Source organism: Pseudalkalibacillus sp. A8, from assembly GCF_045920555.1.
Taxonomy (GTDB): domain Bacteria; phylum Bacillota; class Bacilli; order Bacillales; family Fictibacillaceae; genus Pseudalkalibacillus.
Map to the genome: position 1 here is coordinate 5,246,263 of NZ_CP174509.1, position 230,686 is coordinate 5,476,948.

Sequence of the window (230,686 nt, forward strand, 5' to 3'; positions counted from 1 at the left end):
GCGGAAATCAAAATCTGCGTACGCTGTCGTTTCAACATGGCAGAAATACTTATTTGTAGAGATGAACGTCGGTTGAGGGAAATTGGTATTGTAATAGTCCCCTCCGGCTTGATCTTTTACATCAGCCTGCCATGTCGTATAGGTTTTCTTATTCCTTCCGACACCCGGCTCAGACGTCCAGAGCGGGAAGTTTTTCCCTCGCATATTAAAATGAGACAATTGTTCTCCACACCCGTAAACTTTCTCCTCTTTATCCGCATGGACTCTTATCCAAAAACGATTAAGAGATTTGTCCTTCAAATCAAAGTTTACTTTCAGAGCATCACCATCCTTAGTCAGATGAATGGACAGGATCTGTTCGTCACCACGGAAACGACGGAACGAAATTTCATATCCAACTTCGTGTTTTGTTACTTTCGCATCTCGTAGCGGAACACGTTCAACCAGGTAATCTTGAATCTTGAAGTTACCTCGATACATATCTATCGTTTCTTCTCCACGACCAACAAAGATAAACGGTCGGTTTACAAGATGTTCGAAAATCAAGCAACCATCAAGTCGCACTTCAAATCCATCGTTTTCTTTTTCAATTACGTTAAAAGATGTCTCTGATGTATTCACTGCCATAACGTTTCCCTCTCCCTTCTTGATGGTTAAGCTGTTTTATTGTTCGTAATTCGAACAGCTTCTTCATGTTTCTTTTTAAGATATCCAGCATATTTCCTATTCCAGCTCTTCAAGGCGAACGAATAACAGATTACAGTGATCATTAACAGAACGGCAACTGAAGGAAAGAACCAATTCGATACGATGCCTTCTGTGTAAGCAACACCAATTGGTGAGAATAATAGATACATACCGACGACTAAACTGATCAGAACAACCGTAACTGGCATCGTGTACTTCCAAGGAACCATATCCACTTTTGAGTTTGCTTTAAACGTAAACGGCTGTGGAAGTGGACGAATTTTGCCAAAAACCATCATAATCGCTACCTCAATGATAAACAGAATCGCTGAGATATGGATGAAGTTCATCGTGATCTCAATTCCAAAGAACTGAGTCAATCCCCAAACAAGCATATAATACGTGATGACATGAAAAATGATCGCAACTTTAGCACCAATTGCAGGGATACGTTTGGAAACGATACCGACTAACACAATAGCAATGATCGGGATGTTGAAAAATCCAGTAAATTGACGGATCAGATCCCAGAGACCTTGAGGTGCATTCATGAGCATAGGAGCAATAAAGAAAGAGACTAATGCAAGTATACTTCCGAAGTATTTACTGATCGTGATGACTTGCTTATCTGTTGCGTTTTTATTGACTCCTGCTTTATAAATGTCTAAAGCGAACATTGTGGCGGCACTGTTTAAAAGAGAGTTGAAACTAGAGAATACCGCCCCCAGTAAAACAGCAAGGAACAATCCTGACATAAACGTCGGCAATAGATTCGATACGATTGCAGGATAAGCTAAATCGATCGGATTCAACTTATCTCCGTATAAATGGAACGCAATGACACCCGGAATCATCATTAAGAATGGGACAGCAAGTTTATAGAATCCAGAGTAAAGAACACCCTTCTGCCCTTCAGCAAGGCTTTTTGCTCCTAAAGTACGTTGAATCACATATTGATTGGTTCCCCAATAGAACATATTCATGAAAATCATACCAGTAAAGATTGCACTAAAAGGGACGGAATCTGTTGAGGATCCTACAGCATTCAGCTTTTCTGCGTGCTGCGTAGTAATTGTCTTCATTCCTTCCAGCATATCGCCATTACCAAGCGCGATAAATCCTAATATCGGAACAATGAGCCCGATTACCATCAAACCAATCCCATTTAATGTATCCGATATCGCAACCGCTTTCAATCCTCCGAAAATTGCATATATGGCGCCAATAATCCCAATCACCCAAATGGTGACCCAAACAGATTGTTCGAAAGAAATACCCAAAAGCTCCGGGACATCAAATAGTTTTAGTACAGCAAGAGCTCCTGAATACAAGACAGAAGGAATCGTTACAAATACATAACCTAACATAAACAAAATAACCGTGTAACGTCTTACCCCCTCATCATAACGAGTACTTAGAAATTGAGGAAGTGTCGAGAAAGCACCGCCAAGGTACCTTGGCAATAGAATCAACGCCATGATTACAATTGCAAAAGCAGCAGTGACTTCCCAGGCCATGTTGGACAAGTTGGACCGATATGCTTGTCCATTCAATCCTATCAGCTGTTCCGCCGAAAGATTAGTCAGTAAAAGTGAGCCTGCGATGAACCCACCCGTCAACCCACGTCCGGCAAGAAAGTATCCATCTGAATCATTGACCGATCCCTTCGATTTTTGGTACGATATCCAACCTACCAATACCATGAACAGCACACAAGACAATAACGTAAACCACATATTCGTTATTCCTCCTTTTTTTATTTTAACGTTTATAGTTATTCTGGATAAATTAACGAAACATTAGGACCTTTTATTCCTACATGTGCTCCACTCGATACAAAACGCTCTGTATCGGGATGGGTAATCAACCATTTGTTACGCATGAATAATAAAGGATCTTTTCCTTGTTCTTCCTCTGAAAGCGGTGTATTGGTACCGCGTGGTAAGACGACAGCACATTTGAATCCCTCAGCTGTCACCTTACATGGAGCAAGATGAAGGGTCGTTTGATACAACTCGACAGCCGTTCCTCTCGGAACAAAAAATCCTGTAACATCCTCTACGGGAAATGACCCGTCAACCAGATCGTTCAAATGCCCGACAAGAAGGACGAAATCCGTAATGGAAACATTAATTTCACTACCTTTGTGGTATTCAAGAGCATTCAGGCATGAGTTATTACCATTACAATAGCCGATTTGAATCTCCATTCCCCCGTAATGGGTCGTTTCAAGTAATGGCTTTAAGTCTCCCTCTTCCCAAGATGGTACTGAAGGAACATATACATTACCTGTTCTAGGAATTTCGGTTTCTTCCATTAGTTGTTCCATTTTCAATACTGGGAAATCTTCTATCACTCTTCCATACTGTAAAAAGGAATGATCCCTCACATCAGCGAGATTAAGGGAAGAGTTAAGCGTTTTCAAAACATTTAGCATACTGTCCTCCATTTGGTATTGCTAGATTTTAGATTTCATTATTACCTTTACAAATTCATAGTAACCTTTTGTGATATTATATTGTAAGTGCTTTCAGTAATCAAGGGGTTTTAGGAAAATTCTTAAAATTCCTATTTTTAGAGCGCTATTCGGGAGTATAGAAGTAGGTATTTGAAATCCCTTTGAATCCATCCATGGTTAATGCGGTGTTTAGAGTTTGCTAATCGAAGATATAAGATATAAATAGGGAAGGCCTATCAGCTCCATTGTTAGGCCTTCCCTTATTAGGCTTGCATCTTATTAATATTTAATCTTTCTTCAACCGGGCTGCCAAGCGGTTTCCGCCTGATTGAAGTCCTTGGACAAGAATGATAAGCAAAATAACGGTAATATACATGACGTCCACTTCATAACGAAGATGTCCATAGCGGTAGGCAAGGTCTCCAAGTCCGCCTCCACCAACTAATCCAGCCATAGCAGATGCTCCAATTAAACCAATGGTAGCAATGGTTAAGCCAAGAATAATGGATGAACGTGATTCTCTTACAAGCACGTGCCAAATAATATGTCTTGTTTTTATTCCCATCGCCTCATAGGCCTCTAAAACTCCACGGTCTACCTCTAATAGAGCAGTTTCCATTAATCTCGCAATATATGGAGCTGTAAATACAACCAATGGAACAATTACACCTTTAACCCCGATCGATGTCCCTACAATCATTTTTGTAAAAGGAAGTATGAAGAACAGTAAAATAATAAATGGCACAGAACGTATTATATTGATGACAACGTTTAAAACTTGGTAAACATACTTGTTTTCTAAGGCTTTACCTGGTCGAGTTAGAACAAGCAGGATTCCTAACGGTAAACCAATTGCGATTGAAAATGCTAATGAAATTCCAACCATCTGGAACGTTTGGATGGTAGCTTCCCAAAGATCACTGCCCCAAAGATCAAGAAATTCGTCTATTCTTACTTTCACTAACTCTCACTCCTTCCACATGCACATGTTGTTGTTCTAAGAAGCGTAAGGCTTTTTCAATTTCATTTGCATCACCCTTTAAGTGAGTTAAAAGCTGGCCAAATGATTCTTCCTTTAAGCGGGTAATACTGCCTGATAATATGTTTGGATAAACATCAAACTTCTTACTTACTAAAGCCAAAGCAGGCTCTCCTGATGATTCTCCAAAGAAAGAAAGGGTAGCTACTTGACCTGTTTTATTTAAGTTCGAAAGGATTTCATCCGGTATTTGATGTGAGAAAAGGCTGTTAATGAATCGCTTTGTTGTTTGATGCTTTGGTGATGTGAAAATTTCTCTTGTTGTTCCATCTTCAATAACCTCTCCATTTTCCATGACGGCTACCCGGTCACAAATTCGTTGAATGACATTCATTTCATGGGTAATGAGCAGGATGGTAATCCCAAACTCTTTGTTGATTTTTAACAATAGATCCAAAATGGCTTCTGTCGTATCAGGATCCAGGGCACTTGTAGCTTCATCACTAAGAAGGACTTCCGGTTCATGTGCTAATGCACGTGCAATTGCGACTCTCTGCTTCTGTCCCCCTGAAAGCTCAGAAGGATAAGCGTGATGCTTCTCTTCAAGGCCTACAATGCTTAAGTACTTTGTAACACGTTTCTCTACTTCATCTTTGCTTAAGCCGGTAAGCTTTAATGGAAGTGCTATGTTTTCGAATACAGTCGCTGTTTTTAGTAGATTAAAACTCTGGAAAATCATCCCGATTTTTCCTCGAGCTTCACGGAGTTTTCCAGTTGATAGCTTTGTCAAATCTACATTATTTACTTTTACAGACCCTGTATCAGGCTTTTCTAAAAGGTTCACACAGCGGATAAGAGTACTTTTTCCTGCGCCGCTGTATCCAATCACACCATAGATTTCACCTTTTTTTACAGAAATAGAAACATTTTTTAATGCATGAATTGAACCTTTTTTAGCTGTAAAAGTTTTTGAGATTCCAACTAGTTCAATCATTTGTAAAACTCCCTTCTAAGCTCGTGTAATCAAAATAAATGTGTTCGAATTTAATAAGTAAAACGTTTTTTGAAAGTTAAACTTACCGGTTGAATCCCCTCCAGGCATTCGCTTTCTGCGGGCAGCCCGGTCTTCCTCGGCGCATGACGCGCCTGTGAGATCTTCCTTGACCTGCTTTTCCCGTAGGAGTTTCGTCCTTTCCACTCCAATCAACATAGTAAGCAATATTAACCATGATTAAAAGAACATTAAATTAGGCTTAATCCAGTCCATACGTCGCTAAACGGGCGCTTCCGCTTTTCTAATTACCAAGAAGAAATTACTGAGCCTTCGAATTCTTCTTCAACGAATTTTCCGATTTCTTCACTTCGGTAAATGTCTGCTAATTTTGTTAAAATTTCATCGTTCTTGTTTTCCGTTCTTACAGCGGCATGGTTTACATATGGAGAATCTTTAGGTTCGATAAAAATGGCATCTTTTGATGGTGTAAATCCAGCTTCAATAGCAAAGTTCGTATTAATTGCTGCTGCATCAAGTTCATCCAGCTGACGCGCTATTTGTGCAGAATCAAGTTCAATAAACTCATAATTATTTTTGTTTTCAACAATATCCTTTACAGTTGAGTTAATACCAGTGTCTGGATTCAACTTAAGTAATCCGGCTTTTTCAAATAGAAGCAATGCGCGTCCGCTGTTTGTCGGATCACTAGGTAATCCAATTTTTGCGCCTTCTTTTAGATCAGCAATATCTTTTACTTTTAATGAATAAATGCCCATTGGGAATGTTACAGTATCAAATGATTTCACAAGGTCTAATTTTCGGTCTTCTTTAAATGCATCGAAGTATGGCTCTGTTTGGAAAATGTTAAGATCGATTTCTTTTTCGGCTAAAGCGACATTTGGCATTACATAGTCTGTAAATACTTTGATTTCAATGTTTAAATCTTCTTTTTTAGCAAGCTCTTTAACTTTTTCAAGTATTTGTTCATGAGGTCCTGCAGTTACACCTACAACCAGCTTTTCATCACTATATAAGCCTTCTGCTTTATCCTCTTTTGAACCGCTTGTTTCACTACCTCCACCACAAGCTACGAGAGCTGAAGTCACTAAAACAAATAAACTAGCTAACAACCACTTTTTCATGTTTATTCCCCTTTTCGTAGTAAATTCATATATTTAGTCGGATTTAAATTTATTCCGTTATTTGTAATATGCAAGATTTAGTTCACTTTAGAATACGTAAGATTTTCAACTCTTTTAATGGCGGCTAACAGACCTTCTTCTGTAATTTGTACATCCATAAAATGTACCGATTCTTGTGGAAGTGTTGCTTTTTTAATAATTTTCCCTAGAAGAGCTTGATCCTCTGGATTAATGGATAAATCTTTCAAACTAATCGGAAGACCCCACTTATGGTAATAGCTTAACAGTTTGGTTAGTTCCTGCTCTTTATTTTCTAAATCTAATTGAACTAGTATTCCATATGCAACAAGCTCCCCGTGTAAGAAGGACTTCACTTCCTTTGCTTCCGTAAGGCCATTATGAACAGAATGGGCACCAGCTACTCTTCCGGCTTTTCCGCCAAAGCCTCCAACCATGCCACCTGTCATGATAATGGCTTCAATCACCCTAACCAGTTCCTCAGAAACCTTTCCTTCAGAGGCAGACTGGATTGCCCCTTCTGCATCCTTTAGCAGAACATCTCTGCATATGGTTGCAGTGAATCGTGAAACCTGAAGCCAAACAGGAAGTACATCATTTTTGTAAAATGAAGAGATCAATGCCTCAGCTTCATAAAATTTTGCCAAAGTATCGCCTATTCCTGCTCTCAAGTACTGTATTGGAGCATTTGCAATTATAGCGGGCTCAACAAGTACAAGGGTATTGGCTAAAGGGAATTCAGTATAATGTGTGAAAACTCCATTTTCGTCATAGAACACACTTAGTGGAGTCCATGCGGCACATGTAGATGCAACCGTCGGAATTAAGATCGATTTGATACCTGCTTTAACAGCGGATGCTTTAGCAATGTCTAATGCAGTTCCTCCTCCAATTCCGATGACAGCATCAGCAGAATCTACTAATAGCTGTTCTGAAATATGTTCAGCCTTTTGTAAAGTACAATGTCCTTCTACAAAAGTAATGTTTGAATCGGCCAATTCTTTGATTTTTTCGGGCAAATAAGCCTGAACAGCATTCCATGCCTTTTTCCCGCTTATAATACGAATTTTTCGAATCTTGAGCTCAAATAATAGAAATTCTATTTCTTTAAGGACCCCCTCACCGATTCGATAATGACCCGGTGCCCCTTTTATAACGGATATTGACATCATAACCCCTCCTTTCCGTCTTTATAAAATCTTTAGAAAATAAAAATGCCTCTCAAAAAGAGAGGCATAAATATACATAAAAAGTAAGTACCTCTCTCATTTTTCAAAATACACCGGGTATTTTGCAGGATTTAGCACCTGTTCATGACATAGTTACCATGAATGGTTGCCGGGCTTCACAGGGCCAGTCCCTCAGCCACTCTCAATAAGAGAATTTTTATTAAATTTTAATATATTGATAATAAACCTGTTTAAAAGGGAAGTCAATCTATTTTATACAGATTCTATCAAAGAATTGGATATGGATTTCGTGATTGACTTTAGTGGAGCAATACTGTAAATTTTAACAAGAAAATGATTAAATATTTAGAATTTGATAATTTCATATTATTTTAAAAAAGAATAAGGGCAAGGGGAGGAATGATGAAAAATGAGTACAACTACAAGTAAGGATGCTTTATTACAGAATATTAGTTCGGTTGAATCCTTTCCAATTTCCTACAAGGATTTAGAACAAGAGGCAAGAAAAAAGATGTCGGTCGGTGGATTTGGTTATGTTCGCTCAGGTGCAGGCGATGAAGAAACATTAAGAAAAAATACATCTTCTTTCTCAAAGCTTTCTAATGTTCCAAGGGTTTTAAGAGATGTTTCCAATTTAGATACGTCCGTTCAATTGTTTGGTCAGAAATATTCTTATCCAATCTTTCTTGCTCCAGTCGGAATGCTAAAGCTTGCACATGAACAAGCAGACATTGCTGCAGCCAAGGCAGCAGCCAGACACCAAGTTCCTTTTGTACAAAGTACGGTTTCCAGCTATTCGATCGAGGACGTAGCAGCGGCAACCGGTGATAGTCCAAAGTGGTTTCAGCTTTATTGGTCAAACAATGAAGAGGTTTCTTTCAATATGGTAAAAAGAGCAGAGCAAGCTGGCTATGAAGCGATTGTACTAACCGTCGATACGGTTATGATGGGCTGGCGTGAAGAAGATTTACGTAATCGCTTTTCTCCACTAAAGCTTGGTCTAGGAAAAGCAAATTATGAAACAGATCCGGTATTCCTTAGCTTTCTTGAAAATCAGGACTCTGAATCGATTATTCAGGGGATTTTGGAAAATATCCATCATCCAACCCTTAGCTGGAAACATGTTTCTGCCTTAAAAGAAAAGACTTCTTTGCCTATTTTATTAAAAGGGCTTCTTCACCCTGAAGATGCACGGCTTGCTGTGGAAAACGGAATAGATGGAATTATTGTTTCTAATCACGGTGGAAGACAATTGGATGGGGTTATTTCAGCTATTGATGCTCTCCCGCTTATTGTCGAGGAAGTGAAGGGGAAGATCCCTGTCCTTTTAGATAGCGGAATTCGCCGTGGATCGCATGTTGTAAAGGCGCTGGCCTTAGGAGCGAATGCAGTGTTTATTGGAAGACCCTTTGTTTACGGATTGGCTGTAGATGGGCAATCGGGTGTGGAAAAGGTATTAGAGAACATCATTGAAGAAACAAAGGTTTCCATATCCTTGGCAGGTGTTTCAAATGTAAAAGAACTTTCATCGTTAAAAACTATTTCTGTGTAAAACACAAACAAAGGTGAGGAATGGAGAATTTCCTTAATATCTGGTCTTTCTTTATATACAGTCTAGTCTCATGATTGGTGTTTCCATTGAAGGACGTTTCCTCGTTTCATCAATGTTTTAACATAGAACTAGATCATCTTCACCTAGTTCTCCTATAGACGAACCACTTGCGGAAATAAATTGATTTTTGCACTGATGTTACTTGCTGTCCCCCATGCAAGCTGCTTCTCCATCATAATTCCCTGTTTTCTGCAATTGATTAATAGTTTATTTATAATTCTTCATCTGTATCACTCTCAAACTTATTTTTATTCTGTATTTTTTGGACGTAAAACATTTCTCTTGATCTTTTTTGTTGATTCTTTAAAAAGCTAGTAATACCTTCAAACATTGATTATCCTTGTTTTCAACAATCTGAAAAGCCCTTGAAGCTCCACCATAAGGATCAGCTGATTGTTTCTTTTAGTATATCGAAGCACATCATGAAAATCATTATGATTATAGGTCATGCAATCAATGATTTCTTTTTTTGGTAAGGTCCTCGTTTACGACCACCCAAATGACCGGTAGTCAATTCTCATCTTAGTTCTTCTACAGCAGGGGTTGTAAAGTATTCCCCTTAAGGTAAACTTTTCAAGTGAATATCAAAAAATGTCCCGAATTTTTCATGTCCATTAATCAAAATAAAGGATTTTCTTACCGTATTAGCGAATTACACTACAATAATTAATATTCTGAATTTACTGAATTTTCAAGCGCTAATATATATTGGGAGGGTCACTATGGTCATGAATAACTTAATTGCCTTAGATAAGTCTTCTTCCCTTAAATTAGAAAAACAAAAACTTGAACGTGAATGGGAAAAGTTTATTTCTGGTAATAATCCAGCACCCAAAATCCGTCCTTTAATGTATGATTCATGGCAAAGGTGTTTAGAAATAGGAATCAGTCCACTTCAAAGTAAAACTTCCATCAACCTCAGTGAAGAACAAGTTAAGGAATATGTGTCAACGGATCCCTTATTTCATACTTTAAAACCGGTACTTACGAAATTAAAGAATATGTATATGGATTCTGGCCATTTGATAACGTTCTCAAACCCTTCCAGCGATATCGTTTATTTAGACGGAGATTTGTCTTTAATGCTAAAGGCTGAAGATATGAATTTTGTCATCGGCTCATCTTGGGCAGAAAATAATGCAGGTACAAATGCCATTGGGACAGCAATTACCAGCGGTTCCCCGATTCAAGTATTTGCTGGAGAACACTTTTGCCAAGAGGTACAAAAGTGGACATGCTCAGCTGCTCCTATTCGTGATCCAGCTACCCAAAAGATTTTGGGAGTCATCGACTTGACTGGTCTATGGGCTGTTAACCATCCTCATTTTTTGTCAGTAGTAACTTCAGCGGCACAAGAAGTAACTTGGATGCTACGCAACCAATTAAAGTTAGAACGCTGTAAGCTATCCGAATATTACCAAAGCCAAAGTATTTCAGGGCAGTCTAAGTCATATTTAGCAGTTTTAGATCGCGGATGGAAGGTGATTAAAGCATCTCCTGTCTTATATGAACAGGGTTTGATTAATTCGAACCATTTCTTGGTCAACGCCCCTTCTCTATCATTATCCTTAGAATCAAGGACTTATTGGGAACTCGAACATCCAAAAGGAAATTGGCGTTTTACGCTAACCCCTTATATCTACGGAGGAATGCCTATCGGTGCAGTTGTTGACGTTATTCCTCCAATTATAACAAGTATTAAGGACACCTTTGCTGCAAAATATTCCTTCCCTGGTACAAAAGATAGAAAAATCCAAACTTTTAAAAGTATAAATAGCGGAGATTTAATCCCCAATTATGCTGAAAAGGAACATGTTACGGTGAGAAAATCGTTTAAATGTACAGACTTTTATAAATCCCTTTTTGATCATAATCCTGATGGTATCTATTCTTGTGATTTACAGGGAAATTTATTGGATGCCAATCCGGCTTTGGAGAGAATGATTGGATATACGGTAATAGAACTTCAAAAGATAGCACTTACCTCACTAATTATCCCGGAATATCTAGAAAATGGATTGAACTATTTGAAAAAAACAATAAAAGGAAAGCCGCAAGTATATGAGGTGGCGGTTAAGCACAAAAATGGATACCGAGTAAATTTAAATGTAAAAAGCTTTCCGATTTTTATAAACAATAAGATTGTTGGAGTTTATGGAATTGTAAAAGATATTACTAAAAATAAGCAAATGGAAGAAGATCTCCAATCAACCAAACAACAATTGGACTTATTTCTTAAGAATACAGTGGATTCCATTATAATTTTCGACTTAGAATATAAGGTCATAAAAGTGAATGAAGCTTTTGAAGAGGTATTTGGTTGGACTGAACAAGAAGTAATTGGAAGACAATTACCTATAATTCCTGATTTTTTGGTTGATAAGTGTACCTTAAACCTTCAAAAAATATTGAATAGCAAGCATGTTATGTCATTTGAAACGATTAGGCAGCGAAAAGATGGAAGTCTCATTGATGTTAGCAACTTCGTTTCCCCAATTGTCAATGCAAAGGGGAATGTAACAGCTTTCGTATCCATCTTAAGAGATATCTCAGAACATAAACGAATGGAAGAAGCATTGAAGGAAAGTGAGAAACGATTACGTACCTTAATTAATGCTATGCCTGATGTTATTGTTTTTAAAGATGGTGAAGGAGAATGGCTTGAAGCGAACGATACTGCCCTATCTTATTTTCAATTTGAGAATGTTTCTTATCGTGGTAAAAAAGATAGCGAACTGGCTACCTATAATAAACTCTTTAGAGATACTTTTTCTTGTTGTGAGAAATCAGATCAAGAAACGTGGGAAAATGGCCATGTTACCCGAAGTGAAGAAGTGATTCCCCAACCTGATGGCAAATCAATTATTTTCGAAGTTACGAAAGTTCCCATTTTTTATCCTGATGGCAGACGTAAAGGACTTGTGATAATAGGACGTGATATCACAGAACTGAAGGAAACGGAAGAATTATTAAGGAAATCGGAGAAACTTGCAGTGGTCGGCCAATTATCAGCAGGAATTGCCCACGAGATTCGAAATCCATTGACCTCTCTCAAAGGATTTCTAAGTTTGCTGCAATCTTCTATAGATAGTAGCAATGAATGGTATCTAGATGTGATGGTATCTGAAATCAATCGAATTGAATCGATTACCAATCAATTTATGACAGTAGCAAAGCCCGAGGCTAATACCATTCAACTCCAAGATTTGCAGTTGTTGATCGAACAGGTTTTAGTTGTTGTTTATCCTGAAGCAACCATGAACAATATACAAATTATCATTGAGGCAGAAGAGGATATTCCATTGATTCGATGCGAAGTGAATCAATTAAAACAAGTATTTATCAACATCTTAAAAAATGCGATTGAAGCGATGCAAAATGGAGGGAAAATAGTGGTTCAAGTAATGAAATCCGAACCCAACCTCGTTTTAATTCGTTGTATTGATCAAGGTTGTGGGATTCCAGAAGAGCGTATTCCATATCTTGGAGAACCTTTTTATAGTCTTAAAGAAAAAGGAACTGGCTTAGGACTCATGATTTGTTACAAAATCATCAAAGAGCATCAAGGAAGAATCCTAATTGAAAGTGAAATCGATAAAGGAACAACCGTGGATATCATTTTACCTATCTCATGAACATCTCGTCAATGAATTGACGAGCTTCTCGCTTCATTGAGCCGACTCGTGTCAATCTACCCACGAAGGCAAGTTCCTTGCCTGAAATAAAAGTCAAGATGCCTTTTGTATGGCACGCTTGAGAATATTTTTTGGTAGCATGTCTGTTCCTGTGTTCACTGTGACCTCAGGAACAGTCATGCTGCCTTTCACTTAGATTCTTTTTTACAATATGATCACATACTGAACACGCTTGGCTTATCCCCTTTACATCAACCAATCTGACACACTTACCAGCATATTCTGCTTTGTAAGTCGTGTACTGTATCAGTTGCTTCCATCCGATGTCAAGAATCCTTTTGTTTAGGTGAGAAGATGAATGGATCATCCCTTTCATGTTCAGGTGTTCAAAAGCAATCAAATCATACTTGTCCACCAATGCACGGGAAATTTTGTGTACCGTATCCTTCCGTTGATTCGCAATTCTCTCATTTTCTATGGGATTAGACAAATACATACGTTTTATAATCACTAAAGATTTCAAAAAATTAAGCAACCTGAGCCCCAATAAATATAGAGCTCAGGCTACTTAAAATTGCTTTTTTATTACTACCTACTTGACAGGGACAAGTCCAAAGTGAAATTTATCGTTTACTGACAGAAGACTCCCACCTCAAGGAATGTGAAGGGCGTACCCCAATGAGTAGGTGGGAGATGAATGTCGGTTGGGGTTAGGCAAAGTGGACCTCGTTGTGTTAGAATGAGAACATACATTCCCTTTAAACGAGATGATCAGCCATGTTAATCAAAAAAGCGTATAAGTTTCGGATCTATCCAAACAAAGAACAGGAAATCTTAATCGCTAAAACCATTGGTTGTTCTCGTTTTGTGTTTAATCATTTTTTAGCAAAATGGAATGATACATACAAAGAAACAGGCAAAGGATTAACTTATAACGCTTGTTCTTCTCAATTAACACAACTTAAGAAAAAATTGGTTTGGTTAAAAGAAGTTGACAGCATTGCTATACAATCCTCTCTTAAAAATCTTGCTGATTCGTATACTCGATTCTTCAAGAAACAAAACAAAGCACCACGATTTAAGTCTAAAAAGAATAATGTACAATCCTACACAACAAAGCACACGAACGGCAATATTGCGATTGTAGGCAACAAAATCAAGTTGCCTAAACTTGGCTTAGTCAGGTTTGCCAAAAGTCGTGAGGTTGAAGGTCGTATCCTGAATGTCACGGTTCGACGTCATCCAACCGGAAAATATTTTGTATCCATCCTTGTTGAAACAGAGGTTGAAGCGTTACCTAAAACCGGTTCAGCTTTAGGGATCGATGTTGGCCTCAAGGACTTTGCGATTTTGTCTGATGGAACAATACATAAGAATCACAACTATTTTCGCAAACTTGAAAAGAAATTAGCCAAAGCACAACGTACGCTTTCAAGGCGTAAAAAGGGCTCTTCCAACTGGCATAAGCAACGGATAAAGGTTGCACGACTACATGAGAAAATCACCAATGCAAGAATGGATGACTTGCATAAAATCTCGACCGGTATTGTCAAAAACCACGACATCATCGGTATAGAAGATTTACAAGTAAGGAATCTATTGAAAAACCACCATTTAGCCAAATCTATCAGTGAGGTTAGTTGGTCGAAATTCCGTATGATGCTTGAATACAAAGCGAAGTGGTATGGCAAACAAGTGGTCATTGTCGCAAAAAATTTTCCCTCTAGTCAACTATGTTCAAAGTGCGGATACAAAAACAAAGATGTTAAAAATCTCGGATTGCGTAAATGGGATTGCCCTTCTTGCGGCGAACATCACGATCGAGACATGAACGCAAGTATCAATATTCGTAATGAAGCATTACGATTAAACCGCAGGAACTGCGGGGATAGCCTAATTAAGAACCGGTGGTTGCACTGGTGCTCTTAGGAATCTCCCACTTCAAACAGACCGTAAGGTCGTTAAGTGGCGAGAGGTTCAATATAATAAGGTTCTCATCTCTCCAAAGTAATTTCTGAGGTGATTGGCAGATGATCAGATGCTTGTGTATCGATTACTCTGGCCTTACTTGTTTCCATATTTTTAGAAGTAAAGATATAGTCAATTCTTTTCGTTGGATTCGACGCAGAGTAGGTATAAGCTTCATTTTGTCCATCAAAAGCATCACTGTAATATTCGTACATCGGCTTCATTTCATCGCTTGTCGGAGTCGCGTTCAGATCTCCCATAATAACTTTTGGACCATCCGATTGACTGGATATATCGATTATCTTTTCAATCTGAAGATTTCGTTCCTCAGGAGTCAAGGCAAGGTGGGTATTATACAATTTAAGATGTATTCCTTTTACAATGATAGTGGCTTCCAATAGCCCTCGTTGTTCAGTATTTCCGATTTTTGGAAGGAAATGATTTTCAGAACCTAGAATTGGAAATCGACTTAAAATTGCTGTTCCGTATTGTCTGTTTGGTTTATCTTTTTCAGAAGATTCATAGTCAAGGTTGGCGGCGTATGTATAGAACATACCAAGACGTTCCGCTAAGAGTTTTGCTTGGTCTTGGAAATTACTTCGAGATGACCAATGTTTGTCAACTTCCTGTAAACCGATAATATCTGCATCAGATCCATCTATTACCTGTGCAATCCTCTCAAGATCTAAAACGCCATCCTCACCTTCAGCGTGATGAATATTATAGGACATCACCTGAATGTCAATTGATTCTCCCCGTGAAGATTCCTTAACTTCAGCAGAAGCACTACTTCCTAGAATAGTAAATGATACAAATAACAATACAGTAAGCAAAACAAGTGCTATTTTTTTCATATACTCTGCTCCCTTCTTTTATAGTTTCCATCCTAGTTTAATCAAAGATTATGCACCTTTCATTTAGGGAGTTTAAATATAATGTAAAAATAAAAAATATAATGCAAAAAAACATGCGAAAAACAAATGGAAAGAAACGTTTTATTTAGACCTGTGATCGCCATCAATGCTGCTTGTTTGGTATGCGATAAAAAAGTAAGTTTTAAAAAACCGGCTGCTCATCCATACCTATGGATGAAAATGACCGGCATTCCTTCCCCCGCATCCACAAAAATACAATTCCACATCGTCTTCCACATTGATATATGGCACCTCCCCTACTTTTCAATACTTTTTGTTTTAAAAGGATATGGTTCCTTCAATACATATAGTATCGCTACTTTCCATTCTCTACGGATTTTTAACCTAATCTATCAATACTTCCCGACCACTTCCTTACAAAAACTCCATCCAATATTTACACTAAGTTAACCATAGCAACTTGTTAATAAGTTAAGTTTTAATTGAAACAAGGCGAAAGGAGAGCTTCCTCATGATTAAAGTTCGAGAAGATGCACTTCAGCACCTTGAAATTGCGGAGTATTTGATCAATAGCATTCGCGATGGTGAATTTAAAGTAGATGAAAAAATTCCGTCAGAAAATACACTTTGTCGTAAGTTTCAAGCAAATCGACATATTGTCAGACAAGCGATCGCCCGAATCACAAATCTCGGCTGGGTTACACCTGTTCAGGGTAAGGGCTGTTATGTGAATCGGATCTCCCAGCCAATTCAATATGAGCTTTCATCAAAAACCCGTTTCACAGAAAACATGGATAGAAATGGGATCAAGCACAGCTGTAAATTGCTCCACTGGGAGAAAGGGCTGCCTAATGAGGATGAGCAGGAGAATTTAGAGATCTCCCATGAGGAAATGGTCTATCGACTTGAGATCCTGCGATTCATAGATGAGAAACCGATTTCGGTCACAACAACAAGCATTCCGGAAAAAGAGGTACCTGACTTGGAAAAGCACTTTAAAGCGTTTCAATCTCTTTATGCTATTTTAATAGATCATTATTATTTCAGGCCGGTACGGAACAAGTCGATTTTTCAAGCTGTTTTGCCAGGATTGAAAGACTCAGAGTTACTAGAAATACCTGAGAGTGTTCCGATCATCCAAATTGAAAGCCTGGCAAACCACCCGGGCGGATCACCGGTGGAATACAGTGTATCCCGTTTAAGAGGAGACATGAATAAATGTCTTGTGGAATTTTAAGGAGGTGTTGTATTCGGAAAGGGATTAGGAATTAGGGAGCAGCAATAAGGTTGATTGTTTTGCTTAATACTTAAAACTTATCAATTGGAGGTTTCTAACAATGAAAAAAGCATTATTGTTTATATTAGCTTTAACTCTGATTTCAGTTTTACCAGCTTGTTCTTCAGCCAGCTCATCAGGCGATTCTGAAGATGACACACTGACAATTGCATGGTATCCGAATGAATCGGGTGCTGACTTGAAAGAAGCACGTGATTCTATTGGAAAAATGATTGAAGAAGCGACTGGTAAGAAAGTAGAGCATAAAACAACAACAGACTATATCATTGCGATTGAATCACTTGCGAACGGAAATGCTGATCTAGCTTTCATGGGTGCTCAAGGATATATTGAAGCCAATACGAAAAATGATAAAGTACAACCTTTAGTCGTAGCGAGCGGTGAATCAGGAACACTTGATGACGCGATGTACCACAGCTGGCTTGCTGTCAAAAAAGGAAATGAAGATGCGTACATGGATGGTGATGAATTCACAATCGACAGCATCGTTGATAAAAAGTTCTCTTTCGTTTCAAATAGCTCCACTTCTGGTTTTAAAGTACCATCCGCTGGAATCGTTTCTTATTTCAGCAAGCAAGATGAATTCAAGGATCTTACACAAGAAGATTTACTGGAAGGCGGATCATTCTTCAGCGAAGTACTTTATGGCGGTTCCCACCAAGGATCTGCAGTCAACCTTCTGACTGACAAAGCAGACGTCGCTGCATTCTGTGACGTTTGTGTACAAAACTATGTAGAATTGTCAGATGGTACTGCAAATAAGCCTGGCGCTATGTATAAAGTAATGGAAGATGCTGCTGAACCATTCAATACTGTTCCTGGAGAAGAGTTCACCTTGATTTCCGTAACCCCTGTTTTAAATGCACCTTTTGCCGTCAACACCGAGACGGTAAGTGAAGACGACCGTAAGGTTATCTTGGACACACTTACTTCTGATGAAGTTGCCAATAATCCTGAGATTTTCGTACCTGAAGATTCTGAGAAAAGCGGTCTTTTCTTAAAATCTGCTGACGAACGTTTCGTAAAAGTAGAAGATTCTTGGTTTGACCCGATCAGAAAACTATCCAAATAATTTTATAAGAGTGTTCAAAAAGGGGCGTTCTTCTCAAAACTTTTCATAAGTTCAAATCATCCCCCTGATTTGTGGAATAAATCATATCAGCCCCTCCCTTTTGAACATTTCTTATATAAAGGAGTTAACAATGACAACGTTACTAGAATTGAAGAATGTATCAAAGCAATATGGTAGTGATACATTGGCGTTATCAAATGTTAGCTTCTCTGTAAATGAAGGAGAGTTTGTTTCCGTCATCGGTCCATCTGGGGCAGGAAAATCGACTCTCCTTCGTTGTATCAATCGAATGATCGATGCAACAAACGGAGAAATCATGTTTGATGACGTCAATGTAATGAAGTTACACAAAAAAGAATTGAGATCACTGAGAACGAAGCTTGGAATGATTTTTCAGCATTACAATCTCGTCAACCGCTTAAGTGTCATTGAAAACGTTCTTCATGGACGTTTAGGCTATAAATCGACGATTACTGGAATGCTCGGGATTTATAAAGAAGAAGAGAAAAAACAAGCCATGAAAATTTTAGAAATACTAGGATTGAAGGAACAGGCATATAAGCGTTGTGACCAGCTGAGCGGCGGTCAAAAACAACGTGTTGGCATTGCAAGAGCCCTGATCCAAAGTCCGAAAATGCTCTTATGTGATGAGCCGATCGCATCGTTGGACCCTAATGCTTCAAAGGTGATTATGGACCACCTGAAAAATATCTCTTCCTCTATGGGGATCACTGTTCTCGTCAATTTACATCAGGTGGATGTTGCATTGAAGTATTCAGATCGGGTCATTGGAGTCAGTCAAGGCCGGATCGTCTACAACGGTTCACCCAAAGATATTACCAAGGAAGAGATACGCACTATTTATGGCTCAGAAGCAAGTGATCTTAATATCAATTTAGGAGGAAAAAATGCAGGGTGATTTTTTCGTCAAGAAAAGAAGAAACTCATTCATCGTCCTAGCTTTGCTCCTCTGCATCACATATGGAGCAATGATTATCACACAATACGATGCAGCGAAAGGGTTTTTATCGATACCGAAGGCAATTAGTTGGGGCATCTCCAATTTTTATCCTGATGTACAATCATTGGACAAGCTTCCTAAAATTTGGGAAAAACTCCAGGAAACGCTTCTCATTTCTGTTGCATCGGCAACTATTGCAACTATATTCGCTTTCCTCTTTGCAATATTCGGCTCTGAGACGACCAAAGTCAATCCTTTTTTCAGCGTCGTTTGTAGATTTATGGCAACATTATTCCGTAACATTGACGTAGCTGCATGGGCGATGATCTTATTGTTTTCCTTTGGCCAGAGTGCCCTTACAGGCTATTTTGCCCTTTTCTTTGTTTCGTTCGGCTTTTTGACACGTGCCTTCGTTGAAACGATCGATGAAGTAGGAAGCAGTTCTGTCGAGGCATTAAAAGCTACTGGTGCAAGTTATTTTTCAATTGTAGCGCATGCTGTCATTCCATCCAGCATTCCGCAAATGATCAGCTGGGTGCTGTTCATGATTGAAACGAACATTCGAAGTGCAACGCTTGTAGGGATTTTGACAGGTACTGGTATCGGTTTTTCATTTAATTTGTATTATAAAAGCTTGGACTATAATGCCGCTAGTCTGGTCGTCGTTACAATCGTCGTTTCCATTTTGATCATTGAATACATTTCAAACTATATTAGAAGGGTGATTTTATAGTGGGAGTTGATGGATCAACAAAATCGGTATCTACGAAGGCTGGTTGGGGAATTCCATTATCCAACAGAAGAAAGATCAAAGTTAAGCCTCTAACGAAGGCTTCCCTCGTGATCAGGAGCACATTATTCGTGCTAATCCTGTTGACAGTTTATGGGTTCTCCACCTTTGAATATAAAGACGTTTCTTTCTTTGGTGGAGTCCTGTCCATGCTACAAAACTTCAAAATCGTTTTTCTCGAAGCACATTTAAAGCATTTCACACTTTCAGGAGCTTTTTATCAAGTAATGGTGACACTTGGTCTCGCAGTCCTGACCACTCTTTTTGGAGCGATCATCGCTTTGTTCTTAGCCTTGTTTGCTGCTCAGAACCTCTCTTCGAACAGAGTCTCAAATATTATCAAAGGATTTGTGGCGTTCATCCGTGCTGTTCCAACAGTCCTATGGGTCCTCATTTTTGCAGTTGCTACAGGTCTTGGTAGTGTCGCGGCGGTAATTGGCATGACGTTCCACACTGTTGGTTATTTGATCAAGGCGTACTCGGAATCATTCGAAGAATTGGATGATGGTGTCATCGAAGCGTTAAAAGGTAGCGGTGCGAATTGGTGGCAAATCATTTTTCAGGCGGTCCTCCCTTCTTCCATCACCTATTTGATTTCCTGGACGTTTTTCAGGTTTGAAATCAATTTCGGCGTAGCAGTCGCGATGGGAGCTGCTGCAGGTGCAGGCGGTATCGGCTACGACATGTTCATGGCGAGCACCTTTTATCTCGACCTGCGTGAGGTCGGGGTCATCACCTACTTCATTTTGCTCATTGCAATTATACTGGAAGTGATCGCGTCCCGTATAAAAAACAACTTGAAATTAAGTGTATAGTCTTGCAGGTATTCGAGTCAGTAAAAATAGCATCGGCTTCGCTGATGCTATTTTTTATTTTCGGAAATGAAGGATTGTGAACTGCTCAGCTTTACTGTTCTTCATAATTTTTTTACATTCCCTTAACCATTGGAACTTGTCGATAAGATAACGTTGAATTATCAGGAAAAATCAACGATCCGAAAGGAGAAATCATGAAAAAATCACGATTGACCCGCATCCTCGTTGAAGGGGATCCCGCATTCCTCAAAAAACTTTCTGCGCAAGTCGAAGAAAATGAAACAGTCAAGCTGGAAAACCAACCTAAAACCAGCCTGGTCATGCTTAAATCACGAGATTCAGTTTCGAAGCAACCCTTTTTTATGGGAGAGGTACTTGTAACGGAAAGTACCGTATCCATTCAAGGTAAGTTTGGGATTGGCGTCATTATGGGTGAGAATCCCACAAGGTCTTATCAAATTGCTGTAGTGGATGCAGCCTTTAATGCAGATCTTCCCATCGTTGATACCTGGATCCATGAATTAGAACAAGAAGAAATGAATATCAAGAGTAAGTATCTCAAGGAAAGCGCACTTGCTGCCAAATCTCAAGTGAATTTTGACACGATGGAGGATTACAATGACAAAAGTTGATCAACAATCATTTGATATGATCCACGGAACTCAGGAGATTTTTCGGAAGCTATTGGACAGTATGTCTCGACCGGGCAAAGTGAACAACATCCATGATGCAGTCCAATTTATCGAATCTGTCGAAGGGCTATCGCAGGCAATGACTGGCATCGCGTTCACTCTGATTGATCGTGAAGCAAGCTTTCATATAATTTCCAAACGAAGAAGTGAAGTGATCCAGTACCTGAGATGGACTACTTTTGCAAAGCATGAGGATATCACCAAGGTTTCCTATGTATTCATTCATGAACCACTTGATGAGAAGGAAATCTATGACGTTATGAGCCAAGTCAATCGCGGGACATTAGAAAATCCTCATGAAAGTGCGACGATCATTATAAATGTCGATCGCCTTTCAAATGGGAAAAAACTGTTGTTGAGCGGACCTGGAATAGATGGGACAAAAGAATGTTTCATAGAAGGTTTACCAGCTGCATGGATCACAGAACGGGAACGAGTGAACAAGGAATATCCGATTGGCGTGGATTTCATATTCGTTACACAATCGGGTGATCTAACAGCCATTCCTAGGACCACTACTATCGAAAGCGAGTGTTCATAATGGGTTATGTTGCAGTTACAGGTGGACAACAAGCAATTGAAAATGCTGACAAGCTTGTTCAGACCTATCGGTTGAAGGATGCTGAAAATGTATTGCACACCAAAGATATCCAGACTCAAATGCGCCTATTGATTGACCGTGTCATGGGAGAAGGAGGACTATATGCTCCAGAATATGCAGCACTTGCATTAAAGCAATCGGAAGGCGATCCATCTGAAGCGGCTTTTCTATTAAGAGCCTATCGCTCCACCCTACCGAGGAACCATTATTCCATTACTGCCGAGCCACGTGATATGCGGGTCATCCGCAGAATCTCATCATCCTTCAAAGATATTCCTGGTGGTCAGATGCTGGGACCTACGTATGACTATACTCACCGATTGTTGAATTTTGATCTGTGCAATGAAGATCCAAAGATTTATTCAAACTTTATTAGAGAATTCAACATTGATATGGATGCCGAACATACTCCCCTTACGTTCAAAAAGATATCCGACCTGTTAAGGGAACAAGGATTACTGGCAAACCGGCAATCATATGACAATGAACCATTTGATATTACCCGTGAAAAACTCACCTTTCCAGCTTCCCGTTCCGCACGCCTTCAAGTCCTTACAAGAGGCGAAACAGGTGCAATGACAACTTTAGCATACAGCAGTATGCGTGGTTATGGTGTCGTCCACCCTACCATCGGTGAATTGAGGGTGGGGTATACGGACGTAACGATTCCTTATCCTTTCGGTGATGACGAAGACGATTCAATTTACATCGGTGAAGTGATGATGACAGAAGTAGAAACGATCAACTCCTTTACACAAAACGAAAAAGGGGATGTTGAATTCATGCTCGGGTACGGATTGACATTTGGCCAAAACGAAGTAAAGGCGATCTCGATGGCGATCTTAGAAAGAAGCCTTGAAACAACCGGGACGAGCCCTACCCAGGATGAAGAGTTCGTTCTGCTTCATATCGATAGCGTTGAAGCTCACGGCTTTGTTTCCCATTTGAAGCTGCCGCATTATATTACATTCCAATCGATGCTTGACCGAATTCGTGGAACGAAAGCAACTGCAAATGATTCAAAGCAGGAGGATCAACAGGAAAGAGAAACCACTTTCAGTACATTTTGACCCGACTGCCTCCCCCATTATGTATGAAAGGATCGATGTTCATGATCACTCAAATAGAACAAACCTATAATTACGCTTTTTTGGATGAGGGCTCGAAACGTGAAATTCGCAGATCCACGTTGAAGGCAGTAGGCATTCCAGGCTATCAAGTGCCCTTTGCATCCAGAGAATTGCCGATTGGGAGAGGATGGGGCACCGGCGGTCTGCAGCTGACCCTTTCCTTGATCGGAGAAACAGATTGCCTGAAGGTGATTGACCAAGGTCATGATGACAGCGTCAATGCTGTCAGTATCAAGCGCTTGGTGACAAACTGTACGAATATCACGACAACAGATGACTCCCGAGAAGCATCCGTCATCCAGACAAGGCATCGGATACCAGAAGTCCCTCTACGCGAGGATCAAATCTTAGTGTTGCAGGTGCCGTTGCCAGAACCGCTGCGCAGAGTCGAATCAAAGGAAAAAGATACGAAACGATTGCATGCAGAAATGGATTACAGCAGCATGTGGCTTAGACTTTACGAGGATATTGTCAGATGGGGAAAAATCACGATTGGAGCGGATTATCCAAGCATGGTAAATGATCGATACATCTTCAATCCAAGCCCGATTCCCCGATATGACCTTTTGAAGCTCCATCAAGCAGAAGGGCTTTACCTGTTCGGTGCGGGCAGGGAGAAGAAAATTTATGCGGTCCCCCCTCATACGAATGTCGTTCCTTTGCAATTCGAGGATTATCCATTTGAAGTGGAGACCTTTGAAGGATCAACTTGTCAATTATGTGGCAGCACCGATACATTCCTTGATGAGATTTACGATCGGATAACTGGTGAAACGATTTATCAATGCTCAGATACTGGTTATTGCTCTGCGAAACAGAAAGAAAGGAAGGACTCTTTATGATAAGAACTGGGATTTTACACACGGAAGAACGTCCCCTTCTTAACGTACAGCACTTGAACAAACGTTATGGTAAAGGGTGCATCCATTGCGAAACCCCGCAAATGCTGGCTGGAGAAGACAATCGCTGTCCTCATTGTGGAAGCGTCTGGGCTTGCATCGATATCGGTTTTGAATTGCATAAAGGAGAAATTATCGGAATTGTCGGGGAAAGCGGATCAGGAAAAAGCTCTCTGGTCAAAAGTTTATATTTCGATGATGAAATCACATCTGGGATCGCTACCATTTCAACGTACCAAAACGGTGAAGAGAATATCTTTTCTGAATCAGCACAACAGAAACGATACATCCGCAACTATCTCCTCGGCATGGTTTATCAAAATCCTTGGATGGGTCTGAAAATGAATTTTTCGAGCGGAGGGAATGTCGCTGAAAAGCTGATTGCATCTGGAACCTACCATGTCGGGAAAATCAGGCACCGCGCTTCAGAGCTTCTGGAGCATGTGGAGATCCCTCTTTCACGGATGGATGAAATGCCGAAAAATTTCAGTGGCGGAATGCAGCAGCGTGTCCAAATTTCAAAAGCACTCGCGAATAACCCGCCGATCCTGCTGCTCGATGAAGTCACCACAGGGCTGGATCTATCGGTTCAAGCCAGAGTGCTCGATCTGATCCGTAGAATCCAAAGAGAGCTTGATGTGGCAATGATTGTCGTATCCCATGACCTAGGTGTGATACGGATGCTTGCAGATCGGACGATGGTGATGCGACATGGACAAGTGGTCGAACACGGTCTGACAGATCAAATCCTGGAAGACCCACAGCATCCATATACACAATTACTTGTCCATTCCTTATTGTAACTTTTATAAAACGTGAGGTGTTCATAATGGAACAGAAAAAAATTTACAATGCAAAGATCGTCACTCCTGACCGTGTCATCCAAAATGGCATGGTGATCATCGAGGAAGATAAAATCGTTGGAATTGAAGAGTATCACCCTACTTCGATTGGCCCAGCAGATATTGATGCAGAAGGCAATTGGGTACTACCAGGCATAGTGGATTCTCATAGCGATGCGATCGAGATCGAACTGGAACCTCGACCAAGCAGTATGTTTCCAATCGAAATCTCCTTCTTCGAGCTAGAAAAAAAGCTGGTTGGAGAAGGTATCACCACCATCTATCACTCTTTATCTCTACTAGAAGAAAACGCAAAAAAACAGATCAGGCAAAATCATACCGTATTAAAGATCCTTGAGGATATCAACCGCTTGTCTCAAAAGCATCCTTTAATTCGCCATAAAACACATTTACGATATGAGATTACAAATATCCATGCTGCGCCAGAAGTCGAGCAATGTATTGAACGTCAAATGATCGATCAGCTTTCCTTCATGGATCATACACCAGGACAAGGTCAGTTCCGTGATATCGAAATTCAAAAAAAGCTATTGATCGAGCATCGTCGTTATTCAGAAGAGCAAGCTCATCAAATCATCGAAAGCAACATGCAAAAACAAAAGCTGGAGGCTAGAATTTTACTGAAATTAGCAGATCTGGCCCATCAGAAAGGAATTCCAGTTGCTTCTCATGATGATGATACCATCGATAAGCTTTCCTTGGTCAAGGATTGGAACGCCTCGATCAGTGAGTTTCCGGTTGAGTTGGATGTTGCGAAGAAAGCCAATGAACTCGGAATTTATGTCGTCATGGGCGCTCCTAATCTATTACTCGGTAAGTCTCATAGTAATAATCTATCTGCAATGGAAGCGATCAAGCACGACGTTGTCGACGGATTATGCTCGGATTATTATCCCGCATCCATGTTGCATGCTGCCTTTAAACTCTATCATCACGGCTTCCCTATCAATGTGGCGATCAATATGGTCTCCCTCAATCCGGCTAGAGCATTGAAGCTGGATCAGGAGGTAGGTTCTATAGAAATCGGGAAAAAAGCAGACTTATTGATTGCTAGTGAAGATCAGAAGCGCCCAGTTCTGCATACCGTCTTAGTGGACGGTAATGTTATGTGTCAGATGAATTATCGGACACCTGTACCTGTTAGTATCGTTCATTAGAAAAGGAATGTGGAGATGAATATGAAGTATTTGAAGGAATCCCCTACTGTCCATGAAAGTTCGACTGTTCAAAACAGTGCTTTGGGAGTTTGGACTGAGCTTGGTCCGAATACATGGATTGAGGAATCCAGATTTGGAGATTACAGTTATACAGCGGGAGATGCTCAAATCATTTATGCAGAGATCGGAAAATTTTGTTCGATCGCATCTCATGTCCGGATCAACCCTGGTAACCACCCGATGTGGCGGGTCACCCAGCATCATATGACTTATCGATGCAAGCAGTACCGTTTCGACGATAGAGATGACGAGGATTTTTTCGATTGGCGAAGAGCGCATAAAGTCAGAATCGGCCACGATGTGTGGATTGGACACGGAGCAGTCATCATGCCTGGTGTCTCGATCGGAACAGGAGCAGTAATCGGAGCAGGTGCTGTCGTTACGAAGGACATCCCTCCTTATATGATTGCAGTCGGGATACCTGCAAAGCCTCTTCGCGAACGATTTCCAAAGGATATCGCAGAAAAGCTTTTACAGATCGAATGGTGGAATTGGAGCCGGGAAAAACTCGAGAAGCACTTCAGGGATCTGCAGGATTTAGAAAGATTCATAGAAATTCATAGTATCGACTAACTAGTAGAAAAGGTGAAATATCATGAATGAGCTTTTAAGAGTTGAAGATTTAGAGAAGGTGTTCTCCTTGCATTACGGAAATGGTAAGGATATTACAGGCTGCAATGGAATCACTTTTCATTTGGATGAAGGTGCATTCGTCGGAATCACTGGAAAAAGTGGTGCTGGAAAATCGACGATCCTCAAAAGTATTTATCGTACGTATTCACCCTCTTCAGGAAAGATTTGGTATCACTCTGATCAATTTGGAATGATCGATTTAGTGAAAGCGACAGAGCGTGAAATATTGGCGATCCGAAAGAAAGAAATCGGGTATGTTTCTCAATTTCTTGAGGTAATGCCTCGCGTGACTGCCCTGGAGGTTGTAATGGAAGCCATCATTGAAATGGGTTATGAAGAGGATGAAGCGAAGGAAAATGCGAAACAAATTTTGTCACACTTCAAGCTTCCGACCTCACTATGGGATTCTTATCCCCGGACATTCAGCGGTGGTGAAAAACTACGTTTGAATCTGGCCAAAGCAATGGTAAAACAACCAAAGCTGCTTTTGCTGGATGAACCGACCGCCTCCCTTGATAACGCATCAAAAGAATCGGTCAAAGAAATGATCATTCAATTGAAAGCGAATGGTACAAGCATGATCGGAATTTTTCATGATCTTGATTTTATGGAAACAGTCGTCGATCAGCATTACAATTTGTCTCAAGGTTCATTGATTGACCAAGTCGGAATTTAATTGGAGTAAGCTGATGAATGTAAGTGAACTGAAAGCTGAAGAACTTGATACCTATTTAGAACTTTTGAAGGAATTGGACCAAGAGAATGTTCTATCCCACGACGAAGGCCTTCAATTGCTGGAGAAGATCAAGCGATATCCTTTTTATAAAATTTATTATGTACGTAAGGAAGATGAGATCATAGGAACGTTTTCTCTTATCATCATTGACAACTTTGGTCACGGAGGGAAAAAGCTTGCCATCCTGGAAAATGTCGTCGTGAATCCAGACTACAAGCGGATGGGAATCGGGAAAAAACTGATGGAAAAAGCTATGGACATAGCTGCTAAGAACGATTGTTACAAATTAATGCTGTCAAGTAGCGAAAATCGAAAAGAAGCACATGCCTTCTATGATTCTTTGAACTTCAAAAGGCATGGAGTAAGCTTTATAACGGAGTTGATCAAATGAAAATCGATTTGCATTGCCATACGAAAATTTCAGATAATACTCTTTCGATTGAGGAAGTCCTTCTCCTGGCTCGAGATAATCATGTCACACATCTTGCCATCACAGACCACGATACGACTGCAGGTTTGAAGCAAGCGATAGATATCGGTGAGAAGATCGGGGTTGAAGTGATTCCCGGAATCGAAATTTCCGCTTACGATTACAAACGAGGTAGACGTGCCCACATTTTAGGTCTATATGTGGAGCCAGGACATCCAACGATTGAAAAATTGTGCAAACCACTTATTAAAAAGCGACATGAAGCGTCCTATCAGATGGTGCAAAAATTGATCGATGCCGGATATGATATAAGCTGGGAAGAAATACAGAGATTTGCCGAGGGTGGTACCGGAGTCTATAAACAACACATTATGCATGCCCTTCTCGAAAAGGGGTATACGGACCGGATCTATGGAGATCTATATAGAAAAATATTTTTCCGTGGCAACAGCAAACAACAGCCTGGGATTGCTTTCGTACCGATTGAATACATTGATGCGAAGGACGCCATCCGAGTCATTCGAGTAGCAGGCGGAATCCCGGTAATAGCACATCCTGGACAATTCGACAATTTCGATGCTGTTGAGGAATGGGTCGGGGGCGGCTTGGAAGGGATTGAGGTTAGGCATCCCTTGCACGATGGACAGGATGAAGCAAAGGCAATTGCTCTTTCAGAACAATACGGGCTGGTAAAGACTGGCGGGTCCGATTTCCATGGTTTCTACGGAGATTCGGATGTAACGATCGGATCGATCAGTATGGATCATGACTGTTTAGAAAAGCTCCAGCAACGAAAACAACAAATCCAGATAAAAGTGTAAATTTGATTCATATTCATAACGATTGGTGCATTGACAGGGATTCTGGGGTACCACTTTTTCCTGGCTTCAGGATTGACTGTCACTTTGATCGATAATTTGGGTATATTTTTTGCAGATCCAACTTTATAAACCCAGCTACCTTCACATGAGAAGATTAGCTGGGTTTCTTAATTATTTACAACCAATCATATTTAGAATTATTCGGATCTGCCTAGTAAAAAAGCGACTTCTCATTAGTTCAGCAATCGCGCCCGAATAAAAGCACCTAAATGTAGCCTAGGTGCATAGAAAAATATATCTATATGCGGGAATATAATGTATATTATTATGTTATATTCCTATTATTTTTTTCAATAAAAGAGAGGAGGTCACTAAAAAACAGTAGAACTCTCTCTTTTGTCTGGATGCATGCTCGTGAAATTTTAGTCCTCAGGAATGACTTCAAAGGCAATAAACTGTGTTACTTGGGTATCATTGAAATTATTATCAGAAACTAAGACTAGGCTATCATTTCCATTCGGAAGCTTTTTCCCGAACGTCATCCCTTCCACATTATCGACTTTGTCCAAACCTAGAGTGTTTAGATTAATGACAAGCTCTTTTTTCAAAGGTTTCACATCTTCTTTTTTGATTGATTCCATATCTTTAATATCAGTAGCTTCATTGATATCCACTTTATAAACACGAACATAATTGCTATAAGAACCATCGTCAGCTTGAACACTTGCACGTTCTAATACGAAAAGCTCGTGATCATTAATAGAGAGAATTTCTGTTACGCCATTATCAGCGTTCTTTTCTGTTCCAGGCTCTTCAGGGATGGCATCGATTGGATAGGCGTATTCGGCTAAAACATTTCCTTCCCGGTCATATTGAGTAATCCGAGACAGTGCTCCAGATTCAGGGGTTGGGATTGTATCATCTTGAAGGAGAGGCCCCTCCATTGATGTCCAAAAGGTTTGTCCATCATAGGAGAAGGTGCTTCCTTCTAATGCTAGATTGTTCCGAAATCCTTTCTCTGATTGATCATCCATTTTGATTGTATCATTTATCGAAAGCTCGGATAGATAGCTTCCATCCAGTGTTGCTTGACGGATAAATGGATTTAAACCAAGGGAACGGTCACCTTCACTCGTATACCAGATGCTGTTATTTAGTGGATCAAAACGAATGGATTCAGGATCTGCGACAATTCCTCCTGTTTCGCCATTGTACTGGCTTCTATTTAGATAATCGGTTCCGTCTTGCTGTTTAAGGGAATTAACGCCTACTAATTGTATGTTTTGAAAATCGTTTGCATTGTAGTTCACCTTAGCTTCATAAAACCTTGCAGGATTATAATCAGATCTATCATCACTAATAATCAGCCATTTGTTAATTTTTGGATTGTATGTAATGCCGGATAACCCGCCAACTGTTGTCCCTTTGTATGTCGTATTGTAAGGCAGCGTCTCGGATTCTATTAATCTGACGTGTTCAACGGAACGAGCCGTTTCTTTTTTTGCGGCAGAAACTGCAGCAGTATGTAATGTAAAACTAGATAGGCAAACAGCAGCCATACCTGTTATAACTGCTTTGTTAATTTTGTTCATTGTCTCTTTTTCTCCTCTCACAACTGATTTTCGATTCTATCATATCTGAAATATATGAATCTGATATAAACTTTTATTATTTTTTTTGTAAAAAAACGAAGATTGTCATGGATTGTTTGTGAGTATAGTTGATAGATTGCAATATTAATGAGTTATGGATCCGCAATTTTTTGGAGGTTTGGATGGGAATGAAGTTAATTTTACCTCCTTTATTAAAAGTAAAGCTATTAATAGTTGATCATCAATACTGTACTTTAGGCGATAATTTGCACGTATTTTTTTAAGTGTTATTTTGCACATCCAACTTTAAAACCCAGCTACCTTCATGTAAGATTAGCTGGGTTTCTTACTCATTTATAGAACTATTCTGCTTTGTTACTTCAATCAGAAAATTGCGTCTCCATTTATTGAAGAAACGCCCCCCGATCGTAACAATAACTTACCTTTTATTTAAGTGAAACTTATTGTATTTATATAGGAATAGACTACCTTTATTTTAGTAAAAAAAGGAAAATTTTTTATTTTTTCTTAGCATGTCCAGCAAAAGTGGAATCCTCTCAATTTACTAAATAACAATCATCCGAAACTTCGAACATTTACCCAGTAAGTTATTCAAGATAATGGCCCTTTTCTTTCTGTAGTGCTTAAGAATTTTAATAAGGGAAAATGCACGAAAATCATAGGTTTCTATGCATGAATAATACCAGAATTAAATTAGCATGAGGTATACTAAGCTAAGCACTACACTACATTGAATAAAATGACTTAGTACAGGATCTTTTTGTACAACGTACGGTAACCTCGAGAATGCAGCTCTTCTACTTTTCGGGTAATGGTTCTGCTGGTTCACCCTTATAGAAAAAATATTTATGACTAATTTAACACTCACCTTTATGTAAGTACCTGTAATAAAAGTGCATACTTACATATTTACAGTGTTCACTTTATTATCAAGATATAAATAATACTTAAGGAGGACAAATCTTTGAAAACTCTTGTTATCGTAACACATCCCAGCATAGAAACTTCCATCATTAATAAGCGATGGGTAGAAGAACTGAAAAAATATCCCGAAAAGTATACTGTTCACGAATTGTCTAAGGTTTACCCTGATGGAAACATAGACGTGGAGAAAGAACAAAAAATGGTTGAATCACATGGTAATCTTATTTTGCAGTTCCCTATCCATTGGTTTAATTGTCCGCCTCTCCTTAAAAAATGGCTTGACGATGTTTTAGCTTATGGATGGGCTTATGGTTCAAATGGAGGGGATAAATTAATGAATCGTAAAGTTGCTTTAGGTGTAACTGCAGGAATTAAAAAAGAAGATTATAGTGAAAAGGGAAGATACCGGTATACACTTGAACAAATATTAGTTCCATTTAAAACAACATTCCTATATTGCAATGCAGATTATCGTTCGTACTTTGCGTTTTATGGCAAAGAAAATAAGCCGGGTGGAAACGAAGAATTAGAAAATGAGCCGGGTACAAACGAATTGGAAAAAAGCGCTCAAGATTATTTGAATTTTGTTGACAACCTATAATAGGTAGCTTTATAAAAGCTATAAAAAAGAAGTATTTCCTTACTGAGGAGATACTTCTTTTGATTTAAACAAAATAGCTAGCCATCGTGTACATCCTCCAGAGCTGACAAACGATTTTTCTCTCCCCACTCACACATCATATTTAACAATGGAACAAGAGATAGACCACGGTCAGATAATGAATATTCAACTTTTGGAGGTATTTGGGGAAATTCCTTACGTATGATAAGGTCATCTGCCTCCAGCTCTTTTAACATGATGCTTAGCGTTTTAAAGGAAATGGCACCGATACTTCGCTTTAGCTCATTATGTCGCATAACCTTATTTTCAGACAGCCAATATATAATGATCATTTTATATTTACCGGCTATTAAGGACAACGTATATCCAAAGCCAGTGTCTTTTAGTTCAACGCCAGTCGGAACACAGGTTTTGTACACAATGTCATTTTCTAATTCACTCATGACAATTCTCCCTTCACACTCAGATTCTTCTTCTATTATATTCACCATTTTGAAAATATCTCTTGAGTTGTTAGTTCACTATCCTGTGCTTAAGCTCAATATGCCTTGTTCAACGATTTGGCCATATACATGAAGAAAGTTTTGTTTAACCATAATATCGTAGAGGTGCCAAACCCACCCATTTCTCCTCCCTCCATAGGAGTGGAAGATTTCGTTTTTGACGCACAGACTGTTGATCTTCAACAAACGGGTACGATTGCCAACTAACCTATTCGGTAACAAGAAAACAGCCATTTCATCGGTGTTAAGTGACGGATTAGAGCTGCAACCCTGTGATCAAGCCTATTCGGAAGTTGTATATAAGCACGTGTAATTTTGAAAAATTTAACACATATCTTTGTAATTCTTACAGTTAGATATGAAAAGAGAGCAACGTAAACACCGATTAGCACAAACATAAATTCCATTTTTATTCCTCCTTTAATTCCTGTTAAAGATGAATAAACTTATTGATTCAAGGAAGAATAAAAACTTTTTTCATTTATCGGAGTTATACAAATTCACTACATTGAATCAAATTTTAATGTATTAAGAGTACAGGGGGACAACTGCTTGCAGCAACACAACAAGCGCTATCCCCTGATATTAACTAAGTTGGAGTAAGAGGAACTTCCTACTTTATGTTACTTCCATGGTATAAGCTTTCGCTCTAACCACTGAAGTCCCCGATTGAAAATCAAGCCGAGCAGGGAGAGAAGCAGCACTCCGACCATCAGCTTTGTTGTAATCATTAAATTTCCGTAGTGCAAAACCATTGAACCGATGCCTTGTTGGGCAGCAATCATTTCTGCGGACACCAGCAAGAGCAGCGAAGTTCCCGCAGCGAGCTTTAAGCCGGCGAAAATCATTGGAAGCGAGCCCGGTAAAATCACCTTCCGTATGACATTAACATGGTTTGAGCCAAACGTTACTGCTGCTTTAATCAGCATCGGGTCGACATTTTTTACACCGGAAAACGTATTTATGACAACAGGAAAAAATACGCCTAATGCAATAATTGTTACCTTTGGCATTTCGCCGATTCCCAACCATAAAATAATTAAAGGTAAAAGTGCGATTTTCGGAATAGGATATATGGAATAAACGATCGGTGTTACGACCGCGTCTGCCCATCTTGAAAAACCGAGAATGAGTCCGATAAGGATACCAAATATTGCTCCAATAGCATAACCGATGACGATACGGTACAAGCTTGCAAAAAGGCTTTGGTACAGTTCCCCGCTTATAATCATCTCCCACGCCGCTGCTAAAATCGCTGTTGGCGCAGGCAAAAATAAGGGGGGAACAATGTTCAGTCTGCATACGATTTCCCATAGTATAAGCAGACTGGATATTCCGAGTACAGCTGCGTAACTTGGAATCTTTTGTTCGAGAAAGGCAACACGATTTGTAATGGTTTTTCTTTGTTCGGTCATTCACTATCCCTCCTTTAACGCTTCTTTTGCATCATTACGAATCAGCCGCCAAATTTGGTCTGCATACTGCTCAAATTGGCTTCTGTACTGTTCTTGATCTCTTCCTATTTTCGGTAGGTCGATTTCGATGATGCTTTTTATTTGTCCTGGATGTCTGGATAATACAATGACCCGGTCCGCTAAGTAAACTGCCTCCTGGATGTTATGCGTAACATAAAGAGTGCTTAGCCTTGTACGGTTCCAAATCGTCAAAAGTTCCTCCTGCATGAGGGTACGTGTCTGAGCATCCAAAGCGGAAAACGGTTCGTCCATTAACAGCAAATCAGGCTCAACCGCAAGCGCCCTGGCAATGCCAGCTCTCTGTTTCATACCGCCGGAAAGTTGTTTAGGATAGGCGCCTTCAAAACTGTTTAAACCAACCATATCGATATAGTGTTTGCCTTTCTCCTGCTGCTCTTGTTTACTAATCCCTTTTTCCTCCAAGCCGTAAATGACATTTTCATAAACAGTTCGCCACGGAAAGAGAGCAATTTCCTGAAATACGATGCCCAAATTCGGTTCGTTCCCTTGTGTGCCTTCGAAAAAAACCCTTCCCCCGGTTGGAGACATCAATCCTCCTACAATGTTGAGCAAAGTCGACTTCCCGCATCCACTTGGTCCTACGAGTACAACAAATTCCTCTTTATCAATAGAAAAGTTGATATTCTTTAATGCCGTAACTTCTCTTTTTTTTGAATCGATAAACGTTTTTTCCACATTCTCAATGACAATTCTCATGCTGTCACTTCCCTAACTGCTGTAACGCTTCTTCTAACAATTTCGTATTGACAATTTCTTCGGTATCAATTGCTTTGTCAATTAAATTTTCCTTCACGTACCAGTCGACCTGTGTCTTAATATCCTCTTCAAGGAGTTTGCCGTCACGATCGATATAAGGAAGGCCTTGTTTCACCACTTCCGGGTCTTGATCCGTATACTTCGCAATGATATTGATAACCTCCTCGTAATTCTCCCCTGGTACGATCTTGCCGTCTTCTTTCATGAGTACTGCATCGTAGTAGTATCGAGTGGCTTTTGCGTAAGCTTTGAGAAAACGTACAGCCGCGTCTTTATTATCTGCAAAAGTTTGTGAGAAAAAGACCCCGGACGTTTGGTAATCTATTTCGTCTCCCACTTGAGCAACGACCTTCCCATAGCCTTCATTTACAACTGTTGTAATATTAGGTTCATTTAATAAAACAGCATCAACTTGCTTGCTTTTTAATGCTTCCATAAGTCCTTTTATACTGTTCAGGGGAACAAGCTCAACATCCTGCAATGTTACACCGTGGTTTTCCAACATTCTTCCGGCCATATAATGGTAGGTTGAACCGGTCTGTGTAATGCCAATCTTTTTTCCCTTTAACTCTTTAATGCTTTTTATTGGTGAAGTGTTAGGGACTAATAAAGCAGAGGATGAATACCCTTCCTGTTCTCTCCCTTTATCGGCAACAATCAATAGTTTTTGACCTCCGGCAACCATATTGTACAAACTTGCCGTAATTCCTGTTGCTCCAACATCTACACTTCCTGAAGCCGTTGCGACTGCAATTGGCTGTGCTGCCTCAAACCATTTTGCCTTGGCATCAATACCTTCCTCTTTAAAGAAACCTTTCTCTATTCCAATAAATAACGGAGCGGAACTCGTTAATTTTAGCATTCCGATTTCAAGCGATACCGAGTCTGACTTTTTTCCAGATGCGGATCCAGCATTACTTCCCTCTTCCTGCTTCCCGCAACCTGCTAGACCGAGGGTCAGAATTAATAAAGCGATCAAAATGTTTACTGATGATTTTTTCACGTTACTTACCTCCAAGATGTTATGTGTGTGATAAAAATTAAATCTTTAAATATATTCATATTTGACAAAATTTAATAAAAACCTTTATTAATTGACAAAAAATTAGAGGAAATAATAGGAACAAATTTATTTTTCAGCAGTCTATTGCGATCAATGCCTCCATTTTAATAAATGCTCGTCCCCCTTCTGCATAAGTTTTGTCATATATACGATTTGCCCGGTATGATAAGAATAATGCGAAGTGGTATGATACACAATTTCTAATAGAGTAGAAGTGTATGAAGCTATTCTTGCTTCGGGAGGATAGGAAATTACAATCTCTTTTTCAAATTCGTTTGGAGTGATAGATTTCAGTTCAATTCTTGTCTGTTCTCGTACACTAGTTAATTCATCCAGCAATTCCGATGCGGTGAATCCCCCTTCTGATAAAAATTCAGCTGATCTTTCGCGAATGAACGGTTTTTGTCCAATGCCGCTTACAATGTTTTGATATTCATTTCCTGCAATATGCAAACATAAATTTCCAATACTATTAGTACTCTTACGCATTTTTTTCCATACCAATTCCTCAGGCAATCGTTCCAGCGCTGTTTTTATACGATCAAGTTCTGTATCCAAAAGATTTAACGTTTGACGAATGAACAAATTCATGGCTCTCCTCCTTTCTACTTTATAGTGGCTTTCCACAATTCTCATCATATCGCAATCTTAAGCCAACTGCACGGCTGTCGGTGGAATTTCGGTATTGAAAACTTCTTTGGTATTTTAAAATCGGAATTTCTTTATCTAAAAGAATTTAAAAATGTGGAGCACTTTAAATAAGAACTAGCAAAATATATAGAATTCTATAATCACATACGAATTAAGGCAAAGTTAAAAGGCTTGAGCCCAGTAAAATACCGAACTCAATCCCTAGAAACTGCCTAATAATAAATCAGTCTAGTTATTGGGGTCACTTCAAAGCGTTAAACAATTATCTAAGTTATCAAACTGCTTCTTCCTTCGGCTTGGCAGTTTTTTCACTTTCTACATTATTACTTTCGATTTTGGTGAATTTCACCAAAAGTGTTAAGACAATTGGAAGGAGAATGGCTGTTGTAACCGCCGAGGCTGCAACCTGTACAGTAGCAAGAGGAGCAATACTTACGAATGAAGCATTTGCTGACGCAACTACTCCAGGAACCATAACTGCATTCCCAGCTGTCGTGCCTTCAGCTGCGCCGATAAGTGGGTTCCAGCCAAGTGCTTTAAAAGCAAGATAAGCAATACCCCCGGTAAATACCACTGTTAAAACACCCAGCATAATACCACTGACTCTGCCTTGAACAACGTCGGTTAAATTAATACCCATACCAAGTGCGAATGAAAGGAATGGAATAATGATGTCACTGCCTTTTAAAAGCATATCACGCAAGTCTATGTCTGTATTACCGATGACAACACCTACTATAAGTGGAAGCAATACCGTGATGAACGCAGTTGCTGAAAACATTCCTTCTACGAAGCCCATCGCTCCGAAAATGGCTAATGTAACCATCGTAAGTAGTGGTCCATCATTCAAGACTAGTACAGAATAAGCTGCCTTATCCTCCTTGTTCCCATACTGGGAAGCAACCGCCATATATACAATTCCGTTATGGAAGTCCTTTTTTGAAATGGATCATTGTAAAGAAATAAAAAAAGAGCTATTAGAATGTCACCTCCAAGACAAATTTTTGAGGAGAATGGTTTTGATGTTGAAGTTATTGGCATAGTTAGAGTTAATAGGGCTGCTAATAGATGGCGTACTGCTTACAATGAATCAAGAGTATTAGGGCTCCGAGATATGCGGAAGGACAATTCGGGGAGACCAACTAAGAAAGAGCCTACATTAGAAGAAAAGAATGCTAGATTAGAAGCGCAAACTTGTGAGTGGCTCAAAAAAGAAGGAATCCTTGCCGTACCCCAATATGATTTGTAAAAGTTACATTTTCTAATATGTAACATAAAGTGGCAGACTAATAACGTATGAGTTTGCCACTTCGTCGTATTCTTAATACAGCTTCAGTTTTTCCATTAAATATCTTGCTATTTGTCTAGGACTATTTCGAAACGCATCAATCGTACTTCCGGCGATGTGTGGGGTGATTGTTAGGTTATCTAGTTCTACGATTTCCTGAGACTTCGTTAATGGCTCCACGTCAAACACATCTAAAGCAGCCCCTATAACCTGGTTGTTTTTCAAACAATCCACGAGTGCTTTTTCATCAATAAGCCCGGAGCGAGCGGTATTAACGAGAATGGCAGAAGGTTTCATTTTTCTCAAAGCATCAGCATCGATGAAATGGTAAGTTTTTTCGCTTAACCGCAGATGCAAAGAGACGACATCCGATTGTTCCAACAGCGTATTCTTATCAACTCTTCGATAGGGTTCAGGCACCACTGATGTATATTCATCGTAGACGAGTATGTTGCAACCGAGCGCTTTCAAATACCCTGCTAGTAGGTTCCCGACATTTCCGAATCCGACAATGCCTACCGTTTTTTCATTTAACTCGGGGATGGCTTCGCTATTTGGAAAAGACTTTCGCCACTCCCCGTTTTTGAGTGCGGCGTGAGAACGAGCGATATTCCGAATTTCTGATAGGATAAGACCAAGCGTGAACTCTGCTACTGCTCTTGCGTTACGGCCTGGTGTATTGATGACTTCTATACCTCTCGACTCCGCAGCAGCAGGATCAATATTTTCCCTTCCACCCCTTAAAACACCTATCAATTTTAAACGCTCAGCTTTTTCAATGATTGCTTGATTCACCGGGACAAACTGTACTATTAATAGATCACAAGTTTCAATGCCAGAGAACAATTCTTCCGGAACGGGTACAGCGTCTGGTCCTTGTAACTCTACCGCAAGATTATCCTTTTGCAACATTTCTAAGGAGTCATGCTTCCATTCCCTTACTTCGATATCTACACCAAGAGAGGTAAGGGAGGATAGTCCTTCTTGCATCATGTCCTTAGGGATAAACAGGTCGCTAATTGCCAATAGTTTCACTTTTGCTACCTCCTATGTGCGATTATTTGAACGAAATAGATGAATTTTTTCCTTTACGACGGCTGCTAAGGCTTGTGTAATTGGTCGGAACATTTCTTCTGGTAAGGGGTCGACCCTGTTTATTGCAGCAGCAGCTTCCTTCATTCCTTTCGCCATCGCTACTCTGCAATCTGCGTACAGGTTGATTTTGCTTATGCCGTTTGTAATCACTTCTTTCAACTGTACGTTGGGTGTTCCAGAGCCGCCGTGCAGCACGAGCGGAACCGGGCTAACATCGTTAATTTCTTTTGTCCTTATGATATTTAAATCCGGCTCCGAGTGGTAAATCCCATGAGAGGTTCCGATTGAAACCGCTAATGCATCGACACCCGTTTTCTGAACGAACGTCTCTACTTGACTCGGTTCTGTTAATTTAGAGTCACTGGCGTACGTACCACCTAATTCATGGCCGCCAACATGACCTAGTTCTGCTTCCACACTGATGCCGTGCTGTTGTACATATTTTACGACTTCTCTTGTGATTGCCATATTTTCTTCAAGAGGCAGGCTAGAACCGTCAATCATGACCGAAGTAAACCCAAACTGTACCGCTTTTTTGACAAGCTCTAGATCCATGGCATGGTCCAAATGAAGGACAATGGGGATTTGATAGAATGATACGACCGCTTTAATATATTCCGCTAAATAAACAAACCCTTTTGGTTCATTTAAGTTGTGCTCAAGACACATGAGAATGACGGGGGAGTTCTCTTGTTCTGCGGTATCTAAAATTGTCCTTACCATAATGTCGTTAACACAATCAAACGCGGGTACGGCGTATTTGTTTTTTCGTGCATCATTTAGTACTTCCTTTAAAGGTACAAGCATCCTCGGTTCTCCTTTGTCTATTTATCTCATGAGCATACCGCCGGTAGCATCCAGCGTGGCACCTGTCATGTAATCGGCTTTGTTCGATACTAGGAATGTAATGATATCTGCGATTTCCTCCGGCTGTGCGATCCTACCGATCGGAATTCGGTTCTCATAATAACTTCTGTTTTTATCTAATGCGGCTTGAATCATATCAGTTTCCACAATACCTAAAGCAAGAGCGTTCACATTAATGCCGTCTTTTGCAACCTCACGGGCGAGTGATACGGTAAAGTTTACGATACCCGCTTTGCTTGCCGCATAATGAGCATGGCCGGTGGTCGATCCATTGAACGCTGCTTGAGATGTAACATTTGCAATTTTCCCTCTTTGGTTTCGTTCCTTCAAATGAATGACAAAGCTTTGGCACGTTAGAAAAACAGAAGTAAGGTTTACTTTCATTGTGTGCTCCCATTCTTCAAGTGTAATGTCAGTCACCCAGTTCTTTGGCCATATACCAGCGTTATTGACTAAGATATCGACATGGTCAAAATATTCTATTGTTTCGTCCATTAAGCGTTTACAGTCTTCCGGATTTGATAGGTCCGCTTGGATGGTCACGCAGTGGCCATTTTTTTCTTTAATCAGTGCTGCTGTCTCGTTGGCATCCTTTATGCTTCGGTTATAATTTAAGACGACATTTACGCCTTCTTCCGCAAGCGATAGTGCGGTTGCCCTTCCGACCCCGCGGGATCCCCCAGTGACAATTGCTGTTTTTCCATTCAATCCCAGGTCCATTTTTATACTCCCTTCTTTACTTCCAGATTGGATCTAATGCGTCGAGCACACGATTGAAGTACGCGTATTTCTCTTCGTAAATGGCTTTGACACTTGGTCTCGGTATATAGGCTTTGCCGACGTTTACCATTTGATTTGTAGCCGTTTGAAACGAATCATATGCTCCTGTTGCGACTGCGGAGCAAATGGCAGCCCCTAATGTGCCTTGTTCGGTTCCGTTCACCACTTCAATCGGTGTTTGCAGGATATCTGCAAACATTTGCATCCATACATTTGAACGCGTTACACCTCCTGCTATCCGAATCGTTTGTGGATGATCACGGAATTTGAGCAGTTTATCGAAATGAATTTTATGGCCAAAAGTAACTCCTTCATACAAAGCCCGCAGCATATGCGCTTTTGTGTGCCAGCCGTTAATCCCGAAAAAGCATGCTTTGGCATTCGGGTGGACATTTGAACCGAATAAATAAGGGAAAAACAAAATGTTAGATTCGTCCGGCGCCGTACTTTCGACCATCTCATTACAAAGTTCATAGATCGAAATACCGCGGTCTTTCGTTTCCTCGTGTTCAAAATTAAAATATTCATTTACGAACCATTCCAAGTTACTTGCGGAAGTTGGGCTTCCTTCTAATGTAAGCCAGTATCCCGGAATGCAGAAAACTGAAGTCATAAATAAATCTTTATCAACAATCGGCACTTTTGAAACATATTGATTAATGCTCCAAGTACCTGCAACAATGCACAACTTATCCTCATCGGTGACTCCAGTAGCGACCGCAGCAGCGTCAATGTCAAACAGACCGCCAGCAACTGGTGTTCCTTCTTTTAAACCGGTTATCTGAGCGACTTCTTCCGTAACATAGCCGCAAATTTCGCCTGAGTACTTTACGGGTGGAAGTTTCCCTGTGATATCTTCCAATCCAAGGGAAGATAGAATTTCATCGTCATATTGCATGTCGCGGATATTAAATAAACTTGTTCCGGAGATGTCCGTTATTTCCGCTGCAGCCACACCGGTTATTCGAAACCTGATATAGTCTTTACACATCAATATCCAACGTGCTTCTTCTAGAACTTCCGGCCGGTGCCGTTTAAGCCATGCTAGTAGTGCTGCCGGCTGCCCGGACCAGATTGACTGCATCGTTTTCGGTAAAATTGTATCTACGACACCACAATCATACCAGGCTTGCACGATTTCTTTTGCTCGTGAATCGGTTGAAATAATCCCGTTTCCTACTGGACTACCGTCTTCTCGAGCCAGGTATAATCCATTGCCGTGCCCCGTAATCCCGATACCTCTTATCTCACTAGAGTTAATGCGAGATTGTTTTAACACCTTTTGAATAACGCGGATATTGGCTTGCCAGAGCTCTTCCATGTTTCTTTCAGTATGACTGGGTTCCGGCATGAGCATCTTTGTTTTTTCACTTGCAACCGTTATTTCTGTACCGTCTAGGGTAAACAACCCAGCTTTCGTGATTGTTCCACCATTATCAATACCCAATATATAATTTGACATGCTTTGCCTCCTTTATGAAAATAACTTCGATAACTCAATTAGTAACCAACCGAACGGGGACGTTGCTCCTCCAATTAAATTGGCAAGTTCAGTGGAAGCTTGAACGTTTTCCGGTAACGTCACATCAACCATTTGTGCGGCTTTCGTATAGAAAGGGGCAATGGACGTACCGGCATAAAGCACGAAAGTTACCATAACCAGACCTGATAAAAATAAACGTGCAAGATTCTTTTTAAGAAACGGAGCTGCCATAGGTAATAAGAAAACGAGTGCCGCGAGATCAACAAAAGGAAGCACCTTGTTACCGGGCAGGATGAGTGCTAAAAGAAGCGTGCCTGGAATCAGTAATAACCCTGTCGCTAATACAGCTGGATTTCCCACGAGAATCGCCGTATCTAATCCGATATAAAACTCCCTGTCTGGAAAACGTTTCTTTAGCATTTTTTCTGTCGCTTCACGGATAATTTCGAGTCCTTCTACCAAAATATTAATCATCGCAGGTAACAGCACCATGACCGCTGCGACATTGATCCCGAGCTTCAGAATATCCGGTACAGAGAAACCTGCCAAAATACCGAGCACTATCCCTAAGATCGTTCCGAGTGTCAACGGTTCTCCCATTACACCAAATTTTTTATTGATTTCTTCAGGTGATGCTTTTATGCTGCGAAGCCCAGGTATTCGTTCAATGATCCAGTTCATTGCAATACCTATCGGAACATAAATTGCTGACGTCCCGTGAGCGAATGCTACCCCTTTTAAGTTAAATTCCTGCTGAATCTTTTTGGCAGTTAAGTCTCCAATGATTAACGCGACAAGGAAATGTACTAACGATAACATGACCGAAATCATAATACTTCCGGTAACGGCGTAGACGACACCGCCTGTGAGCATGAAGTGCCAGTAATTGAAAATGTCGATATTCACCGTTTTCGTTAGCTTTAATAAAAGCAAGATGATATTTAACACAATCGCACCAAATACGACAAACGGTACAATTGGTGTTCCCCAACCAATCGTTGCTCCAACCGGCCACCCCGGATCGACAATAGTCAAGTTCAGGTTAAACCGGCTAACCATTGCTTCCGCTGCCGGACCGAGACTGTCTAACAACAGGCCAATCACTAAATTAATCCCGACAAAGCCAATCCCAATCAGCATTGCTGCTTTGAATCCCTGGCCTATCCTCACACGGAAGATCAATGCGAGAATAAGGAAAATAATCGGCATCATGACCGCAGGACCCAATTGAATAATCGATTCAATAAGTGACATAAATAATCCCCCCTTATAGTTGTCGAGCACCTACCAGAAAACAAGGCTCACCTCCTTTTAGTGTGGAAAAAAACAAAAAACCCTACAAAGCAATAGCAAATAAGCCATCACTCTGCAGGGTTTCGCATTTTCTCATAACCGCTGTTAAGCTATTTTGTTGTCCATAAAGCAGGATTACTGCACGTAAGCCCTTGTATACCGGCGTTGAATAATTCTATCACATCGTCTTTTGTTGATATAAAACCACCCGCTAAAATGGGTGCATCGGTTACTTGTTTAATTTGAGGGAGAAATGCTTTTGAAAAGGGGCCAGGTAAAACCTCTACCGCATTCAAATCGCTTTCCTTGATTGCCTTCAATCCCGATTCCAATGAACGGGAATCCAGCAAAAACAGCCGATGTACAGCTATAAGTCCTAGTTCCTTCGAGCGATTGATCAGCTTCGCGTTTGGTGAAATAATTCCATCCACCTTGAACAAGTCTTTTAACAATTTTAACCCCATGTTGTCCTTATTTAAGCCTCCAACCAAATCTAAATGGACCAGCACCTTTTTTCCTTCTTTGTGACATTCCTTCGTCAACATCTTCAAATTTCCAATATGTGTATCTGAAAGCAGCATATAAGGAGAAGGACTGTGTAGTGCCTTATTCAAAAATTTCAAATCACGGACAGAAGGAATAATGACGTTATTAAAAAGCGTTTGGTTCATTGAATGCTGCGACTCCTTCGTCTTAGAGTGTTTGTAAAACGCTTTCATTATTTAGTTTAAATAAAAGGGAAACGATTTGTCAATGTTTTTTGAAAATTATGAAGTAGTAATATGATAGGATCAGTGTTCATTTTCTTGACAGGAAAAGCGATCATCCGGTTTAGTCTAACTCCTTTGAAATGTAACTGAAATTTTGGTTAGCTATGACAAAATGAAAGTCTGATAAGTTGACTTCGTTTCATAAGTGTATACACTGGGGATGCCCCTTAAAGCCGAAATGTATAAAAGCGAAGGGGAACCGCCAAGTCTATTGGAATCCAATTTTCGAGGAAATGAAGGCAAAGGCGAAAACAGCCCTTGAAAGTGAAGGACTCTGTGAAATACGCTGGACGTAAAGTTGAGGTAGAAAGCGTTTTGGTCACATCAAGGGAAATCGATCGATCCGCAGATTTTCATTGCAGGGTCTCGACAAGGTTCACGTCGAGTTTGGAATTGTGGCATTAGCCCACAACCTACTGAAAGTAGCTGGTATACGACGAGATGCTTTCCTAGAAAAAACAAAACAAGACCAAGTAGAACGAAATGTTCTTCTTGGTCTTGTTTTATTTGAGGGACTTATCAGACAGCCCCTTCTTTTAAAATATTTTATTATTTTGTTTCTTCCTCTGTGCTCATAATTACTCCGCATGCTTGTCTGTCACCTGCATCCCCAGTTTTCATTGTTGCTTCATCTGGACCAGGTTTTCCCTCTGCTTGATAACGATCAGGTATATTGCCGAAGTTATCAGGATTTGAATGGACGATGACAGCCAGTTCTTCCTCTTTCAGTTGATCAATAGTTAGACGATCGAACGTTGCAGAATATGCAGCGCTTCTATCCTCGTTGACATATAGGGAAGGCATGTCCCCAGCATGTCCAGAGTGCATTTTCCCATCCGTATTAAAGTGTCCGCCTGCTGTCGTGAAAGGACCTTCCTCGGCATCAGGTTCACAGACACCATTTTCATGGACATGAAAACCATGGTGACCCGGCTCTAGCCCTTCTATACTGGCGACAATCTGAACATGACCGTCATGTACAAGAAAGCTTACAGTGCCAACAGTTTTATTCTCTACATCTTTAAGTTCTGCCTTAGCTTGAGGTTCCATCTGTTCCTCAGGGCTCTCGTTCGTCCCAGCTGTATTTTCCGTATTTGTCGTTTCCTTACCATTTGAATTTTCTCCACCGGAACATCCATTCAGTAATATCGCCACAGACATTATTAGCATTATCTTAGTCCAATTTTTACTCATTTGATAGCTCCTTAACTCATTTTTTGGAATTTTCTAACTATATGATTAAATACAGTTTTGGAACAAATAATAACTTCTATAAAATTAGAATTTTATTTATGAACTACAATAACAAATAGCAAGTTATATATTTTTATTCTCGTCCTGTTAATTGCCCGATAAACTCAACATTATTAATCTTCCAACCTTGCTTTTTCACATAAATTAAATTGGTTTTTACAATGACTGTTTCCGTGTTGGTGACATCATTAAATTCTGTACTGAGCTTAAATTCATTGAAAAATTCAGCTTCTGTTTGAGAATCTTGATATTCAAAAGATTTTAACCCAGCAATGGATGACTTTACGGATTGATCAGAACTGGGAAGTTCTGTTCCCGAAGGGTAGGTTGCCTTGTATCCCTGATCGGTCATTAAAGGTTGAATATTCTGATATCGTTCGGCTATTGTCTGGTAGGTGAAAAAATGTTCCAGGAACTCCTTATTGATCTTTAATGCATCAGTGTTTTGGATCGAAGATAGGGATTTGATCTCTTTTTCATAATGATCCTGGTTCGCCCTTACTTCTTGTAACTGTATACGTAGACTGGCGACATACAGGATGACGACAACCGCAGTAATAAAACCAATCATGAGGAAAAGATAACGTTTTGATCGGGATCCATAACTTTTTTCACCTCCGATTACGGAATACGCCTAAAACCTAAAAAGGGATATAGGCTTTTCCACTCTTCTACAGAAGAATAGGTGACCCCATTGCTGCTATTGGCATTAATAAATTTCCCTTCTCCGACATCATCCCGACATGGGAAACACCTGGCTTATTAGCACATTAGTCTATTCCACTTATACTTGTGTTAACAAAATATTTCTGTTTATCAAGTAGATACAGCCACTGCCCTTACCGGAGACCCATCTAGTCCTGTAAAACGGAGTGGTAGAGCTATTATCAGTGGGTCTGGAAAATCAATTTCCTCAAAGTTACAAAAGTTTTCTCCAATAATTCCGTTTACGCTAGTGATAGCTTCATGTGCTGAGAAAGTGGAACCATTAGGTGGGTCAACGTTTAATGCATCAATAAAAAATGTACGGACACCTCTGTCTATTAACAGCTCAATTACTGTTGCACCAACATACGGGTGTTGAAAGTATTTTTCCGAACCAAGATACTTTGACCAGCCTGTATGAAAAAGGGCTATTTTTCCTTTATCCAGTTCATCAAGATCTTTTTCCACATCGGTGAATCCTATTTCTTCACCACTATGCTTGCCTGTAACATCAATAACCACTCCATTACCGATAAATTTAAATAGATCAGATTGATCGATTTTTTCGCCATTCTTCTGAAAATGAAATGGAGCATCTACGTGGGTCCCTGTGTGAGACCCAAACAAAATCTCGCTTACTTGATAACCGTGCTTATCAATTTCCGCTGCCGTTTTTATCGTTGGTTTTGGATCTCCAGGGTAAATCGGTGTGTCAGAAGTAATGGGTATTGATAAATCGACAATTTTTTTTATCAACAATTGAACCACCTCTTAATAAAGATCAATACGTCTTTCCTTAAGCATGGTATAAAATGTGGTTTTTAACTCATTCCTCCAATCGTATTCAATATCAGCCACAATCAAATCTTCCTGGTCATTTCTGGATGATGCAATAATCTTTCCGTCTGGACCGTAAATAGAAGACTTTCCGAAAAAGGATAACTCTTCAGAGGTACCGACATGATTGCAAGCTGCTACAAATACAGTGTTATCGATGGCTCTAGCTGCTCCAAAAAGCTTGAATGGAGTATCATACGGAACCTCCCAGGCGCTTGGGGCAACCAGAAGATCAGTACCTTTTAATGCAAGCTTACGAGAAAGCTCAGGGAAAGCAAGATCCCAGCAAATCATCAGGCCAATTATTCCAAGTTCTGTTTTAACTGTTACAAGTTCTGATCCAGGTGTAAATAGTTCTTTTTCAAGTGGTGTTAGATGAATTTTTCTGTAATTAGCAGCTAAGTTCCCTTCTGGATCGACCATTTGTATGGCATTGTAAATGTTGCCTTTCAGATCCTTTTCTACATACCCGTATACAATCCAGATATCATATTGATGAGCTATTTCCCTCATCTTTTGAAAGATGACTCCTTCTTTTTCTTGTGCAAGCTCTTTTAACCTAGGTGAAAGAAAATAGCCGGTGGCACTGAGCTCTGGAAAGACGATTAATCGAGTATCAGGGTGATGTTGTTTTGATTCCTTAACCATACTCTCCATTTTAGTATGATTGGATGAGAAATCCTCATTACGAAAAACAGCTTGGGCCAATGCGATTTTATACATTGTCTTTTCTTAAGCCTCCAACTTAGTTGTTTGTTCTGGTTCTACATCCCGTTTCACATCTGTCTGTTTTGAAACGGTCATCAACCCCCAATAGAAAATCCCTGAAACAATAAATGTAAGAATCGTAGAACCAATACTTAACGGTTTAACATAAGTGAAATAGTAAGCAAATAAAGCACCTACAATATAAGTCATATATGCAGCAATGTTTACACCTTTTTGATAACGGTAATTCCCCCTTGAATCAAATGCAATATCTTCAGCATCATAATGTCCTTTCTTGATAATGAAGTAATCCACCAGAACAATCGCAAATACAGGAATAAATAATGTTGCGATTAACAAGATGAAGCTAAAAAAGTTTGTCATTAATACTTCTTTTAAAAGGGCTCCCAAGGTACATAATATACCCATTACCAGGGTCAGTTTCCAAAATCCATAATTAGGAAAAACATTCATAAATGACATCGAAGCACTGTAGAGTGCCATCACGTTAGTGGATAAAACAGAGAAGAATACAACAATTGAAGCGATGAATCCGAACCCGTAAGCTGATAGAAGAATGGTGGGATCATAGGTTTGTTCCATATTCGAAAGGATACTGAATCCGCTTACAACAGCTCCCAGGCCCATTGCGATAAGGGTTGCAAGGAGATATCCTAAGTAAGTACCCCATATACCGCTTTTTTCCGATTTACAGTTACGATTAAAGTCACAAACGGTTGACATCCAGGAAAAAGCGGTTGCAACTACTATATCAAAAGCGATGACGCCAGTAATAGCTGGGTTTTCATTCAGTTTCATGTTTATCAATGAAGCAGCGTTGTACGTGGTGAACAGTTTAAAAAATACAAGAGCGGAGAGGATAAGCATTGAAATGGAAACCCATTTTTCAATTCTCTCCACGCCACGGTGACCGTAGATCGTAATCAAAACAACGAGCACCTCAGTTAAAATGACGAATAGATTGATATTGCTATATCCAGTCGTAAATTTTACGGCGTAATTCAGACTTAGACCCGCCATATAGGCTTGTATCCAGCTCCAACCAATTAAAATGATAGTGTTCACAATCGATGGGAGAATGGCCCCTTTTTGTCCAAAAGCTGCCCTTGTTATCACCATTGTTGAAAGACCTGTACGTGTACCAATGTTTCCGGTTAAAGCAAGCGGAATACCGCCAATTACTGAACCAATAAGAATGGCAAGCATTGCATCCTTGAATGAAATGTCCGGAACAAACATCATTCCGGTCATAACCGTGGTGATAACTACATTTGCAGCAAGCCACAGGGCGAGTGTCGAAAAAAAGTTCATACTCCTTTCACTTTTCGGTGTTGGAGAGATGTTATCGGTACCTAAACTTTCTGTAAATTGACTCATTAAAACAACCCCTTTTTGGATAATAGAGAATAATCTGAAATCTATAGATACAGTGATGGCTTTCACCCTTAGTTCACTGCAAAACACTTCACTTATACCAACCAACTGGTTTAAGCTCATTGTTTAAATTGATATGCTTTACCTCTGTATATCCCGAAAGTCCTTGAGGACCAAGTTCCCGTCCAATTCCACTTTGTTTAAATCCTCCCCATGGAGCTTCCACATATGGTGTATGGTAGCTGTTAATCCAAATTGTTCCGGCTTTTAGGCAAGACGCAAGTCGTTCAGCACGTTCAAAATCATTACTTAGGACACCTGCTGCAAGCCCGTAGAGGGTACCATTGGCAAGCTCTATCGCTTCATTATCGTCACGGAAAGTTTGTATGGTTACCACAGGTCCAAATATTTCCTCTTGGACAATCCTCATTGATTGCTTAACTTCCGTAAAAACTGCAGGGGACAGGAAGTAGCCCTTCTCTCCAACACGTTGGCCACCATAAAGTAGTCTAGCCCCTTCACTTTTCCCGATTTCAATGTAGTTTTCAATTTTCTCACGATGTCCTGCACTGATTACAGGTCCTATTTCGGTTCCTTCATCCAAGGGATTACCAACGTTGATCCTTTGTAATTTTTCAAGAAAGTATTCAACAAAAGATTGATAGATGGATTTATGTATAAGAAGTCGTGAAGATGCTACACAAACTTCCCCCTGGTTAAAAAATGAACCAAATATTCCCCATTCAACAGCAGCCTTGATATCTGCATCTTCCAGAACAATGATTGGTGATTTGCCACCTAATTCAAGAGAAACACGTTTAAACGAACTCGCACATTGTTCGTTTATCTTTCTACCAGTATCTGAACCTCCCGTGAATGAAACTTTGTCTACATCCGGATGTTTAACTAAGGCTTGCCCCACCGGTGTGCCCCCACCAAGGACAAGGTTAAAGACACCTGGAGGGATATCGCATTGATCAACCAACTCCGCAAATTTAATAGCTGTTATTGCAGTTAGTTCGGATGGCTTAAAGACAACAGTGTTTCCTGCCGCAAGTGCTGGAGCTATTTTCCACATCCCTAATAAAAGCGGGAAGTTCCAAGGGACAATTAAAGCGCAAACCCCGATAGGTTCTTCGATCACTCTACTTTTTGTCCCATCTGGCATTTTCTTTATCCACGCTTTTCGGTTAGATACCAAATTTGCATAATAGCGTAGGCATGAAACCGAGTCACTAATATCAAGGCGTGATTCACGAATTGGTTTCCCGGTATTGGTCGTTTCTGCAATAGCAAATTGTTCAGTCTGTTCTTCAAGTAAATCGGCTAGTTTATTGAGTGAATTGACTCTTTTTTTTATATCTGTTCGCCATGTTGTTTCGTTATAGGCATACCGTGCAGCTCGTACAGCATCCCCCGTTTGATTTTTAGATGCTTCTCTCACTTCAGTGAATACGCATCCATTGGTAGGGTTGATCATTTGTCTTTCTGAACCTTCTCCTGAATACCATTTTCCGCCGATATAAAGGTGTTTTGGTGGATTCATACTTTCACTCCTTCGATCCCTGATTGTATCAATCCGAGAAACTTGATACTGTCTTTTCCATTGACTGTAGTCGTTTTTTCTTCAATGCTATCAAGGTAATCATTTCGTAGATTAAAGACGAAGCTAATACGGCAGTAATTTCACCGCTATCATAAGTTGGAAGCACTTCGACTAAATCAAACCCAACAACATCGAGTCCATCCAAACCTCTTACGTATTCCAATGCTTCAAAGCTTGTTGGTCCACCGACTTCGGGTGTACCCGTACCTGGAGCATAAGCTGGATCAACAAAGTCAACGTCATAGGAAACAAAAACAGGGCGATCTCCCACACGGCGGCGGATACGTCGCATGACTTCTGTAAAACCGATTTCCCGAACCTCTTTCATGGTAATTACTTCAAAACCTAATTTCCGAGCATCTTCAATGTCATCTGGGCTATAAAGAGGACCTCTTATACCGACCTGAATGGAATGTTCTACATCGAGAAGCCCTTCTTCAACTGCACGGCGAAACGGTGTACCGTGCATATATTTTTCACCATAGTAATTATCCCAGGTATCACCATGAGAATCGAAATGAACGAGTGCAACCGGACCATATTTTTTGTAAAAAGCACGAAGATTACCCAGTGATATGGAATGGTCTCCCCCCATAATGATAGGCGTGATTTCTTTATCAAGAATAGGGGAAAGTTCAGAAACCATATTATCGTAGGTACGATGGATGTTCCCAGGAACTACATCAACATCCCCGTAGTCCACACCGGAACAGTAATCAAAGATATTAATATCCATATCAGGGTTATAAGGGCGAAGTAGAACTGAAAAATTACGAATATGTTGTGGACCATAACGTTGACCAGTACGATTTGATGCGGCAGTATCAAAAGGAACGCCCAATACAACAAAGTCTATTTTGTCTGTCGTCTTGATTTGTTCTAATCTCATAAAAGTACGTACACCGCAAAAACGTGGTGATTTTGTTGAATCTTTCGGCTGATACATACTATCCCTCCTTGTATTTGATAAATCTCTTCTGTTTATATATTGATGCAAGTACTATGCCAACAAAAAATACTGAAATCACAAGAACTAATGACGGCTCTTTAATGCATAATCGCATCAATTCAATCATCAATAGATGCGATTATGCATTACGATGCGTTTTTGCATTAATACCATACTTTTTTAGTTTTCTAACCACATTCGATTGATTCAAGCCTAAATATTCTGCCATTTCGTATGTCGTCTTATACTGTCTCACAGCCCGTTTCAGCCAACGGATTTCAACTTCCTCTAGAGCTTCCTGTAATGACGTCCCCCTCTCCTCCAACTCCTCAACATACCAGTTGTCCATGTTTTGTTGATGTTCCCGTTGTATGTGAAAGGGTAGAGAGTCCGGATAAATGGTTCTTGTCTCGGTTGTAATCACAAGCCTCTCAATTATATTTTGTAGCTCACGTACATTTCCCGGCCATTCATAATCAACCAATTCTTCTATTGTTGTCGAATGAAAATACTTGCTAGTTTCATATTTTTCATTGAATTTTTTTAAATAGTAATGTACCAGCATAACTATATCTTCTTTCCGTTCTCTTAGTGGTGGAATCGTGATGGAAATCACGTTCAGCCTATAAAAAAGGTCCTGGCGAAATTTCCCTTGCTTCACCATTTCCTCTAAATCTTGGTTGGTCGAGGCTATTAGTCGAAAGTCAATGCTTTTTGAATGAACTCCCCCAACTCGAGTAACCTTTTTCTCCTGAATCGCTTTTAACAACTTAGCCTGAACAGAGAGTGGAAGTTCACCAACTTCATCAAGAAACAGAGTTCCTTTGTCTGCAATTTCAATAAGACCTGGTTTTCCCTTTTTATTAGCTCCCGTAAACGAACCTGCTTCGTATCCAAACATTTCGGATTCAAACAAAGATTCGGGAATAGCACCACAGTTTACCTCAATAAAGGTTTCAGTTTTTCTGTGACTTCCTTTATGGAGAGCACGGGCAAACACGTTTTTGCCGACACCAGATTCCCCAAGAAAGACAACGGAGGCGTCTGATTTTGCAACCCGTTGTAAAAGCTGCCATATTCGCTGAATAGACTTGCTTTGAATGACCATATCCTCTTTGCTTTGGCCCCTTTCCCGGAGTTCTTGGATTTCAGATTGATATCGCTCCATCCTTGTTCTTAATTCCTCGTAATCTTCCTTTAAGCATTGGATTTCTGTTAGATCATATGAAAAACTAATAACTCGAATAATCTCGCCAAAGTCATTACATACTGGGAACCCAGTTGCCATAACAGTACGTCCAGTTGGGGTGTGCTGCATTACCTGTACTTCCTTACGCTCCGTTAAAACTTTTTTGGTTACAGATGGTGAAAATATATTTTCAGCTTCGAGTTCATATACTGATTTACCAATTAAATAAGAAGAACCCTTTCCATAAATGCTGATGCAGTTAGGGCTAGCCCTTAACACATTCCCTTTTCCATCCGTAATCACAATGTTATCTTTTGATGCTTGTAGTATGGCATTCAGTTCAACCTCTAAATGAAGTTGTTTCTCCATAAAAATCACCGAACTTTCAAAAAGTTTTTTATTTAAAGATAACATATGAGTTAACATCCCGTTGAACTAAAAGTTAGCACGGAGATACCATGATTTTTGAGAGGATAAAACTCTCATAAAATAAGTTTTAGACTGGTCAGACCACTACAATGTAACTGCTGTTTTATTTATTAGATTTTTTATTTAATACGTGTCATCACAAAATTATATCCGCAGATCGCTTTGGTCGGAATAACTGGGAGTTATACAGTTTATAATGGCTCACTTTTAAAGTATCGCTCTGGCTAAAAGATTGGGATCAAATTTTTTCGGATATACGAGTAGAAATCAAAGCAGACTTAAAATGCATGCCACCCATAGTGGAATTCATCTTATTTCAGAATCTATTCCTTATAGCTTTTTTACTGTCAAATAATCTATTATAACTCTAAAATCCTTTCAAATAAGACAGCAATATGCTGCTTAGTGACATATTGAGCCCCTATTAATTTTAGTTTCAGAAAAGTTTATACATTGCAAATATTTAATTGTAAGCGCTCTATAATCTTATATTGACATCATGAAAGCCCTATCATAAAATAGATTATGTAGACCGATTAGTATAATTTAAGATATGGAGTGAACTAGTTAGACTATGAAAAGAAATACACGAGAAGATATGATCCAAGCAACAGCAAAACTACTTCAAACCAAAGGATATGTTGGAACAGGATTAAATGATATTATCCAACAGAGCGGTGCGCCGAAAGGCTCTATTTATTATCATTTCCCAAAAGGAAAAGAGCAATTAGCAATCGAGGCTGTAAATTGGACCAAAGAGAGAGTTACCAATTTTATTAAAGAAAAACTTGCACTTCATAAAGCTCCAGTAGAAGCAATACAATACTTTATTTTAGAGAGTGCAGGTCGTTTTGAAAAAGATAATTATTTTCTTGGCGTTCCTATTACAGCCCTTGTATTGGAAACATCTTCAACAAGTGAAAATTTAAGAAAAGCATGTAATGATGTATTTGAAGCCTGGTCAGACGAGTTCGCTGATGTATTAAAAGCATATGGCTATGAAAATGAAGTAGCAAAAGAACTTGGAGGGACAATCAACTCGATGATTCAAGGGGCTTTTGTTGTGTCCTTAGCACGAAAAGATGCTTCGGCATTAAAGTCTATGTCTCAGATGATTCCGAAAATTTTGAAGTAGTTTTCTTTTTAGCAATTATGTAGACCGGTCTACAAATTATAATATTTACAAATGGAGGTATAAAGAATGCACAAGACAAATGAAATTATAGAAGCAAAAAATTTTATTATTAGTAAAACAGGGATCATTCCTGAAATAGGGATCATACTCGGTTCAGGATTAGGGAGTTTAGCTGATGAATTGGAAGATGCAGTTGCCATCCCTTACGAAAATATTCCTTTCTTTTCAAAGTCCGACGCTGTTGGGCATGCTAATGAATTGGTTATTGGTAAATTGGAAGGAAAAAGCATTGTAGCAATGAAAGGGCGTTATCACTATTACGAAGGATATAATTTAGATGAAGTTACTTTCCCTGTCAGAGTGATAAAAGCATTAGGAGCAGAAAAACTTATCATTACTAATTCATGTGGGGCTGTAAATAAAGATTTTAATCCAGGTGAGCTAATGTTGATTACCGATCATATCAATTTGGTAGGTACAAACCCCTTAATCGGCAAAAACAATCCAGATTTAGGCACACGTTTTCCAGACGTATCCAAAGTTTATAGCCAAGAGCTACGAAACATAGCACTAAATATTGCTGAAGAAAATAATATTACGCTACAAGAAGGTGTATACGGATGGTGGAGTGGCCCTGTTTATGAAACACCAGCAGAAATTCGAATGATACGGACATTAGGCTGCGATGCAATTGGCATGTCTACAGTACCTGAAGCAACTGTTGCAATCCACGCGGGACTCGAAGTATTAGGGATTTCCTGTTTAACTAATATGGCTTGTGGAATTTTAGATCAGCCTTTAAGTCATGATGAAGTTATTGAGGTTGCTGGAAAATCACGAAATACATTTATTTTATTAGTTAAAAAAGTAATAAATAATATGTAACTAACTGTCGAGTAACAAGTATGATCACAGACTAAATAATATTTCCTTCTGTCATTTGCTTATAAAAACTTGCGAATATCAAACAGACGGCAAGAACGAACCGAGATCAAACTAAGAGGTGATGACAATAAATATCATCTGGGGACTTGCAGGATGTAGTTTTATTATTCTGATCTCTTTTCTCTTATCTGAAAAAAAGAGATATATCAATATTAGAACTGTTACAATTGGATTTATTTCACAAGTAGTTTTTGGATATCTCGTATTAAAATGGGAATTCGGAAAGGAAGCGCTCGCATATGTATCTGCTACGATCAATGACATTATAAATTATGGACATGAGGGCATTGCATTTGTTTTTGGTCCTTTAGCTGATCGTGAGGGGGATGTTGCCGTTTTTGCTGTTAACGTCCTTGGCATGATTATCTTCCTAACGGTTCTAATAGCTATCTTATATCATTATGGGATTATGCAGTACATTGTCCGCTTTATCGGTGGATTTATTTCTAAAATAATGAAGACCTCTTATGCTGAGTCAGCAGCTGCTGCGGCAAATATATTTGTAGGCAATACACAGTCTCCATTAGTTGTAAAACCTTATATTGCTAATATGACAAGATCACAGCTATTTTCTGTGATGGTAGGAGGACTAGCATCCGTTTCAGGTGCGGTAATGGTTGGACTAGCTGCAATGGGAATCCCTTTGGATTATCTGCTTTCGGCTGCATTAATGTCTGCACCTGCAGGGATTATGATAGCAAAATTTATCATACCAGAAACAGAAGAAATTAATGAAAATGAATGGAATGAGGCAGTAAATACTTCTGATAAAAAGTCGGAAAAGTCGAATATCATAGATGTTATTTTTGTAAGTTCCAAGGAAGGATTGCAATTTGCAATAAATGTTGGATTGATGTTGATGGCCTTTATTGGGTTAATGGCATTAATTAACGGAGTCTTAAGTTGGGGAGGATCACTTTTCGGTTTTGACAACTTATCGTTAGAATTGATTTTTGGTTATCTGTTTGCACCAATAGCATTTATTATTGGTATTCCTTGGAATGAAGCTCTAACAGCAGGAAATTTAATAGCCCAAAAATTACTATTAAATGAATTCGTTGCATTCGGACAGCTATCCGAAATTATCAATAATCTATCCGAAAGAAGCGTAGCGATCTTAACTTTTTCCTTAAGTGGATTTGCCAACTTTGGAGCAGCTGGTAGTATTGTTGGCATGCTAACAAATATGGTACCAGAGCGTAAGTACGAGATTCAAAAATTGATGATGAAGGCACTAGTTGCCGCTACTTTGGCAAACCTCTTAAACGGTGCGATTGTAGCTATGTTTATTTAATGCAACAGAGATTAAAAAATGACTTATAAATAATACCTTCATTTAGTTACTCTTGGGAATAAATTTTGTCCTCCTTTGCGTCAAAAAGTATTCTCAAGAGCTATTTTTTCAATTATAAAGAATTCGTAGTAAAAGGAAGATCATAATGTTTAAACTTCATAGTGAAAATAGGAAACAAATACAAATTTTTATATTAGTAATAGGGATAGTATTCGTATCATTTAATTTACGTCCAGCTATAACTTCGGTAGGTCCACTGATTCCTTTTATTCGAGATGATATCCCTATTTCAAATGGTACTGCAGGATTGTTAACTAGTTTACCTCTGATTGCCTTTGCGATTGTATCACCACTAGTTCCAAAAATCGCTAGATATTTCACGAATGAACGTGCATTAATTATTGGGTTACTCTTAATCATAGTAGGTATTTTTATACGCTCTATTACGGCTTTGTTTCTGTTATTGGTTGGTACTCTAATCATTGGTATTGGTATTGCAATATGTAATGTATTATTGCCAAGCGTTATAAAAGATAAATTCCCATTAAAAATTGCACTCATGACAAGTCTATACTCAACTGCGATGGGAATATTTGCAGCTTCTGCTTCTGGCCTAAGTATTCCATTTGCTTCAACAATGAATTTAGGCTGGCAGTTTTCACTAATTATTTGGACAATGCCTGCCATCATTGCGATATTAATTTGGTTATATATAGGTAAAGAAATTCCTAGTCAAGAAGTAGAACCTACCATTCCTAAAAGTGAACGCCTAATAAAGAATCGTATATGGTGTTCACCATTGGCATGGCAAGTTTCTATATTTTTAGGTTTACAGTCTACTTTATTCTATGTATCAATTTCTTGGTTGCCCGAAATACTTCATGATTATGGTGTCAGCTTAGTAACTGCTGGCTGGATGCTTTCATTTGCACAATTTATCGGGTTACCCGCAAGCCTATTGGTACCAATCATTGCTGGTAAGTTTAAGTCACAAAGTGTAGTCGCTGTCTTCATGGGTATCTTTGCAATATGTGGTTATAGTGGATTATTACTTGGAAGTTCTTTTACCGTCATGGTGATTAGTTTGATGTTAATTGGAACCACTCTAAGCGGAGGATTTGCACTAGCTCTAACATTTTTAGGATTACGGTCGAAAACTTCTAATCAAGCAACAGAGCTGTCAGGAATGGCTCAGTCCGTGGGCTATTTATTAGCTGCAATAGGTCCATTAGCTATAGGCATTCTATTCGATCTTTCAGGTAGTTGGACAATTCCATTACTATCTTTAATTATCATTTCTATTCTAGTCATCATTTTCGGTTTCCAAGCTGGGAAAGATAGATTTGTACTGAGTTAGTATTTAAGGGGTTGACTCAAAAGGACTAATTCGTCCTTCTGATGTCAGCCCCTCTACTTTTGATCTATTTTTTCTTGAAATCAAAAAGAATCGCCCTGTTTCTGTATAATTGAAGTTACCACACAATTGACAGGATCTTCCGCAATTTCGGTATGTCCACTAGCTGGAAGCCATCCTAGCTGCAAACTAATGACTAGAATAAATACAGTTCCCGTCACATAAACTGGAAAGGACATACCGGCTGCTGCAATGGAAGAAACGATCATATCTATGAAACTACCACGTTTAACAGCTGCAATAATTCCTAGAGTGATACCAATAATAGAACCGATAATGATCGCAGCAATCGCTAGTTCTAACGTTTTTGGAAGTGTTTGCGCTATATACGTCGTCACATCAATATTGTTAAACAAGGATTGACCAAAATCTAACCTTAGCATGTCAGAAAGCCATCCTACATATTGTGATAACAATGGTTGATCTAATTTTTCAAAAGCCACATGAATCATTAAATCCGAAAATCCTATTGGTTGTGGAAGGGTTTTCTAATGGAAATAGTATTAGCAGTTTATACATTTCTTAAAAGGTGAGATGGATGTACCTGTACCATCAATAGAACTACAGCAAAAAATGAACCGAGAAACAGAGAAACAATTGATTGTGAACATTTATCTTCTTTTTGGAAGACTTTGACTTGTAGGGGAATCGGGTTGTGGAAAAAGTACACTTGCGCGGTTAATCATGGGGCTAATTAATTGGAAATACAGAAGGATTAAAACTTGAAAGTGCAAACGGACCATTTATGGCTTTACAATTTAACACAGATTTTGAGCCATTTAGTAAGCCAAAGGTAAAGCTTATGTTGCCTTAGATGAAAATGGTGACCGGGTTTTTAAAAAAACAAATCGAGATGTTAGAGTTCAGTCTCAAGTAACCCTACAATTTACAGAAGAAGACTTAGTTTATATTTTTCTTGTCTTAGAGATTCTAGTACATGGGTTGCTTCAATATCCCAGCGAATACCATAAATGCGGATGATTTCTTGATCACTAAGCGTACAATCCGTATTTAAGATCGCAAGCCAATCACTTTTTTTATTCCGGTTACGGACAAAGACTACTTTTACTGGTATGCCATTCGCCTGGACGGTATGGATAAAAGATCTTTCTTACCTGAGGCTGGCGTGGCTAAACGGTAAAGTTCCTTTAAACTGAGGCGTTGTCCATTCACCACATAGCGCTGTTTTAGGTTCTTGACCATTCCAATGACATCGAGCCCTTGATCCGTTATGGATTTTATTAAAGGTTGTTGCGTAAACCAGGTATCCATTAACACATAAGAAGCCTCAATCCCTGTATCCAACGCACGTTGAATCATAGGCGGGACCACCTTTGGCGCGGGTTTCAATACTTCTTCCCGTCGGCGATATCCAGAGCTGCGCTTGTCTATATGTTCGGATATACCATTAAGGCGATTCTTGGAGCTTAATCGTGTGAAGTCAAGAGGAATAAACGTAGCTCCATCGGACCAACCCAGCGTAAGCATACGAAACCCTTTGTAGAAACGCATCTTTTGAGAAGCATGGTCAAAACAACGAGATAGAAGCTCAACGCTTTTACTACGATTCCTTTCAAAAGCTGAATTATCGAGAATCAATACCTTTGGACGATCGTGATTGGTAAGTTTGGTGACCTTTTGAATCGTATGAGTACTTAAAAGGGTTAGGAACCGTCGCCAATTAAAGTTGGAATGATTGAGAAAACGATAAACAGTGTCTTTTCCTGGTAAATCTAAAGATCTCTTGCTTTCTAAGGTTTGGCACCAGTTTTTGTGTTCCAAGATTAAGCAGAAAATAAGTTGAAACAAATAGGTGCAAGAAAACCCTAGGGACTTCGTGATCCCAGCTTTTCGTAGGTGTTTCAGCACGTATAGTTCTTTAAAAGTAGATTTTATTTCATTTGGCAGTTGCTTAGATTGATTCGAATTCGCTATCATAGAGAGAGCACCTCTTTTGGTTTTAGTGATTTCTGGACAATCTCACTATACCAAACAAAGGGTGCTTTTTTTATATATCTAATTTTAAAGTCAAGTCTATATCTATATAGATTACAACCCTAGAGCTGACTGATTACATTAGTTATTTTTAGGTGCGAAAGTTGAGTTTATTAAATTAAAATAATAAAGTTATGAAATTATTGATGACGATTATCTTATTTTAATATTTTCTAAGTAATTTTAATCCTATTTTTGCACATAATCGATACAAAAAATATAACCCACGTAACTGTTCTTGATTACGTTTATTTAAATGCTGTTGGCACTCCTCGGCAATGCTTTTTGCCCCTTCAATATTGAATTCCTCCAAATTTCTAATAGATTTTTTTAATTGAACAATTTCGTGTGAATACACAGCGTTTTGCGTAAGCTTCATTAACAAAATTTTAATAAACTGATATGAATTAAAGTAGCGATAATTATTTTCACCTCTCTTTGAAGTAACATACCCCTCCTTTTCCCAATATCGTATAGTAGAAGTAGAGATTTTTGCTTTGTTTGCTGCCTCTCCAATCGTCATTAGGTTATTTGCTATTGATTGGAAATAAACGATATTGTTTAGGTCTTTTATTATTCTAGTAGCTAACTCTTTTTCTTGATAGTTGGCTGTTTGTGTCTCGTTGATTATCCAGAGAGCAGAATTCAGATTTTTTTGTTGCAGTTTTTTTAGTACAGCTGTTGTTATCTCCATTCCAAACCCCGGTGACATGGCTACTATACATTCAAAATATGCTAAATGTTCCTCCGTATAGATTCGATATCCTGAACACAACCTTTTTGTGGCTGGGATAATCCCCCTTGTTTCGTAACTTCTTAAAGTGCTAGTACTTACATTTAACCTTTTCGCAATATCAAAAGGTCTTATATTATTCTCCATTCTTTTTCATTCCCATCAACGTTAAACTTATTATAAAGTTTATCATTTAATAACCTCTAAAATAAGTATATGCAATTGAAAACTTTATAATTGGCTTTAATGTTATAAGATTAAGGAGTAAGTAATAAAAAATGATGGAGGGATCTAAGTGTCAAAATTAAACATTCGACCCGAAATGTCAATCGAAGATTTAGGACAAAAAGTGTCTGGTTATTTAAAGGACCATTGGGAAGAAGTTCTTGCAGATAATATTGAGGAACTCCAAAAACTATTTCCTGAGTATGAAGATGCCACGTATGGTATGTACTTAGATAAACTACTGCCTCCAGCATGGAAAGAGCTTGAGAAAGCAGGTTTTCAGTCTGCTGAAAAAACAAAAGAAGATGACTTTATTATTGCTGGGTGCTTAAATTTTAGAAATTCTTTTGAAAAAGCAAAATGGGGAACGCCTCATCATGAAAAGCGTGTCTTTTGGATTGTCATTGAAAACCAAAATAAACAATTAATTGGTACTTTTCTTTTTGAATTATTTCATTCTCATGTAAATTTCAACCTCCCTTCAGCTCCAAAACTAATGACTTTTAAAAGTACTGAAAGAAATGAAATTACAAAAAAAATTCTATGCTTAAACGAAAATTCTTGAAATTCTTAAGGTTAGGAGGCATTTAGATGAAATTTGATTTAAGAGAGTATAATTTACAATCTCCAGACTCAGGTCCATATGGTATGGCTTCAGCACAAAATGGAAATATATGGGTTACACAACATAAAGCAAATAAAATTAGCTGTCTGGATAAGACTGGTGAGGTAAAAGAGTTTAAAGTTCCTACGCCTAATGCAAAAGTGATGTGTTTAACTTTAGCTGCTAGTGGTGACATATGGTTTACTCAGAATAGTGCTAATAAAATAGGACAGTTTACATCAAAAGGTGTTTTTAATGAATATCCTCTTCCCCAACCAGACTCTGCTCCTTATGGAATAGCAGAAGGATTAAACGGGGATATATGGTTTACTGAAATGAATGGGAATCGCATAGGTAGATTAACGCCTAAAGGTTCTATTCACGAATATGATTTGCTAAACAAGGGTTCTTTTCCTTCGTTTATTACTCTAGGTTCTGATAGTGCACTTTGGTTTACTGAAAATCAAAACAATGCGATAGGAAGAATTACTAATACGGGGGAGATAACGGAATACCCTTTGCCTACAAAAGCAGCAGGGCCAGTGGGTATTACCAGTGGCAATGATGGAGCAATCTGGTTTGTCGAAATTATGGGAAACAAGTTAGGTCGAATTACTACTACTGGAGAAATTACCGAATATGATATTCCAACTCCAGATGCACGTCCACATGCTATTACAACTGGTAAAGACGGAGAATTATGGTTTACTGAATGGGGAGCAAATAAAATAGGTAGATTTTCTACAATTGATCATTCGATTACAGAATTTGAGATTCCTACACAACAAGCAGAACCGCATGGCATTGCATGTGACCAAAACGGTGAAGTTTGGTTTGCTTTAGAGTGTAACAAGATAGGGCGTTTATTTAAGAGTTGTTAATAAAAAATAGTTACAAGAGGCTGTCTCAAACCAAAGGACCCGACCACTTAAACACATTATATTAGGACCTTAAATAGAGATGGTTCCATATATTGTTGGATGGGTCAGGGCCTTTTTAGGACAGCCTCTTGTTACACTAATCAAGGTAAAAAAACTCCTATTCTCATTTTTTAAAATTTGAACTATATGTGTACAGTACGAAGTCTGACATCTATTTTCTTTTTGTAGAATACCCCAATATTTTACTATAAAAATACAGTAACTTTATTTAACAATCTAACCCTTTTCATGCAAAATAGCCACCGATCCTTACTTGTCAGCAATATTCGAATGATGGATCGAGCTCTCGCGCCCGTTTGTGTACTTACCTACAAACAAAGCTAACACCTTACATTTTTGCGTTTAAAACCAAGCAGCCCTCTATCTATATCCTTTTGTATATTTTCGGATGCAAGCAGGATACTGCTTTTTTTCTTGCCTCGCCTGACTTCGACTGGCCCTACTGCCTTTGCAGTTTCAACCGCCTTATCATGTAGTGGCACATAGGAAATCCCGACTGTGTAGATAAAATTATTCATTGAGGATTTTGTTCGATCTGGAGAATCGTGAATCGTGTTTTCCACCTGATCAAGCATATTGGCAATTTTACTAGCGCTAAATTCGCTGTCCGGGCGATTTCCCAAAAGCCAGCAGTAACAGCTCCAGCCTGCCGACATTTTAAGTTCTTCACCGCTCGCGATCCATTTATCGGCAACAGCTTGCGCAAAATCGGTTTCTGCCAATGTTACGGCAACCACATAATCGGACAGCATATAAAAATACGCCGAATCTGTCCAACGATCAAAATCCGCCTCAGTCATTGACATTGGGTCCGCAATGATGCCGGCAAAATACATAGCATCATAGTTCCCGGTGGCGTAAAGCTGATCAGCCAGAGGCTGATTTTTCTTGATTTTCTTTGCGAGCGGCTTCATTTTTCCAGTAGCCACTCCAAAAAGCGGCTCATGTGCACCATTGCTTATGTAAGTCTTTTTCATTCGTTTATTACCTAGTTCTTCCAGTTCCTGCATAACTGTTTCGAAATCCATCGGATTGCACTTCCTTTCTTAATAATATTCCCCACTTCATTGTAACTTCTAGCTTTTATTCTTTATCAAGCAATGCTTTAACTTGATGTAAAAGATCAAAAGTAGCTTGCCTTTCCATCTTCATAATTTCTTGAACTTAATTCCGTTAACCTGCACTTTTCTGGCATAACTTATAATTTCCAGATTATCCAATTAATTTCCTGCCTTATTCCATAATATGGACCTAAAATGGAAAATGAGCGCTGATCCTTATTTCTGATTAGCGCCCGATTGCTTAATAAATTTTAAATCAGTATATAAATTTATAAATTATACTAGTAACGATTAAATAAGCCCCTGTAAATATCAAAATTACATATGTAATGATTCGAAACGTTTTTTGGCTAATCCATTTAAAGAGTAACTGCCCTAATAAGATTCCTGCAAAAAGGGGTGGGATAGCCAACAAGGATGATATCCATGCCTCTTTACTAGTTCCGCCAAACGATATTTGCATAACTAAGCTAGCAAAGTAAACAAAAAGATAATAAGCCAATGTCGTACTACGAAGGGTAATTTTATCTACTCTAGACCCAGAAAAATACAATAATAGTGGCGGACCTGGTACACCAATACTTGTTGTTAATAATCCTGAAACTCCACCTGTTATAATATCTTTATTTTTCGTTCGGTCTAGCGTTAATTTAAAAATAAGAAGTACCGTTAAACTAAGGATCAGAGCACCAACTGCTATTTTCAGTAGTTGAATATCTACAAAAAGATAAATAAAAATGCCGAAAATTAACCCCACAATACTACCCTTTATCAGTCTAATTAACAGAGTCTTATCTACTTCTCTCCTAATTTTAAATATCATAAAAGCAGAAAGACAAATTGAAAGTATAATATTAATTTGGATCGCTGTATGCACAGAATAAATTTGCAATAAAAAAGGAGTACCGATAATGGAAAAACCATAACCGGTACTTGCCTGTAATAGCGAAGCTACAAGCACAATCAAAACAAGAACAATCAAATCTTCCCCCATACAATGTCACCAACCTAAAACATCAATTTAACAATCTGGCCCTTTTCATGAAGAAAGACACGTTCCTTATTGCAGAAAAGCGCTCTTTCGTATTATAAGGTCAGCCAGAAAATATTTCTGGTTGACCATTTTTTATATGGTCTTATTATAACAGTAGCCAGGGTAGAACGTAAGCGCCCGTGGGACTTAGATCCCGTCTGTTAAACCGTTCACCCCCTACTGGTAGAAACATGTTTAAGGCTGGTTGGGACCTAGATCTCGTATAACAAGCGAAGCTATGATACTACTAGGAGGAAATAGGGGCTACTGGCAAGTTCAATTTGAGGAGGAGATTGAGAATGAATCCAGTCGTTGGTCTGGATGTTTCAAAAGGAGAAAGTGAAGTTCAGGCTTTTTTAGATAAGGGAAAACCTTACGGTAAAAGTTTTAGTATCAAACATGATCTTGATGGGCTAGCATTATTACTTGAGTTTCTGGAGGGCATAAAAGATAAAACTGGTATTCAACCTTCGGTTGTTTTAGAAGCTACTGGACATTATCATACACCAGTTGTTCAGTTTCTAGATGAACATCAATATTTATTAATAATCGTTAATCCATTAATCTCTCACAGAGCCAAAAGTTCTAGTTTACGAAAAGTTAAAACCGATGCCATTGATGCCTTTCGTCTTTGTGAGCTTTATTACAAAGAGGATTTAGAGCCATATAAGAAACGCGGAATTCAACTCTTAAACCTTCGTAATCTCACAAGGCAACATGAGAATATGACAGGAATATATGTTCAAAACAAGCTGCAATTTCAAGCAGTACTAGATCAAATATTTCCTGAATACAGAGGGGTTTTTGGTGACTTATATTCGGTTGTGTCTCTGCTTATTTTAAAAGAATTCCCAGCATCAGAAGATATTTTAGCTGTTAGTGAAGATACTTTGGCAAATAAAATCAAGGAATTCTGTAAAAGTCGCTCAAAGAAATGGGCAGAAGAAAAAGCTCAAGATCTTAAGAGAGCAGCAGCACGGAATCCATTTCAAAAGACACTATATCAGAGTCATTTACTGAGTCTTGGTATGTATATTCATATGCTTCTTCAATACAAAGAGCATCTATCAGAGTTGGAGGCTGAGATAGATACTCTCGCAAAGGAAATTGAAGAATATAAGATTATCCAATCTATCCCTGGTATCGGAGAAAAAATCGCTGCCACGATCATTTCTGAAATTGGTGAGATAGATCGGTTTAATCACCCAAAAAAGCTTGTCGCATTCGCTGGAGTTGATCCAGAAGTGTTTGAATCAGGAAAATTTAAAGCTACTCTCGTTCGGATTACAAAACGTGGATCAAGTAGGTTGCGGCACGCCTTATATATGGCAGTTCGATCTGGTATTCGTGACTGTCGTAAACAGAAAACAACGGATGAAATCATCCCTAGAAACAAAAGATTAAGAGCGTTTTACGATAAGAAGCGTGAGGAAGGCAAACTTTATAAAGTAGCCGTTATTGCTTGTGTAAATAAGCTCTTACATTGGATTTATGCCATATTAAAAAACAGAACCACTTTCCAAGATATAGCCTAATTAAGATTTCCAACTAAATAAGACAAAACCTTCCAATCATTAGTTAGTGGAAGGTTATTTAGCATGCGTATTTTTAGTATACCATGGCTAAATTTTATTTTTCATTGAAAAATGTTGACAAACTATTAGCTGGTTTAATGGAATATCGTTTTATAAATATCTGATCTTTAAATAAAAAACGAAACCTTTCACAAACAGTGATTTTTCTTAGAATTCCAAAATATTATTCGTTTAAAGTACCTAGTATATAAAGAAACAGTATTATTATGTAATCGCCAACTTTGTAGAATAAACATTTAACATATGATTAAAATTAATCCTATAACTTTGGAAATTTAAGGTTTAAAAATATTTTGTCGAGGTACCATATAATGATGAAAATACTTGGAAACATAATAATTATTTTAAGTTTTGTTTATTGTTCATTCTTTGTATCAATGCAACCAGCAGTTGCCATAACGAAAAATACAATTCATGAAGTTAGTGAGAATGAAATCAATCTAATCGTTAACAAAATGGAAAATAGTTTAAAGGAATTTGAAGTTGTAAATACTATATCACCCATGTATACTGGGACATTAATTGAATTTATTATTTCGACATCAATACAGGGAAATGATGAAGATGATAAGGAATTAGCTGAAGAGATTAAAGAAAAAGCAAATAATATATATAAGATAAAAGGCGGTAAGATGCGATCTCGCTTTAAGTATCACTTTATATATGTAAATAATACAAATGGCGATAACTTAATAAAGAGACCAGTCGATAAATCTCTTGAAAAAGAGATCAGAAATTTCGGGAAAAAGCTTACAAACAAAGTTCCGAAAAACTATACCAAAAAGGATGCAATCGAAAATGGTGATATTCTATTTGGAAAAGACAGAACCCCTAAACAAAACAGAAAACTAAAGAAGTTCAAACAAAACGTAGCAAATGATAAACCCGACTTTATACGATTTGTGCAATTTACCACCTTAGGAGATCCTATTATTACAGAATATCAATTTAATGGGAAACTCATCTATTATCGTTACGATAGCACAAGAGATCGAACCAAAATACATCGTCGCGGGGAAGAGCGATCAGCAGTACAAGATGATTATTGTAAAGTGTTAGTCCCTGATCCAAAAATGCCCTACATTACCGAATGTTACAAAAACAATGCTTTCGAGTTTTAATCATTACGTGATAAAAGTAAAGGCGTGTTCCTAATTCACAAAGAATACACCAACTTATTCTATTGAACTGACCAACACTTGAATAAAGGAAAAGCTGAAGAAAGTTGATCTTCAGCTCTCGCGCCCTATAATGGAATAACTGTAAAGCTAATGAAGTTTTTTTAAAAGCTGCGTTTCCCTGCCCAAGCTCCTTGCATTTTACTTAGGGATACAATTTGCCCAATATGATATGCGTCGTGCATTGCTAAACTCTTCAGTTCAAGCACTAATGAATTATCTTCTCCTGGGATCTGTCTATACAAATCTTCATGTTCTGATTTTGCTAGTATTTTTCCAAGTTCACGATGAACATAAAAGTATTCTTGTTTTGTTTCCTTCCAATTTTCTAACGTCTCAGTTGGTAATCGAAATGTAGATTCATTATTTTCTGCCTGTGGTTCATTCGCTGTTTCACCAAGAAATCGCATCAGAAATCTCTTTTCATAGAAAAGTAAATGACAAACTAATTCCCAAATGGAATTCATTGCCCCATCAGCTGGTTTCCAAATTGCCTGTTCAAAAGTAATATCCTCTAGCACTTTTTCAAGTGGTGGAAACCAGTCTTCTTCATCTAAGCAGCTTGCCCATTGTTGTAACAAAAGTGTCTTTACATCCATTTTCTATTCCCTCCAATTTAATCCCTTTAATAGATAATCCCTTTAATAGATAATCCCTTTGGTCAAAATTCATTTGCGGCGTGTTGTTCTGGCATAACTTACAATTTCAAGATGAACCATCTAATTACCTTCCTTACTCATACGAATAGGTAAAGGTTTGAAGTTATCGCCCCTTTTTCCCCTCGTTTACAACGTACATGAAACTTTCATCTCATACGGCGTGCCAACTAATCCAATTCAATTTGACCATTAACACTTTTGAGTTCGTGATACTCACTGTGTTTCAATTCTTCCGTTTCAATAAGTCGGTGCCTCCCGTAGGAGGTGAACCTCTTTTAGTCTTACGAGAACCTTATTAGCCGATAAAGAACTGCCTTACATGATTAAATAAAACTTCATTAGTCTAGTGGCTATCCCTCCATGTTGATTAGACACTTCGACAGTACTGTGCCACCACTTTTACTAATATAAAGATGAGTTATATAATAGCTATTCTCACTATTATTTTCCTCATCAACGCTTCGTTGGGAGTAAGCCCTCCACGTTATCAGCTTACAACGTTGAATTATATCTATTATAGAATGAACTTAGGTGCTTCCTGTAAGCCTGTTAGCCGTTCATATGCCTGTAACACATCATGGACTTTCATAATTGTGAGTCTTACTTATCCACTGCTAACCTCACATTAGGTGATATACACATTTCTATGTATCGCCAGTCTAGACCCGTACATTAAGAAGTTCGTCAGCTTAACCTTTTACTTTAGGTTCTTTTGCATTCTCACCCTATTCATTCAACTCAAGCATCATGATTTACACCACCCCCGCGGGTAGGCTTTCGTCAGCCGAACTGATACGGTAAATTCTTACGCCTTTTTGCCGAGCTTATAACACTATTATTCTTACTAAATCAAGTGCTATTCGACGCAGAGAGCCCTTCAAGACGTTACTCTATCATTTAACTTTTTGACATAATCCTTCAATTCAAGAAATTCTCTAACTTTTATCTGGGTAATGTGACCATTCCCAAGTTAGGTTAGAAACGTTTCGCACCACAATCTGGCCCTTTTCATGAAGAAAGACACTTTCAGAAAAGCGCCCTTTTCTTGAATAATCCTGTTAAGAAAAATATAAGCGAAAAACCCCTAATATGTGTACGTTAAGCCGTAGATATCGGGGGTTTTTGTATTATCTAAATCCATGCGAAATAATGCAATCATATAGACAGTAGTAATGAGACAGTAGTATTGGCATTTAAAGTAGTTTTTAATTGATTTCCTATTCGAGACGGTAGTTAAGAAGTCAGTGCATTCTTTTTGGCGGTTTGAATGTATTCCCTGACTGCTTGTATAAACGTCCGTGCAGCAAATCCTAAGTATTTATCAGTCCGATATATAAGACAAATATCCTGACCTGGTGTGGGATTCGTTATTCTGATCGTTTGAATGTTTTTATTATGAAGATTTTCAAGTAACAGTCTAGGCAGAACAGTTACTCCAATTCCCTTTTCAACCATGGTAATCAATGATGATAAGGTCGTTGTTTCAATTTTCGGTTTCATTCGGAATCCTAATTCTTGACAATAAAGCTCAATTAATTTGCGGCACTGATGATCAGGTGGAAACATCACTGTCTTCATCTCTTGTAAATCGTTAAGTTGTATGGCCCTTTTCTTTACAAGTGGCGCTTCTTTGGCAACCGCTAAAGAAAACTCTTCATAAAAAAGAGGTATTTGTACTATTCTTTCATCCGGGTTAGGGGATGTCGTCACACCAATATCAATCATTCCTTCAATGACTTGTTCGGCGACTTTCATTGTTTCGACTAATGATAAGGAAACATTCGGGTAGGTACTGTGAAAATCTAAAAGCAATGAATTGAACATAAGGTCAGCATCTCCGGGTAAGATCCCAATGGTGAGAGAACCGCCTTTAATTTGTTTCAGTTCCGAAATGCTTTCCTGAGCTTGCTTCAAATGTGAAAAAATATGCTTGCTCTGTTCATATAACAGATTTCCGGCTTCTGTTATGGTGATCCGTTTGCCGATGCGATTAAAGAGGGGGACACCCAACTCACTTTCTAGTAACTTGATTTGCTGGCTCAGGTTCGGTTGAGAAACCATGATTTTCTCTGCTGCTCTTGAAAAATGAAGTTCCTCGCAGATGACCATGAAGTATTCCAACTGCCGCAATTCCATGTTAACACCCCTTCCAAATATTTTCATAATTATAACTTATCATAATCATAAGAAACACTGCATTGATAAACTCCTGGGGGCTAGATATACTTGCGTTGTAATCGGTTATTTGAATTTTTCAAAAAATGAATGGAGGTTTTTATGATGTCAAATGCATTGTTAAGTACGGCTATATCTGTTCGCCAAATGGTTATTCAACAGGTTCAATCGATTCCTGAGGAGCTATTTGACGTTCAACCCCATCAATTCAACAATACGATTAGATGGAATGTCGGACATATTGCCTTCACCAATGAGTACTATCTTTCATTAGGTTTACCGATTAATTCCAGACTTCCAGATAACTACGCACAATTATTTAACATAGGAACGCAGCCATCTGATTGGGGTTCCATACGTCCGACCAAAGAAGAACTTATTGAAAACCTATCAAGGCAGCTTTCTAATTTTTCCGATATACCTTCTAACACATTTGATCAACAAATGGATCCACCTATTGAAGTGGGACCACTGAAATTCGAAACGTTTGGAAAGGTATTCAACTTTGCCACCGTTCATGAAACGATGCATTTTACAACCATTTCATGTCTTTTAAAAGTACTGCAATATCAAAAAGTGTAGGGAGGTAAACAATATGCCATACTTTGAAGCCCATGGTGATACACGCCTCTTCTATAAAGATTGGGGCAACGGTAAACTCAGCACAGCTCGTACTGAATAATCAGTTTATCGTGTATGAAAACGGTCCGTATGGTTAGTACATGACCCCTGCTGACCGTCTCAAAAAGGATCTACTGACATTCATTGATGGAAAGTTCCATAAGACCTATACTAGGAACATATCAAGCGTCTCTCATTGCAAAGGAGAACATCAACATGTCTGAAATGAAATGATTATCAACACGGCAAAAACCGTACGTCAAGTGCTACTACAGCAGGTGCAGGCCATCCCTGAGGAACTGTTCGACATTCCACCTGGTTCTTATAACAACAGGATTCGCTAGAACGTTCGGGACATGACCGCTGCAATTGGGACCGCTCACCTTTAATCGGGCGGGCGAGTTGCTCAACTTTGGATTGATCCATGAAGGGATGGTAACCTGTGGTTCTTACTTAAGGTCATTCAAGGTAAGCATTAAACCAGTGGCGAAGAGGAACCTTAACTAAACAAGTCGGAGTCATTAGCATGCCCATTGCTAGTATAAATCTTGAATAAAAGATTTTAAGTTTAAATGATACAGTAGAGTGTAAATAGTTGAAGGAGGCTATGAATTTATGAAAAAACAGCAAGCCGATATAACGAAGGTATCGGAAGGATCCACCCAGAATCGGAGCCATCAGGCTTTTCAATCCTTTCGCCGTGCTATTGAAGAAGGCCAAACGGCAGATTTTCTTGCACTAGTCACAGATGACTTCCATTTTTACGTTCCACTTCCTCTCGAAGATTGGAAATTGGTACAGCACGGTAAACAGCGATTCGAGGAACTGATTCGCTTTGAACGTGAAGTACTGCAAGTCCGTCTAACTCCTTTAGTAGAGCTTGAGGATACGAATTATGGAATGGTAGTGTTCCGGGCAGAAGGAATATTAAACAATAATCCTTACAACAATGAACTCGCCATTGTCTTAGAGAATTTTTTTTCAAATCAATGCGAATGACCCTCTTATTCTTGGAAAATACCCTTTAATAGTGAAACAAATTGTAGAAGAATACCTATCTATTCGTCGATCCACTTGGGGTAGCATCAGGAAAATGCGGATTTACAACGTTAAGCAAATTTTCAAGACGATTACCCCATATACAAATATAGTTATCATAAAGTGAATTTGCGCGAACTATAAAAAAATTTCCTTGTTAGGAGAGAGTGAAAGAATGAAAAAGCCTCCAAACTCATGAAACGGACGCTATTTCATGTTTATTTATCAGAATTCTTTCTAAAAGCTATAACAGTCAGAATCAATGCAATTAACACCAGAATATAAACGGGAATCATTGATAAGTGATAGACTGAACCAGGATCACCAGGTTGAAACCCTGTGTTTATTTCTATGTAGTTCCAATGAAAACTTACAGGGTTATCAGCCTCTATGGAAAACTCGGGAAGATACAACACTCTTTGTAACCTGAAAAACCATATAAACTAAACTGACCAGAAGCAATAAAACCGCTATTAACATCTTTTTCATATTTAGTCAACAACCTTATGTTTTCGATAAATTCTACCACAATCTATCGTATTCTACCACCAGATGAAGTACCAATAAATTTTCCTTCGTATTTAGTTTTTACTCCAGCAATGATATTCTGAGGTGCTGCGTAACCTGAAGTATAACTACGAATTGACGGACCATTAGATATTGAATCCTCTATTTTATCTGATACTACAGAAGAATGATAGTTAGGGGTGTCCCATAAGACTTGTTCCAAAATAGAAGGTGAAAAAATGAGGAAAATTGGTTATATACGAGTTAGTTCTGCTGATCAAAATCCTGCAAGGCAGTTTCAGCAGCTTAATGAGATAGGAATGGACATCATTTTTGAAGAAAAATTGTCCGGAGCGACACAAGATCGACCAGAGTTACAAAAATTGTTGGAATCACTTCATAAAGGTGACATCATATTTGTTACAGACCTTACTCGAATCACTAGCAGTACGAGAGATTTATTTGAATTAGTGGATTACATAAAACAAAAGAAGGCGAACTTAAAGTCCTTGAAAGACACTTGGTTAGATTTATCGGAAGATAATCCATATAGTCAATTTTTAATGACGGTCATGGGTGGAGTCAATCAATTAGAACGGACTTGATTCGTATGCGCCAACGTGAAGGAATTGATTTAGCTAAAAAGGAAGGGAAATATCGTGGAAGAGTAAAGAAGTATCACACAAAACATGCAGGGATTAACCATGCGATAAAACTTTATCGAGAAGGTCAAATGACTGTAAAACAAATTTGCGAAATAACGAATATCTCTAGGTCAGCTTTGTATAGGAAATTTTCAGAACTATTATGGGTATTTACATTTAATTCCATTTACATGACGTTTTTTGGATTTATCTCGGACTTACCCCTTTTATGGCGGACAGCAGGTATACTATCCTCTAAAAAACCTATTCTATTTTCACTTATTACCAATCCGTCCCATTCTCTGAACGGAAATAGAATAGGGATGAAATTTTCCTAAACTATAGTATAGAAAAAAGCTTTTTTTCATTGGCCTCTACCTCCCCCTGTCCCTTGATGTGAACGACCCCTTTTCTCATTCTACCAAGTAAGGGGGGGCGTTCACTATCTTCCGTGCAAAGAAAGTTTTCTAAGAATATATGGTTCTCTTTAATTTAACATAACATTCTGAGTAAACACTTTCCTAGCGATGGAACATCATGAATATTTCTTTAGTTCAATTAACAATCCTTGCATCGTGTACAGTGAACTGTCAACTAAAGATTCAATGTCAATATTCCTATTTTCCTTTTGAAGAGATTCCAAAAAGTATTTTCCACTTTTGGCTATCTGTCCACCAAACACAATTCTCTCAGGTTGAAATAATGTTATAAAGGGAGTTATCGCACTATTAACGATTTCTCCAAATTTATCAAATACCTCTAGAGCCTTTCGATCTCCAGCTTTACTCGCTTGAAACAGTTCTGACCCGTCTAAGTAGCCCTTCAATTTCATTTCATCAACAATTCTCATTAATCCACGAGCAGATAAATAGTCATCAATAACACCATCCTTAAAAGGAACATTATAAATCCATCCATTCTTTGGAATCCCATTTTCATTAGAAATTTTTCCATTTTCCATAAATGCTGAACCACACCCTGTACCTAATGTAATACACAATATTTTCTCTCCAAGTTGCACGGAATCAAAGTGTGCAACACCATAACCAAATAGCGTTGCATCATTTCCGAAAATAATAGGTATATTTTTTTTAAATTCCCCCTCTTTTTGGATAACTTCCTGCAAAAGTTTTTTAAATGGTAATTTGTATAATTGATCAAATTTCCCTAAGTTTTGCATATATGAGATACCATTTTCATAATCAAATGGACCTGGAAAAGCCATCCCAATACCAATAATGTCTAATTTACTTTTTTTGTTCAAACGTTGAATGATTGAGACAAAGTTATTCACAATATTTCCTGCTGATTCATTGGCTTGGGTATCAAAGGTATCACGAAAAACAGGTATCCCATCATAGTTCAATACTGCTGTTTTAATGTTTGTACCACCTACATCCATTACTATGTAACCCTGCTCCATCGATTAGACCTCCTATTTTATGCGAATTCCAATAAGACCTTGATTTAATTCCTTGCAATTTTTTAATGCCTGATCTGGGGAAAGTGATTGATGTTGTAATTTCAATATATATCTAAATTCGTAAAAACCCGATAGATCAACTTTGAAGTTAGTTTCCCAAAAATTATTCATTACCCATGAATATAAAGGTTGATGTTGCAATTCTTCTTTCTTATCTGAAAGTACAATTGAATGGCTCTCAAGATTTCCAAGCGTAACCAATGGAACATCTGTCAATGCAATTTGTAGTGCCTTATTATCAGAAATAAATACTAAACCGTCCTGTAATAAGTAAAATTCTGTATTTGAATATGGCAACTGATCAACACCTGGACGAATAACACAACCAGATTTCTCAAACCATAACTCTTCTGTCTCATTTGTTGAAAATGGCAATGATAGATAGAGATTTTCCGGATTCCAACTAGATGTTTTATGAATACGAATACTAAAGTCTATCTTTGGTAACTTATAATAAGCTTTTAAATGTACTTCATACATTTCCGTTCCCTCTAATTCAAAAGCAATCGCTATGCTTACAAACAAATCCCCGTCCATTATTTTACTTATGTTTTTCACTTTAGACACAAATCGTTCTGTTGAAGGTGCTTTTCTATTTCTTCCCATTACACGTCTCTCATTACAAGGGTCTGTTTGAATAAGAGTTCGTTCATAGATTCCAGAAAAAGCTTCATGTCTATGTTTTGAATTTAATAATGATTTTTGATCTACCTTATCAACAATATCCTCTATACCTTTTTCTTCACTCATTTTAATGGTAAAATACTGCGTATTGATTTCATACACGCTACTGCTGAATGATTTTCTATCTTTACTTAAAACAACGTCATCTATACCTTCCGCACCTATAGAAGCACTTCTTATTGGTGTTACTATTTCCAATTGCTTTTTACGTTTCATCATAAGTGTTTTTTCTTCTTTTGCTTCTAATTCAACAAGTACTTCTACATCAATTCCTCTAGCAATGACAATTGATTGAGATGGATACACATTTCCTTCTTGATCCACTACTTCAATTTCCTTATCAAAGTTTTTTGGTTCTACACGTTTCCCATCAATATTTTCCCAGAAATCAACAAATAATTTAACAGTATCTATTTTCTTCTCATCATGCGGATTAATAACTTTATATTCTTGTAGATGTTTAGATGAAATTGAGACTTCTCCTTTTTGTGCTAACAAATGATCCAAATTTTTTGCTGCAGCAACAGCACCTTGTATTGAGTGACTCGTTTTACGTAACTCTAAATCATTTACAAGTGTTGCCCACGGTTCTGAAATAGAAGAAGAATACCCCCAAGTGTGTTCAGCGTATAATAATAACTGATCTTTAGCTTCTTTTTTCCAATCTTCATGTTGTTTGATAGTTTCATTAGAAAGCTTGTTTGCTAATTGATAATTTCGTTGCCCTTCTCGGAAACTCTTTACAGCAGACATTGTAGAACCAATACCATCCGCCCACCAATCATTCCAATCTCCACGGTATGTTGGAATATCTGTAGCTTCTTTTTTCAAGAGGGTGAAAAATTCATCTAAAGTGACCATTTTTGCAGGTGCTAAATCACCATATTTTTCATTCCAAGAATGAATAAATTCCATAATTCCCCCATTCGGAGGTGCATTATCCGTAATGGTACCCGAAATCATAAATGGGATAAAGGAAAATTCATAATCTTCTTTTTCTAGTTGTTCTAAATAACGAAATACCCTTGTTTCAGCCACCTTCATTTCATCTGTATGAGCGAAGCCCTCTACATCGTCTCCTCTAAATGTATAGGTGGTTCCTGCACCTGGTGCAAAGCAAAGTTCATTTCCTGTATGATAGTGCTCGCCTATCCAAGTTAATATTTTATTTCCATTTGGCGATTCCCAGTAAAAAGCAGTTTGTTTTTTATTAAGAGGATACATCCCATGATGTGTATGAATACATGAAAATAAGTTTTCAACTCCGTTATTAAAAAGAGCATCAACATACCCCCAAGCGTATCCGTTAATATCAGCTGTCATCGCAGATATAGGTCTCTTACCAAACGAAGATACATTATCGATGCCAAGGCCAATCTTATCTATTAAAATATCAATATCAAGTAATTCTGTCATATTGAGATAATTGGCAGAAATATCTATATACCCTTTTTCAACAAAATATTTAAATTCTTCTTTTTCTTGCTCTGAAGCATTTTGTAAAAATTGTTCCACCTGCCATGTATTTTCACAAACCCAACGAAATCCTTCCCACTCTGGTTTGATTCCTTTTTCAATTTTGTTACAAATTTCAATTGCTTGTTTAATAAAGTCAACATGATAACGAGCAATTTTTTCCTGTCTTTCTGTATAGCCAATATCTGTGTGAGAATGATGAATAAATAACAATTCCTTTTTCATAGCTATCTCCCCTCCATTATCATATAGGGGTACCGCCACCATTTTGGAAAAAAACCACGTTAAGCAAATTTCGACTGAAATGCTATGGCTTTTACCCCGTTAAGGATCATTTAATACAACACAACATCATTTGTGTTGCATTAGAACCTAAAAGCATCAATGAAAACGGCTGCTAATGCAACACAACTTACTGAAATGACTTACTTTGACATACAACACAATTTAAACTGGGACTAAAATGATTCAAAAATCCTTAGCGTGGTTTTTTTCCGTTTCGCTGGCGTTACGCCATATAGCCCGTTTCCATTAGTCAGCCCTCCTATTTCACGCGAATTCCAATCAGTCCTTGATTTACTTCCTTACAATTTTTAATTGCGTTTTTTGGGGAAAGGGACTGATTTTGTAATTTCACTGAATAATCAAATTCATAAAAACCAGATAAGTCTACTTTAAAGTTAGTTTCCCAAAAATTATTCATTACCCATGAATATAAAGGTTGATGTTGCAATTCTTCTTTCTTATCTGCAAGTACAATTGGGTGGCTTTCAAGGTTTCCAAGAGTAACTAAAGGTACATCTTTCAATGCAATTTGTAGAGTTTTATTATTAGAAATGTACGCTAGTCCATCCTGTAGTAAATAGAATTCTGTGTTAGAGTATGGCAACTGATCAATGCCAGGGCGAATAACACACCCAGATTTCTCTAACCATAGTTCTTCTGTTTCATTTGTTGAAAATGGTAGTGACAGATAAAGATTTTCAGGATTCCAACTAGATGTTTTATGCAAACGGACACTAAAATCTAATTTAGGCAGTTGATAATATGCTTTTATATGTACTTCATAGATTTCTGTTCCTTCTAGTTCAAAAGCAATTGCTATTGTTGTAAATAAATCACCGTCCATTACTTTACTAATATTTTTTACTTTAGATACAAAGCGTTTTGTTGATGGAGATTTTCGATTTCTCCCCATTAATCGGCGCTCCATATATGGATCTGTTTGAATTGGGGTTCTCTCATAAATACCTGAAAAAGCTTTATGTTTACACTTAGCATTTAATATCGATTTTTGATCAGCGTTATCAAGAATATCTTGAATGCCAATCTCCTCATCTAACATAATTGTAAAGTACTCAGTACGAACTTGATACAAACTATTTTTTAGCGATTCCATTTCTTCATACAGAACGATATCCCTTACACCTTCTGCTCCAATTACCGCTTTTCGTTTCGGAACAAATACTTCTTGTTGTTCTTTCCGTTTCATAGATAGTAACCTTTCTTCTTTTGCATCTAACTCAACAAGTACTTCTACATCAATTCCTCTCGCAACAACTATTGATTGTGATGGATACACTCTTCCTTCTTCATCAACTATTTCTATCTCATTATCAAAATTACTTGGTTCAGCTGGTTTTCCTTCAATACATTCCCAAAAATCTACAAATAATTTAACAGTATCTTTCATCTTTTCTTCATGCGGATTAATAATTTTAAATTGTTGATTATGATTGGTTGAAATTGAAACAGCGCCTTTTTGTTCTAGTAAGATATCTAAATTTTTTGCTGCAGCTACGGTTCCCTGAATTGAATGACCGGTTTTACGCAAGTCTAAATCATTCACCAGCGTCGCCCATGGCTCTGAAACTGATGATGAGTATCCCCAAGTGTGCTCTGCATAAAGTAATAATTGATCTTCTACTTCTTTTTTCAACTCTTCATTCAGCTTAATATTTTTATTCGCTAGTTTATTTGCTAGTTGATAATTACGCTGTCCTTCACGGAAATTTTTCACTGCAGCCATTGTAGAACCAACACCATCTGCCCACCAATCATTCCAATCTCCACGATATGTCGGAATATCAATAGATTCATTTTTTAATTTTTCAAAAAATTCATCTAGTGATACCATTCTTGCAGGAGTATCATCACCATGTTTCTCATTCCAAGAATGAATAAATTCCATGATTTTCCCATTCGGTGGTGCGTTATCAGTCATGACACCAGAGATTGTAAATGGGACAAAAGAAAATTCATAACCATCTTTTTTTAACTCATCAAGATAACGGAATATTCTTGTCTCGGCAACTTTCATAGTATCTGTGTAAACATAATTTTCCATATCATCGCCTCTAAAGTTATAACTATTACCTCCAAGAGGGGCGAAACAAACATCATTACCGATATAGTACATATCTCCAACCCAAGTTAATACTTTATTCCCCTTGGGTGATTCCCAATAAAAAGCATTTTGCTTTTTATTAAGTGGATACATTCCATGATGTGTATGTATACATGAAAATAAATGTTCAATTCCATTATCATAAAGAGAATCTGCATATCCCCACGCGTAACCATTGATATCTGCAGTCATTGCAGAAACAGGTTTCTTTCCATATGTGGAAACAGTCTCTACACCTCGACGAATTTTTTCTGTCAAAATATCAGCATCTAGTAATTCAGTCATATTTAAATAATTTCCTGAAATATTTATATACCCTTTATTAAGAAAGTACTTAAAATCTTCTTTTTCTTGCTCTGAAGCATTTTGTAAAAATTGTTCCACCTGCCATGTATTTTCACAAACCCAACGAAATCCTTCCCACTCTGGTTTGATTCCTTTTTCAATTTTGTTACAAATTTCAATTGCTTGTTTAATAAAGTCAACATGATAACGAGTAATTTTCTCTTGTCTCTCTGTGTAGCCAATATCTGTATGTGAATGGTGAATAAATAATAGTTCTTTTTTCATAACTGAACTCTTCCCCCTAAATGATAAATTCATATATATTCTATTAATCAAAGCTTAGTAGGTAAAATAGATAACACTATTTACTTGTCATTACAAATCCTTTTTCTAAGTGTTTATTTAGCACTGAATAGATAAATACTGTTGGGATTGATGCAACCAGACAAGCAAGTAGCATGGCCGGAACGTTACCAATTGCACCACCTGTTCCAGCTAAAGCTGATAAGTTAGGCATTATTGGTCGTACACCCACTGATTTACTGAAGGTAAGTCCAAACAACAAGTCATTCCAAATAAAAGAAAATTGGAATAAAAACAATGCTGCTATTGGTGCTTTTGACATTGGAAGATAGATTTTATAAAAAATCTGAAAATCTGAAGCTCCATCTATCTTTGCAGCCTCACTCAACGAATTTGAAGTTGCTTGAAAAAAATTCCTCAAAACAAATGTACAAAATGGGATACTAATAGCTGCATAAAACAGTATCATTCCAAATTGAGTATCATATAATCCTGTCTTTACATATGCACGATATATGGGAACTAAGTACATCTGAAAAGGAAAAACTGTACCACTGTATATTAATAAAAACCAATAAAACTTTCCTTTTATATTTAACTTTGTAACACCATATGCTGCTAAAGCAGCAATAATAATGGATAACACAGAGCCCGCAACACCATAAAATAAACTATTAAAGAAACTAATATAGATTGATATTCTATCATTAATATATTCTATATTTTCACCTATAGAGAATTCTTTCGGAATATCCCAAAAATCCCCTAAATTATATACTGTTCCACTTTTTGCGAAATTAATCAGTACAAATAGAAATGGGAAAACCCACAAAAAAGCAAGTATACTAAGTACAACACTTAATAATTTCGAATTACTCTTTCGAAGTCCCTCCATTATACTTCCTCTCCCTTAAATGTACGTTTAAGATAAAACCATGAGATAAATAAAACAATGATAGATAATACGGTTGCAACACTAGAACCATATCCATATTTACCATTAACAAACGTTTCTTTGTACATGGTTACTGCAAGGGTTTCTGATGTACGATAAGGTCCCCCTGCGGTCATTACCCAAATCCCATCAAATGTTTTAAAACTCCCAATTATCGACATTAATAATACAATGACTAGAGTTGGCTTCAGTAACGGGATGACAACATCTTTATAAAGCCTAAATCCTGAGGCACCATCTATTTTTGCAGCTTCAATCGGATCAGTAGGAATATTACTAAGCCCAACAATATACAAAATTAAATTTGTGCCAATCCCTTGCCACACACCTGCTCCAATCATTACAAATGTATTAACGTAAGGAATAATTAACCAGTCTTGATTCAAAGATTCAAAACCTAACATTCCCAGTAATTTTGGAAGACCGTACGTAGAAAGAAGTGCCATTATTATGAGAGAACCGATAGTTGGTGATATTGCATTAGGTAGATAAAATAAATTTTTAAATGTTGTACCGTGCCGACTGTTAAAGATCATAATAGCCATTACTAAAGGAATCAATACTGGTATAATAAAGGCGGCTATTACCCAAATGAGCGTGTTAAGTATAGCATGTAGAAAGTAGCCGTCTTTAAAAAGTTCAATATAGTTTGTTAGACCCACAAAATTCATTTCACCCATACCATTCCAATCAGTAAAACTGGTATAAAAGGTAAATATAGTGGAACTTACAAAAAAGGTAAAAACTAAAATAGCTGCTGGTAATATATATAGATAGGGTACTATCTTTTTTAGTCTCCCCCTTCCCTTTTGATTAGGCACTATCTTTTTTATTACCTCATTTTTCTTTTTCTCGCTCGTTAATACCTGCATAATTAAGCCTCCCCTTTTAAATAAAAATACACCCCTCATAAATGGATTGATAAAAAACATAATCACCCTTTTTTATTTTTGCTTATCTTGTTCTTTTTGAATAGCTTCGAGACTCTTATCTACCTGTTCTTTTGTAGGGTTCGCGAAAATTTTCCAGTATTCATCAATAGACAGATTAACAACAGCTGGTGCAAATTGTTCATAATATCTAAGCTTCAAATTATAATTAGTAGTGTCATTGGCCTGTTCAGACATTTTTTTACTAATAGAGTCCTTCATTTCAACTGATGATATAGAAGACGTACCTGTTTTATCTGCATAAGCTTGCTGTACATCTTTTTCATAGTAATGTTGTAAAATCTTTTTCGCATTTTCTTTTTGGTCACTATTTTTAGCAACAAGAAATGGTGCTACTTCATAGAAAATCGTTGATTTTTGTTCAGCAGTTGCAGATGGAAGTGTGAAAATATCAAATGTTTTTCCAGCCTTCATTCCATACTCATCTCTAAAACCAGGCAATAAATTAGTTGCATTATAAATCATTGCTACTTTTCCAGTAGCAAAATCTTTTGGTTGATCTTGCTCTTGTTTAGAGAAATAACCTTTTTTAACCATGTCTATCCATTGATAAAATACTTTTTTCACTCGTTTATCAGTAAATTGAATTTTACCACTTGTCCACTCGTCATAAAGATCTGGATCCATGCTTCCCATCAATGCTTGTGGCCAGGAAAAAGATTGCCATGTATTCCCAATACCGATAGGAGTAATACCCTTTTTCTTTAAGGTCTCACATAAAGCAAGAAATTCTTCAAATGTTGTTGGTTCTTTTAGTCCATATTTTTCAAATATTTCTTTATTGTAGTAAACTCCGTTATAGATTATATTTAATGGTGCTCCATAAATTTTCCCATCTACTGTTAATGCTTTGGCAACTTCCTCACTAACTCCATTCTTAAGATAATACTTATTCCACTGATCTGTCAGATCTTCTACCATATCATTTTTCACTAGTGTTTCTAATTGTGATCCTGCCCACCAAGTAAAAATCCCTGGAGCATTGTTTGTACCAAGTGATTGTTGAATGTTGGTTTGATACGCAGTGTAATCAGGGGTAATAACAATTTTTAAATCAAGTCCCGACTTCTCGTTTAAAATTGGTTTGGCTGTTTTCATATCATTTTCTAAGTCTTTATCCGCATGCATTTCCACCGTTTTGCTATCTTTTGCTTCCTGCTCTTTTCCACACCCTGCCACAGATAAAAGGACAAACATCGCTAAAAGTAAGACCATAATTTTTTTCATTTTCCCCATTTTGAACACTCCTTTTTTATCTTACATAGGCTTTAATAGTTGCAAATTCCTTTGCTTTCGCATTTTCTGAAGGTGCAATTTCAAACACCTTAACATTTTCTGGAATAATAAATGTTTCACCATAATGTACATAAAATGGTTCAAAAGTATTTTCAGGACTTGTAATGACTACTTCATCACCTTCGATCAGATTCATCATGTTTACGCTTCCATTAGTATGGTGGGTAACCTTATCTGTAAACCAATGACGTCTTGTTTCAATAAATTGCGTACTATGAAGCCCAGTTCTCTCCTCAACCCATCCTTCACCTTCTTCAATCTTTTCTATTTGATTAACTAGTTCTCTTTCTACCCATACTTCATCTCGTTCCATGATAATATTCTTTTCACCATGTTCTATATGAACAGGTCTAGGTAAACCATCAAGGCCTACTCTTCCCCAATCCCAAAGTTTAAAGGTAAATATGTAAGGGGTTGCACTTATTTCCAAAATCACACCATTTGCTCCACCACAGTGAACTGTACCAGCAGGAATTAGAAAGTGATCATGTTTTTTTGCTGGTATTCTGTTAATATATTTTTCATCAGGAAAAGTAATTTCTCCAGCAGCAGCTCTTTTTAGATCCCGTATGAGTTCTTCTTTATCTACACCTTCTTTCAAGCCTAAATAAATAGTAGCATCTTCTTTAGCTTGCATATAATAATAACTTTCATCTTGTGTATAGGCGACTCCAAAATTTTCTTGAATGTATTCAGTCAATGGATGTACTTGCAAACTCAAATTACTTCCACCCATTGTATCTAAGTAATCAAAACGAATAGGAAACTCTGTCCCAAACCTTGCATGAACCTTATCACCTAACAGCTCAGTCGGATGTCTGAATACTAGGTTAAGAGATGGCACCTCAATTTTTATATCTCCATATTTCAAATAAATACTATTCTCTTCTGGGACACCGTCGAAACTCCATGCATAGTTGGCTTGTTCACGATTCAAATCGCAAACCTCTTTCATCCATTGTCCGCCCCAAACGCCTGCATCAAAGTATGGAACAAGTCGAAAGGGGCGGTTAACTGCTTGTTTCAGTCCCTCTAGGAACGCTTCACCCGAAATCATTTTGGGACTGTTTTTTTTATTTGTATCTAACAGGAAGTCCATACGTTCAAATAATGTTTTCTTATGTCGATCCGCTACCCGCCACTCAACAAAATACCCTCTTTTGTATTTCCTTAAAATATCCTCATCAATGTTTTCCATTTTCCAGTTGCCTATCTCTTTTGATCGATACCTTTGCTGAATTTCCCATCGAGCCAAATCTAAGTACATTAAAATATTTGGTTCATGAACCAACGACGCACCGACTCCGTAAATGACAACTAATCCTGATTGAATATTCTCAATATTCTCCCTGGCATTTCCGACTTTATTCTCGTCGAAAAACTCTTCCAGCCTATGGCATGATAAAACACCGAACACGCGATCATCCGTTAAGTTCCTTTGGATTTTTTCCGAAATTTCTTCACCAGAATAGGCCAAATCATCTGAGTGAATAAGTAAATCTGGTTTTAGAGGCTCTATTAAATCATTTAAAATTTCTTGATATCTAACACCAGGATAACAATCTATTACCAAAATCTGTTTATCTGGAAAGCTAGTTAACTTTCGCTGTAACTCAGTAACGATTTTTTCATATCCTTCGCAAGTAAATAAATTTTTTCCATTAACATTTATTTCCGGATACTTATCATACGTTGTCATCTCAATACTCCCTTTGTAGTAATGTTATAACATAATATTCTACCAAAAACTGTAAACACTTTCTCGTTTGATCTTGATTAGATTATGTCATAACATAGTGACATAATCAACCAAGTTTTTTTAATTTTCACAATTTAAGTATTCGATTTTAAGTCCACAAAATACTTATACTGATCTCCAATATAATAACCCTCCGTGTATTCTATAAAATCCCTATTACTGCTATAGGTATTTCGAACTCTTTTTAAAACAGGAGTATTTTCTTTAATATTTAACCTATGTTGAATTTCTTCATCGGGATTAATCGCTTCTAAATACTCCTTTACTCTACTAATACTAACCCCTTTTTGCCTTAACAATTCATACAAGGAGCCATAGTATTCTTTAGAATCTAATGATAAGTTTAAGTTATTTTTCATGTATGTCTTAAAATAAACTACTGCAAAATCACCAATTCCTCTTATCCTTTTTAATTCAATGATTACATCTCCTTCGTTTATTTCTAACGCTTTTGCTATATGTTCATTCGCTTTTATTAGAGAGATTTCCGCCAATAATGTATTGGCTTCACCCCTAATATCCTCCATTTCATGGGTAAAGCTTCGGAGATACGTAAAATATGCATCCTTATTATCTAATTTTTCATTCTGAGGTAAAACATACGTCCCCTTTGCTCTTCTACGTATTAAATATTCTTCCCAAACTAATTCATTTATGGCATCTCTCACTGTCGTCCGGCTTACGTCATACACTTTGCAAAGATCCAATTCGTTTGGAATTTTCTCTCCAGGCTCCCAAATGCCTTTATGTATTTTTTCTTTTAAATCATGCTTAATTTGGATATAAAGAGGTGGTGCTTCTTTACTCATGTTAAGTTTAAAACTCAAGTATTATCCCTCACTTCTTCAAAATGATACGAAAACAAGCAATTATCTGCCAAACAGTCGTGAGAACCATCCTTTTGGTTAAGGTGGATTCATGGCTGCTCTTACTTCTTCAAGAGTTAGCGTAGACCTCGTTTAAGGCTTCTTTCATATCGTTCATGCTGTTATTTATTGTTTCTACGTCTTTTACACGCTGTTTTTCAACATTTACTAAACTATCATTAACGGTGTGTTTAAGTTCTTTTAACCCTCGTTCATGACTATTTTTATACGATTCTAACAGTTCTTTGGTAGAAGCTAACTCATTATATGGTTTTCTATTTTCCTCTTGTAGATGACTTACAGCTTCTCTAAGACCTTCCTTCATTTCATCCAATGCCAGGGCAACATCAATCGTTTGACGTGTTTGTTTAACCTCGTCTACCACTTCAATGGTGAAGGGATGCACATTAGCAAGCCGTTCATCCAAGTCCTGTGCGTTTAGTCCCTCATCATATAAACGCCGAATCTCCTAAACGATCGGCAAGGAGCTTATATGTATTTGATAAATATTTGCTCGTTTACGTGTTTTTAAAAAACCTCGATGACTGCGTACATATCTCCTAACGGTATCAGCAGGGATACTAGTTTTCTGCTATCTCAGTGACAGTATACCAGTCCTTTTCCACTTGTTTCCCCTCCGTTCACGTCATCATTTATAACTCGTCCATATATTAAATAATAATACGAATATAAAGGTTTTTCCTGCCTTATTCATGAACGACGTTGAATAATCGTTAAATAGTCGTTCATATATTTCTATTTATTGAATATTAATATTCAATAAATTAGATTCTATTGGCTGCCGTTCGCTTCTTATTCCACAGTTCGATTGACAACGAGCCTCTGAACCCTCAAACTCCCAAAGGCAACCCCACAGGGCAAAACCGTCCTTTGAGGTAACCTCCGAAAGTTTACATAAGGGGATAATAACAGAAAATAACGTTAAGATACAAAATTTCAAAACTTCTTATTGTAATAACGGGGGCGTTAGCTTTAATAAGCCAATTAAAAAATCGGTTCCTAAACGTTGTATATCCGCATTTTCCTGATGCTATCCCCACTTATAAAAAGAAGAAAAACGTCTGAAGTTAGATGTAAAAGCTCCATAAAGATTGTCGAATCGACGATTAAGCTCTTTTCTCGACGCGTAATTTTCATTTTGCAATTCAATAATATTGTCTTCTAATGATATTATACTTCTTATCATATCAACTAAATACCTTCTTTGTTCACTTGTATAATCCACTTGAACATCAAGGTTTAGCAAAACTTCTCTAACCTGCTGTACCTCAAAAAGCATCATATCTAATTTCATTGCATCAATAGGTACAGAACTTTCATTGATTAACCAATCTTGTTCAAAAATCGGTAATATATATTGTGTTCGGTTTATTGTTAGATTTGGATATTTGTTATCTGCATCTGCTTTTAAGTCTTTTTCGTAGGAAGCTTTAAATTCATTTAGAATTTGTTCATAGCTTTTACCATTAAATAAAATTTTGTCAGGTTTGTAAGCATAACTTTTATTAACACTGAAAGGGGAGTATGGATAAAACCAAGTCATTATAGAAATAAAAATTACAATAAATACAATGAATCCCCCAGCCCACCAACTGATTTTTTTCACTTTTTTACTCATATAATATTTGATTCTCCCGCCCGTTAGTTTAAGAATATTTATTTTACAAAATGGCCCTTCTATGTGATATTGGCGCTATTCCTTATTAGGGAAAAGCGCCCGATTGTTGAAGATCAAAGGCTGTTGAAGCTGGCTAGTACTTATTGAACTCTAGAAACCCTCTAGATTGATGATTTAGCTAGATTGTGTCTGTCTTATTTCTATATATATCAAGTTTACGATTAATCATGGCTTGATACGAGATAAATTGATCTATTTGTGATTGTACTTTTCCATGTTGTTTCTCAAGTATTTCAATACGCTGTTCAATCGTTCTGCTCTCTCTTACAAAATCCTTAATATCAGAAATTGTCATACCTGTCGCTCGAAGACAGCAGATAAATTCAAGTGCTTCAATATCCTTAGTTTCATACAAACGTATGCCACTTTCATTACGATTAACTATTGGCATAATTCCTTCCTTTTCATAAAATCGCAATGTGTGGATCGATAGCCCTGTTTTATCTGCTACTTGACCAATTGTATAACTCAAATTAATTCCTCCTTATGAGTAGTCCATTGAGTATTAAAATTTAACAAATAATTTCTTTGCTGTGTTATTGTTGTTTTCCTTCAATTTTATCTGTTTGCTAAAGTAAAAAACCCACCTAGAAAAAGGTGAGCAATCATTAATATTATACTATAGCTCTTGTTTCGTTGGTCTTACAATTATTTCATTGACAGCCGTATGTTCCGGTTGCGAAATGGCATATAGAATCGAGTTGGCAATAGCTTCCGGTGGTAATGCAATTTGCAAAGACTCGTTTATGCTTTTTTTAATTTCTTCATTTGAAATTGTATTAACTAGCTCCGTTCTCACTCCGCCAGGACAAATTATCGTTGTACGAATATTATTTTCTGCCTCTTCTTGTCGCAAAGCTTCAGTAATCGCTCGGACGGCAAATTTTGTTCCTGAATAGACGGCCCAAGTTTTTCTTACGATGTGACCTGTAACCGAGGAAACGTCAATAATATGACCTTGTTTTCGTTTTCGCATATACGGAAGCACGGCACCAATACCATAAAGCACGCCTTTAATGTTTACATCAATCATTTGATCCCATTCCATTACCTTCTTTTCGTGTAAAAAAGAAAGAGGCATGATTCCTGCATTGTTAATCAGCACATCAATTTGTCCGAAGGTATCGATAGTAAAACGGGCAAGCTCCTCCATCTGCTCTTGAGAAGTTACATCAGTAACTTTATATTCCACTGTGCCACCTTGTTTTTCAAGAGCTAACTTAAGATTCCGCAAACGCTCTTCACGCCTTGCAGCAAGAACAACTTTAGCACCGTTGCTTGCAAGTACTTTTGCTGTGGCTTCTCCGATTCCACTAGATGCTCCGGTTAAAATAATTACTTTTCCTACAACATTTAACATATCTGAAATCCTTTCTCTATTTAAGATATTTTTAGTGTAAGACCTAGAGTTCACTCTAGGTCAAGGATTTTCACAACTAAACTTTATACAGAATTTTTCAGATAATATATCCAAAAAAGAACAAATGCTTAGGAAACAACTTCGTGGTGACATTTGAAACTGTAAAGAGGTGAGATTTGCATCTCTTTTCGTAATTGAATTGGTTAAATAGGTTAAACTTACATCTTACTGAAGTAGCGAATCCTTATTCCATTAAATGGCCCGATTGTGGAATAAGAAAAAATCCTGCATATAACAGGATTTTTGATCAAACTTTTATAAATTATCCTTCTAAGATCTAAAAAACAGTTCATCTTTTTTATATACTTCTATAATCCTTTTTGAAATTCTTCAAATGCCGCCCTAAAATGTCCACGGGATTTCACAACCAATATTGGTGTTTCAGTTGGTTCAATTCCTACTATGGGAGCACATAAACTTTCTGGGTGAGTATAAGTTCGATATCAGTAGCATGACTAGTTTACAGACGTTACCGTCATTGTACATAAAAACCGATTATCCCTTAGCGTAGGGAAAATCGGTTTTTATGTTCCAAATAATGTTATAGTGTATATTTTCGTTAAAATGTTGGCGGTACCCCTGTATAAAAGTATAAAAAAGCATATTTTCACAAATCATACCATTAATCGTAAGGAGGTGTTTTTTTGAAAAAAACCTTAATAATTACTCTTATTATTGTTTCGTTATGTGGTGCCTTATTTGTATTTGAAACTAAAGCAAATAATGCTGTCTCACAACAAGTTCCCGAATTTTCAACATCAAGTAAATATCATCATAAAACATTTGGTTACTTTGTACTTGATCTTTATCATAATGAAATAATTACAGCAGTCCAAGAGTATTACCCAAATAAAAACATTAATGGTTACTCGACACCTTGGTGGAAGAAACACGATATGGTAAACATTGTACAAGCAACAAATGACAATAACATCCAGGGAATAAGAATGATCGTATTTACTTTTCTTACGCGATAAAAATTACATTGCTACCATCCGATAAAAAAGGAACCCATCTGGGAATCGATACGCTTTATTTTGCAGTGGAACCAAGACGTCACACAATGAAAAACCTCCCCAGTGAACTTCCACCGATAAAGCTTATAAAGTATGAACATAAAGCTCCTCCAAAGAAACCCTAATAGCTATACCAAAGGTTTGACCCTGACACTCAAAGTGTGTCATATTGAGTGTCTTATTTTTCACTTCGTTTTAGCCCTTTTCGTTTATGGATTTTCATTCAATACTGTATGGAATTTCTTTACTTTTTACTGATTTACCATTTTTATAAATTACATATTTGAGCGGGGTTCTGTAAGTTTGTACCTGATATACAAGATGTTGTTCGTTATGGGAACTGTTATTATTTTGATCAACGTAAATTTCTAATATATTTTCTTTCACTCTTACTTTTATAATATGTGTGTTTGCAGTCATATCCCTTGAGTAAATTGTTAACCCTTGTAATCCTGAATGCCCTTTAACTCCCGTCACATATATACCATCTGGTACATGATACACGTAATCCTCTGCCTTCCCAGTATAAAAGGCGATTAATTGTGGTTCGAAAGGTCTCCATTTTAATTCAAGATAAGAGTTTTCTTTAGTAATTGATTTCTTTTCCGTATAAGATATGATACGAAACTTTAAAAGCGATGTCTTTATAATTCATGCTTTCTTTCACTTCCGATTCCATAGCTGTAAGACGTAGTTTTTCTCCTTGATACACCGCATAGATATCAGGTTCTAATTGTGTTAAGTGACTCTTCACGGCATCTTTCAAATCGTTTTTTTCTTCTTCATAGACCGTATTCGGAATAGGGTTGTGGACCGTCGGCTCTTCCTTTCGTTGAAGGAGAGAATTGTCGCCCATATTAAAATTGGCAATCATAACAAATCCAAGAACTACGAGACTGACCAACAGAACCTTTTTCATAGAATCCCCCTTTTCCCCTTCAGCTCTTGTCCTTTTTCCGAACAAACGCCAAACCTGATAATATTACTCCTAAATTGAAGTGGCTTGCTCAAGAAAACTGCTCTTTTCTGGCATAAATTACAATTCAAGATGAGCCATCTAATTTCCTTTCTTAAAAATCTGGGCCCTTTTCTGGAAGGAGTAGCGTCAGGAAAATACGGATTTACAACGTTAAACGTTAAGGAAATTCCAATATAAAAAACCTAATTTCTCATTCTAATTCTGAGAAATTAGGCTTTTTTTGTTGCTCCATTAAAGCGCCCTTTTGTTGAAGAACTCTAAAATAATCGTTCTCGGTAGCCAATAAAGCAAATCTGATAGGCTTGAGAAAGCACACTGTCACAATTCGATATATCTGAATTATCTAAAAATTTACCATTGTAAATATTGTGAAAAATAAGTAAAATTCTCACTTCCTATATAGACTTAAAAAGTTGGAAGCTATACAATAATGTTTGTCAATTGACTTTTATCAATCTTTTAAAGGAGGAAAGAGAATCAATATGATAAAAAAAATTGGGTTAGCAGTAATGTTGTTGTTTATGACATTTTTATCTCTACAACCTACTCCGTATGCCGCAGAAGGTAATAACGGAAAATCCGTAAAACTTCGGGTAATGAGCTACAATATCCATTACGGGCATAACATGAATAATCAATATGACTTAGAATCTATTGCTAATGTTATTCGTGAATCGAAAGCAGATATTATTGGATTGCAAGAGGTAGATGTACATTGGGCAGATCGAAGTTATTTTGAAAACGAGATCAGAATACTTGCTGAATCTCTTAATATGCATTATTTTTACGCTCCAATCTATGACTTTCCATCAGATCAGGTAGGACAGCCTAATCGTCAATTTGGGGTGGCAATTCTAAGTATATACCCAATTCTTAATGTAGAAAATCGACAAATTACGCGTCTTTCTACACAAGGAGCCAATACAGAACCTGAGTTGTTACCTGGATTCGCAGAAACATTAATTAACGTAAAGGGAATTAAAGTCAACGTATATTCTACTCATTTAGATTATAGACCCGATCCAAAAATACGAAAAATGCAAATAGAAGATATGTTAAACATAATGTCTAAAAGCAATAAAGAGCAAATCTTAATTGGTGACATGAATGCAATACCGACATCTCCAGAGTTAGCGCCGTTGTTTTCAACATTCAAGGATACATGGAAAGAAGTACATGATCATGAAGGTAACACCTTCCCAGCAAATCAACCCAATCGAACACTTGACTATATCCTAACAACTCATGGTATTCAAACCGAATCATCAGAAATTATAGAAACACTAGCATCAGACCATCGACCTCTCATTTCAGATGTTATTCTCTCTCGTTAATTTAGCATGGTGCATTGTTGCTAAACCAAAAGGGATTAGATGCCCAAAATGTTTCTAGAAGAAATTTAATACAAAATAAATATACTAATCATGATTCTAATATGAAGTAATTATTTTTGGGGGATTTTAGGGTCCCCCTTTAGTTTTCTCATTTGTCTTATTGAAAACTGCCTTTTAGAACGTATTCGGAAAGACTTGAGAAAGTTTACTTTGCCGAACTCTACTTCCCCTAATACCCAACCTTATCCAATTACAACAATGAATAATTATGAAACAACGACTTGATGAAAGTCAACAATACCTTTTGAATCTAAATACATAAAACCAATTTGAGTAGATTTTTCAGTTCCAAGAATTCTAGTCATTATTTTGCTTCACTTTCTTTTCTATCTACTTGAGTAATTTTTAACCCAACCTCCCTACTTGATGTGAAATCTATTTACTCTTCCCCTTATTCCATTAAATGGCCCGATTGCTGAAGATCAACTGTCTGTTTATACGTGCTACTTGGACATCGTTATCTTAACAAAACTCAAATTGGACTATATGATTATATACATATACGTTGACATTTAAGGTATCATATATTTCAACATTAGATGACATATATTAGTTTAGTAGAAACTTGTTAGCAGTTATCCTGTTACTGTGCCTGTAGTACTTACATTCTACCCGTAACACTACACTGATGATATAGGTTTTTTCAAATAAATTCACATCGAGGAATGATTAAATGATCTTACTACTCCTGTACTTTTCATAACGTCTCTCCTCTAATGAAATTATTCACGTCCTGTTAATTGCCCGATATACTCAACATCATTAATCTTCCACCCTTGCCCTTTCACATAGATTAAAGATGTTTTTACAATGACTGTTTCCGTGTTGGTGACATCATTAATTTCTGTACTGAGCTTAAATTCATTGAAGAATTCAGTTTCTGTCTTTGATTCTTGATATTCAAACGATTTTAAGCCGACCATAGATGACTTTACGGATTGTTCAGAATTTGGAAGTTCTGTTCCCGAAGGGTGGGTTGCCTTGTATCCCTGATCAGTCATGAAAGACTGTATGTTTTGATAGCGTTCGGCTGTCGTATGGTAGGTGAAAAAGCGTTCTAGGAAGGCTCGATTGGTCTTTAAGGCATCTGTATTTTGGATAGCCGATAGAGATTGGATCTTCTCTTCATAATGACGCTGATTCGCTCTCACTTCTTGTAACTGTATTCGTAAGCTGGACACATACATGATGATGACAATAGACGCGATAAAACCAATCGTTAGTAAAAGGTATTTCTTTTTTTGGTCCGGTTCCATGACTCTTTCACCTCCCACTACTGAATACGCCTGAAACCTAAAAAGGGATATAAGCTTTTCCACTCTTCAACAGATGAGTAGGTTATCCCATTGCTGCTATTGGCATTAATGAATTTCCCTTCTCCGACATACATTCCGACATGGGAAGCACCTGGCTTATACGTGGAGAAAAAGACCAAGTCACCGGGCTTTATTTTATCTTCAGGAACCGGTATCGTTTTATCGTATTGCGATTGGGCTGTCCCATAAAGATCAATGCCGACTTGTGCAAACGCATATTCGAGTAACCCTGAACAATCAAAGCCTCCTGCTTCGGGTGTTCGTCCTCCCCATACATAGGGTTGGCCAAGAAACTGTTTCATGATCGAATGCACTTCTTCTACATCGAACGATTGTGTACCATCCCCCTTGACCATAACGGTTCCATTTTCAGTATTGTAATAACGGAGCACGTGCTCGACATAGTTTACGTCACCATACCGGCTCCATCCCATCTTCTTCGCCATTATTTCACTAAACTCGATGGTTATGTCTTTGGAATAGCCGCCACGTTCTAAGGCATAAGTGATGAAACCATTCCCGAGGTTATATCCCTGCAAGGCAAGAGGAATATCCCCTTTCGCTTGTTTTATCATTTCTGCAAAATACTTCACACCGACTTGGATGGAATTTTCAGGATCGGTAATGGTTCCAGGTGGTAGCCCGAGGGATTCTGAAGCTTGCATCACATCTAAATGTCTTCCTCCGGTCTCTTGTTGGATCAGAGCCATGATCAGCCCTACGTAGTCATCAACCCCAAATTCTTTCGCATATTTCCGTACAAGAGGCTCATACCGCATCACTTCTGCTGATACCTGGGCGGTTCGGTCAGCTTCTTCGCGAGTCATACCAGATTCAAATTGATTCACTCCACCAATACTGATTGAAATGAATAACGCGACCCCGAAAAGAGAGATAAGAAGAAGAAAGAGCCCTGCAAGTATCCAAGTTAAGGGATGTTTCAGAATAGCAAATGTACCCGTAGCTTTTGTACCTTTCTTTAGAACACCTTGCATATGCGCTCCTTTCTAAAAGCAATTCAGTCGAATAACCCGTCATGGATCATGAGCGGATATGATTTATCAAACTGCTTTTATCCATCATTTTCGTCGTTTCGGATCACGGGACTTTGGTTTCCGGCTTTTTGACCTCTTGTGTGTTTCAGTGGATTGTTTGGCTTTTTTTCTATTGATCTGTTGTTGTGCTTCCCATTTCGTAAGGTTTTTAGAGGGGTCTCTTGAAGATGCTACCTCATTTTTACTATCCATGCTCCCTGAAGATTTACGTTGAGAAGATCGACTTGTTCCACCCGTTGTTTGACTGGAAGGCTTGTTTTTTCTAGGCTGATCCGTCGAACGATTGGATGGATGGTTAGCATTCGCTCTTTCAACCTTTCCTTGTTTATACTCCTCCAAATTAACGATGGTCGTTCCTGGATTTCGAGAAGAGGAACGTATGAAGTCCCCTTTAGACAATGCTGTTAAATGGCTTCCCGTTTTTTGATTCGTTTCACCGACCGCTTTACGGTGTTCAGAACGAACTCTGCTATTGACGGCATCATTTGGAGGGGCTTTTCGTCCTTCCAAAAGCTCGTCATGACGGGTTTTTCTTTGGTGGTTCCGGTAAGCTTGGCTTACCATTCTCTTAGCACCCTTGAATCCGTTCCCGCCAGCATCCCCCAATTTGTGAAAAGTGTTGGTTGTCGTTCTTTCGACAATTTGTTGCCCTTGAACCATCCCTGCAGAGGCTACTTCAAAGATTTCGGTTCGATATTTAAATAATCCCCACATGGTGATACAGATCAAAAAGACGACAAACCCATAACCTTCTACGCCATTCGTGACTTTGACCGACTCATAAAGCAAGGTGATGATCCCTGTAATTACCGCAATTAAAAGCACTAACCCTGCTTTCATCAACAGCACTCCAACGAGCTTCTTTCCGTGATTCAAGGCGCTTTCACTGTAAGCCGGGATGATCGATAAAATTAGGGGAATAGCCGTGAAGATCACCAGGGCCAGGAACCATACTTGAAGCAGAAACTTAAAGGTGCCCAATAGTAAAACTGGTATCGCAAGGGCAATTGTTGAAAGGATCGTGATAATTAAATAGCCAAAGCGTTCTCCACTGAAATCCGGAGTCATTTGTTTATTGTCATAATTAGATACTTCATCCTTCACAATTCTTTTTCTTTCTTCTTTACCTTCTTCAGAATACGGTTTGATTGCCAGGAGTTTATCAACCCGGTTTGGATCTTCGCTTACAATCTCCGATTCTTTTGTTGAGCCATAATTCAAGAGTAAATACGGACGTTTGACCATGAGGTTAAACAATTGGTTGTCGAGTACCGCAATACCTTCTTTCGGGTTATACGTTGCATTACTGTCAAATTCATCCGAGCTGACCAGGACGTTTACAGAACTTGCAATCCCTTCGAGTTCTGCTCCTCTGTCATTGAGCCATTTGATGTTCCCAGTCGTATCCGAATAAAACCAGAAAGTCACCACCATGATGGCGAGAGCACCTATAATGGCTTTTACCGCATGTCCGACTTGTTGATTGACGAAATACCGCCATGCTGCGGTCCCTCCTACAAGAATGACAAACAATGATAAGAAGGTTCCCGACATGATTTCATAAATCCGTTCACTCATAATACTTGCTTCACTTATGATGGTACTGATTAAATCAAAAGACATGAGTTGATTCGTTGAATAAAGGGTAAAGCTCGCAATCGTTTTATTGAACCCCCACATGCCTTGATTGATGGCATGCAGCGCTTGATCTCCAGCGTCTTTCAGTCCATCCCCGATGTCGGCTTCCATCTTGTAGTGATCGAGGGGATATTCTTTACTTTCCAGAATCACACGGCCGACGGTTTTCTCTTTTTTCTTGACAGTCGGGGAAGGATCATCCGCAAGAGATACCGTTGGTAACACGACGAATAAAATGATGAAACAAAAGCCAAGACCACGTTTCAGGAATTTCATCCAATTCCTCCTTATTCGCAGTGGATACAAGCTTCCTGTTCAAATTTTTGTTTGATCTCTTCGCGGTTAATATCCAAACTTTTACTAGTATCAACCTTCCATTCATCAGCTTTTTTTCGAAAAACAATATTGTCTTCTACGGCATTATCGCCATTTGGATTATCGAAATCCACAAAGACATAATATTGTTCTGATTCTTCGCTATAATAAATTTCAAAACGAATATCATCGTATTGTAAGCCTGAATCTATTTTCTTTGCAGTTTTATGAATTTCATACGAACCTTTTTCATATATTAACTCTTGTTCTTTATCATAATTTCGATCAAAATTGGCCTTTTCCCACTCATAAGCCACTTTCGCAATTTCTTCAGGAGAAGGACCCTGATTGCACCCTGTTAATAGGACAAGTAGAGTAGATAGAATGATTGATAGTTTTTTCATCAAATGAACGCCTCCTCGGTTTCAGCTCTTCCTCGATCGTTTTCTTTTGTGTTGAAGGCGCTAATCCATTCGTCAAACAAGACGTCCGTTTGTATTTTAGCGGTTCGTCCGTACATATCCTCCACGATACACTGGCCTTCAGTCAGGTTTTTTAATAGATCCCGATTAGCTTTGTTATCCTCCATGCCAAGAAACTCAATGATGTTGCCTGCTTCTTCATTGGTCTTCCCTTTGAATGCAAATTTTGTCCCGATGTTTTCTTTGATTTGTGGCTTGTTATATTCATAAGTGGATTGTGTGATAAGATAAACTGCTGATCGCAAAGACCGGCCGGTACGCAGCAATTCGTTGATGAGTTTGTCACCCGCCCCTGTATTCATCAGCATCCATGCCTCTTCAAAGATGGTCATCTTCACGACGGAATCATCTCGAGCAAACTTCGTTGCGAATTTGGCAAGTGGCTGCATGAGTGCAACTGCAATGTGTTCGTCCCTTGTCGTCGCCTTTTCACCTTCATCAGGCAGGTTCAAGTTTTGGATCTGTAAGATGTTGACCTGTTCATTCAGGCTGATCCCTTCTACATCTCCATTCGAAAACATCAGTTTCGCAACGCCGTTCGTCCCGATCTCATAAAGCAGGTCTCCTACATTTTGAACATCTGGATCTTCTGAGGTTTGCAGGTAACGGACGACATTTAAAAGCCCCGGCTTTTGCTCCTGCTGCATGACATAGCGTACAGCCTTATAGATCGCCGTTTTCACATTCCGTTCATTGGATTTCAGCTCGGAAAGGTATTCCAGTACCCCGACCGCTGCATCCTGTGCCTCTTCGCCATCAAGGAAGGTAAGAGGATCAAGCTTTCCGGCATCCTTCTTCTCACTCGATAATGTTATGTAGTTGAAGCTTTCGATCAGATCTTTAAAAAAGGGGGCAGTCAGTTCCAGTTCAGGGGTCAATGCCTGTTTGAACTTCTTTTCAACTTCATCTTTTGGGTCCGTCATAAGGACTTTTGCACCGAAAAAGACGACATTTAGTAAGATATCTTTTAAAAGGAACGACTTCCCCATTCCCGTTGGGCCCGAAATGGTGACATGCGGGGAAGAATACTTGGAACCCTTCAAACCTAAGTGAGCAAGAAAGGGGTGATAGAAGACAAGAGATTGTGAACCCTCTACACTTTCTCCTTCATGCGAAATGTTTTTCCCGAGATAAAAGCCTACCGTATTGCCCACTTTCCGTGTCAGGGTAAAGAGGGATTCCGCAAAGGATTCCGGCGTTAGGATCTGTTCCCAATCATCAGCTACTATGTTGGCTCCTGGTAAGGATTGATGAAAGAGAAGGAGTTGATCGGCTAACGGCTGCACAAGCTCGATTTGCTGGTCTCTAAAATCCATTTTCAGCCTTCTGGCCCGTTTTCGCACTTCTTCTATTGTTTTACCATAAACAACAAAATGAATGTGCGTTCTGAGCAAAGGTTTTCCTTGATTCTTGATTTGATTTTCTAGATCATGCAACAACTCACGTCCTGTATTGATTAAGCTGTCGTCGTCTTCGTTTGCTTCAATCAATTGTGCATCCTGATCGCGGAAACGTTTTTTAATCGTATTGGTTTGATTTACATCTTCTTTTTTCCTCTTGTAGACCGTACGCATATTGACCTCGACTGGAAAAGGATAGGATTGAAAAAAGTAAGCCCATTCTTTATAACTGAGATCGATCGGAAAATCAGAGACAGGGAGAAAAGCACACCATGACTCCTGATCCAACTGTTTAATATGTACATAGCCTGCTTTCCCTGGGTCGAGAATCCCTTCCGTAAGGTGGTAAAGGCTCCCTTCTCCGTCTGGTTGTGCTTGACCTCTGACAAACTGATGACGGATGATGTAGCGTAATTCCTTTTCTTTCACCCGATAAGCCCCTAGATAATTCAAAAGGGTTATAAAGACCTCTTCCTCAGATTCTTTGAACAGACTGACCGTTACATCATCGACCTCATGCCCTTTAAAACCTGCGAGCCTTTGTAGATAACGGTTCATACTCTTGAATGATGAAGAAACGGTATGGATGAGGCTCTCATCCAACTCTCGCCGTTTCAATTTAACGCCGATGAAAAACTTATAGTCCACGACGTTTTCGGCTTCCTCACGTAAAATCACTTTGGCTCGTTCCGCATAATAGTGTCCAATTTCGGCATACTGGCCTTCATACTGCTCCTGCAAGCGATCCATTCGTTGATTAATATCAACGGGGATTGGAACAATTTTATAGTCAATTTCCTCGAAGGTGGCCAATTGCCAGGCAAGCCTTTGGAGGCGGTTGACGAGGTTGTTTTCAGCTTCCTGTTCGTTGATCCCAACTGTATTTTCTTGTAGCCGGTAATACGCCCAGGCTTCCGTGTCATGGGTATAGAGGACGTTCTCTTGATAAGATTGAATCGGAAACTGTAACATGGATCCACCACCTTATTCAAATCGATCGTAAGACTGTGCTTTCTTCATTTGGGGTTGGTAAACCGGCTTATGACTGCTGTAACTGAATCGTCGATTGTACAAATAGCGGAAATACCCGATAAAGAAACGATCCAGCCGTTTGCCATCCAATCGACTTCGACAGATCGCCCCTGCAATGATCCAAGGCAACACCGCATAAAAGGCTACTTGTAAAGTGGTCGGCAGCACCTCATTGATGGTTCCTCTGAAGAGAAATAACAAACCGAATAGAAATACCGCCACGATGATTTGTCTAATTTCAATACCCTTCGAAAAAACAAGGGATTTATCCCCTTTTCCAAACTTCCAGATCTTCAAGGGGTATTTGAAGAATTTTCGGTAGTTATAGGCACCTGACCTCAATTTAAACCACCGCTTTTGACCTGATTCCAAATCGCATTGGCCAGGCTTTCAAATTCTCCAGGGTTCGTTACAATCACGTAACACACGACCGCAAAGATAAAGCTGGAAAAGAACATGCTCCAACGCTGTGATATAAACGCTCGAACGATCATAACGATCATAATAATGAACAAGACCGCAGCAACCTGTGAAGAGATATATTCCGTAAGACCTGTAATATCTGGCATTTCCATCAACCTCCAATAGTATGTTTGAGTTTTTGAACATAAAATTTATTGTTTTCCTTGCTAACGATAAGCGTAAACGGAAGTTTCATGACCACTCCGCTTTTATCCTCTTTAAGATGAACAAGGGTTTTCACCTTGTATTGACCCTTCTTTTCACCTTTATAGACAATAAAATCTTCAACACCCTTATACGAGTATGTATCTTTCAAACTCTCCGGTTTTTCCATCAAATAGGCCATTTCATCAACCGTATTCTCGGTATAAGATGTAAAAAACTGAGTCACAAACCGTTTCATTTCCTGTTCAATTTGTGTGTTTTTCTTTGATGGATCCGTTTTATCCTCAATTGCCGTAAGACGTGTATCACCAGGGACCGCCTGGAAGTAAGGCTGCTCAACCACATTGAATGACTGGCCATCTGTACCGATGGGAACAACAATCATCACTTCTATCGTCTTGATCGGATTCTCATTATAAGCTATCTTTTCAGTTTCCGTTTTTTCTTTACTGTCTGTTCCGTTTACCTCTTCCTTTTTGTTTTGCTCAACACCATTGATTAATTTGTATTTGATCCGGTAGACATACTTGGCGGAATCCTCCTGAACATCTTTTACATCGTAAAGATTGATTTCCTCTAATGCACGCTCCCCTTTGAAATCTGAAAGATTCTCTAGTTCCTCAAGAGTTAAACCTTCTGCTAGATAGGGTTGTAGAGCATTGTTTCGTTTTTCCCGTTGCTCAGGGTCTTTCGGAATATTAATGTAGGTTATGAGGAAGTTTTTTGAGTACATTTCTCCTGCAGGGGAGTTCGTAAAACCAACTTCGTTTAGGCTATCAATTTTGGATTGCGTTTCATCTTGATACGCATTAACACGCTCATTCAAAAAGTTAGTTCGATAAAACGATAGAAAAGAACAGAAAATCACGGTAATTAAAACGACCCAAAATCCAAATGTGAACACAGTCCTGGCGTTAAATCGTGAGGAAACCAAACGCCGTTCATCTTTAAAGATTTTTTTCCTTACCTGTCCGGCATTTCTCTTGAAGCTATTCTTAATTTCCATTCAATCCCTCCAGATTGAGCGAATTCCGTACATAAACTCTTCTAAAATACGTTTCTCCTATGTTCTCTTCTTTCATTTTTCGGCTAATAAAGATTTCACCTATCTGTAAGTTCTTAATCTCGGTTGGATGGGCTCTGTAACGATCAACTTGCCGAACCGTTCCTCTATCCTTTTCGATTCGACGGAAGTTATTTTGCTTTTCAACCTGTTGTGTGATTTCATTATCGGTATAGGTTCCGAACAGGTCGGCGATCCGTTCTGCGTCTTTTGACGCATTCACACGACCAGTAGCAAGGGTGTTACAATTTGTTAAAATACGATCTGTGAGTGTAGGATCCACAGCATCGATGTCAGCTAATGATTGGGTTGAAATAATGCATTCGAAGCCTGCTGATCGTGCCTTGTTAACAATATCAACAATCTCCGCATTCCCATAAGCTGAGAATTCATCGTAGACGGTAAAAATCGGTTTTTTCCCAACCGTCTGCCGATAACCGACTAAACTGTTGACATCCAGGACCAACATCCGGCCAAGTTTTTGAATATAGTCGCGGTAACGGCTTCCTGAGATACTGAAAATGACGACATCGTTTTGATCCGTTATTTTTTTGAGATCGATCCCCTTATCCGATTCTATAAAAAGATGACCAAGATCTGATTCGATGAGTTCGCCTAACTGATTCCGTAAACCACTTAAACATCGTTGGGAATCCTTGTCTGAAAAATCCATATCAAACGTTTCTTTCATCTTCTTTAATTCTTCTCGTAATGCCCTGATTGTCCGTTTTTGAATTTTGACCTCCTCTCCTCCAATAGCAGATTTTGATTGTTCTTCGTCCGGTTCAAAAAAATCCGAGATTAAATCTTCATACCGATTAGTTTTTTCTGCACGTTTGGACTCAACCAAAATTTCTTCTTCAATTTCCTGCTCTTCATATTGCTCCTTGAAGAGATCGTTAACAAGGGCAATGGATGTCAAATCATATATGGTTTGCAGATCTCGGGGAAGTTTAACCTCATCAATGAGCTTCACAACTAACTGTAAATATCGAGAACTGAAGGTCTTATAAAAGGGCTCACTCCACTCAAAAAGATTCAATAATTTATCACGAACCTCAGTAGGTGTACCATGTTTTACCGGATTGTAGGTTAGTGAATCACTTTCTGTAAAAAGAAAGACCTTACGCCCATAAGCTTCTGCAAGCGCCTTGAATGCAAGCATCGATGTTACCTCACCTTTACCATCTAGAAAAATAACAGGTTTCCCGTTACGTAAGGCGACTTCCATCAGCGAAGCAATGAGTGTCGTTTTCCCGGTACCGGTTCCCCCAAGGGCAAGCATATGGTAATTCAATTCGTGAGGATCCAGAGAAACACGCTCTTTAAAATCGGTATAGCCAATAAACGATTCCTTGGAGTTGCTTGATCGGTATTTTTTCTGTTCTTTTGTAAGAAACTTTAATCGTTTTTTTCGAAAAGACACATATGGATGCAATGTTTTTTGTTTTTGATGCTCATTGTATTTCGATACGATAGGTTTCTTCCAGTGGTACTTTGCAAACAGGAAATATATGTAGGAGAAAACGAACGATATCCCTATAACATTCAAATAAGTATCCGGGGTAACTTGAATCAGGTTTCCTTGATTGAAAACCTTCTCCACTCCTGCTGACAGATAAGGAATGTTCATTTTAGAAATAATGCCGAAATAATCAAGCAATGCACCCTTATAAAATTGAATCATCAGTAGGATAAGCCCTAAACCAGCTGCCAGGTAAACAAGCCAACCTCGTTTGAAATAGGATAAGAAAGCAAAAATCATCATCCCGACAAGGGCAGGAACCATAAAACTCATGATCAGGATAGCGGAAACAGCATATAACATCACATCCCCAATGAGTTGATCCATTTTACTTTGTCGTTCAGTTTTTTCCACTTGACTTCACCTCTTCCCATCGATCATTTAAGATCTCTTCCGGGATATCCCTGACCACTACTTTGGAATCATTGACCAGTTTCCTTTTTGCTTTATTGACTGCATTTTTAATTTGAACAAGATTGGTGAAGTATCGTATTTGGTCAAAATGTCCATTCAATAATAGATCATCAAAAAGTTTGAATTTTTCATCATACCTCCTGTGATCCTTCTTGTTCAATTCAAGCTCAACCCAAACATGTATAGGTGTGCCATCTCTTTTTTTAATGACAAAGATAGCGTCAGGGATACGATCTCGTATCTGGTTATATTCCTGCAGTCTATTTGGTTGACTGCCTTGTCCGAGAGCTTTGAATCGTATTTCTCGTTCGGTTTGATACTGGAATTCGATCCCTTCTTTCTCAAAAAGAAATTCATGAAAAAGTAGGAGATCATTCATCAATAAGGCATGTTGAATGGTATAGATTGTTGCTTTCGATGGAACCGTAACGTCGGTATTTGTCACATCACGAGCTTCGCGTGAACCAAAATAGACGCCGACTTTAGGTGCAATACGTTCATATTTCACCAATCCTTTGGCCATCAACTTCCGAACACGGCTATACACCCGAGTCAATGTAGGCTCCTCAAACTTCACACGGATTTGTTTTGCTGTGACAATGCCATTTCGTAGGATAAATGTTAAATAATCCAGGTCTTTTTGTTTTAATGAAGTGTATTTCAGCACCATACGGAGTTCCACCTTTTCCTCCTGTTTGTTTAGACACTTGATACAGCGAACTCATAGATTCGGATATAAATGATTCAAATGAGATTAACCATAAATGCTAGGTAAGAGTACCACCTCAAAAAAAATCAAACCAAAATGGCGATCGATAAAGACATAGTTTTTTTCGCTATGTTTAGACAATTCAATTGTTGATTAGTCTACTTTGAGAACAGTTGTTTGACAAGAAGTAAAATGGAAAACCATACCTAGTTCCCACGAAAAAAATCGGAGCAGGGGAAGAAAGTTTGTTAATTTTGAAGAATATACTAGTGAATTTTGGTTTTTCTGGTCTTTATAAGCTATAAAAAAATGTCGATAAATTAGATCGAAAGTGTTATTAAAGGAGGGGGTGATGCACGGCAACATTCTGAAGAAGAATCTTTACTTAGGAAAGATATACAGGATTGTAAACTATCATTGAAAGACCTACTATTCGTGAAGAAAAATAGACGATTGTTCCTAAACCAAGTAATATTTAAAAATCCTAATTGATTTCAAAAATAAAAAAAGTGCAGAAAAACATAAGGTTTCTCTACACTCTATAGGCTACGTATTTATATCTTTCTTATATTTATCATGCCCGTATTTATTTGTCAGGATTTTTCCCATCTTTTTCTTTCATCTTTCGGAAAATTTCTAACTGAAGTTTAAGGTAATCCTTTTCTTCCTCTGTAAGATTTTCATAATCATAACATACGGTGCTTTTATTTGCTTTATCTCTTGGTGTAGGATCATCTGTTTCACCTAATAAATAATCAGTTGATACCTCAAGGATATTGGCAATTAACTTTATTTCATGGTCTTCCACGGGTCGTGTACCAAGTTCAATCCTGTTCATTACACTTGAGTTTATATTAACCCTTCTTGCTAGTTCTCTTTGAGTCCAACCTTTTAATTCTCTTTGTTTCTTAATTCTTTCGTTTATATGTACAGACAATTAGAACACCATCTTTCCATATTAGAAACATTTTAATTTTATCATGTTTCTATAATAGAAAAAATAAAATTTCTAAAAAAGAAACAAAATGTGTTGACATTTCTTAAATAGAAATTTAATATTTACTTAAGTTGTTTCTAAAATAGAAATGGAAGGAGGATAATGATGAAAAGAATTAATTTAGAATTTATTAAATCAGAACGAATAAAACATAATATCCCACTAAAAGAAATGGCCATAGAACTAGGGTTTAAGAACGCTTCTACGTATTTAAAGTACGAGAATGGTACTTATTCTTTTAAAGCTGACCATCTTCCATTACTAGCAACTAAACTAGGCTGTGATATTAACTCCCTTTTTTTTAATCATAGTGTTTCTAAAACAGAAATATTCTTTAAAAATCTAAATAAAACTATAACAGCATAAGGAGGTGAACTTCATGTCAGTGTCTATACCTAGCAGGTTTATCCTGCATAGACCACCGTAAACAAATTACAAACCTATAACAGTTGAAAGCAGCCTCTTTGTCGAGAATAGCATTTCCCTTTACTTCGTGGAATATAAGTTTAGATTTCATCCCGATAAGTTTTTAAGAATAATTCCATTAAGAGGTGATATTATGGTCAAACGATATTTACTCTTTGATTCCAATTGTTCAATATGCAGCCATCTGGCAACTTCCATCGAAAAAGAAAGTAACGGATGGCTGACCATCCAGAGTCTTCATAACCCTGCGATGAAAGAACTTCTAAATCAAGTGAAGCCTGATTGGGAATTTGAACCGACCATTCTTGAAGTACACGACAACAAACCACCTATAGTCTATACAGGAATACAATTAAAAACGTATATCCTGAAAGGATTGGGTATTCGAAAATCACTACGTATTTCCAGAACGATCCGGGAGGCAGGTGTCCCCTGGTTCACGAAGAATTCGCTCCCTCCGCTCGAGTACCAGGGAAGACGTTCGTTCGTCAAAAAGGGAGGGCTTCTTCTAGGTGGTGTGTTGTTATCACCACTACTGACCTCAATTCTTCCCTCACGGTTCACCAATAACGCAATGGCCGCTACAACGGAAGAGTCAGATTTACTGACACCTAAAAACTGGAGAACCAAAGTGAAAATCAAAGAATCAAAGGAACTGAGTGGCAAAGAAATTCAGAAATATCTAACGGCAGATGTTCAACAAGCACTCGCTTTTAAGGAAGCCGATCTCTCCATTGACACTTCGAGGGTCAATGGCGTCTTCCACATGTTAGAGGATGGCAATACCCTGGTGGCCCTCGTGATGCAAAAAGGCGATTATATTTCGGTTTACTATTCCTTAAGCGTTCCCATCTATCATTTTGGTCGAGGAAGCTATTTATACAAAGTGGATGAAGAAAAGGAAACGATTACCCTGGTCGGTCAAATCGTGAACGGTGAACCGGTGAAAGATGCCAGCATTCAGGCAGCTTGTGGCAATTGCACCATCGATAATTTTTCTTATGGTGGAGGAAGGGAATGCAAAACCTGGAGTGTTCGTTGTCTGATTCAATGTTGTGGACCTTGCACCCTAGCGTGCGGGACCTGGGCCGGATGTCTTCCATGCGTCCTACTCTGGTGTCCGGTTTGTGCCTCTACATGCTGTACGGGATGGGAAGAGACTTGCTACTCCTGCGCCTAAGCCTAAGACGAGGAGGAGAAGCACATGATGATAACCCTGAATTGGGGAAGACGACTGTTCATATGGTTGTTTGTGATCGTCTTTTTCCTCTTTGATCACCCACTGGACCATTTCCCTACGGCTGCCTTTTCCTATACCTGGGGATTTGTTGTCTTAACGAAGTCATTTGATTTTTTGTATTCCTTTTCCGAAAGAAGAATGGAGACAATCTTTCATTCTCTATTGATCGGCATACTTATTGGTGCATGCATCACTTCTCTCCAAGTGCAACCAATCGATGTCCGTCTCGTGGGAGATTTGTTTTTCGCCCTGTCTCCTCTCTTTTTATTTCGGAACGTATTGTCTGTAAAAAATCGACAATGCCATGTAGAAGATATCAAGACGTAACGGTGTGTCCAATTTTCATTTTAAGGAGGTGTCTTCCATTATGAATCCCTTTAATATCGGTTTTCCAAGCTTGATTTTAATCCTGGTCCTTTTCTTGATCCTTTTTGGACCCAATAAATTGCCAGAGCTTGGCCGTTCTGTTGGTCTTACCATGAAAGAGTTTAAAAAGTCGACCAGAGATCTTATCTCCGACACCGAGGGTGCATCCCAAACGGAGGAAAGTAAAAACGGGGACCACATGAAAGGGTAAAAAGTATGCGAGATCAACCGATTCATCACGTAAACGAGTTAAGAAAACGCCTTATCTGGATCCTGTTAATGTTTGTGATATCCTTACTATTCGGGTTCCTCTGCGCAGAACCCGTCTTACAACAGATCAAAGCAGCCCCTATCTCGCAGAGGATTGACTGGAACGTATTTGCGATTGGCGATGCGTTCCATGTCTATTTAAAGATCTCTTTTGTTATCGCGTTAGCAGTTACGACGCCGTTTGCGATGTATCAGATCTGGAAATTTGTATCGCCGGGATTAAGCCGAATGGAACAAAGGGTAACGCTCTACTATATCCCGTTTGTTTTTTTCCTTTTCGTAGCTGGGATTCTCTTCAGTTATTTTTTGATATTCCCGACGGTCTTTCAATTTATGACCTCGTTTTCAGAGCGAGTCGGAGCTTCAGAAGTCTATGGAATTAACCAGTACTTTTCATTCATGTTTCGCTTAATTCTCCCGATTGGGGTGGTTTTTGAACTACCCCTGATCATCATGTTTTCCACCCACCTAGGGCTCATAACACCGTCAAAATTAAAAACATCCAGAAAATACGCGTATATCTGCCTGTTGATCCTGGCAGCTATGATCACACCGCCCGATATCGTATCACATATGCTGGTCACTACACCTTTGATTCTTTTGTATGAAGTCAGTATTGTTTGTTCGAACATCGTATATGCAAAGAAACTGAGTTATAAAAGTTGAAATCGTCCATCCTAGTTTTAGACCTATTTAAGTATATTAGTCGTGGCTGTTTGTACACTTCATATCATACGGGAAACAGGGATTATGACAGTTTTTTGTTGTAACCCCTGCTTCTGTTGATACCGGATCACTCCAGCACATGGAAAGAGACTCCCTTATACTAGCGGGAGTCTCCTCGTTTTATTTCAATACGAACTGCATACCATCTTTAAAGTTTTTACTGAAGATGATGAACAGGATCAGAATCGGCAACGTCAACAAGACGGACGCGGCATACATTGGTCCAGGATAGCCTCCGTATGGTCCGAACATCTGAGCCAACAATACGTTCAGTGTCAGCATCGTTTCACTGTTCACGACAAGCATATCCCATAGCAACTCCACCCATCTCTCCATGAACAAGAACAAGAAGATGATAGTGGTGACCGATTTCGACATCGGGAGCACGACCTTCCAAATGATTTTCAGCTGACTAGCTCCATCGATTTTAGCAGCCTCAATAATCTCATCCGGCAGACTGCGGAAGAAATTCGTATACATGAAAATCGCCCATAGATTCACCGCTTTCGGTAAAATCATAGCCCAGTACGTGTCATACATCCCAAAGTATTTGACGATCAGGAACAACGGAATCAACAGGATGATCGCTGGATAGAACATCTGGAACAGAATCACGTTGTTGATGACATGCCGCCCACGGAACTTCAGCTTCGCCAACGCATAACCGACCATGATCGCTGTCGCAAGCATCAGAATCGTTGATACCAATGTCACGAACACACTGTTGAAAAACGCTCGCAGCCACGGTCTCGCCAGATTCCCATCTCCTCCAGAAAACAACCACTCATAAGACTTCAAACTGAGATCGGTCGGGATGATTTTCCGATCGACTTGATCCCACGGTGCAAGGGATCCTAACACCATATAGAGATACGGAAATACCATGATGATCAGGACGATCGTCGCCAGGATATATAGTAGTGTCGTTTTCAGCTTCGTATTACTCCCAACCATGTCTGGCACCCCATTTCTCAAGAATCTTACGGAATACAAATATAGAAGCGAATGTCACGATAGAGTTGACGACTGCAATCGCTGTCCCGTACCCTGCATTCATTCTTGCGAAAGCTTGTTGATAGATTTCCAGTTGCCACGTATGGGTAGCATACTCAGGGCCACCGCCGGTCAATACATACGGCTCGGTGAAAATACCGAACATCAAGCCGACAGCGAGGATCGTCACTGTATAAAAGGATGGATATAACATCGGAAGCGTCACATTCCAAAAACGTTTGAAGCCGACTGCTCCATCGATTGCAGCTGCCTCATATACATCTTTCGGGATGCTCTCAAGTCCCGCTACGAAAAGAAGTGCATAATACCCGGCGAATTTCCATGCCATCATTAGTGCAATGATCAGCGGTGCCAGGATCGGTGACCCGAGCCAATCGATATCAAGCCCCAACGTACCACGAAGCAATATGTTGAACGGACTGTTATACGATAAAATTCCGTTGACGACAATCGCTGATGCCACCCCTGATGCCAGATAAGGCAGGAAAAACGCAACTGAATACAGACCTTTCAATCTCGGTAAGGCATGGATGATCATGGCCAGGAAAAGGGATCCGATGACGACAATCGGAACAAACATGAATAAAAATTTATAAGTGACGAAAAATGCGGCTCTTACACTCTCGCTGAAAAAAGCCTCAATGAAGTTCTGGATGCCTACAAACTCATAATCAGGTGCGATCAAATTCCAATTCGTAAAAGCGAGATAGGTCGCCCATATTAATGGAAAAAGAAAGAAAATCGCTGAATATATGAGGTAAGGGCTGGCAAACAGCCAACCCAACCTCGCATTGCTTTTGTTCATGTTACTTCAACACCCCGTCGATGGACTTTTTCATGTCGTTCCATGCTTCTTTCGGGTCTTTCTCTCCTTTTATGACAGGATTTACTGCCTCTCTACCGATCGCTTCCTGGATCTCAACTGTCTTCTCGTTATCAATCGGTGGTACAGCATTCGGAATGTTTTCAGCATATTTTACGAGCTGTGGATTTTCTTTAAAGTATTCTGCAAACGTTTCATTTGTCGAAAGGTCATCCCGTGCCGGTGGTAAATTCGTCTTCTCGAACCATGTCAAATCATTTTCCGCATCAGAATAGACCCACTTGACGAAATTAAACGCTGCTTGCTGTTGTTCTTTTGAAGCTGAAGCATAGATAGAAAGGCCTTTCGTATCGGCGAATGTTTTAGCGTTTTCAGGATCGACCCCGTCCGGTACCGGCGGCATGGAAAGTTCATAGGTCTCCCCTTGCTTCATTTCAGGGAATTTATCCGCCCAATACGGGAACGTCCATGGACCGATATCCATCATAACCGCTTGTCCTGTTTCGAATGGATCTGTCGCTTCACGCGTCAGTAGCAAGTCCTTCTCACTTAGATTTTTCATGAATTCAAGCGTCTCAACTCCAGCTTCTTTATCGGCAATGAATATATCACCTTCGACAAAATTGTTTCCTTCTGAAGCAGCATTGTAGACCATAAAGAAGTCAAACCATCTTGCCCACCACGTCGGTTTTACAAGATCCGCTCTTGCCCATAAGAACTTATCAGGGTACTTCTCTTTCAACTTTTCACCCATATCGAGTACTTCACTATACGTCTTTGGTGGTTCGTCATATCCTAGCTCATTCAAGATATCCATTCTCCATCCGAACAACATCGCATTGGAATAAATCGGTAATACATACTGGTGATCGTCAGCAAATTTCCAAGTCGACATCGTCTCGGACATTTCACGGTTCTTAATTAATTCATCATAGCCTTCAAACTCTTCCAACGGAACGATCGCACTGCTTGCCGCTAATTGAGCAGCAAAACCACGAGAAATGTTCTCAGAGATAGCCGGTGCATTTCCAGCTGCGATTGCTGACTGGATGCCCGCTTCAGAAGAAGGGCTTTCTGGCATCGGTGTGACCTTGATTTTCACGTTCTCATTTTCCTTCATGTATTCTTTCGCCATTTCTGTCCAGAATGCTTGTTGAGTGGGGTTTGGTGCAGACCAGAATTCAAATTCTACTTTTCCATCCCCGCTCCCTCCTGCACCAGGCTTTTGACATGCAGAGGCGATCAATGTAACCGCTAACATCAATGTGAATAAACGCATCCATGACTTGTTTATCATCACTCGTTTCCCCTTTCGAATCACTTATTTTTTGTTTCGAATATAGTAAAAGGATCTGGAAGAACCGCTTTATGAGCTTCCGCGTCACTGACACCGACGTAAAGCTCGGCCTGTCCATTCTTCAAACGTACTAAACCACCGCTGAATAAAACATCCTCTAAATCAACCCGCTTAGAAGGTCCTTCAGGAAAATCCTCTCTCGTCGCAATCAGATCCATTGCGCTGATTTTATTTGTCTCTGGTTGATAGACAAACACCATCGGATAATAATGACGGTTCCCTTCTTCATCAAATTTAGCGATATGACCTAGTACACCAATATCACCAGTACCGAGGAGATGGACTTCATTGGCTCCGCCCCATTCTTCTTCAGTGAAGTGGGAAGTAATCAAAGGGGCTTGATCGATCACCTCGGGAGTCAATTCATCGAGCGAATCAATCTCCGTATAACCGATTTTCCCTCTACCACCTTTTTCTCCTTGCGGCCGGGTAAATACACCGATTTTATTATCGGCTAATCCAATAAGGCGTATGTCTTTCATCCCACCTGGTCCAACTGCAAAGCGTTCCAGCTCATTTATTTTGTCACCTCGATAGAAAACCGTCCGCCAGGAGAGCGCGCCCTCTTGAGTCGGATGAGGAAAAATCTCTACGCCACCAAAAACGAGCTCCCCGTCAATCCGGGTGACAAAAGGATCCTGTAGTTCGTAGGTCTTCGTATTCTTTCTCGGCTTCCAGACACCGTCTCCTTCAACAAAGAACACAACATCGGAATGTTCGGTATCGCGACCTTCGACACGCCCCGCAATCACAAGTTTTCCTTCATCTTCGAAAGGTGCGGTAATATTATAGACATCCTTTTCACTGACACCGGTGAACGTTAACTTCTCTGCTTTGATTTCAGGTTTACTAGATTGATAATCTTCTAACAAAGACTGTACCGTAAAAGCCATTCCCATCACCTCGCTTTTGTGAAAGAGTTTTTATAGGTCAGCTTAGAAAAAATCTCATTCAAACTCAGGTCCGCTGCAGCCATTGAGGTATCTGCAGCCCCGTAATAGACCCTAACGTTATCTCCCTGTACGGTAACACCGCAAGTAAAGACAACGTTTCCAAAAAATCCGTCTTTCTCGTAATCCGCATCCGGAACAAGGATCGGTTCTTCACTCTTTGCGAGTATTTTCGCCGGGTTGTCCAGGTCTAATAGGACTGCCCCTAAACAATAGCGGTCATTTTTATCAGCAGCATGGTAGATTTCCAGCCAGCCTTTTTCGGTTTTGAACGGGACTGCCCCGCCACCGATCCGGCCGTTATCCCAACCGTCCTCACTCAAACCAAGCAAGTACTGATGGTTGCCCCAATACATGAGATTGTCCGATTCTGCGATCCAGATTTCAGGTTTACCGATGCCCTTTGGAACCGGACGATGGAGTGTATAATATTTTCCATTAATCTTTTCAGGGAAGATCGCGACATCTTTATTCTCCGGATGAAGCATCAGACCTAAGCGTTCATAATTGACAAAGTCTGTGGTTGAAATCAATCCGACGCCAATCCCCTCAGCTGATACTGCGCTATATTGGATGTAATACGTATCGTCAATCTGCGTCACACGCGGATCTTCAATCCCCCATGCTTCACGTTCCGTTCCGGGATAGATGAAAGGTTCCTCATCTATTGTAAAGTTCCGCCCATCCTTACTTCTCGCAATTCGGATATATGAAAGCGAAGAAAGATAGGCTGCTGTCCGATTTTTTGGGTCATTATATAGAACTGTCCTAGGATCGGAATAGTCATAGTTTGGATCATGGATATCCAACTCAATGATCTTCAACTTTCCTTTCCCGTCAGAAAAGTCGATGATTGGTGCCTTTACCACACCGGGATCATGGTTGATCGGTCGTTCCGCTACCCGTAGCAGCAATAATGTTTCACCTTCATACTCTGCAACACCAGCGTTGAAAACCCCGATGACTTCATGATCATCATGGTATGGCTTGATATCTTCCGGTGTAATCAGAGGATTTTCTTTGAAGCGTTCTACTTTCATCAATTCTCCTCCAGTTAGTAAGTCATAGTTTGCATTGTCTTATTTCACCATTTTGAAAGCGCTTTTAATAGAGAGTATGATAAAATGACAATAAAGCTTGTAATTTATTTTGTAACTTTTCTGTAATTATACAACTCTAATTTGTAATGTCAATAAATAATTACAAATTTTACGTCGATAAATCTATTAAATAATACATATACCTTGTATTTATCTATAACAACAAGTATATTATTTGTAACGTTACTATTAATTACTAACATGACAATTTTGCGATAGATTAAGAAAGGTTGAATTGATATGGCAAAAAAAGTGACCATGCAAGACATTGCCGATGTACTCAACATCTCTAAAAACTCCGTCTCACAGGCATTGAGCGGGAAACCGGGCGTAAGTGAAGAAACACGGAAGGAGGTATATAAGGTTGCGGATGATTTAGGTTATCGGTACACACCCAAAACCCCACAACCTGTAAAAGAGAAAAAAGCCACTGGCAATATCGCTTTGATTGCTTCCGATTTCGCCTTTTCAATGAAAAGTTTCTTTGGGGAGATTTATTTATCGATCGAAAAAGAGGTTCAGAAAAGGAATAAAAACCTGTTGATCCAATCTGTCAGCAGTCATGCGAGGGACCATTTGATTTTACCTTCCTTTATTGAAGACAAATCGGTCGATGGGGTCCTTGTACTTTCGCACATCAGTAATGAATACATCAACAAAGTGATCGAAACCGGTATTCCGACCGTGCTGATCGATCATCATCATCCGAGTATCGAAGCGGATGCGATTTTGACGAATAACCGCTTCGGTGCATACACTGCTGTCCAGCACTTGATCGAATTAGGGCATGAGGAGATCGCATACGTAGGAGATGTCGATTTTTCACCGAGTTATCAGGAGCGTCTGGAAGGGTACTTGCTTGCCTTGAAGGACTATGGAATCGAGCCGAAGAAGGAATTGATCTTCAATAACGCACCAGAAGAGGACCAAGTCATCAACAGCTATATTTCACAATTGGCAGAAAAGCCAACTGCCTGGTTTTGCGTAAACGATGGACTCGGTTACCTTGTGAACTCAGGTTTAAAGCTCAAAGGGATACAAGTCCCTGAACAGGCCTCTGTCTTCAGTTTTGATGACGGTCAGCTTTCCCGTCTATCCACACCACGGATCACAACAATGGCCATCGATCTGCCTCTCTTCGGGAAAAGAGCGCTTGACCAGTTGTTCTTGCGAATCGATCATCCTGAAGAGCCGTATCAGGAAACCCTCTTGCCAGCGAAGTTGATCAAAAGGGAATCCACAAGTCATGGTCCTAAACTTAAGGATTAGTTTGGTCAAAAAGGATCAAATCTATTTAATGTGTATAGCAGCATTTTATTTTGTAAAAAAGATGGAGTCGTAAATGACTCAAATAAAACTCTGGAAAAGCCTACAGAGCGTATCCCGAAAACTTTTTGGTGTACATGTAGAATCAGGATATCTTCTTTACTCTTTGTCATACATGGGAAAGAGAAGAGCAAAACTCATGGCCTTGCCAAAACTGGTCTAAAATAAATATAATAATAAGGAATTTAATAATTATTATAAAAAGAGGTTAAAAGATGGGCTATATAGAAAACATTCGAAAAGTTGTTGGTAATATGCCTATTATTTTAAATTCAGCTGGGATTATCCTTAAGGATTCAAATAATAAAGTTTTATTAGTTAACAGAGCAGATACAAATAATTGGGGGATTCCAGGTGGGTATATGGAACTTGGTGAAACCTTTGAACAAACTGTTGATAGGGAACTTTATGAAGAGTTAGGTATAAGATTAATAAACCTTTCTCTTATTCATATTTTTTCTGGGAAGGAATTTTATCATGAATACCCAAATGGTGATAAAGTATACAGTGTTATTGCCATTTATACTGCTGATAATTATGAAGGTAAAATTATTGTAGACAATTCAGAGGTGAAAGAAGCTATGTTCTTTAATTCACATAATTTACCTAAAGAATTAACATTAAATACAAGAAAGATATTAGAATACATATTATGATATTAGGTTATACCTACTAGCATTAGCAGGTATAACCTTTGTTTTGTAGCAAACTTTACTGTTAATTAATCCCTACTAAATAAATCTCTTGTATAGACCTTGTCCTTAACTTCATGTAACTCATCTGATAATCGATTAGCTACGATTATATTCGAAATTTTTTTAAATTCTTCAAAATCATTTATAACTCTAGAATTGTAAAACTCTTCCTCTTTAAGGGCAGGTTCATATACAACAACTTCAATACCTTTAGCTTTTATTCGCTTCATAACACCTTGGATAGCTGATTGTCTAAAGTTATCCGAGTCCATTTTCATAGTAAGTCTATAAATACCAACAATCTTGGGATTCTTCTTAATAATCATTTCGGCAATATGATCTTTTCTTGTTCTATTTGCGTCTACGATTGCTGTCATTATATTATTTGGAACGTCTTCGTAATTGGCTAATAGCTGTTTTGTATCTTTAGGTAAGCAGTAACCGCCATATCCAAAAGAAGGATTATTATAGTGGTTACCAATTCGTGGATCTAAGCCCACTCCATCAATAATTTGCTTACTGTCTAATCCTCTTACCTCTGAATAAGAATCGAGCTCATTAAAAAATGCGACTCTCATCGCAAGGTATGTGTTGGCAAATAGTTTAATAGCTTCCGCTTCTGTTGAATTGGTAAATAACACAGGGATATCATCCATAATAGCTCCTTGAACTAATAAGTCAGCAAACACTTTAGCCCTATTAGACTGTTCCCCAACAATTATACGTGAAGGATGTAAATTATCATATAAAGCCTTTCCTTCTCTTAAAAACTCTGGTGAGAAGATGATATTATCCGTTTCGAATTTTTCTTTTATTTTTTCTGTATAACCAACTGGGACTGTAGACTTGATTACCATTACCGCATCTGGATTAATAGATAGAATATTAGCGATAACCGCTTCAACAGTTCTAGTATTAAAATAGTTTTTCTCTGGATCATAATTCGTAGGTGTTGAAATGATTACAAAATCTGTATCTTTATAAGCTTTATAATTGTCAGTAGTTGCAGTTAGATTTAGTTCTTTTGTTGCTAAATATTCTTCGATCTCATTATCAATAATAGGAGACCTTTTATTGTTGATCATTTCTACTTTTTCTTGAATAATATCGAGTGCTATTACTTCATTATGTTGGGCTAGTAAAATTGCATTTGACAAGCCAACATAGCCTGTTCCAGCAATTGTTATTTTCATTTTCTTTACTTCCTTTTCGTTTATAGCTTTAGTGTTTTTCATAGTATTTTAAATAAGATTTTATGATCTATCTAGCTTTTAGATATCTTGAATTATAAGACGGAGTGCATTTCTTAATGTTCCAATACATCCGCTATCCTCTTACTAGCAAAACCATCACCATAGGGATTGCTGGCTTTACTCATTTTTTCATACTTAACCTGATCTTCAAGAAGTAGTTTAAATGTATTTTAAATATAATCTTCATTAGTCCCGACTAACTTTAAAGTTCCAGAAGCTACACCTTCAGGTCGCTCTGTGGTATCACGCATTACCAACACTGACTTACCTAGACTTGGAGCCTCCTCCTGAATACCCCCACTATTAGTCAATATCAAATATGCTCTAGAAAGAAAATTATGGAAATCCAAGACCTCCAAAGGCTCAATAATTTTAACTCTTTCGCAATTTCCTAGAATATCATTTGCTGCTTCCCTTACTAATGGGTTCATATGAATTGGGTATATTACTTTAATATCCGGATGCTCATCTATGATTCTTTTAATTGCTTTAAACATATTCCTCATTGGCGCCCCAAGATTCTCTCTTCTATGAGCAGTAATCATTATAAGTCTGCTATCATAAGCCCAGACAAGATGCGCGTGAGGATAATCTTCTCTAACGGTAGTTTTAAGTGCATCTATGGCAGTATTACCAGTTACATATATAGAAGATGAGTCTTTTCTCTTTAGAAATATCAGTTGGTGCAAAATTATTTTATACTTCGCTACAATGCCTACAGCTTGACGATTAAATTCTTCTGGATATGGTGAGTAGATATTATAAGTTCTTAAACCTGCCTCTACATGGCCAACCGGAATCTGCATGTAAAAACATGCTAAAGATGTTACAAAAGTTGTAGAAGTATCACCATGAACTAAAACTACGTCCGGCTTTACTTTCTTCTAATACAGATTTCATTTTTTCTAAAATATTTACCCTCACATCAAATAAGGTCTGTTTTGCTTTCATAATGGATAAGTCAAAATCCGAGACAACATCAAACACATTTAAAACTTAGTCTAACATTTCTCTATGCTGACCTGTAACGCAAACGATAGTGTCTAACTTTTCTCGTGTTTTCATTTCTTTAACCAAGGGGCACATTTTAATAGCTTCTGGCCTCGTTCCAAATACAACCATTACTTTTTTCTTCATTATATCTACCAACTTTATTTAAGAATTCACTATGAACAAGTTTCTTGTATTAAGAAATTACTCATTCCTTAGTTGTCTTGCAGCTTCCAAAGATGCTTCTGTAACTTCAAATATTTCTCCTAATTCAATTGGAGATTCACCATTTTTCACACCGTTAATAAAGGCCTTCATTTCATTAACGTGCCCTTTATCTTGTGATCTAAGTTTCATTTTTTTAAAGTTTGTCCAACCATAGCCAGTTAAACTTTTGAAGTTATCTAATGAAAGAATTTTACCATCTACAAATACTTCTAAACGTTCTTTTGGATAAGACTTATGACCATTTGCAAAATAATGTACTGTTCCGATTGAACCATCCCCAAATGTCATCGTTATAGTTGCTTTATCCTCGGTCACTTTTTGGGAACTATCACTAATTTTAATTGCATTAATATTTTCAATTCTGCTGCCTGCAATATATCGAAGTAAATCTATAAAATGACAAGCCTCTCCAATAATCCTTCCGCCACCTACAAGAGGATCTTGAGTCCAATGATCTGATGAAATATCTCCCGCATTAACCATCATTACCATTGTTTTCGGCTGGGTGGTAGTTCTCAACAATTCCTTCATTTTATCGATATGAGGAGCAAACCTCCTATTAAAACCTACCATTAAAATTTTATTACTGTAGTCAATTTTTTTTAGGCCCACTAATTCTTCTTTTGATAAACATAAAGGCTTTTCAACAAAAACATGCTTATTAGCTCTTAAGCTTCTAGAGACGTATTCCGCATGAGTATCATGTCTGGTAGTTATAACAACTGTATTTATTTTTGGATCATTAATGACCTCTTCACTATCAGTTGTTGTTTGTTCAAAGTTGAACCTTTTACCTACATGGACACCATTTACTCCTCCACTACTAACAATGGTTCTTAAATTTATATCTAGGTTCTTCATTGCCGGAAGCAATACTTGATTAGTGAAATTACCAGCCCCAATAACTCCAAGTTGAATCTTACTATCCTTCTCGATATTTCCGTTTCTCAAATTGACTGTTTTATTTACTCGGTCTGGTTCACCACTATCTGGGTAATGGAGTATTAACCCTATTACTTTTTTATCCTCACTTAATGTTTTATAAGCCTTTCCAGCATCTTTAATAGAATAAGTTTGTGAAATAAGGGGTTTGGTATCTATCTTTCCGTCTTTCATCATATTCAAAACAGCCTCAAAATTTCGTTGTTCTGTCCACCTAACAAATCCTAATGGGTAATCTTGTCCCTTTTCTTCGTAATTGGTATCATATCTACCAGGTCCATAAGAGCAAGAAACCTGAAAGGATAATTCTTTTTCATAGAACTCTGACCTCATTAATTCAAGCCCTGTAACACCAACTAATACAATTCTTCCTCTTTTTCGACACATATTTGCAGCTTGACTAACGGGTTCACTACTTTTCGCACTAGCAGTTATTAATACTCCATCTACCCCACGTCCATTGGTTACTTTGTTTGCATAATTTACAGGATTTAACCCTTCTGACAGGTTAATTGCGTCCGCACCAAAGGATTTTGCCAATTCTACTTTATTATTATCAAAATCAGTTGCTATTACATTACATCCATGTGCTTTTAAAAGCTGTACTGATAACAATCCTATCAAGCCCAAACCTATTACCACGAAGGTTTCACCTAATGTAGGATTTGCTAATCTTATACCTTGTAAACCAATTGACGACACAACTGTAAAGGCTGCCTCGTCATAATCGACTCCCTCTGGAATCTTGGCACACAAATTCTTAGGAGCACATACATATTCTGCATGTGAACCGTTTGATATAACTCTGTCCCCAACTTTAAATTCTTCAACATTTTTTCCAACTTCCACCACTATTCCCGCATTAGAATACCCTAGGGGAATAGGTTGATCAAGTTTTGTTTTTACAGCATTAATTGTTGGTTGAAGACCGTCAGTTTTAACTTTATCCAGAACTTGCTTTACTTTTTCCGGTTGTTGCTTAGCTTTCTGTAAATAGTTAGATTTACCAAAATCAACAAGCATTCTTTCAGTTCCAGCAGATACTACTGATGAAATTGATTTGATTAATACGTAGTTATCTTGACCTGCAGGCACTGGGATTGATTCTATAATAGTTTCACCTGTTTTTAAGCTTTGGAGTAATTGATACATAAAATTTCTGCCTTTTTCAGCAGTTCACCCTCTCTATCAAAACTTTATTTTATTAACAATGGTACCTTTCCTGCAGGAGACAAAACAGGGTTTGCTAATATTTGAAATTCAATTCTCATATCGATATTAGAGAAATCAAACTTACTTCTCCAATCAATACTTGTATTACTTTCCTCAGCCATTGGAGTTATTAGTATAGTTGCTACCCCAGATCTACTTTGCTTTACTTGTATAAACTTAGCATACCCAAATGCATCATGATGCCTTCCAAAAATCATTGCAGTTAGGCTAATGCTATGCCCTTTATTATCTATAATAAAATCCCCAATACGTCCTGACTCAATTTGAAATTCTTTAAGAATCCCATCGACTTTATTAATTGGGGTTATTAGGTCACCTGTATCATAGCGAATAAATGGTGATGCAGTATTATTATAAGATGTTCCAATAAGTCGATAACTTCCTTGTCCGTTAATTACCGCTTCAGTAAATCCGTATGTTTGCATAGGATTATAGCAATATTTTTTCTCTTTTTCGTATGCTAATACAGCCATTTCGCTATGCCCGTACCATGATAGGGTTGGTACACCTAAAACCTTCTCAATTTTATTTCTGTAAATTGGAGCTGGATATTCCGAACCAAGTAATACACCTTTTAAATTTTCCCTTATTTTTGTTATCATTTTTGGAGAATTCTTTTCAATATATTCTGAAAAGTTATATATAGAGCTGGGATATCCATGAATATAAGACACTTTTTTTTGGTTTAATAGTCTAGATAAATGGTTTATTAAATCGTTTAGATCAATATATGAATTTATAATATATTCATTATGGACAGGGTTATACTTATATGGCATATCCCCAAGGTTTTTACCTCTAAATATTAGCTTTAAATCTGTATGTTGATAGCCTAATTTTGACCAAATGGTATGCATATGACCCCATTCTCTAGCAAATGCCTTAGAATCTAAATAAAAATTTAAGGGTTGACCGGATGTTCCTCCAGTATTAACTAATAATCTACCTTTTTCTGATATTGAACGAGATTCAATACCATAATTTTGAAGTGTTTTCTTTGTAATAATTGGTACCCTTTCTATATCTTCAAAGGTTTTAAGTGACTCAATATAAAACTTATTTTTTTTATAAAAATCGCTATAAAATTTACTATTAAAATAAGAATAAGTAACTATTTTTTTGAATTTATCGAAAATATATTTTTTTTGTTCTGGAGGACTTAGTGTTTCAAAATATATAATGTCTTTTTTCGATTTTAAATACTGACTTCCTAATCTAAGAGAAAAAGGGACATAAACAAATTTACTACTTATTGGTTCAGGGATTTCTTCTACTACTTTTTTTAATCTCTTTAATACCATTAGACTCAACTCCTTTCTATTTAACATTAAAAATTACATAAGAACTTTATTAATCCTCAAAGATTAACATACTTTCTTCAATTAAATTTTGGTCGTAAACATAACTATTTGCATAATTAATAGCGTTGTTTGAATATACGCTAAATTCTGTATTATCCATAGCTGTAAATTTTTTAATTACACTAATATACTTAGAGGTGGATTCTAATGAAATACTACATCCTGCCTTGAGGTCATTAATCTTTCCCCATGGTGTTTGGTCACTTATTATAGGGACACATCCATTCGATAAGGATTCATATATAACATGTCCGTAATTTTCGCCTAGTGTGGGGAGTAAGAACACATGATTTGAACGGAATTTACCACTTACAAGATTATGTGAAATTGGACCATTATATTTAACTTTCACACTTGGTGGCATCTGCTCAATAATCATTTCACACTCTTTCCAATAACCTTTATCACTTATACCCCCATATATATTAAACTCTATATCCAAATCTTTTATTTCTTTTAACAAATTCAATGCAAATTTTAAGTTTTTCTTTGGAGTAATTCGTGACAGATAGATAATTTTTATTTTTCCTTTATCTTTATTAATTCTTTTCAGGTTATCATGATTATTTACCATTTTTGGCAAGTTAGACGCTATCTTCACACTGATATTTTCACCAAATATTTTTTTAATTTCTGCTTTTTCTAATTCGTTAGTTGCATGCCATATTATATTTTTATATAAACCTAATACTTTGGTAATATTTATAAAAAGTATTTTTTTTTTCCTTTTTAAGGAGAGTGCACCTTTACTTAACTCACCTCGTGGTGCTAACACTATTGGTTTGTTTATTATATTTAACTTCTTTAATATAAGCGGATAAATTGCATATTTCTTCGAGAAAAAACTATTTAAATAAAGTATATTATACTCAGTATTCTTTAACAGATTACTTATTACTTTCAAATCAAATTTATTTGGGCTATGATAATAAACATTTGCATTATCCACAAAATTCCATCCATCGACTTTAATTCCATCATAAGATCTTTCATCACCGATATCTCTATCCTTAGTAATTACTTTAAAGTCAAAATTCTCATCAAGATGTTCTACTAGATTAGCGATGGATTGTATAGGCCCTCCAGCTTTATAGCCTGGTAAGTAATAATTACTTAATATTAAAATTTTTTTCATTCTATCTCCCCACTAAGATTTAAATTTTATAAGTGCTTTCTAAGGAAACATTTTACAAAGATATTTAACCAACTTTTAAACTAATCCAACAAAATAGTATTTTATTAGATCTCGTTATCGTGCCAGTTTTCATACAAGGTATTATTCTTTGCCTCCTTAATAAATATTTATTACTGAGAAATAAAGTTCATATTTATCTTAGATTTGAACACTAGGGTTGCCTAATTTCTTCTTTTTTCATTCCAAAGAAAATTAAAGAGAATGTAAATAAAATAAAAACAAAAGTAAGTGCTTGCACAATTCTTAAATTACTTAATTGAAAGTTCAACAATATATGTCCATATAATAGGATTGAAAAGTAGCTATATCCGGAGACTTTCATGTAGTTATATGCTACCTTGTAAATAAACCCTAAAAGATACATACCTAAAGTTATACCAATAAACCAAAAATTCATATACATCGCTCCGAATGATTCTATTGGCCAAGAAGATGGAAACATTTCTTTAAAAGGGGTAGGTGGAATAACTGTTGATCCACCTGCTATAGTTCTTAAGTATACTCCATCATCTATTGGAGGTTTATGCTCATAAATTGAACTAGGGAGCGGTGCATATAATAAATCTAAATAGCTTTTTCCTAACCATATATTACTTATATTAAATTCATTTATTATTAACATATAGTGGCGAACATAACTAATTCCATTAAGTGAATTTGAAGCAGATTCTATTGAGTCTTCTATTAATAATGAGGGATGATTATTATATTTTTCTATTCCTCCCTCACTTCTTATTAAGGGCATAATTATTGCATAAAAAACAACTAAAACAACTACTATTATTGACTTTTTAGGTATTTTTTTAAATTCTTTATATCCATAATGTAGGACTAAAAAAACAAAGAATATAAGGTATACCGAATCTTTTCTAGCTCCAGTCATTGACTCTATAATTACTACAATTAGAATGGAAAGCAAAATAAAAAAATTTTTAAATCGAGTATTAAAAATTCCTTTCGAATAAGCTAACAATATAACAGAGAATGTCATTAATTGAGTTATACTACCTATATAACCATTCCCAGAAAGTATACTTGAACGTCTTTCTATATTAGATAATAAATAATTAAATCCACCGGAAGTTTGTATCATGTAAACAAAACCAAAAAAACCGATACAAAAAGATACAATAAAAGCAGTTCGGTACATTTTTTTTGTAATCTTCACTTTAAACCTGGGAAGTTTAACAGAAATTGTATTTGCAAACTTCGAATATATTCCCATAATAGTAAAAATATAAGCAATTGACTGTAATGCTACATACTTAGCTACCGTAATATCAACATTATTAATTTTATTTAAAACTAATTCACCTAATATACTATTGTCAAAATTCAATAATATTAAATATGGTATTATAGTAATAATATGCAAAAAACCAGTAATCATTATTGGGCTAAACAGCTCTCCACCATTTATTCTCCAATAAAGCATGGGTAATGAGAAAACTATAAATAATATGATAGATAAAAGTATAATCATAAAAGCACCACTTACTTTTTAATTTTAAGAAATAATATTATAGAGGTTTATCTTTAATATACTTAGCAGGATTGCCTGCAAATATGGAATTTCTAATAGTATTCTTGGTTAGAACTGCTCCTGACGCAACTATGGAACCCTCTTCTATTTTGTTAACACTTGGTAGTATAATAGCTTTTGACCCTATCCATGTGTTTTCTTCTATTACTAAAGGTATAGCTTTAGGGTTAGATCGTGGATTATATCCATGTGAATGTGTATAAATAATCGCTTGTTCAGAGATTAAAGTACCTTTTTTAATAATAATTCCACCTGCATGATCCAATATTACACCATTATTAACTTGTACCTGATCTTCTATTACTAATTCCCCTTCTTCAAGTTCACTCACAATAGAAACATCTTTACATATTAAACAATTACTTCCTACCCTCAATTTCTTAGGTTTTTCCACCCTAGTACCATATTGTATTAATGAATTTTTACCTATTTTTGCACCGGCTAATTTTAAGTTTGCAGTATAGCAAATACTAAGAAGTCTTAAAAAAAAGCCTCTTAGTATTCTATAATTCCCTATAATTAAACCACATCTTTTATATACAACTAATATTTTATTCAATAATGTTCCCCCTTTCTAATTCAAGTTATATTCTGTTTTGTTCTTTTGACTAATTATCTTTCCAACAAAATAGCAACTTATTAACAACCTTACTAAATAACCAATTATTAATGAATATGCTGCTCCTTCCAATTGCATAGAAGGAACTAATATATAGGCAGAAATAAATGTTGTTATCATACTAATCAACAGTATTGGTATTTGCAGCTTAAAATTCCTCGAGGCTATAATAGCCGTATTTAAAAAGCCAAATAAATACCATATACAACCAGCAACCATTATTATTATTAACAAACCTTTATATTCCTTATAAGTATCATTGTATAAAATAGATAATAAACTTCCTCCTAAAGTGAAACTAACGATTATCGCCATTGCACTTATTAATATACCTATAAAAGTAAGATTAAAGAGTAGCTTTTTAAAAGCAAGAATGTTATCTAAAAAATATTTCGAGAGCCTTGGTGTTGCAGAATGGCATAGGGCTACTATTACAGTATGAGCAATAATAATAATATAAGAAATAGCCACGAAGTAACCTAGACTTTCTTCTCCGTGATAGTAAGAAATCAAATACCTTGGAATGTTTGTATTTAATGAATCTATTGTTCCTGCTATTCCTAGTGGAATTGCAATTAACACAATATTTTTAGAAGTTGATAAATTAATTTTCGGTAAATACTCTTTACTTTTTATAATTCCATATGCTCTTTTTAAAAGGTTAATTGTTAATGGAATATCTACTAGAGCCAAGGAACTCAGCCAAATTAAAGAAAAAGCCATAATTGAAAAAACAATATTGTTTGTTAAATATAAGCATAACCATACCGCTAAGCAAGAAATAATACCTCTAATTATTTTGGATACTGAGATATATTTCATTTGCTCTAACTTTTGGAAATTCCCGTAAAAAACCTCACTAAAGGATTCTGCACTTTTAGCAATTCCCACAAATAAAACTAACATAGTAACTTGAAAAGAATAATTACTAAATAACAACAAAAAAAATATAATTACCCACGCAACCAAAACTGTTAATACTCTTAAACCAAGGTAATCTCTTAAAGCAAATTTGTCTTTTTGATCAGTAGCCTGAACAGAGCGTAAATTCATTTGCAAAAATAAAAAAATAGGTGCAGTTACTGCTAATGCTAAAGCATATTGTCCTAACATTTCAGCATCTCCTAATTTAGTGATAATAGAGATAATTACCCATTGGGTAAATGCATAAATTAGATTACCAAAGAGTGTCCAAGAAAAATTCCTTCTTATAGAAGGAACAGTCGATATTTTAGTCAAACTAACTTTCTCCATAATTTCACAATCCTCGTATTAAAGGTTGACTTTAATTTCACTAATTTAAACCATATTAAAATTTATACATAGTAATTTACAATAAACTATTTTGTTATAATTTATACACTCCATCAAAAACACATATATTTTTTGTATCAAGTACGAGCTTATCTTTTATGGCTTCCATATTATTTTTAATATGATCATGTCCCACCATTACTACAAGGATTTCTACCTCATTTAAAAAGTCTTCAAAGTTCATGAATTGATGATCGACAGTTCTTTCCTTAACAAATGGATCAAAAACTTTCACACCAAAAGCCAAGTGCTCATCCATTCTTTCTAATAATTGAAGAGTGGGACTCTCTCTTGTGTCATCAACATTTTCTTTATACGCCAAACCATATAAACCAACTTTTGAAATATCTTTTATATAATGCTCTCTCATGATATCTCTAATTCGACCCAATACATGTCTTGGCATTGAATCATTTATTTTTCGTGCAGTTAATATAAGGTTAGTTAAGTCTGGATAATCACCAACCAAGAACCATGGGTCAACTGAAATACAATGCCCACCAACACCGGGCCCCGGTTGTAATATATTAACTCGTGGATGCATATTCGCAATTCTAATAATTTCATAGACATCCATATTATCGGTACGACAGATTTTAGCTAATTCATTAGCAAATGCAATATTAATATCTCGATAGGTATTTTCTACTACCTTAGACATCTCCGCTGATCTAATATCCGTTACTACAATTTCTGCTTTACAGAAATTTGAATATAGCCCTTTAATCTTTTCACCTATTTCCTGGTTATCTGCCCCAATTGTTCTTGAGTTATGCTCAAGTTCATAGATCATATTTCCGGGAATTATTCTTTCTGGTGCATGTAATAGATGAACATCTTCTCCAATAACATATCCTCTTTTTTCTATTTCTGGGCGTATATATTTATCAGTGGTCCCTGGTGAAATTGTTGATTCAATAATTATTGCTGCACCTTTTTCACAAACATCTAAAACACTGTTTACTGCTGAAATAACATACTTTGGATCAAGTTTCTTGCTATCTTTAATGTAAGGTGTTGGAACAGCAATGATATAAGTGTGTGTTTTCTGATATTCTGTCGCAAATTCAATCCCATTAGAAATTGCTTCTTGGAATAATTTTTCTAATCCTTCTTCCTCAAAAGTAAGCTTACCTTCAGTTAGCAGGTTTACCAGATTTGCATTATAATCTGTTCCAACTATCTTTAACCCACTTTTTGCAAACATTAGCGCTGTGGGTAAACCAATATAGCCGAGTCCAATAATATTAATCATTTAAATACCTTCCTTTGGTCAGTTATCTTTCCGATACTTCAAGTTTTATTCCCTCTTCGAAGCTTAATGGATTATACCCTAAATCATTCTTTGCATCTTCATATGAGAAATCTTTGTTTTCATTAAGCCTTAGTACTTGTTCAGCTTTCAACTTGGGCTTTTTAGATACTTTTTCATACAGTTTTAACAAGTTATAGCTCACCTGTATTGGTATATGAATTCTAATTACCTTTTTACCAAGGGCCTTACCTGTAATATTAACAACCTCATTATAAGTAAGTGGTTTAGCGCCAGATACATTATAGGCTTTCTTAATACTTACGTTTTTTTCATAAGCATTTACAATAACATTTGCTAAATCTTTCACATATACTGGTTGTTGCAAATAAGTCCCTGAACCTAGTATTGGTAATACAGGTAATCTTTTCAAATACTTTACTAGCCTCCACATATTACGATCATCTGGAGTTCCATAAATCATAGTTGGGCGAATAATTGTGTAATCAAGTCCACTTTCTTTAATCAATTTCTCAGCCTCTAATCTAACTCCTTTGCTATCAGGGTTTAACTTGGTAAATATCCCAGTGGTACTTACAAAAACGGATCGTTTTACTCCCATCTCTTCACATGCATTTACTATATTGGGTGCATGTCCAAATCCGAGAGAAGCTATATTAATTAGTGCCTCTTTCCCCTTCAACGCCGTACAAATTGACATATAATCATCTAACTCACCATAAACATATTTAACATTTAATCGTTTGATTTTATCAAGATTACTAGTTTTTCTAACAAAACACGTAACTTCATGACCTCTTTTCACAAGTTCTTCCAGAACAAACTCTCCTAGAAAACCTGTAGCACCTGTAAGTAAAATCATATAAATCTCCCTCTATGCTTTACTAATAATTTTCAAATATTGTTCAGCAAGCTTTCTTCTTGAATAATTCCGTTCAACAAAAGCCGGACCATTTATCTTTAATTTTTCTAATAATATTTTGTCGTTCTTAAGCTTGTTAATTGCCTGCTTTATTTGTTCAGGATCATCAGGTTTAACAACTTCTGCTGCTTTAGATTCATTTAAAATATCTGCTGATTCTCCTTCCAAACTAGCAACTATTGGAACACCACAAGCCATTATTTCAAACATTTTTGAGGGGATAAAAGTCTTGAACAATTCTATGTCCTTTAATGGTATTAAGGATATATCAGAAGTGTTATAAAACTCAGGAATAATCTCTTTAGGCTGCGAATCAACAAAAGTAACATTATTGATCTCCTGTTCACTAGCAATCTGCCTTAGTTTATCTTTCTCAGCACCTTCACCAATAAATAAGAATTGGATTTCCTTATCTTTTTCGAGACCTTTGGCGACCTCTAGTATTGTACTTAAATTCTGAGATATACCATGTGCCCCCACGTAAGAGATAACAAATTTATCTTCCAAATCATATTTATTAATGATTTCTTTATTTTTTTCCTTTGGGTAAAATAACTCCTGATTTACTCCATTGGTTATAACATGCACTTTGTTACTATCAATACCTCTGTTAACAACATTCTCTTTAAATGATTTCGTCACCATAATCAATTTTTTACTATTTCTGTAAAAAAACAGCTCCATCTTTTCTAAAATCCTTGTTATGAAGCCCTTTTTCATAACTCCTAGTTCAATCATTGCCGCAGGCCATAGGTCTCTAATTTCAAGCACAAATGAAGCCTTTTTTCTTAAGCTATACCAATATCCTGAGAAGATAGAAAAGAAAGTCGGGGAACTAGTTATTATTACATCCGGATTTTTTATTTTCCGCATGGATATCAATACAGAAGAAAACATGAAAGAGATATGTCCGAGTGTTTTTTTTATAAAACCTTTATTAGGTGTAGCATATACATAGTTCCTGTGCACATGGATACCATCCATTTCTTCATACATATATTTCATACCTCTGTATTCTTTAGATATTATTCCTGTAGGATGGTTAGGAAAACACGTAACTACATGTACTTCATTACCAAGTTCTACCCAGTGTCTAGCCATTTCGTATAATCTTGCGGATGGTGCTCCTATTTCAGGTGGGAAATAGTGACTTATAACAACTATCTTCATAACATAACTCCCATTTCTTCATAGTTAATAATTAGTTCTTTATCTCCTGTTATTTTAATTCCGTTTTCTAATTCTTCTATTTTGTAGTTAGCAGAATTAATATCTATTAAATATCCAAAATAACGTCCATAATTTTCTTTTTTAAGAACTAAATGTTTATTATCTTCTTTAACATTAAATTGTTCTGAATACCAACCTTGCTCCACAGTAATATCACTTATACCTATTGGTTTAAGCTTAATTGTTTCACTACCTTTATCTGCATAGACAATATCATCGCTAATTTCCACACTTGCATCAGGTACAAAGTGTAAGTAACTTTGGATGTGATCTTTCGAATAAGCATTTGCATAATCTAGAACAATCATTGTATTTTCATCTAGATAGCCGATGTACCTTTTATGTTGTTCACCGGTATAAGAAACATAGGAACCAGCATAAAATTGTATATCTTTATACAAGAATTGTTTTCTATTAACCTTCTTTATGCGTTTAGCCACTCTAAAGCTGCCCCAGAACTGTGATTGCTCTTTGTTTGATATTGAAATAGTGTTATGGGCTTTCGTACTTCTAAAGTAATCCCTCCATTGGCCACTTTCATACTGATAAGTTCCAGAATTAACAATGAAAGGTTCTCCTTTGATTGATAATTCAAAACTTAATGCATCACAATGACCATGAGCAGGCAGATAAGTTGGACAAATTTCTCCAGTATCAAAAATAAGCTTCTTATTTGAATCTTTAATAATATAAAATCCACTTTCTTTAAAGATAGTTTTAGGTACTGGACTTAATCCAAAATATTTGATACATGTTTCTAAAAGAGGTTTATAATCCTTACTAACTCCATCAGTACTATCATTAAAGGCTGGTGTCTTCCCAAAGTCCTTTTCAAAACTGTAGGTTACATCTATCATCTTTTGAAGATAGAAAATAAGATCATAATATATTGCTTCATCTTTAAGCCAGTAAGTTATTTTAATTAGATCTTCTAGGATTATTTTGTGATACATGGGACTTAATTCAAAATGCATTCCATCTTCTAGAATTTGTTCACTTAGCTGTTTTAATAATTCCTTTTTAAACTTTTCTTTCACTTTTATATCATCAAAAAAAACACTCCCGATAATAAGTGCTTTAATATTTTCAAAATAATGATTTCCTAAAACATCTTTTTCTAAATTTATTTGTAAATATTGATACTGTAAGAACAGGGACTCTCTATACATTTTATTAAATTCACTATCCAATTTGATAGCTTTTTCAAATACTTGATACGTAGCAATCCAGTTTGTGAGTCTTAATGAAATTGTATATGGATGCCATCCATCACCATAAGCATACGGATTATTATCAATCCAATTTGTAATCATGTCTCTAAATTTTTCATAGTACTTTGTTTGATTATTCCCAAATGAAAACTCATGAGCTATTTTGAATAAGTACTCAAAATAATGTAAGTTATATCTCCACAAATGTTGTAATTCTTTGTTATTCCACGCTTTTGATAATTCAATTTGGTTTGTTAAATTAATAAATGTAAATTTATCCTTAAAGATGTCATCGATGTCAAACCTATCTAAATACTCCTTATAAAAGTCTACTTCAGGTATAATGTAATCGTAGTTCTGCCTAACTTTTATTTCGTTAGGTATTTTTATTGATAATAATTTCCTTGTATATAGTTCTCGTTTTAACCTATTAAACAGTCTATAATATATCTGTGAAGGCTTGAGATATTTTACTGTGTTTATAAATAATGTAATTTTATTATCCATCCAGAAGCACCTTATCCATCTCTTAATTTTATTTTGTCTGATTTTTAGTAGCGGCAACCTCTTTTTTAGTTGTTGTTCCAGTTCCACCTTCAACAACCCCATCACTCTTCAAAACACTTACGATTGTTCCAAAGAAACACTTAACATCCATCCCAAAACTGATTTTCTCTACATACTCGCCATCCAACTTCGCCTTTGCTTCAATAGGAAGTTCATCTCTACCATTAATTTGCGCCCATCCAGTCAATCCTGGCGGAACATCATTAGCACTATACTTATCTCTTTCAGCAATAAGATCGTATTGGTTCCACAATGCTGGTCTTGGCCCAATAATACTCATTTGCCCAACAAAGATATTCCAAATCTGCGGTAACTCATCAAGTGAAGTCTTTCTTAAAAACTTACCCATTTTAGTAATATACTGATCTGGGTTTTCTAGCAAATGAGTTGGAGTGTCCTTAGGCGTATCTATTCTCATAGTGCGGAATTTCAAAATATTGAAATGTGTCTTGTTAATACCAATACGTTTTTGCTTAAACAGAACCGGACCTCTTGAGTCGAGCTTAATAGCAATAATTAGAATTAAATAAATCGGTGATAATACTATAAGTCCAATTAAAGAAAGAATGATATCTATTAATCTTTTAAATTTCATGTACATGCGTGTAACACTCCTTGAAATGTTATTTAGTAAGTTAGAACTTAATTGGAATCTCTATTTCCAACCAACTACTAAACCACTAAATTTAAGATATACCTACGTCGTACAATTATGCAAAATTATACTTCCCTCTAAATCAACATATTCAGGGGATTATTCCATCCATTTCTTATAGGATCTTAGATTATTATGCAAATAGACAAAATTAATATATTGTGTTACTCCATTTTAGATAGTCACCTCGTAATATCTATTCAAACTACCTCTTTTTCAAATTTAACCGAGTTTCTTCCTATTATATGTACCATTCAATCTCCGCTTCCTCCATCTCCAGACGTTTAGCATTGCATATATCTTCACTTGCTTTTTCCATGTATCTACGATAATCAACTATAATAACGATTATCGTTATAAGAACTAGAAGCTCTATCAGTGTAACTTCAGATGAATTATTTATTGAGTTTCATAATGGTAACCACTTTTGGCCATTCATATCAAAAATTTAGTCTACAAAAAAAATCATGAGTTGTGCTATTATCCAACGGATATAACACAACTCATAAGATTTACTGAGGTACTTTTTCCTTCATTAATATAGTTTCCAAGTAATCTAGTACATCACCCTTCAGATCATCCCGTTGTAAAGCAAATTCGACGGTGGCTTTGATGAACCCAAGTTTATCCCCAACATCATAGCGTTGACCCTCAAATTCATATCCGACCACCATTTGGTTTTCATTCAATTTCTTGATCGCATCGGTCAGTTGGATTTCTTGACCTGCACCTGGGGCAAGATTCTCAAGGATTCCAAAGATTTCTGGACGTAAGATGTATCGGCCCATGATAGCGTAGTTGGAAGGTGCTTCTTCTGGTTTAGGTTTTTCAACAAGGTTATCAATATGGAAAACACCGTTATTCAACAGACCGTTATCGATCGATATCACTCCATACTTTGAAGTATCTTCAATGGGTACTTGCTGAACCCCGATTACGGATGAATTGAAGCGGTCATAGACATCCATCAACTGTTTTAAACAAGGTGTAGGGGAATGGACGATATCATCACCTAGTAGTACAGCGAATGGTTCATCCCCGATGAATCGGCTTGCACAAGCAATTGCATGTCCCAATCCTAATGGCTCTTTTTGTCGGATATAATAAATGTTTGCCAGTTTTGAAATACCTTGGATTACTTCTAATTGTTCAAGCTTCCCTTTTTTCAGTAATGTTTCTTCGAGTTCGTAGGATTTATCAAAATGATCTTCGATTGCTCGCTTTCCACGACCTGTAACAATGATAATATCTTCAATTCCTGATTCTACGGCTTCTTCAATAATATATTGAATCGTTGGTTTATCGACGATCGGCAGCATTTCCTTTGGTTGGGCCTTTGTAGCTGGCAAGAATCGTGTCCCTAAACCGGCAGCCGGGATGATCGCTTTCCGTACTTTTTTCATATCATCTCTCCTCCCCTATTTAGCCAATGACAATCGATTGGCTGTTTCAACTCTGTTATGTGCAATATCCAATACCATATCTCTTACGGTTTGCTTGTCCATTTCGGTGAACTGTTTAATCAAGTCGAAGACCATGTTTAAATCGACATTCACTGATTTTCCAATGTAGATTTTCGGATAGATTTGTTCTTTATGCACTTCGTTTTTCCCTAGCAATTCTTCAAACAACTTCTCACCAGGCCGGACTCCACTGAACTCAATCCCGATTTCGTCCACCGAATACCCAGAAAGCTTGATGAGGTTTTCCGCAAGATCGACAATCTTGACTGGTTCACCCATATCTAAAACAAATATCTCGCCACCTCTTGCAAGTGCACCCGCCTGAATGACCAATCTTGATGCCTCAGGAATCGTCATGAAGTAGCGGACCATTTCTGGATGCGTGACCGTCACTGGACCACCTTTCTGGATCTGTTTTTTGAATAATGGAATGACACTGCCACGGCTTCCGAGTACATTACCAAAACGTACGGCTACAAAACGAGTATTGCTGACGGTGTCCATATGCTGGACAATCATTTCCGCCATACGTTTTGTCGCACCCATGACGCTTGTCGGGTTGACCGCTTTATCCGTCGATACCATTACGAATGTGCTAACTCCAGCATCACTTGCTGCTTCCGCAACATTTTTCGTACCGATCACGTTATTCTTTATTGATTCATGAGGATTCGCTTCCATTAATGGAACATGCTTATGTGCAGCTGCATGGTAGACGACGCTTGGACGGTACTTGTCCATTACTTTACCGATTCGTTCGCGATCTTGTACGTCTGCAATAATAGGAACGAATTCCATTGAATCACCGTATGACTCCCTTAATTCCATCTCGATTGTGTAGATACTGTTCTCGCCGTGCCCAAGTAAAATCAATTGTTCAGGATTGAACTTCGAAACTTGACGGCAAATTTCAGAACCGATCGATCCACCAGCTCCTGTAACAAGAACCGTATTACCAGTAATCGTTCCTGCTATATTTGCTGTATCCAGTTCAACAGGCTCTCTACCAAGTAAATCTTCCACTTTAACATCACGGAATTGATTGATAGATACTTCACCTAACATCAGATCTTCAATCATCGGAAGAATCTTTGTCTTAGCTTGTGTTTTCGCACATTCCTGGTAGATATTATTCAGTTCCTTCTTATTTAAAGAAGGAATCGCTATGACGATATGATTCACTTCTAAATCACGGACTACCTGTGTAATATCTGAAGTAGAACCTACGACAGGTACTCCCAAAACTTCTAAATGATGTTTTCTTTGGTCATCATCTATGAAGCCAACAGGATTCAAGTCAGTATCATTGCTTTGTTTCAACTGCCTGGCGACCATGCTCCCTGCTGCCCCAGCGCCAATGATTAATGTCCGGTTCTTTTTATTTTTAGGATTCATATATGTATCCCGATAAACTCTCCAGGAGAAACGTGAGCCTCCGATCAATAGCATATGTAGCATCCAGGTAATCATCAATGCTCTAAAATAGACGCTTTGAATTAGGATTACTTGTGTTAAAGCTGCAAGGATTACTGAATAGGTGACTACCTTGAATATGACAATGAGTTCACCGATACTAGCATACTGCCACGCCCGTTTGTAAAGTTTATAGATATAAGAGAAGAAATGATGTCCAAGCAGTAAGACTATAGAACTCATAATCAAGGGTAATGAAGTTAGCAAATTATTATAATTAAGTATAAAACTACTGATGAAGATTGCCGATAATACGATTAGTGAGTCAATAAAAATTAAGACTGACAACCGTTTTTTATAGGTCATTAAGCAATCCCTCCTTTTTATTCATTCAATATTTGTTGACTCGCCCATTTCTACTTGGTTTATATTTATGTACTGCACGTTTCTTACACTCAATAAGACGCACCTGCTGCGATAATCCTTATTCAAAGTAAGAAATAAAATACTTGTGAGTGTTTGTTAGAAATGTTTGGTAAACCCTATTAAATAGGGCTCGTAATGCGAACCTTATAGTTAAGGTCAATCATTTAATATGTAACAGGGCATCTAACCCAACCTCACACCATGCTAATGACAACAACTGTGTCTAAGGTGACTGGACCCACAGCACGGCCGAGTGCCTCCGTTGATAGCGGCAAGGAGACATCGCCGAGTGTATTTGGTAATTATTATTATCGTTAAAATATCCCTAAGAAGCGTTTTTTCTTGATTGGTTTTGGTGGATTCGTCATGATCGTTTCACCATTGATGAGCAGCACCGGATTTTCTTGTAATTGATACCGTGTTTTGATATCGAATTCCTTTTCGACTTGTTCGTATGCCCCCCGTAAATGGAACGCTCGACTCGAAATATTATGAGCATCAGAAGCGATGAAGTGCGTCAAGTCATGTTCGATCAGTTGATAGGAAAACTTCTGGATGTTTTTGCCGAAATTCCCTATTAAACTACTACTTGTTACTTGTGTCAGTACACCTTCATTTACTAGATCAAATAGCACATCAGGATTTTCAATGATTTCAACATTGCGTTCAGGATGTACGATAATCGGTGTAATTCCTTGGATTTGGATCTCATAGAGTAAAGATTGTGTATATTTTGGTATATGATTTGAAGGCAACTCGATATGTACATACTTATTTTGATTGCATAGTGTCAAAATTTCTTGGTTTTTTAGTTGTTCCAATAGTTCCGCGTTAATTCGTGGTTCTTGTCCAGGCAAAATCTGCAGGTTGATCCCTTCTTCCTGCAATACATCATTTAACTTTGTTACAGCTTGTTCGATAGAAGAACGGCTGTTTTGGAAATGCGCATTATAATGAGGTGTTGCAATAATTGTCGTAATTCCTTCATCGACGGCTTTTTTAGCCATTTCTAAACTATGCTCCAAATTAGCAGCACCATCGTCGACCCCAGGCAATATATGACAGTGTATGTCAATCATCAGCAACACCCCTCTTAGTTTACTACTAAATTATTATAATAAAACCTTTCACTCTATTACTATTTATTCCCAATCACAAAAAATGGCTACATTCGTTATCTTACCATAACTAAATTTGGAATCAATAGCAAAGAATGTCGGATAATGGGGAATCCGGTTCTTTTTATGATATTCGTCCCATTTAATTTTTGGGCTGTCTACGTCGATTTATGTCTGACATGCTCGCTTCAGACATTCAAGCCTTATTTTTCATGCTTTAAGACCCATAGTAGTGATAATATTGTCCCTTTTTCATTTTCTTCCGGTTCAAAACTACGCCCAACAGCTTCGCTTTAGCCGCTTCCAGTAATTCCTTCGACTTGAGTGCAGCTTCTTTTTCAGTGACACTGCTTCCGACTACAAGTACGACCCCATCACATATGTTTGCAAGGACCTGTGCATCCGTTACCGCAAGTACCGGTGGTGTATCAAAAAGAACGACATCATATGCCTCTAATGCTTCTTTTATCATTTCTTTCATCATTCTTGATCCTAACAATTCAGCAGGATTGGGCGGAATCGGTCCACTCGGTAGTACAGAAAGGTTTTCCACTTCTGTTTGTCTGCACCCTTCTGTAAGCGGGATTTGCTTCGTCAATACATTGGTGATCCCTTGTGCATTACTGACACGGAATGTGTAATGGGCTGTCGGTTTCCTCAAATCAGCATCGACAAGCAACACTTTTTTCCCTTGTTGCGAAAGTACGACTGCCAAGTTAGCCGTAGTTGTTGATTTTCCTTCTCCCGGTCCTGAAGAAGTGACCATCATTGTGCGATATTCGCTATCAGCTGACGAAAATTGTATATTCGTCCGGATCGTCCGGTATTGTTCTGAAATCGGTGACTTGGAATTATAATGTGTAATCAGACTTCGTTCTATGAAATCACGAACGGCTTGTTTTTGTCTACGTTTCAAAAAATCTCTCTCCTTACCCCGTCTTTGTTAATCGACTTTTCTGATGGAACTGCTCTTCATTCATTTCTGGAACAACGCCGATGACAGGCAAGTCTAATAAACTTTCAATATCTTGTTCTGTTTTAATCGTGTTATCCAAGTATTCTAGTAGAAATGCTAATCCTACTCCAGCCATCAACCCGACCACCAACGCAATCGCCATGTTCAATAATGGTTTAGGATTGACTGGTGAAGGGTTATCTGGCACTTCAGCCTCGGAAAGCATTTTTACGTTATTGCCACTCATAATTTCTTTTATTTCTTTTTGGAAAGTCTCCCCGAGGGTGTTTGCTATATTCACTGCTGTCAATGGATTCGGGTTTTCTACTACGATAGTAAAAACCTGTGAATTTTGTTCGGTTTTAACCGTGATGTTATTGGCTAGTTGGGAAACATTCATATCTAAATCAAGTTCATTGATGACCTGTTCTAAAATGGTCGGACTCTTGATAATCACACGATATGTATTGATCATTTCCACGTTCGTTCGCACTTGATTAATATCAAATGATTGTTGCTCAGCATTTGATTGATTGACAAGAATCTGTGAAGAAGATTGGTAGATTGGTGTCAATAGGAAATAGCTGACGAGTCCGCTGATGGCGGTTGCCACTAATGTGATCAATAGGATCAGCTTTATCCTTTTCATTAATGTCGAAAATATCTCCTTTAAGCTTATCGTTTCTTCCATAAATATCCCCCGTGTTTCTAAAAAAAATTTGTCGATGTCAAATGTATTATAGCAAGGCATCCCTGTCATTAATAGGGATTTATTAATATTTTTTGTAAAAAGGGAGTAAAGTTAGTCCTTAACTAACGGGGAATGAAAAGATTTTGGTCTGCATTTTGTCCAGTTTTTGAATCGAGTAGGCGAATTGGACTAGGTGTTTTTTTATGATAGATGAACCTCTTGACTTTGGTTTTCCAGGAATGAAAGCGTTATTATTTTCATATAATTTTACTTGAATATGATGTGAATCAGAGCCGATATGGTTCTGTGTTTTTATTTTGAAGAAAACCATTGGTCAAAATTACATATTAAAACTAGTATTCTCCTGTCGATATATACGAAAAAGCGAGCAATTTATCTTATAGGTAAGGCGCACTTTTATGGTATATGACGGCATCCTTGCAGCAATCTTGATCGGTCTTTTAAGAAAAGGGAATTTTAACAAATTCCGAAAGAATTCCCCTTCCTCAAGCCTGTGAAGGGCGTAGCTCAAGGATAGGGAGGGGATGAATTTCGGTTGCTGTAATCCAAACGCTTGTTCCCATCATCTCTTCTTGGTATAATTATCCACATAAACAATTGGAGGTGGTGACAATGTTGCTAAATCAAAAATATGAAATCTATCCAACAGAAGAACAAAAAGAAATACTGGAACGTTGGTTACAATATTGTCGTCAAACCTATAATTCTGCTCTTTTAGATAAAGAACGGAAATATAAACAAAACAAAGAAAATTACAGTCGTTATGATATGCAAAACCAACAAACACTAGATAAAAAGAAATATCCTTTTCTAAAAGAAGTACCTTCCCAGCCTTTACAGGAAGTCTTTGTGCGTCTACAAAAAGCGTTTGAAAGCTTCTTTCGTAAAGATGCAAAATATCCAAAACAGAAAAAGTATAAAGATTATAATAGTATGACTTTCCCTCAATTCGGTTTCAAACCAAATGGAATACATCGTTATGCTATGTCCTTTTCTGATAATGGTAAGATATACAATAAAAAGCTAGGTGAAATAGATATCTTGCTTCATAGACCATTAGGAGGAACAATTAAACAACTTATTATCAAACGTCAAGGAAAGAAATGGTATGCGATTTTTTGTGTCGAAAGACAAGCATTACCACCTTCTATTGATACGAATCGTGCAATAGGAATTGACGTTGGACTTAATAAGTATGCGGTCCTTTCTAATGGGTTAGAGATTAAAAACCCAAGATTTCTTCGTAAGAAAGAGAAACAACTAAAGAAGGCACAGCGTACTCTTTCTAAGAAGAAAAAAGGCTCTCTCAACTACATCAAACAAGTACAAAAGGTTCGTTCTTTACACGAGAAAGTCGCAAACCAGCGCAGAGATTTTCTTCACAAGCTAAGTTACAACCTGTCAAAAGATTATTCTGTTGTCGCTGTAGAAAATCTAAATATCTGCGGCATGGTCAGAAATAGAAAGTTATCGAAATCCATTTCGGATGCAGGTTGGGGAATGTTCCGAAACATGCTTTTGTATAAATGCGAAAAGCATGGAGGACTACTGAAAAAAGTAGAACCAAAATACACTTCTCAAGACTGTTCCTATTGTGGGAATCGTGTAAAGAAGTCACTTTCTATTCGTACTCATATTTGTACAAAATGCGGAACAGTGTTGGATAGAGACCAAAACGCAGCACGAAACATCCTACAAAAAGCATTAGAAGAATTACTTGTAACAAACTGAATCATACGAACTGTAGGGCAAGGTTGTGTCCGAACAGTATAATCTACGCCTATGGAGATTATGTAAGACGTAGTGGGAAACCCCTCTACGCAACGGTCTGCGAAACAGGAAGCCCCTTCTTCAAACATCCCGAAAGGGTGTTAAGGAGGGGTCATTCACACGGTTCTCTCAGTTGAAAATAAAATATGGTTGGGTCTTCTCCCTACCATCCTCTTTCTGCAAATCGGTGTTTTCCTGTTTCAAGCGAAGATGGATTGGTTGAGTTCGATCAGTGCCTTTATATTCATAGGGGTATATATTGTCGGGCTTGTTTTTTTATGGGTGAATCGCAAATTGGGGTTTGGCGTTCAGCTGATACTTGTTGGTGTATTATTGAATTTCATCGTTATAATCGCAAATGATGGCCGGATGCCGGTTTCCTTAGAAGCTGCAAAAGTCTTGGATCCATCTTACTCAGAAGCATTGGAAGTTGGGAATTAAAAATCCTACGCTAAGATCAAAAAATGATTGTTGAATACTTTAACGCTGTAAATACACGAGACTATATAGAAGAACATAGATATAATATCGTTTATGACGTTCAAAAGATAAGTGGAAGATGGAAAATGGTAAAAGGAATAGGAAAACTTATTAATTAAAGCCCTGTCTCAAGGGCTTTTTTATTTTAGGCCCCTTTTAACCATTGCTAAAACTGTAGTTATTAGATCTAGATCATTATTCAAAATTAAATCACGGTAGAAAAAATATATTTACTTTAAGAGTTGTTTTTATGTCTATTTTTATGAACATTATTCCATAAAAAAGAGGATCGATGACCGCCGCGACAAAGAGCAAACCATGGAGCGAAAAGTAAAGTCAGTTTAAAAACATATTATAAGAGGACCCTTACCACACTGTGGCAAGGGTCTATTTTTTTATGAAAGGTAAGGCTGATATCAGAAAACTCTCCTTCCAATTTTGCAAATCTCAACATATTTTCGGACGGTGACACTAAACTACTGCAAATCAAACTGAATGTAATCAAGGTTGTATGAACCAGTGCCCAAAACATTGACAGTAAACGTGTGAGTGCCTTTCTCCAAGTAGCGGTACTCCCATTCCTGAAGCTCGAATGCACGTTGATGAGTCGTATTTTTCAGCTTGATCTCCCCGCTTGATTCGCCAGCCCAATCCAAAGTGATGGTACCGGCCGGGGCTGCGGCTGCAGAAACTCTGCCAGAGATTTTATATAACCCTGGCTTCTGAATATTCACTTCGTATTTTGCCCACTCACCATCCACGTTATGGCTTACAGCAATCGCTCCATCAATATCGGAGACATCGACACCTTGTCGACCGTCCAGTTGGTCCTCAGCCTGAACCCGTACTGTGCGGTTTCCGTTTTGGAACTCCCAGTGCTCCATGTTGCCTCCGTCACGCCAGTAATCAAGCGCTTCGATATTATCAGTCTGCATCATATTTACCCCAAGCTTTGTTACGGCCTTCCATCCAAGATCCACATCTCTTAGTGAAGCCTCATCTGTGTATTTTGCAGCAAGGCCATTCCACATTACATTTACTAAGACCCTGCTGTTTTCTTTAATTTGGCGTACTTTCTCAGGCTGAATCTGCGGATCTAAAAGATTATCAAAGACGATTTCGTAGCCCACCGGCTGACGACCCGGGAACGTTCCTACAGTATTGGCGCTGTTATCGTTGATAATGTGCATATACAGAATTTCTGGATCTTTTGCCATAAATTCAGCCGCCTCTTCTACATTTGGGCTGCCCTTGAACAAACCATGATCAACTGTGTCCGTTTTAACAAGAACCTCATACATTTCCTCCCGGATTTTCCAACCCTTATCCAGGTTTATGATTGCGCGGTCCTTTACTGCAAGCATAACCTCCTCAAGCGTTGGAATTGCGTGCTCCGTCAGTTCTGCCGTTTTACCTCCGAGACCTTCCCTGAGACGAAGATCCTTAATTTGTGCAAGTGTGAGGTCAGAAACCTTCCCCGTACCATTGGTAGTCCGATCCACAGTCGTATCATGCATTAATACAGGTACACCATCAGCAGTCAGGTGGACATCTATTTCCACAACTTCAGTACCGTCCTCGATAGCCTCATTGATTGCTGCCAGCGAGTTCTCCGGATATTCACGCCATTGACCTCTGTGACCCATGATCATGAGTGGTGCATCGTCACTATGGTCGAGCAACTCCGAGTGAATCTGCTCAAAAGACTTGCTTTCTTGGGTAGTAATCGGATTAGAAGATGCTGCTCCTACTTGCTGTACCGGTGCTATTACAGAAGCGATTAAACCTAGTAAAAATAATTTTTTCAATTTCATTTTCTCAAAAACTCCTTTTAAATTTTATGGGGTAAAGCTTTGTTTAAATCTTTTCAACCTTCCAACCTATTTACCGAACGCGTCCTGTTTCATTATACTTTTACTCGTTAACTAATCAATTTGATTTACAAAATATTCACGCAGGTTTTACATGGTTTAGTACACTGGTTATTTATACAGGTAATTAGTGATGGGTCATAAGGACTGGATCATTCTATTTCTTTAGTTTGAGGATTGAGAAAGCGAGGACCTTAAATAAAAACCTCTCTATCTTTTTAAGGACTGAGAGGTTTAAAATCATCATTAAACATTTAATATTAATTCGTTTTTAGTTATACAGTATCCCCGGAAACCATCCAGGAGTATTTACAATTGCATTCCAAAGCGGATTTGGAATGACAAGCTCTTTTTGCTTAATTTTATCTATTTCTGTCACAATCTCAGATTCTGTCCCTCCATCTAGTCTAAAATCCATTTTTGATTGGAAGTCTTATTCCATTAATAGCCCTTTAATAAAATAACTTGACTAGCCTTTTTAAACATCTGAAAGACTTCAACCAGGTATCTTCATTAATGAAACTTCATCGGGAACAGAAATGATATCATGAACAGAACCCAAAACTGAATATTCGGATCCGTCCACGCTTTATAACAAGCTTGCACTGGTGCATGGAAATTATAAGTTCCCGATCTTTCACAGAGGTATTGTTCTCGGAAAAGCTCATTTAAATCTATTAATTGCTTTTTGCCCCTCTACATCCTGAATTTTTGAGACTAACGGAAAGTAATGTTAAACTAACAATGTCGAGCAAATAGATATAAAAATGCTCGATTCAACGTTTTTTAATATTAGTTTAAAAAGCTTAAAACCTTTTAAAAAATTTAAAAAAGAAATAAATTTTTAGCTTTTTCTTATTGGAACTCTAACGGAACGGAATTTGATGTCATACAGCTATAAGCTTACCGTTTTTTGAACGTAGTCTGAAAATAAGTGGGGTCTGTTAATACTACTTAATTTCTAGAAATTCCTTAGAGTAGTATTTTCAACTCCGAACATTGGGGTGGAATGAGTGTGTCCCTTTGGAAAAAGATAAAAAAAAGAATAAAAAAATTGCTGCCCTTAGGACAGGAGGAACAGAAGGACATAGAATATGAACAGCTTGAGTCTGCTAACCATACTCTTGGTATGATCGACAATGAACCTGTCCTACCCTCCCCTTCGATGACATCAACCCAAACTGATCTTCCTTATCAGGTGATGGAAAGATTTCATGACAGTAAATACTGGGAATGGACAGAACGAATTAGAGGGTATCAAGATCGGTTAACTCAAGAGAAATTTATTCCGGAAATTGAATGTAAGGATGAGGAGATCATTCGGCATTTTGGGTCCTCGCAACCGGCTTCGAATGATGTACTTCTTCATTACTTGCCTGCATTAAAGGAAGTACATCAAAACCCAGTTTTGCTTGTCCATGGTGCCGGACATCATGCAAATCTGTCCTGGTGCGAATCTTTGCATCAGGAAAAAGGGCTTCTCTATTCGTTATCATCGTCAGGAAAAGATGTATTTGCGGTGAGCTTTGCTCATTGCCATGGCGATAACTGGCAGCAAGCGATTCAATTATCAAACATCATTCGACGGATCAAGGATGTGGCCCACACAGATAAAGTCGATTTGATTGCCCATAGTAAAGGAGGAGTACCTGTATGGATCTATTTGGCAGGACTCTGCAGTTCGTTGGATGCGCAATATCAAGGGGAAGTGGAACGGTATATAATGTTGGGGACACCAAATCGCGGATTGGATTTCCCCTTCCGGCATGTCTTCCCTAATTGGTCCGTCATTGAGATGGGAATAAATGCCCCGATTGCTTGTGATTCTATCATGTATTATGGTCTTTACCTAGATACGACGGAGCGAAGCATTTATCGTGATGGTGGTGTGTTTCCGGGTTCCTGTCAGCTCCTGTATCGCTGGGACGATAAATACCCCGTTCAGATTCAGTCTAAAACCTTATACTATGGTGGACAAAATATTCTTCTTCATTCCAGGGGCATCGACGCTGCAATCCGGGAAGGAGATCATTTAATAGAGAAACTGCTGTCTTCACCGATTGATAGCCAGATCAAAGTCCATGTACTAGCTGGTAATCAACCTTATTTTAATGGTATACGTGGGGAGCAAGATGCGGAAAGCGATGGGCTTGTATTTGTAGAAAGTGTCCTTTTTACCGATGGAATCGCTCCTTCCCCTAATCAAGTCAAACGAAAAGATGTCTTGCCTCTTAATCATTTGGAACTGCTTTATCATCCGGATGCACATCAATGGGTATTGGACGGATTTTCATAGTAATTTAGCTAACTAGTTTCTATTCAACTGTTTTTTTTCGATTTTCTTCTTTGGAAGTAGGTGGCAAGAATCCACAATACTTTCCCAGAAATATTTGCTTTGGATTTACATCCTTTACAAAACCAAGCCTACATTGACAATCGTATGATACTGTTTATTGGGATTGCCACCTGTCTTGCGATTTTACTTTTCCTTGTTATCATTTCCTATTTGAAACCTTGGGGAAAAAGAAAAGCACAATCCAAAAAAAGTGCTTAATACATTTTAGGTATTAACACTATCTTTTACTAATCATTGGGATGGTCTTCTGTATTCTGGGTGGTTTTACCCATCCCGAAAAGGTGAAATAAGGTATATTTCCTGAAGAACTATTCTCCATCCTATGTCAATCTACGCGCCCAATGCAGAATGGGTGCTTCCTTATTCAAGATAAGCGCCCGTTTCTTGAATAACAACAAATTCATTATTCCTCGTCTATTTTTAAATTTTTGCAAATAGTTTATAACTGCACCTCTTAAATTTTTTTCTTGATCCTTGTATCTTCTAAAATCTACATCCATAAATTTTATATGAACGTTAATATACTCTTCTTCTCCGCTTGAAGATATATATATTTTTCCTCATCCATCGATTCTTTTACAAAGTTATATTTTCTTTTCTCATCCATTTGATACCAATGTTTCATTTTCAAGTCTTCCGAATTAATATTCTCCACTGATTCTTCTTGAGCACAACCTACAACTAATACAAATAAACTCAAAACATATTATAGTAAAAACAACTTTTTTAATACTTTTCTATTTTTCATTTTTTACCATCCTAAATCAGAAATCCCCCTTTTCTGGAGTAATACAATTTAATGTAAAAGGGTTTCTAGTATCTCTATTTTCTTAATGTCTTTATTATTATTCTTAGTTCTTCTATAACCATCTTTTGATGTTTTTTTATAAACATTAAGGTAATCTTCTACTGACAGTAATCGATATGAAAACCCGTTATCATTCATTTCCTTTAATTCTTTATATTTACACCAGCAAAGTCCCATGTAACCGTCAAGTAGAAATCAACAGTTTTCAGTAATTAAGATTTAACAGTTTTCGATAATTAAGAATCAACACTTTGGCCTTCAAACAATACCTTTCGGTATTTCATGCGGATGCTGTTTTGTTTCTCACTGAACGTCAAAATTTCACTTCGGTGAAGTAAACGATCCAATATAGCTGTTGTAAGCGTCGTGTCTCCTAAAAACTTTCCCCATTCGTTCGGCCCCTTATTTGATATAAGAATAAATGCTGCTTTATCATACATATCGTAGATAAATTGAAAGAATAAATGGGCATCTTGAGGTTCATATGCCATGTACATGACATCATCGATAATAATCAATTCTGAATTCATGATGCGCTTATACCGGGTTTTAGATTTGCTGATGTACTCCCTAGATTTCAATATATAAATCAATCGTTCCATTGAAATAAACGACACCTGGTATCCACGCTCAATTGCGTGGATACCGAGTGCTGTTGATAAGTGTGTTTTACCAACCCCAGTGGGTCCCATCATGATCAGTGTGAAACATTCCAAGATAACTCCTTTAATACATTAAGCTGTTTTTCTCCAATCGCAGACTGTTCTTCAAGTCGAAATTGATTAAAAGTGAGTTGATCCGGAAACTCGGCCCACTTCATTAAAGGATATGGAGGATATGGCATAGATGCAAATGGTGACGGAAAAGCCGATCCATTCGATTTAGAAGATGCGGTGTTTTCTGCAGATTTACTGCCGTTTTATCGTTAAATTTATTAGAGGTGAACGTCAGGAAGCAATCATAAAAATTTTAGACTACATTGAAAATGGAATGGAGTAATGTTTGTAGGAATTATTTTAAAACTAACATTTGGAACTAATTCAAAAGCCCCCTCCCATAAAGGAGAGGGGGAATTGTAACAACGGTTAATCTTATCAACTTTTACTTTTTCATCTTTAACTTTTATTAAGTTTACGGAAGCAATTATATTTGTATTTTCGGATGTATCAACTATTTCGCATCCGGAAACGCTTTTGTTTTCACTTGCATTTACACTTGTGTTTATGAATTATTGATTTGAAATTAAATTATATTTTTCTTGCCTTGATTCCACCAAAGTTTGCGGATCTCTTTTTCCATTTCCGGATAACAACGTGGACAATATTTCATTTGTTGGTTATTATCTATATCTTTTGGGAGCTTCTTTAGGTTTTTAGCCCTTCCTCTTCTCATACATTTATCACATTGATCTAATTCTTCCTTTTTTAAATGTTGCATATCGTAAAATATCCCTCCAATATCTAATCAGTATAATGAAAGCATTTACACAAGCGTAACCGGAAGTATTTTTGGAAATGGAAATAAAATTATTTCTGATTACGGTCGCTTTCACTGCCAATATTTATAGCTAAGAGAGGTTGGTTGTTATCCTTGTATGGCCCTATCTAAATCAAAAATTCTAAGTTCTTTTCCTATTTCATCAAAGTAATGAACACTACCTACGAACTGTTTTATAGACCCCCTATCATAATAAGAAAATTCCAAGGTGCGATTTACTTCCATTGCTTCTAATATTAACTCGTTAAATTCATTATATTGCTGTTCATCAAGGAAAGGCTTTGAGCTTTTTCCGTGTCCTTCTTCATGTCGTCTTAACAATTCAACATGCTCAGGCAACATCATGGTAACCCTCCTTTCTTATAATTCTTAACCTCATTATAGAACGTATGTTCTTATTTTATTTTGTATAAACTAAGTTTTCAACTGAATAATAACGGATTAATTGAAGAGTCTACGAGAATAAAGTCGTTTAAAACACGTTATTCTACAATCGGGCCATATAATTGGTGGGAAATGTTCCTGGCTTAAATGAAATGTGGTCACGCAACTTCGGTAAAGGTCAGGCCGTTTTAGATTTCTAAAACTGAAGGATTATGTCGAGGAGCCGAATGAGGAGGTAACGCTCTTAAAGGCTCTCCCTGCGTCGAATAGCACGCTGACTAGTAAGGAAAAGCGTGTTATAAGCTCGGCTAATAGGTGCGAGAATTTACCGTAACAGTCCGGCTGACGAAAGCCAACCCGATGGGGTGGTGTAAATCATGGTGCTTGGGTTGAACAGATATGGTGAGAATGCAATGAAATATAATGAGAAAAAGTATTGCTGACGAACTTCTGAATATACGGGTCTAAAATGGCGATACATAGAAATGTGTTTATCACTAAATGTGTTGATAGAACAGGTTAACGAATAAGGGATAGATAAAATATTAATTACCAATGAGGGGCATATTACCCCTCGATTTTTTTATTCTTTATTTAAATGTGTCCGATAGTAAGCTTTTCGAAATTCTGTTGGGGTTAATTTTTCGTATTTCTTAAATAGCTTCATAAAATATTTTTCATCAGAAATTCCGATTGTATAAGCAATCTCCTTAATACCAAGGTTTGTAGAAGATAATAGATCTTTTGCTTTAGATACTTTGAGAATATGAATATATTCTTGGATATTTATTCCGATTTTTTGCTTAAAAATGTGAGATAAATAATCTTTATTGTAATTGAACTGTTCTGCTACCGAAGTAACTGAGATATTATCCGTTGTATGTATACGGAGCCATTCAACAATCTTCACTAGATTTTTGTCAGCTTTTGTTTTTTCTTTTGTTGTTTGGAAATTGGTAAGAGCTTGTTCACCCAAAAAAGTTGGTTGCCTACGCTGGAATCGACCCTAGTGTCCATGAGTCCGGCAAATTTAAAGCAACCATCAACCGGATTACAAAAAGAGGATCATCTGAAGGGTTAGGAGCAGGGAATATTACTGTTTTTTTCTTGTTAAAGAGAATACTAATCGCTTTAGGTTGTAGTACGACTTGAACAAAATTATTAATTAAATGCTTTGAAATTTCAGAATTAATTGTTTACTTTTTGTTTTTTATTCGTTATTATACATATATTGAATGCGGTTTCAAAAATTATTTATAAATAAAATACACTAGGTTAGATAGAGTGGGTTAATTGTGAGATGTGGATGTATTAATATTTTTTAATTTTGAATGCGCATTCAAAATTATGTTTTAAGAATTAAATATGCAGTGACAGGGTTTGTGTTCTATTGTAAAGGTAATGAGTTATCTTACGAAATCATGAAATGGTTGTTTGATTTTGTAGTTTCTAAATGTAATAAAGCCATTACAGTGCATTATTACTTTGGAACTTTTAGACAACAATTAAAAACAAACTTGCCGATTTTTTGATCTATGTTACCTGGCTTTATGAGTGTCAAATTTTTAATGTTTGGAGGTTTCTATGAGTAAATATCAAGAAGCAAAGAAGCTAGTTAGAAGTTATTTTGATGCTCTAGAAAATTCAACACCTGAAAATGTATCAAGTGTATTGTATGAATTTACAAGTGAAGATTATTTATGGAGAGGGGTTTACCCATTCCGTGAGCAGCAAGGGGCTCAATCTGTTGCAGAAAAATTTTGGACTCCTCTCATGAACTCACTCAAACATATGCAGCGCCGTCAGGATATATTTATTGCTGGAACGAACGAAATTAGTGGGGAACAATGGGTTATGAGCATGGGGCATTTTATGGGACTTTTTGACAATGATTGGATGGGTGTAAGACGATCAGGAAAAATGATAAACCTAAGATATGCCGAGTTTAATTGTGTTGAGAATAGAAAAATTACGCAATCAGGACTGTTTGTTGACATCATCGGATTTATGCTACAGGCAGGAATAAATCCACTACCACCTTCAACAGGAACATACTTTGTATATCCGGGTCCAAGAAATCATGATGGACTTCTTTTAGAGGATGCACCAGAGGAAGAAGGTGTAGCAACCTTAAACCTTGTAAACAAAATGGTGAATGATTTATCAGAGCTTAATGATAGCGGGGCGATGGGATGTACTCCTGAGCTGCTAGAGCGATCATGGGCCAAGGATATGATTTGGTATGGACCAGGTGGTATTGGAGCGAGCTACACAATCCCAAGATATCAACAGCAGCATCAACTCCCTTTCAGAAACAACCTAAAGGACAAAAAATTTAACGGACATGTTTGCCGCTTTGCGGAAGGCAATTTTGCTTGCTTCTTTGGTTGGCCAAATTTATCTAATATACCAATCGGCGGGTTTCTTGGATTGCCAGGAGGGGAAATCCGTGCTCATATGCAGGTGGTAGATGTGTATTATCGTCAAGGTGACAAGCTTTCAGAAAACTGGGTGTTTATTGATATACCTTATTGGTTAAAGCAACAGGGCTTGGATATTTTTAAACGTACTCAACAAATATTGGACCCTAAACTTTAAACATTTAACATGAATTTAAACGAAAACTTAGATACAATAGGGCCACGAAAATTATTAGCTTCCTTATAATTAACTAAATGTTAGGAAATTTTATCAAATCTATATTTACTTCTCGTTGTATATTCAGTATAAATAAAACCATAAATTCGTATTTAGGAATAGCACAAGTACCTGTTGACCAAAGGATGTAAGTTTAGAAATTAAGTATCAGCAGCATCTCTTCAATAACAAAATTTTGAATGCGTATTCAACAACCATTTAATAAGCAATAATTCTGGCTGAACCGTGTAAAGTATTTTGAATCCGCATTCAAAAAGCTACTTAGCAAGTTTTTCAATAAGTATATTATATGGGGGGTCTTAGAAATTATGAGTTCAATTGATATGTTGATTGTTGCTGTATACATGATAGCTCTCATTATTATGGGGTATTATCTTAGCAAAGGAAATAAAACGCAAGATGATTATTTTGTAGGTGGAAGATCAGTTGCTACACTCCCAATAGCCCTTTCGATAGCAGCGACAACGGTAAGTGCAAACGGATTTATAGGTGGGCCAGGTTGGGCTTATGGTTCAGGGTTAATGGCGTTTATGCTGAATTTCAGTATTCCAATTGTTTTATTATTGACACTATCCATATTTTTGCCGTTTTTCTACAATTTAAAAGTTACATCAATCTATGAGTATATTGAAATGCGTTTAGGGGGAAAAAGTAGACTTCTTGTTGTTATCGGATTTATCGTATCAAATGTTATCCAGGTTGGATCATTTTTATTTATCCCCTCATTAGTGATTCAAACATTCACAGGGTGGTCGTTGACGACGGTTGTTCCAATTGTTGTAACGGTTGCAATTTTATACACGTTACTAGGTGGAATTAAAGCTGTTATATGGACAGATGCGATCCAAATGGTTGTTCTGTGGGGAGGAGTTATCGCAACGATTGTAATCGTATTGAATAATATGGATATTGGATTTTTTGAGGCGATGAAAGTCGCGAAGCAAGAAGGTAAATTAGATGCCCTTGATTTTTCTTTAGATTTTAAACTAGAAAATGGAGTCTGGGTAGGATTAATTGGCGGACTATTTATGTGGCTAAAATATTATGCTACAGACCAAACACAAACACAACGAATGTTTGCTGCGAAATCAATTAATGAAGTTAAGAAGTCTATTTGCATAAGTGGATTTGTCATGAATATTATGTATTTCGTATTTATGATCCTCGGAGTATTGCTTTTCGTATACTTTGGTGGGAAAGAGTTCGATAACTCCAATAATATCATGATCACGTTTATTGCGAATAATATTCCTGTAGGTGTACTAGGTTTAATTATTGCTGGGATTTTTGCTGCTGCGATGTCAAGTATAGACTCCGTACTAAATTCCGTTACAACTGTATTTGTAAAAGACATTTATGAGAAATTTATTACGAAGGGAAAACAAGCATCTTTAAAAGTTTCGATGATTTTTACATTGGCATTTGGAATTATGCTTATAGGATTTACCCTTATGGCCTTTAGTGGAACGACAGCATCCATACTAAAGACTGTAGGTAGTTATCTTTCTTATTTCTCTGGATCCATATTGGCAATGTTCTTATTAGCGATGTTTACGAAAAAAGCAAATGACAGCGGTGTCGCTATCGGCTTTGTATTAGGAATTGCGATTACAACGTACATCGGAAAACTTGGATTAGTGAACTGGCTATGGAATTACCCTATCGGATGTACTATCACACTTATTATAGGTTATGTTGCTAGTTTAATCTTTAATGAGAATCTCAAAGCTGGATTTGAAGAATTCACTTTTAAAGGACAAAGGGATAAGCTTATTGCAGAAGGAAACATAACTGATTCAGAAGGTCATTCAATCCTTCCAGGTGGAGTTGATAAATACTCTTATGCCTTAATCGGGTTGTTTATCGTACAAATTATCGTTTTGTCATTTATACAGATGTAATAAAGAAAACTGTAAGTCGGAAATGATAGAAAATGATTAAATTAAATACGTATTAAATTTATAGCTTTAATTCTAAAAGATATGCAAGCCGGTTTCGTAGATAAAACGATTTCTAAATAAGAAAACTTAAATGTTGTCATACTAAATTCCTATCATACGGGTTGCGTACTTTATTCATAAACTTGTAAAATTTTTTCGAAGACTTCGTTATATTATCATAGCTTGCGTAATTATTTTGTAACTTGAGCGAATTTCAACCCAATTTCGGGTGGACTTTTTATCTACTTTACCTATTATAAAGTAGGCTAGAGGTATATAATTCTTTTGGTCTATAACGTATTGAACGCAGCGAAAAGTGTTTGTGATTATCTGGAAGTTTGACTATAATGAATTTTTGAATCCGGATTCAAAAGTCTTAAAGCTATGACTTACGGAAACCGCATTCATTCTTATCAGTTCTTAATAGACGAAAGGGTTTTGATTCATGAAGGGCAGAATTAGTGCATACGATGTAGCCAAAAAGGCTGGCGTTTCCCAGTCAACTGTATCAAGAGTACTTATCACCAAAACCATTTTGTGATGGAATACCTGATTATTTAGGCGGAAACCATATTACACGCTTTGCAGAAGGAAAGTTTGCTCCTTTGTTGGGTGGCCTAGTATTTATGCGACCCATACGGGAGATGTATCGTTAGGGCTCCTGCAACAAATAAAAAAGTCACAATGCGTTTAATGGACTTCTACAGAAGGGATGGCGATCTATTAGTTGAGAATTGGGTCTATATTGATATGGTTGATTTTCATATACAAATTGGGATAGATGTCTTTGATCGTAAGAAACTAATCAGAATGTATTCAAATCATAATCATTTTAAAAGGTGGAGGTAACGTTATGAATGTCGATAAAATTGTAAACGAAAGACAAAAGTTAGAGTATATTGTTGACAATTGCAAATTCGAGACGGTAGAACAGGTTTGTGAGCTTTTTGAGGCCTATACACATCTTATTTGGAAGTATAAGCAGGTTGGAAGGATCTATGATTTTTATTATGACGATATGATTATCCATCGTGAAGGTGGAAATGACCTTGTCGGTGTCGATCAGGTTGTACAGGACACACTCGCATGCTTAGCTGCATTTCCAGATATGGAATTCAAGTTTTATGGGATACATGGTGTTGGAAACCCTGAGGAAGGATTTAGGTTTGGACAAGCTGTTCATTTTTCTGGTACTCATAATGGAATCAGTAAATATGGTTTAGGTAATGGGGAATCTCTCCCTCCTCATGAATGTGTTGATCTTTGTGAGTGTTTAATCAAAAAAGTTGATGGCAGATGGAGAGTTGTAGAAGAATGGGGTACACGAAGTACAGAAACTATGGATCGTGTTCTAAGAGCTGGACGTTCGAAAACAGGAGAATCTATTAGTAAGCATAAGACTAAACAAGTGTGTCAAGCGATTAATGATGAAATAGAAGAATCAAAGGAAGTTGAAGTACAAGTTTAATAGATTAAGAACACATGAAGGGAGATATGGACATGTATAAATCGGATCAACTTTATGAAGAAATGAAAACGGTAGAGGGAAAAATCAAAAGTATCGAGATTACTGATGCTGAAAGTCTTGTAGATTATTTTAAACAGTATACAACGCTGATCTATAACTACAAATGGATAGGCAGTATTTATGACATATATGCTAATGATGTTTCAGTAACCAGGGAAAATGGACGTAAACTCATTGGAGCTGAAGCAATTGTACAAGACACGACGGAATTGTTAGCAGGTTTTCCAGACCTTGAGTTGACTTTTGCTGATATCTTTGCGGTACCTGATGGTCATGGAGGGTATAAATTGTGGAGGCATTTCTACCTTGATGGAACTAATCTTGGTTACAGTAAATATGGAGCTCCGACAGGTAAATCTCTGGAGAATAAAAAGTCAATGGGGTTAAGTATGTCAACTACAAGATTTATTGAAGGTAAATGGAGAATATTATATGAATACACCATGTATAGTGGCGAATGGATAAGACAAGTTTGTACGAAGTAAGAATAAAAAGGAAACCAATTTGAAAACAAAACATACTACAGGTTGTCCATCTTAGTTTATGTACAACCTGTAGTGATAACTAAGATAAATGGATTATACTTCTTCTTTACAACTTATTTGAGTAGCATCGACTACTTGTTCCAAGGACTTTAAGATCACCGAAATTGCTACAACCCCTACATAGCTCGCGCCTTTTAAGAAGGCGCGCTGTGCTCCTGTCGAATCAGAAGCGACTGTCCCAATTTTAAAATTTTCCTCAGCAGCCTTTCGATATAGATCGCTAACGACCTTTTGAACTTCCGGATGTTTTGGACCTTCGGATTTGTAGCCCATATTGACTGATAAATCAGTAGTGCCGATAAATGCCATATCAATTCCATCTACAGTCATGATTTCTTTGAAGTTCTCTACAGCTTCTAGTGTTTCAATGTGCGGAATAACGAGTATTTTTTCATCGGAAGCCTCTAGAAATTCACTGCCACTGTCTTTGCCAAATCGTGCTGCTCGATGTGAGTAAGCTGCTCCTCGCGTTCCCCTCGGGGGGAATTTCGACTTTTGGACGGCTTTTTCGGCGTCCTCCTTCGTATTGACCATTGGAACTTGGATTCCCTTGGCTCCTCGGTCTAATGCTTTTTGAATGCTTGCATTATCATAGGATACACGTACAATCGGAACGACATTGACGGATTCTGCTGTACGAATCATATTTTCCAATTCTGAGTGACTGAAAGCCCCGTGTTCATCATCGATGACAACAAAATCAAAACCTGAATAGCCCATTAGTTCTACTAGATTGGGAGAATAAATCCCTATAAAACTACCAAGTACCTTTTCACCATTACTAAGTTTTTCCTTAACAGCATTCTCCAATGGACATCGCTCCTTGTTATCTAACCAACCTCTAATCAGTTTCGAACAGACTGGTTAGAGGCCGGTTTGAATTTATGTTGGGATCTAAAATCGTTGTTTCTATTTTTAGATTAATGAGTTAGGAACCACTCCTGTAATGCGTGAGTAACAGCTTCCGGCCGTTCCATACTACTTAAATGACCACAATGGTCAACAACAACTAATTGGGAATTCGGTATAAGGTCCAGCATTTCTTCGTGCAGTTCTACGGGACATATGCAATCATCTCGACCGACTAAAAGAAGAGTCGGACACTGAATGTCCTTTAATCGATCCCGTGCATCAGTCCGGGTCTTTACTGCCATTAATTGACGTTTATACGCATGTGGACCGATTTGATCGGACATATCCGTAATCACTGATGTTAATTCCTTATCATTTAATCGGTCAGGATGGATCAGATTTGGCAGAAGATGTTTTTTAGTAATCTCACTGAATCGTTCTCCCTCAATCATGGTAATAAAGTTGTCCCATATTTTAAGTTGTTCGGGCTTAGGACCATATGGATTCGAATCGAGTAAAGCAAGCTTCGTTATTCGTTCAGGTTCCTGTCGAATAACTTCCATCGCAACAATACCACCAAGCGATAAACCAGCGAGTGCAAATTGTTCAGGTGCATTGTTTAAAATTGATTTTGCCATCCCTGCTATGGATTCGTCTTTTGTAAGGTCACCAACCGTGACTTCAGAAAAGTCTGCTAGATTTTTAAGTTGATGATCCCAAAGTCTGTCGTCACACAATGTGCCAGGTAGCAATAATAATGGCTCTTTCTTCATTTTATAAATCCCTTATTATTTTTCCCCTGCACGTAGTTTCTCTGCCATTTGTTTTTCAAGTTCATTGAAGTTTTCCGGTTTGATCATTTTTCCCGTGTCATCAGCATGAAAACCGAACTCGGCTGCCTTTTTAATCACTTGTGGTGACCAATACGGGTCTTTCCCATCGAATGCCTTATGTTGCTCGAGTACTGCAAAGCACCATGCATCCTCATTGCTAACATTTTCAAATCCACGCCATAATCCAGGTGGCAATGAAATCATGTCCCATGCATCGATAATCGTTTCACCTTCAATTTCGTCCTCGCTGTTCCCCCAGTAGAAACGCCATTTCCCCGTAAGCGGAAGGAATGCTTCGATATAGTCATGGGTATGATAGGCGGGTCCATTTCCCGGAGGTGCTTTTACCATTCCGATTTGAAATCCGTGTGGCTCTGTAATCTCAGGTGAATATTTATCATTTTCACTCGCCGTATCACCAATTAAAGCATAGTTTAGGCGTTGGTGCCCTGGGATTATGCTGTCGATAAACATTAGTGGAATCGCCTTTGATTTTAATTTGTCAAAGCGGACAATCCAATTTTTCTCCATTTCTTCATTCGAAACTACTTTTTTCACTTTTGGCTGTTGGGTAACCATTATGAATCTCCCTTTCTATGTCCATTTTAAGATTGAAATAAACTTGTAGTAGTCTTTCAAAAATAGATTGATAAAATAACAGGCACCATCAAGTTACAGTTTGAACGTGACAAGCTTTAGCTCCGTCATTTCTTCAACCGAATACTTTATTCCTTCACGTCCTGTTCCACTGTTTTTCACTCCGCCATACGGCATTTGATCGACACGGTATGTTGGAATGTCGTTAATCATCACCCCCCCGACTTCAATACGATTTACAGCGTCAAACGCTTTTTGAACAGATGTCGTATAAACCCCGGCTTGGAGACCGTAGTTGGAATCATTGACAAAATCAATCGCTTCATCCAACGTTTTGTAAGGTAGGATATTAACAATTGGTGCGAATGCTTCTTGACAACTGATAGATAATTTTGACGACCCTCCTGTGATAACGGTAGGATCCAATATGGCTTTGTCACGTTTCCCGCCGTACGCAATCACAGCTCCTGATTGTGCTGCCTCAAGCAGCCAATTTTCCACCCTTTTCGCTTCATTGTGATGTATCATAGCGGAAAGGTCTGTATCCTCGGACATTGGATCCCCAACTATAAGCTGTTTGGTCTTTTCGATAAATTTATTGATAAATTGGTCATATAGTTCGTCCTTCACGTATATCCGTTGGACAGAAATACATACTTGACCGGCAAAACTATAAGCCCCTTCCACGCAGCGATTAACGACGGAATCCAGGTTCTCTGTACTGTCAACGATGACGGCAGAGTTTGAGCCTAACTCAAGTGTTACTTTTTTAAGACCAGCTTTTTCTTTAATCCCTAGCCCGACTTCGAGACTTCCTGTGAATGTGACCATTTTGACACGCTTGTCCTTTATAAGCAGGTCGCCAATGACACTCCCTTTTCCGGTTACAACGTTTAATACGTTTGCAGGTAAACCAGCCTCTTCAAAAATTTCCGCTGTCAATAATGCGCTTAAAGGCGTCTGGTTCGCCGGTTTAAGAACCACTGAATTCCCTGCTGCAATCGCAGGACCTAGTTTATGTGCGACAAGGTTAAATGGAAAATTAAAAGGTGTAATCGCAGCAATAATACCTAATGGTTCGCGGACCGTGTAAGCAAAGCGATCTTTCCCGTTTTTCGCTGCATCCATTGGAATTGTCTCGCCATTAATGCGTTTCGCTTCTTCAGCAGCAAATTTATACGTTTCGATTGTTCTTGCAATTTCGGCACGTGCCGCCTTTAGTGGCTTTGCACATTCCTTCGCCAAAATTACAGCTGCTTCTTCAGAACGCTTTTTGAATAACAGTGAAACATTTTCTAGTATTTCCGACCGTTCAAGGGACGTCATGCTTTTGATGGTTAACGCCCCCTTTTTCGCACTATCGAGCGCCTCTTCAACTTCTCTTGGAGTAGAAAGTGGTATAGTTGCGATAACTTCATCATTATATGGAGATTTTAACTCGTAAGAATCCCTGCTTTCCTGCCATTTACCCGAAATGAATAACTTCTTTTTTTCAATATTCCTTAACATTTTCATCACCCCTCGTTCCTAGTTTTTAATACCCTTCATACGCTTTTTCATATATTTGCAGAATCTTTTGTTCTGTTAACCGATAGGGAGTATTTGATAACAGTCGATCGATTGTTGAGGATTGCTGGGCAAGAAGCGGTAAGTCTTCTTGTCTAATTCCAAGCTCTGACAATGATGTCGGAAGGTCAAGCGTTTCCAACAGTCCATATAGGTATTGAACTACAGCATCCAAGGCGTTGTGGGGATTATTGTTAAAATCACCAAGCTGTAAGTAGGTTGCAACATCGATCATTTCTTCCGTGCAGGTAGTTCCTGTCACTTCAAAAACAAACGGCATAAGCAGCGCATTGGCGACGCCGTGTTCGATGTGATACTTTCCTCCTAGCGGATAGGCTAACGCATGAACGGCACCTACACCGGCATTTGCAAGAGACACCCCAGCCAAAGTACTAACCCAGCTCATTCCTACACGACCATTAAGATCTTTACCGTTGTGCACAGCTTTCGTGATGTTAGAGGAAAAGAGTTTCATCGCTCTCTCAGCATAAATTTTCGTTAATGGTGTCGCGCGGACTGCAACATACGACTCAATCGCATGGGTAAATGCATCAACCCCCGAGGCAGCTGTTACTCTTGAAGGGCATGAAAGCGTAAGTACAGGGTCAACAATAGCTAGGTCAGGTAAAAAACATTTACTGACAAGTCCCCGCTTTAATTCCTGTTCTTCGTCTCCAAAGATTGCATTCATCGTCACTTCCGAGCCAGTTCCAGATGTCGTTGGCAGTAAAATACACTTTACGGACCGGGAATTTACCGTTTCCCTACCGTTTAAATAAGGTGATACATCTTCCTTATCTGCAAGTGCTGCTGTGGCTTTAGCAACATCAAGGGCGCTTCCTCCTCCAATCCCGATCACAAGCTCACTATTTTCTTTTTTCACATACCTGATTGCACTCTTCAGCAAATTAAACGTGGGTTCCCCTGTAATTTCTGTAAAAGTGGTAACTTCGAGTCCCAAAGGATCGATTAAATCGAGAACCCGTTGAACGACCCCCGCACGTTCTAACCCCTTATCACTAATGATGGTTATTTTTTGTACCTCGAGCTTTTTAACCTCGTCTACTAGTGTGTGGAATGTGTCAATACCAAGGCGAAGATTGCCGGGCATAAAGAAATCTTGTGATGTGATGTTGGTTACCTGTTGTTGTTTTTGTAATGTTTGCGTAGTCATTATTTTCCCTCCCATATTTGAATCCGCATTCAAAAGATTGGCAAAATGATTCACACTTGATTGCATTCACCATTTGTTAACCCTATTTGGTCCGATTTATCTGGTTTATAAAATTCATCATCGGTGTTTAAGTAAATTTGTCTTAGAACATCAAGGCCATCAAAGGTGATCCACTCTTCTGTAATTTTCCCATTGCGGACCAATAAATGGGAAATTCCGAGAATCTCAACCGGTTTTCCACTCGGTTGACCAAAATATCCGATCCCCTCATGAAGTCCTTGTAGTCGCCATCTGACCGCTACATCCCATTCATTTTCAGAAGGCCTTTCATTGAACGTCACCCTTTCAACAATAAATTTCGAACTTGGGAACGAAGCGAAAAGACTAACCAACATTCCTTGAATTTGATTTGCTCCGACCAAGTCTTTATCACAAATATAATGGACGACCGCATTATTCGAGTAGAAGTCTTTAATGTGATTGAACAGTCGCCATTCCCAAACTTTGTTGTACATCTCTAAAATTAGGTCACCGATTTCAAAATCCTCTGAACTAGGAGTATACACTTTAGGCATAATTTGTCCGTCCATTGTTTGGCTTGCTCCAAAACGTGATTGCAGTGCTGGTGTTTTATTTTCTGAATTCCTGGCAAGTTTTTTTGCTACGGATACTGGATCAAAGCCTAACTGTTTTACGATATACAGGTTGTCCCTAACTAGCCATTCTTCTACGATCCTGTTCGAATGGACAAAGCAATCGACAATGGTTCTGAAAAAGGCTTTATTTCCTGTTGCAGGTCCAAAACTTGAGGCCCCTAGATTTGTAGCATTCGAGACGATCCGATGCGATGATAAAAATCCTTCTTTATCATTACCGGACCAGATGATATTTTCCCCAATTAGTTTTCTATCAGGAAACGCATGTAAGGTTTGAAGTGTACCCGATACTACCTCATTGACCCCTTGAACATTAACGGTTCCAGCATGCATAACCACATCGTTATGGTACGTTTGATATATAATGCCGATTCCATTCTCTTCCCAAATCCGATGGGTAATTTTCATAATATAATCGACAAAGTCTACATAATCATCATCAAATCCGTTCATGCTTTGTTTCCGGTCTTTGTTCTTTGAAAACTCGTTATAATCTGCAAAACCTACTGGATTAACTTCATTTGAGTCCCCGTAAAAGACGTTGTCATGAAGCGGTTTTTGACTTCGAAAGTTTTTTACATCTTGCTTCTCTAAGTGTAATTCATCTACTTTTGACATTGTTCTTCCTCCCTTTCTTTAAGTAATAGCTGTTTGAATCCGCATTCAAAATAACTCAAAAAAATTTTAATAACAATAGTATTCGATTGAAAAATTAAATGGCAGTCCATCCTCCATCGACCTTGATCGTTTCACCTGTTATAAAGTTCGCCATATCAGATGCAAGGAAAAGGACAGCCCCCGTAACATCTGATGGTTGAGCTAATTTTCCTAAAGGAATTCGATTCAAAACATCTTGGTGGAAGTCTTTGTCTTCAAACATATTAGCAGTGAATCCCGTTTCTATAAACGTTGGGGCGACGGCATTAACGTTTATGTTGTAAGGTGCCCATTCTACTGCAAGCGCCTTTGTGAGCTGAACCGCTCCCCCCTTACTAGAACAATACGCTGCCCGTTTGATATATCCGACAAAGGCCATCTGGGAAACAATATTGATGATTTTCCCCTTTTTTTTTGGAATCATATACTTTCCGGCACGCTGCGTACAAAAGAAACTTCCTTTAAGATTCGTATCTATAATCGAATCCCAGTCATCCTCTGTCACTTCCATTGCGGGCTTTGGAATGTTGACCCCTGCATTATTAACGACTACATCCAAACCGTTCATTAACCGAACAGCCTCGTCAACCATTTTAGTTACTTCCGATACGTTTTGCATATCCGCTGCAATTGAAAAACATTCAGGACTGTGCTTTTCCATTTCCCGAACGGCTGCTGACAAGGTTGTTTCATTTCGGCCGGTAATAGTGACCGTTGCTCCAAGCTTTGCAAATGCAAGGGCAATATCCTTGCCAATTCCTTTACTGCCGCCGGTAACTAAAACCCTTTTCCCCTGTAGTTCAGTAAGGTGTGTCAAATTGATCCCTCCAAGCACAAGTCATGTTTGTTTATTTTAATTTTCATTATTAAAACGGTTAATCCCTGTTGTTCTTCGTGGTATTAAATCAGGCTCCAATAAAATTTGAATAGGAGATTCCAAATCATCACTTTTTTCAATTAGCGATACCAGTTTTTCCAAAACAAGCGTAGCCATTTTTTCTTTCGGCTGCGTTATTGTAGTCAATCCGATAAATTGGTTTTTAGCCATATCAATGTCATCAAAACCAATTACAGATAGTTCTTGTGGTACATCAATATTTTCACTGGTCGCTGCATCTAGAACTGCCAGTGCCATTTGGTCTGAAGCCGCAAAGATACCGGTAGGCCGAGTTGGTTTTTTCAGCAGTTTTTTTGTAAACTGATAGACTTCATCATAAGAGAATTCCTTATCGTATACGAATTGTCTATTCACATTGATCCTCAACTCTTTAAGTCCATCTTGAAAACCTAAATTTCTAAGATGGGTCGTTAAATATTTTGATGGACCTGCAATAAAACCAATATTACGATGGTTTAATTGATAGAGGTGCTGAACTGCAAGCTTTGCACCGTTGTAGTTATTGACTGCAATGTAATTAACTTTTTCATGGTTCATCATGCTGTTATAGAGGACAACAGGAAAGCCTTGATCATAAAGTTCTTTTATCTTTTGATTATCTTTATCTGCAGATGCAATGATGATACCATCGACTCGTTTCCCGATAAGCGTTTGAATGTATTTTTCTAGATTCTCATCTTTATGGTTTGTGTTGCAGAGGATTACATCGTATTCCATGTCTTGTGCTTTTCCTGTAATCACCTTTGCCGATTCAGCAAAAAATGGGTTTGTTATATCTCCAACAATCAAACCAATCGTCCTCGTTTTTTTACTTGCGAGGCTTCTTGCGATTTCATCTCTTGTAAACCCTAATTCTTTAATCGCCACAAGCACTTTTTGTCTTGTTGATTCTTTAATATGTGGATAATCATTAAGTACTCTGGATACCGTCGATTGTGAAACTCCTGCTTTACTTGCAACATCATATGCACTAGTTCTGCCTTTCATAGATCAAAGTCCTTTCATCTACTGTAATACTTATTATCCTATTGAATTCAGATTGAGGTATATTAAATCGATAAAAATAATATTGAATCCGGATTCAAAACTAATTGTATCCCAATCTTCTGATAATTGCAAATTTATTTATTTTTATGTGTTGTATTTGGATCTTAACTTGAACTTTAACAATTTAACTTACAGCAAGACGGACTTTACAACGTTAAGAAAATTTGCCTAGAAAACTTCATGAAGAAAGAAAACAACGTAGCTTTGTTATGGGATGAATCAAAGTTCTAGGTTGTAATTAACAAGGTTATGTTACAACAGTAAACAACAAATGGATACTTTTTATAAGGAATAATCGAGGATACAGAATGAGGGGTCCTAGTAGAATTAGTGGCTACCAAGACCCAAATATCAGGAAATTGGATATTTCATATATTTTAGGGGTAACATGATTAAACCCAAAAAAGCCCTTGAATCTTAGTAGCTTGTGCCTTCTTTAATTCCCCGTTTCAACAATTCTAAATCCTAAATAATTTATTTGGTTAAAGGGAGTTAATCAATTCTGTATAACCATTTATATTTACAATTGTATTGTCCTCATTAAATTCATTATCGCTACTTGAATAGATTTGCCTTAAGACATCTATTGCATCAAATACAATCCATTCCTCTACAATTTTTTCATCCCGTACTTTGAGATGACTTGCACCAAGAATCTCAACAGGTTTACCACTTGGCTTTCCAAAAACACCTATTCCTTCATGTAGACCTTGTAATCTCCATCTGACTGATACGTCCCACTCATTTTTAGAAATACCTTGATTGCATGTTACTCTTTCAATGATGAATTTGGCACAAGGAAAAGAAGCAAACAGGCTGATAATCATTTCTTGAATCCGATCGAATCCTATCAAATCTTGATCGTTAATATAATGTATAACGGCATGATCAGCATAAAAGTTCGTAACGTAATTAAATAAACGACATTCCCACACCTTATTGTACATTTCTAGTATAAAATCACCGATCTCAAAATCACTGTACTTTTTGGTGTATAATTGAGGCACTAGCTGTCCTTCCATCGGATCTCCGGACCCGATACTTCCTTGGAATGTAGGTGCATTATACTTAGTGTTTTTTGCAAGTTTTTTAGCAACTTCAACTGGATTAATTCCTAGTTTTTTAACAATGGAAAAGTAATCTCTATAAAGCCATTCTTCGACAATTCGGTTGGAATGGACAATACAATCTGCAATAACTCTAAAGGAAACCTTTTTACCTGTCGGAGGTCCAAATACACTCCCTCCTAAATTGGTACCATAAGACAAAACCCGATGGGATGTATAAAAACCTTCTCTGTCGTTACCTGACCAAATGACATCTTCTCCAACTACCTTTCTGTCGGGAAAAGCATGCTGCATTTGAATTGATCCGGAAACTACCGAATTAACCCCGTGTGAGTTAATGTTACCGGTATGTAAAATTGTCCTATTCGAGTAGTGAGTATAAATTAAACCAAAACCTTTCTCTTCCCAAATGCGGTGGGTGCATTTAATAATATAGTCAATTATATCTAAATACTCATCGTCAAAACCTCTCATACTTTGCTTCTTTTCCTTGTTTACCGAGAACTCATTATAATCCGAATAGCCTAGCTTGTTTACCTCCTGACTATCCCCATAGAAAACCTTCTCATGGGCGACCTTTTGGCTATTAGTGGTCTCAGCATCTGTTGCTTTTGTTTGGTTTTCCGTTTCGTTTAAAACTGAATTTGTCATGTTTGCACTCCTTTATAATTTACTTTCCGAATTTATTGTTCCCCCGTAAAAATCGAACATAGGCAGGCATCAAAATTTTCCACAATCTTCAATGAATACGTACTTCAGCAATTCATTAGAATTATCCCAAACCATTGCAACAACTATCACATTAAAGCCAGGTACGGATCTGTTCTATATATAACTCCTAGTAATTACAAATCTTCGGTTAGTTTAGTTGTTTAACATTAACTTGTGTATCCCGGTTACTATGGAAGTCGCATCAATATCACTAAATGATATTGATGCGTTCTCAACATTTAATACAATTTAATTGGCTATCAATCTATAAATTTTTTACCCTTTTGGAACTAAACCTGTTGTATTACGAACAATAAGTTCAGGTTCCAACGTTATTTGTATAGGAAGTGTTACGGATTCACGTTTGTTAATTAACAATAGAAGTTTTTCTAAGGCGGTTAAGGACATTTCTTCCTTTTGTTGTGATATTGTTGTCAAACCAATATATCGATTTGAGGAGATACTCATATTATCAAAGCCTACAATCGATAACTCTTCTGGAATACGAATATTTTTGCTTGCTGCTCCATCCATTACTGCTAAAGCCATTTGATCGGAAGTTGCAAAAAAACTGGTTGGTCTATCGTCCCTACTCAATAATTCAATTACGAATTCATAAACTTTGTCATAGGAAAATGCCCCATCATAAACATAATCTTGTCTGTAGTCGATGCCTCGTTTTTTCAATGCAGCTTTATATCCTACATAACGATCAAAGAGGGTTAGATACTTTGGTAGTCCATTTATAAAGGCGATTTTCTTATGGCCCAAATCTACTAGATGATCAACAGCTAGCATTGCTCCTTTTTTGTTGTCGAGGACGATATAGTTTGAACTTTCATCCTCAACCCTACTATTAAACAAGACTATTGGAAAATTTAACCCATATAAATCTTTAATTATTGTACTTGTTCGATTAACAGAAGATATTAATATTCCGTCAACACGTTTACTCATTAATGTTCTAATGGAATGATCTAAATTTCCATCTTCATGGTTCGTATTACTAACTATTACATCATAATTTAGTTTTTGGGCTTTTCCGATTATAATTTTTGCTGACTCTGCAAAAAACGGGTTCGAGATATCACCAACTATTAACCCTAAAGTGTTTGTTTTGTTTGTTACCATACTTCTAGCAACAGAGTCAGGAGTGAACTTTAATTCATCGATGGCATCGAGAACCCTTTTTCGTGTAGATTCCTTTATTTGTGGGTAATTATTAAGAACTCTAGAAACTGTAGTTTGCGATACTTTCGCAACACGAGCTATATCGTTAACGGTGATCTTCATCTTCAGGATCCTTTCAAAACGATCTTTTTTCTACAAATTAATGTAAGTGTGTATTGACTCCTACATTAATGATTTGAAAACGTATTCTGAATACTCTGAATGCGTTATCATTTTACCATTTCGATTGGATTATTGAAAATAAACCAAAACTTAATGTGACAAGTATATTAAATGGCATTGTCCGACAAGGATCTTTTGATTGGCAGCCTTGCTGCCGGTTTTCTACATCTAGCTGTTTTTTTACGATTACTGATCCTTTTCAGGATTTAAGTAGATTTGTTTTAAAAGGTCCATCCCATCAAACGTTATCCATTCCTCAATAATTTTTCCATGCCTGACCCTAACATGATTAATCCCCAGGAGTTCAATTGGTTTACCGCTTGGTTGACCAAAATAACCAATACCTTCGTGGATTCCTTGTAACCTCCAGCGTACTGCTGCATCCCAATCCTTAGGAGTACCTCCCTGGTTACAAGTGACTCGTTCGATGACAAACCTTGCAGTTGGGAAAGAAGCGAATAAGCTAATAAACATTCCTTGAATTTGTTGGGTCCCAACTAATCTTTTACCCCCAACAAAATTTACCGTGGAGTTATCCGTATAAAACTTTCTAACGTAATCAAAGAACCGCCGTTCCCATAGTTTGTTATAAACCTCCAGGATAAAGTCGCCAATTTCAAATTGACTGTACTCCTTTGTATAAACGTTTGGTACTAGTTGACCTTCCATCGTATCGCCAGCACCAAAGCTCGTCTGCAAGGCTGGTGAATTAGTAGCATTCCTTGCTAGTTTTTTTGCTACTTCAACTGGATTCAATCCCAGTTGTTGAACTATATGCAGGGTATCACCAACGATCCATTCTTCTACAATTCGGTTCCCGTAACAAAAACAATCCGCTGTAGTTCTTGAAGCTACCTTTTTTCCGGTTGCAGGTCCATATATGCTTGCACCTAGGTTTGTTCCCTCTGATGTAATTCGATGGGAGGAATACAAACCATCCTGATCATTACCAGACCAGACCACATTTTCGCCGACTACTTTTTTATCAGGGTAAGTGTGCAATGATTGCATTGTACTAGAAATCATATTGTTTATTCCTTGGGAGGTGTTTGTACTGGAGTGAACCTTTATATCATTATGGTAGGTATCATAAATTAGCCCTACACCTTTCTCTTCCCAAATACGGTGGGTAATCTTGAGAATGTAATCTACAAAGTCCACATAGGTTTTATCAAAGCCATTCATGCTTTGTTTTCGTTCTGTATTTTTTATGAACTCATTATAGTCTTGATAGCCTAATCTATTAACTTCATTACTGTCCCCATAAAAAACCTTTTTATTCGAGCATCTTCCATTATTTTTATTACCTTCTTCTTTGGATTTCTCGACACTTTTTGTTGATGCTTGTTTTTCTTTTAGTTCGGCCATTCATTTTCACATCCCATTATAATATTCTTGCAATACATAAGAAAACTATATAAGTTTACTGTCACAATTTAAGTAGATTTGTTTTAAAAGGTCCATCCCATCAAACGTTATCCATTCCTCAATAATTTTTCCATGCCTGACCCTAACATGATTAATCCCCAGGAGTTCAATTGGTTTACCGCTTGGTTGACCAAAATAACCAATACCTTCGTGGATTCCTTGTAACCTCCAGCGTACTGCTGCATCCCAATCCTTAGGAGTACCTCCCTGGTTACAAGTGACTCGTTCGATGACAAACCTTGCAGTTGGGAAAGAAGCGAATAAGCTAATAAACATTCCTTGAATTTGTTGGGTCCCAACTAATCTTTTACCCCCAACAAAATTTACCGTGGAGTTATCCGTATAAAACTTTCTAACGTAATCAAAGAACCGCCGTTCCCATAGTTTGTTATAAACCTCCAGGATAAAGTCGCCAATTTCAAATTGACTGTACTCCCTTGTATAAACGTTTGGTACTAGTTGACCTTCCATCGTATCGCCAGCACCAAAGCTCGTCTGCAAGGCTGGTGAATTAGTAGCATTCCTTGCTAGTTTTTTTGCTATTTCAACTGGATTCAATCCCAGTTGTTGAACTATATGCAGAGTATCACCAACGATCCATTCTTCTACAATTCGGTTCCCGTAACAAAAACAATCTGCTGTCCCTCTATAAGCAACTTTTTTCCCAGTAGCGGGACCATAACTACTGTTACCTAAATTGGTTGAAGTAGAAGAAAGGCGATGGGAGGAATAAAACCCATCTTCATCGTCTCCAGACCAAATCACATTCTCTCCGACAACTTTTTCATCGGGGAATGCATGCAGCGACTGAAGTGTTTTTGACACTACCTTATTTATTCCCTTCATAGTGCAGGTATTGAAGTGAACCTTTATATCATTGTGGTAGGTATCGTAGATTAAGCCTACCCCTTTTTCTTCCCAAATACGGTGTGTAATCTTGAGAATGTAATCTACAAAGTCCAGATAAGTTTTATCAAAGCCATTCATGCTTTGTTTCCGTTCCGTATTTTTTATGAACTCATTATAGTCTTGATAACCTAACCTATTTACTACATCAATGTCCCCATAAAAAACCTTCTCGTTCACATCTTTTGTCTTCCAAGTTCTTTTAGTAAATGTATTTTCCGGATATGACACTATTATCAATCACCTCCTTTAATTACCTGAACTTATTTAATGCCTCCAGACATAATTCCTTGTACAAACTGCTTCCTAACAAGAAGCATTAATAAAATTGTGGGCAATACAATGATACATCCGGCCGCGGCTGTTTGATTCCATATAACTCCTTTTTCACCCGAGAAAAATGTTAAGGCGACTGGTAGAGTTACCGCTTCCTGGTTTGTTAAAATTAAGGAGAACATAAATTCATTCCATACAACAACAAAACAAAAGACTGTTGCAGTCAGGATCCCAGGTTTTGCGAGAGGCATTAAGACATGCCATATAATTCTCAACCGGTTACATCCGTCAATGGCTGCAGCTTCTTCTATATCAGTCGGAATACTGTCAATAAAACCTTTAATCAGCCAGATTGCAAAAGGGATGGTGTGTCCCACATTAATAATAATTAGTCCTAAGGTAGTGTCTAATAATCCCCAGTTTCTAAACATAACAAAGAATGGAATCGCAACAACAACCAAAGGCACAAACTGAGTAGCCAAGATGGCGAATATAAGAGGTTGTTTGCCAGGGATACGAAAACGTGAAAGACAATATGCTGCACTAATGCTGATAGGAATGGAAATAAGTAAAGTTACAACAACAACGATTACACTATTGGCAAAATACTTTTCAATATTATAAGGCGAGCTAAAAATTGCTTTAAAATTATCTAATGTTGGCTGAAAAAAAATACTTAAAGAGTACACATCCTGATGAGGTTTAAAAGCCGTAAGCACTATCCATAAAATCGGTATAAAAAGGAAGAGCAAAATAAGGAGAACACCGATGATCTCTAAAACCACATGGCCTTTACCTGAGAAGGAATTCTTCAACTCTTTCTGCTTTTCAATCTTGATTGGTGTGTCCATCATTTCCACCCCTCCCCTTTCACTAGTTTTCTCATATAAGCCACTGCAAACAACACAGTTATCAATGCTAAAATATACCCGAGTGCTGAAGCATACCCCATATCAAAGTATCGGAATCCAGTTTTATATACATGATAGTTTAAAACTTCCGTTGAGTCTCCCGGGCCACCGTGGGTCAATGTTACAATTGGATCGAATTGCTTAAGAGTGAACATTGTCATTAGGATAGCTGCAATTAAAATAATAGGTTTAAGAATCGGTATTTTTATATGCATAAGTATTTGAAAGTAAGAAGCACCATCTACTTTTGCAGCTTCAAATAATTCTTTTGGCATCGCCATTAAACCACTGATAAACATTAAGCTCATATATGGCAACCAGATCCAAATAACAACTGATATTAGTGCCGCCATTGCAAACCCTGGCTCTCCCAACCAAACTGTATCTGCAAGGGGAGGTATAAAAAAACCAATAATATGGTCGAATAGACCGTATTCAGGATTCAGCATAAAACGCCATGAAATTCCAACTAACGCAGGGCTTAAGGCAAACGGAATTATTAAGATTGCCCTAATGTATGACAAATGACGTTTCTCTCTACTTAAGAATAGTGCAACAGCAATGCTCAGTAGCAGAACTAAAACAACGGTACAAAACGTAAAAGTTAAGGTAACTTTTATGCTATTCCAAAACTCTGGTGTTGAAAAAGCTCTTAAATAATTATCCAATCCTATAAACGGACCAATTTCTAGAGAATCAGTTAATTTCCATTCATGAAGACTGATCCAAAAAGACTTAATCAGGGGATATACCGTTACCGCTGCCATGATAATGAGTGCTGGAGCCAACAGAAGATATTTGAAATAGTTGCTTTTCATTTGTTTCCCTCTTTTGTTTTAGGAATATACCAAGAGCCTGCAGAAAACTCCGTCATGGACCGACTCCTGGTTGCTATAGGTAAAAGGCTTCATCTCTAGATAGTGGATAGGTCTTTTACTTATAGTATCCGCCTCTCTCCATGACCTCTTTTACCTGCTTTTGTGCGTCGTTAAGTGTCTTTTCAACCGGAGCTCCCGATGCCATTTCTGATATTGCCGTACTAAGTATACTTGCAACCTTTGGCCAAACCTTGATTTGTGGTAATGTACGTGCATTCTCAAGGTTCTTCAAAGCGACTTTATACATTCCATCTGTAAGTTCATTAAGTTTCTCATTTTTTAAGCTGTTAACCTGGGTGACCACAATTGAATGCTCTTTGGCCGCACTTTTATTAGTAAGAGAATCCATTGCAATACCAAGGTCCATTTCTGGACTTGCAAGCCATTTAAGATATTCCCACGCCGCCTCTTTATTTTTTGAGGCTTTCATAATACCAGTTGGAAAAGTTAGTGCATTCGCTACACTTTCCTTGCCTTCCCATTTAGGAACAGATGAGTAACCGACATTACCCACTACTTCAGAGGCCAAAACTTCCTTATTATTGAATGTTCCATAAGCCCACCACCATCCAAGCCACATTGCGGATTTACCTTGTGAAAAGTGGTTCATTGCATCCTGTTCATTAAATGATATTGATCCAGTCGGTGCAATGTTATGTTTTAATAATAGGTCGATATATCTTTTTGTGGCCTCAACTCCTTGTTTACTGTTAAAAACCGGTTTCCAATCCTCGTCAAATATATTGCCACCGTTACTCCATAAATAAGCGGTCCACATGAATAGGTTCTGTCCATTATTTCCCCTTCCATAGTACGGTACGATACCTGATTGGTTGGTGTTCTCAACAACCTTTGAGCCCATTTCTACTACCTCATTCCAAGTTTCAGGCTTTTTAAGATTCAATTGTTTAAAGGTATCCTTACGATAAAACAACATTTGTGGATGCCCTCTCATTGGTAATCCGTAAACATGCCCACCAAAGGATGCACCTTCTACAAAAACATCAGGCCATCGACTTAAGTCAAAATCATCTTTTTCAATATACTCATCGAGAGGTTGTAAAAACTGCTGGATAGATGGACCCCACATTCCCATGAAATTAACGAGATCATAGTAACCTTTTGCAGAGATTCCATCTGTCGTAATTTTTTCCAACATTTTAGAAAACGAGACATCAACAAACTCTACTTTTATACCCGTTTTCTGTGTGAATTCTTTTGTCCTAGATTTCCAGGCATTATACTGACCGGTCCCAGGTGTAACCATTATTCTAATCGTTGTCCCTGCGTAAGGTTTGTCTCCATTATCTTTAGCGTTTGTATTACCGGATGATTCACTGGATCCCCAACTACATCCGGAAATCCCCAAGGAAAATATGAGGGTTAAAACAATTACAAATTGAACAATCTTTCTTCTAACCATTGGAAGCCTCCTCAAACAATGTTTATCTACCCTTCACTGGTCATGTCTTAGTCATACAAAGTCATCCGTCCGCAACATACTTAGAAACATTTTGATTGTTATAAAAAAGACCTATCAACTCCTCTTATTTTGACTTGAGAACCTATCAAACAATAATCTATTATGTAAATCTATTGTTGGTTTCTATCAGACTTATTGAAAATGAATACGTATTCTGAATACGTATTCTGAATACGTTTTCATTATTGTATAGCTCTTATATTATTTTGTCAATAATGAATATTTAGAATATTTTAAATAGGGGAATGTTGTAATTAAGATGTGTGATATCTTTTACTCGCAGAAACATTCTTTTCAAAGGAAAAACAACCCCGATTAAGACGAACTCGCATCTTGATCTGGGTTTTATAATATGATTTCTAATATTTTCCCTTTATGGCGTTAAACTTTGCTCGGATGGCGGTTTTGAGGTTGACTCCTTTTTAATACTACTATTTAATGACACTTTCATACTCCTTAACCAGTTTATAAAAAGTTGTCTTTTTCATTCCTACATAATGCATTGCCTTTACCGCAGTAATCTCTCCTGATTTCCAACGATTATAGACCTGTTTGAACTCTTCTGTAATTTTAGCTTTCGGTCGACCGAAAGAAATACCATTTTTGAGAGCTGCATCAATTCCTTCACGTTGCCGTTTTCGAATCCTGTCCCGTTCCTCTTGTGCCATCCATGAAAGAATCTGTAACACCAAATCGGCAATAAAAGTGCCTAAACTGTCCTTAAATTGAGTCGTGTCTAGCAAAGGCATATCCAATACCACGATGTCCGCCTCAACGTTTTTCGTAATGTCATTCCATTCTTGTAATATTTCCTCTTTATTACGTCCAAATCGATCTAAGGAGTGAATGTATAAGACATCACCTTTTCGCAAAATTCTTTTAAGCAATTGGTATTGGGATCGTTCAAAGTTTTTCCCACTTTGTTTATCAATGAAGGTGTCTCGTTCATCCACACCCATTTTTTTCATGGCTTCAAGTTGTCGTCTTTCGTTTTGATCTTTGCTGCTGACTCGAATGTATCCGAATTTTCGAATTTCCATTTGAGTCTCCTTTCATTTTTACTCTTATTCTACTAAAAAACGTTCGGAAATGTATATAAAAACAAAAGAACGTCCGTAAATCATTTTTATAGTTTTACGGACGTTAAAAACAGTCGCTTTTTATTAAAAATTACATGTTCGTAAAAGTGTACTTTTACAAACACTAGATAACTCCTTTCATACATAGGTCCATATACATGAATAAAGTAAAATACGCGCTTTTGACAAAAAATCTCCTTTTTAACATTATTTTCTATTAAAATATGGTATAATTTAGGCAGTAAATTATTACTAGGAGGTTGAAAATGAGACTACATTCGCTAAAAATTGAGGGGTTTAGAAGGCACTTACAAACTGAGGTATTATTTTCTGATGCAACGTTTTTGATAGGATCAAATAATGTAGGCAAAAGTTCAGTTTTAAAAGCAATTGAATACTTACTTGGTGATACAAGAAAGATGTCTAACAATGATTTTTGTTGCATTTTAAATGAACGTGGGGAAAATGAAAAAATCTGTGATCAAGTTGTTATTACAGCTGAATTTAGAAATGTTCCATCAGAGTCTATAAGTTGGAGAGGTTTTAATAGACAACGTCTTTTTAAATATGAAGTTTCTAGTGATGATGAAGAGACAGGTTACAGTATTTTTTACAGAAAAACATTTGAAGAAGGTAAAAATAATGTTATTGAAATGAAACAGTTTAAAAGCATCCAGAAAGAAACATTTAGTGGATGTAAGACAATCCAAGATTACATAGATAAAGGCATCGATGAAAGTATAATTGATTCTTTATTTCCAGATAAAAATTATTCTCAGAATATGAGTTCAAAAATGTTAAGGGAACTCGAAGATTATGGTGTTGAGGAACTATTTGAAATAGAACAGAGTGAGGAGGAATGGTTTGAGAATCCTGGAGGTATACCAGCAAACGTAACTAGTAGACTTCCAAAATTTTTATTGATTCCTGATCAAACGAAAGCAGAAGAATTATCCGGAAATAATGGAGCCCTTATGAAAACTTTAAAGAGTCTTTTTGAAGATGTTAGGGATGATTCTGAGAATTTTCGTCAAGCCCAGTATTACTTAGGAGAGCTTGCTAAGGAATTGGATCCTACAGATGAAAAAAGTGATTTTGCTCTCTTACTTTCTGATCTTAATAAAGTTGTTGGAGATGTATTTCCGGAAACCTCCTTCTATGCTCAAGCTAACCTATCGAATCCTAACGAAGTTATCGTCCCAAAGTTTGATGTTCAATTAGGTAGTAATATAAATACTTCTGTTGATTATCAAGGTGCAGGTGTAGTTCGCTCAGCAATATTTGCGATGCTTAGGTACAGAAGCATTAGGGAGAATAATAAAAGAAGAAAATCTAACGAATACGTAAGACCGTTATTGGTGGCATTTGAAGAACCAGAGATTTACTTGCATCCACAAGCTGCTCGTCAAATGAGAGACACTATATATGAGTTATCAACTGACAGCAATAATCAAATTATTTGTACAACGCATTCCCCCTATATGATTGATCTTAGCAAAAATACAAATCAAGTATTGAACTCCTTTTATTTGGTACAATCTTATGTATCACAGAACAGAGATAATTACGAAATAGATAAGGTGGTTGCAAATCCTTTTAATGTTAGTGAAGCATTTCAGAATCTCCTAACTGACGATAAAACTTATATAAAAATGTTACTTAAGATAGATGATAGTATAACTAAAGTATTTTTTACGAGAAATGTATTAATAATCGAAGGTGACACCGAGGAGGTTGTTATTCGTGAAACACTTTCAAGGATGCCTGAAGATTTATATAAAGAATTTTCATATAATTGGGAAGTAGTTAGAGCAAGAGGTAAAGCAACTATAATCTCTTTGGTGAAATACTTAAAAGCATTAGGAATTAATCCATTTGTTATTCATGATAGGGATGCTGGAACAGAAAAGGCTTTTGGATTTAATAAGTTTATATTAGAAGCAGTTGGTAACGAAGACCAAGTTATTGTATTGGAAGAATGTATGGAGGACCTTTTAGGTTATAAACCTGTTAGTGATAATAAACCATATAGAGCTTACCAATTTATTGAACAAAACTGGGGAGAGGATTGGGAACAAGTTAACCCACAATGGAAATCTATCATAGAATTTTTAATTCATAGTAGGAGTGTTAGTGAATCCCAAAGTAAGGTTGCTGCTACAGAAGAAAATGAGTAACTTAATACAGGAAACTCATTGATAAATGCCTTAAATTGATGTGTTGTTGAGTTAGTGAAAGAATTATTGAAAGAATCTGAACTATGTGGTTTAGAAATTGTCACTTTAACATACGATCCGCAACATTCAAACTTTTATCAAACATGTAGATTCACCCTTGTCCAGGTGGATTGTGGAGAAAGAATAACCTTTCTTATTCAAGAAACGGGCACGTTTATGAAGTAATCAAGCCTAATTTCTCGCTTAAATCATTGAGGAAATTAGGCTTTTTTATATTTCTATTCCTAAATGTTGTAAATCCGCATATTCTTGACGATACACCAAAATAAAGTAACCCCTTCCGAGATTAAGAGTTCACTGTATAGCTTCTAGTTTGAGAAGGATCAATCGATTTTAACAACGTTCAAGAAGAACCTTATCCTCCATGGAATGTTCTCCTTCTATCACAATCACAAGATTCCGACAATGAAGACTTATTACAAAAGAAACTAGGCTTGGCAGACGTTCGACCATACAACTTTTATCTTTGGCATAAATATAAATGTCACTAGAACAACTTTGGCAAAGCTTATAAAGTTCCAATATATTTAAAAGACTAAAATTGCGGGATGGGACTTTAAGAGAAAAAACAGTTTTCATTGAAAATCCCCCTAAAAAGTTGTAGTACTATTAGTTTCTCACAAAATTGTCCTTTCATATACCCGGAGATTTTGTCGTATATAAACTTCTTTTGGTTGTTTTAATAATTGGAGCACGAATGTGATTATTAAACTATAATTTCTCTATGTGAATAAGTTTTATAAACGTTCGTTTTTGATAATATCTGCGAAACTACTCTAAAATGAATAAAAATCCTAAAAAAATTAGTTCCAAAAGGCATCTCAAAAACAAAGTATAAAAATATACACAATAAATCCTTTTTGATAATATAAATACAACAATATTAAAAGAGGGGGAGAGGGATATGTTATTTGGTTATGCCAGGGTAAGTACGAAGGACCAAAATCTACATATGCAGTTTGATGCGTTAAAGCAATATGGGGTTAAAGAGAAAAATATCTATTCAGAGAAAATCACTGGGACAAAAAAAGACCGACCAGCTTTTAATGAAATGTTGAAATACTTAAGAGAGGGCGATACGGTTGTTGTTTATAAATTGGATCGAATAGGCAGGAGCACAAAACACTTGGTGGACCTAATCAATGATTTTCAAGAAAAAGGTATTCACTTTGTTTCCATTAATGAGAACATTGACACGACAACCGCAATGGGAAAACTTGTGTTTACGATTTTCAGTGGGTTGGCACAGTTTGAGAGAGATATCATTTCAGAACGAACGAAATCAGGGTTGGATGCTGCAAGAGCTCGAGGTAGAAAAGGAGGACGCCCTAAAAAAGACCAAACTAAACTGGATATGGCCTTTCGGATGTATGACAGTAAAGAGTATAGTATTCAGGAGATATTAGATGCTACAGGTGTTAGCAGAGCAACATTTTACCGTTATTTATCCATGAGATAATATTTATGTTGGAAGAAATAAAAACAAAAGGATGCAGAGGCTGTTGGGGTCGAATTAATGGTCGGTTCAGTTTCTACATTGTCAAAATCATTCCAAATGGGAGTGTAACACCGCAATTGAAGCTCTGTAAACTGTGGGTCCAGGGCAATCTCCACCATAATGAACTGGCCATTTTCAATAGCGGTACGTACTGATTGATTGGGTGCGGTCGATGATTGATCAAGCCATTGCACCAGTTGGGGATCAAACTGGTTCCCATCCATTCCGTTTTGAACAGAAGGATCTACTCTTGTCCACAAAACTGCACCGGACGGGGTTGGGTCACCAGAAGCCACCGATTGCGGGAACCCTTGCCCGGCTGGATATTTTACTTGGAATACGGGGAGATTATACGATTTGATGGTATTAGAATCTGCAGCCAGAACGCGAGAAATCATCCCGCCGTCCAAAGACTCGGCAACAACTAATGCAGAGCCTGCGAGCAGCGATTTTAAAAATGCCTTCCGGCTCAGATTTATTTTCTTTTCATTTCTCATTAACTCCAACTCCATAAAGAGATTCTTTTTGTAATAATAACTCTGTAATCATTGAGGTAACTTCTTGTTACCAAACATACCTACTTGTCTTTTTTGAACGCGTATCTATTATGGTTATTTCAACCCGTTTCGGACCAAAATGAGCAGGTTTATAACCTTCACCTTGTTGATTACGAAACTGCTTATAAGCGTAGCCTGATCTTCCCCGCGGAAGCATTGGTACTTTCATTTTGTATATACCGTCGATCGTGATGGTTACCTGCTCCCAGACAAATGCATCCCCATTATTGATCACAAGATGTGTGGGAGTCGGTGTTACGTCAGCGATCAACTCTTCCTCATCATCTGCCTGACATCCCGTTAACAAGTAACAGCAAACAATAAATAACAACAACTTTTTACCCATGGTATTTCCCTCACTTCTCTATCGTCTCAGCGATGAGTGTTGCATCAAATATCAATTCTTTCGCATGGGGATGGCTTTTGTGAACCTCAATCGTTAACGTATTTGTTCCAGGGACTAATTTGTTTAGCTGACTGGTGATCCGATATTCCTTCTGAAAGGTGGGCTCATTTGTAACCGCAAGTGTTTCTGGTGTTGTCAAGCCCGGTTTAATACCGTCCCGTTCTATTTCTTCGCCATTCAAATAAGCGACAAACCCATCTGCAAAGGTGACATGTAGCCGGAGACCCTGCAGTTGTTTTGGATCCGTAACGGTAAATGATTGTCGAAAATAAACAGAGGAAGTCCTCCCAGCAGGGATCGGTGTTTGTATAAATTCTTTTACAGTTGGAGCATCTTTACTCCCGATCGGAGCGCGTCCCGTCTTCCAATGATCCGCAATGTATTTCTGATGACGCCAGTCTGATACAGGCAAGTTTACCCGTTCCGTAATGGGATGTTCACCTGTTAAATCGATATTAGAAGGAACAGTAATTGGTATCGATTCATCCCCCAACCGATATTGCCAAACACTCCCATATGTGGCGAACGGCTGATCCCTTTTCATTTGATGTTGATCAGATAAATGGTGAATCACAACCTTTTGCATAATAGCTCCTGTAGGCGACTCCGCTTGAATCGTTAAATCATCCTCACTTGCCATTATTTCGAATGAAAGAATATCGTTTCCTTTCCATCGTCTCCAGTCGCTTGTCCGATCGTCCCAATCTATTGAAGCAGCCTCTAATCTGTTTGATCGCACATTAAGTTGATCCTTCATAAAAACCGCATCGATCTCCATTTTTCTCAAACGTTCCCACATGGAGCTATTCAAATTACCATCAACAAAAAGCAGCTGGAATTTCTTCTTATTGTTCTTTTGGCTCTCCTGTTCCAGCCACTCCCACTGCCTCTGATCCGTTAACTTCGACCCATTTAGGACAAATAAACGGATATCACCAAAATCTGTAGAATAGGCCGTTTTATAAAATCCAGAAACGGAATCAGGCAAGAGTGGATATCGTTCATTAAATTCAGGTTCGCTTATGGTTTGGTCATATATCGGATATACCATGGTTTTTGAGATCGAAGACGGCATCTCGTCTAACATTTCAATCCGGCCGATCAGGATCGCTTGCCTATGCTCATCGATCCATTGATCACTAATGGAATCAAGCGATTGATTCACGAATGTTACACGATAATTGGCTGGAGGTTCTTGGTACTCTCCCGCACCAACATTACTGAAATTAGAAGCCCACAGAGTAAGGCACATCAGTCCAGCCAATAACAGGGTACTGCTTAACAATCGGTAGCGACTTAAAATTCGACTGACCTCCGAATTCAAAAACGAGATATGGATGTTTTTCATATACTTTATACCGCTACCAACAGCTGGCTTAAACGTTTTTAAACGAATCAAAAATGACTTCATCTTACTTCCCTCATTTTATGGTAAATTCGGTAACCAACCCCATAACATATGATAAAAAGGGGGCCATATCAAAAGAAGAAATCCTACAAAGAGATAAACTGAACTTCGAAATAGTCGCGCAACAGAAAATGTCCGTTTCTTTAATACGAGCGTTAAGATACCTTGTACAACAAGCCACACAACCAGAGTAATCAACTCTTTACCCGCATATGGGCCGATCGCCCAGCCATACGGCACCCATTTTCCCATTTGGGCAAAGACAAGGTTGGCATCAAGGGGTTCAATGACACTCCACCATTGCAGGCCGATTAACGCATAAAGAGCACACCAGCTGGAAAAAACGATGGCGGATACCCTTCCCGGCAATCCTTTATTCACCTGACTCATCTCGCTTTCCCACCTTATACTGATTTTACTAATGTTAATCCCAATCCAGTCACAAAACTAAGCAGCAGACATAACCAAGAGGCATATATGAAAAAAGCAATCAAACCTGCCAATTGTTTGTCTTCCATCCGTCGATAAAACTGTAGCAACATTCCACCGATGACACCAAAAGGCAATGAACCGAGGGCGACAAATTCTTTGAATTCCATCACGATAAAGTGCATAGCAGGCTCATGAAACTGCAGCCATTGTTGCACATTGTCTGGTGCACGGTAGCCAATATACAGCCAATTCCCAAAAATGATAGCAAGTAAGATAAGGACATTTGTGACCCAGACCCATATCGTTACTGAATGCACAATCTCTTTGTTCCCTTTTAATAGCATGGTAATCAAATGAACGGTTACAAAAGACGCGATCATCGTCATAACCGAAGCCAGCCCATGCAAAGTGGCAGCCCATCTATAGGAAGAATCGCTTAATAGATGGACGAGTGGAATCATCAGAAAAAGAAGTGCGGTTACACTCCCTTGTGTAACCGCTAAATCACGTACGGAAACGATCAGTTTCAATTGTTACTCACCTTTTTCTTATTACTCATCACCGTGAACTCATCGATCAAGTTATTTTCTCTATCATACACTTGGAAGTTCGCTCGTCCACCGACAATATCCACAACCATATAATGATCTTTGGCAACCGGACCTACGTCCACATTACGAGAATCCTTGTTAGTATTGTTGGTTGGTGCACCTGCCCCACCGAGCGTAACTTGATGGACCTTGTTCTCAAACGTATATCCGTTACCATTAAAGGAACTATCAATATGACGGCGGTTGTAGTTATGTTCATGTCCAACCATGACGGCTGTCACATTGTATTTATCCAACACATCCCAAACAGCATCCCGTTCTTCAGGATTTGCATCAAGAGATGCACCGTAATGGGAACCAATCGGATAAGCTGGAACATGAAACATTACGAAATGATGTGTTTTATCGCTGGTAGCCAGCAGATTTTCTAACCATTTGCGTTGCTCAGCGGTAATGACATAGTCCGGATAATGCTGAATATTGACGGCCGTTTTTTTCCGATCTGAGTTCATTACGATAAAACGAGCATTGCCATAATCAAAATAATAAGCACTGCGTTGATAACCTGGCAGTTGTTCATTTGGCAAATAGTTAAAGACCTTGCTGAAGACCGTTTCATCATGCTCATGATTCCCGAGCGCCGGGTAAATCATATTAGCTGGATAATAATCATCAACAATATCTTTCCATTCGATCAATTGAGACTCGACATCAACCCCGCCAAATACTTGATCTCCAGTAAACATAAGAAAGCTGGGTTGTTCGGATAGACCCTTGACCTTCTCCATCAGAGTACGTAGTGTGCTTTCATTCGTGCCATGCAATTCGCCCCGGCTGTCTCCCATCACAACAAAACGGAATGAATTATTTGCGGCATCTACTTTCTTTTGATCAAGAGCAGTTACTCCCCCTGCTGCCAGTAACAAAATCCCCGCTAAAACAACAGCAATCCATCTTTTCATCAACTGAACATTCCCTCCCGAATTAAATTGCTTTTTACAATCACTCTCTATTTGTCTTTCATTCCTTTTCTGATATAGGAACATAAAAAATTTTATTTCAGCATACAACTTGGGACAATATTTTTATCGCAAAAGTTACAAATCTTTATAAATGATTAACAATAGTTTTACAATTGAAAAATAGATAACTGAACAGGTATCGTTCCAGTCGAAAAGGAAAATGAAGCGTTAATAATTCTTGAAAATATTGAAATTCACCACCAATTTGCAGTTTAGCCAGTGGAATCATGTCTTTGGCGATCAGATAGTGGTGAAAGCTATCGATAATAAGGAATCGTTGCTTAACTTATAGGGGTTTGCAGTCAACTGGCAAGTGGTACATTTTTGATTACCATTTAATATATTTTTTCCTTTTAAGTTAAGTCGAACCAAAGGAATGCTTTTCTGCAATATTGTAGAACGATCTTCCATTTTATAGGGCGCTATTCTACAACAAGAATTGTGCTCTTTCTTAATGTTAAGGGCCATTTCGTATTATAAGGGATAAAGGGGTGGAGGAATGAAAAAAGGTTGGATTTCAAGTATTGGCGGGTTAATCTTAGGCTTAATCATCTCTTTCTTTGCACTTGAGTATGATGGCTGGAAAATCATACGGCATAATAGGGCTGGAGAAGTTTATCAAGTAACAAACGAGATTGACGTTAATCTTATAACCAATTCTTTTCTTATAATTGTCGCTTCGGGAATTCTTATCTACATCACTTTAACACTTGTAGAAAAATAACAATTAAAAAGCATAACGTTTCTGCAATAAAGCTGATGCAAATCAGTCTAAAAACGATCTTCCACAAGCGATTGTGGAGTAACACAGGCAGAAAATGATTCAACTTTTTTATAAAAACTAAACTTAAATCTGTTAGATAAGAATCCATTTTAATCAATCTTTTTTCAAATCGGTTCTTTTTTGTGCTGTAAAATATGGGAGTTGTTGAACGTTTATTATAAAGCTACAGCTCGATCCTCCCCCTTGTGCTAAATATCAACCTGCAAGCTCGAAGTAATCGCCACAACACACCTTGTAAGGGCTTGGTTTGGTTGAAAATACGTCAACCCCTACCAAGATGATGAATTTACAGTATAACTTCTAGTTTGAACTGGATCAGTTGATTTCAACAAGTCTTCAAGACGAATCTTATCCTTCATCGAATGTTTTCCCTCTATCACAATCATAAGATCCCGACAATGAAGACTTATCACAAAAGAAACTAGGCTCGGTAATCGTTCGACTTTACAACATTTATCTTTAGCATAAATATAAACGTTACTGGAACAGCTTTGGCAGAATTTATATAATTCTAAGATATTCAATAAACGGAAACGATGGGATGATATCTTAACAGAACATACGTTTTTCAATGAAAATCCCCCTCGTAATAAGTTGTCCTACTATTAGTTTCTCACAAGATAGTCCTTTCATATACCAGGAGAATTTGTCGTATATAGACTTCTTTTGTTTTTGGGGCACGATAGTCTTCGACTGTTATACCGAAAGTTTAACAGGCTTTTTTTATGTATTCGGTTATGGTTTTTATCTATTTACAAATAATAAAAAATAAAAAGGAAGATTAGATGAGAACACCGGATAGCTTGTTCCATTTATTCGCATTATTGTTTATCATCATCTACTTTTTTATACTTATAAAGCTATTCCCCTTGCTAGGTTGGTGAAATTATGGTTAAACGATGGATGAACTTGAATGTAAACCTGTCATGGTTCTTTGGATTCTACTTCAGTTTTCGACTGATGTTTTTTCCAGGAGTCTCTTTTCCCGTTAGTTTCTCCTGGGTCATCATTTTGACTTCCTTCACCAATGCATTGTTTCTACCTAAGCTATATGATTATTATCGTATACTTCAGGAGAAAGACAATTGAATACAGGATACTGTGAGTCGGGAACTGAAATAGGTATTCTAAGGAAACGTTAAGCATCCATATCAAGATGAAGGGAAAACCGATCCAGAGCTTCATCACTCACCACGGCCTTGTTGTTGTTTTCGTACCCATTGGAAAAGCAGTTGTTCCTTTCCTTTTAACAAGGTTGAAAACACATCACATGTTGTATACAAGCGAACCGTCCCACAGTGTTCACATGTCTCACTGGCATGAGCAACATAATGCACTTCCCAACTCTCCTCTTTTCGAATTTGGAATAAGCATGGTGTTTCTTCCACGACACAAACAAAGGATAGATGATAGGGTTTTCCGGCAAAGTTATATTCGACACGTAACGAATCCCAATCGTATGTTGAGAACTTCATTTTTTAACCTCACCTTCATGACTCATAATGATCAGGCAAGTATCTCTGTTCTAAAGAACGTTTAGAAAACTTAAGTTTTTATTTTCCTTAAGGTCTACTCTCCCCACTTCTCTTTCACGGCTTTTACCTCGCTGATATTAAAAAACAGAACCGTACTTATCGTATCGTGTTCGCCCTGAATACGGATTGTTTTTTGGATCGGATCGATTTTTTTAACCTTCCCTATCATCGATGTAAAGAACCCTTCTTTCCATATTGTAATTTTTACAAAGGTGTTGTTTTGAAGGCTGTATATAATTTGCCGTTCGATTTCTTCGGTTTGTTCTTCACTGAGGAACGGTCTCGGGGATGCGATCGTGTTTCGATCAAACCCGTCCAGTAAGGTCACATGTTCTGGTAAACAAAACCCTTGCCACTTCATCATTCCTCGATCTTTATTCATACTTTCCACCTTTTTATTCTTATTTTACGAACATATGTTCTGTTTTGCAAGTATTTATTTTTTGAGTCTCTGATCTCATGAAGTATCATCGGTTTACTTTTCTTAAAAAAGGGTTCTTGCAGTAGCATTGTTTTTCAAAAAATCATTGCCATCGGGGGAACCACAAGGGTTTGCTTATAGGACGGTAAGGTGACCCGAGACGCCTCCTAACCGCCTATGGCATCTCGCTTCCCTCTAAAACCCAAGCGAACAAGAGACTGTAAGAGGATGACCAGTTATGTCATCATCCACATTCGCTTTGTTCCATTGGGTTTCTTGACGAGTGAACGATTCCGAAAATTAATTTCGATTTGTCGCCTTCTTTACCACGAGAGGCAATATTGTCCACTTCGGTCGCCAAGTCAGGATCCATATAAAATGAAGTGAAAACCTTCTTCACTTTTTTCTTTTTCGTTTTCTTACCAGCTGCTAAGTCTCGTAGGTAATCATCATCCTTTTTAACAAGGGTGTTGTTAATTTTTTCAACTTTATCATTAACAACATTGTCGTCATTAACATCATCATTGACATATGTTTTAATGTCTGTTTTGTTGATGTCATCGTCATTATTTTTAACCTTGGTATTGTTGTCTTTTTTATCTTTATCGTCATCATTGATGTCATTGTCGTAGGATTTGAAAAAGATTTGGGTCGCAATAGGCTTTCTCCAGATGGTTATACACTTGGATGGAATGACGGAGAGGTCTCAAACCAATTTATTTTCTATAGTCATTTACAAGTTATACCAAGATATAATGACGAACCATTTGCTGGTAAAGGAGTTCGTTATTAAATAAATAAGTAATTATCTTCTGTAAAAGAGGACGATAATCAAAACAAGCTAAAATAAATGTTTATGGCAATTAACCTTTGTATGTTTGGCAGTATATTTATTAGCAACAAGGTATTAAACTCTTTCAAAAATGTGTGAATTAGTAAAGATATTTAAAGATGCATTCAGAAATATTCCACAATCGGGCCATTATGTTGAATAAGAAGGAATGATAACACGGAATATTGAAGGAATTTTGAGCAATCGAGAAGAAGTCTATGGATAAACTTTGATTGTGTAAATAAACAATAGTGAGAGGGGATAATTACATGAATCAAAATTACAACACTTCTACGCGGCCTCCAGTGGTCGATCGGGCCACCTGGCAGGCCAAACTGGATGAGTTGCGGATCAGAGAGAAGGTGCATACTCGCGAAGGTGACGCAATTGCGGCAGCCCGTCGGCGGCTGCCGATGGTCGAGGTGGACTCGACCATCCCGCTGATCGGCCCGGATGGCCCGGTTACGCTGCTGGAGACGTTCGAGGGCCGCCACCAGCTGATCGCCTACTTTCACATGTGGCACACCGGCAGACCCGCCGCGGAGCAGTGCGAGGGCTGCACCTTCTCCACGACCCATATCAACGAGCTGTCCTATCTGAACTCGCGGGCCGTCAGCTACGCGACTTTCTGTCAGGGGCCGTATGAGGAGAGTTCGCGGTATCGCGACTTCATGGGCTGGACGGTTCCCTGGTACTCGGTGCCCCAAGACGCCGCGGACCAGTTGATCGTTGACCGGCACTTCGGCATCCTGGTCAGTTATCTCCGGGATGGCGACAAGGTCTACGAGACCTACTGGACCACAGGCCGCGGCAACGAACGGATGGCACCGTCGTACGGACTGCTGGACCTGACTGTCTACGGCCGTCAGGAGTTTTGGGAGGATTCACCCGAGGGCTGGCCGCAGCGTTGGGGCTCAAAAGGTGGTCAGTTTCAGATGGACGGCCGCCCGACCGCCCAGTGGTCCCGCCTGGCAACCGGACGCTCTGACGATCTCGGCACCTAGGCTACCTTCCTGCACTGTTGCCAAAAAAACCGTAACCCAGGGGTTCCTCCGGAATATTTATAAAAATAGGGCATCTTGTGATGAAAGCTGGCTGTTATGTTATTCAATCATCGGGCGCGATTCTGTAGCGGAGTTGTGCTCTTTTTTCATGAAAAGGGCGCTTTTCTGAAATAAGGAAAGGGTCTTTCTTCATGAAAAGGGCCAGATTGTTAAATAACACTTTTAAAGTAAACAAGATATTTATTTTGGAAAGATAGTTGAGATTGTGAAAGAATGTACTTAAACTCTGGCGGCGAGCAATTCCTACAGGAACGGTTTTTCAGGTCTTAGTTCGCCGTTGTTTTTTAATTAGTTCAGACGTGCAGTCAACAACCCCAGTAAAAAAATTTCAATGAACAGTAGATATTAGTTGTTCGAAACATGGACTAAAGAATTAAAAATGATTTTTCTGAACAGGAAGCGATTAGGGAATAACTTTGATAAAAAAAGGGTATCTTATTTATCGATACATAGGATACGACATTTCTTCTGTGCATACTACATTGCGGTGGTCCACCCTGCGAGAAGCTTGATGCTGGCTTTATGACAGAGAGTATGTGAAGATGTGGAGTTGGGAGTGACGGTTTATCTTTTGACAACGAATCGCGTACTCAACTGTTTTTTGATGGCGGTTGCTTACATACTCACAGGCATGTCGGAGTTGTAGAACATCAGTTGAAGCATACGATATTGCAACCGATACTTACTGTCTTATTAAAGTAGTCTAACTACTTAAATGATTGATTTCGGGGGAAAATTTTGTGAAAGGAGTGAGTTAACATTGGCTGAAGATTTATGTAAAGATGTATTGCTTTACACCCAGAAGTATGCAACACATACAATTGAAACACAATCAGATTACGAAAAGTTTGTTGAAAATTGGTTAAAAAAAGCTACTTATGAAGAATATAAACAGATGAAAAATTCGGGTTGGAATGCTGATACGGACTTTGAATGGGTTGGTACTGGCTACTTTGGAGCTGATGTTGATGGCGGATCAACGATGTCTGAAGAAGAATTCAAAAAACTCCAGGGAATGATAAATCAGGGCCGTAAAATAAAAATAAAAGAAGGAAAAAGATACAAGGAAGTTCATGAAACAATTAATCGTTATGCAATTTCAGCTTGGCAAACCTGTATTATTCAAAAATATAATGGGGGACCAGTACCACCAGAAGAAACACCGGTAGTTGTTACGGACGATGAAAATAAAATTGGCCTTTGTAAGAAGATCACTCCAATTGGAAATGACAAAATAAAAATCCTAATCTGGTATAACACACCCCATCCAGAATCTGAGGATCCACGCCCCAAAATAAATCAAATCTCAGTTATTGGTGGGAAGGTTATTGAAGAAGATTCTTTTAAAAAAGGGGAAGTCATTGCTGGTACAAAGTTAATGATAGTCGAAAGAGAACCAAGAGAAGCATTAAGTATTTCGATACTTACAGGAAGAGGAGATATAACATATGATTTACCAGCCTTTGACCTACAACTATTAAATTTAAAAAGATTCGTCTTTCAGCTAGACCTAAATACCGTAGAACCAAACAAAGTGTATACTTTTAGGTTACCATCCGAATATAAATCGATCGCTGCTTTCCCACCAGGCAACTTCAGTCCATATGGGTTGTGGCCAAATTCGTTACAAGAGTGGCAATTTTCAACTCAATCTATAGTTATGACTTCAAATCAAAAATTAGATGTAATTGTTACTGCAATTTATGACCCAAATAATATATGGGATGTTACGATAGCTCATAAATCGGTAGATGATGAAACCCTATGTGAAGCACAACTCCCTGATGGCTATTTAATTACGTCAGGAGCTTATCAAATAAAAGTACATTGGCGGGATGGTGACCTAAGACCAAATACTTCCCATATATGCGAGTCGGAAGACTTGGTTAGTTTTTATCCTAAAGATAATCGCACTTTTCAAGCAAGTATTATTGGTTGGTGTAGCTCTGAGAATGAAGATGGACGAAATCCACCTTTTTCGTTAACAACCTATGCGATTGGTATACGCTCAAAAAGTGATAAAAATATTCAACATAAAATAGAATTAAAAAAAACCAATACAAACATCAAATTGCAAGATAGTGCATATATCAGCACAGGATGGATTGGTTTTAAAATGGAGGCTCCTCCAAGAACACCTGAATATTTTTCATTCAAATTTAATCTAGAAAAGGATGAATATTCACTGGACGAACGTATACTGGACCCTGGTGATGCCATTAAATATATAATTGGTATAAAACACCCTAATATACCAATTGAATTTTTTGAAACATCTACTCAACAAATAAACTATCTATAAGTGTTATTCCATTGATATGAACGAAACTGTCAACCCACCACACACAAATGTTTTAAATGGTGTTTTATTCAGCAATGAATAGAGTTATTCCTTGTGTTAGTTGAATAATAATGGATAAAGGATAATTTACATTAATATAAGAATATATAACTTAATAATAAATATTAGGGAGGAACCAAATGGAAGCGTTGATTGAAGAGTACAGTTTTAAGATGTTACAGGAATCCATTAAAGATTTGTCTGAGGAAGAGATTAGGTTTAAGCCAGGAAAGGATAAATGGAGTATACATCAGATTGTTATACATATAGCGGATTCTGAATTGGTTTCTACACACAGAATGAAAAAGGTTTTGTCAAGGTTGAACCGCTTTTGACATCCACTGACCAAAACGCTTGGGCTAATTCATTAGATTATGAGCAACTAGACCGTGAACAATATTTACTTCTGTTTAAAATACTTCGCTCCAGTATGCTTCCTATTCTGCACAATTTGAATTAAAACAAGTAAAAAAACCTCCATACTCTTTATCAATCCCGTTGTTTAGCCAGAATGGAATGATCCCGTTCTTAAGATGATCATTTACTTCTTCCAACGCCTTATCCATCTCGAGTGATAATTTGTTCAATGTAAATACACCTCCAAAAGAAAAGTTGATATCCTATAACAAAAAGGAGATAGACAACCGCTGTTGCTATCCCCTAACATTATCTACCCATCCAACCTCCATCAACGACAAGAACTTCACCATTAACATAGTTCGCTGCCGGAGTTGCTAAAAATACTACCGCTCCTGCAATATCTTCAGGCTGACCCCAGCGTCCTGCAGGTATTCTTCCCAGGATTTCACTACTTCTTTTCTCATCGGTAATCAAAGCTTCATTCATATCCGTTGCGATATAACCTGGCGCAACCGCGTTAACGTTTACCCCTTTACCAGCCCATTCATTGGAAAGAGATTTTGTGAAAAGAGCAACCGCTCCTTTACTACCTGCATACGCTGGAACTCGGTATCCGCCCTGAAAGGAAAGGAGCGAAGCAAGATTAATAATTTTTCCGCTACCCCCTTCGATCATTCTTTTCCCGAAAGCCTGACAAAGGAAAAATACAGCTTTTGAATTTACATTTTGTACAAAATCCCAATCTTCCTGACAGAACTCAACCGCATCCGATCTCCGCTGAACACCAGCGTTATTCACTAGAATATCAATTTCCCCGAACTGTTCTGTTGCTTTTTCAACAAGTTCATCGAATTGGTCGATAGCGGCTAAGTCAAATGCAATTGTTCCACAGCGTCTGCCCTTCTCTTCGATTTCGTTTATCAACTTATCCGATGCACCTGTACGGCTTACAATTAACACATCAGCACCAGCATCGGCAAGCGCTAATGAAATCGCTTTACCTAACCCTCTATTTCCACCTGTCACAAGTGCAACTTTTCCTGTTAAATCAAACATTTTTAACATGTAGCTCACCTCATTTTAAAAGTCATATTTATAAGGTCTAAAGAGAATCTACTAATCTTCTAGCATAACTGACAACTTCAGCATGTCCGTCTCTAAACGCCTTGTTCCATTCACTTCCAATACCGACTGCAAAAGCACCTTTCTCCAGCCAGCTGTTAAGATTTTCTTCAGATACTCCCGGGTTGGAATAAAATCTACCTGTGGTAGCGGTCCCTTTAATGTTTTGATCGCACCTTCATTAAAGAAGTTTCCAGGAAACAACTTAATAACCTCGCAGCCTGCCTTCAAAGATTCCACTACGGTTTGAACGTTAGAGGCACCTGGCACAACCAGCACCTGATACAATCAAAGTGAGGACATACGATGAAATCAGCGTCCTAACAATGCTAAACCTTGCTGTTGTTTCATGGAGTATGGTGCCAGCTCCTACGATAACGCCAGGAGCATCTAACTGTTTTAACCGTTTAATGATATGTAAAAATTGCGGAGTTGTAGCTGTCCATCTCTATTATCTTGATACCGCCTTCGATCGCGAGTTTTGCCATTAGATATGCATCTTCTTCAGAATCACCGCGAATCACTGCGATAATCTTATTTTCTCTTATTGTTTGGTGTACTTCGTATTTCTTCATCGTACTCACCTTTTCACCTCGCTTTTATTGAACATAAAGTATTCCAACTCTTTTTTTGAAGGTAGCTGGTCATAATCACCTTTACCAGTTATTGCTCCGACAGCATTCGCACGTCTGGCTGCGTCCATAAGAGGTATCTCATCCAATAGACCTGACAAAAATCCAGCACAGAAACCATCTCCGGCGCCTACTGTATCAACGGGAGTTATTCTAAACCCGGAAACTTCCTCATAAGAAGTAGGTGTAGCAATTGTACAACCTCTATCACCAAGCTTGAGGATAACCTTTCCCATGCCAAGACCATGGAAAAATTCACTTAACTTTTTAGGAGACAATTCACCTGGTTCAACTCCAGCCAATAGTTCTGCCTCCTCAATACCAGGAAAAAAGTAATCAACATTCGGCAAAAGCTCCAAAATTGTCTTCCTGGCCTCTTCTATACTCCAAAGTTTTAGTCTTAAATTTGGATCAAAGCTTATTTTCTTATTCTCCACTTTTGCAAATTCAACTAATTGATGAACCAGGGATCTGCATGAATGGCTTATCGCAGGTGTGATTCCCGTTAAATGTATGATTTTAGTATGCTTAAAAGGCTCAAGGGGAAGTTCAGCCCACTTCATGGTTGAGGCAGCAGAATTTTTGCGGTAATAGTACACAGAGGGATCACCAAATGACTTCAGGTCTTTTATCATTAATCCTGTTAAATTACCGGGGTCTCTCAATACAAATTCTGTATTAATCCCCTCGCCTCTTAAATGATAGAGAATCTCATCGCCAAACGGATCCTCTCCTAGCTTACTAACCCACGCTACTTTATGGCCCAGTCTTGTTAAACCGATTGCGACATTGCTTTCCGCTCCACCGATACGCTTAGATAAAAGGGGAGAACGGAGCATTTGTCCGTTCTCATTAGATAATAAAACCATTGTTTCTCCCAAAGTGACAACATCAAACAAAATTACCCCATCCTTTGTTTTGTTATGAAAGGTAACTTATGACAAAACGTTTCGTAATGCAATATTTTTAACTTGAGTAAGTTCTTCCAATGTAACCGATAGTCCTTCACGTCCAATTCCACTCATCTTGTATCCTCCGAATGCAGAAACGTCTGGACGATATAATCCTGTTCCATTTACAGCTACTTGGCCAGTTTTCATTTTATAAGAAGCATTCATTGCACGCTGGATATTTTTTGTAAATACAGAACCACTAAGGCCATAGATTGAATTGTTAGCAATTTCAATTGCTTCTTCATCGTTATCGAACGCAATCAAAGGTACGACAGGTCCGAATATCTCCAGGTCTTTCGCAACATCCATGTCTTTTATAACACCGTTTAGAATTGTTGGAGTATAGAAGCATGCCTCTTCTCTCTTACCGCCATAGATGATTTCTGCTCCCTGGCTGACAGTGTCATTCACATGTGAAAACACAGCTTCTGCAGCTTGTTGGCTAATTAAAGGCCCTACTTTAACATCAGACTGGAACGGATCTCCCATTTTGTATTCCTGGATTTTTTCCAGCATGATGTCCGTAAAATCTATCAATACATTTTTTTGGACAATAATACGTTTGTTTGCGCAACAGCATTGTCCATTCGCCCACATCCTACCGAATAATGCATGGTCTACCGCTTCATGCAAGTCAGCATCATCGAATACAACAAGTGCATCGTTTCCGCCAAGTTCAAGGAATGTTCGTGACAGGTGTTTTGCTGCATTTTGCGCTACTCTAATCCCAGTGTTGGTATCACCTGTCATACTGACGATGTCAACTTTAGGGCTGCTTGCCAGAAGTTCCCCAACAACTGATCCTTTTCCAGTTACAACTTGAACAACACTTTTAGGTACACCTGCTTCAAGTAGAAGTTCTACAAGACGAATGACAGTTAGAGGCGCTTCAGACGCCGGCTTTAATACTACTGCATTTCCAGCTGCAAATGCAGGAGCTACCTTGTGGGAGAAAAGGTCGATCGGGAAGTTAAACGGGAGGATAGCACCCATTACACCAATTGGTTCTCTTCTAGTAAAAAATACATCCTTTTCAAGCCCAGGTTGAGCGTCTAGTGGTGCTGAGATTCCGTATAGACTTTTGGACTTTTCCGCAAATCCTTTAAATAAACGAGTACCTGTATCAACTTCCGCCTCTGACTGCGCCAATGGCTTTCCGTTTTCTTTTGTCAGGATTTCAGCTAGTTCTCCTTTTTTCTCTTGTAGAAGATTTGCATAGCGAACTAAAATTTCATATCGTTCGTGAGTTGGTGTATTTGCCCAGACCACTTTTCCCTGTTGTGCAACGTCGAGCGCCTCTTCAACATCTTCAGGAGTGGCAAGTGGGATTGAATCGATTACTTCGTTTGTAGCAGGATTAAGTACATCCTGAACATTTCCATCTCTAGAACCTCTTGATTCACCATTAATAATCAATTTTCCTAGCTTCTGAACTGTTTGCATAACTTAACTACCTCCCAGGTTTGATTTGTTTTTTAAAAGTTTCGCCTGTAAAAGTACAATTACAATCAGGAAGACACCCCTTATAACAGGTTGCCACCAGGAGTTGATGGTCCCTTCCATATTGATGATATTTAATACTACTCCAAGGAGCATGACGCCAATGAAAGTACCAATTACACTTCCTCTTCCCCCGGTTAAGAGAGTTCCTCCGATAACTACTGCAGCAATTGCATCGAGTTCCCACATATTTCCGGAAACCGGTTGAGCAACTCCACCAAGTCGGGAAGCGAGAATAATACCAGCGAGACCTGCAAGAGCTCCGCTTATCGCATATACAAGGATCTTAATTCGGTCGGCATTAAGCCCCATTAGCTTACTTGCTTCTTCATTGCCTCCAACAGCATAAACGTGTCTTCCGAACTTTGTATATTTTAATAAGAATGTTGCGGCCACAATTAAAAGGACAAAAATCCAAATTGGAACTGGAATCCATAATAGAGAACCCCTGCCAAAGAATTTGAAAAACTCAGCAATTCCAGGGTCTACTGTAACCGATCGCTGGTCGGTAATAGCATAGACCAGTCCTCTTACACCAATCATCATCGCGAGCGTCACAATGAAAGGTTCCATTTTTAATTTCGAGATAATGACGCCATTTACAGAGCCGAGAATAGTTGTCGCAAGGATAGGGATGACAAGCGCCCAGAAGATACCGAATTGGGAAGCATATGCTGCCGTAATTCCTCCAAGCGCAAGCAGTGATCCTACTGAAAGGTCGATTCCCTTTGTTAAAATAACAAACGTCATACCGATTGCAACAATACCAAGCATGCTGTTTTGCCTTAACAGATTAAGAATGTTTTGTGAGGTTAAGAAAGATTCATAGCGAATAGATGCGCCAATAACAATTAAGATTAAGGCACTTAATGCACCGTGTTTTTGAAGAAATACGTTAAAGCCGCTGAAAATTGATGAAGCTTGTTTTACGCCTTCAGCCATTTGGGTTGCACCTCCTTACCTTTCGCGTTGGATATAAATCGCTGCCACAATAATTACAGCTTTAAAAATCAGTGAATAAGCATCCGGGATATTGTTCATGTTAAAAGTCGTACTAATCAATCCCATTAATACAGCTCCGATAACAGTCCCCCAAATAAATGGACGACCACCGGTCATCAATGTTCCGCCGATTACAACAGCCGCAATCGCATCGAGCTCGATAAGCTCACCGATTCTAGTAGCATCTGCGGCAGCAAGCCTGGATGTTTCAACAATGCCCGCCAATGAGGCTAAAACGGCAATAATGACATAAACTGATATCTTAATAAATCGAATATTTACTCCTGCAAAATTCGCTGCTTTTTCGTTATCACCAATTGCTTCCACATATCGACCAAATGAAGTGTATTTTACGACCACATACATTAAGAATGCGATCGAAAGCATGATCACTACTGGAGTAGGAATTACCCCGAAGAGGGTTCCTTTTCCAATTACCTCAAAGGTGGGATTATCAAAGGAAATCAAGTAACCATCCGAGATAACCTGAGCTACTCCTCTACCCGCAATCATGGTCGCCAGTGTGATAATAATAGGTTGAACCCCGAAGTAGGAGATAATCGAACCGTTAAACAGACCAATCAAGGAACCTACCAGAATACTTGCCCCTATAATTACAAAAATGTTGGAATCTATAAGGAGAGCTGAGGTTACAGCAGAGACAGCCATCACAGCTCCAACAGATAAATCAATCCCCCCTGTCGAGATAACAAGAGTCATACCAATTGCAACCAAAGCAGTCGTACTTACATGCAGCAGTACATTCCATAACGTTTGGGAAGCAAGAAAGTTATTTGTGATAAAAATGTTGAGGATCACTAGTGCTACTAAAACGATAACAGGACCAAACTTCCTCAAAATGTCACCGATATTATTCAGAGATTTTTCGGTACCCGGGGAATTGGCAACAGTAGTATTGTTTAGTTTTATATCGCTCATGAGACTTCCCCTTCCTTTACCATAGAGTCATGTCTTGTACTACTCTCTGCAATAACTTTCATGATCTTGTTCTCAGATCGATCCTCTCCGGTTAATTCTCCGACCTTTTTGCCATCCCGAAGCACAATAATCCTGTCAGAGTTATGAATTAGCTCTTCAAATTCAGATGAAATCATCAATATACTTAATCCTTCTTTTGATAATTCATCAATTAAAGAGTGAATCTCAGCTTTGGCTCCTACATCGATTCCTCTTGTTGGCTCATCCAGGATCAGTAAATCTGGATTAGTTGCCAGCCATCTTGCTAAAAGAACTTTTTGCTGGTTCCCCCCGCTCAAGTTCTTAATTTTTTGATTTGGGCTCGGCGTTTTAATTCCCATCCGCTTAATGTACTCGTTTACAATCTCATTTTGTTTCTTCCGAGAAACAAATCCAAACTTTGATATATTTTTGAGACAGGCAATTGTCATATTTTCTTTTACAGACATGTTCGGTATAATTCCTTCTGTTTTTCTATTTTCAGAGCAGAAACCTATACCTGCTTGAACAGCTTCTCTTGGTGATTTTAATTTTTTCTCCTTCTGGTTAATTTCAATTACACCAGATTCAGCTTTATCAATTCCAAAGATAACCCTTGCCGTTTCAGTTCGGCCTGATCCTAACAAACCAGCAACACCAAGTACCTCTCCATCCTTAACCTGAAAACAGATATCTCTTACCGTCTTTCCTCTGGAAATCCCTGATAGTTTAATAGTAGATTTCTTATCTTCTGTTATTGTTGTTTCTTTCTTTTTGGACAACTGCTCAACTTCTTCAGTACTTTTTCCTATCATTTGGGCGATTAATTCAATTTGTGTTAAATTCTCGATAGGCCACGTGCCTATGTATAATCCGTCCCTTAACACAGTAATACGGTCACTTACTGTGTAAATTTCATCCAAGCGGTGGCTGACATAAATAATTGAAACACCTTGTGATTTCAATTTATCTATTACATTAAAGAGCACCTTTACTTCCTGATCATCAAGTGATGAAGTAGGTTCATCCATCACTACGAGCTTTGCTTTCATTGAGACCGCTCTAGCAATCGAAACCATTTGCTGGATGGCCGCACTCAAGTTTTCTACAGGCTGTCTAACGTTTACTTCAATACCCATATCTTTCATAACAGAAGATGCTTCTTTATGGGCTGTTTTCCAATCAATAAAGCCTAGTTTATTTCTAGGCTCTCTTCCCATAAAGATATTTTCAGTCACACTCAAGTAGGGTACTAAACTGACTTCCTGATAAATCGTGCTGATTCCTCCAAGTTGAGCTTCCATCGGTGTCTTAAAGTTAACTTCTTCATCAACAAAATAGATCTTACCATCGTCCTTCGAATATGCTCCTGTCAATACCTTTATTAGAGTGGATTTACCAGCGCCGTTCTCTCCCATTAAGGCATGAACTTCCCCTTTTTCAACCTCCAGTTCAACCCCATCCAGGGCTTTTACTCCAGGAAAGTACTTTTTAATATCCTTCATTTTTAGCAACGGTTGATTGGACATCGGAACCAACTCCCACTTATTAGAATAATGGGCCTCCGTTTAGAAGCCCACTACGTAATTAATATGCCTCATCTACAAACTCTTCTGCATTATCCTTGTCAAAGAAGCGGTCTTCGATAATAATTTCTTTTTCAATCTCTTCTCCACCCGCATGCTTTTCAATGACGTCGAAAACAGTCGGACCGAAGAATGGGCTAGATTCTACTGTCGCTCCCATTTTCCCATCAATAATAGATTGCAAGGCATCCTTCGTTCCATCTACGGAAACAATCGTGATATCTTCGCCCGGTGTTTTGCCTGCGACTTCAATTGCATTGATTGCACCGATAGCCATTTCATCGTTATGTGCATATACGGCTGTAATATCGTCACCATGTGACTGGAGTAAGTTTTCCATTACTTTTTGGCCCTCCGCACGAGCGAAATCTCCTGTCTGAGAAGCAATTACTTCCATTCCCTCTTGCTGATCAATTACATCCATGAAACCTTTTTGACGATCGATCGCCACTGAAGAACCTGTTGTACCAGTTAACTCAACAATCTTGGCGTTCCCGCCTGTAGCTTCCACGAGCCACTCTCCAGCACGCTGACCTTGCTTAACAAAGTTAGAACCAATAAATGTTAGATGTTCTCCATCTGCCATTCTATCAACAAGAATCACCGGGATACCGGCTGTTTGAGCAGATTCAAGAGCTGGAGCTAGGCCATCAAATTCTCTTGGAGCTAACACAATGTAATCTACACCCTGTGCGATCATATCCTCCACATCTGATACCTGTTTTGAGGTGTCACTCTGAGCATCGGTATAAACCATTTTATAGCCGCGTTTTTCAGCTTCTTCACGAATACTTTTTGTTTCAGCAATCCTCCATGGATTGTTATTTTCCATCTGTGAGAAACCGATTACAAGTTCTTTATCGCCTCCGCCCCCATCAGCAGCTTTGCCCTCATCCCCGTTAGAAATACTATCAGTACTTGCACAACCTGTTAATAGTGATCCGATCATCAACACTACAAACAACAGAAAACTGAATTTTTTCATTGGATTTCCCCCTTAGGTTTTGATTTTAGTGAAACCAGGACTTTAATAGCGCTGCCTTTAATGAGGTTTTGAATCCCTTTTTGAACCTCTTTCAAGTCCACTTCGTGTGTGATAATTTTTTCAAAGTCGAAATCTCTTTTTAATAGGTCAAGAGCAATATTGTAATCGGTTTTTGTGTAAACGCGGGTCCCCTTCACAGAAAGTTCTTTAAACGTAATATTCTGCAGATCAAGCGGTGTCGGTTTTTTATAAGTCCCTACTAACACAATCTGCCCTTTGACTTTGGCAACATCCACAATAATCTCAGCTACTGATGGGTGGGCAGCACAATCAAAAACGATATCGGCCAATGAACCTCCAAAGAGTTCCTTCACTTTGCCAGATACACTGTCTTCTTGAGGATTGATAACAGTAAAACCAAGCTGTTCAGCAACCTGTTGCCGATATGGGTGGACTTCGACAACTACTACATCCCTAGCACCAAGCAGTTGAAGGCTAACTGCAGTGCATATCCCGATAGGTCCTGCACCAAAGACAACGACTTGATCCCCCGGCTTGAACTCAGACTCTCTTATGGCATGAACACCGACAGCAAACGGTTCTACCAGAGAACCTTTTCTTGTAGACATCCCCTCTGGTAAAGGAGTTATTTCATCTAAAGGAGCGACCACATATTGGGCCATTGCTCCATCCCGGTCAATTCCAATCAGTCTTAAACTCTCACATACGTGAGGATATCCCGACTGACAAGCCTCACATTTTCCGCAGGAGAGGATCGGTCTAACTGTTACCCTTGTCCCGTCCGGTAGTTCAGGATGATTAACGGTCTCTCCTGAAAACTCATGTCCCATTACAAGTGGACCTTTCGCTCTCGGATGGCCACCGCCATATATATTTAAATCAGTTCCGCAAATACCACAATAATCAACCTTAATAGTTGCCCAGCCTTTAGGCGGTTCCGGAGGTGCGATATTTTCGATAGTTAAATCGCCTTTCCCATGATAGACGGCAGCTACCATCACATTAGACAAGGCTTTCACCCCTTTTTTTAACCCTGTTTACTGGGTAGTGAATCTCTTCCCCATTTAGATAACGTCTTACTTCATCCGCTGCCTTTTGTTTTAACTCTATCGATGATTCTTCAGAATACCAGGCTGCATGCGGTGTAATAATAACATTATCAAAGCTAAACAAAGGATGATCCTTCTCCGGGGGTTCTTTCTCCATTACATCGAGCCCTGCCCCCGAGATCTTTCCATTCCGTAATGCCTCTATTAAGGCTTTTTCATCTATGATTGGACCGCGGGCTGTATTAATGATAACAGCCTTATCTTTCATCATATTAATCGCCTTTGCATTAAATAAATGATATGTATCATCATTTAATGGAACATGAATCGAAATAATATCCGACTCTTTTAAAACGCTTTCAAAATCTACGAACTTTAGATCGAGTGAGGAGGATAAATTAGTGTGGTCATATCCAATTACGTTCCATCCCATTCCTTTTGCTTTCCTCGCTACTGCTGAACCGATCCTGCCTACACCGACTACTCCTAACGTTAAATCTCTCAACCTATGAACAGGACGTGCCAGCTGGAAGTCCCAGACTCCTTCTTTGGCATTATTTGAAAAGATGTTTACTTTCCTAATTACATTAAAGATTAATGATAAGGCATGATCGGAAACCTCTTCTACTCCATAATCCGGAACGTTACATATTTGAACGCTATATTCTGAAGCTGATTGTAAATCAATGTTATCTACCCCAACTCCATACCTTGAAATGACTTTACAGTTAGGAAGTGAAGACAATACCTTTCTTGTGATTGGAGCATATTGATTAATCAGTCCATCTGCATCTTTGCAAGTTTGAATCACATCTTCTTCGGTTTTACATTGCTCGACTTTTAATTGAAAGCCCTGAATTTCCAGGGATTTCCTCTCTATGTCTACAGAAGGATGGTCACAATCTGTAATAATTACTAATTTCTGCTTCATTCCAAACCTCCGTTTTGTTTGATTCCCACTCTACTGGGTTAGCTTAAAACGTTTCCGCCGTCAACGTTAACAGTTTGTCCTGTCATATAGTCAGAATCTGGTCCAGCCAGGAATGAAACTACATTTGCTACATCCTCCGGCTGCTCAATTCTTCCGAGTGGAATGGACTCAACAACACGACGTTTAGGCTCACCTACAGGAAGGTTTTGAATTTTAGCGAATTTTTTATCTACCTCTACCCAGAATGGTGTATCAACAACTCCTGGAGCTACTGCATTAACAGTCACTTTATCGGAAGCAAGTGCAAGTGCAGCGGATTGGGTAATACTAATTACTGCAGCTTTACTCATGCAGTATGAAAGGGCATATGGTTCACCGCGACGCCCAGCCTGTGAAGCCAAGTTCACGATTTTTCCTCCACCGTTTTTAACCATATATTCAGCGGCTGCCTGTAGCGCAAAGAATAATCCTTTCACATTTACTTCATATTGAAGGTCCAATTCTTTTTCCTCTATTTCAAAGATGGGATTGAAAGCTCCAACACCTGCATTGTTCACTAGAATATCTAGTCCCCCGAGCTTTTCTGTAACCTGTCCAACTACATCTCTTACACGCTCGCGATTTCGCACATCAACTTCGAGTGCAATGGCTTTTCTGCCCATCTCTTCAATTTCTTTTACTACAGATTCAGCATTTTCGAGACTCAGGTCTGCGATCGCTATATTTGCCCCATCCTTTGCCAAACGTAGAGAAATAGCTCTCCCGATACCTTGTCCACCACCAGTAACTAATGCCACTTTTCCGTTTAATCTTCCCTCGCTCATTATGATCCTCCTTTATTTCTCCTGAATTTTTATAGTGTTTTATAGTTCCTTTGCTATGTACAACTACAGTTAGTGAATCTTTTGTAAAATTAAGAAGACTTATCTCAACCTCCCGTTCAGAACTATAACTCATAATAAAATGATATTTTATAAATAACAGAACATTGTTCCATCTGTTACGTATAGATTAAACGCTTTCATTTTAATTGTCAACACAATTTTCTGAATATATCTTTTCTTTTAATTATTAGTAAAATCCCAATAAACCTATACCAAACCTGTATTAACATTTCAAAGCTCCTATTACAGGATTTTTTGACAACCAGTTTTTCAATCAATAAGATTATACAGGAACAATGTTCCACTTTTTAATTAAAACAGCAGGATTTTGAATCTGATTGTCGTAATAAGTCACGTAGAGATAAGAAATTATTGTAAAGGAGACAAAACATGGCGAACAACTCAAGAATAATTGAAAACGTTATCACAGAGCTATATCGTATTCCTCTACCAGAAGCTATGGGTGATGCGAAACATGGAATCCACACTCATTTTGAACTGCCAGTTGTAAGAATTTTGCTCAAGGATGGATCGGAAGGTGTAGGCTATACGTACACTGGGGGCTTCGGAGGAAGAGCAATCCATGCGATGATTGAGCATGATCTAGCTCCTTTCTTAATCGGTAAGGATGCCAGTTGTGTAGAGAAATTATGGGAAGATATGCAATGGAAAATTCACTATGTTGGCAGAGGGGGGATTTCCTCTTTTGCCATTTCGGCTATTGATATTGCCCTTTGGGATCTTCGAGCTAAAAAAGCGGATGAGCCGCTATGGAAATTACTTGGCGGTGCTAGCAATAGTACAAAAGCGTATGCAGGTGGTATTGATTTAAACTTTACCAAAGAGAAACTGTTAAACAATGTAAAAAGCTATTTGGATAAAGGATTCCAGGCTGTCAAGATAAAACTTGGACAGGAAACCCTGGAAGAGGATATCGACCGCATTGCGGCAGTCCGTGAATTGATCGGGCCTGATGTTACGTTTATGGTAGATACGAATATGAAATGGTCCATTGAGCATGCCATAAGAGCAGCAAAAGCATTTAAAGAATTTAATATCTTTTGGCTTGAAGAGCCTACCATCCCAGATGATTATGACGGTTACAATCGAATTTCAAAAGAAGGCGGTTTAGCAATTGCAGCAGGTGAAAACTTCCATACAATCTATGAATTCCAAAACATGATTTCACGAGGCAATATTGATTTTCCACAGCCAGATGCATCAAATATCGGAGGGATCACCGGATGGCTTAAAGTTGCAAATCTTGCATTTGTTCATAATCTACCAGTTTGTACTCACGGCATGCAAGAACTTCATGTAAGCTTAATGTCTGCCATGCCGCATGCATCCTATCTAGAAGTTCATAGTTTTCCAATTGACCAATACACAACCAGACCACTGGTCATAGAGAATGGTCGAGCAGTCGCACCTGATACCCCTGGGACGGGTGTAGAATTTGTAGGGGATTTGTTAGGTGAGTATAAAGTAAAGTTATAATAATAAAAGTACTTCTCAGAATTAAAAAACTACCTGACTACTATTCGGGTAGTTTTTTAATTTTATTAAATTATTGGATCTGATACTTTTTCAATATGTCCTCGTTCAACTCCACTCCGATCCCTGGTAAACTTTACAGTTGGAGGTTGGCTGCCAAGGATACTGCCCCCGCAGAAAAGTGAGGTATGATATCCAGGCCGTAAATAGAAGCTAGTATTCCAATTTTGCGACATTCAGTAATACCACCAGACCAAATCGCGTCTGTCTGTGCAATCGATACAGCCCTGTCCTTCAACAGTCCATGAATTCCATACCGTGTATACTCCGTTTCATAACCTGCTATAGGAATGGTTGTTCGTTCAGCGAGATAGCGACTGTTATCAACAAAATCAGTGGACAAAGGTTCTTCAAAGAAAAACAGGTCAAAACCCTCCACTTGCTTACACAGCCTGATTTCATCATTTACGTTGTAAGAGTTATTTGCATCGATAGCCAATTTAACTTTGTTCCCTAGGACATTTTTAACAGTTCTTATGCGTTCAACATCCTCTTCTATCGATGTTCCACCTATTTTCATTTTCATTGCTTGGAAGCCCATTTTCACATACTCTTCGGCTTCTTTGGCAAGATCCTCCATACCCTTTCCTTCCGCATAATATCCACCACTAGCATATGCTCTGATTATCGAACTGAAAGCACCTAGCAGTTTATACACGGGCATATTGGTCTTTTTTCCAAGGAGGTCCCACAGGGCGATATCGACAGCACTTATTGCTGAAAGAACGATGCCTCTTCTGCCTATCCGAAAAGTTATACATTTTCTCCCACAATTTTTCAATGTTTGTAGCATCTTCCCCAACTAATAATGGTGAAATAACTTCCTCTATGATAGCTTCCAATGTATGTAATGTCCCAAGCGCAAACGCCTCTCCAATTCCATAAGTCCCTTCATCTGTATGTATCTTAACTAAAAAGACATCTCTTGTTGTAATATTGGATAAACCATCTCTTGGAGGATTTTTTGGATGAACTTGAAGCTTAATTGGTTCAATTGAAGTAATTTTCAATTCTCATAACCTCTCCTTTTTAGTTTATAACAAAAGAATAACTCCCTTATTATGAAGAGAGTCAAGGTGTGTGTAATAATAAGAGCACATATTTTTAAAAGAGTTTATTAAATACTTTTACGCATTGCCGGTACAAAGCCGAGACGGGTTGACACAAATGTATTAACACTTTTTAAAGATTCAATTACCTGATCTTTTTTGTTAAGTATACGTTCAGTTGGGCCCGCTACACTAATTGCAGCAATAGCATTCCCAGTATAGTTAAAGATTGGCACGGCGAAACAAGTCAATCCTTCTTCAACTTCCTCATCATCCATTGCATAGCCTCTCTGCCTAATTTCACTTAATTCTTCGAGATATTTTTGCCGGTCAGTTATTGTTTTGTCCGTATATTTAGGCATGCCTTTTTCAGTTAGAATATGATCAACTTCTTCAATTTGAAAATTAGAGACGATTGACTTACCTAATCCTGTGCAATGAACTGGCTTTCTTGTACCTAACTGGGCATTAGTTGAAACAGATTGTTTTCCTTCAGCCTTATATACATAAACGATTTCTCCGTTATCATATACACCCAGGAAAGCTGTTTCATTTAGGTCACTAGCAAGCTGCTTTAAATACGGGGCAGTAATATCCACCAAATTCCATTTGGTTAAACTAGACATACCTATCTCAATTGCTTTTAATCCAATCTGATACTTCTCTGTCGCCTCTATTTGTTCCACAAACTGCTTTGATTTAAGCGCTTCCAAAATCCTGTGTGTTGTACTTTTCGCAAGTTCTAATTCCTGGGCTATTTCACCGACCCCCACAGGGCCTTCTTTAGAAGAAATTAATTCTAAAATGGTTAAAGCTCTTTCTACGGCAGAATTAGATTGAGCAGCTATTTGCTTTGATTTCGCTTTTTCCACGGAATGACACCTCACTTTCTATTATTAAATTTTAAAAAAACGGAACACTGTCCCTTTATTTTAATTTGATTTAATCTAATAGTCAATTGAAAGTTTTATATAAGATAAATTCATACGAATGTTTATACCATTTTTTTAGAGATTTTAAATAACATAAAGAAATAAGAGGAATGACGAGGGAGGAATGACGAGGAATGAATTTGATCTTTTTAATGAACAATTAGATGGATATGCCATAATTAAACGTTTAACAAATATATTTAATAATCGGACATTCATCTTTTTAACATATTCCTTATTGGATATTAGATTTTATGTCTAATGTTCCAATTTGTGAGAGCATATTCCAGTTGAAGAAGAGTTTTCACTTGAAATTTCTTTTCTTGATCCTAAAGAAATTCTTTAAGAAAACCTACTTGCTGTCCCTGGTTTCCGATTCCAGGATAGTAAAAAAATGTAGAAAAAACAATGCGGACTATAGTCGTTCTCGACCCGAAGTTTGTCCTTTTATGATTGAGGGATTTTGCCTCGTACCCTAGTATACTTAAATAATATGACAAATCTACAATCTTTTTCACCAAGGAAAACCTTATAAAAGGGAAAGCATGTCAAGGCCGGTTATAACTTCCCCAAAATGTCCGATTTCCATATACATTTCTCTCTTTTTCACTTAAAAAATCTGCTTCCTCTTCACTTAAATACAAGGAACATATACCTGATCTTAATTCGTAGCAGTCATGTCTAGTCAAACAATAAGTAAACCTCCTTTCAGTTGGATCAAACTGTTTAATGTAGTATCCCATTCTTATCACCTAGTCTTTATAATCGTTTTACGCGTCCATTAAACTTTTCTTTCCAATACCCTTTGGACATATCCGCAATAGCTACACCTGTTCTATTCTGCGCTCCTATGAATTTTCCATCGCCTATATAAATCCCGACATGACCGTCAACTTTGTAAGTATCGAAAAACACCAAATCACCTGGTTGCATTTCGCTTGGGGATACGGTTTGCCCTAAATGTTTTAATGTATCTGTGCTGGTTGATGCTAATGGTCCTAGATCAACACCAACTTGGGTGAATGCCCAATGAACAAAACTCGAACAATCAAAACGTCCAGCTTCAATGTCTGCTTGATTTCGCCCCCCACCAAACACATATTCTGAGTTGCCTATCCAAACAAGACCAACATCGATAACCTCAACACCGGTCTTTTCTGTACTTCCACTGATTGCAACGTACCCTTTCACATAGGAATCAGCGAAACCCATAACTTCCTCTACATAGTAGGGTAAGAGCCCGGCGCCTTACCATATTGCTATGGCAGGTTTCCAAACCCTCCCCTCCGAACCGTACGTACACCTCTCAATGTATACGGCTCTCCACTTATCAATCTAGCTTTCCTGAATGTAGGTCCACATGGCATTTCTTACAGAGAGCCATTGTTTTCCTTTTTCTGGCAATCATCAGTTTTTCCCATTTCCTTTTGCCTTTTAAGTCCTTTAGTTTACGAACATGATGAATATCAAGTGGTGTATTTGTAGCACCGCACCATTCACATTTTTCTGCCTTGAGCCTGTCAATTAAGCTAGTTCTCCCCAGCCTATACGTAGTTAGATTAGTATTATCTAAGTCAGGATTAATAGAGGGCACTTTAACTCGTCCTAGGCTCTTGTTGAAAAGATAAGCAATCTTTTCGCCCTTTTGTGTTTGGTATCTGATTCCAAATTCTCCATTGATATTATACTGCTTCTTTATTTTGCTGATATTAGACTTGTATTTATTGGCAAAAGTTTTGTATAAGCTATATTCCATTACGTATTTGAATTTATTTAATACACTTACGTTATGGGCAAGTTTATAGTAGTTGTAAAAACCTCTGATCTCAGAATTATAAGTGTTCAGGATTTCAAGGTCGTCATTATCTTTGAGATAAGTTCTATGAATTGGTTCCCATATCTCACGATTATCAATTTGTTTTATCTTTAAAGCACCTATTTTTAAAAGTTTATCTCTCCAATTTTCGAAAGGGACATACATGCCAATTTTTCCATTCTGATATCTTTTCTTAACACCTTTTTTATCACTTACGCTGTGGTTAGTTTTAAACACGGTGATTTCATATCCAAGAAACTTGGCAGTTTCGTCATTATGGGTAATTAGAGTTTTTTCTAGAGAAAGTTCGATGTTTAATTTCTCGAAGAGAAATACCTTTATATCTTCTTTGACTTTTATTGCGTCATCCTTATTACCTATGACTCCAATGATAAGGTGAGTAGCCCGAGGGAATCTCACCCTCAGGCCCTCTCAGAACCGGACGTGAACCTCTCAGCTCATCCGGCTCCCATTATCCGGCCGCAGGCAGAATTCCCATCTGCCAATGTACAAACAATTGTGGTAGATTTCTAGCTAATCTCCCCAACCATCTTTCTGCACGTTTTCTGTGTCTCATAAACCTCTTGTATTTCCGTCTTACCCACTGAACCAATGCTTGATTCATATGACGTAAAACAGAGTAGAGTTGGGATTTGTAGAAGTGACCGTAGTAATTAATCCAACCTCTAATCACAGCATTAAACATTTGAGAGAGATCTGTGATCTCTTTATCTGGCTTCAACTGTATCCGCCATCCTCGTATGGTCTGCCTCATGGCTTTGCATGCCTTGTTACTCACTGCTGGGGTAAAGTTTATGAAAAACTTTCCGTATCTGTTCTTAGAACGTCTTGGTCGAAAAGTATAACCCAAAAAGTCAAACGTGATATCTGGATGATCACCTGTTCGATCTGAGTCTTTGCAGTAGATGATTTTGGTTTTATCAGGATGTAGTTCAAGCCTACATTCGTTAAACCGACGGTTTAACTCCTCAAGTAATTCCTCGGCCTCTTGTTTGCTTCGACAGTGGATCACTGCGTCATCTGCATATCTCGCCCACGGATTACTCGGGTGTTTTATTTCCATCCATTTGTCAAATGTGTAATGCATGAACAGGTTGGCCAGTACCGGACTAATGACACCGCCTTGGAGACCTCCGAAAAAACGGAGTAAAAAAATAGGATTTTACATAAAATGGATGACGTGAAGCTCATAGGGCTTGAATGTTGGTTCAGTTGAGCGTTTTCAAGGCAAACATTCCTTTGCTTTCGATCTTTTTTGTTTATGAAGTGGTCAAACAGGCAGACTTCTCCCGTGATTGTTTTTGTCCAATGAGTTTACTCATCCTTTTTATGTTTGAGGCGATTGTGCTCATCAGTGAATGAATCCCGGTTCTTTCTGTACCGCGATACCGGCTACGCCGTAATCCATGATTTTTTACCTTGTCTGCATGGCGGCGTTCAATCAACCACCGATTTTGCCTTGCTTCTTTATATTGATCAGTCCGGTAGTGTTCTCGTCCTCTTTTCAAATCAAAAAAGTATTCACTGATAAATACATTTCGCACGCTTTTACTCTTTGTACATTGAGAACGCAATGGACAATCTCGGCACTGGGTTTTTGTGAATGTAAATTCGTATCCTTTTCTATTATCTCTCTTTTTTGTACGGTCTCTATACTTGGTACTGACTATTCCGTTTGGACAGGTTACCTGCATTTTATCTACATCAAATTCAAAGTCTTCGGGGCTAAATAGACCAGAATTATGTTGTTTCGTTTTCATCCAACTAATGTGAGCCTGGACATTGTTTTCGTGTAAAAACCGGAGGTTTTTTCCAAACCAATACCCTTTATCTGCAGATAACTCGGCAGGCAGCACATGATGTTTTTCTTGAAATTGGGTAACCAAGTCAACGAGCTGATCTCCATCTTCTGCATTGGCCGGGGTGACTTTCACCGCGGTGATAATTTCACTTTCTTCATCAATCATAATATGATCTTTGTACCCTTGTATTTTGCGCATATCGGATTTATGCCCGGTTCTCGCTTCTGGATCAACAACACTTATTATGCGATCTTTCGCCGTATCCTTACGATCTGAAATGATTTTTTTTAACATCGTAATAGCCGACGAATCTTGACTATCTGATGTTAGTAAGGGGTCTGCAAATTCCACAAGCTCTGTGGCAAGCTCTAAAACGTGAGGTAATTTTTCATCACGGGTTTTTCCTTTCAACTCTTCCCAAAGCTGTTTATAACGCTGTTGAAAATCGCTGGCTTTTGATTCATCGGTCATTTTTACTTCGCTAATTACTTTTTCCAAAGCTTGACGAACTAAAGTAAGCCATGTCGGAATGGCTACATCTGCAATAATATGGGTGGAATCAACGATAGCTCGTTTCGGTTGGGCTTCAATTAGACCCTGTTCAATACATTGGTCTACAAGACATTGAAAGATTTCATTGAACTTATCAAGTCCTACACGGTTTACACGAAAATAACTGATTGTCGTATCATCTGGTAATTCATCATCAAGGTTTAGCCCGAGAAACCAACGGTAAGCTAAATTGACACGAATGTGTTCAATAACTTGAGGGTCGGAGAGATTATATAGATACTCTAAAAGACAAATTTTAAACATAAATTCAGGCTCTTCTGCCGGCCTTCCACGATTATCAGAATATCGCTCCAAAAGCATTTCACGAATGAAAGAAAGATCCACTGTTTCATCGATTTGGCGTAATAAATGATCTTGCGGAACGGTTTTGTCATAATAATACTGGTCGAATGCTGAAAGTTGTTTAGAATTCGCCTTTCTAAGCACTGAAATCCCCCCTGAAAACTCCTTATAATATTATTATATACTACCGGGGGGTATTTTTGGGATCTTTTTTCGGAGGTCTCCCTTGCGGTGTCCCGGATATCCTTTCCACCAATTCCCCATCTTTCTTCTGAAACGGTGCCTTCAACCATCTTTCGATGTAAAGGATAATCCATTTGTTATCAGTGTGCTTCTTGACCGCTTTCATGAGCAATTCATGTTCTATATTGTCGAACAATCCCTTGATATCAAATTCAAGAACCCAGTCATACTTCCAACATCTTTCTCGTGTAATTCTTACGGCATCAATCGCAGACTTTTCAGGTCTATATCCGTATGAATCCGGATGGAAGTGTGGCTCGACTAAAGGTTCAAAATAAAGTTTGGCCGTCATCTGTGCAATTCGATCAGATACGGTTGGGACACCCAGTATTCTAATCCCCCCATTCTTCTTCGGTATTTCTACCACTTTCACGGGAGGAGGAAAGTAACTTCCAGAAGACATACGGTTCCATATTTTATAGAGGTTATCCTTCAGATTATCTTCGAAGTGCTGAAGCGATTCATCATCGATTCCTGGTGCTCCTTTGTTTGATTTAACTAGTTTATATGCTTGCCACACTGTTTGTTTCGAAATCTTATACGGCTTTGTTTTGTTCATAAGTTCCTCCCAATTAATGGTTGACTAATTTTCAAAACAGGATAATACAGCTTCTTCGCTCTTCTTTTCTTTCGAAAAGCATCATCACTACTACAAGCTGTTCCGCCCCTATACTCCGCATCTGTACTTTCATTCTTATGGGGTTTCCACTTGAATTTTTCCATTAGCATCGGAGTCGTAGGTTCCCACGTTCCATATAGAAGCCTGTACCACGTTCACGTCGCCTTCATGCCGGCCACCGTCTGGACAGTAAGCAGGTTTCCTCCAGACTTATCCCAGGTTAACGACTCCCCCCTGGTTTTGATGACATTCCTACGCTTTCGACACTTTATCAGCGATTCACTGGTTTTCGTCTCCGTGGTCCTCACCTGACAAGGTCTTGCCTTGCCTTTTCCCTTAACGCTCACTACCATAGCTTTTGACTACAGCAGCTTAAGGTGGTTTGAAGCCTCCGCCTGCACAGCGATTTCGAGGGGCCCACCCTCATCTTCTATATAGCATAGCTTTAGCGCTTACGCGCTCCACTTTCGTGGCGCACAGTCATCCGCATATCTAACGTATTGTATTCTCTTATAATGAGGATACATCGGGTCAGTATACGGAATTTTAAGAAGATGCTTTCCTAGATTTCTAATTTCTTTTAATATTTCAAGTCTCTTATCATTTTCCAAACTTATCGATTTTCTTTTCCCATTAACATGTATGGGGATTTTTCCGTTTTTTAACCATCTTCTTCTTTTAGTAATCTCATCTTTCGTTTTCCTATAGATGATGTTATTTGGTCTTTTTATGCCTTTGTCGAAACTAGTCTTATACTCTTCCATGAATTTATCGAGAGCATCTAAGTAAATATTCGACAGGATTGGACTAATGATGCCCCCTTGCAGACCTCCGAAAAAAGATCCCAAAAATACCCCCCGGTAGTATATAATAATATTATAAGGAGTTTTCAGGGGGGATTTCAGTGCTTAGAAAGGCGAATTCTAAACAACTTTCAGCATTCGACCAGTATTATTATGACAAAACCGTTCCGCAAGATCATTTATTACGCCAAATCGATGAAACAGTGGATCTTTCTTTCATTCGTGAAATGCTTTTGGAGCGATATTCTGATAATCGTGGAAGGCCGGCAGAAGAGCCTGAATTTATGTTTAAAATTTGTCTTTTAGAGTATCTATATAATCTCTCCGACCCTCAAGTTATTGAACACATTCGTGTCAATTTAGCTTACCGTTGGTTTCTCGGGCTAAACCTTGATGATGAATTACCAGATGATACGACAATCAGTTATTTTCGTGTAAACCGTGTAGGACTTGATAAGTTCAATGAAATCTTTCAATGTCTTGTAGACCAATGTATTGAACAGGGTCTAATTGAAGCCCAACCGAAACGAGCTATCGTTGATTCCACCCATATTATTGCAGATGTAGCCATTCCGACATGGCTTACTTTAGTTCGTCAAGCTTTGGAAAAAGTAATTAGCGAAGTAAAAATGACCGATGAATCAAAAGCCAGCGATTTTCAACAGCGTTATAAACAGCTTTGGGAAGAGTTGAAAGGAAAAACCCGTGATGAAAAATTACCTCACGTTTTAGAGCTTGCCACAGAGCTTGTGGAATTTGCAGACCCCTTACTAACATCAGATAGTCAAGATTCGTCGGCTATTACGATGTTAAAAAAAATCATTTCAGATCGTAAGGATACGGCGAAAGATCGCATAATAAGTGTTGTTGATCCAGAAGCGAGAACCGGGCATAAATCCGATATGCGCAAAATACAAGGGTACAAAGATCATATTATGATTGATGAAGAAAGTGAAATTATCACCGCGGTGAAAGTCACCCCGGCCAATGCAGAAGATGGAGATCAGCTCGTTGACTTGGTTACCCAATTTCAAGAAAAACATCATGTGCTGCCTGCCGAGTTATCTGCAGATAAAGGGTATTGGTTTGGAAAAAACCTCCGGTTTTTACACGAAAACAATGTCCAGGCTCACATTAGTTGGATGAAAACGAAACAACATAATTCTGGTCTATTTAGCCCCGAAGACTTTGAATTTGATGTAGATAAAATGCAGGTAACCTGTCCAAACGGAATAGTCAGTACCAAGTATAGAGACCGTACAAAAAAGAGAGATAATAGAAAAGGATACGAATTTACATTCACAAAAACCCAGTGCCGAGATTGTCCATTGCGTTCTCAATGTACAAAGAGTAAAAGCGTGCGAAATGTATTTATCAGTGAATACTTTTTTGATTTGAAAAGAGGACGAGAACACTACCGGACTGATCAATATAAAGAAGCAAGGCAAAATCGGTGGTTGATTGAACGCCGCCATGCAGACAAGGTAAAAAATCATGGATTACGGCGTAGCCGGTATCGCGGTACAGAAAGAACCGGGATTCATTCACTGATGAGCACAATCGCCTCAAACATAAAAAGGATGAGTAAACTCATTGGACAAAAACAATCACGGGAGAAGTCTGCCTGTTTGACCACTTCATAAACAAAAAAGATCGAAAGCAAAGGAATGTTTGCCTTGAAAACGCTCAACTGAACCAACATTCAAGCCCTATGAGCTTCACGTCATCCATTTTATGTAAAATCCTATTTTTTTACTCCGTTTTTTCGGAGGTCTCCCTTGTGGTGCGCCACTATAGGTATTGTGATATTTCCAATCTTCCATATAGCCTGCTCTAAGGAATTTCCAGATAAGATTAATAAACTTTTCATCTTTAATCCGAATACGAAGAATGTTAATAAGAATTTTATGGTTAATATTATCAAAAAATCCTTTGATATCACCCTCCACAAACCATTTAGTACCAGTGAAATTTTTTTGTACCTCGGTTAAGGCGGTGTGACAGCTTTTCTGTGGCCTAAACCCGTGTGAATGTTGTGAAAAGTTGGATTCGTATATACTTTCTAATAGAAGTCTGATGGCCTCTTGTAAGAGTTTATCTATGAAAGATGGGATTCCAAGAGGTCTTTTTCCACCATTCTTTTTAGGTTTATACGTTCTTCTCGCTGGATTCGGTTGGTAACTTTGATTTCTTAAAGATTCGATAAGTTTGGTTATTAATTCAAGATTGAAACCATCAATTGTATTACCATCTGTCCCTTTTGTTAGATTTCCTTCTTTGTGATAGGTGTTTTGGTACGCCATCAGATAAAATTCTTCATTATAGAGGTTCCTATAAAGTCTCTCAAATTGATAATCTTTAATGACTGACATTTTTGCTAGATTGTCTAATACTGTATTCGGATTTCTCACAGTGTCTCTCACACCTTCCTTTAAAGTATTAAACTAATAAGCTACTTCCCTTCGCCATGTACTAGGCTTTCCCTAGCTCAGACTACTACGAAAGTTCCGTTACCCTATTGGATATTCAGACTCTAATGTCATAGCCGAAAGGCATTCCAACTTAGGTAATCTCCGTTTAGACATAAAGAGACTTAGCACATCATAATAGCGGTTGCGATTTTCGTCTTTTCTCATTTACTATGAGTGGATGGTCAATGGACACACGTTAAACCTGACAATTGGTATATCAGGTAACCTTGACCACATAACGTCTTTAACTACCTTACGTCATGAGCCACGCTAAACTTCCTCAGACTGTCGTTCAAGCAGTGTAGCTTTCAACCTTATTTATGATATTTTCAATTCGCCATTCAGTCGTGACTGGGTAGTTAGTCAACTCATGGCTTTCCCAGCATGCTTTTGTCCCCTTCAGATTTCTCGTCCAGGTTAGCTGGTTAGTGATAGGATTTATATGTCCTTTTCCTACGGTCTTGCTAAGGACCGAATCTCTAATTTATGTCCTCTTACGGACGCACCCAATCAGCGTGATTATAAGCAAAAACAGCATCTCTTATTCTTCCGTCTGCTGCTCCATTTGCAGCGAGATAATTTGCTGCAGAATAAACTGCATCCTCTAAATTGGCCTGGTGACAGGGTAGTTGTTCTAGTCCGTCAGATAATTACCAACAAATGGAATTTACTTTGCGGTTCAGAACAGGAACCCTGTCACTAGGCCTATAGGATCGGAGCGATATATTGCGGATGTGGTCTATTACCTGCTACAGAAGGAATGCATTGCGGTTGAAGCGGCGAAGCAAGCCTTGCTGGAGCTTGTATAGCAGGTATCCGTCATGCACGCGCTCCACCGGCTCACAGAAACCGGGGAGCAGAGGCAGAAGCTGTCGTAAGTAAGGGGATGATACTATTAGGAATTGAAACACCGCATTGAAAGGAGCCAGCATGTTGAAAATAAGCCAGCTTTCCAAATCGACCGGTGTCAGCGCCAGATCGATCCGATATTACGAGAAGAAAAAGCTGCTTATTACAAGGCGTCTTGACAATGATTATCGGAAATTAGGAAATTCTTCTAATTTTGAAGGGCCATGATGATTACGACAATCATTGACTACTGCCGTACAGCAGCGGTTGGATCAACGCATTGCCAAATAAAGGGCCAGCGGACGCTGATGAGTACGGCAAGTGGATCTGCCGAACAAACAAGCAAATCTTCATGGGCGGCAAAAGGTTAACGGAAAAGCCCGGTCCATCTTGTGGACGGGCATCTGTCAGGTTCGGACAGATGCCGATGTGACCTTCTAGACTTAATCTTGCTTCTTTCGAAGCACTTCGGTCAGACGGGCATATCGGTCCGTGCCGTGGCCGGGGCTTGCAACATTCGTCATTCATTCCAACATTGTGAATAGTCCAGTATAAACTGAATCATGGATTCTACCGTCGGAGAAAATGATCTCGATTCAGGATAAACCAGGTAAGTTGAAATGCCGGGGCTGGAGTCAAACAGAGAAGTTAAATTCAAGTGATCCATGCTCTCACCATCCGAAACCGTAAAAGCAGGGAGAACAGAGAAGCCCAGACCATTCATTACACACCGTTTAATGGCTTCTACACTCCAGAGCTCCAGACTGGATGTGATCTCGCCATCCGAATTCTCCAGAAAGTGATCAAACACTTCTTTGAAACTGCAATCCGCTTCAGTATAAAGAGCAATATGGCTCTCATTCCAGTTATCGACGGGACGTAAGAGCATCATATTTTCCATCGTTAGGGGCTCACATGTCATTCCGGATAACGTCCAGTTCTCCGTATGGTTTATGAGTGCCAGATCAATTTCTTTTGACTGGTAAGATAACAGGACCTTTCGGGGACGAAGGATCGGTTTCAGTTTCACTTCAACCCTGGAGTGTTTTTTTTGATACTCTTTAAGCAAGGAAGGGAATCGGTAAATGATCAGGGATTCGGATACCCCTATTGTCAGCTCGCCCGAAGGTTCTTTCTCCTTGTTGAGTACACTTACGGATTCATTGGACAATCGAATCATTTGCCTGGCATAAGGTAAAAAAAGTCTTCCATGGTAAGATAAAACGACCATCTTGCCAAGTCGATCGAACAGAACACAGCCTAATTCCCCTTCCAATTCCTTCATATGTGCCGTAATGGACGACTGCGCATAACCCAGAGATTCGGCCGCTTTGTGAAACCCCCCTTTTTCCACAATCGTTAAAAATGTGATGATATGCCGTAACTCCATCTTCTGCTCCTTTCCGATCATTATAGATGATCAGTTGTTTCATAATTATCAATTTTACTAAATATAAAACATACACTACAATAGTGACAATTCATAATGCAAAGGATGAGTTGATGGTCGTCATGACAAGTTTGCGCTGTGTTTTTTATACCACGTTTCTACTACTATATATTGCCGATATATTTATTGATCATGTATTTGTCAGTGGATCATTGTCTGTGTTGTCCATCACTTGTCTGATAATTTCATTTTGGGGCGGGGGAAGGACTTATCAAACGATTTCTGCGATCTTGTTATTAGCAGGCGGCAGCCTGGTGTTTGTGTCGGATGTGAATGTGTGGGGAATCCCCCGTTTTTTCAACGCCAATGCTCTGATTATCTCTCTGTTGTACGTATTGCCTTTTATCAATAATTTGATTATTGTGGGACGCTATGACCGCTCTATCCTCAGTCTGTTAAGGGTGAATGTAAGGGATGCCAGGCAGCTGTATGTACGGACTTCTATTCTTACTTATGTGCTCTGTTTATTTATCTTTTTATCCGCGGTGCCTGCGGCCTATCGGACTGTTAAAAGCTTACGAATTGATCAAAATATAGAATTTATCAATAGATTTGCAAGCAAGGCGATTCTGCGAACATTCGCCTCGGCTACAGTATGGAGTCCGGTGGAAGTATTTATTGCGGTTACGGTCACCGCGACTCAGGTTTCCTATTTCGACATGCTGCCGTGGTTAATCGTTTTTTCCATCGTGATGCTCGCTGTCGATTGGGTCACAAACAGCAAAATGAAACGGATTTCTATTGATTTTACCCACGGTGAGGTTCAACGAATGAAGTATCAGCCCATGTTCGTATTATTCGGCGCATTGTTTCTGTTTATATCTATCGGCTACATGCTATCGAAAGGGTTTCACATTGACTTCTTTGATGCTGTTATTTTATGCATTGTTCCTTTTTCATTAGTGTGGTCGCTTCTTATCGGGCGCTTCAGGTCATTTCTCACATACAATTATCTTGCCTGGCCCAGACACATTGCATCGATGCAAAATTTTATGATTTTGTTTTTGTCGATTGGTTTTTTCGGCAGCATGCTTCAGGAAACGGATTTAATTCCTGAAGCTCAACAGGCATTGTTGGGAGGGTTCACTACTGTTCCGCTCGTTTTGTTTTTGATTCTGCAGATGGTATCTTTACTAGCGGCCATGATCGGGATTCATCCGTTGGTGACACTCAGTTTGATGGGGATGTTCATCCAACCTTTGCTGGATACGCTGAATCCTCTAAGTCTAGCTATTGTGCTGCTTACATCGAATTTGGCAAATGATTCGTCAGGTACTTTTAATACAACTGTGACTTTGATGAGCGACATGACCGGAGAAAATCCTTATCGGATCACAGCCAGAAATCTGCTTTTTGCATTACTTTACGGTTGGGTTGGGATAGCACTGGCTTATTTGCTCTTGTGAAATTAAGCCTGTTTTTATTTATTGCAAGCCTTGCTGGAGCTAATATTTATTGAATATATAACATTTTTTTCAACTATCCTATGTAGCTTTGGAATAATGTTTGATCAAATTGAAACTAATAACCTTGATAAACGAACAAAAAGAAAGAGCGTGTTTTGAAAAGAAGTTTGATCAAAACACGCTCTTAATATTTTCAATTGAATCATTCTTTTATAAAAAAGTTTAATCATTTCTGTGATCCTTCCTCCATTAAAGCGCCCTTTCGTATTATAAGGTCAGCCAGAAAATATTTCTGGTTGACCATTTTTTATATGGTCTTATTATAACAGTAGCCAGGGTAGAACGTAAGCGCCCGTGGGACTTAGATCCCGTCTGTTAAACCGTTCACCCCCTACTGGTAGAAACATGTTTAAGGCTGGTTGGGACCTAGATCTCGTATAACAAGCGAAGCTATGATACTACTAGGAGGAATTAGGGGTTACTGGCAAGTTCAATTTGAGGAGGAGATTGAGAATGAATCCAGTCGTTGGTCTGGATGTATCAAAAGGAGAAAGTGAAGTTCAGGCTTTTTTAGATAAGGGGAAACCTTACGGTAAAAGTTTTAGTATCAAGCATGATCTTGATGGGCTAGGATCATTACTTGAGTTTCTGGATGGTATAAAAGATAAAACTGGTATTCAACCTTCGGTTGTTTTAGAAGCTACTGGACATTACCATGCGCCAGTTGTTCAGTTTCTAGATGAACATCGCTATTTATTAATTATCGTTAATCCTTTGATCTCTCACAGAGCCAAAAGTGCTAGTTTACGAAAAGTTAAAACCGATGCCATTGATGCCTATCGCCTTTGTGAGCTTTACTACAAAGAGGATTTAGAGCCATATAAAAAACGTGGTATTCAACTCTTAAACCTTCGTAATCTTACAAGGCAACATGAGAATATGACAGGAATATATGTTCAAAACAAGCTGCAATTTCAAGCAGTACTAGATCAAATCTTTCCTGAATACAGAGGGGTTTTTGGTGACTTATATTCGGTTGTGTCTTTGCTTATTTTAAAAGAATTCCCAGCATCAGTAGATATTTTAGCCGTCAGCGAAGATACGCTGGCAAATAAAATCAAGGAATTCTGTAAAAGTCGTTCAAAGAAATGGTCAGAAGAGAAAGCTCAAAAACTTAAGGAAGCAGCAGCACGGAATCCGTTTCAAAAGACACTATATCAGAGTCATTTACTGAGTCTTAGTATGTATATTAATATGCTTCTTCAATACAAAGAGCATCTATCAGATTTGGAAGCTGAGATAGATACTCTCGCAAAGGAAATTGAAGAATATAAGATAATCCAATCTATCCCTGGTATCGGAGAAAAAATCGCTGCCACGATCATTTCTGAAATTGGTGAGATAGATCGGTTTAATCACCCAAAAAAGCTTGTCGCATTCGCTGGAGTTGATCCAGAAGTGTTTGAATCAGGAAAATTTAAAGCTACTCTCGTTCGGATTACAAAACGTGGATCAAGTAGGTTGCGGCACGCCTTATATATGGCAGTTCGATCTGGTATTCGTGACTGTCGTAAACAGAAAACAACGGATGAAATCATCCCTAGAAACAAAAGATTAAGAGCGTTTTACGATAAGAAGCGTGAGGAAGGCAAACTTTATAAAGTAGCCGTTATTGCTTGTGTAAATAAGCTCTTACATTGGATTTATGCCATATTAAAAAACAGAACCACTTTCCAAGATATAGCCTAATTAAGATTTCCATCTAAATATGACAAAACCTTCCAATCATTAGTTATGGAAGGTTATTTGGCATGCGCATTTCTAGTGTAACATGAAGTATTATAAGTTTTCATTGAAAAATGTTGACAAACTATTAGCTGGTTTAATGGGGTAGTAACAGCGTAGCTGACACACCAACCGCAATTAGATGTGCATAATTGTAAAACGTTTATAAAACAATACTTTGAAGATAAGAAGTTCCTGTTCTGTTTTTGGAAACGGAACTTCCAAGATTAACTTTATGGAAACGACCTATAATTTTCATAATATAGCCTTAAAAGTTCCGACTCTAATGCTTATAGGAACTTTTTTAACCCTTATTACGGTCTATAGTAGCTACGCTGGTGTTACCCCTACTTATTTCACTAATGATTTCTTTGGCAGCATAAGGCTTTTGAATTTTTTTGATGTTCTGTACCATCGATTCATAATAACGCTTATTAAACAAAATGTGTTTTAATATTACAGGAATCTCTTCGCAAATTTCGGCTTTTACTGCTGCCCCATAATTCATTAAATACTGGGCATTTTGTTCTTCATGACCTGGTACTGGTTGATATATTAAAATCGGCGTTTCACAAGCTAATGACTCTGCCATTGTTAATCCACCTGCTTTAGATAGAATAACATCACTGGCCCTTAAATAATCAGTAAACCTATTTGTAAAACCAGTACTAACTATCTCATGCTTACTTTCCAGTTGTTCAATTTTTGCTTTTGCTTTCTTATTATGACCGGTTATACAGACAAGTTGAAGCTTGTCTTCTATAGCATTTAAAGTTTTTAATACCTTCGTGAATTTTGTTAATCCGATCGCACCACCTGCGATTAATATAGTTTTTTTCTCTGGGTCTAACTGTAATTCATACTTTACCTTCCATTTTGGTTTCTTTAAAGATGGTATAGAACAAATTGGGATTCCAGTTGAGTAGAACTTTGATATTGGTATATTATATAAAGTTGCAAAATAATCCAAATGATCTGAAGCTGTAAAATATCCATCTACTTCGTTTCGAATATATGCTGGATGCATAACAAAGTCAGTAATTACAGTATATAACGGAATATCTAAGTTTTTTTCCCTCTTCAATTTTGACAATATAGCCGTCGAAAAAGGATGCACTGAAATTAACGACTTACATTGATGTTTTTGGACAATTGAGTACAGACGTTCCGTGAAAAATGTTCCAAATTGGTCCATTAACATAAACCAAGGATGCTCTTCTGTATGCTGATATATTTTTCCCCAAACAATCGGACTGAACTTTAAAATTTGTAAATAACTTTCTAAAACTATTTTGTGAAATGCCGGATTAATTAACTTAAATGTATCGATGATTTCACATGTATACCCGTTTTTCTCAAACTCTTCTTGTAGTGATTTGGCTGCTTGATTATGTCCATTACCAATAGAAGCAGAAAAAATTAATGTATTACAATTAATCAATATTTTTCCTCACTTTCTAAGTACTGGCTGCGCATGACAGAATGGGATCAATTACACCCCTCCGATACTTAAATGATTAGCCTGGGAGCCAATTCCCGTAATTTCTCCTACGATTTCATGATCTATTGTGAAAGGAAACGACACAAAGGGTGAAGTTACAGGACTATGAGTTAGAAAGAGAAGATTTAAATCACTTCCACAAATACCGCCATATTTCGCCTTCACTTTTACCCAATGGTCATTTGAAAGATTCGGTTCTGACTCCTCGTAAAATTTTAAACATGACAATGACAACCGTGAATTTCAGTAAACAGAAGGAATAAACTTTCCTGTAAGTTTACTGAAGATATAGCGAGATAACGGATAGTCAAATTGCAATGTTTTCAAAAGGTATCATCTATTTCTTATAAATATTACAAATTGTTACAAATCATAACTTATCCTTAGCAAGGCTATACTATTCGTAATTTACAAAGATAACTTGGATGTGCAAACTAAATGGTTCATTCTTTACTAAAACCTGTCGTAAAACTATTCATTCAGTTAAGATTCCGAATTGAAATCATCGGCTTGGAACACGTCCCTACTCAAAACGCACTGATTGTAGCTGCTAACCATGTCAGCAATTATGACCCCATACTTCTATCTTGTGTGTTGCAACGGAACATTCATTTTATGGCAAAAGCCGAATTATTTCGTAATCGTTTTTTAAAATGGTTTTTTACCGCTGTTTATGCGATTCCAGTTGATCGTCAAAGTGATATCGTTATTCGTCCTGTACGCCAAACTTTAAGAATTATTGATAATGGGGAAGTTTTTGGTATTTTTCCGGAGGGAAAAAGGTGTAAAAATGGAGAATTGGTTCAGCCAAAAAAAGGAGTAGCTTTTATCGCATGTAAAACGAATGCCCCTATTCTTCCAATTGCCATTATTGGAGTAAAAAAAGGAGTTCGAACATGTATAAAGATTGTGATTGGACCACAAGTAAAGGTTTGTCATTTAGACATATCAGATTACTCATCTCTTTCACAATATGTTATGAACAGGATCAAAGAGTTAGAAAAAAAGCATTCAATGGATTACTAAAAAAGAGGTTTTTCATGCTGGGCTAAAGGTAGCATCCACTGATTTTGGGGCCAAGAAAACCGAAGAAAATACGAGATCAGCAAATGCGCCCTATTTCTGAAAGGGTGATTGGATGAATCGTCGTAAAAACATCCAAAAAAAGAAACGAGAATTGATAAAGAAGCTGATCAATATGGGTGTTTATAAACGTTCTAATCGGTGGGAATTGTATAAATTAACCTTACCTGAACTTTCAAAGGAATATCGCCGGGTCTTCACCCTTTAGACACATATGTTTAACACAATTTTAAGAAGACACTGCTATACATATGGGGTAATGACAGGAACCCTGTCATTACCCTTTCAGTCTGAAGGAGTTTAACAAAATACCAATTTTATAATTGTGATTAAATACCAATAATGAGAAATGTGCACAAGAAGAGAAATGGTGATTGGCTTTTTCGCACATATAGCTTCTATTAGGCCTAATGACAGGGTTCTTGCTGTAGACCGCAAAGTAAAGAAATAATAAAACGCACCCCTATTTTTTTATTTCTTCAAGCTTTCTTCTATTGACTGCTCTATATAAGGAGCCTTGAGATATTCCAGTTGCTGAGACTATCTCCTTTATAGAATATTCTTTACTATCATACATCCGTAGCGCAACAGCAAGCTTTTCTTTATCCAACTTGGGTCTACCTAATGTTTTTCCACGCCTTTTACTTGCCTCGAGTCCTTCCCTTACTCTCTCAGCAATAAGGTTTCTTTCTAATTCAGCAATGACGCACATCATTTGGAACATGGCTTTTCCCGTAGAGGTTCTTGTATCCATATTTTCTTTTAAAGAAATGAATTGCACCCCCATCTCTTCTAACTGTTGAATAATATTGAGGATATCCAATGTTTTACGTCCTAAAAGGGAGATGCTCTCCACTACAACTGTATCGCCTTTCCTGATGACATCAAAAAGTTGATGAAGTCCTTTTCGATCTGTAATCGTACCAGTTTTTGAAAGAAGCAGATCTGCGTGTACATTTAACCGATATGTTTCAAACACTAGGAAATCGTGAAATTCTTGATAAAGAAACCCTCCAACGAAGGCTAATCTTGTGCTTATACGGATTAGGTACTAATACGGATTAAAGCGAATGGCAGCCAGCGACCATGGGGAAAGTTACAAAGACTTGCTCTATGTGCGGCGGAAATTCATTCATAAAGAGAACTTGAGGCAAGCCATTTCAAAGGTAACCAATGCAATTTTACATGCTCGTGTATCAGAAGTATGGGGAGAAGGAACGACATCATGTGCATCCGATAGTAAAAAGTTCGGGGCGTGGGATCAAAACCTGTTAACGGAGTGGCATATTCGCTATAGAGGCCGGGGAGTCATGATCTATTGGCATGTAGAGAAAAACTCCACTTGTATTTATTCACAGCTAAAATCATGTTCTTCTTCAGAAGTCGCTTCTATGATAGAAGGGGTATTACGGCACTGCACAAATATGGAGGTAGAAAAAAACTATGTCGATACACATGGTCAAAGCGAAGTAGCTTTTGCCTTTTGTCATCTGCTGGGGTTTCAGCTCATGCCGCGATTTAAGGCCATTCATGCACAAAAGCTGTACCGGCCGGATATAGGCATGCAAGATTCTTATCCAAACTTACAGCCCGTGTTACCCCGATCAATTAATTGGAATTTAATTGAGCAGCAGTATGACCAAATGATTAAGTATGCCACAGCCTTGCGATTAGGGACTGCCGAAACCGAGGCCGTTCTTAAGCGTTTCACTCGTAATAGTGGGCACCCAACCTATCGGGCACTTAGTGAATTAGGAAAAGTACTCAAAACAATTTTCCTCTGTGAGTATTTGTCTTCAGAAGAAATTCGGAGGGAGATCCATGAGGGTTTAAATGTGGTTGAAAACTGGAATTCCGCCAACAGTTTTATCTTTTATGGAAAAGGAGGAGAAATTCAGACCAATCGTATGGAAGATCAGGAGATAGCTGTGCTTGCTCTTCATCTTCTTCAGAACTGCTTGGTTTTAATCAATACATTAATGATTCAAGAGGTACTGTTGGAGCAAAATAAAACCTTGCTGCAAAAACTAGTCCCAGAGGATTTCAGAGCTTTAACACCACTTGTCTATGCCCATGTGAACCCATATGGAACATTCAAGTTAAATATGAAGGAGCGTCTGGCGATTCAGAGAACTTCTTAAACCCTATAGAGGTAGTAGTACCAGCGAAGCTGACACCACCCGCATTAAGGAAATGACAAGGTTATAATAAGTTGTTTAAGTTAAATACTTCCAACACACATACCCCCGTCCTGTTTTGGATGGGGGTAAAATAAAGTCGTTTAAAAATCTAACTTTTATTCAACTGGTGTTTTATTAGCGTTTTTTTCTAAAAAGTCACTAAATTTATCTCCCCAATCACAGATGGAAGTTACAACGGGTTCCAGGAGAAGACCAATTTCGCTTAGTTGATACTCAACTTTAGGAGGTACAACAGGGTATACAACTCTAGTAATTATTTCATCATCTTCTAATTCCCTTAATTGTCTAATTAACATACGTTGATTGACATCGGGAAGCTTTTTTTGTATTTCGCTTAACCTTAATGGAGATTGTTGGAGCAAACACCATATAATCGCTATTTTCCAACGTCCACCTATAACTGATAAAGCCAAATCCTTGCTAGTGAAAAAAGTTTTTTCCCTATAATTAATTACCATGTATTACTATCTCCTTCTATTGCCATTTTGTTTATAGTGACAAAAAAGTCAGTATTGTCCCCTAAATTATATTATGTAATTATGGGAATGTAAATGTTAGAAAACAAAAGAAAGAAGGTATTCATTTGAAAAGTAGAGCTGCTGTTGCATTTAAACCGGGAGAACCACTTAAAATTGTAGAGATAGATGTAGAAGAACCAAAAGCAAAAGAGGTATTAGTAAAAATACTGTATACATCAGTCTGTCATACAGATGCTTTTACCTTATCAGGTGATGATCCCGAAGGCGTATTTCCTGCTGTACTAGGTCATGAAGGTGCTGGTGTTGTCGTTGCTGTAGGGGATGAAGTGACTTCAGTAAAACCAGGGGACCATGTTATTCCACTATACACGGCTGAATGTGGAGAATGTAAATTCTGTCGTTCTGGTAAGACCAACTTATGTAGTGCCGTACGAGAAACTCAAGGTAAAGGTTTAATGCCTGATGGAACCACTCGTTTCTCTTATAATGGAGAGCCTATTTATCATTACATGGGAACAAGTACATTTAGTGAATATACAGTCGTTCCTGAAATCTCTTTAGCAAAAATTGACCCAGAAGCGCCACTTGATAAAGTTTGTCTATTTGGATGCGGTGTTACTACAGGGATTGGCGCTGTACACAACACAGCAAAAGTGGAAGAAGGAGCTGTGACAGCCGTATTTGGTCTTGGAGCTATTGGATTAGCTGTTATTCAAGGATTGGTTCAAGCAAAAGCAAGCCGAATTATTGCTGTAGACTTAAATGAGGATAAGTTTGAATTAGCTAAAAAAATGGGAGCAACTGATTTTGTAAATCCTTCTAAATTTGATAAACCAATTCAAGAAGTCATCATTGAAATGACGGATGGAGGAGTAGATTATAGCTTCGAGTGTATTGGAAATGTTGAAGTAATGAAGTCTGCTCTTGAATGTTGTCATAAAGGTTGGGGCGAAAGTACTATTATCGGTGTAGCAGGCGCAGGTAAAGAGATTCATACTCGTCCATTCCAATTAGTAACGGGGCGTGTATGGCGTGGATCAGCCTTTGGAGGAGTTAAAGGAAGAACCCAACTGCCAGGAATGGTTGAAGATTATATGAATGGTGAAATCGATTTAGATTCGTTTATCACACAGCACCTAGACTTTAAAGACATCAATGAGGCATTTGATTTGCTTCATAAGGGTGAGTCAATCCGTGCGATTTTAACCTATGGAGAGTGAGAAAGTGAGCTATAAACTTATTGAAAAACATCGCTCTTTCGGCGGGGAACAATGTAAGTACAGCCATTATTCGGAAGTCTTACAATGTGAAATGACATTTAGTATCTACTTGCCATCAAATAAAGAAATGAAAAAAATCCCTCTTATTTGGTGGCTGTCTGGTTTAACTTGTACAGACGATAATTTTAGTCAAAAAAGTGGATTTCAAAGATTGGCTGAAAAATATCAAGTGGCCGTCATGATTCCAGATACTTCACCACGTGGGGAACATGTTGCTGATGATGAAGCATGGGACCTTGGACAAGGTGCAGGTTTTTATTTAAATGCCACACAAGATCCATGGGCAAAGCATTATATCATGTATACGTATATAGTAGATGAATTAACAGCTATTGCATCAACTTTGGTCCCTCATTTTTCAGGAGAAGAAAGCATAATGGGCCACTCAATGGGAGGTCATGGCGCTTTAGTGATTGGCATGAAAAATGCTGCGAGATTCAAAGCGATTTCTGTCTTTTCTCCTATTTTAAGTCCTAGTCAAGTCCCATGGGGAATAAAAGCTTTCTCAACGTATTTAGGTAAAGATAAAGCTTCTTGGAAAGAATGGGATGCTTCAGAATTGGTCAAAGAAGCCGGCACGCCGCCTATTCTCATTACGCAAGGAACTCAAGATGAGTTTTATCCAAAACAATTAGAAGAAACGATTTTCTTAAAAAATGCCCAGGAAAATAAACTAGTCGTAGATTACAAGATAGTGGAAGGTTATGATCATAGCTATTTCTTTATTGCTACTTTCTTAGAAGATCATTTCGCTTTCCATATGAAGTACTTAAAATAATATGGAATGTGGATATTTTCAATTACTGCATGCTGTTATATTTTAAAGTTTATTATCTAAAAATAAGAAACTGTTTGAAGAAGGGGTGAGCTAATTGGGGGTTATAGTTAAAACGGATTTTAAAAAAATGTTAGTAAATGACCGTGTTAAACCGTACTTATTAAAAGCCCGTTATGGGATCGAAAAAGAAAGTCAACGTGTTGACTTATCGGGAAATTTAGCTAAAACGGATCACCCTAAAAGTATTTCAATAAGAGATGATCACCCGTATATTCAGCGGGATTTTTCAGAAACACAAATGGAATTAATCACACCTGTTACTGAGACACTACAGGAACTGTTTGATTATTTAGCGGCAATCCATGATGTTGCTTATCGTTCTATGGGTGATAATGAAATGCTTTGGCCATTAAGCATGCCGCCACAGTTACCAGAAAAAGATGAAGATATTGTTATTGCGAAATTAAAAAATGCTGAAAATGTCCGATATCGTCAATCTTTATCCCATTCTTATGGCCGTCGTAAACAAATGCTTTGCGGTGTTCATTTCAACTTTGAATTCGGCGATGAGTTAATCCAAGCGTTATTTAGCGTACAATCGGAGATAAAAGATTATCGACAGTTTAAAGAAGAGATTTATCTAAAAGTCACAAGAAACTATTTACACTATCAATGGTTAGTGACTTATTTTTTTGGAGCTTCTCCTAGTAGTGAAAGGAATTTTTTCGAAGAAGATTCTCAGGATGAGGCAGTGAGAAGTATTAGAAGCAGTAAATATGGTTATACGAATTCGGATGATGTTCAAGTGTCATACAGTAGTATACAGAATTATTTATCAGATCTTTCTTTGATAGTTAAAAGAGGGCTTCTATCAGAAGAAAAGGAATTTTATGCATCTGTCCGTTTAAGAGGCGGGCATCATGTTTCAGATTTAGCAGATCACGGTGTTAATTATATTGAATTGCGAAATATAGATTTAAATCCTTTTGAAATAAATGGAATTAGCTATAAACAAGTAGAATTTCTACATCTTTTCTTAATTTATTTACTATGGAAAGATGAAGGAAACGATTGTGATGAGTGGGTAAAAATGGGCGACTTTTACAATGATACAGTGGCTCTTGAGCACCCATTAGAGCATACAAAATTTGAAATAGAAGCTAAAAATATGATTGATGAGATGGAACATTTAGCAGCAATTTTAAATTTGACTATTTCAGATACGTTATTTGTTCATCTGAGAGAAATGCTAATGGACCCAAGTAAGACTTTAGCTGGAAGACTTTATAAAGAAAGTGAGAAAAGCAGTCAAGGTCAAGTAGCTACGTGTATTGCTAAAGATAATTATAAAAAATCATGGGATAAGCCCTATCAATTAACAGGATTTACAGACATGGAGTTGTCCACTCAGATCTTAATGTTTGATTGCATACAGCAAGGAATCAAGGTAGAAGTTTTGGATCGACAGGCTCAATTTTTGAAGCTTCAATTAAAAGATCATGTTGAATATGTGAAAAATGGGAATATGACAAGTAAAGATAGCTATGTATCCACTTTAATTATGGAAAATAAAACCGTAACAAAGAAAATTCTTCAGCAACATGGATTCCGTGTGCCGAAAGGTGAGGAATTTCAGACAATCGAACAGGCTTTACGTTCCTATGATCTCTTTTCCACCAAACCTTTTGTTGTGAAGCCGAAAACAACAAACTATGGATTAGGAATATCGATCTTCAAAGAAGGCGCAAATTACGAAGATTATCAAAAAGCCATCACATTAGCATTTAAAGAAGACTCTTCTATATTAATCGAAGAATTTATTACAGGAACAGAATATCGATTCTTTGTATTAAATGATCAAGTTTATGCTGTTTTATTAAGAGTTCCTGCGAATGTTAAAGGTGACGGTAAACATACAATTGAAGAGTTAGTCATGCAAAAGAATCGTGACCCGTTAAGAGGAAGAGATCATAGGACACCTTTAGAAAGTATACAATTAGGTGAATTGGAGAACCTTATGCTTAAAGCTCAAGGATACCGAATGGATTCGATTCCAGAGAAGGATGAAATCGTCTATTTGCGTGAAAACTCTAATATTAGTACAGGTGGAGACTCGATTGATGTGACAGATCAAATTCCTGATGATTATAAAAAAATAGCAGTGGATGCGGTATCCGCACTTGGAGTTAAAATTTGTGGTATTGATTTAATTATTGAAAATACAGAAGTTCCTGCAGCTAATAAAAATGCTTACGGAATTATTGAAGCCAACTTTAATCCATCGATGTATATGCATATCTATCCATATAAAGGAGAGTCTCGACGTTTAACGATGCATATCATCCATTATTTATTCCCTGAACTATTGCAAAGTCAGTCAAATTAGGGTACCACTAGCAAAACGCGGATGTACAACGGTAAGCTGTTGAATGACAATAAAGTTATTTAACTTTCAAATCTCAAACATACATGACCCCGTTCTGAGTAGAGACGGGGTTAAAATAATATTGTGTATAATACTTTCTGACTATGCCAGTTTGCTGAACAAAAAAATCCTGCAGCAATTAAAAGGCTTTTGATCAACTTTTTAAATGGTGCAACTTTTTATCAACGATTCAACTTAAACCTACAGTCTTTTTTATCAAATAAATTCCTTATAGTGGTTTATGTGTAAAAACACGGTAAATACATAATAGATTATCATATAGTCAATGTAACAAAAATGAACGTTTTAAATACATAAAAAAGCACTCCCCAATTTTGAGGAATGCTTATTAAATCGCCATAAAGATAAAAGACAACCGATAGTGGACACCCCTTTTAAGCCAATATAGGACAGTCGACATTGGAATATTTGTAAATAAGACGACTTATCCTTATTTTAATTAACGTTGAACTGTAAAAATATGTTGGGTCCCCTGTTCCGTTGCTTCTCAAACCATGACTAAATTCAATTCCTCTTATTGGCGATTCTGTCATATTGCATTTTGAACAACTTTAATAAATGAGGAATATCTTGCTCTCCTTTGATCCAAAAACTTACCCAGCCCGAATTGGGAAGAACATGATGTAGTTCCGCTAGTCTTGCTTGAATGAGCTCATCTCTAACGGATTTAGGAAAAGGAAAGTCAGCAAGCTTTTCGCCATGCAAATGACCTAATTCTTTATTTTTATAGCGAAATTCCACTCCTCCAAACCGATGTGGATGCTCGCTAACATCATCCCAGCTAAGAAGCTCCTGTCTTAATGATTCAAGTATCATTCGCCTCACCCTTTTTTAAATATGTTTATAAACAATTAGTTTTGTATTGATATAGCGCGTACTGATATAAAACAAATGTCAAAATGTTTTTGCAGCTTGGGCCAGCTTTCCGAAGACCTTCCTCAATAATAGCTTTACTTTGGTTAGGAAATTGATTGTGCCCTTCAATGACTATCGTTGTAATGTCTGTAATACCAAAAACGTTCAAATGATTCTTAACAAAACTTACAGCTATTTCAGAAGAATCCCCTTCTGCGTATACCCCTCCTCTTGCGTTTAATAAAGCACTTTCTTATCAGGTAATAGACCTATTAAGCCTTCAGCTGTATACTTAAATGTTTTACGCGGGTGATGCATATAATCCAGATAGGAGTGTAGAACGCAGGAACAGTTAAGTTCCAAAGTGGAAAAGCAATGACCAATTTATCAGCTTCGATAAACCGTTCTAGATGCTTAATAACAATATCATGTTCCGCCTTCTCTTCCGGTGTGAGTTCTATTCCCTGAGATGATTTGAAATTTCCACTAATAATAACATCACCTAAATAAGGCAATGTTTCTTTATACAAATCAAGTTAAATCACCGAATCATTTGGATGTGAGGCTCTATAGCTTTCTAAAAATTCATCATGTAGTCTCCCAGTAACAGATCCTTGACGATTGTTCGCTTTTAACAAATAAGGTTATTGTCATTTTAATCTCCTCCAAATAACACTAACTCTTTAGCTGCAGCCGCACCAATTCCGCGTCCAGCACCTGTAATAAATGCTACTTTTTCTTTAGACATAAAGCACTTCTCCTTTATCTATTTCATTTGTTTAAGCTGATTAATCACCTTGCTTGAACGAATGGTAAGATTAAACTCTTCACTAATTTCGGGGAGTATGATGTTAAACATTAATCTGCACATCAACTGATTGGAAGCTTTATGCCCCCTTATACATTCTCAACCACTCGAGCAATACAAAAGAAATCAATTTTGACTGTTTTGGCACCACATCGTCTAATTGCCTCGTGATTAGTTGCAGTCACTTTGTCACGGCCAGATGCTTGAAATGATTCAGACCAGGATTCTTTTGAGAGCCATTGAGCGTAGTTAATAACTCTCTGTCCATCGTCACTAGCATGGAAACTCGCTGATACGAATCCGGGATAACTTTTGAAGTGCCGTTCAACTTGCTTGGAGAGTGCATCTATTAATGCCTGCTGCTGTTGGGGATCAACTTCCCACTCAATAATCACCGTGAAGAGTTTATTTTCTTTGATTGTTGGCATTTATATTCTTCCTCCTATAAAAATTGTATTTTTTTGATACTTCATGAATTCTCGTCTTATTTTTAATAATATCGACTCATTAGCCATTTTGATAAACAAATGTCCGTCAGCACTGACTGTCATTTGATTTTATTCTATTCTAACTTTTATAAATTTGTCAATATAAATTTTACTTTTGGAAGCCAAAAATTCATGAACATCGTTTCCTTACTTTTTTGAACCATTACATTAACCAAATTGCTTAATATTCTTCAGTCCTCAAACTACGCATTGTTGGGTGTACCTAAAAACGTTCTTTTCGGAGCCGTACCTCTGGTGACGAATACAATTTACTTTTGCACGTGTATGCAGATCATAACAGGTCAATGGGATTGGAGAAAAGAAAAACTATACTCTTTCGGACATTGTAAAAGTAGAAAAGAATCCAGAAGAAAATTGCTTAAACGTATTACAAAAACGGCGATTGGTGGCATTATACAGCAGATGGTAAATGGTATTAATGTTGACACGCAGTCCGATCACACTCGAAGTTGAACGAAACATGTAGCAACACGAATAGCCCAAAACACGTCTGTTTTAGGCTAAGGTTGGCAGTTACCATAGATGTCATTGATGAGGAATCAAAAAAACGGTCAGTGGATGTGTATATGGCATTTAATCTATGTATGTTTTGTAGGTATATTTATTAAGGTAATAGTATAATTACACACTCTTGGATATGAATGAACAGTTATTTTTATTCATAATTTAAAAAACTGCAGTATTCCATTATCGGGCCATTTAATGGAGTAAGACTTTCAAACAAAATGATATTTATGTAACTATAAAATCAAAAAATGATGACTGTACTGGAACAATCACCATTTTATAAAAATAAATGGAGCAATTCTACCGATGGGAAACAATTACGCTCAAGGCTCTTGTTTCAACTTGAATAGATTGTACATTAACAGTATTATCATTGATTAATCGAATGAAATATGTGTGCATTCCTACCCCTGGTTGATCTACCCAATTTAAACTTCGCTGATATCGATATGACTGATCATTCGGCGGTGTAATATCGTCTTGGGAGAACCAGTTAACCGTTGCTAGTGGATTCATACTTGTATTTCGTCTTAATTCATATGTTACATTGTAAGCAATTTTTTCAGATAAGTCGTCTATCTTCTCAACTAGAATCTGAGCATTTGAAATAAGTAATACTCTTTGGGTATCACTAGTAATGTTTACGGTTACAGGTACTACATCAAATTCGTTAGAATCCGACGGAAATAGGGTTATATTTGTTTCACTCGGTGCTCCTGGTGGCCCCTGCTCACCTTGAGGTCCTTGTTCGCCTTGAGGCCCAGTTAGTCCTGGTGTCCCCTGCTCACCTTGAGGTCCTTGTTCGCCTTGAGGCCCAGTTAGTCCTGGTGGTCCCTGCTCACCTTGAGGTCCTTGTTCGCTTTGAGGCCTGGTTGGTCCTGGTGGCCCTTGCTTACCTTGAGGTCCCCGTAGTCCAGTTGGTCCTTGTGGATCTGGGCATATCTCAAGTCTTTCAATATTTTCTTCTAATTCTTCTTTTAAAAGGCATAAGAATTTACGGATGTCTTTTCGGATAAGCTTTTGTAGTTCATTTTTTATTAACAGTACAATATAGCTCCTTTCTTAGCTTTTAGAATTATTATATGTCATGGATACATATATAGATTGGACACCTCTGTTATTTCACTAAGGGCGCAATTCTGCAACAAGCGTTGTACTCTTTCTTTATGTAAAGGGCCATTTAACGGAATAACGACACCCGACAATTTTGATTCAGTGCTTAACTATTTTGCAGTTAATCATTTGCTGTTATAATAAATTCATTGACTAGTTAGAAAGGAGATGAATAACATATGCCAAATCCTCTCGATAATCCGGATATCGAGATAGAACTCTTTCTTACATTACACCAAAAAACAAGTAAATTAACAAAAATATTAGATTCAAGAATCAAAGTATTTCATTTAAATTTAGGGCGACTCTGTTTATTATACATGTTAGAAGAAAGAAATTATGAAGCTTTACCTTCTGAGCTAGGTGATGAACTTGCTGTCACTCGGTCTAATATTAGTGGATTGTTAAGTGCATTAGAAAAACTCCATTATATCGAAAGAACATTTGATGAAAATGACCGCAGAAGAATTAAAGTGACGATGACAGAAGAAGGTAAAAAGATTTTAGCGAAAGCATGGCCAATCTATGAAGAAGTAGTGAAAGACTTATTCAGTGAATTAAATAAAGATGAGAAAGAGCAGTTATTATCTGTAATGGCTCGCTTATAGTCCCTATTAGAAATAATAGGGTTTCATTTCCTATTATAGTTAAGTAGTTAATTATTAATTAATTAATTAATTGTTTTGAAAAGGAGAATGAAAATGAAAAAAACTATTATTGCTTTATGTGTATTATCCTTCTTGGTTGGTTTTGATTTAATTGTTACAGTACCAATGTTGCCAGCCATAAGTGAGAGTTTAAATATAAACATGGAAATTAGCGGAATTTTGTTTACATCTTATGCCCTGGCCTATGCCGTTTTTGGTTTAATTGCTGGAAGTATATCGGATCGAATTGGGAAAAGGAAAATACTTTTAGTTGGGATTGTTATCCTTTCCATTGCGACCTTTGTTACAGGACTATCTAATTCTTTATTTATGTTGATTGGATTTCGAATTTTAGCAGGATTTGGAGCGGCATTAATTCAGCCCACTGTTTATTCCATTGTGGGAGAAGTCATTGAATATGAACAAAGAGGAAAAGTAATGGGTTCCGTTACGGCAGCTTTAATTCTTCCAACTGTTATCGGGATACCCATTGCAG

Annotated in this window: 207 protein-coding genes, 13 pseudogenes and 1 riboswitch (2 of these 221 running past the window's edge); of the genes and pseudogenes, 72 read left to right on the plus strand and 148 right to left on the minus strand. The window is 37.9% G+C overall.

Annotation, left to right across the window (positions count from 1 at the left end; all coding sequences use genetic code 11):
* The 7 genes from ACJROX_RS26360 to ACJROX_RS26390 form a co-directional block, all read right to left on the minus strand.
* Positions 1–627: the 5' portion of an alpha-glucosidase gene (locus tag ACJROX_RS26360; RefSeq protein WP_408008163.1), read on the minus strand. 1,425 nt of this gene lie to the left of the window's left edge; the window shows 627 of its 2,052 coding nt (coding positions 1–627); the start codon lies at positions 625–627; its stop codon lies beyond the left edge, outside the window.
* 26 nt (positions 628–653) lie between these two features.
* On the minus strand, positions 654–2,423 hold the full coding sequence (locus ACJROX_RS26365) for a solute:sodium symporter family transporter (RefSeq protein WP_408008164.1): 1,770 nt from the start codon (positions 2,421–2,423) through the stop codon (positions 654–656).
* Between the two features lie 38 nt (positions 2,424–2,461).
* Positions 2,462–3,124 (minus strand): DUF4867 family protein, encoded by a 663-nt coding sequence (locus ACJROX_RS26370; RefSeq protein ID WP_408008165.1) that lies wholly within the window; start codon positions 3,122–3,124, stop codon positions 2,462–2,464.
* Between the two features lie 307 nt (positions 3,125–3,431).
* Complete coding sequence (locus ACJROX_RS26375; protein WP_408011797.1) at positions 3,432–4,094, minus strand: methionine ABC transporter permease; 663 nt, start codon at positions 4,092–4,094, stop codon at positions 3,432–3,434.
* Complete coding sequence (locus ACJROX_RS26380) at positions 4,078–5,118, minus strand: methionine ABC transporter ATP-binding protein (protein WP_408008166.1); 1,041 nt, start codon at positions 5,116–5,118, stop codon at positions 4,078–4,080. The genes ACJROX_RS26375 and ACJROX_RS26380 overlap by 17 nt, the downstream gene beginning before the upstream one ends.
* Before the next feature lie 305 nt (positions 5,119–5,423).
* Positions 5,424–6,260, minus strand: coding sequence for a MetQ/NlpA family ABC transporter substrate-binding protein (locus ACJROX_RS26385; RefSeq protein WP_408008167.1), 837 nt, complete (start codon positions 6,258–6,260; stop codon positions 5,424–5,426).
* 77 nt (positions 6,261–6,337) lie between these two features.
* Positions 6,338–7,447 carry an iron-containing alcohol dehydrogenase family protein gene (locus tag ACJROX_RS26390; protein ID WP_408008168.1) on the minus strand — a complete coding sequence of 370 codons (1,110 nt, stop codon included), beginning with the start codon at positions 7,445–7,447 and terminating at the stop codon, positions 6,338–6,340.
* A gap of 93 nt (positions 7,448–7,540) precedes the next feature.
* Positions 7,541–7,659, minus strand: a riboswitch (SAM riboswitch).
* 218 nt (positions 7,660–7,877) lie between these two features.
* Between ACJROX_RS26390 and ACJROX_RS26395 the strand changes: the two genes are divergently transcribed.
* Positions 7,878–9,020, plus strand: coding sequence for an alpha-hydroxy-acid oxidizing protein (locus tag ACJROX_RS26395; RefSeq protein ID WP_408008169.1), 1,143 nt, complete (start codon positions 7,878–7,880; stop codon positions 9,018–9,020).
* A 782-nt stretch (positions 9,021–9,802) separates the two neighbouring features.
* On the plus strand, positions 9,803–12,715 hold the full coding sequence (locus ACJROX_RS26400; RefSeq protein ID WP_408008170.1) for a PAS domain S-box protein: 2,913 nt from the start codon (positions 9,803–9,805) through the stop codon (positions 12,713–12,715).
* Between the two features lie 166 nt (positions 12,716–12,881).
* Here ACJROX_RS26400 and ACJROX_RS26405 read toward each other — a convergent pair whose 3' ends face one another.
* Positions 12,882–13,205 (minus strand): RNA-guided endonuclease InsQ/TnpB family protein, encoded by a 324-nt coding sequence (locus tag ACJROX_RS26405; RefSeq protein WP_408008171.1) that lies wholly within the window; start codon positions 13,203–13,205, stop codon positions 12,882–12,884.
* A 287-nt stretch (positions 13,206–13,492) separates the two neighbouring features.
* Here ACJROX_RS26405 and tnpB point away from each other — a divergent pair.
* Positions 13,493–14,612: pseudogene (gene tnpB / locus ACJROX_RS26410) on the plus strand (IS200/IS605 family element RNA-guided endonuclease TnpB).
* 97 nt (positions 14,613–14,709) lie between these two features.
* Here tnpB and ACJROX_RS26415 read toward each other — a convergent pair.
* Positions 14,710–15,537: an endonuclease/exonuclease/phosphatase family protein gene (locus tag ACJROX_RS26415; RefSeq protein WP_408008172.1), complete on the minus strand. Its 828-nt coding sequence runs from the start codon at positions 15,535–15,537 to the stop codon at positions 14,710–14,712.
* Between the two features lie 532 nt (positions 15,538–16,069).
* On the opposite strand from ACJROX_RS26415, the gene ACJROX_RS26420 reads away from it, so the two are divergent.
* From ACJROX_RS26420 to ACJROX_RS26490, 15 genes are all read left to right on the plus strand, one after another.
* A complete protein-coding gene (locus tag ACJROX_RS26420) occupies positions 16,070–16,795 on the plus strand; it encodes a GntR family transcriptional regulator (protein WP_408008173.1) in 726 nt (241 codons plus the stop codon).
* Positions 16,796–16,895: 100 nt separating this feature from the next.
* Positions 16,896–17,927 (plus strand): PhnD/SsuA/transferrin family substrate-binding protein, encoded by a 1,032-nt coding sequence (locus tag ACJROX_RS26425; RefSeq protein ID WP_408008174.1) that lies wholly within the window; start codon positions 16,896–16,898, stop codon positions 17,925–17,927.
* Positions 17,928–18,057: 130 nt separating this feature from the next.
* Entirely contained in the window at positions 18,058–18,846 is a 789-nt protein-coding gene (phnC, locus tag ACJROX_RS26430; protein WP_408008175.1) for a phosphonate ABC transporter ATP-binding protein, read from the plus strand.
* On the plus strand, positions 18,836–19,621 hold the full coding sequence (locus tag ACJROX_RS26435; RefSeq protein WP_408008176.1) for a PhnE/PtxC family ABC transporter permease: 786 nt from the start codon (positions 18,836–18,838) through the stop codon (positions 19,619–19,621). Before phnC ends, ACJROX_RS26435 begins: the two co-directional genes overlap by 11 nt.
* Before the next feature lie 50 nt (positions 19,622–19,671).
* Entirely contained in the window at positions 19,672–20,493 is an 822-nt protein-coding gene (locus ACJROX_RS26440) for a PhnE/PtxC family ABC transporter permease (protein WP_408011798.1), read from the plus strand.
* Positions 20,494–20,687: 194 nt separating this feature from the next.
* The gene (gene phnG, locus ACJROX_RS26445) at positions 20,688–21,125 is read left to right on the plus strand and encodes a phosphonate C-P lyase system protein PhnG (protein WP_408008177.1); all 438 of its coding nucleotides are present in this window, start codon (positions 20,688–20,690) and stop codon (positions 21,123–21,125) included.
* Positions 21,112–21,726: a phosphonate C-P lyase system protein PhnH gene (gene phnH, locus ACJROX_RS26450; RefSeq protein ID WP_408008178.1), complete on the plus strand. Its 615-nt coding sequence runs from the start codon at positions 21,112–21,114 to the stop codon at positions 21,724–21,726. Before phnG ends, phnH begins: the two co-directional genes overlap by 14 nt.
* Positions 21,726–22,856 carry a carbon-phosphorus lyase complex subunit PhnI gene (locus ACJROX_RS26455; RefSeq protein ID WP_408008179.1) on the plus strand — a complete coding sequence of 377 codons (1,131 nt, stop codon included), beginning with the start codon at positions 21,726–21,728 and terminating at the stop codon, positions 22,854–22,856. The genes phnH and ACJROX_RS26455 overlap by 1 nt, the downstream gene beginning before the upstream one ends.
* Positions 22,857–22,879: 23 nt before the next feature.
* Entirely contained in the window at positions 22,880–23,758 is an 879-nt protein-coding gene (locus ACJROX_RS26460; protein WP_408008180.1) for an alpha-D-ribose 1-methylphosphonate 5-phosphate C-P-lyase PhnJ, read from the plus strand.
* Positions 23,755–24,618 (plus strand): ATP-binding cassette domain-containing protein, encoded by an 864-nt coding sequence (locus tag ACJROX_RS26465; RefSeq protein ID WP_408008181.1) that lies wholly within the window; start codon positions 23,755–23,757, stop codon positions 24,616–24,618. Before ACJROX_RS26460 ends, ACJROX_RS26465 begins: the two co-directional genes overlap by 4 nt.
* Before the next feature lie 26 nt (positions 24,619–24,644).
* The gene (locus ACJROX_RS26470) at positions 24,645–25,835 is read left to right on the plus strand and encodes an alpha-D-ribose 1-methylphosphonate 5-triphosphate diphosphatase (RefSeq protein WP_408008182.1); all 1,191 of its coding nucleotides are present in this window, start codon (positions 24,645–24,647) and stop codon (positions 25,833–25,835) included.
* Positions 25,836–25,856: 21 nt separating this feature from the next.
* Positions 25,857–26,468, plus strand: a complete 612-nt coding sequence (locus ACJROX_RS26475) for a DapH/DapD/GlmU-related protein (protein ID WP_408008183.1) — start codon at positions 25,857–25,859, stop codon at positions 26,466–26,468.
* Between the two features lie 22 nt (positions 26,469–26,490).
* Positions 26,491–27,204: a phosphonate C-P lyase system protein PhnL gene (gene phnL, locus ACJROX_RS26480; RefSeq protein ID WP_408008184.1), complete on the plus strand. Its 714-nt coding sequence runs from the start codon at positions 26,491–26,493 to the stop codon at positions 27,202–27,204.
* A gap of 13 nt (positions 27,205–27,217) precedes the next feature.
* The gene (locus tag ACJROX_RS26485; RefSeq protein WP_408008185.1) at positions 27,218–27,655 is read left to right on the plus strand and encodes a GNAT family N-acetyltransferase; all 438 of its coding nucleotides are present in this window, start codon (positions 27,218–27,220) and stop codon (positions 27,653–27,655) included.
* Positions 27,652–28,515 carry a PHP domain-containing protein gene (locus ACJROX_RS26490; RefSeq protein ID WP_408008186.1) on the plus strand — a complete coding sequence of 288 codons (864 nt, stop codon included), beginning with the start codon at positions 27,652–27,654 and terminating at the stop codon, positions 28,513–28,515. Before ACJROX_RS26485 ends, ACJROX_RS26490 begins: the two co-directional genes overlap by 4 nt.
* Positions 28,516–28,937: 422 nt before the next feature.
* Here ACJROX_RS26490 and ACJROX_RS26495 read toward each other — a convergent pair whose 3' ends face one another.
* The gene (locus ACJROX_RS26495) at positions 28,938–30,107 is read right to left on the minus strand and encodes an esterase-like activity of phytase family protein (RefSeq protein ID WP_408008187.1); all 1,170 of its coding nucleotides are present in this window, start codon (positions 30,105–30,107) and stop codon (positions 28,938–28,940) included.
* 985 nt (positions 30,108–31,092) lie between these two features.
* Between ACJROX_RS26495 and ACJROX_RS26500 the strand changes: the two genes are divergently transcribed.
* Positions 31,093–31,653, plus strand: coding sequence for an NAD(P)H-dependent oxidoreductase (locus tag ACJROX_RS26500; protein WP_408008188.1), 561 nt, complete (start codon positions 31,093–31,095; stop codon positions 31,651–31,653).
* 77 nt (positions 31,654–31,730) lie between these two features.
* Here ACJROX_RS26500 and ACJROX_RS26505 read toward each other — a convergent pair whose 3' ends face one another.
* The 5 genes from ACJROX_RS26505 to ACJROX_RS26525 all read right to left on the minus strand — a co-directional run bounded on the left by ACJROX_RS26505 (position 31,731) and on the right by ACJROX_RS26525 (position 36,083).
* The gene (locus ACJROX_RS26505; protein WP_408008189.1) at positions 31,731–32,117 is read right to left on the minus strand and encodes a winged helix-turn-helix transcriptional regulator; all 387 of its coding nucleotides are present in this window, start codon (positions 32,115–32,117) and stop codon (positions 31,731–31,733) included.
* A 683-nt stretch (positions 32,118–32,800) separates the two neighbouring features.
* Positions 32,801–33,592: an ABC transporter permease gene (locus ACJROX_RS26510; RefSeq protein ID WP_408008190.1), complete on the minus strand. Its 792-nt coding sequence runs from the start codon at positions 33,590–33,592 to the stop codon at positions 32,801–32,803.
* 3 nt (positions 33,593–33,595) lie between these two features.
* The gene (locus ACJROX_RS26515; RefSeq protein WP_408008191.1) at positions 33,596–34,369 is read right to left on the minus strand and encodes an ABC transporter ATP-binding protein; all 774 of its coding nucleotides are present in this window, start codon (positions 34,367–34,369) and stop codon (positions 33,596–33,598) included.
* Positions 34,370–34,373: 4 nt separating this feature from the next.
* A complete protein-coding gene (locus ACJROX_RS26520) occupies positions 34,374–35,432 on the minus strand; it encodes an ABC transporter substrate-binding protein (protein WP_408008192.1) in 1,059 nt (352 codons plus the stop codon).
* A 150-nt stretch (positions 35,433–35,582) separates the two neighbouring features.
* A complete protein-coding gene (locus ACJROX_RS26525) occupies positions 35,583–36,083 on the minus strand; it encodes a DinB family protein (protein ID WP_408008193.1) in 501 nt (166 codons plus the stop codon).
* Positions 36,084–36,167: 84 nt separating this feature from the next.
* On the opposite strand from ACJROX_RS26525, the pseudogene ACJROX_RS26530 reads away from it, so the two are divergent.
* Positions 36,168–36,359: pseudogene (locus tag ACJROX_RS26530) on the plus strand (IS3 family transposase); the annotation flags it as partial.
* A gap of 58 nt (positions 36,360–36,417) precedes the next feature.
* Here the strand turns inward: ACJROX_RS26530 and ACJROX_RS26535 are convergent.
* Positions 36,418–37,089, minus strand: a complete 672-nt coding sequence (locus ACJROX_RS26535) for a 2-keto-3-deoxygluconate permease (protein WP_408011800.1) — start codon at positions 37,087–37,089, stop codon at positions 36,418–36,420.
* Between the two features lie 36 nt (positions 37,090–37,125).
* On the opposite strand from ACJROX_RS26535, the gene ACJROX_RS26540 reads away from it, so the two are divergent.
* Positions 37,126–37,392 (plus strand): hypothetical protein, encoded by a 267-nt coding sequence (locus ACJROX_RS26540; RefSeq protein ID WP_408008194.1) that lies wholly within the window; start codon positions 37,126–37,128, stop codon positions 37,390–37,392.
* A gap of 72 nt (positions 37,393–37,464) precedes the next feature.
* Here ACJROX_RS26540 and ACJROX_RS26545 read toward each other — a convergent pair whose 3' ends face one another.
* From ACJROX_RS26545 to ACJROX_RS26570, 6 genes are all read right to left on the minus strand, one after another.
* Complete coding sequence (locus tag ACJROX_RS26545; RefSeq protein ID WP_408008195.1) at positions 37,465–38,466, minus strand: 2-hydroxyacid dehydrogenase; 1,002 nt, start codon at positions 38,464–38,466, stop codon at positions 37,465–37,467.
* A 12-nt stretch (positions 38,467–38,478) separates the two neighbouring features.
* Complete coding sequence (locus ACJROX_RS26550; protein WP_408008196.1) at positions 38,479–39,333, minus strand: ketose-bisphosphate aldolase; 855 nt, start codon at positions 39,331–39,333, stop codon at positions 38,479–38,481.
* Positions 39,334–39,354: 21 nt separating this feature from the next.
* Positions 39,355–40,113 carry an SDR family NAD(P)-dependent oxidoreductase gene (locus tag ACJROX_RS26555; protein WP_408008197.1) on the minus strand — a complete coding sequence of 253 codons (759 nt, stop codon included), beginning with the start codon at positions 40,111–40,113 and terminating at the stop codon, positions 39,355–39,357.
* A 16-nt stretch (positions 40,114–40,129) separates the two neighbouring features.
* On the minus strand, positions 40,130–41,635 hold the full coding sequence (locus ACJROX_RS26560; RefSeq protein ID WP_408008198.1) for an FGGY-family carbohydrate kinase: 1,506 nt from the start codon (positions 41,633–41,635) through the stop codon (positions 40,130–40,132).
* Between the two features lie 12 nt (positions 41,636–41,647).
* Complete coding sequence (locus ACJROX_RS26565) at positions 41,648–42,910, minus strand: PTS galactitol transporter subunit IIC (RefSeq protein ID WP_408008199.1); 1,263 nt, start codon at positions 42,908–42,910, stop codon at positions 41,648–41,650.
* Between the two features lie 149 nt (positions 42,911–43,059).
* Positions 43,060–43,620, minus strand: a complete 561-nt coding sequence (locus ACJROX_RS26570; protein ID WP_408008200.1) for a glycerol-3-phosphate responsive antiterminator — start codon at positions 43,618–43,620, stop codon at positions 43,060–43,062.
* 227 nt (positions 43,621–43,847) lie between these two features.
* Here ACJROX_RS26570 and ACJROX_RS26575 point away from each other — a divergent pair.
* A pseudogene (locus tag ACJROX_RS26575) lies at positions 43,848–44,297 on the plus strand (transposase).
* On the opposite strand, the gene ACJROX_RS26580 reads toward ACJROX_RS26575, so the two are convergent.
* The 8 genes from ACJROX_RS26580 to ACJROX_RS26615 form a co-directional block, all read right to left on the minus strand.
* Complete coding sequence (locus ACJROX_RS26580; protein ID WP_408008201.1) at positions 44,269–44,913, minus strand: superoxide dismutase family protein; 645 nt, start codon at positions 44,911–44,913, stop codon at positions 44,269–44,271. The pseudogene ACJROX_RS26575 and the gene ACJROX_RS26580 sit on opposite strands and share 29 nt — an antisense overlap.
* A 133-nt stretch (positions 44,914–45,046) precedes the next feature.
* Positions 45,047–45,544 (minus strand): hypothetical protein, encoded by a 498-nt coding sequence (locus ACJROX_RS26585; RefSeq protein ID WP_408008202.1) that lies wholly within the window; start codon positions 45,542–45,544, stop codon positions 45,047–45,049.
* A gap of 245 nt (positions 45,545–45,789) precedes the next feature.
* Positions 45,790–46,437, minus strand: coding sequence for a cyclase family protein (locus tag ACJROX_RS26590; RefSeq protein ID WP_408008203.1), 648 nt, complete (start codon positions 46,435–46,437; stop codon positions 45,790–45,792).
* Between the two features lie 12 nt (positions 46,438–46,449).
* Complete coding sequence (locus ACJROX_RS26595; protein WP_408008204.1) at positions 46,450–47,238, minus strand: carbon-nitrogen hydrolase family protein; 789 nt, start codon at positions 47,236–47,238, stop codon at positions 46,450–46,452.
* A 9-nt stretch (positions 47,239–47,247) separates the two neighbouring features.
* Positions 47,248–48,621 (minus strand): purine-cytosine permease family protein, encoded by a 1,374-nt coding sequence (locus ACJROX_RS26600; RefSeq protein ID WP_408008205.1) that lies wholly within the window; start codon positions 48,619–48,621, stop codon positions 47,248–47,250.
* An 88-nt stretch (positions 48,622–48,709) separates the two neighbouring features.
* On the minus strand, positions 48,710–50,164 hold the full coding sequence (locus tag ACJROX_RS26605; RefSeq protein WP_408008206.1) for an aldehyde dehydrogenase family protein: 1,455 nt from the start codon (positions 50,162–50,164) through the stop codon (positions 48,710–48,712).
* Between the two features lie 28 nt (positions 50,165–50,192).
* Positions 50,193–51,170 carry an agmatinase gene (speB, locus tag ACJROX_RS26610; RefSeq protein WP_408008207.1) on the minus strand — a complete coding sequence of 326 codons (978 nt, stop codon included), beginning with the start codon at positions 51,168–51,170 and terminating at the stop codon, positions 50,193–50,195.
* A gap of 142 nt (positions 51,171–51,312) precedes the next feature.
* Complete coding sequence (locus ACJROX_RS26615) at positions 51,313–52,731, minus strand: sigma-54 interaction domain-containing protein (RefSeq protein WP_408008208.1); 1,419 nt, start codon at positions 52,729–52,731, stop codon at positions 51,313–51,315.
* Positions 52,732–53,365: 634 nt separating this feature from the next.
* Between ACJROX_RS26615 and ACJROX_RS26620 the strand changes: the two genes are divergently transcribed.
* The 4 genes from ACJROX_RS26620 to ACJROX_RS26635 all read left to right on the plus strand — a co-directional run bounded on the left by ACJROX_RS26620 (position 53,366) and on the right by ACJROX_RS26635 (position 57,522).
* Entirely contained in the window at positions 53,366–53,926 is a 561-nt protein-coding gene (locus ACJROX_RS26620) for a TetR/AcrR family transcriptional regulator (RefSeq protein WP_408008209.1), read from the plus strand.
* A 66-nt stretch (positions 53,927–53,992) separates the two neighbouring features.
* Positions 53,993–54,811, plus strand: a complete 819-nt coding sequence (locus ACJROX_RS26625; protein WP_408008210.1) for a purine-nucleoside phosphorylase — start codon at positions 53,993–53,995, stop codon at positions 54,809–54,811.
* Positions 54,812–54,938: 127 nt separating this feature from the next.
* Complete coding sequence (locus ACJROX_RS26630; protein ID WP_408011801.1) at positions 54,939–56,165, plus strand: NupC/NupG family nucleoside CNT transporter; 1,227 nt, start codon at positions 54,939–54,941, stop codon at positions 56,163–56,165.
* A 145-nt stretch (positions 56,166–56,310) separates the two neighbouring features.
* Positions 56,311–57,522, plus strand: coding sequence for a CynX/NimT family MFS transporter (locus ACJROX_RS26635; protein ID WP_408008211.1), 1,212 nt, complete (start codon positions 56,311–56,313; stop codon positions 57,520–57,522).
* 80 nt (positions 57,523–57,602) lie between these two features.
* On the opposite strand, the gene ACJROX_RS26640 is transcribed toward ACJROX_RS26635, so the two are convergent.
* Positions 57,603–57,962 carry an ABC transporter permease subunit gene (locus tag ACJROX_RS26640; RefSeq protein WP_408008212.1) on the minus strand — a complete coding sequence of 120 codons (360 nt, stop codon included), beginning with the start codon at positions 57,960–57,962 and terminating at the stop codon, positions 57,603–57,605.
* 259 nt (positions 57,963–58,221) lie between these two features.
* Here ACJROX_RS26640 and ACJROX_RS26645 point away from each other — a divergent pair.
* A pseudogene (locus tag ACJROX_RS26645) lies at positions 58,222–58,305 on the plus strand (hypothetical protein); the annotation flags it as partial.
* Between the two features lie 220 nt (positions 58,306–58,525).
* Here the strand turns inward: ACJROX_RS26645 and ACJROX_RS26650 are convergent.
* Together ACJROX_RS26650 and ACJROX_RS26655 are read right to left on the minus strand one after the other, a co-directional pair.
* Positions 58,526–59,517, minus strand: a pseudogene (locus ACJROX_RS26650) (transposase); the annotation flags it as partial.
* A gap of 220 nt (positions 59,518–59,737) precedes the next feature.
* A complete protein-coding gene (locus tag ACJROX_RS26655; protein WP_408008213.1) occupies positions 59,738–60,454 on the minus strand; it encodes a MerR family DNA-binding transcriptional regulator in 717 nt (238 codons plus the stop codon).
* 148 nt (positions 60,455–60,602) lie between these two features.
* Between ACJROX_RS26655 and ACJROX_RS26660 the strand changes: the two genes are divergently transcribed.
* Together ACJROX_RS26660 and ACJROX_RS26665 are read left to right on the plus strand one after the other, a co-directional pair.
* Entirely contained in the window at positions 60,603–61,097 is a 495-nt protein-coding gene (locus tag ACJROX_RS26660) for a DUF6022 family protein (protein ID WP_408008214.1), read from the plus strand.
* A gap of 26 nt (positions 61,098–61,123) precedes the next feature.
* Positions 61,124–62,017 (plus strand): streptogramin B lyase Vgb(B), encoded by an 894-nt coding sequence (locus ACJROX_RS26665; RefSeq protein WP_408008215.1) that lies wholly within the window; start codon positions 61,124–61,126, stop codon positions 62,015–62,017.
* A 380-nt stretch (positions 62,018–62,397) separates the two neighbouring features.
* On the opposite strand, the gene ACJROX_RS26670 is transcribed toward ACJROX_RS26665, so the two are convergent.
* Together ACJROX_RS26670 and ACJROX_RS26675 are read right to left on the minus strand one after the other, a co-directional pair.
* The gene (locus tag ACJROX_RS26670; RefSeq protein ID WP_408008216.1) at positions 62,398–63,105 is read right to left on the minus strand and encodes a DNA alkylation repair protein; all 708 of its coding nucleotides are present in this window, start codon (positions 63,103–63,105) and stop codon (positions 62,398–62,400) included.
* Between the two features lie 289 nt (positions 63,106–63,394).
* Positions 63,395–64,132, minus strand: coding sequence for a sulfite exporter TauE/SafE family protein (locus tag ACJROX_RS26675; RefSeq protein ID WP_408008217.1), 738 nt, complete (start codon positions 64,130–64,132; stop codon positions 63,395–63,397).
* A gap of 338 nt (positions 64,133–64,470) precedes the next feature.
* On the opposite strand from ACJROX_RS26675, the gene ACJROX_RS26680 reads away from it, so the two are divergent.
* Both ACJROX_RS26680 and ACJROX_RS26685 read left to right on the plus strand, forming a co-directional pair.
* The gene (locus ACJROX_RS26680) at positions 64,471–65,706 is read left to right on the plus strand and encodes an IS110 family transposase (protein WP_408008218.1); all 1,236 of its coding nucleotides are present in this window, start codon (positions 64,471–64,473) and stop codon (positions 65,704–65,706) included.
* Between the two features lie 374 nt (positions 65,707–66,080).
* Positions 66,081–66,887, plus strand: coding sequence for a DUF4362 domain-containing protein (locus tag ACJROX_RS26685; protein WP_408008219.1), 807 nt, complete (start codon positions 66,081–66,083; stop codon positions 66,885–66,887).
* A 161-nt stretch (positions 66,888–67,048) separates the two neighbouring features.
* Here ACJROX_RS26685 and ACJROX_RS26690 read toward each other — a convergent pair whose 3' ends face one another.
* Together ACJROX_RS26690 and ACJROX_RS26695 are read right to left on the minus strand one after the other, a co-directional pair.
* On the minus strand, positions 67,049–67,543 hold the full coding sequence (locus ACJROX_RS26690; protein ID WP_408008220.1) for a DinB family protein: 495 nt from the start codon (positions 67,541–67,543) through the stop codon (positions 67,049–67,051).
* Positions 67,544–68,836: 1,293 nt separating this feature from the next.
* Complete coding sequence (locus ACJROX_RS26695; protein ID WP_408008221.1) at positions 68,837–69,739, minus strand: LysR family transcriptional regulator; 903 nt, start codon at positions 69,737–69,739, stop codon at positions 68,837–68,839.
* A 144-nt stretch (positions 69,740–69,883) separates the two neighbouring features.
* Here ACJROX_RS26695 and ACJROX_RS26700 point away from each other — a divergent pair, with 144 nt between their 5' ends.
* The 3 genes and pseudogenes from ACJROX_RS26700 to ACJROX_RS26710 form a co-directional block, all read left to right on the plus strand.
* A complete protein-coding gene (locus tag ACJROX_RS26700) occupies positions 69,884–70,360 on the plus strand; it encodes a DinB family protein (RefSeq protein WP_408008222.1) in 477 nt (158 codons plus the stop codon).
* Between the two features lie 654 nt (positions 70,361–71,014).
* Positions 71,015–71,398 carry a nuclear transport factor 2 family protein gene (locus ACJROX_RS26705; RefSeq protein WP_408008223.1) on the plus strand — a complete coding sequence of 128 codons (384 nt, stop codon included), beginning with the start codon at positions 71,015–71,017 and terminating at the stop codon, positions 71,396–71,398.
* 785 nt (positions 71,399–72,183) lie between these two features.
* Positions 72,184–72,749: pseudogene (locus ACJROX_RS26710) on the plus strand (recombinase family protein); the annotation flags it as partial.
* Positions 72,750–73,123: 374 nt separating this feature from the next.
* On the opposite strand, the gene ACJROX_RS26715 reads toward ACJROX_RS26710, so the two are convergent.
* From ACJROX_RS26715 to ACJROX_RS26770, 12 genes are all read right to left on the minus strand, one after another.
* A complete protein-coding gene (locus ACJROX_RS26715; protein WP_408008224.1) occupies positions 73,124–74,011 on the minus strand; it encodes an ROK family protein in 888 nt (295 codons plus the stop codon).
* A 12-nt stretch (positions 74,012–74,023) separates the two neighbouring features.
* Positions 74,024–76,456: a glycosyl hydrolase gene (locus ACJROX_RS26720; protein WP_408008225.1), complete on the minus strand. Its 2,433-nt coding sequence runs from the start codon at positions 76,454–76,456 to the stop codon at positions 74,024–74,026.
* 319 nt (positions 76,457–76,775) lie between these two features.
* A complete protein-coding gene (locus ACJROX_RS26725) occupies positions 76,776–79,208 on the minus strand; it encodes a glycosyl hydrolase (protein ID WP_408008226.1) in 2,433 nt (810 codons plus the stop codon).
* 76 nt (positions 79,209–79,284) lie between these two features.
* Positions 79,285–80,121, minus strand: a complete 837-nt coding sequence (locus ACJROX_RS26730; protein ID WP_408008227.1) for a carbohydrate ABC transporter permease — start codon at positions 80,119–80,121, stop codon at positions 79,285–79,287.
* Positions 80,121–81,053, minus strand: coding sequence for a carbohydrate ABC transporter permease (locus tag ACJROX_RS26735; RefSeq protein ID WP_408008228.1), 933 nt, complete (start codon positions 81,051–81,053; stop codon positions 80,121–80,123). Before ACJROX_RS26735 ends, ACJROX_RS26730 begins: the two co-directional genes overlap by 1 nt.
* 72 nt (positions 81,054–81,125) lie before the next feature.
* Positions 81,126–82,367: an ABC transporter substrate-binding protein gene (locus tag ACJROX_RS26740; protein WP_408008229.1), complete on the minus strand. Its 1,242-nt coding sequence runs from the start codon at positions 82,365–82,367 to the stop codon at positions 81,126–81,128.
* A 16-nt stretch (positions 82,368–82,383) separates the two neighbouring features.
* A complete protein-coding gene (locus tag ACJROX_RS26745; RefSeq protein WP_408008230.1) occupies positions 82,384–84,126 on the minus strand; it encodes a class I mannose-6-phosphate isomerase in 1,743 nt (580 codons plus the stop codon).
* A gap of 134 nt (positions 84,127–84,260) precedes the next feature.
* Complete coding sequence (locus ACJROX_RS26750; protein WP_408008231.1) at positions 84,261–84,995, minus strand: GntR family transcriptional regulator; 735 nt, start codon at positions 84,993–84,995, stop codon at positions 84,261–84,263.
* A 127-nt stretch (positions 84,996–85,122) separates the two neighbouring features.
* Complete coding sequence (locus ACJROX_RS26755; RefSeq protein ID WP_408008232.1) at positions 85,123–85,479, minus strand: hypothetical protein; 357 nt, start codon at positions 85,477–85,479, stop codon at positions 85,123–85,125.
* Positions 85,480–86,103: 624 nt separating this feature from the next.
* Positions 86,104–86,691, minus strand: coding sequence for a hypothetical protein (locus ACJROX_RS26760; protein WP_408008233.1), 588 nt, complete (start codon positions 86,689–86,691; stop codon positions 86,104–86,106).
* 178 nt (positions 86,692–86,869) lie between these two features.
* Positions 86,870–87,223, minus strand: coding sequence for a MerR family transcriptional regulator (locus tag ACJROX_RS26765; RefSeq protein ID WP_225068313.1), 354 nt, complete (start codon positions 87,221–87,223; stop codon positions 86,870–86,872).
* A 147-nt stretch (positions 87,224–87,370) separates the two neighbouring features.
* Complete coding sequence (locus ACJROX_RS26770) at positions 87,371–88,111, minus strand: SDR family oxidoreductase (RefSeq protein ID WP_225068312.1); 741 nt, start codon at positions 88,109–88,111, stop codon at positions 87,371–87,373.
* Positions 88,112–88,815: 704 nt separating this feature from the next.
* Here ACJROX_RS26770 and ACJROX_RS26775 point away from each other — a divergent pair.
* Positions 88,816–89,148: a hypothetical protein gene (locus ACJROX_RS26775; RefSeq protein WP_408008234.1), complete on the plus strand. Its 333-nt coding sequence runs from the start codon at positions 88,816–88,818 to the stop codon at positions 89,146–89,148.
* 258 nt (positions 89,149–89,406) lie between these two features.
* On the opposite strand, the gene ACJROX_RS26780 is transcribed toward ACJROX_RS26775, so the two are convergent.
* Positions 89,407–89,691 carry a hypothetical protein gene (locus ACJROX_RS26780; protein ID WP_408008235.1) on the minus strand — a complete coding sequence of 95 codons (285 nt, stop codon included), beginning with the start codon at positions 89,689–89,691 and terminating at the stop codon, positions 89,407–89,409.
* 82 nt (positions 89,692–89,773) lie between these two features.
* Positions 89,774–90,106: a hypothetical protein gene (locus tag ACJROX_RS26785; protein WP_408008236.1), complete on the minus strand. Its 333-nt coding sequence runs from the start codon at positions 90,104–90,106 to the stop codon at positions 89,774–89,776.
* A 542-nt stretch (positions 90,107–90,648) separates the two neighbouring features.
* Between ACJROX_RS26785 and ACJROX_RS26790 the strand changes: the two genes are divergently transcribed.
* A complete protein-coding gene (locus tag ACJROX_RS26790) occupies positions 90,649–91,500 on the plus strand; it encodes an endonuclease/exonuclease/phosphatase family protein (RefSeq protein ID WP_408008237.1) in 852 nt (283 codons plus the stop codon).
* 782 nt (positions 91,501–92,282) lie between these two features.
* Here the strand turns inward: ACJROX_RS26790 and ACJROX_RS26795 are convergent.
* The 11 genes from ACJROX_RS26795 to ACJROX_RS26845 all read right to left on the minus strand — a co-directional run bounded on the left by ACJROX_RS26795 (position 92,283) and on the right by ACJROX_RS26845 (position 104,073).
* On the minus strand, positions 92,283–92,816 hold the full coding sequence (locus ACJROX_RS26795; RefSeq protein WP_408008238.1) for a hypothetical protein: 534 nt from the start codon (positions 92,814–92,816) through the stop codon (positions 92,283–92,285).
* 17 nt (positions 92,817–92,833) lie between these two features.
* A complete protein-coding gene (locus tag ACJROX_RS26800; RefSeq protein ID WP_408008239.1) occupies positions 92,834–93,871 on the minus strand; it encodes a lysozyme family protein in 1,038 nt (345 codons plus the stop codon).
* Between the two features lie 84 nt (positions 93,872–93,955).
* Positions 93,956–95,845 carry a CD3337/EF1877 family mobilome membrane protein gene (locus tag ACJROX_RS26805; protein ID WP_408008240.1) on the minus strand — a complete coding sequence of 630 codons (1,890 nt, stop codon included), beginning with the start codon at positions 95,843–95,845 and terminating at the stop codon, positions 93,956–93,958.
* 11 nt (positions 95,846–95,856) lie between these two features.
* Complete coding sequence (locus ACJROX_RS26810; RefSeq protein WP_408008241.1) at positions 95,857–96,288, minus strand: hypothetical protein; 432 nt, start codon at positions 96,286–96,288, stop codon at positions 95,857–95,859.
* A complete protein-coding gene (locus tag ACJROX_RS26815; RefSeq protein ID WP_408008242.1) occupies positions 96,288–98,738 on the minus strand; it encodes an ATP-binding protein in 2,451 nt (816 codons plus the stop codon). The genes ACJROX_RS26810 and ACJROX_RS26815 overlap by 1 nt, the downstream gene beginning before the upstream one ends.
* Positions 98,739–98,750: 12 nt before the next feature.
* Positions 98,751–99,170: a TcpE family conjugal transfer membrane protein gene (locus tag ACJROX_RS26820; protein ID WP_408008243.1), complete on the minus strand. Its 420-nt coding sequence runs from the start codon at positions 99,168–99,170 to the stop codon at positions 98,751–98,753.
* On the minus strand, positions 99,137–99,367 hold the full coding sequence (locus tag ACJROX_RS26825) for a hypothetical protein (protein ID WP_221567140.1): 231 nt from the start codon (positions 99,365–99,367) through the stop codon (positions 99,137–99,139). Before ACJROX_RS26825 ends, ACJROX_RS26820 begins: the two co-directional genes overlap by 34 nt.
* Positions 99,368–99,372: 5 nt before the next feature.
* Positions 99,373–100,431, minus strand: coding sequence for a conjugal transfer protein (locus tag ACJROX_RS26830; protein ID WP_408008244.1), 1,059 nt, complete (start codon positions 100,429–100,431; stop codon positions 99,373–99,375).
* Positions 100,421–102,340: a type IV secretory system conjugative DNA transfer family protein gene (locus ACJROX_RS26835; protein ID WP_408008245.1), complete on the minus strand. Its 1,920-nt coding sequence runs from the start codon at positions 102,338–102,340 to the stop codon at positions 100,421–100,423. The genes ACJROX_RS26830 and ACJROX_RS26835 overlap by 11 nt, the downstream gene beginning before the upstream one ends.
* Positions 102,341–102,353: 13 nt before the next feature.
* Entirely contained in the window at positions 102,354–103,109 is a 756-nt protein-coding gene (locus ACJROX_RS26840) for a hypothetical protein (RefSeq protein WP_408008246.1), read from the minus strand.
* Between the two features lie 613 nt (positions 103,110–103,722).
* Positions 103,723–104,073 (minus strand): helix-turn-helix domain-containing protein, encoded by a 351-nt coding sequence (locus ACJROX_RS26845; protein WP_408008247.1) that lies wholly within the window; start codon positions 104,071–104,073, stop codon positions 103,723–103,725.
* A gap of 165 nt (positions 104,074–104,238) precedes the next feature.
* On the opposite strand from ACJROX_RS26845, the gene ACJROX_RS26850 reads away from it, so the two are divergent.
* The 5 genes from ACJROX_RS26850 (at position 104,239) to tatC (ending at position 107,101) form a co-directional block, all read left to right on the plus strand.
* Positions 104,239–104,499, plus strand: a complete 261-nt coding sequence (locus ACJROX_RS26850; protein ID WP_408008248.1) for a helix-turn-helix domain-containing protein — start codon at positions 104,239–104,241, stop codon at positions 104,497–104,499.
* Between the two features lie 193 nt (positions 104,500–104,692).
* Positions 104,693–105,739, plus strand: a complete 1,047-nt coding sequence (locus tag ACJROX_RS26855) for a hypothetical protein (protein WP_408008249.1) — start codon at positions 104,693–104,695, stop codon at positions 105,737–105,739.
* Between the two features lie 24 nt (positions 105,740–105,763).
* On the plus strand, positions 105,764–106,126 hold the full coding sequence (locus tag ACJROX_RS26860) for a hypothetical protein (protein ID WP_408008250.1): 363 nt from the start codon (positions 105,764–105,766) through the stop codon (positions 106,124–106,126).
* Between the two features lie 40 nt (positions 106,127–106,166).
* Entirely contained in the window at positions 106,167–106,376 is a 210-nt protein-coding gene (gene tatA / locus ACJROX_RS26865; RefSeq protein ID WP_408008251.1) for a twin-arginine translocase TatA/TatE family subunit, read from the plus strand.
* Between the two features lie 5 nt (positions 106,377–106,381).
* Complete coding sequence (gene tatC / locus ACJROX_RS26870; protein WP_408008252.1) at positions 106,382–107,101, plus strand: twin-arginine translocase subunit TatC; 720 nt, start codon at positions 106,382–106,384, stop codon at positions 107,099–107,101.
* Positions 107,102–107,281: 180 nt separating this feature from the next.
* On the opposite strand, the gene ACJROX_RS26875 is transcribed toward tatC, so the two are convergent.
* The 5 genes from ACJROX_RS26875 to ACJROX_RS26895 are packed head-to-tail and all read right to left on the minus strand — an operon-like array spanning position 107,282 to position 112,345.
* Positions 107,282–108,115 carry a carbohydrate ABC transporter permease gene (locus tag ACJROX_RS26875; RefSeq protein WP_408008253.1) on the minus strand — a complete coding sequence of 278 codons (834 nt, stop codon included), beginning with the start codon at positions 108,113–108,115 and terminating at the stop codon, positions 107,282–107,284.
* Positions 108,102–108,980: a carbohydrate ABC transporter permease gene (locus ACJROX_RS26880; protein WP_408008254.1), complete on the minus strand. Its 879-nt coding sequence runs from the start codon at positions 108,978–108,980 to the stop codon at positions 108,102–108,104. Before ACJROX_RS26880 ends, ACJROX_RS26875 begins: the two co-directional genes overlap by 14 nt.
* A gap of 1 nt (position 108,981) precedes the next feature.
* On the minus strand, positions 108,982–110,295 hold the full coding sequence (locus ACJROX_RS26885; RefSeq protein WP_408008255.1) for an extracellular solute-binding protein: 1,314 nt from the start codon (positions 110,293–110,295) through the stop codon (positions 108,982–108,984).
* A gap of 20 nt (positions 110,296–110,315) precedes the next feature.
* Entirely contained in the window at positions 110,316–111,254 is a 939-nt protein-coding gene (locus tag ACJROX_RS26890; RefSeq protein WP_408008256.1) for an MTP-1 family protein, read from the minus strand.
* Positions 111,254–112,345, minus strand: coding sequence for a glycoside hydrolase family 130 protein (locus ACJROX_RS26895; protein WP_408008257.1), 1,092 nt, complete (start codon positions 112,343–112,345; stop codon positions 111,254–111,256). The genes ACJROX_RS26890 and ACJROX_RS26895 overlap by 1 nt, the downstream gene beginning before the upstream one ends.
* A gap of 300 nt (positions 112,346–112,645) precedes the next feature.
* Between ACJROX_RS26895 and ACJROX_RS26900 the strand changes: the two genes are divergently transcribed.
* Both ACJROX_RS26900 and ACJROX_RS26905 read left to right on the plus strand, forming a co-directional pair.
* The gene (locus ACJROX_RS26900; RefSeq protein ID WP_408008258.1) at positions 112,646–113,674 is read left to right on the plus strand and encodes a LacI family DNA-binding transcriptional regulator; all 1,029 of its coding nucleotides are present in this window, start codon (positions 112,646–112,648) and stop codon (positions 113,672–113,674) included.
* Positions 113,675–113,946: 272 nt separating this feature from the next.
* Positions 113,947–114,387: an NUDIX hydrolase gene (locus ACJROX_RS26905; RefSeq protein ID WP_408008259.1), complete on the plus strand. Its 441-nt coding sequence runs from the start codon at positions 113,947–113,949 to the stop codon at positions 114,385–114,387.
* Between the two features lie 65 nt (positions 114,388–114,452).
* Here ACJROX_RS26905 and ACJROX_RS26910 read toward each other — a convergent pair whose 3' ends face one another.
* From ACJROX_RS26910 to ACJROX_RS26995, 18 genes and pseudogenes are all read right to left on the minus strand, one after another.
* The gene (locus tag ACJROX_RS26910; RefSeq protein ID WP_408008260.1) at positions 114,453–115,619 is read right to left on the minus strand and encodes a nucleotide sugar dehydrogenase; all 1,167 of its coding nucleotides are present in this window, start codon (positions 115,617–115,619) and stop codon (positions 114,453–114,455) included.
* Between the two features lie 113 nt (positions 115,620–115,732).
* A pseudogene (wecB, locus tag ACJROX_RS26915) lies at positions 115,733–116,816 on the minus strand (non-hydrolyzing UDP-N-acetylglucosamine 2-epimerase).
* 57 nt (positions 116,817–116,873) lie between these two features.
* Positions 116,874–118,991: a bi-domain-containing oxidoreductase gene (locus ACJROX_RS26920; RefSeq protein ID WP_408008261.1), complete on the minus strand. Its 2,118-nt coding sequence runs from the start codon at positions 118,989–118,991 to the stop codon at positions 116,874–116,876.
* A gap of 44 nt (positions 118,992–119,035) precedes the next feature.
* Positions 119,036–120,373, minus strand: coding sequence for a hypothetical protein (locus tag ACJROX_RS26925; RefSeq protein ID WP_408008262.1), 1,338 nt, complete (start codon positions 120,371–120,373; stop codon positions 119,036–119,038).
* A gap of 49 nt (positions 120,374–120,422) precedes the next feature.
* Complete coding sequence (locus ACJROX_RS26930) at positions 120,423–121,568, minus strand: glycosyltransferase (RefSeq protein ID WP_408008263.1); 1,146 nt, start codon at positions 121,566–121,568, stop codon at positions 120,423–120,425.
* Between the two features lie 211 nt (positions 121,569–121,779).
* Positions 121,780–123,111: an O-antigen polymerase gene (locus ACJROX_RS26935; RefSeq protein ID WP_408008264.1), complete on the minus strand. Its 1,332-nt coding sequence runs from the start codon at positions 123,109–123,111 to the stop codon at positions 121,780–121,782.
* Positions 123,112–123,148: 37 nt separating this feature from the next.
* Positions 123,149–123,730 carry an acyltransferase gene (locus tag ACJROX_RS26940; protein ID WP_408008265.1) on the minus strand — a complete coding sequence of 194 codons (582 nt, stop codon included), beginning with the start codon at positions 123,728–123,730 and terminating at the stop codon, positions 123,149–123,151.
* 15 nt (positions 123,731–123,745) lie between these two features.
* Complete coding sequence (locus tag ACJROX_RS26945; protein ID WP_408008266.1) at positions 123,746–125,044, minus strand: oligosaccharide flippase family protein; 1,299 nt, start codon at positions 125,042–125,044, stop codon at positions 123,746–123,748.
* Positions 125,045–125,138: 94 nt separating this feature from the next.
* Positions 125,139–126,359 carry a nucleotide sugar dehydrogenase gene (locus tag ACJROX_RS26950; protein ID WP_408008267.1) on the minus strand — a complete coding sequence of 407 codons (1,221 nt, stop codon included), beginning with the start codon at positions 126,357–126,359 and terminating at the stop codon, positions 125,139–125,141.
* A 22-nt stretch (positions 126,360–126,381) separates the two neighbouring features.
* Positions 126,382–127,239, minus strand: a complete 858-nt coding sequence (locus ACJROX_RS26955) for an NAD-dependent epimerase/dehydratase family protein (RefSeq protein ID WP_408008268.1) — start codon at positions 127,237–127,239, stop codon at positions 126,382–126,384.
* Positions 127,240–127,251: 12 nt separating this feature from the next.
* The gene (locus tag ACJROX_RS26960) at positions 127,252–128,469 is read right to left on the minus strand and encodes a glycosyltransferase family 4 protein (RefSeq protein WP_408008269.1); all 1,218 of its coding nucleotides are present in this window, start codon (positions 128,467–128,469) and stop codon (positions 127,252–127,254) included.
* Positions 128,466–130,334 (minus strand): heparinase II/III family protein, encoded by a 1,869-nt coding sequence (locus tag ACJROX_RS26965; RefSeq protein WP_408008270.1) that lies wholly within the window; start codon positions 130,332–130,334, stop codon positions 128,466–128,468. Before ACJROX_RS26965 ends, ACJROX_RS26960 begins: the two co-directional genes overlap by 4 nt.
* Entirely contained in the window at positions 130,276–130,908 is a 633-nt protein-coding gene (locus ACJROX_RS26970) for a sugar transferase (RefSeq protein ID WP_408008271.1), read from the minus strand. The genes ACJROX_RS26965 and ACJROX_RS26970 overlap by 59 nt, the downstream gene beginning before the upstream one ends.
* 566 nt (positions 130,909–131,474) lie before the next feature.
* Positions 131,475–132,365 (minus strand): UTP--glucose-1-phosphate uridylyltransferase GalU, encoded by an 891-nt coding sequence (galU, locus tag ACJROX_RS26975; RefSeq protein ID WP_408008272.1) that lies wholly within the window; start codon positions 132,363–132,365, stop codon positions 131,475–131,477.
* A 15-nt stretch (positions 132,366–132,380) separates the two neighbouring features.
* Positions 132,381–134,204 carry a polysaccharide biosynthesis protein gene (locus tag ACJROX_RS26980; protein WP_408008273.1) on the minus strand — a complete coding sequence of 608 codons (1,824 nt, stop codon included), beginning with the start codon at positions 134,202–134,204 and terminating at the stop codon, positions 132,381–132,383.
* A gap of 374 nt (positions 134,205–134,578) precedes the next feature.
* Positions 134,579–135,343, minus strand: coding sequence for a tyrosine-protein phosphatase (locus tag ACJROX_RS26985; RefSeq protein WP_408008274.1), 765 nt, complete (start codon positions 135,341–135,343; stop codon positions 134,579–134,581).
* 256 nt (positions 135,344–135,599) lie between these two features.
* The gene (locus ACJROX_RS26990) at positions 135,600–136,298 is read right to left on the minus strand and encodes a CpsD/CapB family tyrosine-protein kinase (protein WP_408008275.1); all 699 of its coding nucleotides are present in this window, start codon (positions 136,296–136,298) and stop codon (positions 135,600–135,602) included.
* Between the two features lie 13 nt (positions 136,299–136,311).
* Positions 136,312–137,028: a YveK family protein gene (locus ACJROX_RS26995; protein ID WP_408008276.1), complete on the minus strand. Its 717-nt coding sequence runs from the start codon at positions 137,026–137,028 to the stop codon at positions 136,312–136,314.
* Between the two features lie 633 nt (positions 137,029–137,661).
* Here ACJROX_RS26995 and ACJROX_RS27000 point away from each other — a divergent pair.
* Positions 137,662–138,780 carry an RNA-guided endonuclease InsQ/TnpB family protein gene (locus ACJROX_RS27000; protein ID WP_408008277.1) on the plus strand — a complete coding sequence of 373 codons (1,119 nt, stop codon included), beginning with the start codon at positions 137,662–137,664 and terminating at the stop codon, positions 138,778–138,780.
* A 189-nt stretch (positions 138,781–138,969) separates the two neighbouring features.
* Positions 138,970–139,260 carry a DUF5317 family protein gene (locus tag ACJROX_RS27005; RefSeq protein WP_408008278.1) on the plus strand — a complete coding sequence of 97 codons (291 nt, stop codon included), beginning with the start codon at positions 138,970–138,972 and terminating at the stop codon, positions 139,258–139,260.
* A gap of 515 nt (positions 139,261–139,775) precedes the next feature.
* Here ACJROX_RS27005 and ACJROX_RS27010 read toward each other — a convergent pair.
* Positions 139,776–141,113: a glycerophosphodiester phosphodiesterase family protein gene (locus ACJROX_RS27010; protein WP_408008279.1), complete on the minus strand. Its 1,338-nt coding sequence runs from the start codon at positions 141,111–141,113 to the stop codon at positions 139,776–139,778.
* Between the two features lie 328 nt (positions 141,114–141,441).
* Positions 141,442–141,567, minus strand: a pseudogene (locus tag ACJROX_RS27015) (NADH-dependent flavin oxidoreductase); the annotation flags it as partial.
* Between the two features lie 618 nt (positions 141,568–142,185).
* Between ACJROX_RS27015 and ACJROX_RS27020 the strand changes: the two are divergent.
* Positions 142,186–143,466: an esterase/lipase family protein gene (locus tag ACJROX_RS27020; RefSeq protein ID WP_408008280.1), complete on the plus strand. Its 1,281-nt coding sequence runs from the start codon at positions 142,186–142,188 to the stop codon at positions 143,464–143,466.
* 1,104 nt (positions 143,467–144,570) lie between these two features.
* Here ACJROX_RS27020 and ACJROX_RS27025 read toward each other — a convergent pair.
* From ACJROX_RS27025 to ACJROX_RS27040, 4 genes are all read right to left on the minus strand, one after another.
* Positions 144,571–145,050, minus strand: coding sequence for an ATP-binding protein (locus ACJROX_RS27025; RefSeq protein ID WP_408008281.1), 480 nt, complete (start codon positions 145,048–145,050; stop codon positions 144,571–144,573).
* 526 nt (positions 145,051–145,576) lie between these two features.
* Complete coding sequence (locus tag ACJROX_RS27030) at positions 145,577–145,771, minus strand: hypothetical protein (RefSeq protein ID WP_408008282.1); 195 nt, start codon at positions 145,769–145,771, stop codon at positions 145,577–145,579.
* A gap of 147 nt (positions 145,772–145,918) precedes the next feature.
* The gene (locus ACJROX_RS27035) at positions 145,919–146,176 is read right to left on the minus strand and encodes a YolD-like family protein (RefSeq protein ID WP_408008283.1); all 258 of its coding nucleotides are present in this window, start codon (positions 146,174–146,176) and stop codon (positions 145,919–145,921) included.
* 622 nt (positions 146,177–146,798) lie between these two features.
* On the minus strand, positions 146,799–147,125 hold the full coding sequence (locus ACJROX_RS27040) for a helix-turn-helix domain-containing protein (RefSeq protein ID WP_408011803.1): 327 nt from the start codon (positions 147,123–147,125) through the stop codon (positions 146,799–146,801).
* 59 nt (positions 147,126–147,184) lie between these two features.
* Between ACJROX_RS27040 and ACJROX_RS27045 the strand changes: the two are divergent.
* The 6 genes and pseudogenes from ACJROX_RS27045 to ACJROX_RS27070 form a co-directional block, all read left to right on the plus strand.
* A pseudogene (locus tag ACJROX_RS27045) lies at positions 147,185–147,286 on the plus strand (transposase); the annotation flags it as partial.
* Positions 147,287–147,799: 513 nt separating this feature from the next.
* Complete coding sequence (locus tag ACJROX_RS27050) at positions 147,800–148,813, plus strand: hypothetical protein (RefSeq protein ID WP_408008284.1); 1,014 nt, start codon at positions 147,800–147,802, stop codon at positions 148,811–148,813.
* Positions 148,814–149,181: 368 nt separating this feature from the next.
* Positions 149,182–150,774, plus strand: coding sequence for a sodium:solute symporter family transporter (locus tag ACJROX_RS27055; protein ID WP_408008285.1), 1,593 nt, complete (start codon positions 149,182–149,184; stop codon positions 150,772–150,774).
* A 484-nt stretch (positions 150,775–151,258) separates the two neighbouring features.
* Positions 151,259–151,354 (plus strand): LacI family DNA-binding transcriptional regulator, encoded by a 96-nt coding sequence (locus ACJROX_RS27060; RefSeq protein WP_408008286.1) that lies wholly within the window; start codon positions 151,259–151,261, stop codon positions 151,352–151,354.
* A 312-nt stretch (positions 151,355–151,666) separates the two neighbouring features.
* Positions 151,667–152,281, plus strand: coding sequence for a hypothetical protein (locus tag ACJROX_RS27065; RefSeq protein WP_408008287.1), 615 nt, complete (start codon positions 151,667–151,669; stop codon positions 152,279–152,281).
* Between the two features lie 14 nt (positions 152,282–152,295).
* Positions 152,296–152,826, plus strand: a complete 531-nt coding sequence (locus ACJROX_RS27070) for a hypothetical protein (protein ID WP_408008288.1) — start codon at positions 152,296–152,298, stop codon at positions 152,824–152,826.
* 93 nt (positions 152,827–152,919) lie between these two features.
* On the opposite strand, the gene ACJROX_RS27075 is transcribed toward ACJROX_RS27070, so the two are convergent.
* From ACJROX_RS27075 to ACJROX_RS27150, 16 genes are all read right to left on the minus strand, one after another.
* Complete coding sequence (locus ACJROX_RS27075) at positions 152,920–153,696, minus strand: HpcH/HpaI aldolase family protein (RefSeq protein ID WP_408008289.1); 777 nt, start codon at positions 153,694–153,696, stop codon at positions 152,920–152,922.
* A 110-nt stretch (positions 153,697–153,806) separates the two neighbouring features.
* A complete protein-coding gene (locus tag ACJROX_RS27080) occupies positions 153,807–154,511 on the minus strand; it encodes an alpha/beta fold hydrolase (protein ID WP_408008290.1) in 705 nt (234 codons plus the stop codon).
* Positions 154,512–154,526: 15 nt separating this feature from the next.
* Entirely contained in the window at positions 154,527–155,150 is a 624-nt protein-coding gene (locus ACJROX_RS27085) for a cupin domain-containing protein (protein WP_408008291.1), read from the minus strand.
* 93 nt (positions 155,151–155,243) lie between these two features.
* Positions 155,244–156,677 (minus strand): aldehyde dehydrogenase family protein, encoded by a 1,434-nt coding sequence (locus ACJROX_RS27090; RefSeq protein WP_408008292.1) that lies wholly within the window; start codon positions 156,675–156,677, stop codon positions 155,244–155,246.
* A gap of 25 nt (positions 156,678–156,702) precedes the next feature.
* A complete protein-coding gene (locus tag ACJROX_RS27095) occupies positions 156,703–157,908 on the minus strand; it encodes an iron-containing alcohol dehydrogenase (protein WP_408008293.1) in 1,206 nt (401 codons plus the stop codon).
* A 50-nt stretch (positions 157,909–157,958) separates the two neighbouring features.
* Positions 157,959–159,182 carry an ester cyclase gene (locus tag ACJROX_RS27100; RefSeq protein ID WP_408008294.1) on the minus strand — a complete coding sequence of 408 codons (1,224 nt, stop codon included), beginning with the start codon at positions 159,180–159,182 and terminating at the stop codon, positions 157,959–157,961.
* Between the two features lie 94 nt (positions 159,183–159,276).
* The gene (locus ACJROX_RS27105; protein ID WP_408008295.1) at positions 159,277–160,038 is read right to left on the minus strand and encodes an SDR family NAD(P)-dependent oxidoreductase; all 762 of its coding nucleotides are present in this window, start codon (positions 160,036–160,038) and stop codon (positions 159,277–159,279) included.
* A 36-nt stretch (positions 160,039–160,074) separates the two neighbouring features.
* Positions 160,075–161,106, minus strand: a complete 1,032-nt coding sequence (locus ACJROX_RS27110; protein ID WP_408008296.1) for a LacI family DNA-binding transcriptional regulator — start codon at positions 161,104–161,106, stop codon at positions 160,075–160,077.
* 542 nt (positions 161,107–161,648) lie between these two features.
* Positions 161,649–162,884 (minus strand): ester cyclase, encoded by a 1,236-nt coding sequence (locus ACJROX_RS27115; RefSeq protein ID WP_408008297.1) that lies wholly within the window; start codon positions 162,882–162,884, stop codon positions 161,649–161,651.
* A gap of 336 nt (positions 162,885–163,220) precedes the next feature.
* The gene (locus ACJROX_RS27120) at positions 163,221–164,237 is read right to left on the minus strand and encodes a LacI family DNA-binding transcriptional regulator (protein ID WP_408008298.1); all 1,017 of its coding nucleotides are present in this window, start codon (positions 164,235–164,237) and stop codon (positions 163,221–163,223) included.
* Positions 164,238–164,483: 246 nt separating this feature from the next.
* The gene (locus ACJROX_RS27125) at positions 164,484–165,665 is read right to left on the minus strand and encodes an ester cyclase (RefSeq protein ID WP_408008299.1); all 1,182 of its coding nucleotides are present in this window, start codon (positions 165,663–165,665) and stop codon (positions 164,484–164,486) included.
* A 45-nt stretch (positions 165,666–165,710) separates the two neighbouring features.
* Entirely contained in the window at positions 165,711–166,862 is a 1,152-nt protein-coding gene (locus ACJROX_RS27130) for an ester cyclase (RefSeq protein WP_408008300.1), read from the minus strand.
* A 32-nt stretch (positions 166,863–166,894) separates the two neighbouring features.
* Positions 166,895–167,761 carry a carbohydrate ABC transporter permease gene (locus ACJROX_RS27135; protein ID WP_408008301.1) on the minus strand — a complete coding sequence of 289 codons (867 nt, stop codon included), beginning with the start codon at positions 167,759–167,761 and terminating at the stop codon, positions 166,895–166,897.
* Complete coding sequence (locus ACJROX_RS27140) at positions 167,758–168,636, minus strand: carbohydrate ABC transporter permease (protein WP_408008302.1); 879 nt, start codon at positions 168,634–168,636, stop codon at positions 167,758–167,760. The genes ACJROX_RS27135 and ACJROX_RS27140 overlap by 4 nt, the downstream gene beginning before the upstream one ends.
* A 115-nt stretch (positions 168,637–168,751) precedes the next feature.
* Positions 168,752–170,119, minus strand: a complete 1,368-nt coding sequence (locus ACJROX_RS27145) for an ABC transporter substrate-binding protein (protein WP_408008303.1) — start codon at positions 170,117–170,119, stop codon at positions 168,752–168,754.
* Positions 170,120–170,610: 491 nt separating this feature from the next.
* The gene (locus ACJROX_RS27150; protein WP_408008304.1) at positions 170,611–171,219 is read right to left on the minus strand and encodes a recombinase family protein; all 609 of its coding nucleotides are present in this window, start codon (positions 171,217–171,219) and stop codon (positions 170,611–170,613) included.
* A 305-nt stretch (positions 171,220–171,524) separates the two neighbouring features.
* Between ACJROX_RS27150 and ACJROX_RS27155 the strand changes: the two genes are divergently transcribed.
* Entirely contained in the window at positions 171,525–173,435 is a 1,911-nt protein-coding gene (locus tag ACJROX_RS27155; RefSeq protein WP_408008305.1) for an ATP-dependent nuclease, read from the plus strand.
* 393 nt (positions 173,436–173,828) lie between these two features.
* Here ACJROX_RS27155 and ACJROX_RS27160 read toward each other — a convergent pair whose 3' ends face one another.
* Entirely contained in the window at positions 173,829–174,074 is a 246-nt protein-coding gene (locus ACJROX_RS27160; RefSeq protein ID WP_408008306.1) for a hypothetical protein, read from the minus strand.
* A 325-nt stretch (positions 174,075–174,399) separates the two neighbouring features.
* Between ACJROX_RS27160 and ACJROX_RS27165 the strand changes: the two genes are divergently transcribed.
* Entirely contained in the window at positions 174,400–174,954 is a 555-nt protein-coding gene (locus ACJROX_RS27165) for a recombinase family protein (protein ID WP_408008307.1), read from the plus strand.
* On the opposite strand, the gene ACJROX_RS27170 is transcribed toward ACJROX_RS27165, so the two are convergent.
* The 6 genes from ACJROX_RS27170 to ACJROX_RS27195 form a co-directional block, all read right to left on the minus strand.
* Positions 174,936–175,490, minus strand: a complete 555-nt coding sequence (locus tag ACJROX_RS27170) for a PhoD-like phosphatase N-terminal domain-containing protein (RefSeq protein ID WP_408008308.1) — start codon at positions 175,488–175,490, stop codon at positions 174,936–174,938. The genes ACJROX_RS27165 and ACJROX_RS27170 overlap by 19 nt on opposite strands.
* Positions 175,491–175,557: 67 nt before the next feature.
* Positions 175,558–175,896, minus strand: a complete 339-nt coding sequence (locus ACJROX_RS27175) for a hypothetical protein (RefSeq protein WP_408008309.1) — start codon at positions 175,894–175,896, stop codon at positions 175,558–175,560.
* Positions 175,897–175,906: 10 nt separating this feature from the next.
* Positions 175,907–177,367 carry a hypothetical protein gene (locus ACJROX_RS27180; RefSeq protein ID WP_408008310.1) on the minus strand — a complete coding sequence of 487 codons (1,461 nt, stop codon included), beginning with the start codon at positions 177,365–177,367 and terminating at the stop codon, positions 175,907–175,909.
* Between the two features lie 15 nt (positions 177,368–177,382).
* On the minus strand, positions 177,383–177,754 hold the full coding sequence (locus tag ACJROX_RS27185) for a hypothetical protein (RefSeq protein ID WP_408008311.1): 372 nt from the start codon (positions 177,752–177,754) through the stop codon (positions 177,383–177,385).
* A 14-nt stretch (positions 177,755–177,768) separates the two neighbouring features.
* On the minus strand, positions 177,769–178,326 hold the full coding sequence (locus ACJROX_RS27190; protein ID WP_408008312.1) for a hypothetical protein: 558 nt from the start codon (positions 178,324–178,326) through the stop codon (positions 177,769–177,771).
* Positions 178,323–179,309, minus strand: a complete 987-nt coding sequence (locus ACJROX_RS27195) for a metallophosphoesterase family protein (protein WP_408008313.1) — start codon at positions 179,307–179,309, stop codon at positions 178,323–178,325. The genes ACJROX_RS27190 and ACJROX_RS27195 overlap by 4 nt, the downstream gene beginning before the upstream one ends.
* A gap of 559 nt (positions 179,310–179,868) precedes the next feature.
* Between ACJROX_RS27195 and ACJROX_RS27200 the strand changes: the two genes are divergently transcribed.
* Positions 179,869–180,093 carry a hypothetical protein gene (locus ACJROX_RS27200; RefSeq protein WP_408008314.1) on the plus strand — a complete coding sequence of 75 codons (225 nt, stop codon included), beginning with the start codon at positions 179,869–179,871 and terminating at the stop codon, positions 180,091–180,093.
* A gap of 1,244 nt (positions 180,094–181,337) precedes the next feature.
* On the opposite strand, the gene ACJROX_RS27205 is transcribed toward ACJROX_RS27200, so the two are convergent.
* Entirely contained in the window at positions 181,338–181,628 is a 291-nt protein-coding gene (locus tag ACJROX_RS27205; RefSeq protein WP_408008315.1) for a hypothetical protein, read from the minus strand.
* A gap of 94 nt (positions 181,629–181,722) precedes the next feature.
* Positions 181,723–182,070, minus strand: coding sequence for a YolD-like family protein (locus tag ACJROX_RS27210; RefSeq protein WP_408008316.1), 348 nt, complete (start codon positions 182,068–182,070; stop codon positions 181,723–181,725).
* A 1,140-nt stretch (positions 182,071–183,210) separates the two neighbouring features.
* On the opposite strand from ACJROX_RS27210, the gene ACJROX_RS27215 reads away from it, so the two are divergent.
* The 3 genes from ACJROX_RS27215 (at position 183,211) to ACJROX_RS27225 (ending at position 186,681) form a co-directional block, all read left to right on the plus strand.
* Positions 183,211–183,945, plus strand: coding sequence for a DUF899 family protein (locus ACJROX_RS27215; RefSeq protein ID WP_408008317.1), 735 nt, complete (start codon positions 183,211–183,213; stop codon positions 183,943–183,945).
* 820 nt (positions 183,946–184,765) lie between these two features.
* A complete protein-coding gene (locus tag ACJROX_RS27220) occupies positions 184,766–186,307 on the plus strand; it encodes a hypothetical protein (protein WP_408008318.1) in 1,542 nt (513 codons plus the stop codon).
* 179 nt (positions 186,308–186,486) lie between these two features.
* Complete coding sequence (locus tag ACJROX_RS27225; RefSeq protein ID WP_408008319.1) at positions 186,487–186,681, plus strand: DinB family protein; 195 nt, start codon at positions 186,487–186,489, stop codon at positions 186,679–186,681.
* 102 nt (positions 186,682–186,783) lie between these two features.
* On the opposite strand, the gene ACJROX_RS27230 is transcribed toward ACJROX_RS27225, so the two are convergent.
* From ACJROX_RS27230 to ACJROX_RS27290, 13 genes are all read right to left on the minus strand, one after another.
* The gene (locus ACJROX_RS27230) at positions 186,784–186,933 is read right to left on the minus strand and encodes a hypothetical protein (protein ID WP_408008320.1); all 150 of its coding nucleotides are present in this window, start codon (positions 186,931–186,933) and stop codon (positions 186,784–186,786) included.
* 79 nt (positions 186,934–187,012) lie between these two features.
* Positions 187,013–187,771 (minus strand): glucose 1-dehydrogenase, encoded by a 759-nt coding sequence (locus ACJROX_RS27235; protein WP_408008321.1) that lies wholly within the window; start codon positions 187,769–187,771, stop codon positions 187,013–187,015.
* A gap of 51 nt (positions 187,772–187,822) precedes the next feature.
* The gene (locus tag ACJROX_RS27240) at positions 187,823–188,098 is read right to left on the minus strand and encodes a hypothetical protein (protein WP_408008322.1); all 276 of its coding nucleotides are present in this window, start codon (positions 188,096–188,098) and stop codon (positions 187,823–187,825) included.
* Positions 188,099–188,235: 137 nt separating this feature from the next.
* Positions 188,236–188,403: a hypothetical protein gene (locus tag ACJROX_RS27245; protein WP_408008323.1), complete on the minus strand. Its 168-nt coding sequence runs from the start codon at positions 188,401–188,403 to the stop codon at positions 188,236–188,238.
* Between the two features lie 5 nt (positions 188,404–188,408).
* Complete coding sequence (locus ACJROX_RS27250; RefSeq protein WP_408008324.1) at positions 188,409–189,359, minus strand: sugar kinase; 951 nt, start codon at positions 189,357–189,359, stop codon at positions 188,409–188,411.
* Between the two features lie 36 nt (positions 189,360–189,395).
* The gene (locus ACJROX_RS27255; RefSeq protein WP_408008325.1) at positions 189,396–190,856 is read right to left on the minus strand and encodes an aldehyde dehydrogenase family protein; all 1,461 of its coding nucleotides are present in this window, start codon (positions 190,854–190,856) and stop codon (positions 189,396–189,398) included.
* A gap of 3 nt (positions 190,857–190,859) precedes the next feature.
* Positions 190,860–191,855, minus strand: a complete 996-nt coding sequence (locus tag ACJROX_RS27260; protein ID WP_408008326.1) for an ABC transporter permease — start codon at positions 191,853–191,855, stop codon at positions 190,860–190,862.
* A 15-nt stretch (positions 191,856–191,870) separates the two neighbouring features.
* A complete protein-coding gene (locus ACJROX_RS27265) occupies positions 191,871–192,854 on the minus strand; it encodes an ABC transporter permease (protein ID WP_408008327.1) in 984 nt (327 codons plus the stop codon).
* Entirely contained in the window at positions 192,851–194,377 is a 1,527-nt protein-coding gene (locus tag ACJROX_RS27270) for a sugar ABC transporter ATP-binding protein (RefSeq protein WP_408008328.1), read from the minus strand. The genes ACJROX_RS27265 and ACJROX_RS27270 overlap by 4 nt, the downstream gene beginning before the upstream one ends.
* 82 nt (positions 194,378–194,459) lie before the next feature.
* Entirely contained in the window at positions 194,460–195,443 is a 984-nt protein-coding gene (locus ACJROX_RS27275; protein ID WP_408008329.1) for an ABC transporter substrate-binding protein, read from the minus strand.
* Positions 195,440–196,483 (minus strand): zinc-binding dehydrogenase, encoded by a 1,044-nt coding sequence (locus ACJROX_RS27280; RefSeq protein ID WP_408008330.1) that lies wholly within the window; start codon positions 196,481–196,483, stop codon positions 195,440–195,442. The genes ACJROX_RS27275 and ACJROX_RS27280 overlap by 4 nt, the downstream gene beginning before the upstream one ends.
* Complete coding sequence (locus tag ACJROX_RS27285) at positions 196,467–197,444, minus strand: C-terminal binding protein (RefSeq protein WP_408008331.1); 978 nt, start codon at positions 197,442–197,444, stop codon at positions 196,467–196,469. Before ACJROX_RS27285 ends, ACJROX_RS27280 begins: the two co-directional genes overlap by 17 nt.
* Before the next feature lie 38 nt (positions 197,445–197,482).
* Positions 197,483–198,268 (minus strand): glucose 1-dehydrogenase, encoded by a 786-nt coding sequence (locus ACJROX_RS27290; protein WP_408008332.1) that lies wholly within the window; start codon positions 198,266–198,268, stop codon positions 197,483–197,485.
* Positions 198,269–198,718: 450 nt separating this feature from the next.
* On the opposite strand from ACJROX_RS27290, the gene ACJROX_RS27295 reads away from it, so the two are divergent.
* Positions 198,719–199,825, plus strand: a complete 1,107-nt coding sequence (locus ACJROX_RS27295) for a mandelate racemase/muconate lactonizing enzyme family protein (protein WP_408008333.1) — start codon at positions 198,719–198,721, stop codon at positions 199,823–199,825.
* Between the two features lie 133 nt (positions 199,826–199,958).
* Here ACJROX_RS27295 and ACJROX_RS27300 read toward each other — a convergent pair whose 3' ends face one another.
* From ACJROX_RS27300 to ACJROX_RS27340, 9 genes and pseudogenes are all read right to left on the minus strand, one after another.
* Positions 199,959–200,639, minus strand: a complete 681-nt coding sequence (locus tag ACJROX_RS27300; protein ID WP_408011804.1) for a mandelate racemase/muconate lactonizing enzyme family protein — start codon at positions 200,637–200,639, stop codon at positions 199,959–199,961.
* Positions 200,533–200,892: a hypothetical protein gene (locus ACJROX_RS27305; protein WP_408008334.1), complete on the minus strand. Its 360-nt coding sequence runs from the start codon at positions 200,890–200,892 to the stop codon at positions 200,533–200,535. The genes ACJROX_RS27300 and ACJROX_RS27305 overlap by 107 nt, the downstream gene beginning before the upstream one ends.
* A 107-nt stretch (positions 200,893–200,999) precedes the next feature.
* The gene (locus ACJROX_RS27310; protein ID WP_408008335.1) at positions 201,000–201,803 is read right to left on the minus strand and encodes an IclR family transcriptional regulator; all 804 of its coding nucleotides are present in this window, start codon (positions 201,801–201,803) and stop codon (positions 201,000–201,002) included.
* A gap of 819 nt (positions 201,804–202,622) precedes the next feature.
* A pseudogene (locus tag ACJROX_RS27315) lies at positions 202,623–203,003 on the minus strand (C40 family peptidase); the annotation flags it as partial.
* Positions 203,004–203,193: 190 nt separating this feature from the next.
* A complete protein-coding gene (locus ACJROX_RS27320; RefSeq protein WP_408008336.1) occupies positions 203,194–204,099 on the minus strand; it encodes a group II intron reverse transcriptase/maturase in 906 nt (301 codons plus the stop codon).
* Positions 204,100–204,151: 52 nt separating this feature from the next.
* Positions 204,152–204,856: a reverse transcriptase domain-containing protein gene (locus ACJROX_RS27325; protein WP_408011805.1), complete on the minus strand. Its 705-nt coding sequence runs from the start codon at positions 204,854–204,856 to the stop codon at positions 204,152–204,154.
* Between the two features lie 103 nt (positions 204,857–204,959).
* Positions 204,960–206,501: an IS1182 family transposase gene (locus ACJROX_RS27330; RefSeq protein WP_408008337.1), complete on the minus strand. Its 1,542-nt coding sequence runs from the start codon at positions 206,499–206,501 to the stop codon at positions 204,960–204,962.
* 40 nt (positions 206,502–206,541) lie between these two features.
* A complete protein-coding gene (locus ACJROX_RS27335; RefSeq protein WP_408008338.1) occupies positions 206,542–207,159 on the minus strand; it encodes a reverse transcriptase domain-containing protein in 618 nt (205 codons plus the stop codon).
* 512 nt (positions 207,160–207,671) lie between these two features.
* A complete protein-coding gene (locus ACJROX_RS27340; protein ID WP_408011847.1) occupies positions 207,672–208,067 on the minus strand; it encodes a hypothetical protein in 396 nt (131 codons plus the stop codon).
* A gap of 56 nt (positions 208,068–208,123) precedes the next feature.
* On the opposite strand from ACJROX_RS27340, the gene ACJROX_RS27345 reads away from it, so the two are divergent.
* Positions 208,124–209,665: an IS1182 family transposase gene (locus ACJROX_RS27345; RefSeq protein ID WP_408008337.1), complete on the plus strand. Its 1,542-nt coding sequence runs from the start codon at positions 208,124–208,126 to the stop codon at positions 209,663–209,665.
* Positions 209,666–209,797: 132 nt separating this feature from the next.
* On the opposite strand, the pseudogene ACJROX_RS27350 reads toward ACJROX_RS27345, so the two are convergent.
* Positions 209,798–210,433: pseudogene (locus ACJROX_RS27350) on the minus strand (reverse transcriptase domain-containing protein); the annotation flags it as partial.
* 993 nt (positions 210,434–211,426) lie between these two features.
* Between ACJROX_RS27350 and ACJROX_RS27355 the strand changes: the two are divergent.
* A complete protein-coding gene (locus ACJROX_RS27355) occupies positions 211,427–211,570 on the plus strand; it encodes a MerR family DNA-binding transcriptional regulator (RefSeq protein WP_408008339.1) in 144 nt (47 codons plus the stop codon).
* Positions 211,571–211,622: 52 nt separating this feature from the next.
* Positions 211,623–211,775 carry a hypothetical protein gene (locus tag ACJROX_RS27360; RefSeq protein WP_408008340.1) on the plus strand — a complete coding sequence of 51 codons (153 nt, stop codon included), beginning with the start codon at positions 211,623–211,625 and terminating at the stop codon, positions 211,773–211,775.
* A gap of 87 nt (positions 211,776–211,862) precedes the next feature.
* Here ACJROX_RS27360 and ACJROX_RS27365 read toward each other — a convergent pair whose 3' ends face one another.
* Positions 211,863–212,732: a LysR family transcriptional regulator gene (locus ACJROX_RS27365; RefSeq protein WP_408008341.1), complete on the minus strand. Its 870-nt coding sequence runs from the start codon at positions 212,730–212,732 to the stop codon at positions 211,863–211,865.
* 113 nt (positions 212,733–212,845) lie between these two features.
* Here ACJROX_RS27365 and ACJROX_RS27370 point away from each other — a divergent pair, with 113 nt between their 5' ends.
* Positions 212,846–214,198, plus strand: a complete 1,353-nt coding sequence (locus tag ACJROX_RS27370; protein ID WP_408008342.1) for a hypothetical protein — start codon at positions 212,846–212,848, stop codon at positions 214,196–214,198.
* A 513-nt stretch (positions 214,199–214,711) separates the two neighbouring features.
* Positions 214,712–215,947 (plus strand): IS110 family transposase, encoded by a 1,236-nt coding sequence (locus ACJROX_RS27375; protein ID WP_408008343.1) that lies wholly within the window; start codon positions 214,712–214,714, stop codon positions 215,945–215,947.
* 340 nt (positions 215,948–216,287) lie between these two features.
* Here ACJROX_RS27375 and ACJROX_RS27380 read toward each other — a convergent pair whose 3' ends face one another.
* Both ACJROX_RS27380 and ACJROX_RS27385 read right to left on the minus strand, forming a co-directional pair.
* A complete protein-coding gene (locus ACJROX_RS27380) occupies positions 216,288–217,424 on the minus strand; it encodes an MGDG synthase family glycosyltransferase (protein WP_408008344.1) in 1,137 nt (378 codons plus the stop codon).
* Between the two features lie 51 nt (positions 217,425–217,475).
* A complete protein-coding gene (locus ACJROX_RS27385) occupies positions 217,476–217,649 on the minus strand; it encodes an alcohol dehydrogenase catalytic domain-containing protein (protein ID WP_408008345.1) in 174 nt (57 codons plus the stop codon).
* Between the two features lie 273 nt (positions 217,650–217,922).
* Between ACJROX_RS27385 and ACJROX_RS27390 the strand changes: the two genes are divergently transcribed.
* Positions 217,923–218,510 (plus strand): lysophospholipid acyltransferase family protein, encoded by a 588-nt coding sequence (locus ACJROX_RS27390; protein ID WP_408008346.1) that lies wholly within the window; start codon positions 217,923–217,925, stop codon positions 218,508–218,510.
* A gap of 112 nt (positions 218,511–218,622) precedes the next feature.
* Positions 218,623–218,775: a Fur-regulated basic protein FbpA gene (locus tag ACJROX_RS27395; RefSeq protein ID WP_225066360.1), complete on the plus strand. Its 153-nt coding sequence runs from the start codon at positions 218,623–218,625 to the stop codon at positions 218,773–218,775.
* 255 nt (positions 218,776–219,030) lie between these two features.
* Here ACJROX_RS27395 and ACJROX_RS27400 read toward each other — a convergent pair whose 3' ends face one another.
* Complete coding sequence (locus ACJROX_RS27400; RefSeq protein WP_408008347.1) at positions 219,031–219,546, minus strand: recombinase family protein; 516 nt, start codon at positions 219,544–219,546, stop codon at positions 219,031–219,033.
* Between ACJROX_RS27400 and ACJROX_RS27405 the strand changes: the two are divergent.
* Positions 219,498–220,708: pseudogene (locus tag ACJROX_RS27405) on the plus strand (transposase); the annotation flags it as partial. The gene ACJROX_RS27400 and the pseudogene ACJROX_RS27405 overlap by 49 nt on opposite strands.
* 155 nt (positions 220,709–220,863) lie before the next feature.
* Here ACJROX_RS27405 and ACJROX_RS27410 read toward each other — a convergent pair.
* On the minus strand, positions 220,864–221,226 hold the full coding sequence (locus ACJROX_RS27410) for a winged helix-turn-helix transcriptional regulator (protein ID WP_408008348.1): 363 nt from the start codon (positions 221,224–221,226) through the stop codon (positions 220,864–220,866).
* Positions 221,227–221,351: 125 nt separating this feature from the next.
* On the opposite strand from ACJROX_RS27410, the gene ACJROX_RS27415 reads away from it, so the two are divergent.
* From ACJROX_RS27415 to gshAB, 3 genes are all read left to right on the plus strand, one after another.
* Complete coding sequence (locus tag ACJROX_RS27415; protein WP_408008349.1) at positions 221,352–222,467, plus strand: S-(hydroxymethyl)glutathione dehydrogenase/class III alcohol dehydrogenase; 1,116 nt, start codon at positions 221,352–221,354, stop codon at positions 222,465–222,467.
* 4 nt (positions 222,468–222,471) lie between these two features.
* Positions 222,472–223,305: an S-formylglutathione hydrolase gene (fghA, locus tag ACJROX_RS27420; RefSeq protein WP_408008350.1), complete on the plus strand. Its 834-nt coding sequence runs from the start codon at positions 222,472–222,474 to the stop codon at positions 223,303–223,305.
* Positions 223,306–223,432: 127 nt separating this feature from the next.
* Positions 223,433–225,691, plus strand: coding sequence for a bifunctional glutamate--cysteine ligase GshA/glutathione synthetase GshB (gshAB, locus tag ACJROX_RS27425; RefSeq protein WP_408011806.1), 2,259 nt, complete (start codon positions 223,433–223,435; stop codon positions 225,689–225,691).
* 564 nt (positions 225,692–226,255) lie between these two features.
* Here the strand turns inward: gshAB and ACJROX_RS27430 are convergent.
* From ACJROX_RS27430 to ACJROX_RS27445, 4 genes and pseudogenes are all read right to left on the minus strand, one after another.
* Positions 226,256–226,567, minus strand: coding sequence for a luciferase family protein (locus ACJROX_RS27430; RefSeq protein ID WP_408008351.1), 312 nt, complete (start codon positions 226,565–226,567; stop codon positions 226,256–226,258).
* A gap of 25 nt (positions 226,568–226,592) precedes the next feature.
* A pseudogene (locus ACJROX_RS27435) lies at positions 226,593–227,244 on the minus strand (FMN-dependent NADH-azoreductase).
* A 259-nt stretch (positions 227,245–227,503) separates the two neighbouring features.
* Positions 227,504–227,842, minus strand: coding sequence for an antibiotic biosynthesis monooxygenase family protein (locus ACJROX_RS27440; protein WP_408008352.1), 339 nt, complete (start codon positions 227,840–227,842; stop codon positions 227,504–227,506).
* An 888-nt stretch (positions 227,843–228,730) separates the two neighbouring features.
* Positions 228,731–228,946 carry a hypothetical protein gene (locus ACJROX_RS27445; protein WP_408008353.1) on the minus strand — a complete coding sequence of 72 codons (216 nt, stop codon included), beginning with the start codon at positions 228,944–228,946 and terminating at the stop codon, positions 228,731–228,733.
* A gap of 776 nt (positions 228,947–229,722) precedes the next feature.
* Here ACJROX_RS27445 and ACJROX_RS27450 point away from each other — a divergent pair.
* On the plus strand, positions 229,723–230,151 hold the full coding sequence (locus ACJROX_RS27450; RefSeq protein WP_408008354.1) for a MarR family winged helix-turn-helix transcriptional regulator: 429 nt from the start codon (positions 229,723–229,725) through the stop codon (positions 230,149–230,151).
* Between the two features lie 93 nt (positions 230,152–230,244).
* Positions 230,245–230,686 carry the beginning of an MFS transporter gene (locus ACJROX_RS27455; protein ID WP_408008355.1) on the plus strand. Its footprint extends 698 nt past the window's final position, so only the first 442 of its 1,140 coding nucleotides appear in the window; its start codon is at positions 230,245–230,247; the stop codon falls past the right edge of the window.

Coding starts and splice junctions, on each gene's coding strand:
- ACJROX_RS26365 (WP_408008164.1), bottom strand. CDS start 2,423: ATGTGGTTTACGTTATTGTCTTGTGTGCTGTTCATGGTATTGGTAGGT.
- ACJROX_RS26370 (WP_408008165.1), bottom strand. CDS start 3,124: ATGCTAAATGTTTTGAAAACGCTTAACTCTTCCCTTAATCTCGCTGAT.
- ACJROX_RS26380 (WP_408008166.1), bottom strand. CDS start 5,118: ATGATTGAACTAGTTGGAATCTCAAAAACTTTTACAGCTAAAAAAGGT.
- ACJROX_RS26385 (WP_408008167.1), bottom strand. CDS start 6,260: ATGAAAAAGTGGTTGTTAGCTAGTTTATTTGTTTTAGTGACTTCAGCT.
- ACJROX_RS26390 (WP_408008168.1), bottom strand. CDS start 7,447: ATGTCAATATCCGTTATAAAAGGGGCACCGGGTCATTATCGAATCGGT.
- ACJROX_RS26395 (WP_408008169.1), top strand. CDS start 7,878: ATGAGTACAACTACAAGTAAGGATGCTTTATTACAGAATATTAGTTCG.
- ACJROX_RS26400 (WP_408008170.1), top strand. CDS start 9,803: ATGGTCATGAATAACTTAATTGCCTTAGATAAGTCTTCTTCCCTTAAA.
- ACJROX_RS26415 (WP_408008172.1), bottom strand. CDS start 15,537: ATGAAAAAAATAGCACTTGTTTTGCTTACTGTATTGTTATTTGTATCA.
- ACJROX_RS26420 (WP_408008173.1), top strand. CDS start 16,070: ATGATTAAAGTTCGAGAAGATGCACTTCAGCACCTTGAAATTGCGGAG.
- ACJROX_RS26425 (WP_408008174.1), top strand. CDS start 16,896: ATGAAAAAAGCATTATTGTTTATATTAGCTTTAACTCTGATTTCAGTT.
- phnC (WP_408008175.1), top strand. CDS start 18,058: ATGACAACGTTACTAGAATTGAAGAATGTATCAAAGCAATATGGTAGT.
- ACJROX_RS26435 (WP_408008176.1), top strand. CDS start 18,836: ATGCAGGGTGATTTTTTCGTCAAGAAAAGAAGAAACTCATTCATCGTC.
- phnG (WP_408008177.1), top strand. CDS start 20,688: ATGAAAAAATCACGATTGACCCGCATCCTCGTTGAAGGGGATCCCGCA.
- phnH (WP_408008178.1), top strand. CDS start 21,112: ATGACAAAAGTTGATCAACAATCATTTGATATGATCCACGGAACTCAG.
- ACJROX_RS26455 (WP_408008179.1), top strand. CDS start 21,726: ATGGGTTATGTTGCAGTTACAGGTGGACAACAAGCAATTGAAAATGCT.
- ACJROX_RS26460 (WP_408008180.1), top strand. CDS start 22,880: ATGAAAGGATCGATGTTCATGATCACTCAAATAGAACAAACCTATAAT.
- ACJROX_RS26465 (WP_408008181.1), top strand. CDS start 23,755: ATGATAAGAACTGGGATTTTACACACGGAAGAACGTCCCCTTCTTAAC.
- ACJROX_RS26470 (WP_408008182.1), top strand. CDS start 24,645: ATGGAACAGAAAAAAATTTACAATGCAAAGATCGTCACTCCTGACCGT.
- ACJROX_RS26475 (WP_408008183.1), top strand. CDS start 25,857: ATGAAGTATTTGAAGGAATCCCCTACTGTCCATGAAAGTTCGACTGTT.
- phnL (WP_408008184.1), top strand. CDS start 26,491: ATGAATGAGCTTTTAAGAGTTGAAGATTTAGAGAAGGTGTTCTCCTTG.
- ACJROX_RS26485 (WP_408008185.1), top strand. CDS start 27,218: ATGAATGTAAGTGAACTGAAAGCTGAAGAACTTGATACCTATTTAGAA.
- ACJROX_RS26490 (WP_408008186.1), top strand. CDS start 27,652: ATGAAAATCGATTTGCATTGCCATACGAAAATTTCAGATAATACTCTT.
- ACJROX_RS26495 (WP_408008187.1), bottom strand. CDS start 30,107: ATGAACAAAATTAACAAAGCAGTTATAACAGGTATGGCTGCTGTTTGC.
- ACJROX_RS26505 (WP_408008189.1), bottom strand. CDS start 32,117: ATGAGTGAATTAGAAAATGACATTGTGTACAAAACCTGTGTTCCGACT.
- ACJROX_RS26510 (WP_408008190.1), bottom strand. CDS start 33,592: ATGACCGAACAAAGAAAAACCATTACAAATCGTGTTGCCTTTCTCGAA.
- ACJROX_RS26515 (WP_408008191.1), bottom strand. CDS start 34,369: ATGAGAATTGTCATTGAGAATGTGGAAAAAACGTTTATCGATTCAAAA.
- ACJROX_RS26525 (WP_408008193.1), bottom strand. CDS start 36,083: ATGAATTTGTTCATTCGTCAAACGTTAAATCTTTTGGATACAGAACTT.
- ACJROX_RS26540 (WP_408008194.1), top strand. CDS start 37,126: ATGTCACCTCCAAGACAAATTTTTGAGGAGAATGGTTTTGATGTTGAA.
- ACJROX_RS26550 (WP_408008196.1), bottom strand. CDS start 39,333: ATGCTTGTACCTTTAAAGGAAGTACTAAATGATGCACGAAAAAACAAA.
- ACJROX_RS26555 (WP_408008197.1), bottom strand. CDS start 40,113: ATGGACCTGGGATTGAATGGAAAAACAGCAATTGTCACTGGGGGATCC.
- ACJROX_RS26560 (WP_408008198.1), bottom strand. CDS start 41,635: ATGTCAAATTATATATTGGGTATTGATAATGGTGGAACAATCACGAAA.
- ACJROX_RS26565 (WP_408008199.1), bottom strand. CDS start 42,910: ATGTCACTTATTGAATCGATTATTCAATTGGGTCCTGCGGTCATGATG.
- ACJROX_RS26570 (WP_408008200.1), bottom strand. CDS start 43,620: ATGAACCAAACGCTTTTTAATAACGTCATTATTCCTTCTGTCCGTGAT.
- ACJROX_RS26580 (WP_408008201.1), bottom strand. CDS start 44,913: ATGAGTAAAAATTGGACTAAGATAATGCTAATAATGTCTGTGGCGATA.
- ACJROX_RS26585 (WP_408008202.1), bottom strand. CDS start 45,544: ATGATTGGTTTTATTACTGCGGTTGTCGTCATCCTGTATGTCGCCAGT.
- ACJROX_RS26595 (WP_408008204.1), bottom strand. CDS start 47,238: ATGTATAAAATCGCATTGGCCCAAGCTGTTTTTCGTAATGAGGATTTC.
- ACJROX_RS26600 (WP_408008205.1), bottom strand. CDS start 48,621: ATGAGTCAATTTACAGAAAGTTTAGGTACCGATAACATCTCTCCAACA.
- ACJROX_RS26605 (WP_408008206.1), bottom strand. CDS start 50,164: ATGAATCCACCAAAACACCTTTATATCGGCGGAAAATGGTATTCAGGA.
- speB (WP_408008207.1), bottom strand. CDS start 51,170: ATGTATCAGCCGAAAGATTCAACAAAATCACCACGTTTTTGCGGTGTA.
- ACJROX_RS26615 (WP_408008208.1), bottom strand. CDS start 52,731: ATGGAGAAACAACTTCATTTAGAGGTTGAACTGAATGCCATACTACAA.
- ACJROX_RS26620 (WP_408008209.1), top strand. CDS start 53,366: ATGAAAAGAAATACACGAGAAGATATGATCCAAGCAACAGCAAAACTA.
- ACJROX_RS26625 (WP_408008210.1), top strand. CDS start 53,993: ATGCACAAGACAAATGAAATTATAGAAGCAAAAAATTTTATTATTAGT.
- ACJROX_RS26635 (WP_408008211.1), top strand. CDS start 56,311: ATGTTTAAACTTCATAGTGAAAATAGGAAACAAATACAAATTTTTATA.
- ACJROX_RS26640 (WP_408008212.1), bottom strand. CDS start 57,962: ATGCTAAGGTTAGATTTTGGTCAATCCTTGTTTAACAATATTGATGTG.
- ACJROX_RS26655 (WP_408008213.1), bottom strand. CDS start 60,454: ATGGAGAATAATATAAGACCTTTTGATATTGCGAAAAGGTTAAATGTA.
- ACJROX_RS26665 (WP_408008215.1), top strand. CDS start 61,124: ATGAAATTTGATTTAAGAGAGTATAATTTACAATCTCCAGACTCAGGT.
- ACJROX_RS26670 (WP_408008216.1), bottom strand. CDS start 63,105: ATGGATTTCGAAACAGTTATGCAGGAACTGGAAGAACTAGGTAATAAA.
- ACJROX_RS26675 (WP_408008217.1), bottom strand. CDS start 64,132: ATGGGGGAAGATTTGATTGTTCTTGTTTTGATTGTGCTTGTAGCTTCG.
- ACJROX_RS26680 (WP_408008218.1), top strand. CDS start 64,471: ATGAATCCAGTCGTTGGTCTGGATGTTTCAAAAGGAGAAAGTGAAGTT.
- ACJROX_RS26685 (WP_408008219.1), top strand. CDS start 66,081: ATGAAAATACTTGGAAACATAATAATTATTTTAAGTTTTGTTTATTGT.
- ACJROX_RS26690 (WP_408008220.1), bottom strand. CDS start 67,543: ATGGATGTAAAGACACTTTTGTTACAACAATGGGCAAGCTGCTTAGAT.
- ACJROX_RS26695 (WP_408008221.1), bottom strand. CDS start 69,739: ATGGAATTGCGGCAGTTGGAATACTTCATGGTCATCTGCGAGGAACTT.
- ACJROX_RS26700 (WP_408008222.1), top strand. CDS start 69,884: ATGTCAAATGCATTGTTAAGTACGGCTATATCTGTTCGCCAAATGGTT.
- ACJROX_RS26705 (WP_408008223.1), top strand. CDS start 71,015: ATGAAAAAACAGCAAGCCGATATAACGAAGGTATCGGAAGGATCCACC.
- ACJROX_RS26715 (WP_408008224.1), bottom strand. CDS start 74,011: ATGGAGCAGGGTTACATAGTAATGGATGTAGGTGGTACAAACATTAAA.
- ACJROX_RS26720 (WP_408008225.1), bottom strand. CDS start 76,456: ATGAAAAAGGAATTGTTATTTATTCATCATTCTCACACAGATATTGGC.
- ACJROX_RS26725 (WP_408008226.1), bottom strand. CDS start 79,208: ATGAAAAAAGAACTATTATTTATTCACCATTCACATACAGATATTGGC.
- ACJROX_RS26730 (WP_408008227.1), bottom strand. CDS start 80,121: ATGGAGGGACTTCGAAAGAGTAATTCGAAATTATTAAGTGTTGTACTT.
- ACJROX_RS26735 (WP_408008228.1), bottom strand. CDS start 81,053: ATGCAGGTATTAACGAGCGAGAAAAAGAAAAATGAGGTAATAAAAAAG.
- ACJROX_RS26740 (WP_408008229.1), bottom strand. CDS start 82,367: ATGGGGAAAATGAAAAAAATTATGGTCTTACTTTTAGCGATGTTTGTC.
- ACJROX_RS26745 (WP_408008230.1), bottom strand. CDS start 84,126: ATGACAACGTATGATAAGTATCCGGAAATAAATGTTAATGGAAAAAAT.
- ACJROX_RS26750 (WP_408008231.1), bottom strand. CDS start 84,995: ATGAGTAAAGAAGCACCACCTCTTTATATCCAAATTAAGCATGATTTA.
- ACJROX_RS26760 (WP_408008233.1), bottom strand. CDS start 86,691: ATGAGTAAAAAAGTGAAAAAAATCAGTTGGTGGGCTGGGGGATTCATT.
- ACJROX_RS26770 (WP_225068312.1), bottom strand. CDS start 88,111: ATGTTAAATGTTGTAGGAAAAGTAATTATTTTAACCGGAGCATCTAGT.
- ACJROX_RS26785 (WP_408008236.1), bottom strand. CDS start 90,106: ATGAAAAAGGTTCTGTTGGTCAGTCTCGTAGTTCTTGGATTTGTTATG.
- ACJROX_RS26790 (WP_408008237.1), top strand. CDS start 90,649: ATGATAAAAAAAATTGGGTTAGCAGTAATGTTGTTGTTTATGACATTT.
- ACJROX_RS26795 (WP_408008238.1), bottom strand. CDS start 92,816: ATGGAACCGGACCAAAAAAAGAAATACCTTTTACTAACGATTGGTTTT.
- ACJROX_RS26800 (WP_408008239.1), bottom strand. CDS start 93,871: ATGCAAGGTGTTCTAAAGAAAGGTACAAAAGCTACGGGTACATTTGCT.
- ACJROX_RS26805 (WP_408008240.1), bottom strand. CDS start 95,845: ATGAAATTCCTGAAACGTGGTCTTGGCTTTTGTTTCATCATTTTATTC.
- ACJROX_RS26810 (WP_408008241.1), bottom strand. CDS start 96,288: ATGAAAAAACTATCAATCATTCTATCTACTCTACTTGTCCTATTAACA.
- ACJROX_RS26815 (WP_408008242.1), bottom strand. CDS start 98,738: ATGTTACAGTTTCCGATTCAATCTTATCAAGAGAACGTCCTCTATACC.
- ACJROX_RS26825 (WP_221567140.1), bottom strand. CDS start 99,367: ATGCCAGATATTACAGGTCTTACGGAATATATCTCTTCACAGGTTGCT.
- ACJROX_RS26830 (WP_408008244.1), bottom strand. CDS start 100,431: ATGGAAATTAAGAATAGCTTCAAGAGAAATGCCGGACAGGTAAGGAAA.
- ACJROX_RS26835 (WP_408008245.1), bottom strand. CDS start 102,340: ATGGATCAACTCATTGGGGATGTGATGTTATATGCTGTTTCCGCTATC.
- ACJROX_RS26850 (WP_408008248.1), top strand. CDS start 104,239: ATGAAAAGAATTAATTTAGAATTTATTAAATCAGAACGAATAAAACAT.
- ACJROX_RS26855 (WP_408008249.1), top strand. CDS start 104,693: ATGGTCAAACGATATTTACTCTTTGATTCCAATTGTTCAATATGCAGC.
- ACJROX_RS26860 (WP_408008250.1), top strand. CDS start 105,764: ATGATGATAACCCTGAATTGGGGAAGACGACTGTTCATATGGTTGTTT.
- tatA (WP_408008251.1), top strand. CDS start 106,167: ATGAATCCCTTTAATATCGGTTTTCCAAGCTTGATTTTAATCCTGGTC.
- tatC (WP_408008252.1), top strand. CDS start 106,382: ATGCGAGATCAACCGATTCATCACGTAAACGAGTTAAGAAAACGCCTT.
- ACJROX_RS26875 (WP_408008253.1), bottom strand. CDS start 108,115: ATGGTTGGGAGTAATACGAAGCTGAAAACGACACTACTATATATCCTG.
- ACJROX_RS26880 (WP_408008254.1), bottom strand. CDS start 108,980: ATGAACAAAAGCAATGCGAGGTTGGGTTGGCTGTTTGCCAGCCCTTAC.
- ACJROX_RS26885 (WP_408008255.1), bottom strand. CDS start 110,295: ATGATAAACAAGTCATGGATGCGTTTATTCACATTGATGTTAGCGGTT.
- ACJROX_RS26890 (WP_408008256.1), bottom strand. CDS start 111,254: ATGGGAATGGCTTTTACGGTACAGTCTTTGTTAGAAGATTATCAATCT.
- ACJROX_RS26895 (WP_408008257.1), bottom strand. CDS start 112,345: ATGAAAGTAGAACGCTTCAAAGAAAATCCTCTGATTACACCGGAAGAT.
- ACJROX_RS26900 (WP_408008258.1), top strand. CDS start 112,646: ATGGCAAAAAAAGTGACCATGCAAGACATTGCCGATGTACTCAACATC.
- ACJROX_RS26905 (WP_408008259.1), top strand. CDS start 113,947: ATGGGCTATATAGAAAACATTCGAAAAGTTGTTGGTAATATGCCTATT.
- ACJROX_RS26910 (WP_408008260.1), bottom strand. CDS start 115,619: ATGAAAATAACAATTGCTGGAACAGGCTATGTTGGCTTGTCAAATGCA.
- ACJROX_RS26920 (WP_408008261.1), bottom strand. CDS start 118,991: ATGTATCAATTACTCCAAAGCTTAAAAACAGGTGAAACTATTATAGAA.
- ACJROX_RS26925 (WP_408008262.1), bottom strand. CDS start 120,373: ATGGTATTAAAGAGATTAAAAAAAGTAGTAGAAGAAATCCCTGAACCA.
- ACJROX_RS26930 (WP_408008263.1), bottom strand. CDS start 121,568: ATGAAAAAAATTTTAATATTAAGTAATTATTACTTACCAGGCTATAAA.
- ACJROX_RS26935 (WP_408008264.1), bottom strand. CDS start 123,111: ATGATTATACTTTTATCTATCATATTATTTATAGTTTTCTCATTACCC.
- ACJROX_RS26945 (WP_408008266.1), bottom strand. CDS start 125,044: ATGGAGAAAGTTAGTTTGACTAAAATATCGACTGTTCCTTCTATAAGA.
- ACJROX_RS26950 (WP_408008267.1), bottom strand. CDS start 126,359: ATGATTAATATTATTGGACTCGGCTATATTGGTTTACCCACAGCGCTA.
- ACJROX_RS26955 (WP_408008268.1), bottom strand. CDS start 127,239: ATGATTTTACTTACAGGTGCTACAGGTTTTCTAGGAGAGTTTGTTCTG.
- ACJROX_RS26960 (WP_408008269.1), bottom strand. CDS start 128,469: ATGAAGATAGTTGTTATAAGTCACTATTTCCCACCTGAAATAGGAGCA.
- ACJROX_RS26970 (WP_408008271.1), bottom strand. CDS start 130,908: ATGTACATGAAATTTAAAAGATTAATAGATATCATTCTTTCTTTAATT.
- galU (WP_408008272.1), bottom strand. CDS start 132,365: ATGAAAAAAGTACGGAAAGCGATCATCCCGGCTGCCGGTTTAGGGACA.
- ACJROX_RS26980 (WP_408008273.1), bottom strand. CDS start 134,204: ATGACCTATAAAAAACGGTTGTCAGTCTTAATTTTTATTGACTCACTA.
- ACJROX_RS26985 (WP_408008274.1), bottom strand. CDS start 135,343: ATGATTGACATACACTGTCATATATTGCCTGGGGTCGACGATGGTGCT.
- ACJROX_RS26995 (WP_408008276.1), bottom strand. CDS start 137,028: ATGGAAGAAACGATAAGCTTAAAGGAGATATTTTCGACATTAATGAAA.
- ACJROX_RS27000 (WP_408008277.1), top strand. CDS start 137,662: ATGTTGCTAAATCAAAAATATGAAATCTATCCAACAGAAGAACAAAAA.
- ACJROX_RS27010 (WP_408008279.1), bottom strand. CDS start 141,113: ATGAAATTGAAAAAATTATTTTTACTAGGTTTAATCGCTTCTGTAATA.
- ACJROX_RS27030 (WP_408008282.1), bottom strand. CDS start 145,771: ATGCAACATTTAAAAAAGGAAGAATTAGATCAATGTGATAAATGTATG.
- ACJROX_RS27035 (WP_408008283.1), bottom strand. CDS start 146,176: ATGATGTTGCCTGAGCATGTTGAATTGTTAAGACGACATGAAGAAGGA.
- ACJROX_RS27050 (WP_408008284.1), top strand. CDS start 147,800: ATGAGTAAATATCAAGAAGCAAAGAAGCTAGTTAGAAGTTATTTTGAT.
- ACJROX_RS27055 (WP_408008285.1), top strand. CDS start 149,182: ATGAGTTCAATTGATATGTTGATTGTTGCTGTATACATGATAGCTCTC.
- ACJROX_RS27060 (WP_408008286.1), top strand. CDS start 151,259: ATGAAGGGCAGAATTAGTGCATACGATGTAGCCAAAAAGGCTGGCGTT.
- ACJROX_RS27065 (WP_408008287.1), top strand. CDS start 151,667: ATGAATGTCGATAAAATTGTAAACGAAAGACAAAAGTTAGAGTATATT.
- ACJROX_RS27070 (WP_408008288.1), top strand. CDS start 152,296: ATGAAGGGAGATATGGACATGTATAAATCGGATCAACTTTATGAAGAA.
- ACJROX_RS27080 (WP_408008290.1), bottom strand. CDS start 154,511: ATGAAGAAAGAGCCATTATTATTGCTACCTGGCACATTGTGTGACGAC.
- ACJROX_RS27085 (WP_408008291.1), bottom strand. CDS start 155,150: ATGGTTACCCAACAGCCAAAAGTGAAAAAAGTAGTTTCGAATGAAGAA.
- ACJROX_RS27090 (WP_408008292.1), bottom strand. CDS start 156,677: ATGTTAAGGAATATTGAAAAAAAGAAGTTATTCATTTCGGGTAAATGG.
- ACJROX_RS27095 (WP_408008293.1), bottom strand. CDS start 157,908: ATGACTACGCAAACATTACAAAAACAACAACAGGTAACCAACATCACA.
- ACJROX_RS27100 (WP_408008294.1), bottom strand. CDS start 159,182: ATGTCAAAAGTAGATGAATTACACTTAGAGAAGCAAGATGTAAAAAAC.
- ACJROX_RS27110 (WP_408008296.1), bottom strand. CDS start 161,106: ATGAAAGGCAGAACTAGTGCATATGATGTTGCAAGTAAAGCAGGAGTT.
- ACJROX_RS27115 (WP_408008297.1), bottom strand. CDS start 162,884: ATGACAAATTCAGTTTTAAACGAAACGGAAAACCAAACAAAAGCAACA.
- ACJROX_RS27120 (WP_408008298.1), bottom strand. CDS start 164,237: ATGAAGATCACCGTTAACGATATAGCTCGTGTTGCGAAAGTATCGCAA.
- ACJROX_RS27125 (WP_408008299.1), bottom strand. CDS start 165,665: ATGGCCGAACTAAAAGAAAAACAAGCATCAACAAAAAGTGTCGAGAAA.
- ACJROX_RS27135 (WP_408008301.1), bottom strand. CDS start 167,761: ATGATGGACACACCAATCAAGATTGAAAAGCAGAAAGAGTTGAAGAAT.
- ACJROX_RS27140 (WP_408008302.1), bottom strand. CDS start 168,636: ATGAAAAGCAACTATTTCAAATATCTTCTGTTGGCTCCAGCACTCATT.
- ACJROX_RS27145 (WP_408008303.1), bottom strand. CDS start 170,119: ATGGTTAGAAGAAAGATTGTTCAATTTGTAATTGTTTTAACCCTCATA.
- ACJROX_RS27150 (WP_408008304.1), bottom strand. CDS start 171,219: ATGGAAATTCGAAAATTCGGATACATTCGAGTCAGCAGCAAAGATCAA.
- ACJROX_RS27155 (WP_408008305.1), top strand. CDS start 171,525: ATGAGACTACATTCGCTAAAAATTGAGGGGTTTAGAAGGCACTTACAA.
- ACJROX_RS27160 (WP_408008306.1), bottom strand. CDS start 174,074: ATGAAAACTGTTTTTTCTCTTAAAGTCCCATCCCGCAATTTTAGTCTT.
- ACJROX_RS27165 (WP_408008307.1), top strand. CDS start 174,400: ATGTTATTTGGTTATGCCAGGGTAAGTACGAAGGACCAAAATCTACAT.
- ACJROX_RS27170 (WP_408008308.1), bottom strand. CDS start 175,490: ATGAGAAATGAAAAGAAAATAAATCTGAGCCGGAAGGCATTTTTAAAA.
- ACJROX_RS27175 (WP_408008309.1), bottom strand. CDS start 175,896: ATGGGTAAAAAGTTGTTGTTATTTATTGTTTGCTGTTACTTGTTAACG.
- ACJROX_RS27180 (WP_408008310.1), bottom strand. CDS start 177,367: ATGAAGTCATTTTTGATTCGTTTAAAAACGTTTAAGCCAGCTGTTGGT.
- ACJROX_RS27185 (WP_408008311.1), bottom strand. CDS start 177,754: ATGAGTCAGGTGAATAAAGGATTGCCGGGAAGGGTATCCGCCATCGTT.
- ACJROX_RS27195 (WP_408008313.1), bottom strand. CDS start 179,309: ATGAAAAGATGGATTGCTGTTGTTTTAGCGGGGATTTTGTTACTGGCA.
- ACJROX_RS27200 (WP_408008314.1), top strand. CDS start 179,869: ATGAAAAAAGGTTGGATTTCAAGTATTGGCGGGTTAATCTTAGGCTTA.
- ACJROX_RS27205 (WP_408008315.1), bottom strand. CDS start 181,628: ATGAAGTTCTCAACATACGATTGGGATTCGTTACGTGTCGAATATAAC.
- ACJROX_RS27210 (WP_408008316.1), bottom strand. CDS start 182,070: ATGAATAAAGATCGAGGAATGATGAAGTGGCAAGGGTTTTGTTTACCA.
- ACJROX_RS27215 (WP_408008317.1), top strand. CDS start 183,211: ATGAATCAAAATTACAACACTTCTACGCGGCCTCCAGTGGTCGATCGG.
- ACJROX_RS27225 (WP_408008319.1), top strand. CDS start 186,487: ATGGAAGCGTTGATTGAAGAGTACAGTTTTAAGATGTTACAGGAATCC.
- ACJROX_RS27235 (WP_408008321.1), bottom strand. CDS start 187,771: ATGTTAAAAATGTTTGATTTAACAGGAAAAGTTGCACTTGTGACAGGT.
- ACJROX_RS27245 (WP_408008323.1), bottom strand. CDS start 188,403: ATGAAGAAATACGAAGTACACCAAACAATAAGAGAAAATAAGATTATC.
- ACJROX_RS27255 (WP_408008325.1), bottom strand. CDS start 190,856: ATGCAAACAGTTCAGAAGCTAGGAAAATTGATTATTAATGGTGAATCA.
- ACJROX_RS27260 (WP_408008326.1), bottom strand. CDS start 191,855: ATGGCTGAAGGCGTAAAACAAGCTTCATCAATTTTCAGCGGCTTTAAC.
- ACJROX_RS27265 (WP_408008327.1), bottom strand. CDS start 192,854: ATGAGCGATATAAAACTAAACAATACTACTGTTGCCAATTCCCCGGGT.
- ACJROX_RS27270 (WP_408008328.1), bottom strand. CDS start 194,377: ATGAAGGATATTAAAAAGTACTTTCCTGGAGTAAAAGCCCTGGATGGG.
- ACJROX_RS27275 (WP_408008329.1), bottom strand. CDS start 195,443: ATGAAAAAATTCAGTTTTCTGTTGTTTGTAGTGTTGATGATCGGATCA.
- ACJROX_RS27285 (WP_408008331.1), bottom strand. CDS start 197,444: ATGAAGCAGAAATTAGTAATTATTACAGATTGTGACCATCCTTCTGTA.
- ACJROX_RS27290 (WP_408008332.1), bottom strand. CDS start 198,268: ATGAGCGAGGGAAGATTAAACGGAAAAGTGGCATTAGTTACTGGTGGT.
- ACJROX_RS27295 (WP_408008333.1), top strand. CDS start 198,719: ATGGCGAACAACTCAAGAATAATTGAAAACGTTATCACAGAGCTATAT.
- ACJROX_RS27335 (WP_408008338.1), bottom strand. CDS start 207,159: ATGAACAAAACAAAGCCGTATAAGATTTCGAAACAAACAGTGTGGCAA.
- ACJROX_RS27365 (WP_408008341.1), bottom strand. CDS start 212,732: ATGGAGTTACGGCATATCATCACATTTTTAACGATTGTGGAAAAAGGG.
- ACJROX_RS27370 (WP_408008342.1), top strand. CDS start 212,846: ATGGTCGTCATGACAAGTTTGCGCTGTGTTTTTTATACCACGTTTCTA.
- ACJROX_RS27375 (WP_408008343.1), top strand. CDS start 214,712: ATGAATCCAGTCGTTGGTCTGGATGTATCAAAAGGAGAAAGTGAAGTT.
- ACJROX_RS27390 (WP_408008346.1), top strand. CDS start 217,923: ATGGTTCATTCTTTACTAAAACCTGTCGTAAAACTATTCATTCAGTTA.
- ACJROX_RS27395 (WP_225066360.1), top strand. CDS start 218,623: ATGAATCGTCGTAAAAACATCCAAAAAAAGAAACGAGAATTGATAAAG.
- ACJROX_RS27410 (WP_408008348.1), bottom strand. CDS start 221,226: ATGGTAATTAATTATAGGGAAAAAACTTTTTTCACTAGCAAGGATTTG.
- gshAB (WP_408011806.1), top strand. CDS start 223,433: ATGTTAGTAAATGACCGTGTTAAACCGTACTTATTAAAAGCCCGTTAT.
- ACJROX_RS27430 (WP_408008351.1), bottom strand. CDS start 226,567: ATGATACTTGAATCATTAAGACAGGAGCTTCTTAGCTGGGATGATGTT.
- ACJROX_RS27440 (WP_408008352.1), bottom strand. CDS start 227,842: ATGCCAACAATCAAAGAAAATAAACTCTTCACGGTGATTATTGAGTGG.
- ACJROX_RS27445 (WP_408008353.1), bottom strand. CDS start 228,946: ATGAATCCACTAGCAACGGTTAACTGGTTCTCCCAAGACGATATTACA.
- ACJROX_RS27450 (WP_408008354.1), top strand. CDS start 229,723: ATGCCAAATCCTCTCGATAATCCGGATATCGAGATAGAACTCTTTCTT.